The following is a 230686-nucleotide window of genomic DNA, read 5'->3' as shown; positions in this document are numbered from 1 at the left end:
CGGCATCCGTCTCGCCTTCGCGGTCCTCCTCGGCTCCCCCGTCCCCGGCTCGCACGTCCTCGTGAGCCTCCCCGAAGTCCCCCTCCCCGACTGGGCGCAGGGCATCCGCGTCGGCGGCCCGGTCACCGCCGAGGGCCTGGTCTTCGCGCTCTACGACGGCCTGAAACTGGCCACGCTCCTCATCTGCGTCGGCGCGGCGAACGCCCTCGCGAACCCGGCGCGGCTCCTGAAGTCCCTGCCGGGGGCGCTCTACGAGGCCGGTGTCGCGGTCGTCGTCGCGCTGACCTTCGCCCCGCACCTGATCGCCGACGCCCAGCGGCTGCGCGCCGCCCGTCGGCTGCGCGGCCGCCCCGACCGGGGTCTGCGCGGCCTGCTGCAGGTCGCCCTCCCCGTGCTGGAGGGCGCGCTGGAACGTTCCGTCGCGCTCGCCGCGGCGATGGACGCGCGGGGCTACGGCCGGACCGCCGCGGTGACGCCCGCCGTCCGCCGCACCACCGCCGGCCTGACGCTGGCCGGTCTGGTCGGCGTCTGCGCGGGCACCTACGGACTGCTGACCGCGGAGGGCGACACCTACGGACTGCCCGTGCTGCTCGCCGGGCTGGCCGCGGCGCTGGCCGGGCTGTGGCTCGGCGGCCGCCGCTCCCCGCGCACCCGCTACCGCCCTGACGTGTGGGGCGCGCGGGCCTGGCTGGTGGCCGGGTCCGGCGTCGCCGTGGCGGCCGGTCTGATCGTCTGCGCCGCGTACGACCCCGTCCCGCTGCGCACCGGCGTCGTCCCCCTGGTGGCCCCGGCCCTGCCGCTGTGGCCCGCGGCCGTCGTCCTGCTCGGCCTGCTGCCCGCCTTCGCCGCCCCTGTTCCCGCCGCACCGCCCCGCCCGCCCGGAAAGCGCTCGGCCGCCCGGGAACCCGCAGCCTCCGAGGAGTCCTCGTGATCCGCTTCGAGGACGTCTCCGTGACCTACGACGGAGCGGCCGAACCCAGCGTCCGGGGCGTGGACTTCGAGGTCTCCGAGGGTGAACTGGCGCTGCTCGCCGGGCCGTCCGGGGTCGGCAAGTCCACCGTTCTCGGCGCGGTCGCCGGTCTCGTCCCGCACTTCACGGGGGGCACCCTGCGCGGCCGGGTGACGGTCGCCGGCCGGGACACCCGCACCCACAAGCCGCGTGAACTCGCCGATGTCGTCGGCACGGTGGGCCAGGACCCGCTCTCCCACTTCGTGACGGACACGGTCGAGGACGAGCTCGCCTACGGCATGGAATCCCTCGGGCTCGCACCAGCGGTGATGCGCCGCCGTGTCGAGGAGACCCTCGATCTGCTGGGTCTGGCGGATCTGCGGGACCGCCCGATCGCCACCCTCTCCGGCGGCCAGCAGCAGCGGGTGGCCATCGGCTCGGTCCTCACCCCGCATCCGCGGGTGCTGGTGCTCGACGAGCCCACGTCCGCCCTGGACCCGGCCGCCGCCGAGGAGGTCCTCGCCGTCCTGCAGCGCCTCGTCCACGACCTCGGCACCACCGTGCTGCTGGCCGAGCACCGCCTCGAACGCGTCGTCCAGTACGCCGACCGTGTCGTCCTGCTCCCCTCCCCCGGCACCCCGCCGCTCCTCGGCACCCCGGCGGAGATCATGGCCGTCTCCCCGGTGTACCCGCCGGTGGTCGATCTGGGCCGGCTGGCCGGCTGGTCCCCGCTCCCCCTCACCGTGCGTGACGCGCGGCGCAGGGCGGGCGCGTTGCGGGAGCGGCTCGCGGAGTTCGCGCCGGCCCCGGCGACGGCACCCGGACCCGTCCCCGCGCCCGGCGGTCCCCCTTCGCCCCCGGCGCGGCCGGCCCGCCCGCCGCGCCTCCCCCGGTTCCTCCGCGCGCGACCCGCGGAGCCCGGGCCGGCCGACGCGCCCGCCGCCGTCGTCGAGGGCCTCGCCGTCCGCCGCGGCCAGGTCGAGGCGCTGCGCCGGGTCGACCTGACCGCCGCCCCCGGCACGATCACCGCGCTGATGGGACGCAACGGAGCGGGCAAGTCCACCCTGCTCGGCACGCTGGTCGGGCTGGTCGAGCCGGCCGCCGGTTCGGTCCGGGTGGGAGGCGTGGTCCCGCGCCGGACCGCGCCCCGGGACCTCGTCCGGCACGTGGGTCTCGTACCGCAGGAGCCCCGCGATCTGCTGTACGCGGACACGGTCGGCGGCGAGTGCGCGGCGGCCGACGCCGACGCGGGCGCCGACCCCGGTACCTGCCGGGCGCTGGTCTCCGCGCTGCTGCCCGGGGTCACCGACGGCGCCCATCCCCGGGATCTGTCGGAGGGGCAGCGGCTGGCGCTGGCGCTGGCCGTCGTCCTGACGGCACGCCCTCCGCTGCTGCTGCTCGACGAGCCGACCCGGGGCCTCGACTACGCGGCGAAGGCCCGGCTGGTCACCGTCCTGCGCGAGCTGGCCGCCGGAGGGCACGCGATCGTTCTGGCCACCCACGACGTGGAGCTCGCGGCGGAGCTCGCGCACCGTGTGGTCGTCCTCGCGGACGGTGAGGTCGTCGCCGACGGCCCCACGGCCGAGGTGGTCGTCGCGTCCCCGTCGTTCGCCCCGCAGGTCACGAAGGTGCTGGCCCCGCAGCCGTGGCTGACGGTCGCCCAGATCAGGGGCGCGCTCGCGAGGGGCGGGGCCGCATGACCGGGCCGGGCGCCGGGCGGCGCGGCACGCCGCACCAGCCCCAGGTCCGGGCCGTCCGTCTCGGCTCGCGCTCGCTCGCCGCGCTCCTCCTGGTGAGCGCGGTCGGCGTCGCCGGATTCGGCTGGCCGCTCTTCGCCGACCCCGCCTCCCGGGTCGGCACCCACGCGCAGGACGCCCCCTGGCTGTTCGCGGGGCTGCTCGTGCTGCTCGTCGCGGTCGTGGCCGCGACGATCTCCGAGTCCGGTCTCGGCCCGAAGGCGGTGGCCATGCTCGGGGTGCTGGCCGCGACGGGCGCCGCCCTGCGGCCGGTCGGGGCCGGGACCGCCGGGATCGAGCCGATGTTCTTCCTGATGGTGCTGAGCGGACGGGTGCTCGGACCCGGGTTCGGGTTCGTGCTCGGGTCGGTGACCATGTTCTCGTCCGCGCTGCTCACCGGCGGGGTGGGGCCGTGGATGCCGTTCCAGATGCTCGCCATGGGCTGGTTCACGATGGGCGCCGGGCTGCTGCCGGGGCCCGACCGGCTGCGGGGGCGCGCCGAGCTGTCGCTGCTCGCCGTGTACGGGTTCCTGGCGGCCTTCGCCTACGGCACCGTCATGAACCTGGAGGGCTGGCCCTTCATGAACGCGCTGGCCTCGAACATCGCGTTCGACCCGCATGCCGCCCTCCCCGCCAACCTGGCCCGTTTCGTCGCGTACTGCGCGGCCACCTCGCTCGGCTGGGACCTGGGCCGTGCCGTGGTGACGGTCGTCCTGACCCTGACGCTGGGCGCGCCCCTCCTGAGGGCGCTGCGGCGGGCCACCCGGCGGGCGGCTTTCGAGACGCCGGTCACGTTCGACCCCCGGTGATCTGCGGCGCCGGTCACACCGGCCGGACGCGCTCCGCGCATCGGCGTGCGCGCTGTGCGAGGCGGAGGGTGAGGCAGCCCACAGGACGTTGGTCACATCCGAGGCGCGGTAGTAGACGAATTGGCTGGCGCGTACGCGCCATTAGGGCCCCTGACCTGGGGTTTGAGAGCCAGCTCACATAAGGCACTTTCGCCCTGGATGCGACCACCACTAGTAAAAGGGGGTCATTGCGGACGCGGCGCGGTCCTGTTTCCCTGAAGCAGTCGCGAGGCGCCGACGACCTCCACCCGGGTCCCGGCGCCGACGTACGCAGCCACTACGCACCACCTGGTTCCGGCCTACCGCGACGGTCGTGTCCCCGAAGAAAAAGGTTCTCCGTGTCCGTCTCCTTCATCCGCCGCATCGCCTCTCCGAAGAAGGTCCTCACCACTGCCGCCGTGGCCACCGCCACCGTCGGCATGGCTCTGGCAGCGGCTCCCGCCCAGGCCGCCACCACCTCGGCCTCCTCCGCCCAGTCGATCGCGCGTGAGATGATCCCGGACGCCGCGCAGTTCACCGCCTTCAGCAAGATCGTCGAGCGCGAGAGCGGCTGGAACCCCAGCGCCACCAACTCGGCCTCCGGCGCCTACGGCCTGGTCCAGGCCCTGCCCGCGTCGAAGATGTCCTCGGCGGGCGCCGACTGGAAGACCAACCCGGCCACCCAGATCAAGTGGGGTCTGGACTACATGAACTCCCGCTACGGCAGCCCCGCCGCCGCCTGGAGCTTCTGGCAGGCCCACAACTGGTACTGAGCGACCCCCCACCGCACGTGAAGGCGGCGGCCCCCGATCCCCGGGGCCGCCGCCTTCGCCCGTGCGCGGGAGCGGGTCCCTCCGGGCAGGGACAAGTCTTGGGCTCACCCGGCTGCCGACGTCCGCGGGGCTCCGGGCAGACTGCATCGCAGCAGTCCATGACCTGGAGGACCACGCATGATCACGCTCACGAAGGAAGACGGCCCGGCGGACCTGGACGGGGTGACCCATCTGTCCATCGGCGTGTCCTGGGACCCCACCGCCGGCGCGAGCGGCGGCCTGATGGGGAAGCTCCGCAGGCAGGCGGGCACCGACCTCGATCTGATCGCGATCGCGATGCAGGGCTCGGACCCGGTGCGACTGGCGGGCCTCGACTCGCTGGACCCGCTGGGCAACGGCTCGTTGGTGCACAGCGGCGACAACCAGACCGGCCGCGGCGACGGTGACGACGAGACGGTGACCGTCGAGTTCGCCCGGGTGCCCGCCAACGTCACGTCGATCGTGTTCGTCGCCGCCGCGTACAAGAAGGGCAGTTCGTTCCAGAAGGCGCGGAACGTCAGCATCAAGGTGTACGACGCGACCGGGGGCAGCACGCAGCAGGTCGCCGACATCTGGCCGAGCCTGCTCAGCAACGACAACGGCTGCGCCGTGGCCAAGGCCATGCGGGTCGGCGGTGTCTGGAAGCTGGAGGTGATCAACCAGACGGGCCGGATCAAGCAGGGCGACGAGCGGGACCTGATGCGCTTCGCGGTCAACAAGTAGGGCGCGGGCCGGGGACACGCGCGGGGAACTCGGGGGCTGACCCTGCCGTCAGCCCCCACCCGGCACGGCGTCCGGCCGTCCCGGCTACAGCCGCTGGATGATCGTCCCGGTCGCCAGCGCCCCGCCCGCGCACATGGTGATGAGGGCGAACTCCTTGTCCCTGCGCTCCAGTTCGTGCAGCGCCGTGGCTATCAGACGTGCCCCGGTGGCCCCCACCGGATGCCCGAGCGCGATCGCGCCGCCGTTCACGTTGACCTTCTCCAGGTCCTGCTCGAAGACCTGCGCCCAGCTCAGCACCACCGAGGCGAAGGCCTCGTTGATCTCGACCAGGTCGATGTCCCCGAGCGACATGCCGGCCTTGCCGAGGACGGCCCGGGTCGCGTCGACCGGTCCGTCGAGATGGAAGTGCGGGTCCGCGCCGACCAGCGCCTGGGCCACGATCCGGGCCCGCGGCCGCAGCTTCAGCGCCCGCGCCATCCGCTTCGAGGCCCACAGGATCGCGGCGGCCCCGTCCGAGATCTGCGACGCGTTGCCCGCCGTGTGGACGGCCGTCGGCATCACGGGCTTGAGGCGGGACAGCGCCTCCGCCGAGGTGTCACGAAGCCCCTCGTCGCGGTCGACGAGCCGCCACATGCCCTGGCCGGCGCGCTGTTCGTCCTCGGTCGTGGGGACCTGCACGGCGAACGTCTCCCGCTTGAAGCGCTCCTCGGACCAGGCCACGGCCGCCCGCTCCTGCGAGAGGAGGCCGAGCGCGTCGACGTCCTGGCGGGTCAGCCCACGACGGCGGGCGATCCGCTCCGCCGCCTCGAACTGGTTGGGCAGGTCCACGTTCGCCTCGTCGGGGAACGGCTTCCCCGGTCCGTGCTTGGAACCCGAGCCCAGCGGCACCCGCGACATCGCCTCCACCCCGCAGGAGATGCCCACGTCGATCACCCCGGCGGCGATCATGTTGGCCGTCAGGTGCGCGGCCTGCTGCGAGGACCCGCACTGGCAGTCGACGGTCGTCGCGGCGGTCTCGTAGGGCAGGCCCATGGTGAGCCAGGCGGTGCGCGCGGGGTTCATCGACTGCTCCCCGGCGTGCGTCACCGTGCCGCCGACGATCTGCTCGACGCAGTCGGCGTGGATGCCGGTGCGGCCGAGGAGTTCACGGTAGGTCTCGCCCAGGAGATAGGCGGGGTGCAGATGAGCGAGCGCGCCGCCACGCTTGCCGATGGGCGTGCGTACGGCTTCGACGATCACGGGTTCCGCGGCCATGGGGCTAGGTCCTCTCCTCGCTGACCCGCGCAGCGCGGGGCGTCCCGGCCCACCCACCGCGCCGAACTAGAACGTGTACTAGTTCTCCGTGCAGTCTGCTGAGCGGGACCCCCGCGCCGCAAGGGTCGTGCAGGCCCCGAAGTCGCCGTCCTCACCGTCTCCAGGCGCAATTGAGGGTGCCGCACCCCTTGCGACTTGTAGAACCCGTTACTACCTTCACGGCGATTCCCTTTTCTGATGGGCCGTCAGAACGCTGGGGCCCGGCCTCCGGTGCACGGCCCTCGGAACGCCGCCGCCACAACGGAACGCGTGAGACCTGGAGTTGCCGATGCCCTGTCCAGCGCTGCCCGACGGGTTCGACTTCACCGACCCCGACCTGCTGCACCACCGAGTGCCCCTGCCGGAGTTCGCCGAGCTGCGCCGGGCCGAACCGGTGCGCTGGATACCCCAGCCGCCCAATCTGGCCGGCTTCCAGGACGAGGGCTACTGGGCGGTGACCAGGCACGCGGACGTCAGGTACGTGTCCACGCACCCGGAGATCTTCTCCTCCACCCTCAACACCGCGATCATCCGCTTCAACGAACACATCGAGCGCGACGCGATCGACGCCCAGCGGCTGATCCTGCTCAACATGGACCCGCCCGAGCACACCCGCGTCCGCCAGATCGTGCAGCGCGGTTTCACCCCCCGGGCCATCCGGGCCCTGGAGCAGCGGCTGCGCGACCGCGCCCGCACGATCGTGGAGGGCGCGCGCGCCCGCTCCGGACCCTTCGACTTCGTCACCGAGGTCGCCTGCGAACTGCCCCTCCAGGCCATCGCCGAGCTGATCGGTGTCCCGCAGGAGGACCGGATCAAGATCTTCGAGTGGTCCAACCGGATGATCGCCTACGACGACCCGGAGTACGCCATCACCGAGGAGGTCGGCGCCGAGTCGGCCACCGAACTCATCTCGTACGCCATGAACATGGCCGCGGACCGCAAGCAGTGCCCGGCGAAGGACATCGTCAGCACCCTGGTGGCGGCCGAGGACGAGGGCAACCTCGGTTCCGACGAGTTCGGATTCTTCGTGCTGATGCTGTCCGTCGCGGGCAACGAGACGACCCGCAACGCCATCACGCACGGCATGCACGCCTTCCTCACCCACCCCGAGCAGTGGGAGCTCTACAAGCGCGACCGTCCGGCCACCACCGCCGAGGAGATCGTCCGCTGGGCGACGCCCGTGGTCTCCTTCCAGCGCACGGCGACCCAGGACACCGAGCTCGGCGGCAGGACGATCAGGAAGGGCGACCGGGTCGGCCTCTTCTACTCCTCCGCCAACCACGACCCCGAGGTGTTCGGGAACCCCGACGACTTCGACATCACACGCGACCCCAACCCCCACCTCGGTTTCGGCGGCGGAGGCCCGCACTACTGCCTCGGCAAGTCGCTGGCCGTCCTGGAGATCGACCTCATCTTCCAGGCGATCGCCGACTCCATGCCGGACCTCACCCTCGCGGGCGACCCGCGCCGGCTGCGCTCCGCGTGGATCAACGGGGTCAAGGAGCTGCGCGTCGACGCCGGCTGACCCCGGCACCCGCTCGGGCCGACGGCCTCCCGGCGTCCGTCGGCCCGTCCCGCGGGAGGCAGGGGCGGCCCCTACGCTCCGCCCCTGCCTCCCCCAGAGCCAGGGCGCCGGTCCCCGGACGGACCACGTCACGCGACACGCCACCCGACGCCGGGCCGACGCGGACGCGGACCCGGGCTCGGGCTCGGGCTCGGGCTCGGGCTCGGGCTCGGGCTCGGAGAGACTCCGGGCCGCCGCCTCGAAGCAGGTTCCCGGACCGACTCGGGACACCCTCCGGGACCGCCCCGGGACACGCTCCGGACCCTCCACTCGGCACAGGCTCCCGGACCGACTCGGGACACGCTCCGGATCAGCCCGAGGGACGGCCCGCCGGGCTGCCCTCGGCACGGCCGTCCGCCGGGCCGTCGGCCGCCGCGCTCCCGTTCGGCGCCTCGCGGGGCGCCGGGACCGGCCCCTCCGCGCCGGTCCGCAGCGAGCGCGCCGCCGGCCGCGGCCTCGGGCCCTGCAGCACATGGGTCACCCCGAAGCCCGCGGCGACGACCGCCGCGCCGCCCACCGCGTCCAGGACCCAGTGGTTGCCGGTCGCCACGATCGCCGAGACGGTGAAGAGCGGGTGCAGCAGACCGAGCGCCTTCATCCACCACTTGGGCGCCAGGATCGCGATCACCAGCCCGCACCACAGGGACCAGCCGAAGTGCAGGGAGGGCATCGCCGCGTACTGGTTGGTGAGCGCGGTCAGCGTGCCGTAGTCCGGCTTGGAGAAGTCCTGCACGCCGTGCACGGTGTCGATGACACCCAGCCCCGGCATCAGACGCGGCGGGGCCAGCGGGTAGAGCCAGAAGCCGACGAGCGCGAGCAGGGTGGCGAAGCCGAGTGCCGAGCGCGCCCAGCGGTAGTCGCCGGGACGGCGGATGTAGAGCAGGGCGAGGACGGTGAGCGGGACGACGAAGTGGAACGACTCGTAGTAGAAGTCGAAGAAGTCCCGCAGCCACCCGACCTTGAACACCGCATGGTTGGCCCAGTGTTCGATGTCGATGTGCAGGAACCGTTCGATGGAGAGGATCTGCTCGCCGTGGTGCTCGGCGGTGGGCCTGCCGCCCGCGTTGGTGCCGCCCGTCGCGGCCAGCCTGACCTGCTGGTAGGCCGCGTAACCGACGCGGATCAGGAGCAGTTCGAGGAGCAGGTTCGGACGGCTGCGGACCCGGCCGAGGAAGGGCAGCAGCGGCACCCGCTTCCAACGGGCGGGGACGGCCTCGGCGTAGTCGGTGGGAATCGGCGCGCGGTAGTGCTCCGAGGTGCGGGAGAGGAACGGCACGACCGTGGCGGCGGCGAGCGCGGCGATCAGCACCACGTTGTCGCGCAGCGGGTGCAGCGCCGCCATGTTCGGCAGCATCATCTTCGCGGGCAGCGTCATGACGAGGACGACGGCGACGGGCCACATGGCGCGGTCCGAGGCCCTCCTGCCGACCCGGCCGACCAGCGCCAGCAGGACCCACAGCAACTGGTGCTGCCAGGAGGTGGGCGAGACGGCGACGGCGACGCAGCCGGTGACCGCCACGGCCAGCAGCAGTTGTCCGTCCTCGGCGTAGCGCACGGCACGGCGCAGGCCGAGGACCGTGACGGCCGCGCCGAGCAGCAGGAACAGCCCGATCTCCAGCGGGCCGTTGAGGCCGAGGCGCAGCAGCGCGCCGTGCAGCGACTGGTTGGCGAGGCCGTCGGCGTCCCCGCCGAGTCCGACACCGCCGAGGTGGTGCACCCAGTACGTGTGGGAGTCGTGCGGCATCGCGGCCCAGGCGAGGGCGGTGCCGGCGGCGAAGGTGAGCGCGCCGGACACGGCGGCGCGGCGGCGCCCGGTGAACCAGAGCAGCGGGGCGAAGAGCAGCACGGTGGGCTGCAGCGCCGCCGCGAGGCCGATCAGGACCCCGCTCGCGCGCTCCCCGCGGACCGTGAAACACCCCAGCAGGACGAGCAGGACGGGGATGATGCTGGTCTGGCCGAGGTAGAGGGCGTTGCGTACCGGCAGCGACAGCATCAGCAGGCTGATGGCCACGGGGGCGGCGAGCAGCGCGGTGCGCCGGCTCACGGGCGGCGGCAGGGCGCGAGCCGCGACCGCACCGAGCGCGACGACCAGCGACAGGGTGCCGAAGGTCCATCCCCAGCCGAGCGCCTGTTCGGCGGCGCGGGTGAGCGGCTTGAGGACGAGTCCCCCGAAAGGGGTCCCGGTGAACTGCGTCGAGTCGTACAGCGAGCCCTTGACGTGCAGGACGCCCTCCGGCCCGACCCAGGTCTCCAGGTCGGTCAGCCGGTCCCCTCTGGGGGTGCTCAGCACGACGGCGACCTGTCGCACCGCGAGGATCGCGACGATCAGCCACAGTCCGACACGGATCGTGCGCAGCCGTGCCTTCGCCGATTCCGCCGCCCCCGTTCCGAAGGCACCACCCGCTCCTCCGCCGTGCTCCACATTCGCCACGCCCCGTCGGCCTCCCGCCCCGTTCGTCCCGCGTATCCCGTGTGCCGGTTTCCGTCCCGTGCCCTAGAGGCTCGCACCGCCCCCCTGGAAGGACGCAGGCAACCCCCCCTTCACCTGACGTCCTCCCACCTTTTGTCCGGATGACGATAGTGCGAGTTCGGTCCGGTTCCCCCCGCGGTCTGCGACATGGATCACATTCACCCGCGACAAAGGTCACAGACAGGCCATCCGGATCCGGCCCCCGATCGGCCCGTCGCCCCTGCGCACACGGTGTTTGTGCACGTTGCGCACCGGTACGGCCACGACACGTGACGTCCGGCGACGACCCTATGGTCGCTTTTCGGTCGGTCCCGGGTCACCTCGCGGACGGACCACGTCCTTGTCCCCGTCGAAAGGCAGGCGAGCGGAACCTTGCCCTCCGTCACTCCCGTCGCTCCCGTCGCCCCCGTCCGGCTCCGGCCCCCCGTGCGGCCGGAGGTCACCGTCATCGACCCCGCCCTGGTGAAGCGCGCCGTCAAGGCGGCCGCCCTCGGCAACGCGATGGAGTGGTTCGACTTCGGTGTCTACAGCTACATCGCGGTCACCCTGGGCAAGGTCTTCTTCCCGTCCGGCAACCCCACGGCGCAGCTGCTGTCCACCTTCGGCGCGTTCGCCGCGGCCTTCCTGGTCCGCCCGCTGGGCGGCATGGTCTTCGGCCCGCTGGGCGACCGCGTCGGCCGCCAGAAGGTCCTGGCGCTCACCATGATCATGATGGCGGCGGGCACCTTCGCGATCGGTCTGATCCCGTCGTACGCGACGATCGGCGTCGGCGCTCCCCTCCTGCTGCTCGCGGCCCGGCTGGTCCAGGGCTTCTCCACCGGCGGCGAGTACGCGGGCGCCTCCACCTTCATCGCCGAGTACGCGCCGGACAAGAAGCGCGGCTTCTTCGGGAGCTGGCTGGAGTTCGGCACGCTCGCCGGCTACATCGGCGGCGCGGGACTGGTCACCCTCATGACCGCGTTCCTGTCCACCGAGTCCCTGCTGGCCTGGGGCTGGCGCGTGCCGTTCCTGATCGCGGGCCCGATGGGTGTCATCGGGCTGTATCTGCGGATGCGCCTGGAGGAGACCCCGGCGTTCGCGGCGGAGCTGGCGAAGGCCTCGAAGAAGGAGAAGGACCGCCCGAAGGTGCCGCTGCGCGTGATGCTCGCCGGCCAGTGGCGCGCGCTGCTGCTCTGCGTCGGCCTGGTGCTGGTCTTCAACGTCACCGACTACATGCTGCTGTCGTACATGCCGAGCTATCTGACCAGCGAGCTGAAGTACGACGAGACGCACGGCCTGCTGGTCGTCCTCGCCGTGATGGCCGTGATGATGATCGTGCAGCCCTTCGCGGGCGCGCTGACCGACCGGATCGGCCGCCGCCCGGTGATCGCCGCCGGGTGCGCCGGGTTCCTCACGCTGTCCGTCCCGGCCGTGCTGCTGATCCGCCAGGGCAGCCTGCTCGCGGTCGCGCTCGGCATGGGCGCGCTGGGTCTGCTGCTGGTGTGCTTCACCTCCGCGATGCCGGCCGCGCTGCCCGCGCTCTTCCCGACGAAGGTGCGCTACGGCTCGCTCTCCATCGGGTTCAACGTCTCCGTCTCGCTCTTCGGCGGCACGACCCCGCTGGTGGTCACCGCGCTCATCGGCGCGACCGGGAACATGATGATGCCCGCGTACTACATGATGGCCGCGGCCGTGATCGGCGGTGTGGCGGTGTGGTTCATGTCCGAGTCGGCGGGCCGGCCGCTGCCCGGATCCGCCCCGGCCGTCGAGCCCGGCACCCGTCCCGACGCTGCTGCCGGCCACAAGTCCGCCTCCGGCTCCGGGCCCGGCAGCCCGCGTGCCGCCGGGGCCCGCGCCTGACCCCTGCCCGGCCCCGCGACCCGGTCCCGCGCCTTGACCCGCCCGGTCCCGCGGCCAGGTCCCACGCCTCCGGTCCCGCGCCTCCGGTCCCACCTGCGCCGATCGGCCCACGCCGGCGCCGCGCACGGGGGACCGGGCCGGTATCCGGCTGACAAGCGCGCGGGACACGACTAGATTCGTCGGCGAAACTGGTTAGCGCCTCTAACTAGGCATACGAAAGGCATGGTGCATGAGCGAGTCGCAGTTGTGGAACGACGTCGACGACTACTTCACCGCCCTGCTCGCCCCCGCCGACGAGACCCTGGCCGCCGCCCTGCGCGACAGCGACGCCGCCGGACTCCCGAAGATCGCCGTCGCGCCGAACCAGGGCAAGCTGCTCCAGCTCCTGGCCCTGATCCAGGGCGCGCGCCGCATCCTGGAGATCGGCACCCTCGGCGGCTACAGCACGATCTGGCTGGGCCGCGCGCTGCCCGCCGACGGCCGGCTGGTGACCTTCGAGTACGACGCCAAGCACGCCGAGGTCGCCCGCCGCAATCTCGCCCGCGCCGGGCTCGACCGGATCGCCGAGGTGCGGGTGGGGCCCGCGCTGGAGTCGCTGCCGAAGCTGGCCGAGGAGAACCCGGAGCCGTTCGACTTCGTCTTCATCGACGCGGACAAGGTGAACAACCCGTCCTACGTGGAGTGGGCCCTCGAACTCACCCGCCCCGGCAGCCTGATCGTCGTCGACAACGTCGTGCGCGAGGGGCAGGTGACCGAGGCGGGCAGCACCGACCCGAGCGTGCGCGGCACCCGCGCCGCGCTGGAACTGATCGCCGCCCACCCCAGACTGAGCGGTACGGCGATCCAGACGGTGGGCAGCAAGGGGTACGACGGGTTCGCGCTGGCCCGGGTCCTCGACTGAGGGCTGTCCGCACAGTCTCGTCTGCCCGGCGCGGCCCAGGCCCTGCCGGCCGGATCGGGCGGCACCGGCGCGCGACACCCCGCGCCCCCACCTGGTCCGGACGGCACGTCCTGGGTCCGGCCGCCCCGCTCCCCGGCCCTACGACTCGTGGTAGAAGCCCACGTTCACGCTCTGCGGACCGGTGCGGTCGAAGATCACGATCTCTCCCGAGCTGCCCGCCGGGAGCTGTGCCGTCCCGCCGTACGGCACGGGCTGGGTCGACATCCCGGCGAAGGTCAGCCGGACCTCCGAGGAGGGGTCCGGGCGGGACCCGTGCAGCCAGGTGACCTGCCAGGAACCCTCCGGGCCGCACAGGAACTCCAGATGGACCCGGGAGACGAACAGCCAGTCGTCGGGGGTGGCGAGCCGGCACACGGTCCGGTCCCGGCCCACCCGCAGCACGGCGCCGGGGTCGCTCGGTGCGTCGGCCATCAGCATTCCGGCCGTCGCACCCGCGTCCGCCCCGGTGACCGAGGCCATGGTGAGTTCGAGCACGTGCGCTCCTTCGCGTTCCGGTGGTCGGTCCCACCGGGTCGATCGTCCTTGTGCCGGGCGTGGTTGACGCACCGCCGCCGCATGATAATTCGCCCGATCGTCCGCTCGGGCGTCCTCCGGCACAATGGATGTATGACCGAGCGCAAGCCACCCGGCGTCAGCTTCGAGTCCTGGGTCGACCGGCAGATCCGCGAGGCGGAGGCACGCGGTGAGTTCACGGATCTGCCCGGCGCGGGCAAGCCGCTGCCCGAGGTGACCGACACGTCGTACGACGAACTGTGGTGGATCAAGCGGAAGATGGCCCGTGAGGGCCTGTCGGTGCTGCCTCCGACCCTGGCCCTGCGCAAGGAGGCCGAGGACGCGCTCGCGGCGGCGTCGGTGGCGCCCTCGGAGCGGGCCGTGCGCCGGATCGTCGAGGACATCAACGCGAAGATCCGCGAGGTCATGTTCAAGCCGCCGCCGGGGCCTCCCCTCGGGCTCAAGCCCTACGACGTGGACGAGATCGTCCGGGACTGGCGCGAGCGGCGGGTCCGGTGACCTCCGCCACGCGTGAGGCCGCGTCCCGGACCATGGTCCGGGACGCGGCCTCACGACTGCCGTGCGGCGCCTGTCAGAGGTGCAGCAGGCGCTCCGTGACCTCACGGTAGTCCCGCAGGGCCAGGCGGAGTTGCTCGGTGTCGGACGCCTCGTCCGCACCGGCCTTCTCCCAGGACGTGCGCAGCGTGCGCCGGCGCCGGGCCACCGCGTCCGTGAACTGCGCCGTGAGCTCCTCGAGGACATGGTCGGCCTCCTCGACGGACGCCCGCGGACCGTCGACGAACCCGCCGACCGCGTGCCGCATCCGCAGCGCGTACGTGTCGCACGCGTCGTGCGACAGCAGCGCGGTGCCGTCCGCCGCGTGGACGCCGTTCCCACGGGCCGTGTCCGGGTCGTCCGATCCGGTACGGGCCGACTCGCGGGAGGCGGCTCCGGCACGGCCGCCGGTCTGCGCGGCGGTCTCCGTCCCGGTGCCGCGTGAGCCCTTGGCGTCACGGGACGGGGTGGCGTCACGGGAAGTGGTGGCCTCGCGGGAACCCAGCGGGACCGGGGTACGCGGCGTCACGGCGTGCTCGCCGGTGGTGGAGGCGGCCCGGTCCGGTGTCTCACGGTGATCGTCCGCGGTGGCGCCGGACGGGGTCGCGGTCGGACGGGAGGGCGCGGGGAAGGGCGTGCGTGCCGCCGTGTCGCGCTCACCCGGACCGGCCGCCCGGTCCGGTGCCTCGTGGCCGGTGTCCGCGGCCTCGCGGCCACGGCGGGGCTCCCCCCGCACCGCCGTGCCCTCGGTGTTCCCGGCCTCGGCCCTCTCGGCCTCGGTCCTCTCGGCGCCGGCCTTCCCGGCGTCGGTCTTCCCGGTCTCGGTCCGCGGTGTCGTCCCGTCCCGGGGGGTCCGCGCGGCGGAGGTCGCCTCCGCCTCGCCCTTCAGCACCTCGCGGCGGGTCGCCGTGTCCTTGTCCTCGTTCGGTGTCATGTCGTTCACCTTCCTCAACTCCCCTTCACCTGGCGCCTGGTGAGCGCCCACGGCGTCCGGGATCGGTTGTCGGGAGCCGGGTCCGGCCGGTCGGCGGCGGTGTCCTCACGCTTCGCGGACACCAGTTCCTCGAAGAGGGCGCGGGCCTCGATCATGGCCTCGCGGAGTTCCTCGGTGCCGATCCGGTCGTCCGGGGTGGAGCTGTACGTGGCCTCGTGGACCCGTCGGTAGCCGTGGACGCGGTGCCCGTGGTGGACCGAGAGGGCCTCCAGCCGCTCCTCGTAGCGCTCGCCGTCGGGGAAGCCGCGCTCACCGGCCACCTCGCCGAGCAGCCGCTCCGCGTCGGCCACCGCGTCCCGGGGGGAATCGACGAAGCGTTCCTGGGCGGCCGTCCAGCGGGCCGTGAACTGCTCACGGGCCGCCGCCTCCAACGGCCGCCGCCGCAGCGAGCCGTGCCGCCTGACACGCTCGGCGAGGTCGCGCTCGGCGGCCCTGGCGTCGCCGTCGTGCCGGGCGACGGCCCGGTCGTACTCGGGCCCGAAGCGCCGCCGCAACGTGCGTCCGCCCTGCGGCCTGCGGGCGAGGAGGGTCAGTGCGGCTGCGACAACGGCGGCCGCCACGATCACGATCAGAGCGATGATGACGCCTGTGGACATGGATGCCTTCCGGGGTTTCTCGACCCAACGGGCCGGTTCGCGGATCGGGTTGCCCGGAAGTACACCTTCAAACGGGGCCGGTCGCGCCGGGTCCCGCGCCTTCCCGGGGCGGTCCGGCCCCGAACGCGGCCACGGACCGGCCCCGGGACCTCGCGACAATGACCGCATGACCCCTACCGGAACTCCTTCTACGGACAACGGCCCGGCCGGCCACGCCCAGGCGTCCTGGGCCGTCGCCCCCGAACCCTTCGACTCCCCCGCCGCCGCGGCACTCTGGCGGGCCTACTACACCGAGGTCAGCGACCGCTGGTACCTGCTGCACCAGGGACGTACGACCGACCCCGGCGAACTGGAACGGGAGATCGCGGCGGACACCGGGGCCGAATTCACCGCACCCACCGGCGTCCTGCTGATCGCCCGGTACGGCGGCGGACCCGGCGGCACGGCGGGCGTGCGGATGCTCGACGCCGTCACGGCCGAGCTGAAGCGGGTGTTCGTACGGCCGGAGCTGCGCGGCCGCGGCGGCGCGGCACTGCTGCTCGCCGCGGCCGAGCGGGCGGCTGTCGGCCTCGGCGCCGGGAAACTGGTCCTCGACACCCGCGGCGACCTCGTGGAGGCACGGAGGCTCTACGCACGGCACGGGTACGAGGAGGCGGCGGCCCACAACGACGACCCTTACGCCGAGCACTGGTTCACGAAGGTGCTGACCACGAATTCTTGAGTGACCGTCATATCGATTTCGTACAGGGGAATTTGTGGATCAGGCCCTCCGACGCGGCCTGGGTGAAGGGGCCCTGGGTGACGGATCGCTGGGTCGCGGGGCGCGGGCCGACGGGTGGCGGGTCCCTGTGCGGCGGGGACCCGTCGGTGGGCTCCGTGGCGGGTGCGCACGGGGCGATCCGGTCAGGGGCGGGCGGAGCGGGGGTCCGGGCCCGGACGGGCGGTCCGGGGTGGGCGGTCCGGGGCGGGGCCGGGCGGGGCGGTCACGTCAGGGAGGCCCCGGGAGGGCGCTGCATCGCGCCGTCCTGTGGGCGCTCGGCGTCGGAGCCGGACATCTCCGTGTTCAGCGCCTCGACCAGCCTCACCAGGTCCGTCGGGCGGTCCGGACCCCACCAGTCGCCCAGCAGCTCGGCCAGGGACTCCTCACGGGCCTTCGTCAGGTTCCCGGCGGCCTCACGGCCCTCATCCGTGAGGACCAGGTCGAGGCCCTCGCGGTCCACCAGCCGGCGCACCTCCAGCTGGCGGGCCGCGGCGAGCACCACCGGCAGCGGCACCGCGCTGCCCTCGGCCAGCTGCGCCGGCTCGGCCCAGCCGTACTTCTTGATCCGCAGCAACAGCCAGCTCGCGGCGGGCAGCAGGTCGTACCCGGCGCGCGCGGTGATCTTCTCGTAGATCGCGCGCCGCCCCTCCCGGGTGCCCAGCACCGACAGCGCGCGGCACACCTCGTCGTACGACGACCGCTCCACCGGATTGGTGGCGAACGTCTCGGTGAGGTCCGGCGCCGTGACCGACCCCCGCAGTCTGTCCTCGCGCAGGAACCAGGCCATGACGAAGCCGAGCAGGGCGACCGGGGCGGCGTAGAGGAAGACGTCGGTGATCGACGTGGCGAACGCGTGCAGGACGGGTCCGCGCAGCGCGGGCGCCAGCCCGGAGATCCCCTTCGGGTCGGCCTTCAGGCTGTCCGCGGAGATGCCCGGCGGCAGCTGCCGTCCGCTCAGCGCGTCCGTGAGCTGTGCGCCGAGGCGGCCGGCGAACACCGTGCCGAAGATCGCCACGCCGAACGAGGCGCCGATGGACCGGAAGAAGGTCGCGCCGGAGGTGGCGACGCCCAGATCCTCGTACGAGACCGCGTTCTGCACGATCAGCACCAGAACCTGCATCACCAGACCGAGACCCAGGCCGAAGACGAAGAAGTACGCGCTCATGCGGCCGGTGCTGCTGTGCTCGTCCAGCTGGTGCAGCAGGAGCAGGCCGATGGTGGTGATGCCGGTGCCGGCGACCGGGAACACCTTCCAGCGGCCCGTACGGCTGACGATCTGGCCGGAGACCGTGGACGAGATCAGCAGCCCGAACACCATGGGCAGCATGTGCACGCCCGACCACGTCGGCGACACGCCCTGGACGACCTGGAGGAACGTCGGCAGATAGGTCATCGCCCCGAACATCGCGAAGCCCACGATGAAGCTGATCACCGCCGACAGGGTGAAGGTCCGGATACGGAACAGTTTCAGGGGCAGGACGGGCTCCGCCGCGCGCCGCTCCACGGCCACGAACACCACGGCCAGGACCACGGCGAGCGACGCCAGACCGATGACCTGCGGCGAGCTCCAGCTCCACGTGGTGCCGCCGAGCGAGGCGACCAGGACCAGACAGGTGGCCACCACGGCGATGAGCAACGTGCCGAGGTAGTCGATGACGTGCTTGGCGGCCTTCCCGGGGATGTGCAGGACGGCCGCGATCACGACCAGCGCGACGACGCCGACGGGCAGGTTGATGTAGAAGACCCAGCGCCAGCTGAGCTGTTCGGTGAAGATTCCGCCGAGCAGCGGGCCGAGCACGCTCGTCGCGCCGAACACGGCGCCGAACAGACCCTGGTACTTGCCCCGGTCCCGCGGCGAGACGATGTCGCCGACGATCGCCATGGACAGCACCATCAGGCCGCCGCCGCCCAGGCCCTGCAGGGCCCGGAAGCCGATCAGCTCGCCCATGTTCTGTGCCATGCCGCACAGCGCGGAGCCGATCAGGAAGATCACGATCGCGGTCTGGAAGAGTTTCTTGCGGCCGTACTGGTCGCCGAGCTTGCCCCACAGCGGGGTGGCCGCGGTGGACGCCAGCAGATAGGCGGTGACCACCCACGACAGGTGCTCCAGGCCGCCGAGGTCGCTGACGATGGTGGGCAGCGCGGTCGACACGATCGTCTGGTCCAGGGCGGCCAGCAGCATGCCGAGCAGCAGTGCGCCGATCGAGACGACCACGCCGGCGTGCACGGTCTCCTGGGCGTCGGCGGCGGCCGCGAAGCGCCTGCGCTCGGCGGACTCGTTCACGGGGTACGGGGGTGTGCCGGCGGTCGTGCCCGGCGCGTCGCCGTCCCTGTCCCGCCGCGCTTCTCCCTGCGCGTCTCCCTGGACGTCGCCGGGTATGTCGCCCGTCATCCGCACCTCCCGTGGGCCCGAGCGTCTCGGTCACCCTCCATGGTGGTCGGTATGTCCTGTTGCGGCCTGTCGAGCCGGAAGGGGAAGTTCCGGGGGCTCCCGGAAGGGCGCGGGGGGCGTCTGGGTAGCCTCGGGGCCTCAACGGGGGATCTTCAGGGGAGGGGACCCAAGCCGTGACTGAACCGAACGGGCATGTCTGCCCGGAGTGTGCCGTGCCGCGGGCGGGGGACGGGACGCCGTCCTGCGCCTGCGCGCTACGCGCGTCCGACGCTCTGCGGGACGCCCGTACGGCGGAGGCGGCAGCGGCGGAGGACTTCGATCCGTTGCGGATACGTCCGTACGTGGAGCTGGGGGTCGGCGTCGGCAGTGCGGAGGGCGAGCCCTCCGAGGCCCGGGGCGGTGCCTCGGGCGGAGACGTCGGCGCGGGCCTCGGCGCGGGCCTCGGCGGAGGCATCGGCGGAGGCTCCGGTGGCGGGGACGAGGATGCCTCGGCCCGGACGATGCAGCTGGGTAGGGTGCGGGCCGATGACACGGTGGCGCTCTTCCGGGTCGAGCACGGGGTGCCGGTTGCGGGTGCCGGCGGAGGTCCGGGGGCGGGTGCCGGGGTCGGGGCCGGAGCGGGGGCGGGCCCGGAAGGTGACCTCGCGTCGGACGAGCGGCCCGAACGGCGTCGGCGGCGGCGGACCGTGCTGCTGGCCGCCGCGGGTGTGGTCGCGGCGGTCGCGGCGGCGGGGTCCGTGAGCGGGCTCTTCTCGTACGACGCTCCCGCGCGGGACGGGGCGCTGCCGGACGAGGTGCGGGCGAGCGTGCCGGACGTGGAGCCGACGTCCGCCTCGGCGTCGGCGGCCGCGCCGCGGGCGTCCCGCTCGGCGGTGGCGGAGGCGCCGTCCGGCAGCACCAGCCCGTCGCCTTCCGCGTCGGATTCGCCGTCCTCGTCGGCCTCGGCGTCGGTGTCGGCCTCGCCGTCCCGGAGCTCCGGGCCGTCGCAGCAGCCCGAGAGCCCGGCGGAGACCGGGGTGGCGGCGCCCGGGCAGGAGACCTCGCCCGCGAACGGGCAGCTGTCGGCGACGCTGCGGCGCGGTGACCAGGGGCCGGAGGTCTCCGAACTGCAGCAGCGGCTGCATCAGCTCTTCCTCTACAACCACAGGACCGACGGCGTCTACTCGCGCCAGGTCGAGGACGCCGTACGGCGCTACCAGTGGGCCCGCGGCATCAGGGGCGACGAACCGGGCGTGTACGGGAGGGCCACGCGAGCGAGCCTCGAAGCGGAGACGCGGGAGCCGTAGCGGGTGGGGCGGCGGGGCGCGTCCGCGGGTGGTGGGGCGCTTCCGCAGGTGGTGGGGCGCTTCCGCAGGTGGTGGGGCGCTTCCGCAGGTGGTGGGGCGCTTCCGCGGGTGGTGGGGCGGGGGCGGGGCGGTGCATCGAGGCTGTCGCCGCCGGATCAGACGCAGTCCGGGCAAGCGACCCGCGGCTCTACCCGGACGTAAGCGACATCCTCGACGCACCGCCCCGCCCCCTCCCGCCGCACGACGCAGGCGCCCAGCCCCGGCGATGGGCCAGGGGCGGAGCCCCTCAGCAGGGGGCGTACGGGTGGCGCGGGCCGGGAGGAAGCCGGGCGTCAGCCGATGTGGAGGCGCAGTGAGGCGTCGTCCGTCCGTTCCACCCGTACCCGGGTGAGGTCCTCGACCAGGACGTCGGGGCGGTGGAAGGCGGCCCGCGGTCCGACTCCGACGACCCGCATCCCGGCCGCCCGGCCAGCCGATATCCCCGCGCCGGAGTCCTCGAACACGACACAGTCCTCGGGCGCGATGCCCAGCTCGGCGGCGCCCTTCAGGAACCCCTCGGGATCCGGCTTGCTCGCCCCGACGGACTCCGCGGTCACCCGTACATCGGGCAGTTCGAGCCCGGCGGCTGCCATCCGCGCCGTGGAGAGCGCCACGTCCGCCGAGGTGACGAGCGCGTGCGGCAGTCCGGCGAGCGAGGCCAGGAACTCCGCCGCGCCGGGGACGGCGACCACGCCGTCCATGTCGGCGGTCTCCTCGGCGAGCATCCGCGCGTTGTCGGCGTGGTTCTGCTCCATGGGCCGGTTCGGCAGCAGGACGGCCATCGAGGCGAATCCCTGCCGTCCGTGGACGACCTTCATGACCTCGTCCCCGTCCAGCCCATGGCGGTCGGCCCAGCGGCGCCAGCAGCGCTCGACGACGGCGTCCGAGTTGACGAGGGTGCCGTCCATGTCGAGCAGGAGGGCGCGGGCGGTCAGAACGGTGGTGGCCGTCATCGGCAGGCTCCAGAACGCGGGGGGAGGGAGAGGAAATACACCGGGAAGTGGTTGGGGTGCCGGTCCGGCCGAGGCTCGGTGCCGGGTCCCCCCGGAGGGACAAGGTGGCCCCGCCCGCCGGTCAGGGAGTGCGGACGGGAACCACTTTGTTTCTCTACGATACAAAATGGACGGGCCCGGCGCCACCGCTTCCGGCGGGACCCTGCCGCTCCGGGCGGCTCAGCCCGCGACCGCCTCGTACAGGCTCCACACCCCGAGGCCCAGCATCAGCAGCGCGGCGACCTTGGTGACGAGCTCCAGCGGCACCCGCTTCATCAGCGCCTTTCCGCCGACGATGCCGAGCCCGCCCACCGCCCACAGCGCGAGCACCGCGCCGAGGCCGACGGAGAGCGGCTCGTCGTAGCGGGCCGCCAGGTTCGCCGTCATGATCTGCGTGAGGTCACCGAACTCGGCGACCAGGATGAGCATGAAGCCCGCCCCGGACACCTTCCAGAAGGTCTGGTTCTCCGGCTTGCGGATCTCCTCGTCGTCCTCGCCCTTCTTCAGCAGCAGCACGGCGGCACCGGCCAGGAAGAGCACGCCCGTGAGCGCGTGCACGATCTGCTGCGGCAGCAGGGTCAGCACGCTGCCCGCCGCGACGGCGAGCGCGACGTGCACGGCGAAGGCTGCGGCGACGCCCGTGAAGACGTACGAGGCGCGGTAGCGGGTTCCGAGGACGAGCCCGGCGAGCGCGGTCTTGTCGGGCAGTTCGGCAAGGAAGACGACGCCGAAGACGAGCGCCGTCACGGTGATGCTGATCAAAATTCCTCGATCGGTCGGGGGCCGCCCCACCGAGAGTGCGGTGACGATCACGCGACACCTCGGCACGGCAGCACACGTCGACGCCCTCGCGTACGGGTACGCGCGGGCGGTGCACTGCTCTGCCGAGGGTCTCGCCGGCCGGCCTCCGCGCACCCGTGGGTCGCGGTCGTGGCCTGCCTCCGGGCGCCGGCTCAGGCGAGCTGAGCAGTATGTCGACGGTCCGGCGAAGGGCTACTCCCCCTCTGCGCCGACCACTGTACGGGACGGCGAAAAGGACGGGTAAGGGCCGAAGGTCCCCTCGACGGCGGCCGAGGATCGTGACGTCACAGGTCTTGGCATGTCATGAGCACGTCACTAACTTCTCACCTGACGCACCCCTCCCGGAAACGAGCCGGCGCAAGCATGAGCCTGCTCGCTCCAACGTCCCCCCACTCCAAGGGAGTTCGCATGCCGAAGGTCTACGCGCGTCGACGGCTGAGCATACTCGCAGCCTTCACCGGCCTGATAGCCATGGCCGGAATCTTCACCGGCCCCAACGCCTCCGCCGCCCTGCCCACCCCGGTCAGCGCCGCCACCGCCCGCACCTACCTCGCCTCCCTCTCGGTGAAGACGGAGAACCGGACCGGCTACAACCGCGACCTGTTCCCCACCTGGATCACCATCAGCGGCACCTGCAACACCCGTGAGTACGTGATCAAGCGCGACGGCTCGAACGTCGTCACCAACTCCGCCTGCACGGCCACCAGCGGCAGTTGGTACTCCGTCTACGACGGCGCCACCTGGACCGCCGCCTCCGACCTGGACATCGACCACCTCGTCCCGCTCGCCGAGGCCTGGGACTCCGGCGCCGGCGCCTGGACCACCGCGCAGCGCCAGGCGTTCGCCAACGACGTGACCCGTCCGCAGCTCATCGCCGTCACGGACAACGTCAACCAGCAGAAGAGCGACCAGGACCCGGCCGAGTGGATGCCCCCGCTCAGCTCGTACGCCTGCACCTACGTCCGCGCCTGGGTCCAGGTGAAGTACTACTACAACCTCTCCGTCGACTCCGCCGAGAAGTCCAAGCTGAGTTCCGTCCTCAGCGGCTGCTGAGCCGGCGCCGGACCCCCCACCTCCGAAACCGGCGCTTCGCGCGGAACCTCCCCGCTCCCCTCCGTCGTTCCGTACCGTACGGGGCGACGGAGGAGGGTGATCACCATGGCGGAGCTGCTCCTGGGACCGCTGCTGAGGTACGTCGACGGCTCGTCCGCGACCTTCTGGGTCGAGACGAGCCGACCGTGCACCGCCGAGGTGCGCTGCGCGGACGGCGCCCGCGGTGAGGCGCGCACGTTCCAAGTTGCCGGGCACCACTACGCGTTGGTGCCGGTGGACGGGCTGACACCGGGCACGGAGTGCGCGTACGAGGTGCTGCTGGACGGTGACGGTGTCTGGCCGCTGCCCGATTCGCCCTTCCCGCCCCCGGTCGTCCGCACCCCGGACGGACAGGACGCGGTCCGGGTCACCTTCGGCTCCTGCCGCTGGGCGGCTCCCCCCGCCGACGAGAAGGACCCGGTGGGTCCCGACGCCCTGGACACCCTCGCACGACGCCTCGTCGCCGCGCCGGACGGCGAACGCCCGGACGTCCTGCTGCTGTTGGGCGACCAGGTGTACGCGGACGAGGTGTCGGACGCCACCCGGGCGTGGCTCACCGCCCGCCGCAGCCTCGCGGACCCCCCGGGCAGCCAGGTCGCGGACTACGAGGAGTACACCCGCCTCTACTACGAATCATGGCTCGATCCCGAGGTCCGCTGGCTGCTGTCGACGGTGCCCAGCTGCATGATCTTCGACGACCACGACGTCATCGACGACTGGAACACCAGCGCGGCCTGGGTCGCCGACATCCGGGCCACGGTGTGGTGGCGCGAACGGCTGCTCAGCGGCCTGATGTCGTACTGGGTCCACCAGCACCTCGGCAACCTCTCGCCGCGTGAACTGGCCGAGGACCCCCTCTACGCCGCCGTCCGCGAGACCCCCGACGGCACGGACGTGCTGCGCGGCTTCGCGGCCCAGTCCGACGCCGACCCCGCCTCCGTACGCTGGAGTTACCGCCGCGACTTCGGCCGCGTCCGGGTCCTGATGGTGGACACCCGCGCGGCCCGGGTGCTCGCCGAGGACGAACGGGCGATGCTGGATCCCGGCGAGGCCGGCTGGCTGCGGGAGCAGGCGCTGGACGCCCCCGGCTCGTACGACCACCTCCTCATAGGGACGTCCCTGCCCTGGCTCCTCCCCCACCTGGTGCACGACGCCGAGACGTGGGACGCCGCGCTGTGCCGGGGCGGACGGGGCGCGCGCTGGGCCCGGTTCGGGGAGAAGCTGCGCCGCGCGGCCGACCTGGAGCACTGGGCCGCCTTCCCCGCCTCCTTCGACGCGCTCGCCGGGCTGGTCGCCGAGGCCGGCGCGGGGCCGGACGCGCCGGCCACCGTGTGCGTGCTGTCGGGGGACGTCCACCACGCCTACGTCGCCGAACCCGCGTGGCCCGAGGGCACACCCGGTCCCGACGCCCGCGTGCTGCAACTGACCTGCTCCCCCGTCCACAACTCCATACCCCTGTACATGCGGCTCGGGTTCCGCTTCGGGTGGAGCGCCCTGGGACGCGCGCTCGGCCGCCGTCTCACCCGGCACGGCGGCTGCGCGCGTCCCGCCGTCAACTGGCGTCGGACGGGGGGCCCCTGGTTCGGCAACCAGCTCATGACGCTGACCCTGCGGGGACGTTCGGCCCGGCTCCGGCTGGAGCAGGCACGGGCGGGGAGGAGGAACGGCGCGGGCGGAGGCGGGGGCGCCCGGCTGCGGACGGTCGCGGAGTCCGAACTCACTCCGTGAGGCGCTCCCCGGCCGTCGGCGTCCCGGACGCCCGCAGTCGTCCGCAACCGCCCTTTGCAGGCGGTGTGTACGGGTGTCGCGCGCGTCGCCCGTGATGCTCGTGACGCATCACACAACGGGTGCCCGCCGGGCCGCCCGGGTCTCGGCTCCCGCGCCCCACGACGGCATGATGAGGCGGACCGTCCGCTTCCGGCGGAACAGTTCGCCCCATGTGCCCCACGATGTCCGGGAGTCACCCTCTTGTCTGCACCGACCGCGGAATCCGCAGGGCCCGCCGAGCCGACCGACGTCTCCGTCGCCGTGGTGGGCGCCGGACCGCGAGGCACGAGCGTCCTCGAACGTCTCTGCGCCTCCGCGCCGGAACTCCTCGCGCCGGACACCAGACTGACCGTCCACGTCGTCGACCCGGCGCCGCCCGGACCCGGCCGCGTCTGGCGCACCGCGCAGTCCCCGCATCTGCTGATGAACACCGTGGCCTCCCAGGTGACCCTCTTCACCGACGACAGCGTGGCCTGCTCGGGCCCCGTGCGCCCCGGGCCGAGTCTGCACACCTGGGCGGCCGGCGACCTCGGCCCGGACGACTACCCGACCCGCGCCCACTACGGCCGCTATCTGGAGTGGGTGTTCGCCGAGGTGGTGCGGACGGCCCCGGAGACCGTCCGCGTCCGAACGCACCGGGCGCGCGCGGTGCGGCTCGACGACGGCCCCGGCGGCCGCCAGACCCTCGCCCTGGACGACGGACGCGTCCTGCCCGGCCTGTCCGCGGTCGTCCTCGCGCAGGGCCACCTGCCGGTCGCCGCGGACCGCGGCCGGCGCGAACTCGCCTCGTACGCGCGACGGCACGGGCTGCGGCACGTCCCGCCCGCCAACCCGGCCGACGTCGACCTCGCCGACCTCGCCCCCGGCGAGCCCGTCCTGCTGCGCGGGCTCGGACTCAACTTCTTCGACCACATGGCGCTGCTGACGGCCGGCCGCGGCGGCCGCTTCACCCGGACCCGGCGGGGCCTGCGCTACCACCCCTCGGGCCGGGAGCCCCGGCTGTACGCGGGCTCCCGCCGCGGAGTCCCGTACCAGGCCCGCGGCGACAACGAGAAGGGGCCCTACGGCCGGCACACCCCGCTGGTCCTCACCCCCGAGACCGTCGCCCGCTTCCGCCGGCGCGCCGACGCGGGCACCGCACCCGACTTCCTGGGCGAGATATGGCCGTTGGTGGCCAAGGAGGTCGAAACCGTCTACTACGAGAGCCTGTTGAAGGGCCGCGGGAGACTGCGCCGCCGCCCGGAGGAGTTCAGGGAGCGCTTCCTCGCCGTCCCGCACGCCGATCCCCAGGAGGCCTTTCTGCTCGACGAGTTCGGCGTTCCCGAGGCCGACCGCTGGTGCTGGGACCGCCTCTCGCGTCCCTACGGCGGCCGTCGCTTCGCCGGCACCGGCGAGTGGCGCGACTGGCTGCTCGCCCATCTGCGCGAGGACGCCCGGCAGGCCGCGCTGGGGAACGTCGGGGGGCCGTTGAAGGCCGCCCTGGACGTGCTGCGCGACCTGCGCAACGAGGTGCGGCTGATCGTCGACCACGGCGGTCTGCGGGGCGGGTCCCGCCGGGAGCACCTGGACCGCTGGTACACACCGCTGAACGCCTTCCTGTCCATCGGACCGCCCCGCCGGCGCGTCGAGGAGATGACCGCGCTGATCGAGGCGGGCGTCCTGGACGTCCTCGGGCCGCGGTTCGACGTACGGGCCGTGGACGGGACCTGGATCGCGCGCTCCCCGGAGGTGCCGGGTTCGGCCGTCCGCGCGACCACGCTCATCGAGGCACGCCTTCCGGAGCCGGACCTCAGGCGGACCGGCGACGAACTGCTCGCCCGGCTGCTGAGCACGGGCCAGTGCCGTCCGCACACGAGCGACGGTCACGAGACCGGGGGGCTGGACGTGACCCGTCGCCCGTATCACCTGAGAGACCGTCAGGGACACCCGCACGCACGGCGGTTCGCCTTCGGGGTGCCCACCGAGGGCGTCCACTGGGTGACCGCGGCCGGCGCCAGGCCAGGGGTGGATTCGGTCACGCTGTCGGACGCGGACGCGGTGGCGAGGGCGGCGCTACGTGCGGCGACGACGGAAACGGAACCGGAAACGGAAGTCCGGCCGTGGCCGAATGTTGAACTTGCAAGCATTGATTAGGCTACCCTAACGTTGGTGACTCACTCGGTTCCGCCCCCACGGTCCGGTTCCCCACGGACCGGACCAGACCGAAGGAGTCCCCCCACATGACCGACCGCCTCAACACCGCCCAGCCGTACGCCATCGGCCTGTTCCGGATCGTCATAGGCCTGCTCTTCGCCGCGCACGGCGCGGCCTCCCTCTTCGGCGTCCTCGGCGGCGCCGCGGGCACCGACGGGGGCTCCCTCCCCTCCGGCGCCTGGCCGGGCTGGTACGCGGCCGTGATCCAGCTCGTCGGCGGCGCCCTGGTCCTGCTGGGCCTCGGCACCCGCGGCGCCGCGTTCCTCGCGTCGGGTTCGATGGCGTACGCCTACTTCGACGTGCACCAGTCGACGGCCCTGTGGCCGATCGAGAACGGCGGCGAGCTGTCGGCGCTGTTCTGCTGGGCCATGCTCCTGCTGGTCTTCACCGGCTCCGGCGCCCTGGGCCTCGACCGGCTGTTCTCGGTGCGTACCGCCCCGTCCGCCGGCGAGGACGACCGCGCCGCGGAGCCGGTCGCGGCCTGACCCGCTCCGCGACGGACCTGGCCGGCTCGGCCCACCCCGGTCGACCCCGTACGACACGGCGCCCGCCACCCACCGAGGAGGCGGGCGCCGCCCCGTGGTCCGCCCCTCGGGGTCAACGCACCGTGAGCAACAGATAAGCCCCCCGTGACCCCGCTGTCACACCCGCCGCGTACGCTGTATGGCTGTCACAGGCCGCCCTGCCGCTCCCCCGCGACGTAGCGGCGAGGTCGTGCCTTCGGGGGAGTACAGGGGAGTTCCGGTGCTGGAGAGTGTGGGGTCGCTGACGGGCAGCCCGTGGATCTACGCGGCGGTGGCCGTCTCGGTCCTGCTGGACGTCTTCCTGCCGGTGCTGCCCAGCGGCGTCCTGGTCATCACGGCGGCCACCGCCGCGGCGGCGGGTTCCACGGGAGCCGTGCCGCACGCGGTCCCCGACATCCTCGCGCTCACCCTCTCCGCGGCCACCGCCTCGGTCCTCGGCGACCTCGTGGCGTTCCGGCTGGCCTGGCGCGGCGGCGAGCGCCTGGACCGCGCCATCGCCCGCTCCCGCAGGCTCTCCAGCGCGCAGGAACGTCTCGGCGCGGTGCTCGCGCGGGGCGGAGGCGCGGGCGGCGCGCTGGTCGTCCTCGCCCGCTTCGCGCCCGCCGGCCGGTCGGTCGTCTCGCTCGGCGCCGGCGCGGCCCACCGCCGCGTCCGCGAGTTCCTGCCCTGGTCCATACTCGCGGGCCTGGCCTGGGCCGTGTACAGCGTGGCCCTCGGCTACTTCGGCGGCCAGTGGCTGGGCGCGACCTGGCTCGCCACGGGAGTCTCGTTCGCGGCGCTGTTCGGCGCCGGCGCGGGCGCCGCGTATCTGATGCGCCGGCCCGTGCCCCGGGAGTCGGGCACCGGCGCCTGACCCGCGGAGCACCGCGCACCTGACCGGCGGAACACCGCGTGCGCCTCACGCCGCGCCCAGCGCGGCCCGTGACGAGTCCTGGCCGCGGCCCGTGACGAATCCCGGCGGCCGGCCTCTCCAAGGGACGGCTCAGCCCGCCCGTCGGGTGACCCCGCGGACCTCCAGATCTCCCAGCAGTTCGGCCGTGGCGGCCGCGACCGCCTCGACCGCCCGTTCGAACACCTCGCGGTTGTGGGCGGCCGGGGCACGGAAGCCCGAGACCTTGCGGACGTACTGGAGGGCGGCGGCGTGGATGTCCTCCTCGGTGGCCTCTTCGGGGAGTACGGGCGGGCGGAGAGTCTTGATGCTGCGGCACATACGCCCAGTCTCGCGCGAACGGCACCGCCCTGACCCTCGGGCCGCCGGATCCGGCCGCCCCGTTCCCGGCACCGGGTGCACCCTCCGGAGCCGGGGCGCGTCCGCGCGGCTGTGGCGCCGGACGGCGTCGCCCGGCATGATCCACTCCAGGCGGCCACCGTTTCCGGGGCCGACCGACGAGAGGATCGGACGGACATGACGAAGGACGTACGGGACGGGCGCGATGTACGGGACGGGCGTGGCGTGGGCGACGTACGCGACGAGCGCGATGCCAGCGGCGTACGGGACGGGCGTGGCGAGCGGTTCACCGTGGCGGTACTGGGCCCCGGCGGTGTCGGCGGGCTGCTCGCCGCGCTGGTGGCGCGCGCCGGGCACCGGGTGATCTGCCTGGCCGGGGACACCACGGCGGAGGTGCTGCGCGCGGACGGAATCCGGGTCCGCAGCGGCCGGTTCGGGGAGTTCACGGCCCGGGTGGAGGCGGACACCGAACTGCGCGAACCGGTCGACGCCTGCCTGATCACGGTCAAGCACACGGCGTTGGACACGGCGCTGGACCGGGTGCCCGCGCGGGCGCTCGGCGACGGTCTGCTCGTCCCGTTCCTGAACGGTGTCGAACACCCCGCGGCCCTGCGCGCCCGGTACGGACCGGCCCGGGTGGCACCCGCGGTCATCCGTGTCGAGTCGACCCGGACCGCCCCCGGGGTGATCGACCACGCCAGCCCCTTCGCGGAGATCGACCTCACCGGTGACACGGTGGCCCGCGAGCGGCTGGACGCGCTCGCCGGGGTCCTCGCGGCGGCCGGGCCGGACGTCCGCGTACAGGCCGACGAGGCCGCGGTGCTGTGGGCGAAGATGGCGTTCCTCGCCCCGTTCGCGCTGCTCACGACGCGGTACGGGGTGCCGCTGGGCGAGGTGCGCACGCTGCACCGGACGGAGTTGACGGCTCTCGTCGCGGAGACGGCCGCCGTCAGCCGGGCGAGCGGGGCCCCGGCCGACCCGGCGACGGCTCTCGCCCGCTACGACGCCTTCCCGCCCGGCGCGAAGTCCTCCATGCAGCGGGACGCCGAGGCCGGCCGGCCGCTCGAACTGGACGCGATCGGGGGCGCGTTGCTGCGGGCCGCGGCCCGGCACGGGGTGCCCGTGCCGGTCGCGGAGCGGCTGGTGCGCGAGGTGGAGGACGCGGTTCCCCGCTGACGCGGGGCCGGATCAGGTCACGCGGGGCCCGGATCAGGCGTGGGTCTTGGCGAGCAGTTCCACGATCTCGGCGGTCGTGCCGGTCTCGCCGAGGCGCGGGAAGATCCGCTCGACGCTGTTGCGGTGGGTCTCGCCGTCCAGGTCGGTCATGGCGTCGGTGGCGAGGGTGACGTGGTAGCCGTGCTCGTGGGCGGCGCGGGCGCTGGACTCGACACCGATGCTGGTGGCGATGCCCGTCAGCACGATCTGGGTGACCCCGCGGCGGCGCAGCTGCAGGTCGAGGTCGGTGCCGTAGAAGGCGCCCCAGTTCCGCTTGGTCACGGTGATGTCCTCGGCGTGCCCGGCCAGTTCGTCGACGACGACGTCCCAGCCCTCGGGGAAGCTGCGGGCGCGGCTCGGTCCGTCGTTGCGGCCGGGCACGGCGTCCGCTCCGTCGGGAGCCGCGGTGACGCGGACGAGGACGACGGGAAGGCCCCGCTCGCGGAAGGCGTCGGCGAGCAGCACCGACCGCTCCACGACGTCGGCGGCGGAGTGGGGGGCGAGGCCCGGGTTCCCGACGATGCCGTGCTGCAGGTCGATGACGACGAGGGCGGTGTGCGGGTCGAGCGTGGTGGCTGCCATGGTCAGGCCTTTCGGAGGGGTGTGCCGGTGCGGGTACGGGAGGGTCGCCGCCGGGAGCGACGGGGCTCCGGCGGGCGGTCCCCCTGGTGGGAGGGAGGCGGGCCGGTGGGTGCGGCCCGCCGCGGTCGGCGCCGTCCGCGTGGAGGGCGGCGCCGTGGGCCGTACGGAGGGCGGTGCCGTCGACGGCCCGGGGGCGGTGTCGGCAGCGGCCGTACGGACGGCGGTGCCGTCGGCCGCGTGGAGTGCGGGGCGGGTGACCGCGACGGTCGTGGCGGCCCTGTCGGCCGTGAGGACGGTGGCGGCCGTGCGGACCCTGTCGGCCGTGCGGACCGTGGCGGTGACGGTGGCGCCGGAAGGCGGTGCGGGTCGCCGAAGGGCGTGCGGGAAGGCCGTACGTGGAGCGCGTACGCGGAGGGCGCGTATCACGGGCGGGTGAGCCGGTCCAGTACGGCCATCGCCTCGATGACGCTCTGCCGCTCGGCCTCCGTACAGCGTTCCTGGAGGGCCTTGGCCAGCCACTCCCCACGGGCCTGCCGAGTGCCCTCGACCCGCTCGCGGCCGGCGTCGGTCAGCGTGACGAGCTGTCGGCGCCCGTCGCCCGGGTCCGGGTTGCGGGCGATCAGTCCCTGCTGGTCGAGGACCGCGAGGGTGGCGGCCATGGACTGCGGCCGGACCCCCTCGGTGGCCGCCAGCGCGCTGGCCGTCGCGGCTCCGCTCTTGCTCACCAGGGTGAGCGCGGAGACCTGCGAGGGGGTGAGGTCCTGCCGCTCGGAGACCTCCCGGATCCGTCGCCGCAGCCGGTTGAAGGCCACGCGGAGATCCTGCGCCGCGCGGGCGGCGGACTCGGAGATGCCCTCGGCGCTGTCGTCCATGGCGCCACACTAAATCCATCAGTTGAGACTGTCCAGTTCAGGCTGTCCAGTCCAAGCTGTCCATTCCCACTGCCCGGTCACGCCTGCCCGGCTTCGGCTGGACAGTTCGGCGCGGACGGTCCGCGCCCCCCACCCCGGTTCGGGCACGCCGTGTCGACCAACCGTTCGTGTGAACTCCCGGAAGGAACTCGCACCCCAAAATCGAACAGGCGTACCATTGCCGCGTGGCTGCGACCTATGACTTCCCGAGTGACCTCCTGGCGGGCCAGGAGGAGCTGCATCAGGTCCGAGCGGAGCTCCTGGCCCTGCTCAAGCGGCTCCCCTGGTCGGTGGAACCCCTGGACGGCTTCAGTGACGACAAGGGCTGGCGTCAGGTGGAGCGCCCGGCGTCCCCCGGCTGGACCGCCGACGAACAGGCCGAGGTCGAGAAGCTCAGGCAGCGCGAGCGGGAGCTCGCCGTGTTCGTGACGTGCCACCGTTTCTGGTCGGAGGTCGCGGCCCCGGAGACGGTCGACGCCCGCGCGAGGCTGAAGCACGCCTACGGAACGCCGCCCGCGAACCCGTCGTAGGGGTCTCGGCCGCCGCATCCGCCGGAGCCGCCGGGATACCCGCCAGGAATCCTGGCAGGCACCCTCCCCCTTCCGGATGAAACAACCCAAAATGAGACAACCTCACCCCCGCTCATCTCCCTCCCCCTCGTAAACAGCACGGCCCGAAGCACCCAGGGGAGACCATGAGCGACCACGAGCGTCCGCAGCGGCTACGACAGCCCGGCCGGGGCGGCCCCGCACCGGTACCGGGACCAGAACCGGACCACGGTTCTCCGGCGCCCGAACCACCCGGACGGCGCGGCGCGGGCCGCGTCGCGGGGCTCGGCTGCCTGGGGATCCTCGGCCTCGTCGTGGTCATCGGGATCGCCGGTACGGCGGGCGACGGCGGCGAGGACGGCGACGGCCCGCACTCCCCCGCCGTCCACGGCGAGGCGGGGAACCGGGCGGGGAGCGACTCGCGCGGCGGCTCCGGGGCGGGTTCGCAGGCGGCCGATTTCACGTCCTGCGTGGACCGGAACGGCACCGCCGCCGAGAAGGCGGCCGTCCGGCACGTCACGAAGGTGACCGGGGCCGACAGACGCAGCAACACGCTGGACAATCCCGAGGTGTTCACGGATTTCGACGGTGGCCCCACCGGCCCGCACCAGGCCGAGGGCAAGCTCATCGCCTCCGCGTTCGGCTCCTGCTACGAGTCGGACAACGGCCTCGTCACCGTCCGCGACAGAACGGGCGGGCCCCTCGCCGACGGCGCCTTCTGACGAAGCCCGCGCGACCTCCGCCGGCACCGAACGGCCGTCCCCCGCGCCCCGGCCGATCGCGCGATACCGAGGCGGAGTTCGCCGGGCGCTCACCGCTTCGGCGTCACGTCCTCACAGCTCTCCGAGACCTTGACCACCTCGAAGACCACCGGATAGTCGGTGATCTGCTGGTACGGTCCCGGCCGGGAGCCGCAGATCTTCCACCCGGCCGGGTCGTCCACCGGACGTCCGCGCCCGCTCGCGTCCTTGAAGACCATGTCGATTTCGGAGCGCATCTGTTCGTACGCGCGCCCGGCGTTGCCGCCGGTCACGTCGGGCATGACGGCGCTGACGGGTTGGACATTCGTCGAACGACTCGGCGCGGCGACTCCCGAACCGGCCGTCGCCGTGGCCCCGGCTCCGTCCGGCACGGACGACGCTCCGCAGCCAGTGACCGCGGCCAGGACGGTGGCGGCGAGAACGGATCTCAGAAACGTGGTGACGGTCATGTCATGTTCCCCCGGGGCGACGGCAGTTCAGACCGGTATTCAAGCCGATGACGACGGCGGACGCTGCGCCAGGAGGACGGATGGGCCAGCAGGTCCGATGGGCGGAGGACGGTCCGCTGTCAGCGCCGACTGGTATCCATGGCCGTATGAACGTCGAGCAGGCAGATCCTCATGACCTCGCGGTGCTCCGTGCGGCCTTCTCCGTCGACGACGACGGCGGCCGGTCCGCGCTGGGCTGGGAAGCGGTGCGAGCCTTCGAAGCGGAGCACCGCGTCGTCCTGCCGGAGCCCTATCGGACCTTCGTCGCGGAGATCACCGACGGCTCGTACTCCGGACCGCCGGACTACGGGCTGGTGGGCCTGGCAGAGCTGCCCGACGACTGGGGGGACGGCCGACCGGAACGCGACATGAGCCGGCCCTTCCCCCTCACCTCGCCATGGCTGTGGGAAGAGGACGACGAGGAGCCGTCGGAGGAATCCGGTCGGACCAAGGACGGAGTCTTCGACCACGGGTCGATCGTCCTCGGGACGGACGGATGCGGCATGTACTGGCACCTGGTCGTCACCGGGCCGCACCGTGGACACGTCTGGTTGATCACGGGGGAAGGTGCCACTCCGTTCGGAGCCGCGTTCGGGTTCACCACGGCCGAGCCGGGATTCGTCGGCCGGGTCAGCCACTGGGCCGCGGGCAAGCCCTGGTCCGACGCCGCGTGACGAGGCGGGGACAACGGCCGTCCGGTCCGACACCCGCCGACATCCGCCGTGCCGGTGCGCTCCGGGCACGACCCGACAAGGCCTCACGCCGTCGAACCGGGTGAGGAGGGGCGCCTCCTACGGGCCCTCGGGACCGGCGTCGCTCGCTCGCGCGGCTGCGACCGCCTCCAGCAGGGACCAGCCGTCGACCTCCAGCACTCCCCGTACCTCCGGACGCCACCCGCGGGCGAGTGCCACGTCCAGCAACGCCCGGACGGCACCCGGTTCGTGCAGGTTCAGGTGTGCGCCGCGGGAGAGGCCCACGTCACCGGAACCGAAGGGCGCCCCGCCCTGGATGTACCGACCGGCGCCGTCGGCGAAGACGATGCGCAGCGGACCCCCGATACCGGAAGGCTGCGGGGAGATCGTGAGGATCTGACGACAGTCCACGGGGCGACCGTCGTTGTCCCTCCGATGGTCGTGACGCATCGTCCACATGTACACACGCCCGTCGACGACCAGACGGCGCGGCGCGTTCAGACGGCGAGGCATCCGGCCGAGAGTACTTGACCTGATGGACGTGGCCTGTGCCCGTTCCGCCAGTCCGCGACCGTAGGCGATCACCGTCAGCGTGCAGGACGACGCGTTCCACGACGCCGAAGATCTGTGCGTTGTCCACCACACCCTGCAAGTCCCTTGCTTCCCTCCCGAGTGCCACTTGACCAGGGGCAAAGCCTCTGGGCTCCACCCCACTTTCTCGTCATCTCCTGGCTTTACAATCCCGCCGTGTTGTCGGCGCACGGTCGGTGCGCCGAGATGGAGGGGGTTGTATGACACGTCAGAGGTTCAAGGGGAGATGGAGAGCCGTGGCCGTGGTCGTCACGCTGGGGACCACGGCCCTGGGGCCGGTCGCCCCTGCGGTGGCCGTGCACGGCGCGGTACCGGGTGACTTCAACGGGGACGGGTACCGGGACGCGGTTCTGCCCGCACCGGGCGCGAACGTGGCCGGCAAGGACGGGGCCGGTGCCGTCGTCGTGCTGTACGGATCGAAGTCGGGACTGTCGGCAAGCAGGCGGCAGACCATTACTCAGAACAGTGCCGGCGTGCCGGACTCGGCCGAGGCGGGCGACGGGTTCGGGGCGGCCACCGCCACGGCCGACATCAACCGCGACGGCTTTGCCGACCTGGTGGTCGCCGCCCCCTACGAGGACACGTCCAAGGGCAACGACTCGGGCGCGGTCGTGGCGCTGTGGGGCAGCAAGAACGGGTTGACGAGCGGCACCGACCTGCCGAATCCCGCCAGACCCCACGACGGGGCGAGAGAGTACGGGCGCGATGTCGCTGTGTTCGCCGGCGGCCCCGGAGCCAAGACGCAGGTCGCGGTCGCCGGTACCGACGGTTCCGTCTACTTCACCGGGCCGTTCAGCCGTACCGGCACCTACGGGTCCCGGGTGTACAACCGGAACACGCCCTCCCTCGCGAGCGTCGCGCTCGGCGACTTCAACCACGACGGTGCCCCCGACCCGGTTGCCATCACCGTCCGTCTGGCCGGCCTCAGCGGCGGTGAGGTCTACAGGGGCCCCGGGATGATGTACGACGACTACATGGCCCAGGGCAACGGCCTCATCGCCGCCACCGGCGACATCGACGGCGACTCGTACGCCGACCTGGTGGTCGGCGACCCCGACGAGCCCGCCAAGGACGGCGTGGACGGGGCGCACGGCGGGCGTGTCCTGGTCTGGTACGGGGCGAAGCAGGGCATCCCCTTCGACGCCAAGCCGGTGCAGCTGACCCAGAACACCGCCGGAGTGCCCGGCACGAGTGACAAGGGCGACGCCTTCGGCGGCGCACTTGCCGTGGCCGACCTCAACCGGGACGGACTCGCCGACATCGTGGTCGGAACCCCGCGCGAGGGCAGGTCCCGCGCTGGGCAGGTCACCATCATTCCGGGCCGCCGCTCGGGTGCGCTCGGCGCCGGATCGTACTCCTTCACCCAGGACACGGCCGACGTCCCGGACACCTCGGAATCCGATGACGCGTTCGGCACGACGGTCGCCGTCGGAGACGTGAACGGGGACGGCAGGCCCGAGCTGTTCGTCGGCGCGGCGTTCGAGAACATGGGCCCGGGTGCTGTCTGGGTCTTCCCCGGGACCACCACCGGCCCGACGGCACGGGGCTGCCACGAGTTCACCCCGTCCTCCGTCGGCCTCAGCGACCGCAGTCCCAGTTATCTGGGCGGCGCGGGCCTGCTCTGGATGCTCTGACGGATTCCGTACCGGGGTGCGAACGCGCCCGGAACTCCTGCGAGGGGGTTCCGGGCCCGTCGGCGTCCTCATCTGCGCGGTCCGTCAGTAACCGTGACTGCTCGTCAGTTCCCGTTCGATCGACCACGACAGGGACATGGGTGCCTGATGGTCCGTAGCTCCACGGAGATCAGTCGCCGACGGTCGTACCAGCCCCTCCACGGCCTTTGCGGGGCACTGATGGTTGGGGTCGGTTGCTGTGGTTGCTGCGCCGCGGTGCAGCGTCCGCTTGGGCCTTGCTCATCCCTGCAGCGGCATACTCGCTTCGTCGTCGCTCATCGCGGTGTAGACGGTGAGGCAGGATGCGACGACATCGACCTCCGAAGGCCCCGCGATCCGAAGCCGCACCAACTCGGGTAGTTCGGACGAACGGTCGATGAGACCGATGGCATCGTCAGGCCATGGGTGTGGCAGCCGCGGGAGGTGCTCCACCAAGATCTCGTCGATGAAGGAGCCCTGGACCGCGGTCGAATCTTCTGTCTCGACGTGGTGCAGACAGGTAAGCGAGATCACGATGTCTGGCTTGTGCGGACCCTCCCTGAGGAAGACATCCACACAATCATCGACGTTCACGGCCCCGAACGAGACCCGTTCGACGAAGTAGCTCACGCAGGAGGCAAGCATGCGGGCCGCTCTCAGACAGCGGTTCTTGACGGCATCCTCTGCCTCGACTGCGTCAGTCATGGCGTGAGGCTAGGGCTCACTACTGGCCGCGTCGACTCCTCCGGCCCGCAGGCGCGGCGCGAGCGGGTGGACCTGTCGGCCAGCCTGCGGACGGTGATTCCAGGAAGTCCCGCTTTAGGAGCGGGGCAGGGGACCATCCCTCCTCGGATGCTTCGGGGTCCAGCGCCGGAGAAATGGCGCAGAGCGCGACCGCTACCCACCTGTCGGCCTGGGGTGCCGAGTACGCGTCGAAAGATGCCCGGCGTGGATCCCCGCGTCGTGATGGAGATCCTCGGGCACAGCCAGATCGCCGTCACGATGAACGTCTCCGCCCACGTCGTCCAGGACACGCAGCGCGAAGCCGTCGGTCACAGGACCGGCTGCTCACGCGGCGCCTACAGCGCGAGTAGCCACGGCACTGATGTCAGATCTGGATGTCAAAGACCCCCAGCCATGATCGGCTGGGGGTCTTTTTCCTGGTGGGCGCGGACGGTTTCGAACCGCCGACATCCGCCTTGTAAGGGCGGACGTGGTCGGCGGCGCCGTTCCCCAGGTCACTCCGGCTGCTGCGGCAGCCTAGGCGAACGGAGCATCTCGACTGCGGCGAGCCGTCACTGACCGTGGTTGACCGCACGATGTGGCACGGCTGTGGCACGGTCCGATCGACGGAGCGCTTAGAAGCGCTCCGTCGAGACGAGGGCCGGCCCACCGATCAGCCCGTTCGCAGTTCGGGCGACGCTCGCGCAGCTCACTTCGACACACATTCGACACTGGAGACTTTGCGGTCCGACTCCCACGGCAGATCTCGAACGGCATCATCCTGCACATGGATGCTGGCATAGCTGCCGTGCTTGGCGCGGCCGTGGGAACTCTTGGAACAGTGGCGACAGGTTGGACCTCGCGTTCTGTAGCCAAGATGCAGATGCGGGTCGACTCCATGCGCGAACGCAGAGATCCTCGAAGATCTTCGTATGAGTCCTTCGCCTCGGCTGCTGTAGCTCTCCACGCTCACCTGGAGCCGTGGATCACGTTCGGACGTCATCTCGAGCGCAAGAAGCCGACGGACGTTGAACCTTGGGACGGTGTGGTCTACGTGAGCCAGGAAAGTTTCAAGGATGGATACGGGCCACGCGCCGTCGAACTGGCGGATGAGGTAAGCCGCTACGGACGCCACGTGATTCTTGACGGGCCAGCTAGCCTCGAGCCCTCTGTGACCAAGGTGAGCGACACCGCCGGCACCCTCGTTTCCCTCTTCAGGATCATGCAGACACTGCACCAAGTGACTGACGCCGAGGGGAGATCGACAATGGCTTACAACACTTCGCAGCTTCCGGACCAGCTCAAGTCACTGGAGCAGAACGTTCGAACGTTCCTCCTGCAGGCAGGTGCCGCCCAAGATGACTAGAACACTTCTCCGGGCTTCGGCATAACCCTTCCAGTGTCGAAGATCAACTCCGGTAGCCCAGGCCAGAGCGGGGTGGGGGTGGTCACCCACGGGTGCCGCCTGTCAGCTTTGGTCGACCTCGCACGGCCCAGGGACGGCCCAGCGGTCGGTCGTGATCACTGCTCAAGCAGTTCGACCTAGCCCATGCGATGTAGGGCCGTCGACTCCTACAGCGGACGTAGCCGTGGAGGTCGGCGGATGCGGCACCGCTGACCTCCAGAGCGGATACGAGTGAAGGACGCCGCAACCCAGGTACCACTGACGGAGCAAGCGGCTGGCCCCCTGCCGACCTACTGGGTACAGTTTCAGCAAGCCTGGGGATGGAAATCCTCTCTAGAGGGAACGAAACTGCACTCGAGGGTGATGTGACCATGCTGCTCAGGTTCCGCGTGACCAACCATCGATCGATTCGAGACTCCACCGAGCTAGTACTGACGAAGTCGAGCTTCGCGGGTGTACGGCCAGCCGACGGCGACTGGAGGGCTGCAACCAACCGGATCGTTGGCATTTTCGGATCCAACGCCTCCGGGAAGACGAATCTGCTGGACGCAATTCATTTCTCCCTTAGGGCAATTCAACAATCCGCAGAATGGACCGACGAGGAGACATTTCCTTACCACCCATTCGCCTTGGATGCCCCCTCGGCAACACAAACGTCTGCGTACGAGTTCGACTTCACGCTCACCGGCACGAGGTACGTCTACGGCTTCGAAAGCGACGCCGAGGGAGTCAAGGCGGAATGGCTTTCAACATTCCCAGAAGGACGCCGCAGGGTTTTGTTCGATCGATCGGGGGTCGGTCCTGATAACTACACCTTCGGTCGATTCCTGAAGGGCGAAAACGTCCGCATTTCCCGAAAGACAGACGCAAAGAATCTTTTCTTGACAGTTGCCGCCAAGGAGGGACACACCCAGATCAAGCGGGTACATCGCCGACTCACTCGACACATCCAATACGCAGCATATTCAGAAAATCAGCAAAAGGGTAGAATTAGGGCGATTAAGAAATGGATGGAAAGCGACTCGGTTCGATGGAGGGCTGAGAATCTTCTCAAATTCGCAGACCTGGGAATTTCCCGCCTCACAGTGGAGGATGTAGAGCTAGCCCCAGACGTGCTCGAAATGGCAGTCAAAGTCGCCGAAAGCGTGTTCGGAACGTTCGGGGATGATTCCCGCTTCAACAAAGAAGAATTCATGGAGTTCTTCCTTGCGGACCAGAAGCGGAAAATCAAGTTTTGGCATAAAGGGGGGGAGCAGGCGGAAGATTATATTCTCGACATCGAGAATGAAAGTAGCGGAACGGTAGCTTGGTTGTCACTTGCCATCCCGGCACTTCGCGCTATCGATAGCGGTCATGTATTTGTCGTGGATGAGATTGACGCAAGCCTGCATCCGCGCCTCACGGCCGCCTTCATCTCTCTCTTCAGAGATGCGGAGATCAACGCTAAGGGCGCTCAGTTGATCTTTGCTTCGCATGACACGTCACTCATGGGGCACCTAGCCGGAGGGGCCTTGGAGAAGGAGGACGTCTGGTTCGCCGAGAAGGACGGGGCCGGGGCGTCAGAGTACTACCCCTTGACGGACTTTCCGGTCAAGGCAGATCATAACCTGGAACGCCGTTACCTAAGCGGGCGTTACGGAGCGGTGCCTGCCGTCTCCTGGGAGGATCTACGCGCTTCCTTGGTTGTAGGAGAACATGAGTGAGTCGCCGTCAGGTCAGGGGTTCGCAGAAGATTTCGAAATCTCGCGGCAGGAGATCGGAAAACAAGAAGGTTCTGATCGTCACGGAAGGAGTGAAGACAGAGCCGCAATATTTTGAGGGCCTCGCTTCACACCTCAACGCTCAAGCCGTTCACGTGATATCAGTCAGACCTATCGGAACTGGCCGAGACCCTCTAAGCGTCGTCCGTGAGGCCGATCAGCGTCGGAGGCGAGAAGAACAAGACGGCGATGCATTCGACTCTGTCTGGTGTGTAGTTGACGTAGATACCCACGCAACACTTCCTTCCGCATGCGAACTTGCATCCCGCAACAGCTTACACATTGCTGTAAGTAGTCCTTGTTTCGAAATTTGGCTCCTTTGGCATTTTGAGGAGCACAGGGCGTGGGTCACGGTGCAGGCATTGGCTGGCAAATTGAAGAAGCATGGAGTTTCCGGAAAGAAACTGCCTTCCAATTTCCCTTACTCAAAGTACCCCGAGGCCAAGGCAAGGGCTGAAAAATGCGAGGCTATTCGCGTTAATCATAGCCCCCCTAACCCTAGCTCTTCCGTGTCTGAACTGATCGCGGAGCTGGAACATGCTTGCAAGGTAAAGGGGCGTGAACAGCCCTGAAAATGTAACGCGTTCACAAGCTAGGTCGGCGGAGCGGCTTTGGGCTGGAGCTGCTTTGGGGCGAGTGATCATGGCCCCGTAAGCTTCCGGCGAGTCGGGCAGTCTGTGGACCTGCCCGTTAAAGCACGACGTTGGGGCCATGATCTTAGAGGCTCGCCCCAAAGTGGCTGCCTAAAGCCGTGGAGCCGACCGCCCCAGCCACAGAGGGTGTCTCCCACTTCATGCCCGCAGTCGCCGAGCGCGCCGCCGGGCGCGGCCAGCCGGGGCGCAGACAGGAGGCAGGCCGCGCCGCAGAGGCGGCGCGCGCCCGCGCCGTGCGCGGGCTCTTGATGAAGTAGGGAAAGTCTTACCGCGCTGCTGCTCCGGGGGTTCCGGACTCGGACTGTCGGCTGAGTAGTGATCTCCGCTACGGTGCGATTCATGCCCTCTGCATTGGACACGCCTCAAGGAGCGGCCGAGCTGGCCGAGTCTCTGTTGCCTCCGCTCGGGAACCGTTGGCTGCACACTCAGGCCGTAGCGGCTCGTGCCCGTGAGGTCTCCGCGGCTGTCCCAGAGGAAGAGCGGGATCTCCTGGTGGCCGCGGCCTGGCTCCACGATCTCGGCTACGCCCCGGAGCTTCGTGACACCGGCTTCCACCCGATCGACGGTGCGCGGCACCTCGTGCGGCTCGGCGCTCCTGATCGGCTCGTACGGCTCGTTGCTCATCACTCCGGCGCCGTGTACGAGGCCGAGCAACGTGGCCTCTCGGCTGAACTGGCCGTCTACGAGCGCGAGGACGCGCCGATCCTTGATGCCTTGATCTACGCGGACATGACGACCGGTCCCGCCGGCCAGTCCTTCGACTTCGACCGCCGTATCGAAGAGATCCTTGTCCGCTACGACGTCGGCAGCGAGGTGCACACCGCGATCAGCAACGCGCGGCCCTACCTTGCGGCGGCCATCGAGCGGACCCAGGAACGGCTGGGGCGGACCGCGGCTCAGAGTGCGAACGGCTCGTAGGACAGAGCCCGATCGACGATCTTCTCAGCGGTGAGCTCCGGGTCGGCATCCCAGAAGATGTAGTCACTGATGTGCGGGCAGACGAGTCCGCGTTCCAGCCTGTCTATGGCGCCGTCCACATCGTCCTCGTCGGCAAAGTCGTCGGTCATGAGTCGTCGAACAAGACGGATGGCTTCCTCGCGGTCCATGTTGCGGGCGTTGCCACGGTGCGCCGGCCCCCTATCCGATGTACGGCTCGGGCCGGTTCGCCAGGCCATGATCGATCCGCATCCGCATGGACGGGTGGATGTTCAGCTCGTCGAGCTTGCTCGGGTCCACGAACGCCACTTCTTTGCTCTCACTGCTGGTCCGGAGTTCACCACCGGTGATCCGGGCCGTGAAGCAGATCGAGAACTGTTGGCGGACCTCGCCGTCGTCGTAGGCCATGACGTGGCCGGGGTTCGTGTAGAGGCCGACCAGGCCGGTCACCTCGACGTCGAAGCCGGTCTCTTCCTTCGTCTCGCGCACCGCCGCGTCCGCGACCGCTTCGCCGACATCGACGCCGCCGCCGGGAAGGGCCCACAGGTCGTTGTCGGTCTTGTGGATGAGCAGCACCTCCCCGGTCTCGTTGCGCGCAACGGCGGTGACCGAGGGGACGATGCTGTTCGCCTTGGGAGCGTTGGGATCGTTGATGTAGTCGACGCGGGCCATGGCTCCAGCCTCGCACGACCGAGCGGCATCCGAGCTAGGAGGGCCGACCCCGCTCCCACGCGTAGTCGAAGCTCCGCATGTAGTGCCGGAAGGTGCGAGCACCGGGGATGTAGCGGAAGTGCAGGATCGGGTTCTGTCCTGCGGGAGCTCCGAGGACATGTGGGTTCACCAACACGTCCTCGTCGAAGCGGTAGATCGAGTTGTACAGGATCGTGTCGTGGAGCCTGATCTCGACACCGGGCGTCTTGGCTGCCGGTTCGAGGTAGCGACGGGTTATCCGAGCGCGGGCGGCCAGATCGTCTCCGATGCCTTCCTCCTCGCCTCGCTGGCGGATCATCTGCGAGTCCGGGTCTCCGAGAAGGACACGTACCTGCGTGCCGGCCGTTGCCTTCTCGGCGAGCTGGTCGGGTAGGTCGGGGTGGCTGTCGAAGAGGAAGAGCCCTGCATAGACGAGGATTTCGACCTGATCCGTCGCCCCCTCGATCAGCGAGGACCACAAGGAGGTCGGAACGGCACCGCGGTGCGGGTAGTACGTGACCAGCTCGGACGTGCTCGCGGTCTCGGCCTGCTTCTCCACTGTCGGCCAGAGATAGACCTCGTCGACGCCCAGGAAGGTTGCGGCCTTCCATCGGTGGCCCCGGTGCGGCGTGCGGTTCGTGGTGATCCACCGCTCGACACTCTTCGGGTCCACTCCGACGTGGTCGGCAGTGGACTGGATGGTCTCGCCCTTCGCCGAAATGGCCGCGCGCAGGCGCTCGTTCGCCATGAGGTGTCCTCCCCGTAGGACGTAGGGACGTTTTGACGGTACCTCAGACGTCCCCAAACGTCCATGCGGACCGTGATGCGTCCATGGCCTCTCGCGGTCTCCTGATCTCACCGGCAGTTGCCGGTCAACATCGCGCAGATGCAGGAGATCAGACGATGCGTCAGATTCCCGTCGACACCACGAACGCGACCGTGATGGTCGCCAAGGCCCCGCAGCCGAAGGTCAAGGACCGCCGTACCGGTGAGATCGCCCTCGACAAGGACGGCGTCACGCTGATGACGGTGGAGGTCATGTTCTCCACGCCCGACGAGGTGGAGATTCTCAAGCTCACCGTTCCCCAGCCGGGCGTCTCCGAGGACCTGGCCATGGGCACCCCCGTCGCTCTGACGGGCCTGGTCGCCTCGGCGTGGGAGAACGAGTTCAACGGGCAGAAGCGCCACGGGATCGCGTTCCGCGCGGTCGCCGTCACCTCGCTCGCCGCCGCCGGCTCGACGTCGAAGGCGGCCTGATCATGACCGCGTTAACGGTCGCGCTGGTGCTGGTCGTCGCTGCCGCGCTGGTCCTGCGGTGGCGGCGGCCCGCCTGGTACTGGCTGGTCTTCGGTGCCGCCTTCGCCGCGGTGCGGGTCCTGTTCCAGTACACCTCCGTGATGGACGCCTGCGGGCTCACGGTGCCGCCGTCGCGCTGGCGCCTGGCCATGGCCCGTCTCGCCAACCGGCCCGTCCCCGAATCCCGCGCCCCGCGCATCCTGCGCCTCCGGCCCACCCGGACCGGCCTGGTGCTCCGGCTCAAGCTCCGTCCCGGGCAGGACGCCTTCGACGTCTCCGCCTCCTGCGACCGGCTGCGCCACTCGTTCGCGATGTACGGCGTCACCTCACGTGAACTGCGCTCCGGGGTCGTCGAGGTCCGGATGACCGGATACGACGTCCTCAAGCGGGTCCAGATGCCCGCCAAGACCGATCCGGCACCGATGCGGGTCCCGGTCGCCCTACGCGAGGACGGTGCGGTCCACTACCGCGACTACCGAACGGTCCCGCACGGGCTCACGCTCGGGGCCACGGAGTCGGGAAAGTCCGTCTACCAGCGCAATCTGGTGGCCGGCCTCGCCCCGATGGATGTCGCGCTGGTCGGAATCGACTGCAAGCAGGGCGTGGAACTCTTCCCGCTGGCTCGCCGGTTCTCCGCGCTCGCCGACAATCCCGATGCCGCCCTCGACCTCCTCGAAGCCCTCGTCACGCACATGGCTGACGTGTACCAGGTGATCCGGGCCGAGCAGCGGATCACGGTCAATGTGCCCGATGCGGAGATCGCCGCCGACATCTGGGACCTCCCCGACCACCTGCGCCCGGTCCCGATCGTGGTCCTGGTCGACGAGGTAGCCGAACTCGCCCTCTTCGCCACGAAGGACGAGGAGAAGCGCCGGGACCGCATCATCACCGCCCTGGTCCGCCTCGCCCAGCTCGGCCGGGCCGCCGGGATCTATCTGGAGATCTGCGGGCAGCGCTTCGGCTCCGAACTCGGCAAGGGCATCACCATGCTCCGAGCCCAGCTCACAGGCCGCACTGCCCACCGCGTCAACGACGAATCCTCCGCCAACATGGCCTTCGGCGACATCGCCCCCGACGCCGTCCTCGCCGCCATCCAGATCCCCACCGAGACCCCCGGCATCGCCGTGACCGGCGACTCCTCCGGCGGCTGGGCCCGCATCCGCGCCCCGCACACCACGCTGCGCCAGGCCGTGAACCTCTGCAACAAGCACGCCGGCCGCACCCCGGACCTGCCCGCCCTCGCGCCGTTCCGGCCCGTCGTCGGCACCCCGGCCCCGGCCTCCGAGCCGCTGGCCAAGACCGCTCCCGCGACCGTCTGACCCCTCCCGCTTCCCGGCTGGCGCGACCGTCTCGCGCCGGGTCCCTACCCCCTCCATGCCTCAAAGAAGGGAGATCGACTCCCATGTGTGAGCACATCGAGGACTTCCACCGCACCGTGCTGATGCTCGGCGCCCTGGCCCTCTACGCGGACGCGCCCGGCGCCGACGACCTGTTCATCGACACCATCGGCCCGTCGCTCGCCGCGTCGCTTCCCGAGCCCCCGCCGGGCATGTTCCCGCCCGGCTACGACCCCACCGACGGCCCCGAATACCCCGGCGGCTCGTGATGGCCCGCTCCGCGTTCCGTGTGGACGCCGTCCTCGTCCAGGCCGTCATCGCCGGAGCCCTCTCCTTCGCCCACCTCCACGAACTCGCCGACGCCGCCGGACAGACCGGCTGGAAGGGATGGGCCTACCCCATCTCCGTGGACCTGCTCCTCGTCGCCGCCTGGCGACGGCTCCGAAGCGACGGTCCCTCCCGGCTGGCCTGGTCCTGGTTCCTCATCGCCCTAGTCGCCTCGCTCGGCGCCAACGTCGCCACCGCCGGGTTCCTCGACCTCGCCCACCCGCCGGCCTGGCTGCGCTTCGGCATCGCCGGATGGCCCGCCCTCGCCTTCCTCGGCGGCACCCTCCTCGCCCACTCCCACACCACCGACGACCCCGAGCCGAATCCGCCGGCCTCCGCGGTCTCGGTCCCGGCGCCGGAAGTCGAGCGGGAATCCGCCCACGAACCGGCACCGCTTCCCGCGGCCGAGGACACCCCCGCTCTCACCCCCGCCGCTTCTGCTCCGTCCGGTCCCCCGGTCCCGGCCGCGCTGGTCGACCACGCCCGCAAGCTCGCCGCCGACCACCACACCCGCACCGGATCCCCGATCGACACCGACACCCTCCGCGCCCGCCTCGGCGTCCCCCCGCACCTCGCCGACGCCATCGCCGCCCAACTCACCTGACCCGAAGGGAGAACCCGTCATGCCCGCCCGCGACCACTTCCACTCCGTGATGCGGATCGGCCCCGTGCAGATCGGCACCCACCGCGACCGCCACGGCCACACCAAACACGCCGCCGTGTGCACCAACGACCGCTGCGGCTGGTCCGCCGACTACTCCAGCCAGTCCGCCGCCCAGCTCGCCGCCCGCACCCACCGCTGCACCGCCCACTGAGGAGACACCCCCGTGCAGGTCCCGCTCTGGTTCGCCCTGATCGTCGTCGGCTGGCTCGGCGTCAAGCTCATCCGCCCGCCCTGGTGGCTCGTCGCCGTCCTCCTCCTCGGCGGCTACCTCCTCGCCGACAGCCTGCTCGCCCCCGCCATCGACACCGCCGTCAAGTAACCACCCACGAAAGGAAACCCCGCCATGCTCCGCCCCAAGGTCCCGGCCATGCCCCAGCCCACCGGCCTCGTGGTTCCGCCCGCCGTGGTCGTCGAGCCGACCGCGGTCATCCAGCAGACCCCGCAGTTCCAGGCTCCCGCTCCGGTTGTCTCTGCGGCTCCGGTCCCGGCACGGCCGGCCGTGCAGCTCACCCCCGGCGCCGTCATCGCCCTCGTCGGCAGCGGCACCGCGGTGGTCCTGGTCGTCGGCGCTGTCCTGGTCTCGATGCTCCTCGCGGTCGCCATCACCGGCGCATCCATCGCCATCTGCGCCCTGGTCATCCGCTCGCTCATCAACGCGGACGCCAAGCGGCGCTGACCGGCCCCCGGGTGGCCTCAACCGCCAAGTCTCGCCCGCCCGGGAGCCGTGCCCCATCCCGATCTCGCAACCGGAAGGAACCCCCAGCATGACGCACCGCACCCGCCCGCCGTCCCGGATCTGCCCGAACTGCGACGGCTTCGCCTCCGCCGCCATCACCCTCGGCGGCCGCGACCGGAACGGCCACCTGCGGACCATCACCGCGCACTGCCCCGCCTGCCACGGCACCGGCACACTCACCGCCCGCCGTTCGGCCCTCTCCCCGGCCGGGCGGTGATGGTCATGCGTCGCACTGCCACTTCCCGGCCGACGTCCATCCACCTGTTCTGTGGTGCCGGTGGCGACTCGGACGGATTCCGGCGCGCCGGCTTCGACGTCGTCCTCGGCGCGAACCACTGGTCCCGCGCGGTCGAGACCCACGCCGCCAACTTCCCCGAGGCCGAACACCTCTGCGTCGACCTCGACCACTACGACATGCGGCGCCTGCCCAAGGCCCGCGTCCTGGTCGGCTCCCCGATCTGCACCGAGGGCAGCCCCGCCGACGGCGTCAGCCGCCCCAAGGCACCGCTCTCCGCCGGGCAACTGGACCTCTTCCAGGAAGGCCCTATGCAGGCAGCCGCGTGGGAACGCACCCGCGCGACGGCCTACGACATCCTGCGCGCCGCCGAAGTCCACAACTTCGACGCCGTCATCTGCGAGAACGTCCCCCGCTTCGCCACCGCCTGGCCCCTGTTCGCCTGGTGGCTGCACGGCATGGAGATCCTCGGCTTCCGCCACCAGATCATCTCCGTCACCGCCGCCCACGTCGGGACCCTCGACAACCCGCACGCCCCACAGTGGCGTGACCGGATCTTCATCGTCTTCACCCGCACCGGCATGCGCGCCCCCAACCTGCGACTGCGCCCGCCCGCCTGGTGCACGGGCTGCGAAAGCGACGTGGAAGCCGTGCAGTCCTGGCGCAACGGCCGCACGATCGGCAAGTACCGGCAGCAGTACGACTACCGCTGCCCCAACACCCGCTGCCGCCACCAGATCGTCGAACCCTACGTACGCCCCGCCGCCTCAGCGATCAACTGGAACGACCCCGGCATCCGGATCGGCGACCGCGCCGCCCACGGCAGGGGCCCCCTCGCCGACTCCACCCTCCGCAAGATCCGCCTCGGCCTCACCAAGCACCGGGTGCCGTCCGTGGTCACCGTCAACCACGCCGACCAGGGCGACGGCCGCGCCTTCCCCGCGCTCGCCGCACCCCTGCCCACCCGCACGGTCCGCATCGGCGACGGCATCGCCACACCCCCGCTGCTCGTCCCGGCCGGCGGGAGCTGGAACACCACCGCGTCCCCGGTCACCGCGCCCATGCGGACCCGCACCACCCGCGACAGCGAAGCCCTCCTGGTGCCCGCCGCGTTCATCACCGAGCACCGCGGGGGCGGCTCGACCACCCGCGCCATCGGTGACCCGCTCGCCTCCATCACCGCCGGCGGCAACCACCACGGACTCGTCATCCCCTACCGCAAGGGCAGCCCTACGACGACCGGCGCCCCGCTCCACACCATCGCCACCCGCGAATCCGCCGCCCTCGTCCTCGCCGCCGACAACCGTGTCCCCGACCCGGTCGACGTGGAGGACTGCTACTTCCGGATGCTCTCCCCGCGTGAACACCTGCGCGCCCAGCGCTTCACCGACGACTACACCGTCCTCGGCCACGGCGGCGAGCAGACCAAACAGGCCGGGAACGCCGTGCCCGCCAACGTCGCCCAGTGGATCGCCGCCGCCCTCCTGGAGGTCCTGTGACCCTGGACCTCCTGACCGACCCCGTCACCCTCGGCGACCTGCTGAGGGTGGCCTCGGCCGACGACTTCGACCGCTGGCACGACCAAATCCGCCGCACCGGCGGCTGCGCCGACCCCATCCACCTCACCGGCTGGACCCTCAGCAAGGACAAGACCACCGGCCAGACCCTCCACCACTACTCGACGGAGTCCGAGCCGGGTGGACGGCTGCGGGTCGCGTGCGGCAACCGGCGGGCCTCCCGCTGCCCCTCCTGCGCCTTCACCTACGCGGGCGACACCTACCACCTCATCCGCGCGGGCCTCGCCGGAGACGACCGCCGCGACATCCCCGCCACCGTCCGCGACCACCCCCGCGTCTTCGCCACCCTCACCGCCCCGTCCTTCGGCCCCGTCCACAACCGCCCCGACCGCGGGACCTGCCGCTGCGGCACCGACCACCCCGCCGCCGACCCTGCACTCGGCACGGCTCTCGATCCAGCCGCCTACGACTACGCGGGCGCCGTCCTCTTCAACAACCACGCGGGCGATCTGTGGCAGCGGTTCACCAACCGGCTCCGCCGTGAGATCGCCGCCCGCGCAGGCCTGTCGCAGCGGGAGCTGAAGGATTCGGCCCGGCTCTCCTACGGGAAGGTCGCCGAGTTCCAAAAGCGTGGCGCCCTGCACTTCCACGCCGTGATCCGCCTCGACGGAGCGGACGGCCCCGACACCCCGCCGCCGTCCTGGGCGAGCGTCGGCCTTCTCTCCGACGCCATCCGCGCCGCCGCGGCGCACTCCTACACCTCGGTCTCCGTCCCGGCCGCCGACACGCAGCCGGCGCGCACCTTCCGGTGGGGCACCCAGCTCGACGTCCGCCCCGTGAAGGCGTTCGGGGACGGCTCCGACATCACCGAGCAGGCCGTCGCCTCCTACGTCGCCAAGTACGCCACCAAAGCCGCAGAGAACACCGGAACCCTCGACCGGCGCATCGGCGAACTCGCCGAACTCGACCGCCACCGGATCCCCGACCACACCCGCCGCCTCATCGAGGCGTGCAAGCAGCTCGACTCGCTCTACCCGGAACGGCGGCTGTGGGCGTGGGCTCACATGCTCGGCTTCCGCGGCCACTTCTCCTCCAAGTCCCGCCGTTACTCCACCACCCTCGGCGAGCTGCGCCAGGCCCGCGCCGACTTCCGCGCCGCACAGGAACGGCAAGCCCTCGGCCTCGAGGAGCGCGAGCCGGACACCGTCCTCGTCCTCGCCGACTGGCAATACGCCGGCCACGGCCACACCCCCGGCGAATCCGCCCTCGCCGCCACCATCGCCCGCGACCTCCAACACAACCGCGAAACAGCCCGCGAAGCCCTACGCGACCAGCTCGCCCTGGAAGGAGCCGCAGCATGAAGGACCGATACCTCAGCGTCGACCAGGTGGCCGAACTGCTCGGCACCTCGGCGCGCTTCCCCCGCCGGCTGATAGCCGAGCGGCGCATCACCTTCGTGAAGGTCGGCCGTCATGTCCGAATCCCTGAGAGTGCCGTGGACGCCTACATCACGGAGCACACCGTGGAGCCGATCACGGTCCGTGCCTCGCGCCTGAAGGCGGTGGCGTGATGGCGAACTCCAAGGGGCGCCGTCGTCGCTTCGGGTCCGTGCGCAAGCTGCCCTCTGGCCGCTTTCAGGCCCGCTACCGGGGTCCGGACGGTCTGATGCGTACGGCTGACACGACCTTCGCAACGCAGACCGATGCGGACCGCTGGCTCGTCAAGCAAGAGGCCAAGATCCTCGGCGGCGACTGGACGAACCCGGACGTCAAGATTGCGTTCGGTGACTTCGCGCAGTCGTGGTTCAAGGATCGCGACTACGCGGCCACCACGCGGGAGCGCAACGCCGGCGTGCTCAACCGGCACATCCTGCCGACGTTCCGCACGGTCCCCCTGCGGGAGATCACCACTCCGCAGGTACGGCGCTGGCGTAGCGACCTCCTCGACGCCGGAGTCGGGCCGGCCACCGTCTCCAAGGCGTACCAAGTCCTCCGGGCCATCATGAACACGGCCGTGGATGACGGACTGATCGAGCGCAATCCGTGCCGGGTCAAGGGCGCCGGGACGGTCACCCACACCGAGCGGCCGTTCCTCTCTGTACCCGAGGTGTACCGGCTCGCCGACGCGGTCCCGCCGCACTGCCGCGCCCTGGTGCTCGTGGCCGCGTTCGCCGCGCTCCGCTTCGGCGAGCTGGCCGCACTCCAGCGCAGGGACATCGACCTGGAGGCCCGTACCGTCTCTGTCCGCCGCTCGTACGCCGAGACCCGGACGGATGGCCTCACCGTCAAGGCTCCCAAGAGTGCGGCGGGTGTCCGCACCGTGGCGTTCCCGGCCTCGCTCGTACCCGAGCTGGCGCAGCATCTGGCGGAGCACGCGGAGGCTGGCCGGACTGGGCTCGTCTTCGTCGGGGCCCGCGGCGGTGTCCTGCGGCGGAACAACTTCCGGCGGATCTGGCTCCGCGCTCTCACCGCGACCGGTCTCGGTGACGTCCACTTCCACGATCTCCGGCACACCGGCAACACCCTCGCTGCGACCGGCGGCGCCACCACCCGCGAGTTGATGCAACGGATGGGCCACTCGTCGGTGCGGGCCGCGCTGGTCTATCAGCACCTCGTCAATGGGCGCGATCACGAGATCGCCGACTACGTGGACGGTCAGATCCGGAAGGTGAAGCGGCCCCCGCGCGGACCATCTGGCACGTGAGTGGCACGGCGGCGAAAAGTCGCCGAGAAAGATCAAGGCCCAGGTCTCCGGCTTCGCACCGGTTGACCTGGGCCTTAGTCGTGTCCTGAGACTGGTGGGCGCGGACGGTTTCGAACCGCCGACATCCGCCTTGTAAGGGCGGCGCTCTACCACTGAGCTACGCGCCCAGGACGAGTCGACAGCCTACATTGCCCGGGGGCGTGCCCCGCAAACCCGTTTCCGGTCGGGAAGGGCCGGTGGGCGGGGGTTATCCCCACCTCCGATCCGCCTGCCGCCCGGATCCCCCGCCCGCGCCCCGGTCCGTACGGTCGAAGTGCGTCGAAGGAACGAGCCCGAGGGGCCCGGCGCACTCGCGTTCTTCTCAGGGGGATGGATCTTCATGGCACGTACAGCGCGCACTCGGACGGTGGCCGCGACCGGCGCCGTCGTGGCCCTTCTCGCGACGCTCGCCGCATGTGGCGCCGGCGCCGGGGACGACCGGCACCCGGACCACCGTTCCTTCGCCCTGCACGGGCACACCCTCACCGTGGACTCGGACGACTCCGCGCTCGAACTCGTGGTCGCCGGCTCCCGGAGTACGGACAAGGTCGAGGTCACCCGGTGGTTCCAGGGCCGTGTCGTCGTCGGCGGTGACCCCCGGGTCACCTGGGCGATGAAGAACGACCGGCTCACCCTGCGGATGAAGTGCTCGGGCATGATCGCCGACTGCAGTGCCAAGCACCGCATCGTGGTGCCGTCCGGGGTCGCCGTGAACGTCGTCGACAAGGACGGCAGCGTACGGGCGGACGGCTTCGCCACGGCGCTGAACATCCGCACCTCGGACGGCAGCGTCCGCGTGACGGACTCCTCCGGACCGCTGGACCTCCGCAGCGGCGACGGCTCGATCCGCGCGCTCGGCGTGGACTCGCGGCAGGTGCGCGCCCGTACCGAGGACGGCTCCGTGCGGCTCGGACTCGGTGTCGTACCGGATCTCGTGGACTCCCGCAGCGGCGACGGTTCGCTCACCATCGAGCTGCCCAGCGACGCCTACCGCGTGGCCGCCGACAGCGGCGACGGCTCGGTGCACGTGTCCGTACCCCGGGACCCCGCGAGCTCCCACCGGATCTCCGCCCACACCGGCGACGGCGGCATCACCGTGCGTACGGCGAAGTAGCGCGGGCGGGGCCCCGGCGCCCGCACGCGCACACGTACCCGCACCCGCACCCGGGTCCGGCGTCCGGCGTCCGGCACCCCAGGCCAACGGTCCGCTCCGGTCTGACTCCCCGGCTCGATACCCCGGGGCGACGCCCCAGCTCGACACCCTGGTCCGGCTCCCCGGTCCGCCGGTCCGGCCCGACGGTTCCCGCCGCCGGTCCGGCACGACCGTTCGAACTCGGGGTTCGAACTTGCGAACCTTTCGGCCCGTGTGTTCGTCCTCTACCGGTGGGAGAATGACACCGGCACAGGGTGGATACAGCACGGGAGAGGGATGTGACGGCGACGACATCTTCAGAGCCGCACACACCGTCGTCGTCGGGCGCGCCCCCGGCACGCCCGCGTCGCGCCCGCCGCTCCCGCGGGCACCTGGACGTGCTGACCCTGGTCACCGTCCCGCTGCTCGCCGCGCTCGTGTTGCCCGCCGCGTTCGCCGGCGGCGGCACCCGCCGGTGGTTCGGCGGACGTTCCGAGAGCCAGCGGGCCGAGGCACAGGCCGCGAAGGACGCCGCCGCGGCCGCCTTCTACGAACTGGACACCGCCCAGCGGGATCTGCGGATCTCGATCGAGACGATCACCGCCGTCGACGACTCCCCCGCCGCCCGCCGCGCCGTCTCCGACTTCGAGGCGCTGGGGCGGCGCATCGACGAGGCGAGCGGCAAGTACATCGAGGCCGTCGACGCGCACGACCTCGACCGGGACGAGCTGGAGGCCTCGGTCGCCGCACGCGCCCGTACCGAGCTGACCGCCGCCAAGGACGAGCTGAACCGGGTGAAGCGCGACCTCGACCGGTACGCGCAGGGGCTCGGTCCGCTGCTCGGCAAGGCCGAGACCCAGCTGGCCCGCCTCGCGCCGGCCGTCGAGCGGGCCCGCCAGGCGCTGCTCGCCGCCTCGAACGCGCTGGACGACGTACGCGGCTCCGGGCTCACCGCCGACGGCCTCGCCGCCCGCCTGGCCGCCCTCGGCCCCGAGCTGACCCGGCTCAACCAGGGAGCCGGACAGCACGGCGTGCCCGAGACCCTGGAGCGCGCCGAGCGGGTCTCCCGGGAGGCCGGGGCGGTGCGCGCCGAGGCGGAGCGACTGCCGGAGCGGGCCGCCGAGATCGACCACCGGCTGGTGTCGCTGCGCACCCGCGCCCAGGCGCTGACCACCCGTGCCGGGCAGGTCGAACCGGTACTGAGCGAGCTGCGGCGCCGGTTCACGGCCGCCTGCTGGCAGGACCTGCAGCACGTACCGGACCAGGCCGCGGAGAACGTCCGGCAGGCCGAGCTCAAGCTGAAGGAGGCGCAGGCCGCGCGGGACGCCCAGCGCTGGCCGGACGCGACCTCGCTGCTGTCCACGGTGCGGGCGCTGCTGAACGGTACCGACGAGGCCGTGTCGGCGGCCGGCGACCGTCTGCGGCGGCTGAACGCCGTGACCAAGGACCCGCAGCAGGAGATCGACCGCACCCGGTTCGCCCTGCGCGACGCGCAGCGGCTGGCCATGGCGGGCCGCAACACGCCGGACCCGCGCCACGCCCGCCCGCTCGACGAGGCCGTGGCCCGCCTGGACCGCGCGGTCTCCACCCTGGAGGGCCGCCATCCCGACTTCTGGTACTTCCTGACGGAGACGGAGGCGGTACGGGGGACGGTGGCCCGGGTCGTCTCGCAGATCCGCGAGGAACGGGGCGGCTCCGGGGCCTGACGGGTACGAGCGCCCAGGTCCCGCCCGACTCGGGTCCCGCCCCACTCGGTTCCCGCCCCACTCGGGTCCCGCCGGACCTGCCCCGCTCGGGTCCTGCCCGGTCCGCGCGAGAACGCCCACCGAGACCGCCCACCGGGAACGCCCTCCGCCGGAGCCGCCGGAGGCCTGTGTGGCGGTCCCGGCCCGGTCGGCGGATGCTGGTGGGTACGCACGGCCTCCGCTGGCTGAAGAGGGAGGCGGATATGGCCACGCACGTACTTCGTCCCGGACCCAGGAAGCGCTTCGCCCTCGACGAGCATCTGCCCGTGGACCACCGGCTGAGCACGTTCTACCGGATCGGCGCGGGCCTGATGGGCCTGTTCCTGCTCGCCTTCGGCATCCTGGGCCTCACCGACAACATCGGCTTCTTCACCACCCACGGGGACACCGTCGTGGGCCTGAACACCAACGGCACCCTCAGCGTGATATCGATCTGCGCCGGGCTCATCCTGTTCGCGGGCATGGTGATCGGCGGGAACGTCGCGTCGACCGTCAACATGGTCCTCGGCGTGCTGTTCATCCTCAGCGGCTTCCTGAACCTGGCGCTGCTGGACACCAGCTTCAACTTCCTCGCCTTCCACATCCAGAACGTGCTGTTCAGCTTCGTGGTGGGCGTCCTGCTGATGTTCTTCGGCATGTACGGGAGGGTCGGCTCGGCCCTGCCGCACGACAACCCGTACTGGAAGGCCCGCCATCCCGAGGCCGTGGCACACGAGGAACGGACACGAACCCTGCGGGAGGCGGCCACGGCGACGGCGCTGGAACGAGGCCGCAGCACCCCGGAGGCTCCCGGGACCCCGGGGGCCACGGTCTCCCGGGGGACGGGCCTCCAGGAGCCCGGAGACTCACGGGCCATGGGCCCCGGGGGCGGGAGCCGGGACACCATGACTCCCGGCACCATGACTCCAGGGACCGAGGGCCCGGGCGTCACGGGCCCCGGAGGCGGGAGCCCCGGCACGACGCCCAAGGGCCACCCGGGCACCACGGGCTCGGGGGACGGCGACCCCGGCAGCATGGACCCCTGAGATCCGGTCCCCGGGACCCGCGGCCGGTCCCCGGGACCCGCGGACCGACGGGTCACGGAGCGTGGATCACCGGGTCACGGGTCACGGGGTCACGGGTCCCTGTGACCGCCTCGACGGGGACCGGGTCACCGGACGTGACCCGGTCACCGTCGCTCCGGTGCGGCAGGGCTCAGGTGCGGTAGGCGTAGTACGCCGAGTTCGGGTACGACGCGAGGAGACTCTGCACCGACCGGCGGTAGGTGTCGGTGTCGTGGTAGGTCAGGTACGGCACGCCGCCGGCACTGCGGTAGGACGTGATCATGGTGTGGTCCTTGGACCCGTCCTTGTCGAAGTCCATCTGCATGACGTCGCCGACGTCCATCTGGTAGACGTTCGCCAGCGGGGCGGTCCGCCCGGCGGTCTGGGTGAACCAGGACCACTCGTTCACGCCGACCCAGGAGTCGGACTGTCCCGAGGTGCCGTAGTACCAGGTGCCGTACTCCTCGTCCGAGGACGTCACCGGCTGCCAGCCGCCCGCCTTCAGGGACTGGCTCACATAGTTGGTGCAGTCGCCTCCGACCGCATTGAAGCTCCGGTAGGCGGTGTTGTAGTTCTTCCAGTACTTCTCCGCGTACGTGGCCATCGCCGCGTAGTCGTACGGGCCGCCGGAGAGGTTCTTGACGGCCGCGGGCGCGGGGTAGGTGGTCGCCGCCCGCGGGGCGTCGATGACGGCCATCGGGCTCACGCGCGCCGGTGCGGCGCCCGCGGACCCGTCGGTGGTCGCCGGCTCGTTGACCTGCCGGGGACCCCGGTCCGCCGGGCGCAGACCGGACAGCTGCCAGGTGCCGTCCGTCCGGGCGGCGAAGGTCAGGACGTGGTGGGCGCTGAAGCCCGTCGTGGCGGGTTCGTCGCCGCGGATCCTCCGGTACGTGAGGACGGTGGTCTCGGTGACCCAGGCCGTGGCCCGTGATCCCGTCACCCGGGTCCTGTCGACGGTGACCTCGGTGTCGGCGGCGGTGTAGGCCTCGCCCAGCGCCGCGAGGCGCGACCGGGTGCCGCGCAGGGAGGCCTCGGCGGCGTCCTCGGTGCGGGTCAGCGCGGCGGTCAGCGAGACCCGTCCCGCTCCCGCGGCCCGCACGCCCGCTCCCGGCGCCACCCGGGGGGGCCGCCGTTCCGGGGGCCAGCAGGGCGTCCGTGCGGTCGGTCAGCACGGCGTCCGCGATCCGGCCGAAAGCGTCCGCCGTCGCCCGGTCCACGGTGACCGGCGCGTCCGCCGCGTGGGCGGTGGACACGGGCAGCAGGACGGCGGAGAGGGCAACCGCCACCAGCACGGTCGAGCGGCTGCGGCTCGACGTCTGCGATCTCACTGTTGATTCTCCTTGATCCCCCGGTCGGGCGCCGGGGAGGGAATCACTACCTGTCCCGTTCAACTGCGCCAAAACCGCGTGGATTTCATGGAGAAAAGGTCAACTCCCTTATCAGCCAGGTAAGTTGACCCGCCAACAGCTACTTCACCACCGTCGACCAGTCCGGTGACTGCGCGGGATCCAGGCTGCGCAGCCGCTCCAGGGTCGCGGGCTTCTGCACGTCGAGCCAGTCGGACAGCTCCCGGAAGGACACACAGCGAACGCCCTTCTTGGTGCAGACGTTCTTGACGACCTGGTCGATGGACTTCATGTAGATGCCACCGTTCCAGTCCTCGAAGTGGTTGCCGATGAAGAGCGGCGCCCGGCTGCCGTAGTACACGCGGTCGAAGCCCGCCATGTACGAGTTCACGGTCTCCTGCTGCCACTGCGGGTACTTCGCCGGGTCGCCGGTCGTCTCGCCCTCGGACTGGTTGTAGAGGAAGTTGAAGTCCATGGACAGGCCCTGGTACTTGCCGCCCTCGTACGGAAGCATCTGGAGCGGGAAGTCCCAGACGCCCTCCTTCTTGGCGGGCCATATCTGGAAGTCGCCGGCCGAGCTGGCGTCGTAGCGCCACTTGTACTTCTTGGCCGTGGCCTTCATGGCCTTGAGCAGGTTCTGCTGCCCCTCGAGGCACGGCGCGCGGCCGCCGTTGACCTCACGCGCGGGATCGAAGGGCAGCGCGGGCAGGTCGCTGTAGCCGGTGTTGGTCTTCCACTTCTCCACGAAGGAGAAGAACTGGTCGATCTCGCTCTCCCACTCCTCCACGCTCCAGTCCCCGCCGCCCTTGTCGCCGCAGAAGTGACCGTTGAAGTGGGTGCCGATCTCGTTGCCCTCCTTCCACGCCTCCCCGAGCTGCGTCAGCGTGGTACGGATGTGCTCGTCGGTGGGATAGCTGATCGCGGCGGACCCCGGCGAGTGCATCGGCGGTTCGTAGAGCGTCTTCTTGGCCTTGGGCAGCAGATAGATGCCGGTCAGGAAGAACGTCATGTGCGCGTTGTATTCCTTGGCCAACTCCGTGTAGTGCGAGAAGAGTTTGTCGTCGCCCTGCAGGGCGCCGTCCCAGGAGAAGACGACGAACTGGGGCGGCTTCTCCCCCGGCTTGAGCGGCACGGCCTTGAAGTCGTCCTTCTGTGGCCCGGTGTAGGACGTGGAACCGTCCCCGAGCACCTTGGTCCTGCCGTCCCAGACGGGCTCCTTGGCGGCCTTCGGGGCGGCGTTGGAGCCCCGTCCGGCGGACGCGGCCGGAGTGGTGCTGTCCGAGCCCCGCAGCGCGAGGAAGGTCGCCGTGGAGGTGGCCACGACGAGGAAGGCCGTCATCGCCACGAAACTCTGGCGAGCGGACGTGGCAGCGGAACCGGGAGCGGGCTCGCGGCGGCGGCGCCGGCTGTGCTTCGAGTTCATACGGGGCACATTCTGGGAAGGGGGCGGACGGAGCGGGGGACGGCCTCGCGGCCGTCGTGGTCAGCCGAGCGGGCTCATGGCGCCGGCCCAGATGCCGTAGGGGACATCGTCGTCGGGTGTGCCTGCGATCCCCTTGAGCGGCAGCGGTTCGAGGCTCTTGGTCAGGTCCAGGCGGTAGAGGACGACGGCCGTCGACACGGAACGGTCCGTGCCCACGTACCAGGCCGCCTTGTCGTCCTGCGTGGTGCCGGCCTTCCCGGCCGCCTGCGGCGCGGACTGGGTCGCGCCGGGATGCGCTTCACGGAAGGCGTCCGTGAGGGCCTCGGTGACCTGGCCGGCCACCTCGGGGCGGATCGCACGGCGGGGCCGGGGCATCTCCAGGGCGACCGAGGAACCGTTGCGGGTGATGCGCCGCACCGAGTACGGCTCGGTGTGCGTACCGCCCGCGGCGAACGTGCCGTAGGAGTTCGCCATCCGGATCGCGCTCGGGGTGGAGCTGCCCAGCGACAGCGCGGGCACCTGCGGTCCCAGGCTGGAGGAGAGCAGGCCGCTCGCCTCTGCGGTCTCCCGCACCTTGTCCAGTCCGGTATCCATGCCGAGCTGCATGAACGGCACGTTCACCGACCCGGCGAGCGCCTTGCGCAGACTGATCCGTCCGTAGGACTTGTTGCCGTCGTTGTGGGCGGCGACCTTCTTGCCGCTGCGGTCCCAGTAGGGGCCCTCGGGCGTGGAGACGGGGACGCCGTCGTCGGCGTCGTAGAGGGACTCGGGCGAGACCGGTGTCGCCGCGCTGTCACGGGTCTTGTGCACACCGTGCTGCAGCCCGGCCGCGTACACGAACGGCAGGAAGGCCGAACCCGCGGGCACCGTGGTCGCGTTGGACTCGTTGTACCCCTGTTTCCGGTGGTCCGGACCGCCGTAGACGGCGAGGATCCGTCCGTCGTCCGCCACCGAGGCGGCCCCGTAGTGCGCGGTCTTCGCCGCGCCCGGGTCACTCTTCAGCGCCTTCTTGCGGGCCTTGGAGACGGCGTCCGTGAGCGCGGTCTCCCGCTTGCGGTCGAAGGTCGTGTAGATCTGGTAGCCGCCGAGGTCGAACTCCTTGTCGGAGATGTGGGCGGCCTTCTTGGCGTACTGGGTGGCCAGTTCGACCAGGTAGTCGCTCTGCTTGCCGGTGTCGTAGACCCGGCCCTGCTTGAGGGGTTCGGGGAACTTTGTGTACTTGGCGCGCTCGGCGGGCGACAGCTTGCCGATCTTGACCATGCGGTCGAGGATCCAGGACCAGCGCTCCACGGCCCGGTCGTGGTTCTTCTGGCTCAGGGTGGGGTCGTAGAGGCCCGCGCCCTTGAGGAGCGAGGCGAGGAACGCGCCCTCGCTCGCGTCGAGTTTGCTCACGTCCTTGCCGTAGTAGGCCTGGGCGGCGCGCTGGAGGCCGTAGGTGCCCCGGCCGAACCAGCTCGTGTTGAGGTAGCCCTCCAGGATCTTGTCCTTGCTCATCCTGTTGTCGAGCTTCAGGGAGATCATGGCCTCGGTGAACTTGCGGGTCACCGTCTGGTTCTGGGTCAGATAGACGTTCTTGACGTACTGCTGGGTGATCGTCGAACCGCCCTGGGTGTCCCCCTGGCCCACCGTGCGCACCAGGGCGCGGCTGATGCCCTTGAACGAGATGCCCGGGTCGGAGTAGAAGCTCTCGTTCTCGGCCGCCAGCACCGCCCAGCGCACCTGCTCGGGTATGTCCTTCAGCGGCATCGCCTGGCGCTGCACCCACCCGGTGCGGGCCATGGGCGTTCCGTCGGACCAGAAGTAGACGTTGTCCTGCTGGGTGGCATAGGTGTTCAGGTTCTTGGGGATGTCCGTGGCGGCGTAGGCGATGGCCAGCAGGGAGGTGCTCAGTCCGATGCCCAGACCCCAGGCCGCGAGCCACTGGCGCCACGAGGGCACCCAGCGTCGCCAGCCGGCCCGGCCCGGCCGGGGGTACTGCGGCTTCAGCCGACGGGCCACCGGCGCGAGCCGCGCGGCGAGCGCGGAGGACTGCACCGGTCGGCGACGGGAGCCTCGATGGCGTGAATTCGCCCCTCGATCGGCTTGTTGTGACTCCTCCTCCGCGGGCGCGGACTCCTCGCCGGAGGTGCCGTCGGGGACTTCGGCGCCCGGCGGTATGCGAAGCTGCGTGGTCTCCTCGGCGGGACGCTCCGCGCGCCGCGAAGGGCTCCGGGGCACCGGCGGCGGTATACGGAGCTGGGTGGTCTCCTCGGCGGGCGGCACCCGCAGTTGGGTGGTCTCCTCCGCGGGACGCTCCGTGCCCTGCGACGCGTTCTCCGGTACGCGCGGTGGTATACGAAGCTGCGTGGTCTCCTCGGCGGGCGTCTCGTTCCCCCTGCGCCCGGCCGCGGAGCCCTTCGGCTCGCCCTCGCCCGTGCGACGGCCCGTGCGGCCGTCGTCCTCCGGATCAGCCATGGCGGGCTCCGGCACATGGACGGCCCAGGGGATGCGGGGCATCCAAGCGATGCCATGCCTCGATCACGACTGCGTCTCCCTCCGCACTTCGGAATTGCGCGCGCGGGCAGATGCAGCGGCCGCACATGCGGCTGCGAGCCCCCCTCCCCGACCTTGCGGCTCGTCGCGGCCCTCTTAAATTATCAGCGACTAATACGATCTCTTCGCTCAGGAACGAGACAGAAATGTTCCGGAGCTCAAGTCGGCCTGCCGCGCGCGAGCGTGAACTGTCTGTTTCCGGTCCCTGCCGTCCCCTCCGGAAAGCCGCGTCCCGGAAGACTGCGATCGCCGCCATCAGCCCGCTAACCTGGGCACATGCCTCGCTACGAGTACCGCTGCCGGACCTGCGGCGACACCTTCGAACTGAGCCGCCCGATGGCGGATTCCGCGGCTCCGGCGGCCTGCCCCGCCGGACATGACGACACAGTGAAACTTCTCTCCACCGTCGCAGTCGCGACCGGCGGCGGGGCGCCGGCGCCCCGCCCGAGCGGTGGTGGGGGCGGGGGCGGCGGCGGTTGCTGCGGTGGAGGCTGCTGCGGCTGACCCGACTTTTCTCAGGAACTCTTCACGTAGGTCCGGCGGATGCCAGGGGTGACGCTCCCGGCCTCCGCCGTCGTCCTCCCGGACGGCGCCGCGGGAGCGTCCGCCGGTCCGCACGGGGGTACGGACCGGCCCGGGCCGGGTGCGCGGGCTTTCCCCCGGGTACGCGGCGGGCCTCCCTCCCCCGGGCATGCGGCGGGCCGGCCCGGGTGTGGGTCGGAGGGGCCCCGGTACGCGTCAGATCGGCCCCGGGTCCACGGCGGGCCGGTCCGGGTGGGGCTTCGGACCGGCGACCGAGTGCGGGTCGGACCGGCCCCGGTACGCGTCAGATCGGCCCCGGGCCCACGGCGGGCCGGTCCGGGTTCGGACCCGCCCCGGTGCGAGCCAAGGAGCCGGCCTGGTCGCGGACGGTGATCGGCTCCTCCCATGTTCGGGCCGCCCGACAGGGACCACGCCGACGTCGTTCCACGCGGCCAGGTGCCGCCGGGAGGCTCGCCGCTTCTTCAGCAGCACCAGGTGCGGTGCGTCCCACACGGCCCGGGTGTTCGGAACGGCCGGGGTCGGGCTTCGAAGCAGCCCGACTGACCTTCAACTGGCTCCGGTTGGGCGTGCGACCGGTACCAGGTCCACGTCGAACCCGTTCGAGTTCGATGTCAGGTCGACCCCAAGTGCGTTCCGAACCGGTCCGAGTTGGACGCCCGATCGGCCCCAAGTCCGCGTCGGATCCGCCCGGGGCGGCCGTCAGACCGGCCCCGGGTCCACGCCGGACTGCCGGTCCGCGTCGGGCATCGGACCGACCGGGCCACACGTCAGGACAGTCCCGGGTCCCCGTCGAAACCCCCGCGGCCGGGCGTCAGGACGGCTCCGGGTGGGCGGCGGCGGTCATGAACTCCCGCAGGATCCGTTCGCCCGCCGCGACGCCCCGTTCCGGGAGCGCCGTGACCGCGGGCCCGGCCCAGTCGGCCTCGGCCAGCTCACCGTGGCCGGGGCGCCAGCCCCGGTCGGCGGCCAGCAGCAGGTCGGCGTCGAGCAGGGAGTCACCGGCGGCGAGGGTCAGCGTGGCGCCGGTGCGCCGGGCGACCTCGCGCATCGCCGCGCTCTTGGTGAGCGGCTTCGGGACGGCGTAGATCTTGCGCCCCTGGAGCGAGACGGTCCAGCCGCGGTTCTCGGCCCACACCGCGAGGCTCTTCACCCACTCCTCGGGGAGCAGTTCGCGCTCGACCACGAGATAGACGAACAGGTCCTCCGCCACCCGGTGCTTGCGCACCCAGGCCGGGTCGGCGGTCGCCTCCAGGTGGGCGCGCACCTCGGCCAGCGGAGCGCACTCCGCGGCGAGCCGCGCGCTCACCCCGGCGTGCCACGCCGGGTCGGACACACCGTCGACGAGCAGGTGCCCGCCGTTGGCACAGATCGCGTACTTCGGTGCGGGGCCCGGCAGGTTGATGCGCTGGTACTGCTTGCGGGTGCGGGTCGTGGTCGGCACGAAGTGCGCCCGGTCGCCGAGTTCCGGGAGCAGCGCGGCGGCCGTCTCGGTCATGTACGACAGCGGCCTGCTCTCGTGCACCTCGACGCAGAGCAGCCGGGGGGCCCGGGCGTCCGGCATCGTCAGCCCGAGGGCCGCGGCGGAGTAGATGAGCGTACGGTCCAGATCGCTGGCGACGAGCGCCTTCGCGGCGGCCATCAGACCGCCACCGCCCGGCCGTCGGCGCCGGTCGCGCCGCGCGTGTACTTCGGGTGGATCAACCCCACGCAGGTGTAGGGGAGTTCGGCGACCTCCTCGACGGGCACCCCGCGCTGCTCGGCGAGCAGCCGTACGTGATCGAGATCGGCGCCGGCTCCCGCGCGGGCCAGGATCTTCCAGGGGACCCGGCGCAGCAGTACCCGGGTGGTCTCGCCGACGCCCGGCTTGACGAGGTTCACGTCGTGGATCCCGTACTCCTCGCTGATCCGCTCGACGGCCGCCCAGCCCTCCCAGGTGGGGGTGCGGTCGGCGGTGAGGAGTTCCTTCGCCTGGGTGCGGGCCGCCTCGGCGACGTCGGGGAAGTGGGCCTCCACGGCGTCGAGGAACTCGACGGAGACGTCGGAGCCGGCGAGTTCGCGGTAGAACTTCGCGCCGTGGAAGTCGTGCGGGCCGACCAGGTCGGAGCGCAGGACGGTCCGCGATATCAGCCCGGACACGGTCGAGTTGAGGCAGGCGGAGGGGATCAGGAAGTCCTCACGGGTGCCGTACGTCCGGACGCAGGAGCCCGGGTCGGCGAGGACCGCGATCTCCGGGTCGAAGCCGGTGATGCCCTCGGCCGCCTCGAACTCCTCGACGGCCTGGGCCAGTTCACGGGTGATGGCGCCCTTGCCGGTCCAGCCGTCGACGAAGACGACGTCGGCGGGGTCGTGGTGGGCGGCCAGCCAGCGCAGTGCGTTGGGGTCGATGCCGCGGCCGCGGACGATGGAGACGGCGTAGTGCGGCAGGTCGACGCCGTGGTGGTGGCGGGCCCAGCGGCGCATCAGGACGCCGACGGGGGTTCCCGCGCGGGCCAGGGACACCAGGACCGGCCGGGAGGCGGAGGCGTCCGGGCCGGGGCCGAGCGGGGAGCGGGAGCGTTCGGCGAGCACCAGTTCGGTGACGGCGCCGACGGCCTGGGCGATGCGCGCCGCCGAGGTCGCGAGGGCCGCGCGGAACAGTTCCTGGTACTGGTCGCTCGGCTGGTACTCGACGGGCAGCGACTCGGCGTAATGGGCGCCGCCGCTCTGGATCGCCTCCTCGCGCTCCTCCGTCGGTGCCTCCAGGGTCACGTCCGAGAGGTCCCGCAGCAGCCAGCCGACCTCGTCCGGCGCGTACGAGGAGAAGGCGGGGCCGCGAAGGGGCTCGGGCAGCATGGAGGGCCTTTCGGTGGAGCGCCGGGCGGGGACGTGGGAGGGGACCACGGCGAGCAGGACGCTCGGGGTGTGGCCGGCGAGCCGGTCCAGGAGTCCGCCGGGGGCGTGCAGCTCGGCGGTGTCGGCGGCGGAGTCCACGACGGCCACGACGGCGTCGAAGCCGGCGCCGGCGACGTTGTAGGCGTACCGCTCCCCCGGGCCGTCGTCCGGGTGGTCGTGGGCGGGGAAGGCGAGCCGGGTGCGTATCGCGTAGCCGGGGTCGTCGACGGCGAGGACCGGGGACCTGGTGGTCGTGGAGTAGCGCACCTCGGCGGCCACGACCTGCTCCAGTTCCGCGGCGAGCCGCAGTGGCGCGTACATCAGCTCCTCGAAGCCGAGTACCAGCACGCGGCGGGCGCCGTCCGGCAGCGCCTCCGCGATCCGGGCGGCCATGGCGGGCAGCGTGCCGTCCAGCCGGACGCGGTGGCCGGGCGTGAAGCCGTGCCGGCCGCCGTCGGGAACTCCGCGCGGCCAGCCGAGCTCGACCCGGGTGGCGGCCGGGTGCGTACGGCGGCGCGGGACGCTTCCGCGCCCTCCGGCCGGGCCGTGGGCCGCTCCCGCGGTGCCGGCGGCGGGGGACGGGCCGTCCTCGGCGGCCGTCCCGTGCGCGGCCCCGGGCCGCCGGGCCGACGGCGCGTCCGCGGGTGTCACCGGGGCGGGTGTCACCGGGGCGGGGCGAACGGCTTCGTCGCCCGCTGCCGCACCGGCCGCGGGCACGGACCCGGCGTCCGGGGCGCGCCCGGACGTCACGGCGTCCCGGTCCGCGGACTCGTACTCCGCCACCAGGGCCTGGCCCTTCTCCAGTACGCCCTCTGGGAGCTTCACCGTGCCGCTGGCCGCGACGACCAGGTCAACCCGGGCCCCGATCTCCCGGGCGAAGTCCTCCAGGCGCCCCAGATCGGCGGCCGACCGCATGTCGACCAGCGCGACTATCACGTACCGCTCGCGCGGATGGCGGGCGTGCAGGTCGCGGATGGTGTTGAGGACGGTGTTGCCGGTCGAGAACTCGTCGTCGACGAGGACCAGCGGACCGTCCCCCGCCAGCAGACCGGGGTCCTGCGGCAGCAGGAGATGGGAGGTGGCGTGCGAGTGCGACTCCTCGAAACCGCCCGCCGGGGTGACGCCCGGGACGGGCCGGCGCGTCGAGTGGAGGTAGGGCGCGAGGCCCACCCCGTCGGCGACGCAGTGGCCGAGCCCGGTGGCCGTCTCCGCGTAGCCGAGGACGACCGCGGCACGGGCCTCCTCGGTGCCGAGCAGCTCCCGCACCCGGCGGCCGAGCGCGATCCCGTGGCCGTACACCACGGACGGCGACTGCGGGACGTGCTTGCCCAGGACGTTCGAGACCAGCAGGTGGGCCCGCCGGGGGTTGCGCCGCAGCGCGAGCCCCAGCAGGTCGGCCAGCTTCTCGTCACCGACGAGTTCGACACCGAGCCGCCGCGCGACCCAGGTCCCCGTCCACACCACGTTGTCCATCGATTCCTTAGTCTGCGAGGTCGTACGTGTCGGCGCGGCCCGGTCAGGCCGGGAGCCCGGCGGCGAGCAGCTCCACGAAGCCGATGTCCTCGTTGGCGACACCGAACACCTCGGCGCGCTCCAGAGTGCGCTCGGCCCAGGCGCGGTGCGGCTTCACCTCGTTCATCTTGTTCGTGTACGCCGACCGCAGGACGCCTCCGCCGCCGCGTTCTGGCCGCAGGATGTCCTGCGCGTCGCTCCACTCCTCGTGGCTGACGACGGACAGGGCGTGCACGGCCGGGACGTGCGAGGGGTGGATGCAGGTCTTGCCGAGCAGTCCGTTGGCGCGGTCGAGGGCGATCTCCCGCAGCAGTCCGTCCATGTCGTGCTCGATGAGTGCCTCGCGCAGCTCCTCGACCTCGCCCTCCTGGAAGGGGCTGCGGCGCAGCTGCGGCTTGAACATACGTTCCTGCACCCGGAAGTACTCCCAGACCGGCCCGGTCACCGTGAAGCCGGTGCCGTCCGCGCGGCCCAGCGTGTTCACCACGTCGGCGATCACGGAGGCGACGATCTGGACGTCGTAGGCGGTCATGTCGGGCGCCCGCCGCAGTCCGTACGCCGAGCAGAAGTCGGTGACGCCCAGGCGCAGCGCGAGGACGCGGTCGCGGTACTTGTCGACGACCCGGGAGATGCCCGCCAGGGTCTCGCGGCGGCTCTCCAGGTACAGCAGGCAGGGCGACTCGAGGACGGGCATGGCGAAGAGCCGGCGCCCGCTCGCGGCCTCGGCGGCGGTGAGCGCCTCCAGGAAGGGGACGCCCCGCTCCTCGGTGAACTTCGGCAGGACGAATCCGGACAGCAGCCGTACGGACGCGCCGAAGCGCCGCACGAGGTCGGGGATCTGTTCCGGCTCGCGCACCCGTACGAACAGCAGCGGGAGCTCGGCCGCGGGCCGGGCGGCCAGGTCGGCGAACTGCCGGACGAGGTTCTGCTCCGCCGCCACGACCTCGGAGTCGTCGATCGAGTCCTCCAGGCACAGCACCATGGAGACCACGCCGCGTGCGGCCTGCTTGAGGACGTCGTCGGCCAGCTGGGGCCGGGTCGCGGGGCTGTAGAGCGTGGCTCCCAGGGCCGCCGCCAGCAGGCGGGGCGGGGAGTCGGCGGTGAAGAGGCAGGGCTCGCGGTGGAAGAGTCGCTGCCGCTCTTCAGGGGCGATGTGCCCGAAATGACGCATGAGACTCCCCCATGGCGGCTAGTCGGATCTATCGGGAGGTGGCCGGTAATAGTACGTACAAACGCATGTCAGGGGTTCCCACCGGGTGTGAAGTTCAGGTAACCCGGCCATGTCGGTTGACCTCACGCTCCGATGGGGAATCCTCACCCCGCATTGTCGTGACCAGGACCGAGAGGGCAGGATGACCGCATGACGCACGCGATGCTGAAGGGGTCGAACATCCCGCTGGACGCCACAGCGGTTCGTGCCGTGCTGCGCTGGACGCCCGGGCAGGGTGTCCCGGACGTCGACGCCTCGGCACTGCTCCTCGGTGCCGACGGTCGTGTGCGATCCGACGAGGACTTCGTCTTCTACAACCAGCCACGTCATCCTTCGGGCAAGGTCTGGCGCCTCGGCAAGAAGCGCGTCGCCGAGGGCCTCACCGACACGATCCAGACAGATCTGGCCGGTGTCGAGTCCGGCGTCGGACAGATTCTGCTGGTCGCATCGGCGGACGGGGTCTCCTTCGACCGCGTACGGTCCCTGCGCATTCTGCTGTACGACGCCTCCGGTGCCGAGGGTGAACCGCTGGCGTACTTCGACATCAAGCCGGAGACCGGTACGGAGACGGCGCTGATCTGCGGCGAACTGTACCGCCGCGGTGCGGGCTGGAAGTTCCGGGCGCTCGGCGAGGGCTATCCGAACGGGCTGGAGGGGCTGGCCTCCGACTTCGGGATCACGGTGGACGAGTCGGAGCCGGAGGCCGGGACCGTGCCGGAGGCGGCGGACTGGGCCGTTCCGGTGACATCGCCGGAGACCTCTGTACCGCTGCCGGCCGAGCAGCCCGCCCCGGTGCCCCCGCAGTCCGGGTACGGCTATCCGCAGCCGCAGACGGCGCCGGCGCAGCCCGCCTACGGCTATCCCCAGCCGGCGAGCCGGCCGGCCTACGGCTATCCGCAGCCGCAGACGGCACCCGCCGTCCCCCCGGCGTACGGCTTCCCGCAGGCCGTGGGCACCCTGCCCGACCCGGATTTCCGGCTGCCGCCGCAGGGCCCCCAGTTCGTCGGCCGCTGAGGCGGCCCCGCGGGGCCGCTCGGGCGGGCAGGTGGAGACCTGCCCGGCGGCGGCCCCGGGACGGGCACGGCGGACGGCGGGAAGCCGCCCGGCGGGACGGGTGTGGGGTCAGCGGTCGACCTTGGACTTGTACCCCCGCCCCCACTGCAGTCCCCAGCCGTACAGCCGGTCGAGTTCGGCCTGGAAGCCGTAGACGAACTTCACCTCGCGGCGCACGGTGATCTCGCCCTTGTTGTTCTCGATCATCACCACCGCGCAGGACCGGGCCTGCGGATGGCGTTCGTCGAGGCCGATCTCGATCCGCGGGCCGTTGCTCGGGTAGAGCGTGATGACGGCGTGCGTACGGTCGAAGGCGGGGGTCTGGTCGTAGATGTAGACGAAGACCAGCAGTCGTTTGATGTCGTCGCGGTGGTCGAGGTTGACGTACGCCGTCTCGCCGGAGCCGGAACCGAACCGGTCGTCGCCGCTGAGCTTCACGAACGGCGGGTCGTTTATCTCGCCGAGGAGGCCGCCGAGCGGCTGGACCACGCCCTTGGTGCCGTCCGTGAGCTCGTACAGCACGCCGAGGTCGAGGTCGACGTTCACCATGCTCTGGGTGTGCGCCTGGACCACGTCCGGCTTGAAGATCTTGAGGGGGTGGCGCAGCAGGCTGCCACGCTGCTGACCGCCGCCGATGTCGGAGGTGCGCATCCGCCAGGAGAGGTTGATGCGGAGGTTTCCGGTGGCGGCGCCCTGTTTGGTGAGCGACACCGTGTGGCTGCGTTTCGTCAGTTCGATGGAGTTGGTGGCCGCGCTGCCGGAGTCGAAGTCCGTCGTGCGCCCGCGCCACAGCTCGTCCCAGAAGCCCATTGCCGATCCCGCCCCCATGTTGCCTCGATATGCGGCGGGGCGGCCGTGAGGACCGGTCCTCGACAGCCGCCCCGTTCAGAGCGTTCCCTCCCCCGCACCCGGTTCACACCCGCGCCCGTCCGCCCCGCGGCGGAGGGCCGGAACGGGGCGTCCGCAAGGACGTGGCCGGCGCCCCCGGGGGTGAACCGGGGGTCCGGGAAGGACCGGTCCGTCAGACCCCGGACGAGACCTCAGCCTTCTCGTCCGAGGTCGTGCCTTTTCCCTCGGCGGCCGCGAGCGCCCGGTTGCGGCGCACCGACGACCAGAAGGACAGGCCGATCAGGACGACACCGACGAGACCGGTGATGACCTCGTTGATCTGGTACTGGATGGTGACGAGCAGGATCACGGCGAGGGCGCCGATGGCGTAGTGCGCGCCGTGCTCCAGGTAGACGTAGTCGTCGAGGGTGCCCTGGCGGACCAGGTAGACCGTGAGCGAACGGACGTACATGGCGCCGATGCCGAGGCCGAGCGCCATCAGCACGATGTCGTTGGTGATGGCGAAGGCGCCGATGACGCCGTCGAAGGAGAAGGAGGCGTCCAGGACCTCCAGGTAGAGGAACATGAAGAAGGCGGCCTGGCCGGCGAGGACGACGGCCGGCTTCTTCTTGCCGGTCCGCTCGGCCTCCTCCTCTTCCTCGTGGGTGCGCTCCTCCTCCTCTTCGAGCCGGTCCTCGAAGTAGCCGGAGAGTCCGCCGACGACCATGTAGGTGATCAGACCGGCGATGCCGGAGATCAGTACCGTCTGCGCCTTGTCGGCGTGCCCGCCGCCGTGCTGGTGGGCGTGGACCGCGAAGGTGAAGGAGGTGACCAGCAGGACGGCCAGGGCGATGCAGACCGACAGCATGTCGACCTTGCCGAGCTTCGCGAGCGGACGCTCGATCCAGCGCAGCCACTGGATGTCCCGGTCCTCGAAGATGAAGTCGAGGAAGATCATCAGCAGGAACATGCCACCGAAGGCCGCGATCGACGGGTGGGCGTCGGTCACCAGCTGCTGGTACTTGTCCTTGTCGTTCAGCGCGAGATCGACCGCGTCGATCGGGCCGATCTTGGCGCTGATGGCGACGATGACGACGGGGAAGACCAGACGCATGCCGAAGACGGCGATCAGCACACCGACCGTGAGGAAGATCTTCTGCCAGAAGGCACTCATCTTCTTCAGGATTCCGGCGTTGACCACCGCGTTGTCGAAGGACAGCGAGATCTCCAGGACGGCCAGGATCGCCACGATGCCAAAGGCGGTCCACCCCCCGTAGAAGGCCGCTGCGACCAGACCGAGCGCGGTGACCGCGAACGACCAGCCGAAGGTTTTCAGAAGCACTGGCTACCCAATCATCGTGTGGTGGGGGCACCCCCAAGCGCCGGTTCGGGGGAAGGTCTCCCCCGCGCCGTACTCGGCTTTACCTACTGTTGACCACGAAGTCTAGAGGCCCGCCCGCGGCTGGTGCAGGTGGGCCTAGGAAACATTGACTCCGAAGTCGAGGGCGATACCGCGCAGCCCTGACGCGTATCCCTGACCGACCGCGCGGAATTTCCACTCGCTGTTGTAGCGGTAGACCTCGCCGAAGATCATCGCGGTCTCCGTGGAGGCGTCCTCGGAGAGGTCGTAGCGGGCGAGTTCCTGGCCGTCGGCCTGGTTCACCACACGGATGAAGGCGTTGCTGACCTGGCCGAAGGTCTGGCCGCGGTTGTCCGCCTCGTGGATGGAGACCGGAAAGACGATCTTGTCGACATTGGCCGGGACCTTGGAGAGGTCGATCAGGATCGACTCGTCGTCGCCCTCGCCCTCACCCGTGAGGTTGTCGCCGGTGTGCTCGACCGAGCCGTCCGGGCTCTTGAGCTGGTTGTAGAAGACGAACCACTCGTCGCCGAGCACCCGGCCCGAGTTGCACAGCAGCGCGCTGGCGTCCAGGTCGAAGGGGGCTCCGGTGGTGGAACGTGCGTCCCAGCCGAGACCGATCATCACGTGCGTGAGGTTCGGTGCGGCCTTGGAGAGGGAGACATTGCCTCCCTTGGCGAGCGTGACGCCCATGATCTGATTCCTCCCCGGTGAAGCGTTCACTCAGTTCTGTGGGCGGTGTCCCCGCCGTCCCCGGCCGGCCCGTCCTTCCGGTCCGGGTCCGGGGGGTGTCTTCCCCCGGCACGGCACAGCATGCGCGCGGCGCCCGGGCGCCCGGAGGTCGCACACCGGGCGCGCGGAGATCGGGCAGGCCCGGCGTCGCACCGGAAGCGGTGCGGCGCCGGGCCGGGGAGCCGGAGGCCGTGGGCCCGGGGCAGGGCCGTGGGGCCGGGGGCTCTACGCCGGAGTGCGGCTCAGACGTTGACGCCGAAGTCCTGCGCGATGCCGCGCAGGCCCGAGGCATACCCCTGGCCGATGGCGCGGAACTTCCACTCCGCGCCGTTGCGGTACAGCTCGCCGAAGACCATGGCGGTCTCCGTGGAGGCGTCCTCGGAGAGGTCGTAGCGGGCGATCTCCGCCTCACCGGCCTGGTTCACCACGCGGATGAACGCGTTGCGGACCTGGCCGAAGGACTGCTGGCGGTTCTCGGCGTCGTAGATGGAGACCGGGAACACGATCTTCTGGACGTCGGCGGGGACAGCGGCGAGATTCACCTTGATCTGCTCGTCGTCGCCCTCGCCCTCACCGGTGATGTTGTCGCCGGTGTGCTCGACCGAGCCGTCCGGGCTCTTCAGGTTGTTGAAGAACACGAAGTTCTGGTCGGAGCTGACCTTGCCGTCCGCGTTCGTGAGGATGGCGCTGGCGTCGAGGTCGAAGTCGACGCCGGTCGTCGTACGGGCGTCCCATCCCAGACCGACGATGACCGCGGTCAGTCCCGGGGCCTCCTTGGTCAGCGATACGTTGCCGCCCTTGCTGAGGCTGACTCCCACGAGTCCTCCCATTGGTGTCCGGGGGCGGGGAGCCCCGTCGTGCGTTGGTATCGGATCAACGTGTCGATCCTAGTGACGGGTTCCCGCACCCTGCAGGCCCTGCGACCGAAGAATCACAGGGTGTCGAGCGCCTTCACGTACTCGTTCAGGTCACGCGCGTCCGGCAGGCCGTTGACCACGGTCCAGCGCACGACGCCCGCCTTGTCGATGATGAGGGTGCCGCGCACGGCACACCCCTTGTCCTCGTCGAAGACGCCGTAGGCGCGTGAAATGTTGCCGTGCGGCCAGAAGTCGGAGAGCAGCGGGAAATCCAGGCCCTCCTGCTCGGCGAAGACGCGCAGGGTGTGGATGGAGTCGTTGGAGACCGCCAGCAGCTGGACGTCGTCGTTGGCGAACCTCGGCAGTTCGTCGCGCAGGGCGCACAGTTCGCCGGTGCACACACCGGTGAACGCGAACGGGTAGAAGAGCAGCACCACGTTCTTCGCGCCGCGGAAGTCGGACAGCCTGACGGTGGCGCCGTGGTTGTCCCTGAGCTCGAAGTCCGGTGCCTCGGTGCCGACCTCGATCGCCATACTCACACGCTTCCCTTCCAGGGGGCCGTTCGGGTGACGACCACCCTACGCAGGCGCGTCCGGGCGCTCCGGCACGGCCCATGGCGAGGCCCCCGCCGGCGGATCGCCGACGGGGGCCTCGCGGATGCTCTGCGGCAGACGGAGCGACAGTTCAGCGCTTCGACTTGGGCGTGGCCAGACGCGTGCCCGACCACTCCTTCCCGACGGAGGTGCTCTTCGTCTGGGAGAGGCCCGCGGTCTGGGCTGCGTCGTTGATGTCGCTGGGCTCGACGTAGCCGTCCCGGCCGGTCTTCGGGGTCAGCAGCAGGATCGTGCCGCCGTCCTCAAGGAGACCGATGGCGTCCACCAGGGCGTCCGTGAGGTCGCCGTCCTCGTCGCGGAACCACAACAGCACGACGTCTGCGACGTCGTCGTAGTCCTCATCGACCAGGTCCTGGCCGATCAACGATTCGATGCCTTCACGGAGGTCGTGGTCGACGTCGTCGTCGAAGCCGATCTCCTGGACCACCTGTCCGGGCTCGAACCCCAGCCTGCCGGCCGGGCTGGTCCGCTCCTCCGCGTGGTCCGCGGTCGCGCTCACGGCTTGCCTCCTGATCATGTTTCGGTAGATGTCTCAGCCCCGCGCGTGCGCGAAGCATTGGCCGTAGTCCACACGGGCGGGGCGGATCGCGCAAGTACCCGGCCGTCGAGACCGCCGAAACGGTGACGATCCCGGCGGTGTCGGCGCAACTCCAGTCGGCGGATCACAGCCATAGGTGACGCACACCACACCTTTCTGCCCCATTTGCGAAGTTCGGAACCCTCGAAACGTACGAGACCCGAACGACTTTGCGGAACGCGTCACGGAGTGAGCGTATCGTTGCGTTTTGGTCTGGCCCGTCCCGGCGATCTGCGGGAATGTCTCGGTTACCTATCGGTAGAGATGACGATTCCGTTCCCGCGGTACACGATTGGGGAACGGTGCCGAGACACCGACCGTCCGCCCCAGACAGCGCCCGGGAAGCTCTTGCTCAGCCCTCCGGGCAGCCTTCAGACAGCCCTCTGACAGACAGCCTTCTGACAGCCCTCTGACAGCGAAGGAACAGCGTGGCTTCCGGATCCGATCGCAATCCGATCATCATTGGCGGCCTTCCCAGTCAGGTCCCGGACTTCGACCCCGAAGAGACACAGGAGTGGCTCGACTCGCTCGACGCCGCCGTCGACGAGCGCGGCCGTGAGCGCGCCCGCTATCTGATGCTGCGGCTCATCGAGAGGGCCCGCGAGAAGCGCGTGGCCGTGCCCGAGATGCGCAGCTCGGACTACGTCAACACGATCGCCACCAAGGACGAGCCGTTCTTCCCGGGCAACGAGGAGATCGAGCGCAAGGTCCTCAACGCGACCCGCTGGAACGCGGCCGTGATGGTCTCCAGGGCCCAGCGTCCGGGCATCGGCGTCGGCGGGCACATCGCCACCTTCGCCTCCTCCGCCTCGCTCTACGACGTCGGCTTCAACCACTTCTTCCGTGGCAAGGACGGGGGCGACGGCGGTGACCAGATCTTCTTCCAGGGGCACGCGTCCCCCGGTATCTACGCCCGCGCGTTCCTGCTCGACCGGCTGAGCGAGCAGCAGCTCGACGCGTTCCGCCAGGAGAAGTCGAAGGCCCCGTACGGGCTGTCCTCGTACCCGCACCCGCGGCTGATGCCGGACTTCTGGGAGTTCCCGACCGTCTCGATGGGCCTCGGCCCGCTCGGCGCCATCTTCCAGGCGCGGATGAACCGCTACATGGAGGCGCGCGGCATCGCCGACACCTCCGCGTCGCACGTCTGGGCCTTCCTCGGCGACGGCGAGATGGACGAGCCGGAATCGCTCGGGCAGTTGTCCATCGCGGCTCGGGAGGGCCTGGACAACCTGACCTTCGTGGTCAACTGCAACCTCCAGCGTCTCGACGGCCCGGTACGCGGCAACGGCAAGATCATCCAGGAGCTGGAGTCGCAGTTCCGGGGCGCCGGCTGGAACGTCATCAAGCTGGTGTGGGACCGCAGTTGGGACCCGCTGCTGGCGCAGGACCGCGACGGCGTCCTCGTCAACAAGCTGAACACCACGCCCGACGGCCAGTTCCAGACGTACGCCACCGAGACCGGCGCGTACATCCGCGACCACTTCTTCGGTGACGACCACCGGCTGCGCGCCATGGTCGAGGGCATGACCGACGCCCAGATCCTGCACCTGGGCCGCGGCGGTCACGACCACAAGAAGATCTTCGCGGCGTTCTCGGCGGCCAAGGCGCACACCGGGCAGCCGACGGTGATCCTGGCGCAGACGGTCAAGGGCTGGACGCTCGGCCCGAACTTCGAGGGCCGCAACGCCACGCACCAGATGAAGAAGCTGACCGTCGCCGACCTGAAGGGGTTCCGCGACCGGCTGCACCTGCCGATCTCGGACAAGGAGCTGGAGGACGGCGCGCCGCCGTACTACCACCCGGGCCGCAACTCCGAAGAGATCCAGTACATGCACGACCGGCGCAAGGGGCTGGGCGGCTACGTCCCGACGCGGGTCGTGCGGGCGAAGCCGTTGCAGCTGCCCGAGGAGAAGACGTACGCGAGTGTGAGGAAGGGGTCCGGTCAGCAGTCGATCGCCACGACCATGGCGTTCGTGCGACTCCTGAAGGACCTCATGCGGGACAAGGAGATCGGCAAGCGGTTCGTGCTGATCGCGCCCGACGAGTACCGCACCTTCGGCATGGACTCCTTCTTCCCGAGCGCGAAGATCTACAACCCGCTCGGTCAGCAGTACGAGTCCGTGGACCGCGACCTGCTGCTCGCGTACAAGGAGTCGCCGACCGGCCAGATGCTGCACGACGGCATCTCGGAGGCCGGCTGCACCGCCTCGCTGATCGCCGCGGGCTCGGCGTACGCCACCCACGGCGAGCCGCTGATCCCGGTCTACGTCTTCTACTCGATGTTCGGATTCCAGCGCACCGGTGACCAGTTCTGGCAGATGGCCGACCAGTTGGCGCGCGGATTCGTCCTCGGCGCGACCGCCGGCCGTACGACACTGACCGGCGAGGGACTGCAGCACGCGGACGGCCACTCCCAGCTGCTCGCCTCGACGAACCCGGGCTGTGTCGCCTACGACCCGGCGTACGGCTTCGAGATCGCGCACATCGTGAAGGACGGCCTGCGCCGGATGTACGGCCCGGACTCCGAGGACGTCTTCTACTACCTCACCGTCTACAACGAGCCGATCCAGCACCCGGCGGAGCCGGCCGACGTCGACGTGGAGGGCATCCTCAAGGGGGTCCACCGCTTCAGCCGGGGCACGGAGGGGTCGATCCCGGCGCAGATCCTGGCGTCCGGCGTCGCGGTCCCGTGGGCGCTGGAGGCACAGCGCGTCCTCGCCGCCGAGTGGAACGTCCGGGCGGACGTCTGGTCGGCCACCTCCTGGAACGAGCTGCGCCGCGAGGCCGTCGAGGTGGAGCGGCACAACCTGCTCCACCCCGAGGAGGAGCAGCGCGTGCCGTACGTGACGCGGAAGCTGAGCGGTTCCGAGGGGCCGTTCGTGGCCGTGTCGGACTGGATGCGATCGGTTCCCGACCAGATCGCGCGGTGGGTGCCGGGGACCTATCAGTCCCTGGGCGCGGACGGTTTCGGCTTCGCGGACACCCGTGGGGCGGCGCGGCGCTTCTTCCACATCGACGCGCAGTCGATCGTGGTCGCGGTGCTGACCGAGCTGGCACGCGAGGGCAAGGTGGACCGGTCGGTGCTGAAGCAGGCGATCGACCGCTACCAGCTGCTCGAGGTCGCGGCGGCGGACCCCGGGGCCGCGGGCGGCGACGCGTAGGCCCGGTCACATCGGCCGTGTGAGGGGCGGCGGAGCCCGGAGCTCCGCCGCCCCTCCGTCTTTCTTCCTACGATGCGGGTATGAAAGAGCTATCGGCACAGGTCCGTTGGGAACAGCGCACGCAACGGCCCCTGCTGGCGCTCGCGGTGGCGTTCGCGCTGGCCTACGCCGTGCCGATCGTGGACGACGACGCCCCTCCCGCCGTGGCGGTGGCGTGCACGGCGGTGGAGTGGACGGTGTGGGGCTCGTTCGCCGCCGACTATCTCGTACGGCTCCTGCTCGTCCGGCGTCGCAAGGAGTTCGTCCGGACGCACTGGATGGACCTGTGCGCGGTGATCCTGCCGATCCTCCAGCCGCTGCGGCTGCTGCGGCTGGTCGCCACCCTGACCCTGGTCGGGCGGCGCGCCCGGATGGCCTCGCAGATCCGGCTGACGACCTATGTCGGGGGCGCGGTGATCGGACTGCTGATGTTCGGTTCGCTCGCGGTGCTGTCGGTGGAGCGGGAGTCCCCGAACGGGAACATCAAGACGCTGGGCGACGCGGTGTGGTGGTCGTTCACGACGATGACGACGGTGGGGTACGGGGACCACGCGCCGACCACCGGGATGGGCCGGATCCTCGCGGTCGGCCTGATGCTCTCCGGTATCGCCCTGCTCGGTGTCGTCACCGCCAACATCGCGGCGTGGTTCATCTCGCGTTTCGAGAAGGACGACGTGGAGGAGCGCCGGCAGACGGCGGCCATCGAGGCGCTGACGGAGGAGGTACGGGCGCTGCGCGCGGAGGTCGCCGCGTTGTCGGGCGTCCGGGCCACCGTCCGTCACCCCGCGCCGGGGGTGGCCGGGGAGCACGCGCGCTGACCCGCGCGGGACGGCCGGGACTCCCGCGGTCCGGCCGAGCCGTCGCGGGGTGACGCGAGCCCTCACCGGGCGGCGGCCGGAAAGCACGGGCCGGCTCCGACGGCCCGGTCGGGCGGTGCGGTTCGGCGCGGGGGTCGGGGGCGCCCCCGTACGGCTGCGGGCGCGCTGTCCCCCTCCGACAGCGCGCCGCAGATTCGTTCGCCCCCGTGTTCGTGCGGAGGGCTGGCCCACTGTGACCTGCGGCGCGCGCCGGACGGGCGGGATCTTGAGCCGTGTCACCCGGAAGGGTGAAAACGGACAAGAGGCCGCGGTCAGATGTGACCGGCCCCCGCACCCGCGGCGTCCGCGTTCTCGCCCCGCTTGGTGAGCAGCGCGACGAAGACCGCCACCACGGCCACCACGGCGGCGACCAGGCAGGCCAGGCTCATGCCGGAGATGAACGTGTCGTGGGCGACGGTCGTGATCTTCGCCGCGAGTTCGGGCGGGGTGCCCTTGGCCACCGGGGCGGCGCCGACCTGGACGGCCTGGGAGGCCTGGTCCAGCTGGGCGGGGGTGAGCGGCGGGAGCTTGGCAGCGGTCCAGTTGCCCGCGAGGTCGCCGTCGACCTTGGAGGCCATCACGGCGCCCAGGACCGCCGTACCGAGGCTGCCGCCGATCTGCATCGCGGCCTGCTGGAGGCCGCCGGCGACACCGGAGAGCTCCATCGGCGCGTTGCCCACGATGACCTCGGTGGCGCCGACCATGACCGGGGCGAGCCCGAGGCCGAGACCGGCGAACCAGAGCGACATGACACCGCCGCTGGTGCCCGTGTCCAGCGTGGACATGCCGTACATGGAGATCGCGGTGAGGGCCATGCCGCCCGCCAGCGGGATGCGCGGGCCGGTCTTGGTGATCAGGGCGCCGGCCAGCGGGGAGCCGACGATCATCATTCCGGTGAGCGGGAGCAGGTGGAGGCCGGCGTCGACCGGGCTCATGCCGTGCACGTTCTGCAGGTAGAAGGTGACGAAGAACAGGCCGCCCAGGAAGGCGATGGCCATCAGCACCATGAGGACCACGCCCGCCGACAGCGGCACGGAGCGGAACAGTCCCAGCGGGATGAGCGGCTCCTCGACCCGGGTCTCCCAGAGGGCGAAGAGCGCGAAGCCGAGCACCGAGGCACCCAGGAAGGTCCAGGTCAGGCCGGCGCCCCAGCCCCAGGCCGGGGCCTTGATGAGCGCCCAGACCAGACAGAACATGGCGCCGGAGAGCAGGGCGATACCCGGGATGTCGAAGGAGCGCGGGGCGTTCTGCGCGCGGTGGTCGGTCAGGATCAGCAGACCGAGGACCAGCGCGGCGACGCCGACCGGGACGTTGATGAAGAAGACCGACTGCCAGCTGACGTGCTGGACCAGCAGGCCGCCGAGGATCGGGCCGCCCGCGGTGGAGGCGCCGATGACCATGCCCCAGATGCCGATCGCCATGTTCAGCTTCTCGGCCGGGAAGGTGGCTCGCAGCAGGCCGAGGGCGGCCGGCATGAGCAGCGCGCCGAACAGTCCCTGGAAGACGCGGAAGGTGACCACCAGGGCGATACTGTCGGACAGGCCGATGGCCCCGGAGGCCGCGGCGAAGCCGACCACGCCGATCAGGAAGGTCTGGCGGTGCCCGAAGCGGTCACCGAGCTTGCCCGCCGTGATCAGTGTGACCGCGAGAGCGAGGAAGTATCCGTTGGTGATCCACTGGACGTCGGCGAAGCTCGCGCCCAGGGCCTTCTGGATGGCCGGGTTGGCGATGGCGACGATGGTGCCGTCCAGGGCGACCATCATGACGCCGACGGCCACGGTGAACAGGGTGAACCACGGGTGGCCGCGCAGCCCGGAGGGCCCCGGCTGATCCGACGGGGCGACCGGCGTCCTGTCTCCGGACCCCGCCGTGTCGATGGTGGTCTGACTAGTCATGCGAAGAGGCTAGTGACAGCCGCTGACAATTGACAAACCAATTCACAAGTCGGTAACTGTCACGTCACCCGCGAGTACGCTGAGCTGGGCAGGAGAACAGAAGAGGACCCCATGGAGACGACCTCCTTCACATCGATGGCGCCGCGCCCGGGCCTGCGCGAACGCAAGAAGCAGCGCACCCGGGACGCGCTGCTGCGGGCCGCCCTCGAACTGTTCGTCACCCAGGGCTACGAGCGCACTACCGTGGACGAGATCGCGGAGGCCGTCGACGTCTCGCAGCGCACCTTCTTCCGCTACTTCGCGGGCAAGGAGGACGTCGCCCTGTTCACCCAGGGCATCGCGGAGTCGCGCTTCCTCGCCGCGGTCCGCGAACGACCGCCTCACGAGGCCCCGTTGGAAGCGCTGCGCCGCGCGGTGCTGGAGGGCTGGGACACCATCGGCGAGGCGGTCGAGGCCGTGGTGCCGATCGAACTGCACATGCGCGCCTATCAGTTGATCGAGTCGACGCCCGCCCTGCTCGCCGCGCACCTGCGCCGGTCCGCCGAGCTGGAGGACGAGATCGCCCGGGTGATCGCCGAGCGTGAGGGGATCGACGTGGACACGGATCCGCGACCGCGGGTCGCGGTGGCCGTGTTCGGCGGGGTGATGCGGGTCACGGGCCGGATGTGGGGGGCGGGCGAGGACGGCAGCGTCGAGGCCATCCGCGCGCTGACCGTCGCGCATCTCGACCATCTGGGGCCCGCATTGGCGGAGAAGTGGCGCACGGAATGACCAACTCCGGGCACACAACGTCACTATTTATCTGAAACTGAACCCGCTTTGCCCCAATTACCCTCCCAGAAACGTGATCCCCACCACTCGTTTAACGGGAGGCACCCCTCTTCTCCTAGGGTGTCCTCTCAGTGACTTCCTTCGAGACATCCCCCCAACTGAACGTCTGGCGCGCACTGCTCGCGCTGGCCGTGGTTTTCGTGATGCTGGCCACCAGTGGCTGGACCGCGATCCACAGCCATCGGGGGGCAACCCCCCTCCAGGCGTCCCGCTCCGCGTGGGAGCACGGCCGGATCGCCGGAGAGGCGCTCCCGGACCCCGACTCCGCGCCGGGCCGCCTCACCCGCTTCTTCGCCTCGCTCGACGTGCACCAGCGCGGCCGCCTGGCGCACCGCTACCCGCTCGCGGTCGGCAACATGAACGGCGCGCCCGTGGGGCTGCGCTACGCCGCCAACCGCATCGCCATCGGACAGCAGCGCAGGGTCGAGCGGGCCCGCATGCACGACAACCGGCTCTCGGCCCTCGGGCAGCAGGAGGCCGGGCGCCGCATGCACCGCTACGAGGCGATGCTGCACAAGGGCCGCACCTTCCTCGCCTTCGACCCCATGGGCTCGGGCCGGGTCGCGGAGGTCTTCGGCGATCTCGACCGGGCCCAGCGGATCTCCGTCGTGGTGCCCGGCGTCGACACCGACCTGCTCACCTTCCAGCGCACCAACAAGAAGTACTCGGCACCGGTCGGCATGGCGACCTCCCTGTACGAGGAGGAGCGCGCGGCGGGCCCCGGCACGCGTACGGCCGTGATCGCCTGGGCCGACTACACGGCGCCCAGCGGACTCGGCGTGGACGCGGCCACCGGCGGCCGGGCGCAGGAGGGCGCGGTCCGGCTGAACGCGCTGCTGCGCGCGCTGCCCGGCAAGGCCCCCGTCGCCCTGTACTGCCACAGCTACGGCTCGGTGCTCTGCGGCGTCGCCGCCCGCTCACTGCCCTCCCGGGTCTCCGACGTGGCGGTCGCGGGCAGCCCCGGCATGCGTGCCGACACGGCCTCCGCGCTGCACACCACCGCCCGGGTCTGGGCGATGCGGGACTCCGACGACTGGATCCAGGACGTCCCGTACCTGGAGTTCGGCGGCCTCGGACACGGCGCCGACCCGGTGTCCAAGGCGTTCGGCGCCCGGGTGCTGTCGGCCCGGGACGCGAAGGGACACGCCGGATATTTCGAACCCGGCACCGAGAGCCTGCGCAACTTCGCGGAAATCGGTGTTGGCGCATACGACGCGGTGCGGTGCGCGCACGACGATGACGCGTGCCGGCGGGGTCTGCCCGACAGCCCGGCGGCGGGACGCGCGTAGAGGACGGAAGAAGTGCGGCCCGCCCGAGGAGGGGACTCCGGCGGGCCCGCCGCTTACGATGGCCCGCATGGGTGACGTACTGGCCGGATTTCATGCCGCCTGGGAGTTCGAGTCCGACTCCGTGCTCATCCGCTTCGAGCGGGGGATCCGTACACCGAAGCTGTTCCAGGCGCTCGGTGAACGCCGTGTTCCCCTGGAGGCGATCGAGGCGGTCACACTGACGCCGGGCAGGCGCGGCACGGTCGTGCTGCACGCCGTCCCCAGAGCGGGCGCCGATCCGCTGATGGACGCGGCCGCCGGGCAGCTGAGGGAAGGGTGCGACCCCTACCGGCTGGTGCTGCCCAGCGACCGGGAGACCCTCGCCGAGTACTACGCGGACGAACTGCGCGCCCGGCTCGCCGAGGACACCGGACCACCCGAGCGCTACCTCGTCACGGCACCCCGCGCGCCGCTGCGGTTCAAGGCGTACGACGGGAGGGCGGCCTTCGACGGCACCTCCGTGTCCTTCCGCTGGTTCTGGACCGGCGCGTCCTCCGCCAAGTGGAAGGCCGGCGACCAGATCTTCCCGGTCGCCGCGCTGAGCGGCGTCGAGTGGCGCTCCCCCGAGGTCTTCGAGGGGCATCTGCGGCTGCTGCGCCGCGAGCCCGCCGTCGCGCAGCCCGCCCAGGCCGACCAGGACCCGGCCGCGGTCGTCTTCGGGCTCGGGTACGGGCCCGTCCACGAGTCGCTGCCGTTCGCGGCGTCGGTGCTCGCCGCCGTACGGTCCTCGGGCACCGCGCCGGTGACCGCGGTCCCCGCTCCCCGCCGCGACCCGGCCGACATCGCCGACCGCATCCGGCACCTCGGCGAGCTGCACGAGGCGGGACTGGTCACGGACGAGGAGTTCACGAGGAAGAAGGCGGAACTGCTGGCGGAGCTGTGAGGCGGCGACGGCGCCCGCCGTGCTCCTGCTCCCGCTACTCCCGCCCCGCCGACGAGAACGACATGTCGGCGTACCGCTCCCCGGCCACCTTCGAGGCGATCGGCTCCAGCAGCGCCATCTCCTCGTCGCCGAGGACGATCCGCGTGGCCGCGGTGTTCTCCTCGACCCGGACGCGCCTGCGCGTCCCCGGGATCGGGACCGCCGCCACCCCGAGCACGGCGGCCCGCCGCTGCACCCACGCCAGCGCGATCTGCCCGAGGGAGGCGCCGTGCGCCTCGGCCGGCGCCCGGACCGGCTCCAGCAGGGCGCCGTTGACGGCCGCGTTCTCGCCGGTGAAGCGGGGCTGCTGACGGCGGAAGTCGGTCGCGGTGAGGTCGGTGTCGGCGTTCGCGAACGATCCGGTCAGGAAGCCGCGCCCGAGCGGCGAGTACGGGACGAGCGCCACGCCCAGCTCCGCGGCCGCCGGCACCACGCCCGCCTCGATGTCCCGGCTGAACAGCGACCACTCGGACTGCACGGCCGTGATCGGGTGCACGGCGTGCGCGGCGCGCAGCTCCCCGCCGGTGACCTCGCTGAGCCCGAGGTGCTTGACCTTGCCCTCGCGCACCAGTTCGGACATGACTCCGACGGTCTCCTCGACGGGGATGTTCACGTCGCGGCGGTGCATGTAGTAGAGGTCGATCACATCGACGTCCAGCCGCCGCAGGCTCGCCTCGACGGCCTGGCGGATGTACGGGGCGTCGTTGCGGATCACCCGGGTCGTGGGGGCGTCCGGCGGGATCGACAGGCCGAACTTCGTGGCGATGACGAGTTCGTCGCGGTGCGCCTTGAAGAACGGCGACAGGAACCTCTCGTTCTCGCCCTGGCCGTAGGCGTCCGCGGTGTCGAAGAGCGTGACGCCGAGTTCCAGCGCCCGCTCCAGCGTGGCCCGCGCCTCGTCGGCGTCGGTGGGCCCGTACGCGAAGCTCATCCCCATGCAGCCCAGGCCCTGCGCCCCGACCTCGGGGCCGTCGGTGCCGAGCCGTACCTTCGCGATCCTGCCGTCCGTCATCGGGACCTCTCCGACGCCAGGGCACGCCCGGCGTCCGCATAGAAACTGATCTTGTGGTCGAGGACCGCCAGGGTGTCCTGGAGCTCCGCGATCCGCGCCTTCACGTCCCGGCGGGTGGCCTCCAGGAGCTCGAAGCGCTCGAAATAGGTGCCGTCGCCCTCGCGCACGAGTTCCGCGTAGCGCACCATGTCGGCGACCGGCATACCGGTGAGCCGGAGTTTGCCGACCAGGCTCAGCCAGTCCAGGTCGCGGTTGCTGTAGCGGCGCTGCCCGGTGTGCGAGCGGTCGATGTGCGGCATGAGACCGATCCGCTCGTACCAGCGCAGGGTGTGCGCGGACAGGCCGGTGAAGGCGACGACCTCGCTGATCGTGTAACTGTCCTGGCCGTCCGGGCGCCGCTGCCGCTCGGGGGGCGCCGCGCACACATCGGTCCTGGTGCCGGTCTCGGCGGCCCCGGCCGTGGTCTCCATCACCGTCATGACCCCCACGCTAAAACCTTGGAGTGCACTCCAAGCAAGCGGATCCGGGTAAAAGACGCGGGCGGCGAAACGGCGGACGTCCGCGGGGCGCGCTGGCTACCGTGCGGATCATGACTCTCGTACGCCGTGCCCTGCCCGAGGACGCACCCGAGGTGCTCCGTCTGCGCCAGGTCATGCTCGACTCGGTCTTCACCACCGACGGCTCCACGGAGTGGCACGCCGGGTCCCTCCCGACGATACGCGGCAGGCTGGCCCGTCCCGAGGGGGACTTCGCGGCCTTCGTCGTGGACCATCCGGACCTGCCGGGCGCCCTGGCCGCGCTCGTCGCCGGGACCGTCGAGTACCGGATCGGACGGCCCGGCAATCCGCGGGGTGCCGTCGGCCATGTCTTCAGCGTCGCCACCGACCCCGGCCTGCGACGCCGGGGGTACGCGCGGGCCTGCATGGAGACACTGCTCGACTGGTTCCGCGAGCGGGACGTGCGCCAGGTCGACCTGAACGCCTCCGCCGAGGCCGAGCCGCTGTACGCGTCCCTCGGGTTCGTGCGCAAGCCGGACCCCTCGATGCGGCTGCGGCTGTGAGCCGCTTAGGCTCGTACCCATGTCCCTGCGCAGCCTGGCGTCGATCGAGAACTGGCCCGTCCCCACCGCCGCGGCGGCCGTCGTCCGCGCGGACGGCACGCTCACCGGTTCGCACGGTCCGCTCGACCACCGCTTCCCCCTCGCCTCGGTCACCAAGCCCCTCGCCGCGTACGCCGCGCTCGTCGCGTACGAGGAAGGGGCCGTCGACCTCGACGAGCCGGCGGGGCCGGCCGGCTCGACGGTCCGTCATCTCCTCGCGCACACCTCGGGACTCGCCTTCGACGAGCACCGGGTGACGTCCGCGCCCGGGGAGCGGCGGCTGTACTCCAACGCCGGGTTCGAGGTCCTCGGGGACCACATCGCCAAGGCGACAAACATCCCCTTCCCGGAGTACCTGCGGCAGGCGGTGCTGGAGCCGCTGGGCATGACGGGTACGTCACTGAACGGGTCGCCCGCCAGGGACGGGGTGTCGACGGTGGCGGACCTCGTGCGCTTCGCCACCGAGCTCCAGGCGCCGCGACTGCTCGATCCGCGGACGGTCGCGGAGGCGATGACCGTGCAGTACCCCGGGACGAAGGGGGTGCTGCCGGGGTACGGCCACCAGAACCCCAACGACTGGGGGCTCGGTTTCGAGATCCGTGACTCCAAGTCCCCGCACTGGACGGGCTCCTCGTCCTCGCCGCGCACCTTCGGCCACTTCGGGCAGTCCGGTACGTTCCTGTGGATCGACCCGGTGGCCGGTGCCGCGTGCGTCGCCCTCACGGACCGGGCGTTCGGACCCTGGGCGGTGGAGGCGTGGACGCCGTTCACGGACGCGGTGCTGGCCGAACTGCGCGGCTGACGCGGCTCCGGGGACGCCGGGGACGGTTCCCCGGGCCACCGCACGGGATGCGGGGCTGGATCTCAGCGCGCGGCCGTCATCTCCCACAGCAACAGCTCCGCGGGAGTCGTCGCCACCGCCTCCAGGTCCTTCGCGTCCGTCACCCGGGCCGCGTCGCCCGGCCCCAGGTCCCCGCCGTCCAGCCGCACCTCGCCCCGGACCACGTGGACGTACACATGGGCCGCGTCCGGGACCGCCGTCCGCTCCCCCTCCGCCAGCCGCCGCACGTGCAGCATCGCCTCCGCCTCCGGGACCGCGTACGGCGTGGAGTCCGCGATGCCGTGGACGATCTCGTAGGACGGAACCCCACCGGGTACCACCGGCGCCAGCCACATCTGCACGAACACGAGCGGCCCCGGCCCCTCGTTCCGCTCGACGTGCCGCACACCGGCCCCCGCGCTCAGCCGCTGCACGTCGCCGGCCCGCACCACCGACTCGTGACCGGCCGAGTCGCGGTGGGTCAGCTCCCCCTCCACCACCCACGTGACGATCTCGGTGTGGCTGTGCGGGTGCTCGTCGAAACCCGCGCCGGGCGCGAGCCGTTCCTCGTTGCAGGCGATCACCGCACCGAAGCGGAGGTTGTCCGGCTCGTAGTGCGGTCCGAAGGAGAAGGCGTGCAGCGAGAAGATCCCGGCCGCCGGGTCCCCTCCTGGGTAGCGCTCGTCACCGCGCCGTACCTCGATCACATCCGCCACATCCGCCACATCCGACAGCGCCGTACGGCCGTCACGTCCCCCACCGTAGCCCCGCCCCCGCTCCTCCCCGGCCCGATGGGAGACCCGCCGCCGCACAGCTCCGTCCTGATAAGGCAGTCTTGTCCCGTGCCCGAACCCGAACGCAGCAACACCGAGCGCCCAGCGCACGCCGTCCACACGCACTCGGCGACCCTGAAGCGGCTGGAGAAGTCGTCCGGAAGTCTCGCCGCGCAGGCCATCGCGCGGATGGACGAGACGCTGCCGTGGTACCGGGCCATGCCACCGGAGAACCGTTCCTGGATCGGTCTGGTCGCCCAGGCCGGCATCGCCGCGTTCACCGAGTGGTTCCGGCGTCCCGACGCGCCCCAGGCCATCTCCACCGACGTCTTCGGCACCGCCCCCCGCGAGCTGACCAGGGCGATCACCCTGCGCCAGACCGTCGAGATGGTGCGGACGACGATCGAGGTGATGGAGAGTGCCATCGACGAGGTGGCCGCCCCCGGTGACGAGTCGGTGCTGCGCGAGGCACTCCTCGTCTACGCCCGGGAGATCGCCTTCGCCACCGCCCAGGTCTACGCGCAGGCCGCCGAGGCCCGCGGAGCCTGGGACGCCCGGCTGGAGTCCCTGGTCGTGAACGCCGTGCTCTCCGGCGAGGCCGACGAGGGCGCCGTCTCCCGCGCCGCCGCCCTCGGCTGGAACTCCCCCGAACACGTCTGCGTGGTGCTGGGAACGGCACCCGACGGTGACAGTGAGCTGACCGTCGAGGCCATCCGGCGCGCCGCCCGGCACGCCAAGCTGCAGGTGCTGACCGGCGTGCTCGGGGACCGGCTCGTGGTGATCGCGGGCGGCAGCGACAACCCGCTCGGCGTCGCCAAATCGCTGATCGGCCCGTACGCCGCCGGACCCGTCGTCGCCGGGCCGATCGTGCCGGACCTGCTCGCGGCGACCCGCTCGGCGCAGGCCGCCGCGGCCGGCCTGAAGGCGTGTTTCGCCTGGCAGGACGCCCCGCGCCCGGTCCTCGCCGACGATCTGCTGCCGGAACGCGCGATCGCCGGAGATCCGTCGGCCCGTGAGCAGCTGGTGGAGGAGATCTACAGACCACTGGAGGAAGCCGGCTCCGCGCTGCTCGAAACCCTCAGTGTCTATCTGGAACAGGCGAGCAGCCTCGAAGGCGCGGCGCGCATGCTCTTCGTTCACCCCAACACCGTGCGCTACCGGCTACGACGTGTGACTGACGTCACCGGTTGGTCACCCTCGGATGTACGATCCGCCTTCACCCTGCGGATCGCGCTCATCCTGGGGCGTCTGGCCGATGGAGATCTCCAGACGTAGGCATTTGTCGAAGCTCTACAATTCCCCTTCGTGTTCTTCGTCCCTGTCCCCACGGGCGGCTTCGGCCGTCCACAAGAGAGAGTGTGAGAGTGCTCGTACTCGTCGCTCCCGGCCAGGGCGCCCAGACGCCCGGCTTCCTGACCCCCTGGCTCGATCTCCCCGGTGCCGCCGACCGCCTCGCCGCGTGGTCGGACGCCATCGGTCTCGACCTTGCCCACTACGGCACGCAGGCCGACGCGGACGCGATCCGGGACACGGCGGTCGCCCAGCCCCTTCTGGTCGCCGCCGGACTCCTCTCCGCCGCGGCCCTCGGCGACGTCGCCGACCTCGCGCTCGGTGCCGTCGCCGGACACAGCGTCGGTGAGATCACCGCCGCCGCGTTCGCGGGCGTGCTCGACGACACCGCCGCGCTGACGCTCGTACGCACCCGCGGCCTCGCGATGGCCGAGGCGGCCGCCGTGACGCGGACCGGTATGTCGGCGCTGCTCGGCGGTGACCCGGAGACGACGGTCCCGCACCTGGAGAAGCTCGGGCTGACCCCCGCGAACGTGAACGGCGCGGGCCAGATCGTGGCCGCCGGCACGCTGGAGCAGCTGGCCGCCCTGGAGACGGACAAGCCCGACGGGGTACGCCGCGTGGTGCCCCTGAAGGTCGCCGGCGCGTTCCACACGCACCACATGGCTCCCGCCGTCGAGGCGCTCGCGCAGGCCGCCGAGGACCTCGCCCCCGCGGACCCGCGCGTCACCTACGTCTCCAACAAGGACGGCCAGGCCGTCAAGTCCGGCGACGACGTCCTGAAGCGGCTGGTCGGCCAGGTGGCCAACCCGGTCCGCTGGGACCTGTGCATGGAGACCTTCCAGGAGCTCGGCGCGACGGCGCTGATCGAGGTGTGCCCGGGCGGCACGCTCACCGGCCTCGCCAAGCGCGCGCTGCCCGGTGTGAAGACCCTGGCGCTGAAGACCCCAGACGACCTCGACGCGGCTCGCGAGCTCCTCGCCGAGCACAGCGCCTGACAAGGAGCCCGAGAGCATGTCGAAGATCAAGCCCAGCAAGGGCGCTCCGTACGCGCGGATCCTGGGCGTGGGCGGCTACCGTCCCGTCCGGGTCGTGCCCAACGAGGTGATCCTCGAGACGATCGACTCCTCCGACGAGTGGATCCGCTCGCGTTCCGGCATCGAGACCCGGCACTGGGCCTCCGACGAGGAGACCGTCGCCGCGATGTCGATCGAGGCGTCCGGCAAGGCCATCGCCGACGCCGGGATCAACGCCGACCAGATCGGCGCCGTGGTCGTCTCCACCGTGTCCCACTTCAGCCAGACCCCGGCCATCGCCACCGAGATCGCCGACAAGCTCGGCACGGACAAGGCCGCCGCCTTCGACATCTCGGCCGGCTGCGCGGGCTTCGGTTACGGCCTGACCCTCGCCAAGGGCATGGTCGTCGAGGGTTCCGCGGAGTACGTCCTGGTCATCGGCGTGGAGCGGCTGTCCGACCTGACCGACCTGGAGGACCGTGCGACGGCCTTCCTGTTCGGTGACGGCGCGGGCGCGGTCGTCGTCGGCCCCTCCCAGGAGCCGCACATCGGCCCCACGGTGTGGGGCAGCGAGGGCGACAAGGCCGGCACCATCAAGCAGACCGTCCCGTGGGACCGCTTCCACGTCGGCGACGTCTCCACCCTCCCGCTCGACTCCAAGGGCGAGATCAAGTTCCCTGCGATCACGCAGGAGGGCCAGGCGGTGTTCCGCTGGGCCGTGTTCGAGATGGCGAAGGTCGCCCAGCAGGCGCTGGACGCGGCCGGGATCAGCCCGGACGACCTGGATGTCTTCATCCCGCACCAGGCCAACGAGCGGATCATCGACTCGATGGTGAAGACGCTGAAACTGCCGGAGCACGTCACGGTCGCCCGGGACGTACGCACCACCGGCAACACCTCGGCCGCCTCGATCCCGCTCGCGATGGAGCGGCTCCTGGCGACCGGTGAGGCGAAGAGCGGCGACACCGCGCTCGTCATCGGATTCGGGGCGGGTCTCGTGTACGCCGCCACGGTCGTTACCCTCCCCTAGGCACACCGTCCGGACCACTCCGGCCGGAGTACCGCCACACCCTCTGGATACATACCGAAGGAGCGCCTGACATGGCCGCCACTCAGGAAGAGATCGTCGAAGGTCTCGCCGAGATCGTGAACGAGATCGCCGGGATCCCCACCGAGGACGTCCAGCTGGACAAGTCCTTCACCGACGACCTGGACGTCGACTCGCTGTCCATGGTCGAGGTCGTCGTCGCCGCCGAAGAGCGCTTCGACGTCAAGATCCCGGACGACGACGTCAAGAACCTCAAGACCGTCGGCGACGCGACCGACTACATCCTCAAGAACCAGGCCTGATCCGCGGACCGGGCCCGGCCCGGTCCATCGATCAGCCCGTTGCCCCGCCACCCGGCGGTGGCGCCGCTGAATCCTCGTATCCGTTGGAGAAAGAATTCCCGTGAGCTCGACCAATCGCACCGTGGTCGTCACCGGTATCGGCGCAACCACACCGCTGGGTGGCGACGCAGCCTCTACCTGGGAGGGCCTGGTCGCCGGCAAGTCCGGTGTCCGCCCCCTGGAGCAGGAATGGGCCGCCGAACAGGCGGTCCGTATCGCGGCGCAGATCGCCGTGGAACCGGGCGAGGTCATCCCCCGCCCGCAGGCCCGCCGTCTCGACCGCTCGGCGCAGTTCGCGCTGATCGCGGCCAAGGAGGCCTGGGCGGACGCCGGCTTCACCGACCGGGCCGGCGACGACCCGGCCATCGACCCGGACCGCCTCGGCACCGTCATCGCCTCCGGCATCGGCGGCGTGACGACCCTGCTCGACCAGTACGACGTGCTGAAGGAGAAGGGCGTCCGCCGCGTCTCCCCGCACACCGTCCCCATGCTCATGCCGAACGGCCCGTCGGCCAACGTGGGCCTGCTCGTGGGCGCCCGCGCCGGCGTGCACACCCCGGTCTCCGCCTGTGCGTCGGGCGCCGAGGCCATCGGCTACGCCATCGAGATGATCCGCACCGGACGCGCCGACGTCGTCGTCGCCGGCGGTACCGAGGCGGCCATCCACCCACTGCCCATCGCCGCCTTCGGCAACATGATGGCGATGTCCAAGAACAACGACGACCCGCAGGGCGCCTCGCGGCCCTACGACGTCGCACGCGACGGCTTCGTGCTGGGCGAGGGCGCCGGCGTCCTGATCCTGGAGTCCGCCGAGCACGCCGCCCAGCGCGGTGCCCGGGTCTACGCCGAGGCGGTCGGCCAGGGCATCTCCGCCGACGGCCACGACATCGTGCAGCCGGAGCCGGAGGGCCGCGGAATCTCGCAGGCCCTGCGGAACCTGCTGGACAACACCGACCTGGACCCGGCCGAGATCGTGCACGTGAACGCGCACGCGACCTCGACGCCCGCCGGCGACGTGGCGGAACTGAAGGCGCTGCGCAAGGTCTTCGGTGACGACGCCGACCACATGGCGGTCTCCGCGACCAAGTCGATGACCGGTCACCTCCTCGGCGGCGCCGGGGGTGTGGAGTCGGTGGCGTCGGTGCTGGCGCTGTACCACCGGATCGCTCCGCCGACCATCAACGTCGACAACCTCGACCCCGAGGCCGAGGAGAACGCCGACATCGTGCGCGGGGAGGCCCGCAAGCTGCCCGTCGAGGGCCGCATCGCCGCACTGAACGACTCGTTCGGGTTCGGCGGGCACAACGTGGTGCTGGCGTTCCGTACGGTCTGAAACCGGCCGTAGCCGCACTGAACGGCGCGTGGCCCGGACTCCCTGGCGGAGTCCGGGCCACAGCCGTCTGTTCGTCTCGTCCGCCCTGTTCGCCGGGGGCGGGGTCGTACGGGCCGGGCGCGCGGTTCGCCGCGTCCCCGACGGCCTCCCGTCACGCCCTCATCGGGTCAGACCACCTGGTGGAGCCAGCGGACCGGGGCGCCCTCGCCCGCGTACCGGAAGGACTCCAGTTCGTCGTCCCAGGGCTTGCCCAGGAGCTTGGCGAGGTCGGCCTCCAGGTCGGTCTCGCCGCGCTGGGAGCGCAGGAGCGCGGCGCGCAGCCGGTCCTCGGGGATCAGGATGTCGCCGTGGATTCCGGTGACGGCGTGGAAGATGCCGAGTTCGGGGGTGCAGCTGTAGCGCTCGCCCTCGGCCGTGGCGCAGGGCTCGGCGGTCACCTCGAAGCGCAGCATCTGCCAGCCGCGCAGCGCGGAGGCGAGTTTGGAGGCGGTGCCCACCTCGCCCTTCCAGGAGAACTCGGATCTCCAGGTGCCCGGCGCCGCGGGCTGCCGGATCCAGTCGAGGTTGACGCGCGTACCGAGGACGCCCGCGACCGCCCACTCGACGTGCGGGCACAGCGCGCGGGGCGCGGAGTGCACGTAGAGAACTCCACGTGTCGTCACTGGGGCCTCCGGGCAGAGCGAGACATCTTGTAACTTAGCGGAACGGCAGTGGCAGGGCGGCCACGTGGCGAGGCTACCGTGCGGCGGCGCGAGGAGTGTGACGTACCGTCGGTCCCAGCGCCCATAAACCTTGAGGTTTCACCCGAGGGGACGCGGCGCGACCGATCGTGTACCGCGGGATGTCGGCCGACCGTGTCGGTCAGGTGCTGACCAGACATGTTCAACGAACGAGGGGAGCAGGGGATGCGCATCCGCAGCCACCGTCCGCGCGCGGTCCTCGCCGTGGTCGCGGCGGCCCTGCTGGGTGTCGCCGGGTGCGACGGCTCCGGTGGCGGCTCCCCCTCCTCGCACGGCAGCGCCGGGAGCCGTACGTCCGCGAAGCCGGCGCCCCTGTGGAACCGCAGTCCCCGCTCGGTGGCCGCCGTCGGGGACTCCATCACCCGGGGCTTCGACGCCTGCACGGTGCTGTCCGACTGCCCCGAGGTCTCCTGGGCGACCGGTACCGACACCGGGGTCCGCAGTCTGGCCGTGCGGCTGCTCGGACGGGAGGGGGCCGCCGAGCGCAGCTGGAACTACGCCGTGACCGGTGCGCGGATGGCGGACCTGCCGGGGCAGATGGCGCGGGCCGTCGCCCGCGAGCCGGAGCTGGTGACCGTGATGGTGGGTGCCAACGACGCCTGCCGCTCCTCGGTGTCGGCGATGACCTCGGTCGCCGACTTCCGCGCGGACTTCCAGGACGCGATGGCGACCCTGCGCGAGGAGCTGCCGCGCACCCAGGTGTACGTGTCGAGCGTGCCGGACCTGAAGCGGCTGTGGTCCGAGGGGCGCGGCAACGCGCTGGGCCGGCAGATCTGGAAGCTGGGCATCTGCCCCTCGATGCTGGCCGACGCGGACTCCCTCGGCACCCGGGCGACGCTGCGGCGGGCGAAGGTGCAGGACCGGGTGGAGCAGTACAACGCGGTGCTCGGGGACGTGTGCGCCAAGGACCCGCGCTGCCGTTTCGACGGCGGCGCGGTCTTCGGCTTCCGCTTCGGCACGGACCAGCTGAGCCACTGGGACTGGTTCCATCCCAGCAAGGACGGTCAGGCCCGGCTCGCGGAGCTGGCCTACCGGGTGGTGACGGCCCGGCGGCCGGCGGGCTGAGGACTGTCGTCCTGCCCGGTGGACGGGCGTGCCGGGACGTGCGCGGCCGGGCCGCCCGGGGTGGTGCGCACAGGTCGTTGGCCTAGGCTTCCGATCATGGACAGCGAACTCTTCGGCACCCTTCCCGACGGCAGCCCGGTCCACCGCTGGACGCTGGAGCGTGCCGGGGTGCGGGTGCGGATCCTGACGTACGGGGGGATCGTCCAGTCGGTCGAGATCCCCGACCGGGACGGGCACCGCGCGGACGTGGTGCTGGGCTTCCCCGGCCTCGACGGGTATCTCGCGCACCCGGACCCCTATCTCGGGGCGCTGGTCGGGCGGTACGCCAACCGGATCGCCGGCGGCCGTTTCCCGCTCGACGGTGTCACCTACCACCTCGCGCAGAACAACGCCCCGAACTCCCTGCACGGCGGGGAGCGCGGTTTCGACAAGCGGGTGTGGGACGCGGAGCCGGTGGGGCACGGGCTGCGGCTCACCCGGGTCTCGCCGCACGGCGAGGAGGGGTTCCCGGGCCGCCTGGAGGTCACGGTGATTTACGCGCTGGACGCGGCGGGCGCCCTGCGCATCACGTACGAGGCGGTCACCGACGCGCCGACGGTGGTGAACCTGACGAACCACTCGTACTGGAACCTGGCCGGTTCGGGGAACGCGGGCGGGCATGAACTCCGGCTGGCCGCCTCACGGTTGACGCCGGTGGACGCGGACCTGATTCCCACCGGTCCGCTGGAGTCGGTGGACGGCACGCGCTTCGACTTCCGGACGGCGCGCGGGACGGGGGCCGGGTACGACCACAACTTCGTGCTGGACAAGGGGACGACGGCGGACGCGGTCGGGATCGCGGAGCTCCACGACCCGTCCTCCGGGCGGGTGCTGACGGTCGCGACCACCGAGCCCGGCATCCAGCTCTACACCGGGGACCACCTGGGCGACCCGTTCGCGCCCGGCGACGGGATCGCGCTGGAGACGCAGCACTATCCCGACTCCCCCAACCGGCCGGAGTTCCCGAGCACCCGGCTGCAACCGGGCGAGACGTACCGCTCGGAGACGGTGTACGGGTTCGGGGTGCGCTCCTGAGGAACGCGCGCCCGGGGGACGCGGGCGCCTGAGCGGTTCGGGACCGTCAGGGATGTCCGGGACATCTGGGGCGGCCTGGGCGGCCGGGAACCGACGAGCCCCGGTCCGGAGGTCAGGTTCCGGACCGGGGCTGCTCGGGAGGGGCTCGTCCCGGGTCAGACGTTAATCGTCGCCACGACCCGGCGGTCGGTGATCGAGCGGCCGGCGGCAACCTCGTACGAACCCTTCACAAACACCCATGCGCCCGCGTCCTCGTCCCAGATCTCGAAGGCCCGGCGGGGGATGTCGAGCACGGCCTCGGCGCTCTCGCCCGGCCCGGCCTCCACGGCGGCGAAGGCGGCGAGCCCGTGGACCGGGCGCTCGCCGTCCGCCTCGACCGGCGTCAGATAGAGCTGGACGACCTCGCGGCCGGGACGTGCGCCGCAGTTGCGGACGCGGACCGTCACCGACGCGGCACTGTCCGCGCCGCCCTCGCCGCGACCGGTGGACGGTACGACCGCCTCGTACGCCCAGTCGGTGTAGCCCAGGCCGTGCCCGAACGGGTACGTGGGGGTCCTGCCCGCCCTCTCCCAGGCCCGGTGTCCGATGAAGACACCTTCGCTGTAGGCGAGTTCCCCGTCGACGGGGACCACCTGGGTGACGGGGGCGTCCGCGAGCGGTCCCCAGGTGGTGGGCAGCCTGCCGCCGGGCTCGTGGGCGCCCGTGAGGACGTCCGCGAGGGCGCTGCCGCCCTCCTGCCCGGGGAACCAGGTGAGCAGCACGGCGGCGACCTCCTCGCGCCACGGGAGTTCCACCGGGGAGCCGGAGTTGACGACGACGACGGTGTTCGGGTTGGCGGCGGCGACGGCGCGCACCAGGTCGTCCTGGCGTCCGGGGAGCCGGAGGTTCTCGCGGTCGAAGCCCTCGGACTCGACGCGCTCGGTGGTGGCGACCACCACGACGGCGGTGTCCGCTGCGCGGGCCGCCTCGGCCGCCTCGGCGATCAGCTCGTCGGGATCGCGCCGCGGTTCCTGGTGGACGAGGGTGAAGCCGACCATCCGCAGGGGCGCGCCCTCGGGGTGGACGACCACCTGGCGCAGGGACACCTCGTAGGTCTCGCCGGCGGTGAGATCGACCCGGGCGCGCTCCTCGGGGGCGCCGAAGAACGCCGTGAACGGGCTGTCCTCGGTGGGGAGCTGGGTGCCCTCGAAGTGGACCGTACCGCCGACGGTGAGGGTGAACGCGCCGAGGCCCTTGATGCCGAGGACGTGCGTGCCGGTCACCCGCGGGGTGAAGGTGCCCCGCAGGTCCACGGTGTGCAGGGTGTCGTGGGTGACGCCCTCGGGCAGGTCGTCGCCCATCCACTGGAGGTGGCCGTTGGGCGCGGAGCCGCTGCCGATCACCCGGCCGGCCCGGTCGCGGCACTCCGCGCGGAGTACGAACCCCTTGTCGGCGGGGGCGAGTTCCTCGTTCGGGTCGGCTCCGACCGCGTAGGTCAGGCTGCCCTCGGGGAGCGCGGCGGTGAGTCCGTCGAGCGGCGACACGACGTGGGCGGGGAAGACGGTGGCGGAGCCGCCGCCGAGGACCCGGGCGTCGCGGGCGGCGGCTCCGCTCAGCGCCACCGTGCCGGGGCGCAGCGGCAGCGCCGCGTTCTCGTTGCGTACGAGGACGAAGGACCGGCGGGCGATCTCGCGGGCCAGGGACTCTCCGTCCACCGGCTTCGGCAGCTCGGTGACGGCCGGTTCGGCGCCCGCCAGGATGCCGACGCGGGCGGCGAGCCGCAGGACGTTGCGGACGGCTTCGTCGACCCTCGCCTCCTCGGTCCGGCCCGCGCGGACGGCGGCGGCGAGCGCCTCGCCGTACACGGTCCCGGGACCGGGCATGGCGACGTCGAGGCCGCCCTCGATCGCGCCCACGGTCGAGCGGGCGGCCGTCCAGTCGGAGACGTTGAAGCCGTCGAAGCCCCACTCGCCGCGCAGGATCCCGTTCACGAGACGGTGGTGCTCGGTCATCGTGGTGCCGTTGACCGAGTTGTAGGCGGTCATGATGCCCCAGGGGCGGGCGTCGGCGACGATCGCCTCGAAGGGGGCGAGATAGAGCTCGCGCAGGGCGCGTCCGGAGATGCGGTTGTCGACCGTGAAGCGGTCGGTCTCGGCGTCGTTGGCCACGAAGTGTTTGACGGTGGTGCCGACGCCGCCGGACTGCACGCCCCGTACGTAGCTGGTACCGATGCGTCCGGTCAGGTACGGGTCCTCGCTGTACGCCTCGAAGTGGCGTCCGCCGAGCGGTGAGCGGTGCAGGTTGACGGTCGGCGCGAGCAGCACGTGGACGTGCTTGCGGCGGGCCTCCTGGGCGAGGAGGACGCCGGCGCGGTGGGCCAGGCCGGGGTCCCAGGTGGCGGCGAGCGCGGTCGGCGAGGGCAGGGCGACGGACGGGTCGTCGGCGGTCCAGCGCACGCCCCGCACGCCGATCGGGCCGTCGGACATGACGAGGGAGCGCAGTCCGATCTCGGGGACTTCGGGCAGCGACCACATGTCCTGCCCCGAGAGCAGTCGCGCCTTGGTGTCCAGGTCGAGCCTGCCGAGGGCCGCCTCGACGACCGCCTCGCGCGCCCGGTCGGCCGCGTCGCCGCCCCTGATGACGGTCCGGCTCTCCGCTGTCTCCGCTGCCTCCGTCACGGTGGCACCTCCTCGTTGAAGTCCGTGAAACCCGTGTAGCCCGCGTGGCCCGAGAACTCCGGGCAGCCCGTCAAGTCCGCGCGGTGGTACGGCTGTACGGCCGCGGCCTCCGTCGGACGCTCTCATCCTGCACCCGTTGCCTGTAGAGCGGTAGGTTTCGTTTCCCGGCCGTGATGTCCGGGTGGAGCGGATCCCGTACGGTGGCGCCATGACGAGCAGGACCAGGAGCGAGGAGCGGCGCGCGGAGATCGTCCGGGCGGCCCTGGAGGTGATCGCCGAACGCGGTTACCGGGGCGCGAGCATGGCCGCCGTCGCCGAGCGGGTGGGCCTCACCCAGCAGGGACTGCTGCACCACTTCCCGACCAAGGACACCCTGCTGGTCGCGGTGCTCGAGGAACGCGACCAGTGGGACGCCGTGCCCGACAGCCGGTGGCGGCTGGATCTGCTGGCCTCGCTCACCGAGTACAACGCGATGCGGCCCGGCATCGTGCAGACCTTCTCGGCGCTGCTCGGCGAGAGCGTCACGGAGGGGCATCCGGCGCGCGAGTTCTTCACCCGGCGGTATGCCGCCGTGCGCGCGAGCATGGCGCAGCTGCTGCGCGCCGAGTACGGGGAACGGCTGCCGAGCGGGCTCACGCCGGAGCGTGCCGCCCCGCTGCTGGTCGCCGTGATGGACGGGCTGCAGTACCAGTGGCTGCTGGACCCGGAGTCGGTGGACATGCCGGCCGCCTTCCGGGACTTCCTGGTGCTGCTGGGCGAGGCCTGATCCCCGGCGCCGTCGGCGCGGGGACGCGGCGACCGGGTCCCTCCGGGGCCCCGACGGCCGGTCGGGCCGCCGACGAGGCTCCCTCTCGCCCCCTCGGCGGGCCCGGCGGACCGGTACGCCGTCGCCCGGCCGCCACCGGACTCACTGCCGCCAGACGACCGCCAGTGTCTTGCTGATCACGCAGACCGCCGCGAGCGCGACGGCCCAGCCCGCGGCCCCGGCGAGGGCCGAGGCCGCCGCCCCCGCCCCGAACCAGAGCAGTTCGAAGCCGGCCCGGACCGCGCCACGGGTCCTGCGGGGCGACTTCGGGGAGCCGAACAGCGCCCAGAGCGCGATCAGCACGGCCGGGGCGCCGAGGCCGAGCAGCCACCTCACCGGTGCCGCCCGCTCCCCGCTGAACCCCCAGTACCCGGCGGCCACGAGGACGGCGAGCTCCAGCAGGAAGAGGACGCCCAGGTTCGCCGCCTTGATGGCCCTCATACGCGGCAGTATCACCCGGAAGGGATCACTCCGGCCCCCGGACGGCGGGCACGGCGGCGACGACCTCGATCTCGACCAGCGCCTCCGGCCTGAAGAGGCGGGAGACCTCGAAGGTCATGCTGGTGGGCGGGGTGCCGGTGAGATACCGGGCGCGCACGGCGCCGTACTCGGGCAGCCCGGTGATGATCCGTGAGGCAGGTGCGGATGTTGATGACGTCGGCGAGCGTCGCGCCGTGCGCCCGCAGCAGCGCGTCGATCGTCCACGAAGACGCCCTGGCTCTGTTCGGCCAGGTCGGCGCCGTCCGCGACCTGGCCCGACAGGTACAACAGGGCTGCGCCGCCCGCGAGTTCGACGCGGGCCCCCTGGGAGTAGTCATCGTTGGCGGGCGGGGGCGCACCGGCCGGGTTGTCGAGGGTGATCCGCGCGGAGCCTCCTCAGGCCTGATTCCGGCGGATGCGCCCGACGGCCAGCGCGATGTCCCCGTCGGCGACGGCGGGATCGGCCGCCGCCCGCCGGTAGTGCTCCAGCACCGCCCGCATGGCGGGGAGTTCGGCGCTGTCCGTGGCGAGGGCCACGTCCTTCACCGCGAGCGCGGTACCGAAGTGCACGTCCTCGGCGAAGGCACGGCCGACCGCGCCGCCGAGCGGTCCGCCCGCGAGCGAGCGGCGCACCGTCTCCTCGTCGAGGCCGAGCGCGTCCGCGAGGACCATGGCCTCGGCGACGAGGGCGACCCCGCCCAGGACGGCGGTGTTCACGACGAGTTTGAGCGCGGCGCCGGACCCGGACGGGCCGGTGCGGGTGACCGTGCCGAGAGGGGCGAGCACCCGTTCCACACCGGCCGCGTCGCCGCCCGCGAGAATCCCGAGCTGTCCGGCGGCCGCCTTGTCCGTGCTGCCGGCCACCGGCGCGTCGACGAGCCGTACGCCCTCGCCCAGCCGGGCCGCCAGCTCCTTCACCACGTCCGGGCCGACCGTCGACATCTCCACCCAGTAGGTGCCCGGGCGCAGCTGCGGCACGACGGCGTCCGCGACCTCGCCGAGCGCGGCGGGCCCGGCGAGCATGGTGATCACCACATCGGCGTCCCGGACGGCATCGGCCGGGGAGGCGGCGAGCGTGGCCCCGGCGGCGACCAGTGGGTCCGCCTTCGCGGCGGTCCGGTTCCAGACGGTCAACGGGTGCCCGGCGTCGAGGAGTCGGCGCGCCATCGCCGCGCCCATGTGACCGAGTCCGAGGAATGCGATCTTTTCCATGTCCCCGACGCTAGGCGTGCCCCGGTGATGCGGCAAGCGAATGTCTAGCACGGCTCCCATGCCCGACCCGCATGACGTACCCGGTCTCTCCACCACCTGATTGCGCGTCTTCCTCGAGGTGACCCGGCACGGTTCGTTCACCGTGGCCGCGCGGACGCTCGGCTGGACGCAGTCCGCGGTCTCCCGCCAGATCTCCTCGCTGGAGTCCGCGCTCGGCGGGGCGCCGCTCTTCGACCGGCTGCCCCGGGGTGTCCGGCTGACGGAGGCGGGCCGGGTGCTCGTGCCGTACGCCGGGACGGTGGTCGAGCGGCTGCACGGCGCCGGACGGGAACTGGCCGCGCTGCGCGAGGCGGCGGGCGGCCGGCTCCGCTTCGGCGCCTTCGCCACGGCCGACGCGGCGCTGGTGCCGCGCGCCATCGCCGCCTTCCGCACCCGCCGTCCCGAGGTACGGCTCAGCCGGGAGGAGGGGCTGACCCCCGTGCTGCTCGACCGGTTGTCCGCGGGCCACCTGGACCTGGCGATCGTCTCGACGACGGGCCGTGCCCCCCCCTGGAGGCCCACACCCTGCACCATCTGCTGGACGAGCCGCTGCACGCCGCCGTGCCCACCGGTCATCCGCTCGCCGCCGAGAGGTCGGTACGGCTGCCCCAACTCGCCGACGCCGACTGGATATCCGGTTCCGCCCGCCCCGAGGGCACCCTTCTGGACGCGGCCCTGCGGCACGGTTTCCGTCCGCGGGTCGCGCACGTGGTGGCCGAGTGGACCGCGAAGCTCGGGTACGTCGCCGCCGGTCTCGGGGTGACCCTGGTCCCGGCACCGGCCGCCGGGACCGTACGACCGGACGTCGTCCTGCTTCCGGTGCGCGACGAGGGGGCACCGGCCCGTGCGGTGTACGCGGGGGCGGTCCCCGGCTCCGGCCACGGAGGCGTTCCTGGGCGCGCCGCGGGAGGCCGCGGCACGGATTCCGGTGTGACCCCGGAGGCCCGTCGCACCGGTCCCGCGACACCGCGCACCCTGTCGCTCCCGCGCGCAAGGGGGTCCTGGAGGTCACTCGTCATGGCGTACGTCCCCTCCGTCACGCGATACTGCGGCCGTCCGGAAGCACCCCACGGCGACGGAAGGCATGAACTCCCTTGATCTGCAAAGGCGTTCGGATCGGATTACTCGCACTGACCCTGCTGACGGGGGCCGAGGCCGCCCCCTCCGCGTCGGCCGCCGCACACCCCCGCGCGGCGGACTCCGGCGCGACGGACTCCGGCGTGACGGACTCCGCCACCACCGGCCCCCGCTCCCCCGGCCCCGCCACCGTCGAGGAGCAGCGCCTCGGTCTGGCCGCGCCCCAGGAGATCCTGCGGCGCTCCGGATTCGACTCGGTGGCCCCGGAGTTCGCCCGTGCCCTGGAGCGGACGGCCTCGTACGCGCGGGCCGAGCGGCTGGTCGCACAGCAGGGCGCGCGGCTGTGGCGGCGGGCCGTGGACCGGGCACAGGGACGCGGCCCCGCGAGGGGTGACCTGAGCCGGGACGACGACCGGCCGCTGTACTGGGCGCGGCTCGGGATGACCCGCGAGGTACGGCGGTGGGAACCGCCCTTCGGGCTCTCGGACGCCCGGCGCACCAGGCTGCTGGACACGCTGGAGCGGACCTCGCGCGGCCAGGAGGACGTCCGCCGCCCGCGCGCCGAGGGGGTGAAGCGGATCCTGGTCACCGGGTTCGACCCGTTCACCCTGGACCGCGACGTCCGGATCTCCAATCCGTCCGGGGCCACCGCACTCGCCCTCGACGGCACGACGATCCGGACGGCGGACGGACCCGCGCGGGTCGAGACGGTCGTCTTCCCCGTCCGCTGGCGGGACTTCGCCGAGGGGACGGTGGAGCGGACCCTGCGGCGCCAACTACCGCACATGGATCTATTCATGACGGTCAGTCAGGGACGTGTCGGCCGCATCGACGTGGAGCGCACCAACGGAGCCTGGCGGGGCGGCTTCCCGGACAACGAGAACGTCTCGGTGACCGGCACGGTCCCGGTCGCCGATCCCGCCTCGCAGCCGCAGTGGACGTCGACGACCCTCCCGTACGCGCGGATCGTGGCCGCGGACACGGGCCGCTTCCCGGTGTACGACCACACGTCGGTGACCGAGATCCCGGCGGGCGGAACCGATCCGGTCGTACGTCCGGACGGTCCGACCGCGGGCTCGACGGCGCGTGCCGGGGGCGGCGGTGACTACCTCTCCAACGAGATCGCCTACCGTGCGACGCTGCTGCGCGACCGCCTCGGTCTGCACGACAGCCTGCCGGGCGGCCATGTCCACACGCCCGTGCTGGAGTTCGGCGCCGGGAACACGGACCCGTCGACCGGCGCGGTCACCGACCCGGGGTTCGTGCGCAACCGGCTGGACATCATCGCGCAGGTCCGGGCGATCCTGACGGTGGCGGCGGGTGCCGAGGCGCCCGGCGTCAGCGGGACGGCGAGCACCCGGGACTGACCCGGACGGTGGCGGCGACGGCGAGGACCCGGTTCACGCCGTCGCCCCCATCTCGCGGTCCTCCTGATTCCCCGGGTCCTCCTGGTCCGCGCGGGACTCGCCCGTCTCCTCGCCGAGCAGGTCACGGGCCATCAGCGTGGCGCCCGCGACCGCTCCCGGCATCAGGAAGACGGCGACGACCGGGACCAGGAAGGCGAGGCCGAGCGGAGTGCCGAAGCCCCAGGCCAGCATCTTCCGGGAGCGCAGCAGGGTGAGCCGGGCGCGGAGATCGACGCGGCGGCGCTGGAGGGCCACCGCGGTCAGTTCCTCGGTGAGGAAGAAGCCGGTGACGAAGAAGCCGATCACCGGGACGACCGTCTGCCCGGCGACCGGCACGAAGCCGAGGGCGAAGAGCAGGATGCCCCAGACCAGTGCGCGTACGACGATGCGGAGGCTGTCGCGCGCGGAGATCCACAGCTCGCGCCAGAGCGGCAGCCCGGACTCGGGAGCGGTGCCGTCCGGCGAGACGTCGCGGTCGACCCGCTCGGAGAGCGACTCGTAGAAGGGCTGGCCGACGAGGAGCGTGACCGCGGTGAAGGTCACGACGGCGAGCAGCAGGGCGAGGGCGAAGAGCACGGCGGTCAGGAAGCCCCGGAAGAGGCCCGCCCAGGGGCTCGTCCAGTGGTCCGCGAAGGGGGTGGCCCAGGTGACGAAGTCCTCGCCGTAGAGGGCCAGGGCGATGAGTGCCGCCGCGTACAGCACCAGGGTGATCAGCCCGGGGAGCAGGCCGAATCCGTACTGCTTCCCGTGCCGTGCGACCCATCGCTGGCCCTGTATGAGGTAGTGGAACCCTGCCCCGAGATCACGCATGCGGGCCACCTTACCGGCGCGCCGGCCGCCCTCCCCCGCGCCCGGCGTCCCCGGCCGGGCCGGCCCGGCGGGCCTACACCGGCGCCACCGCGACCACCACACCGCCGTCCGCCGCGGGCGCCACCGCCGCCGAGACCCGGACCGCGGCCGCCCGGGCCACCCGTCCCGCCCGTGACGCCGAGGCAAGCAGCAGAGGCTGGAGATGTTCGAGGCCGGAGACGAGGAGTTCCTCGCCGGCGATCAGGACCGGACGGACGGCGCTCGTCGTGGCGGCCGCCGCCTCGGTGAGGTCGGCCAGCGGCGGCAGCGCGGCCCGGACCACCCCCGCCCCCGCCGTGGCCGCCCGCTCGGCGAGTGCCACCTGCACGGGCAGCAGCGGGGCCAGCGCCGCGGTCAACGCGTCCGCGATGCGCCGGAGTTCCGGGGAGGAGTCGCGCAGGACCTCGGCCGCGGCGCGGATCACCGGCGTCGACCCCAGCAGCACCCCCGCCGCCACCCCGGCCGCCGTCGGGAGCAGCGGCGACCCCGCCTCCAGCAACTCCCCGAGCGCGGCGGCCGCTTCCTGCACCGCGGGCTCCACCGCGTCGAGGACCGGCAGCAGGCTGTCGCCCACGGCGGCCAGCAGCACCCGGGCCGGTTCGCTCACGGGATGCATGGCCAGCGGTGCCCCGGTCGTCCCCAGCCGGGTCAGCGTGTCGACGATCCGGTAGAAGGCCTCCTGTGCCTGCGGCGACGCGCTCGCCTCGGCCAGCTCCGCCGTGGTCTCCCGGAGCACCCGCAGCGCCTCCGCGCCGGAACCGTCGCGGGGGTCGAGGGTGTTGAGCGCGATCCTGGTGATGTTCCCGGCCGTGTCGAGGAGTTGGCCGGTGACGTCCGTCGTGGTGCGCGCCATGCGGAGCAGCTCGTCCCTGCTGGGGAGCGACGGAATCAGGGACATGGGCCCTCCTCGCCACGCGCGGCACCGGGGGCCCGCGCGGCCGTCCGTCGCGCCGGTGCCCACCTCCAGCATGCCCGCTCCGGCCCGCCGGGGATGCGCCGTCCACGGCATCGGTGACACCGGTGGCCTTCCGCACCGCGGGAGGGGGCGTCGGACCGGTCGCGGAGCGCGGCGCCGGGCCGGTCGTGAAGCCGCGGCGCCGGACCGCCCGGGGAAACGCCGGGCGGGTACGCCTCCCCGCACCGGTCCGCGGCCGTATCGGTCCGCGCGCGTACCCGACGCACCGGTCCGCGGCCGTACCCGACGCCCCTTTCCACCTCCACGGGCGTACCCGAAGTCCCGTTCCGCGGGCTGCCGTCGCGCAGGGCGCCGCGCCGGGTCCGGTCGCCGCGCCCACGATCGCGGCGCGGGCCGCACCCCTTTCCCGGGGTGCGGCCCGCGCCGTGGCCGGTGGACCCGTCAGACGAGCGTCACCGTGACGTCGCCGCGGGTCGCCTTCGAGTACGGGCAGACCTGGTGGGCCTGTTCGACCAGGTCCCGCGCCGTCGCCGCGTCCACGGCCGGGACGGTCGCGGAGATCTCGACGATGATGCCGAACCCGTCGTCGTTCTTGCCCAGACCGACCCGGGCGGTGACCGTCGAGCCGGTGAGGTCGACGTTCCGGCCGCGGGCGACGACGCCGAGCGCGCCCTGGAAGCAGGCGCTGTACCCGGCGGCGAAGAGCTGCTCCGGATTGGTCCCGGCGCCGCTTCCGCCCAGTTCCTTCGGCGGGTTCACGACGACGTCGAGCCTGCCGTCGTCGGTGGCGACCCGGCCGTCGCGGCCGTTGTACGCGGTGGCGACGGCGGTGTACAGGACGTCGGACTGCTGGATGGACATACGGTGCGTTCCTCCTCGGTCCGCCGCGACTCGCGCCCACGATCGCGACAGCTTCGGAAAGAAGTTACCGCATACCGGAAGACCAGCAGAAGCCCCGCCGGGACCTCAGAGCTTGACGATCATCTTTCCGACGTTGTCGCCGCGCAGGACGCCGAAGAACGCCTCCAGGTTGTTCTCGACACCCTCGACGACGGTCTCGCTGTACTTGAGCTCGCCGGAGCGGACCCAGGCACCGACCTCCCGGACGAACTCCTGCTGCAGGTCGTAGTGGTCGCCGACCAGGAAGCCCTGGATGCGGCCGCGGGTCTGGATGAGCCGGGCGAGGTTCTTCGGACCAGGGGCGGGCTCGGTGTTGTTGTAGACGGAGATCATGCCGCAGACCGCGATGCGGCCGTCCCGGTTCAGCCGGCCGATGGCGGCCTCCAGGTGGTCACCGCCGACGTTGTCGAAGTAGACGTCGACGCCGTCGGGAGCGGCCTCGCGCAGCTGCTCGGCCACCGGGCCGTTCTTGTAGTTGAACGCGGCGTCGAAGCCGTACTCCTCGACGAGCAGCTTGACCTTCTCGTCCGAGCCCGCGGACCCGATGACCCGCGAGGCGCCCTTGAGCCTGGCGATCTGCCCGACCTGGCTGCCGACCGCGCCGGCCGCGCCCGACACGAAGACGGAGTCGCCCTCCTTGAAGGAGGCGACGCGCAGGAGGCCCGCGTAGGCGGTGAGGCCGGTCATGCCGAGGACACCGAGGTACGTGGAGAGCGGCGCGGCCTCCGGGTCGACCTTGACGGCCTGCTTGGCGTCCACGACGGCGTACTCGCGCCAGCCGAGGAAGTGCAGGACGTGGTCACCGGCCTCGATCCCCTCGGCACGGGAGGCGACGACCTCACCGACCGCACCGCCCTGCATCGCCTTGCCCAGCTCGTAGGGAGCGGCGTACGACTTCGCGGCGCTCATCCGGCCGCGCATGTACGGGTCGACGGAGACGTACTTGTTGCGTACGAGGACCTGACCCTCCCCGGGCTGCGGGACCTCCGCCTCGACCAGGGCGAAGTCCTCGGGCTTCGGCCAGCCGACCGGGCGGGCGGTCAGGTGCCATTCGCGGCTGACGGAGGGGAGCTGGGTGTCGGTCATGAGGGTGTGTGCCTTTCCTGCATGCACGCTTGCCTGCGCACTACGGCTCTAATACTTCACTACCTGAAACAACCATGCTCCTAAATATTTCATGATGTCAAGTAAGGGAGTAGCCTGGAGGCCATGGTCACCCAGAAGACGCCCCGGATCGACCCTCTCACCCTGGAGGTCGTCGACCTCATCGGTACGGTCGTGTCCCGGTACCACGAGGAGTACGAGGACGCCGCCGCCGAGCACGCCCTCACCGGGGCGCAGGCGCGGCTGCTCGGTCTGCTGTCCCTGGAGCCGCTGCCGATGCGGAGGCTGGCACAGAAGCTGAAGTGCGAGCCGTCGAACGTGACGGGGATCGTCGACCGGCTGGAGGCGCGGGGGCTGGTGGAGCGGCGGCCGGATCCCTCCGACCGCCGGGTCAAGCTGGCGGCGGCGACCGAGGAGGGGGTGCGGGTGGCGCGTTCCCTGCGGGAGTCGCTGCGGTTCGCCCGGGAGCCGCTCGCGGGGTTGTCGCGTGAGGAGCGGGTGTCTTTGCGGGATCTGCTCCAGCGCATGCTGACGCCGTAACCCCGCCCACCGTCCTAGGGGCGCCGCCCCGGCCCCCCGCCAGGAGCGCTGCGCCCCCTGGACCCCAGCCGTCGCCCGAAGGGCTCGTCCTCAAACGCCGGACGGGCTGGAGATGCGCGCCTGCGCTCGAAGGCAGACGGCCAGGTCAGGTATTTCAGCCCGTCCGGCGCTTGAGGACGAGGCCGTTCAGGCCAAAGCGGGGGGCCGGGGGCGGCAGCCCCCGGGGCGGGGTGGGAACCCTACGTGCACCACCACAAGAAGCGATTGCACGTGTGCGAAGGAGAAGGCGCCGGAGTCGCCGGCGCCGACGTGGGCGCGGCCGGCGGAGTCGTCTGCGCCCGGGTCGGCACGGAGGACGCGGGAACGGACGCCGACGCCCCGCCCCCCGCCCCGGCCGACGCGGACCCCTTCGTGTCCTTCCCGTCCGGGTCCGCGTCCTCCTTCGAGGACGCGGAGGCTGACGCGGACGCGGAGGGCGAGGCCGAGGCACTCGGTGAGCCCTTCGCGGACGGAGCCCCGCTCCCGGACGCCCCGGCGCCACCCCCCGGCCGCGCCGAACGCTCCGCGGAGGCGCCTGAGCCCCCGTCGGCGGAAGCGTCCGCGCTCGCCGCGTGCGGAGCCACTCCGGGCGCGTCGACACCGAGTTCGGCGAGGCTCAGACCGCCCCCGGCGAGCACCAGCCCGGCCACGGAGAAGAGCACCCTGCGGCGGCGCCTGCGGTGCGCGGCGGCCTTGCGGTCGCGCCGGCTCGCGCCGCCCGCGGCGGGCCCGCGCCGTCCCCGCCCGCCGGACCGGCGGCCCCGGCGGCCTCCCTCGGCCCCGTCGTCGTCCGCGTCGCCGTCGTCGTCCTCGGCGCCGTAGGCGTCCTCGGCGTCGTCCGCGTGCTCGTCGCCCGCTTCTGCGTACGCGTGCTCGTGGTCGTTCGTGGGGTCGTTCGTACGGTCGCTTCCGTATCCGTCGTCCGAGTCGTGCGGGTTCGCACCCGCGTCCGGTTCCGGACGGATCCGCGTACGGTCCGCGGACGGGCGGAGCTGTTCGGCTGAGGTGCCGCACCCCGGGCAGGCAAGGGCGCCGTTGAGGTGCCTTCGGCACGGGTCGCAGTAGTCCATGACGCCGGAAGACTAAGTTCCTCATGCGTCCCGTCGATAGTCACGGCTGTGAAAGTTGTGTGCTGAACCGTCGATTCCGGCGCGCCGCGCGCCTCGTTCACAGCGGCACGTGTGCGACGACCCGAGGCATACCGGCAAAATCCGTCGCCGAAGACCGTGTTCGACCCATTGACACCCCCGGGGCCGCGTCCTTACTGTCACGCCAGCATTTCGAACGTGTGACGAAATTTCGAACAGAACGCAAGAGCACAGGGGGCAACTGCCGTGCGCATCACGGGAATCAGCACACACGTGGTCGGGACGCCCTGGCGGAACCTGACCTACGTCCAGGTGCACACCGACGAGGGCCTGACCGGAGTCGGCGAGACCCGCATGCTGGGCCACACCGACGCGCTGCTCGGCTATCTGCGGGAAGCGGAGGCCAACCACATTCTCGGCTCCGACCCGTTCGCTGTCGAGGACCTCGTCCGGCGCATGAAGTACGGCGACTACGGGCGCGCCGGAGAGATCGTGATGTCCGGTATCGCCGTCATCGAGATGGCCTGCTGGGACATCAAGGGGAAGGCGCTCGGCGTCCCCGTCTGGCAGCTGCTCGGCGGCAAGGTCACCGACCGCGTCAAGGCGTACGCGAACGGCTGGTACACCACCGAGCGGACCCCGGAGGCGTACCACAAGGCCGCCCAGGAGGTCGTGGCCCGCGGATACCGGGCCCTGAAGATCGACCCGTTCGGCACCGGCCACTTCGAGCTCGACCACGAGGCCACGCTGTACTCCGTCTCGCTCATCGAGGCGGTCCGGGACGCGATCGGCCCCGAGACCGAGCTGATGCTGGAGATGCACGGCCGGTTCTCGCCCTCGACCGCCGTCCGGCTCGCCCGCGAGCTCGCGCCCTTCAAGCCCGCGTGGCTGGAGGAGCCGGTGCCGCCGGAGAACCTGAAGGCGCTGGAGAAGGTCGCCGCCAAGGTCGACATCCCGGTCGCGACCGGCGAGCGGATCCACGACCGGATCGAGTTCCGTGAGCTGTTCGAGAGCCAGGCCGTCGACATCATCCAGCCGGACGTGGGTCATCTCGGCGGGATCTGGGAGACCAGGAAGCTGGCCGCGACCGCCGAGGCCCACTACGTGCTCGTCGCGCCGCACAACGTCGGCGGTCCGGTCCTCACCGCTGCCTCCCTGCAAGTCGGTTTCAGCACGCCCAACTTCAAGATCCTGGAACACTTCAACGACTTCGCGGACGCGGAGATCAAGAAGGTCGTGAAGGGCGCCCCGCAGGTCGTCGACGGTTACTTCGAGCTGTCCCACGAGCCCGGTCTCGGCGTGGAGCTGGACGTCGACGCGGCGGCCGAGTTCCCGCAGCAGCAGGCCCGTTTCGATCTCTGGGCGGACGGCTGGGAGCAGCGCAGGCCGAAGGGGACGCAGTGAGCACCGCGGTCGTCGTCGAGGCGCCGGGCGAGCACCGGCTGACCGCCCACGAGCCGGTGCCGCCGGCCGCGGGCGAGGCGCTGGTGCGGGTGCACGCCGTCGGGGTCTGCGGCAGCGACCGCGAGGTGTACCAGGGCAACCGGCCCGAGGGGTACGTCCGTTACCCCCTCACTCCCGGGCACGAGTGGTCGGGGACGGTGGCGGAGGTGGGCGCCGGGGTGCCCGCGGGCCTGGTCGGCCGCAAGGTCGTCGGCGAGGGCTTCCGCAACTGCCAGGTCTGCGACCGCTGCCACGCGGGCGAGACCACGCTGTGCACGGCGGGGTACGAGGAGACGGGCTTCACCCAGCCCGGCGCGATGGCCACCACGCTCACCCTGCCCGCGCGCCTGCTGCACGTCCTGCCGGACGAGGCCGATCTGACGGCGGCGGCCCTCCTGGAGCCGGCCGCCTGCGTCGCGGCGGCCGCGCTCAAGGCCGGCTCGCGCCCGGGTGAGCGGGTCGCGGTGGTGGGCACGGGGACGCTCGGGATGTTCGCCGTGCAGTTCCTGCGGGCGGGCTCCCCCGCGGAGCTGCTCGTCGTGGGCACCCGTCCGGACCGGGACAAGCTCTCGCGGACCTTCGGCGCCACCGACTTCCGCACCAAGGACCAGGAGCTCCCCGCCGACTTCGACGTCGTCATCGAGACCGCCGGGTCCGCGTCCGCCGCGCGCACCGCCGCCTCCCTGCTCAGGCGCGGCGGACGCCTGGTCCTCACGGGCATCCCGGCGCCGGGCGCCGAGGGGCTCGACCCCACCGATCTCGTCGTACGGCAGCTGGAGGTGCACACCGTGTTCGGGGCGCCGCCGGAGGCGTGGGCGCACACGGTGCGGGTGTTCGGCGCGGGGCTGCTCAGCCCCTTGCCGCTGGTCACGCACGAACTGCCGCTCAGCGGGTTCGCCGAGGCCATCGAGTTGGCGGGGTCCGGCGATCCCGCGGTGGGCAAGGTCCTTCTGCGTCCTTAGCCGTGCGCCGGTACGGGGACACCTGACGGCCCCGTACCGGCGCACCACCCGGCCCCCGCGCACCGAAAGCCGCGAACCTCGTCCGAAATCACGAACATGAAGGACAGCCAGTGACCGACCCCTCTCCCACGGTTCCCCGTCGACCCGGCGAGCAGGCCCTCGCCGCGCTCGGCCTGGGCGCGCCCGCCCTCTCTCCCGCCGACGCCTCGCCGCACAGCTTCCCGGAAGGCGGTCGCTGGCGCACCGAGGTGCCGTCCGTGGAGGGCCCCGAGGCCCTGGCCGTGGTCCTCAAGGAGTCCTCGCGGCTCGACGTGCCGATCCACCGGATCAGCCAGGGCAGCGGTGTCTGGATGCTGACCGACGCCGAGATCACCGAGATGGTCGAGGCCACGGCGGCCCGCGACATCGAGCTGTGCCTGTTCACCGGCCCGCGCGGCACCTGGGACATCGGTGGCTCGGTGCGCTCCGACTCCCGCGGCGGCGGACTGCGCGCGCGCGGCCACGACGCGGTGGCCGGCTGTGTCGAGGACGCCGTCAGGGCGACGGAGCTGGGCGTCAAATGCCTGCTCGTCGCCGACGAGGGCGTGCTGTGGACGCTGCACCGGGCGCGGGTCGCCGGGATCGTCCCGGCCGACACGACCCTCAAGCTCTCGGCACTCGTGGGGCCGGTCAACCCGGCCTCGTACGCGGTATACGAAAGGCTCGGCGCGGACTCCGTGAACGTGCCGAGCGACCTGACGCTCGATCACCTCACCGAGATACGCCGGGTTTCGGCCGCACCCATGGACATGTACATCGAAGCCCCCGACGATCTCGGCGGGTACGTCCGGATGTACGAGGTGGCCGAGCTGATCCGGCGCGGCGCACCGATCTACCTGAAGTTCGGCCTGTCCAAGGCCCCCGGGATCTACCCGTACGGGCACCATCTGCGGGATCTGACCCTGAACACGGCCCGGGAGCGGGTGCGGCGCGGCCGGCTCGCCCTGGACCTGCTCGCCCGGCACGGCGCGGACACCGATATGGCACCGATCGGATCACGAACTCCCGGTCCACTGTCGCGTTTTGACACCTCCTCATAACGTTCCGACCAACTCCCCTTCACAAAAGCCGACACGGCCGCGCACAATCCCACACACCTCTCCTCGGTCCTTTCCTCGCACGCCCCTCGGAGCGACCCCGCATCGCGAGGCCGAGTCCGGTCCACGACATCAAGGAAGATGATCATGCGTAATCGCAGAGCTGCCCTCACCGCCATAGCCGGCGCCGCGTCCCTCGCCCTGTCCCTGTCCGCCTGCGGCCAGAACAGCGACGGAGGCAGCAAGAGCGACAGCAAGGACATCAAGGGCGCCACCATCGGCATCTCGATGCCGACCAAGTCCTCCGAGCGCTGGATCGGGGACGGCAACAACGTGGTCAAGGACCTCCAGTCCAAGGGGTACAAGACCAAGCTGGCCTTCGGTGAGGACGACCCGGACCAGCAGGTCTCGCAGATCGAGAACATGATCACGCAGGGCGTGAAGGCCCTGATCATCGCGGCCATCGACAACAAGTCGATGAACAACGTGCTCCAGCAGGCCGCCGACGCCAAGATCCCGGTGATCTCCTACGACCGCCTGATCCTCGGCACCAAGAACGTCGACTACTACGCGTCGTTCGACAACACCAAGGTCGGTGAGCTGCAGGCGGGTTACATCGTCGACAAGCTCGGCCTGAAGGACGGCAGCAAGAAGGGCCCGTTCAACATCGAGCTGTTCGCGGGCTCGAACGACGACAACAACACGAAGTACTTCTTCCAGGGCGCGATGAGCGTCCTGCAGCCCTACATCGACAAGAAGCAGCTCGTCGTCAAGTCCGGCCAGACGCAGCTGAACCAGGTCACCACGCTGCGCTGGGACGGCGGCACCGCGCAGAAGCGCATGGACGACATCCTGACCTCGGCGTACAAGACGGCCCACGTCGACGCGGTGCTCTCGCCCTACGACGGCATCTCCATCGGCATCCTGTCGTCGCTGAAGTCGGACGACTACGGGTCCAAGAGCAAGCCGCTGCCGATCGTCTCCGGTCAGGACGCCGAGCTCGCGTCGGTGAAGTCGATCATCGCCGGCGAGCAGACGATGACCGTCTACAAGGACACCCGCAAGCTCGCGACGGTGGCCTCGAACATGGTCGACGCGGCGCTCAAGGGCAAGAAGCCCGAGATCAACGACGACAAGACCTACGACAACGGCACCAAGGTCGTCCCCGCCTACCTGCTGCAGCCGGTGAGCGTCGACAAGACCAACTACGAGAAGGAACTCGTCGCCACCGGCTACTACAAGGACAGCGACCTCAAGTAACCGCCACCCCCTAGTGATTGGAAGGCACGACCATGGCGGGACCCGTCCTGGAAATGCGCTCGATCGTCAAGACCTTTCCCGGCGTCAAGGCGCTGTCGGACGTCACCCTGACCGTCCAGCAGGGCGAGGTCCATGCCATCTGCGGGGAGAACGGCGCCGGCAAGTCGACCTTGATGAAGGTCCTCTCCGGCGTTCACCCGCACGGGAGTTACGAAGGGGACATCCTCTTCGAGTCGGAGGTCTGCACCTTCAAGGACATCAGGGCCAGCGAGCAGCACGGCATCGTGATCATCCACCAGGAGCTGGCCCTGGTTCCCTACCTCTCCATCGCGGAGAACATCTTCCTCGGCAACGAGCACGCCACCCGCGGGCTCATCAGCTGGACCGAGACACTGCGGCACGCCTCAGAGCTGCTGCGGCGGGTCGGGCTCGACGAGAACCCGCAGACCCGGGTCGCCGACATCGGCGTGGGCAAGCAGCAGCTCGTCGAGATCGCGAAGGCGCTGTCGAAGAAGGTGAAGCTGCTCATCCTGGACGAGCCGACCGCCGCCCTGAACGACGAGGACAGCGGCAAGCTCCTGGACCTCATCCTGGAGCTGAAGAACCAGGGCATGACCTCGATCATCATCTCCCACAAGCTGAACGAGATCGAGCGGGTCGCGGACTCGGTGACCATCCTGCGCGACGGCCGGACCATCGAGACGCTCGACGTGAAGGCCGCGGAGACCACCGAGGACCGGATCATCAGCGGCATGGTCGGCCGCGACCTGGAACACCGCTTCCCGGAGCGGACCCCGCACCACCCGGAGGAGGGCGCCGCGCCCGCCCTGGAGATCCGCGACTGGACCGTGTTCCACCCGATCGACCAGCAGCGCAAGGTGGTCGACGACGTGTCGATCACCGTGCGCCGCGGTGAGATCGTCGGTATCGCCGGGCTCATGGGCGCCGGACGCACCGAACTGGCGATGAACGTCTTCGGGCGCGCCTACGGCCGCTACGCGGGCGGCACGGTGCTCAGGGACGGCAAGGAGATCCGGACGAAGACCGTGTCCGAGGCGGTCGGGCACGGGATCGCCTACGTCACCGAGGACCGCAAGCACTACGGCCTCAACCTCATCGACACGATCAACCGCAACATCACGCTCAGCGCCCTGGGCAAGGTCGCCCGGCGCGGGGTCGTCGACGAGCACGAGGAGCGCCAGGTCTCCGAGGGCTTCCGCACGTCGATGAACATCAAGGCACCCACGGTGTTCGAACCGGTGGGCAAGCTGTCGGGCGGCAACCAGCAGAAGGTCGTCCTGAGCAAGTGGATCTTCGCCGGGCCCGAGGTGCTGATCCTGGACGAGCCGACCCGCGGGATCGACGTGGGCGCCAAGTTCGAGATCTACACGGTCATCGACCGGCTGGCGGCCGAGGGCAAGGCGGTCGTCTTCATCTCCTCCGAGCTGCCGGAGCTGCTCGGCATGTGCGACCGCATCTACACGATGGCAGCGGGACGGCTGACCGGTGAGTTCTCGCGGGCGGAGGCCTCGCAGGAATCGCTGATGCGTCAGATGACGAAGGACAAAGAGGTAACGCGATGAGCACGGATGTGACCGCCAAGACGCCGGCCCCCGCGCCGCCGGGCAAGAGCGGACCGGCCGCCGGTGAGAGTCTGCTGCAGTTGCTCCTCGACGGCATGCGCCGCAACATGCGGCAGTACGGCATGCTGTTCGCCCTGGGCCTGATCGTGGTCCTGTTCGCCGTGTGGACCGACGGCGACCTGCTGCTGCCGCGCAACGTGTCCAACCTGGTGCTGCAGAACAGCTACATCCTGATCCTCGCGATCGGCATGATGCTCATCATCATCGCGGGCCACATCGACCTGTCGGTCGGCTCGCTGACGGCGTTCGTGGGCGCGGTGGGTGCCGTGCTGATGGTCAACCACGACATCTCCTGGCCGCTCGCCCTGGTGCTGTGCCTGGCCATCGGCGCCGCGGCGGGTGCCGCGCAGGGCTTCCTCATCGCGTATCTCGGCATACCGTCGTTCATCGTGACCCTGGCCGGCATGCTGACCTTCCGCGGTCTGACCGAGATCTTCCTCAAGGGCCAGACGATCGGCCCGTTCCCCGAGGGCCTGCAGAAGGTGGCCAACAGCTTCCTTCCCGAGGTCGGTCCGGACACGAACTACCACAATCTGACGCTGCTGCTCGGCATCGCCCTGATCGCCTTCGTGGTGTTCCAGGAGGTCCGCGACCGCAAGCGTCAGCAGGAGTTCTCCCTCGGCGTCCTGCCCAGGAACCTCTTCCTGCTCAAGCTGGTCGCGCTGATCGCCGCCGTGCTCACCGTCACCATGCTGCTCGCCAGCTACAAGGGCGCCCCGGTGGTCCTGCTGATCCTCGGTGTGCTGGTCGCCGGCTTCGGCTACCTGATGCGCAACGCGGTCATCGGCCGGCACATCTACGCGATCGGCGGCAACCTCCCGGCGGCGAAGCTGTCGGGCGTGAAGGACAAGAAGGTCACCTTCCTGGTCTTCCTGAACATGGGCATGCTCGCGGCCCTGGCGGGTCTGGTCTTCGCCGCCCGCTTCAACGCGGCCTCGCCCAAGGCCGGTCTGAACTTCGAACTGGAGGCGATCGCGGCCTCGTTCATCGGCGGCGCGTCGATGAGCGGCGGCGTGGGCACGGTCCTCGGCGCGATCATCGGTGGTCTCGTCCTGGGCGTGCTGAACAACGGTATGAACCTCGTCGGCATCGGCAGCGACTGGCAGCAGGTCATCAAGGGACTGGTACTGCTCGCAGCGGTCGGGTTCGACGTGTGGAACAAGCGCAAGGTCGGTTCGTAAGTCGCCAGGGCCCCCACCTCGGTGGGGGCCTTCAACTTCCACTGCAGGAGCCGCACATGGAAACCAGCAGACGAACGATCATCGCCGCGGCCGCGGCCGCGGGCGTCACCGCGGCCACCGCCGGGACCGCACACGCCGGCACCGGGGCCGGGAAGCCGGTGAAGGAGCTCTTCGGCAGGCTCGCCGACGGCACCAAGGTCCACCGCTGGTCGCTCGCGAACGGCGGCACACGTCTGAAGGTCATTTCCTACGGCGGGATCGTCCAGTCCCTGGAGATCCCCGACCGGCACGGCCGCTACGCGAACGTCTCCCTCGGCTACGGCGACCTGGCGTCGTACGTCGCCGGCACGACGTTCTTCGGGGCGACGATCGGCCGCTACGGCAACCGCATCGCCGGCGGCCGCTTCACCCTCGACGGCAAGAGCTACCAGCTCTCCGTCAACGACGGTGTGAACAGCCTGCACGGCGGGGCCAAGGGCTTCAACACCAAGGTCTGGGACGTCGAGGGCTTCACCTCGGGCTCCGACGTCGGCCTGCGCCTGCACTACACCAGCATCGACGGCGAGATGGGCTACCCCGGCACGCTCCGGGTGACGGTCACCTACACGCTCACCCGGCACGGCGACTGGCGCATCGACTACGCGGCCACCACCGACAGGGCCACGGTCGTCAACCTCACCAACCACACCTACTACAACCTCGCCGGCGAGGGCAGCGGCGGCATCTACGACCACGAACTCACCCTGGCCGCCGGGCGCTTCACGCCCACCGACGCCGGACTGATCCCCACCGGCGAGCTGGCGAAGGTCGCCGGCACCCCCTTCGACTTCCGGCGCGCCAAGCCGGTCGGCCGCGACATCCGGGCCGGCCACCCCCAACTGGTCACCGCCAAGGGCTTCGACCACAACTGGGTGCTCGACAAGGGCGTCACCGCCCGGCCCGAGCACATCGCCACCCTGCGCGACCCGGGCTCCGGCCGCACCCTCAGGATCGCGACCGACCAGCCGGGCGTGCAGTTCTACTCCGGCAACTTCCTGGACGGCACGCTGGTGGGCACCTCCGGGCGCACCTACCGGCAGGGCGACGGCATGTGCCTGGAGACGCAGCACTTCCCCGACTCGCCGAACCGTCCCGCGTTCCCCTCGACGGTGCTGCGCCCGGGCAGCACCTACCGCACGACGACGGTGCACTCCTTCAGCGCCTGACGCCCGCGGAGCCTCGCGCGGACGCGGTCCGGGCCCCTGAGGTTGCCCCGGAGACCGGACCGTCACCGGATTCTCACGAGTTGAACAGCACCACCCCCGTCTCCGTATGAGAGGGCGGCCCGTGCTCCCCCGCACGGGCCACCCAGAGACGGAGGTTCCATGGCCGACAACGTCGCCTCGCTGTTCCGCGGCACTGCGGCGCACAGCCCCTCGATGGCTGCGCTCGCCCGCGAGAGCGACGGAGTCGGCCCGATCGACTTCTGCATCCCGTGCAACCCGTACTTCCCCACCCCCGGCATGTTCGACGAACTGGCCGGGCGGCTGCGCGAGATCATCACGTACTACCCGAGCAGCGCCGACACCATCACGGCCGAACTGTGCGCGCTGCTCCGCCTCCCGCCGAGCTGTGTCGCCATGGGCAACGGATCAACGGAACTGATCACCTGGATCGACCACCTGCTCGTCCGCGAGTCCCTCGCCATCCCCGTCCCCACCTTCGGCCGCTGGACCGACCAGCCGATGGAGACCGGCAAGCGCGTGGACATGTTCCCGCTCCAGGAGTCCACCGGTTTCGCCCTGGACCCCGCCAAGTACGTCGAGTTCATCCGTGCCCGGGGCACCCGGGTCGCCGTCATCTGCAACCCCAACAATCCCGACGGCGGCTTCCTGAGCCGGCAGACGGTCGTGAACTTCATGGACGCGCTCCAGGACCTGGACCTGGTGATCATCGACGAGTCGTTCCTGGAGTTCGCGGACGCGGAGAACGAGCCGAGTGTCGTCGAGGAGGCGGTGCTGCGGCCCAACGTCATCGTGCTGCGCAGCCTCGGCAAGAACTTCGGCCTGCACGGCATCCGCTTCGGCTACCTCGTGGCCAACCCCGCGCTCGCGGGCAAGATCCGCTCCATGCTGCCCAAGTGGAACCTCAACTCCTTCGCCGAGACCGTGGTCTTCATGCTCAAGGAGCACGGCGCCGAGTACATGGAGAGCCTGCACCTGGTGCGCCGTGACCGGCTCGACATGGCCCGTCAGCTGACCGCGCTGCCCGGTCTGACGGTCTACCCCTCGCAGGGCAACTTCCTGTTCGTACGGCTGCCGGTGGGCGCCGAGGGCACCGTCGTCCGCGACCGGCTGCTCACCGAGCACCGGATCCTGGTCCGCGAGTGCGGCAACAAGATCGGCTCGTCCAGTCGCTTCCTGAGACTCGTGGTGCGCCCCCAGGTGGACGTGCGTCGCCTGGTGTCCGGCCTGGAGCAGGTGCTCTACGGGTCCAGGAGGGGAGCCGCCGTGCCCGAGCCCAGCACAGGGACCGGCTACAGCTCGGGCACGGCGGCGGTCGACCGTCTGATCAGCGAGACGAACGGGGTCGGCATGCCGCTGGCCGCGCAGGCCTCCGCGATGCCGGGCCTGCCGCCCGCGCAGACCTGGCCGGGCCCGGCCCAGGCTCCGGCACAGCTGCCCGGCGGCATGCCCGGTCTGATGCCCGCCCCGGCTCCGGCGGCCGCCATGATGCCCGCGCCCGCTCCGGCCGCCGCCATGATGCCCGCCCCCGCACCGGCGCCCGCCATGATGCCGCCCATGGCTCCCATGCCGCCGGCCGCGCCACCGCAACAGCCCGTGCCGGCAGTGGCCCAGATGCCGCCCGCGCCGATGCCCGCGGTCGCGCAGGGCCCCGCGCCGGCCATGCCGAACATGCCCGGCGCACCCGGGATGCCGGGGATGCCGGGCATGAGTCCCGCTCCGGCCGCCGGGCTCGGCCAGACGGCGATGCCCGGCCTGCGCAACGGCGGGCTGACCGCCGCCCAGGTCAGGGGCCGCACGCAGCCGGAACCGGAGCCCGCGCCGCAGCCGATGGGCTGGCCCGCCGCCGGGGCGATGTACAACCAGGTCGGGTAGGCCGCGCGCACGACGAAGGGCAAGGAGATCTCCCTCTCCTTGCCCCCTTCAGCGTACCGCGGGCCAGGGGGCTTGCGGCAAGGCCCCGGTCGTGGCGCAGAATCGCCGCCCGAGGCCGGAACCTGCCGGAACGCCCCTCCGTGACACGGGCGCGCGGTCGCCCGCACCCCGTCCCGGAGCACGCGCTCCCGGCGCGTGTCACCCGGCCGCGCGCGGGGTCCGGCCGATCCCACCTCTCACCGAACGGGTCTTCCGATGATCGACGTGATCGTGGTCGGCTGCGGACCGACCGGACTGATGCTCGCCTGCGAACTGCGGCTGCACGGCGTGCGTGTGGTCGTGCTGGACCGGCTGGCCGAACCCTCCCAGGAGTCCCGCGGGCGGGGCCTGCACGCGCGCAGTGTCGAGATCATGGACCAGCGCGGTCTGCTGGACCGGTTCCTCGCGGTCAGCGAAAGGTTCCGGGTCGGCGGCTTCTTCGGCGGCATCCACAAGCCGTGGCCGGACGGGGTGGACACGGCACACCCGTACGGTCTCTCCACGCTCCAGCCGGTCACCGAACGCCTGCTCACCGAGCGGGCCCGCGAACTCGGCGCCGAGATCCGGCGCGGCAGCGAGGTGGTCGGGCTGAGCCAGGACGACGGGGACGAGAACGGCGGCGACGGCAGCGACGGGACCGGGGAGCGCGCCGGGGTCGGCGTCGAGCTCGCGGACGGCACCCGGCTGCGCGCCCGGTATCTCGTCGGGTGCGACGGCGGACGCAGTACGGTCCGCGGGCTGCTCGGTGTCGGTTTCCCCGGGGAGCCCGCCCGGGTCGAGACGCTGCTGGGCGACATGGAGACGACCGCCGACCCGGCGACGGTGGACGCCGTCGTCGCCGAGGTCCGCAGGACCCAGCCGCGGTTCGGTGTCATCCCCAACGGGGACGGCACGCACCGGATCATCGTGCCCGCGGACGGCGTGGCCGAGGACCGTACGGCGACGCCGACCCTGGAGGAGTTCAGGCGCCGTCTGCGAGAGGTCGCGGGCACGGACTTCGGTGTGCGCGCACCGCGCCGGCTGTCGCGGTTCGGCGACGCGACCCGGCAGGCCGAGCGCTACCGGGTCGGCCGGGTCCTGCTGGCCGGCGACGCGGCGCACGTCCATCCGCCGACCGGCGGGCAGGGGCTCAACCTCGGGGTCCAGGACGCGTTCAACCTCGGCTGGAAGCTGGCCGCCGCGGTCCGTGGCTGGGCCCCGGACGGCCTGCTGGACAGCTACCACTCCGAACGCCACCCGGTGGGCGCCCGGGTGCTGGAGAACACCCGCGCGCAGATCACGCTGCTGGGCACCGACCCGGGGGCGACCGCGCTGCGCGGACTGCTCGCCGAGCTGATGGACTTCGAGGAGGTGAACCGCTACGTGACCGAGATGATCACCGCGGTCGGGGTGCGCTACGACTTCGGCGAGGGCCACCACCTGCTCGGCCGCAGGCTGCGCGACATGGAGCTGGAACGGGGCCGCCTCTACGGTCTGATGCACGCGGGCCGCGGGCTGCTGCTCGACCGGACGGGCCGGCTCTCGGTGGCCGGCTGGGCGGACCGGGTCGACCACGTCGTCGACCCCGGCGGCGAACTGGACGTGCCCGCCGTGCTGTTGCGGCCGGACGGCCATGTGGCCTGGGCCGGCGAGGACCAGGCCGATCTGCTCGGCCGTCTGCCGAGGTGGTTCGGCGCGCCCGTCCGCTGACCGCGCGCCGGTCCGCGGGCCGCCGTTCACCGGCCGCTCACCCGTCCGGTCCGGGCCGGCCACCCCGGCAGGTCGATCTCGGCGCGGACGGTCTTGCCGGGCGGTTCCCGGTCGAGGACCTCCCACCGGTCGGCGAGTGCCTCGACGAGCACGAGCCCGCGTCCGTGGTCGTCCAGCGGGGCGGCGGGCGGCACGTCGCCGGGGCCCGGCGGGCGCGTCCCGTCCCGCGTGTCGGTCACCTCGACCCGGACGCTGCCCGGGAGGAGGCGGAGCCGCAGCTCGAAGTCGCGGCCCGGCACCCGGCCGTGGGTCACCGCGTTGGCGGCCAGCTCGGCGACGATCACGGCGGCGGTGTCGGAGGCGTCCGTGCCGTGCGGGACGCCCCAGGTGTGCAACTGGTCCAGGGCGAGGTGCCGGGCGAGACGGGCGCCGCGCGGGGTGGCGCTGAAGCGTTGCGTGAACACACGTACGGTAACCGGGCGTCGGGGGGTGGGCGGTGCGGTCATGTGCCCAATCTGCCGGTGTGCGCGGCCACTTCACCAGGTCGTCACCGCGTACGCCGCGGGAGCGTACGCGGTGACGGGGTGGACAGTACCGGTGACCGAACGTGACCATGGCCGTCGGGAGGTGACCATGGCGGTCGAGGGTGCGGGTACGGGTGGCGAGCCGGAGTCGTCCGACAGTCTGCGGACGTTCGGTGCGGTCGTGCAGGCCCTGCGGGAACACGCGGGGCTCAGCCGGGAGGAGTTCGGCGAACGGGTGCGGTTCTCCCGGCACACCGTGGCGTCGGTGGAGCTGGGACGCCGCATGCCGGACCCGACGTTCGTGGAGCGAGCGGAGGACGTGCTCGGGAACACCGGCGCGCTGCGGAAGGCGGCGGGACATCTGGCACGGCAGCCGGGGCTCGCGGCGTGGTTCCGCCAGTGGGCACGGCTGGAGGCGACCGCGATCACCCTGTACACGTACGAGTGCCGGTTGGTCCCGGGGTTGTTGCAGACGGAGGCGTACGCGCGCACGTTGTTCACCAACCAGCTGCCCCCTCTGGACGACGCACAGATCGAGGCGCAGTGGGTCGCGCGGGCGGAACGACAACGCCTGTTGCGGGAGCGCCCGAACACGGCGTTCGGCTTCATCCTGGAGGAGGGGATGCTCCTGCGGCGCACGGGCGGGACCGAGATCACACGAGGGCTCGTCGACCACGTCCTGGAGATCGCCGGACTGCGGAACGTCGAGATCCAGGTCATGCCCCAGGTACGGGAGACCCATGCGGGGCTCGACGGGCCCATGCAGTTGCTGGAAACACCCGACAATCGCTGGTTCGCATACTGCGAGGGGCAGGAGAGCGGTCAGCTGATCGCTGATCCAAAAGTGGTCAGCATGCTCCAGATGCGGTATGCCAGGATGCGTTCACAGGCTCTCACCCTTGAAGACTCCCTGAGCCGCTTGCAGCGCATGCGAGGAGACCTATGAGCACCAGCGAACTCACCTGGTTCAAGTCGACGTACAGCAGCGGCGGTTCTGGTGACTGCCTGGAGGTCGCCGCCACCGCACGTACCATCCATGTCCGCGACTCCAAGAACCCTCAGGGCCCCTGCCTCACGCTCTCCTCCGTCACCTGGTCCGAGTTCGTCACGTACGCCGTCACCCGTACCTGAGACCCCGGCCGCCCTTGCCGCGCCGGGACCCCGATATGACCGGGGTCGGACGTGTCGCTGTGGACAATGATCACAGTCGCGCCGCTGCCCCTGGGAGGCCCCCGCATGGTGTTGAGCAGACGTACCTTCAGCGCACTCGCCGGCACCGCCGCGCTGGGCCTCACGCTGGGCGGCAGCGCGGACGGCGGCGCGTTCGCCGTCGGCACCGTCCCCACCGGGCCCGCGCCCGGACCGCCCGGCGCCGACGGGCGGCGGCACACCATCGGGTTCGACAGCTACTCCATGCTGATCGACGGCAGGCGGGTGGTCCTGTGGTCCGGCGAGGTCCACCCGTTCCGGCTGCCGAGCCCCTCCCTCTGGCGCGACGTGCTGCAGAAGCTGCGCGCCCACGGCTACAACACGATCAGCGTCTACGTCTCCTGGAACTACCACTCCCCCGCCCCCGGGCACCACGACTTCACGGGCGTCCGCGACCTCGGGCTGTTCCTGCGGACGGCGGCCGAGACCGGCCTGTACGTGATCCTGCGGCCGGGCCCCTACATCAACGCCGAGGTCGACGCCGGCGGCTTCCCCGGCTGGCTGACCGTGACCCCGGGCACCGCCCGGACCTCCGACCCGACCTACCTCTCCCACGTCGACGCGTGGCTGACGGCCGTGAACCGGGTCGCGGCCCGGCACCTGTACACCGACGGCGGCGGCACGATCGTCCTCTACCAGCTGGAGAACGAGTACGCGAACAACGTCACCAGCCCGCGCGGCCGCGACTACATGGCCCACCTGTACGCCAAGGTCCGCGCCGACGGCATCGACGTACCGCTCTTCCACAACGACAAGGGGAGGAACGGCCACTGGGCCCCGGGGACCTTCGACACCCATGGGGAGAAGGGGCGTTACCTGTACGGGTTCGACGGCTACCCGTCCCCGGCCGAACAGCCGCCGGACTGGGGCTACTACGGCGTCGGCGGCGCGAAGGGCGGCTCGACCGCCAGCCCCGGGACCCCGGGATTCCTGGCCGAGTTCGGCGGCGGCTGGTTCGACCCGTGGGGCGGAGCGGAGTTCGACGGCAAGGGGTACGCGGAGTCGGCCCGTACCCGGGACGCGGCGTACGAGCGCCGTTTCTACCTGACCAACCTCGCCAACGGCATCAAGGTCCACAACGTCTACATGACCTTCGGCGGCACGTCCTGGGGCTGGCTGCCCGCACCGGTCGTCTACACCTCGTACGACTACGGCGCGGCCCTCGACGAGGCGCGCAGGCCGACCCCGAAGCTGGTGCCGATGCACCAGATCGGGCAGCTCCTGCACTCCGTGCCCGACCTCGCCAAACTGGACCGGGCGCCCGAGGCCGCGGTCCGCGAGGGCAGCGGCGGGCCGGGCGCCGGTGCCGCGATCAAGGCCTACCACCTCGTCAACCCCGACACCCGGGCCCACTTCCACGTGCTGCGCAACGACAGGCCCGCCGAGACCGTGGCCGCCGTCACGCTCGCCGGGGAGAGCGTCCGGGTGCCGCTGCCCGGTCTCGACGCCCGGCTGCTCGCCACCGGCCTGTCCCTCGGGCGCCGGACGCTGCGGTACTCCACCGCGCAGCCGATGCTGCGGCTGGCCGCCGGCCGCCGGGACATCGCGGTGTTCACCGGGCGCACGGGCGAGTCGACCCGGACGGTGCTGGAGTGCGCGAGCGCGCCGAAGGTCACCGTGCTGGAGGGCCGCGCGCACCACGAGCACGCGCACGGCCTTCTGCGGATCGACGCCGAACTCAAGGGCCTGACCCGTGTTCTGGTCGAGGGCGGCGGCAGCACGGCCCCGCTCCTGCTGCTCCTCGCCGACGACGGGGCCTCCGCGCGCCTGTGGCGTCACGACACCCCGTCGGGTCCGGTCCTGGTGCGCGGCCCCGCCCTGGTGCGCACCGCGGGCCTGCGCGGCACGACCGTCCGGCTCACCGGGGACACGGTGGCCGCCGCCGGCCTGGAGGTGTGGGGGCCGCGCGGGATCGACGGCGTGCTCTGGAACGGGGGCGCCGTCCGCACCCGCGCCACCGCGTCCGGAAGTCTGCTCGCCGAGCGGCGGCTGCCCGGCGTACCGGCCGTCGCGCTGCCCGAGCTGGACAAGTGGCGCCACCACGCCGAGAACCCCGAGTCGGCCGCCCGCTTCGACGACTCGTCCTGGCGGGCCGCGGACCGGAGGTCCTCCCACAGCGTCACCCCCGTACCGGCCGGACAGCCCGTGCTGTTCGCCGACGACTACGGCTTCCACTACGGAGACGTCTGGTATCGCGGGCGGTTCGCGGACGCGGCCGGCGTGGAATCGGTGTCCCTGTCGTACGTCACGGGCACGCAGGGGCTGCTGATGGCGTGGCTGGACGGCAAGCCGCTGGGCACGCACCGGATGCCGGTGCCGGACAGGAAGACGGTCCGGCAGGGGACCTGGGCCGCGACGGCCGCCTTCCCCGTCCCGTCGGAGGTCCGCTCGGCGAAGGGGCCGCACGTGCTGTCGGTCCTCGTGCGCCGGATGCAGCACGACCAGGACGGCGCGGCCCGGGACACCCACAAGGCGGCCCGCGGGCTGACGGCCGTGACCTTCGGCGGCGCCGCGCCCGCGCTCGCCTGGCGGATCCGGGGCGCGGCGGCACCGGACCCGGTGCGCGGACCGCTCAACCACGGAGGTCTGCACGGGGAGCGGCAGGGCTGGCATCTGCCGGGGTTCAAGGACGGCGGCTGGCAGGCCGTCGAGTTCCCGCGGGCCCGGCGGGGGCAGGGGGTCTGCTGGTACCGCACCGGGTTCCGGCTCGCGGTGCATCCCGGCGTGGACGCGTCGATCGGGCTCACCCTCACCGACGACCCGTCCCGGGCCTACCGTGTCCAGATCTTCCTGAACGGCTGGAACCTGGGCCAGTACATCAACGACGTAGGTCCCCAGCACACCTTCGTGCTGCCGAACGGGGTGCTGAACACACGTGGCGCCAACACCCTGGCTCTCGCCGTCCTGGCCGACGGGACCACGCCCGCGGGTCCGGGCACGGTGCGGCTGACCCTGATGGGCAGTGCGGCCGGAGGAGTACCGGTGACGCCGGTGCACTCCCCCGGCCGGTGACCGCCGGAGGTACCGGGCGTCCCCGCACGGTCGGCGACCGTGCGGGGACGGGAGCGGTGCCGGTCCCCGGAGCGGCCGTCAGCCGGCGAACGCGGGCTGCGCGAGACCCTTGCCCGCACCGGGGACGACGAGGACCGAGCCGGAGAGCGGGTGCGGGGCGGCCAGGCCCGTACGGGCGGTGGTGATGTACAGGTCGGTCAGATCGGCACCGCCGAACGCGCAGGCGGTGGGGCGGCGCACCGGGAGGGCGATCACCCGGTCGAGAACGCCGTCGGGGGTGTAGCGGCGGACCGCGCCGCCGTCCCAGAACGCCACCCAGACACAGCCCTCGGCGTCCACGGTGAGCCCGTCCGGGTAGCCCTCGTCGGCATCAATGGCCACCAGCTCCCGCCTGTCGCGCGGTAGTTGATCGTCGCCGACGTCGAAGACGTCGATCCGCCGGGTCGGTGTGTCGATGTAGTACATCAGCCGGCCGTCGGGACTCCATCCCGTGCCGTTGCTGACGGTGACGGCGTCGAGGACGGTGTGCGCGGTGCCGTCGGCGGCGATCCGGGACAGCACGCCGCCGCCCCGGGTCTCGTCGTAGCGCATGCTGCCGGCCCAGAGCGCGCCGTCGGGGGCGACCGCGGCGTCGTTGCCCCGGCGGCCCGGGACGGGGTCACGGTGCAGCCAGCGGAACCCGTCCGGCGAACCGGTCGGGCCGTAGAGGCCCACGCCGTCCCGGAGGTTGACCACCAGGCCGCCGCCCGCGCGGGGTTTGGCCGCGCCCACGTGCTGCTCGGTGACCATGACCGTACGGCGCCCGGAGAGCGGCTCGTAGGTGTGGACCCGGGAACCGAGGATGTCGACCCAGATCAGCCGCTGTTCCCGGGCGTCCCAGGTCGGCCCCTCACCGAGGGCCGCGTCGGCGCGTATCGCGACGTCGAAGGCGGTCATCCCATCACGCTCCGGTGACCGAGCCGCTCGGAGAGTTCGGCGGCGCCCTTGGCGGCGAGCTGCTCCAGCTCGACGCGGCGCTCGTCGCTCCAGCGGATCATCGGTACGGAGATGGAGAGCGCGGCGACGACCTGTCCCGTGCGGTCGCGCACCGGGGCGGCGACACAGCTGACGTCCGGGTTCGACTCACGGCTCTCCACGGCGACACCGCGGCGGCGGATCTCCGCCAGGGCCTCGCGCAGAGCGCCCGGTTCGGTGATGCTGTTCGGTGTCATCGCGACCAGGTCCGCGTCGTCGGGGATGCGGGAGGCCAGCTCCGGACCCGGCAGCGAGGCGAGCAGCATCTTGCCCACGGAGGTGCAGTGGGCGGGCAGCCGGCGGCCCGCCGCCGACACCATGCGCACGGCGTGCGTGGAGTCGACCTTCGCGATGTAGATGACGTCCGTGCCCTCCAGGATCGCGACGTGGACCGTCTCGTCGCAGGTCTCGGCGACGGAACGGGCGACCTGCTGGCCCTCCGCGGCGAGGTCCAGCTGCTCGGCGTAGCGGCTGCCGAGCTGGTACGGCCGGACACCGAGGCGGTACCGTCCGGGCTGGCCCGGTATCTGCACGATGTACGAGCGGGCGGCGAGCGTGGTGACCAGCTCGTGCACGGTCGTCCGCGGCAGCTGCAGCCTGCGCACGATGTCGGGGGCGGAGAGCGTGCCGTCCCCGTCGAGGAAGAGCTCGAGGATGTCGAGAGCCCGGGTCACGGCAGGTACGAGGCGTCCCACGACCGGTCCCCTCCCTATGTTCGAAATTTCAACAGACGATCGGCATGACGAACACAGGCTACTCATGCTGGTCTTGGAGGGGCAATGGGCGGGCGACGGCGAGGTGCCCGGGGCTGATGCCGCACCGTGGGGTCGGAGGGGCGCGCGGCTCCCGCGGGGGAACGGCCTCCCACGGGCGGGGCCGGACCTTCCGGGGGGCCGGACCTTTCGCGGGGACGCCGCGCGCGGCCGGGCCGATGCGCGATCATGGCCCCATGCCCGCCAAGCGACCCGTCGGCCCCTTCACCCCGCTCGACTTCCAACTGGTCCTGCTGCGCCGCATGGCCGACCACAATCCGGACCTCGTCGACGACGCCCGCCGTGAACTGGGCGTCTCCCTCGCGGACATGCGCGAGGCCAACCGGCGCTGGCAGGCCATGCTGCACGCCCCGCGCTCCCGGTCCGCCGTCCACCGCTACCGCTCGGTCCTCGGTGTCCCGGAGTCGGTCACCCCGCGCCGGATCGGCGATCTCACCTGCGAGGCGCTGCTGTGGCCCGTCCCGCTCTGGCCGGACCTGCGCTTCGAGGTCCTCGCCCTGCCGAACGGGGTGGTCTGGAACGAGTGGCTGGTCCGCGCGCCCGGTGGTCCCGGTCCGGCGCTGCGGACCCTCGACGACCTGACCCCCTGGTCCTGCACGGTCGACGAGGCCGCCCGCGCCTTCGCCCCCGCCCGGCCGCTGGAGGGCACCGCCCCCACCCGGTGGGGGCTCGCCTTCACGGCCCCGGACGCGACGGGGGTACGGCGGGAGTGCGCGGCCGAGTTCACCTGGGGGCTGCTGCAACGGGTGGCCGTCAGCGGGCGGCCCGGATGATCGCCTCCGCGACGACGGGCACCGACTCCGGGTGCAGCCGCAGGAACAGGTTGGGTTCCACCAGTTCCAGTTCCATGACGCACGGCCGTCCGTCGTCGCCGTCGACCACGTCGACCCGGGCGTAGAGCAGCGCGTCCTCGTCCGGTCCGTGCGGTACGGCGGCCAGCGCGCGCTCGGCGAGGGCGAGTTCGGCCGGGGTCGGCCGCCAGGCCTCCAACCGGGGGTGCGGGGTCTTCTCCGCGTCGTACGCGGTCCCGGGCTCCAGGACGGCGCCCTTGCGGGCGGCGTGCAGGAAGCGTCCGCCGAAGAACTGCAGCGCCCGCTCGCCGGAGGTGTCGACTCCGCGCAGATAGGGCTGGACCATCGCGGTCAGCCCCTTCTCGTGCAGACGGGCCAGGTGCCGCCGCGCGGTCTCCTCCTCCTCGGGTTCCTCGGGCCGGTACCGGGCGGCGAGCCGCGCGCCGGCGCCGGACGTGGGCTTCACCACGTACTCGTGGCCGTCCGGGAGGTCGGCGGGGTCGCCGGGCGCGAGGTACCGGGTCGGTACGGTCGCCACCCCGGCCGCGGCCAGTTCGCCCAGGTACCGCTTGTCCGTGTTCCACCGCACGACCGCCGCCGGATTCGCCAGCCGGGTGAGCTTCGCGACCCGCTCGGCCCAGGCCACGAACTCCCCGGCCCGCCAGCTGTAGTCCCAGGTGGAGCGGATGACGACCAGGTCGAAGTCCGCCCAGTCGACCGCCGGGTCGTCCCAGTGGGTGATCGCGGCCCGCGCCCCGGCGGCCTCCAGTGCCTCCCGCAGCACGGGCAGGTCCTGGTCCGCGCTCGGCGTGCCCTCCTCCGGCCGGTAGGTGGCGAGCGCGATGCGGGGGCGGGCGGCGGTGCGGGCCACGGCGGACTCCATCCTCGTAACGTCTGGTCCCCGGGGAGGCTACAACCGCCGGCCGCCGGTCAGTCGTGGGGGCCGCGGTAGCCCAGCGAGGTCTGGATGGCGCGCCCGACCGGGTCGGCGGGGCCCCTCGGGCGGGAGCCGGTCACCCAGGGGCGGAAGACGCTCGCCAGATGGAGGCCGAAGATCTCTGCCTCGGCCTCGTCCGCCTCGTGCGAGCCGTCGCGGGCGGCGACGGTGAGCGCGATCTCCTGCCAGCGGGGGTCGCCCGACAGGGCCCGGGCGGCGGCCGCGCCGGCGAAGTGGTGGCGGGAGTGCGCGCGGCCGGCCGCCATGTGCCACAACTCGTGTCCGAGAATGACGAGTTGCTGGACCTTCTCGGCCCGCTCCTCGACGATGACGAGGTCGAAGTCCTGGAACTCCATCCATAGACCGGTGACTTCGATCTCGTCGGGGAAGCGTTCGAAGCGGAGCTGGACGGGCCGCCCGTCGCGGCGCCGGCTCATCTCCTCACAGAGCGCGCCGGCCAGTTCCCGGACGTCGACGGGCGTGTCGAGCCGCCCGCGCAGGGTCCGGGAGAGCTCGACCGCGAGGGCGCGCATCTCGGAGTCGGCCCTGCGGGAGAACAGTGCCGCGACGCGCTTGCGGACACCGTCGGCCCGTCCGGCCGTCCTGCCCGTCGCATCGCTCGCCGCGCTCCGCGTCACTCCGTCTCCGCCCCGCTCCTCGCCCCGTCGTTCCGTCGGCCCGCCACCCCGTGATGACGCCAGGGCGGTTGATCCGTCAAATGGTCGTGCCGTGGGCGAGACTACGGGCCCGGATCGTCCCACGCCATGCTTTTCCGCGCCGCCGTCCCCGCCCCGGGGGCGGCTCCACCGCCCACGGCCCGGACGCCCCGGCGCCCCCACCGGCGCGGGCCCCCGAACGGGACGCGACGCGCGTCCTCCTGGGGGCCGCGGCCGGGGAACCCATCGGGTCCCGGTGCGCGGCGGCGGCGAGGCGGCCGCTCGGCGCCCGGTATGCGGGGTCGGCCGCGCGGGACGGGCGACGGCGAGGGCACGGCGCGCGGAGTGGGGCCGGAGTGCCGGAGGCCGGGGCCGGGGTGTGATCTGTCTCGCGCTCCGGCAGGTTTCCCGCGCCCTGGTGTAGGAACGGTTCTGACTGTCACCGGCAGAACGCCCCTACTGGCAAGGAGCACCCCGCGTGTCCTCCCTCTTCCCGGCCCTGGTCAGCGGTTCGACCGCACGACGGCCCGCCCTCCGCTTCGGCGACCGGTCCCTGACGTACGCCGAACTCGCCGCCTCGGCGGGCGCGCTGGCCGCGCGCCTCGAAGGACGGGGCCGGATCGCCGTATGGGCGACACCCTCCCTGGAGACGGCCGTCGGGGTGGTGGCCGCGCTCCTCGCCCGGGTGCCCGCCGTACCGCTCAACCCCAAGTCGGGCCCGGGCGAGCTGGGTCACATCGTCTCCGACAGCACACCGTCCCTGGTGCTCGCCGCGGCGGGGGACGACCTTCCCTCGCCCGTCAAGGAGTTGGAGCGCATCGACGTAGTGACGCACAGCTCCGGCGCGGTCGTGCCGGAGCCCCCGGCCGAACCGGACGACCCCGCCGCCCCCGCCCTCGTCGTCTACACCTCCGGCACCACGGGGCCGCCCAAGGGCGCCGTCGTGCCGCGCCGCGCGATCGCCTCGACCCTGGACGCGCTGGCCGACGCCTGGCAGTGGACCGGCGACGACGTGCTCGTGCACGGGCTGCCGCTCTTCCACGTGCACGGGCTGATCCTGGGCATCCTCGGCCCGTTGCGGCGCGGCGGGTCCGTGCGGCACCTGGGGCGGTTCAGCGCGGAGGGCGTGACGCGCGAGCTGAACGCGGGAGCCACCATGCTGTTCGGGGTGCCGACGATGTACCACCGGCTCGCCGAGGCGCTGGAGGAGGACACGGAACTGGCCGCGGCACTCGGCCGGGCACGCCTGCTGGTCTCCGGTTCCGCCGCGCTGCCGGTCCACGACCACGAGCGGATCACGGCGGCGACCGGTCGGCCGGTCGTCGAGCGGTACGGGATGACCGAGACCCTGATGAACACCAGTGTCCGGGTGGACGGCCCGGCCCGCCCCGGGACCGTCGGGGTCCCGCTACCGGGCGTCGGACTGCGGCTGGTCGAGGAGGACGGTTCGACGCTCGCCTCGTACGACGCGGACGGCACCCCGACCGGCTCGTACGACACCGAGGGCAACCCCACCGGCGCCTACGACGGTGAGAGCGTGGGCGAGATCCAGGTGCGCGGGCCGAACCTGTTCACCGAGTACCTGAACCGGCCCGACGCCACCGCCGCCGCGTTCACCGCGGACGGCTGGTTCCGCACCGGGGACATGGCCGTGCGCGACGCCGACGGCTGCGTACGCATCGTGGGCCGCAAGGCCACCGACCTGATCAAGAGCGGCGGTTACAAGATCGGCGCCGGGGAGATCGAGAACGCGCTGCTCGAACACCCCGCCGTGCGCGAGGCCGCCGTCACGGGAGAACCCGACGACGACCTGGGTGAGCGGATCGTGGCCTGGGTGGTGACCGTGGACGCCCCCGCCCGGGATCTCGACGGCGAACTCGCCGACCACGTGGCCCGCCGGCTCGCCCCGCACAAGCGCCCGCGCACCGTGCGGTTCCTCTCCGCCCTGCCCCGCAACGACATGGGCAAGATCCTGAAGCGGGCGCTCCCGGACGCCCCCGCGGACTCCCGGACGCACACCCGCCCGAGCGACGTCACGCATGACTGACCGCCTCCCGGCCCGTGAGGCCATCGCCCTCGTCACCGACGACTTCACCGAACTCCGGGTCCCGATAAGGCATTTCGAACCGGACGGCCCACTGTCCTGGCGGGGCTACGACACGGCACGCTCCGGTGCGGCCGCCCGCACCGGCGAGGACGAGTCCGTCGTCTGCGGCAGCGCGCTCGTCGGCGGCATCCAAGTCACGCTGATCGCCTTCGAGTTCGGATTCCTCGGCGGCTCGCTCGGCGAACGCACCGGCGACCGTCTGGAAGCCGCGTACACCCACGCCCGGGAGCACCGGCTGCCGGTCGTCTCGCTGGTCGCGACGGGCGGCAGCCGCATGCAGGAGGGCATGCTCGCGCTCACCCAGCTCCAGCGGGTGGCACGGCAGTCGGCGCTGACCCGGGAGGCCGGGCTGCCGCAGATCGCGGTGGTACGGGACCCGACGACGGGGGGTGGCTGGGCCACGCTGGGCGCGGGCGCCGACGTGACTCTGGCACTGCCCGGCGCCCAGGTGGGCTTCGCCGGCTCCCGGGTCCGCCCGCCCGGCGCGGACCCGGCCGCGTACACGGCCGAGGCCCAGGTCGCGGCGGGCGCGGTGGACGCCGTCGTACCGGAGGGGGAGCTGCGGGAGACGCTGGCCCTGTGGCTCGCCCTGCTCGGCAGCCCCTCCGCGCAGGCCGCGCCGGTGCCGGCCGCCCTCGGCGCGCCCGGTCCGCCCGCCACCGGCTGGGACGCCGTCGAACGCGCCCGCGCTCCCGAACGCCCGCGTGCCGGGGCCTACCTGGACGCGTATTTCAGCCGCCGCGCCGCGATCAGCGGCGACCGCTGCGGCGGCACCGACGCCGGGCTGCTGTGCGGGTTCGGATCCGGGCCCGGGGGCCGGACGGTCGCGTACGCGGCTCAGTGCGGCACCGCGACCCGGCCCGCGGGGTACCGCACCGCGGCACGGCTGATCCGTCTCGCGGGCGGGCTCGGCATTCCGGTGCTGACGCTGGTGGACACCCCGGGCGCGGCCAACGACGCGCGGGCCGAGCGGGAGGGCGCGGGCTCCGCGATCGCGGACCTGTTCGCCGCGGTGGCCACCGCCCGCACCCCCGTCACCACGCTGGTGATCGGCGAGGGCGGCTCGGGCGGCGCCCTCGCACTGGCCGCGCCGGGCAACACCTGGGCCACCCCGGACAGTTACTTCTCCGTCATCGCCCCGGAACTCGCCGCCGCGATCCTCAAGCGTCCCGAGAGCGAGGTACGCGCGACCGCGGACCAGCTCCGCATCCGGCCCCAGGACCTCCTGGACCTGGGAGTCGTACGGGGCATCGCGGACCCGCCGGGGACGTGACGGCGCGGGTGGTACCGGTTTCCCCCGGAGGAGAACCGGCACCACCCGCCCGGCACGGACAGCCACCACGCCCGGCCACCACGGGCGGTCGCTGCGGGCCGGCCACCGCAGGCCGGCCTCCGCGGGCCGGTCGCTGCGGGCCGGTCACCGCGGGCCGGTCACCGCGGGCCGGTCACCGCGGGCCGGTCACCGCGCGCCCTCCTCCGCGGACGCCGCCGCGGGCCGTCACGGCGCGTCGATCACTGCGGATCGGTCACCACCGATCGGTCACCACGGGCGGTCGCTGCGGGCCGGCCACCGCAGGCCGGCCTCCGCGGGCCGGTCACCGCGCGCCCTCCTCCGCGGACGCCACCGCGGGCCGGCACGGCGCGTCGATCACTGCGGATCGGTCACCGCGGCGCTCATCCCGGACCGGCCACCACGGACGACCCTCACGCGCAGTCCTCCGCGCACGGCCATCGCGGACCGGTCACCGCGGGCGATCACCGCGCCCGGCCACCGCGGCGGTCCTCCGCGGGTCGTCCTCCGCGCCGGTCACCGCCGGCGAGTCACCCCGGGCGATCGCTGAGGGCCCGCGTGTGCCGGGAGGCGGAGCCGTCGCGCCATGCACGCCCCCGGCAGGCGGGCCGGAGGCGTACCGCTCAGCGGTCCCGGCGTGCGGCCGGCGGACACCGCGCGGCGTCACCCGCACGGCGGTACCCCGCCCGGCCCCTCCCGGAAGGCGCCCCTGTCCTCCTGAGCGGACGATGCCAGAAGGGGCCGCCACCGGGCGGAGCCCGACGGTCTGCTCTCGGGAGGACCTGCCATGACCGCCAGTCTGGAGCAGCTGCGCCGCTGCCACTTCGCCGTCGACCTGGGCGCGGCGAGGACACGTGTGTACGTGAAGGGCGCGGGACTGGTCGTCGACCAGCCGAGCGTCGCCGCGATCAACACCAAGAACGGCGCGCTGATCGCGGTCGGCGAGTTCGCGGAGAAGATGACGGGCCGCACCCCCGACTACATCCGGGTGATGCGGCCGGTCTCCGGCGGCACGGTGGTCGACATCGAGATGGCCCAGCGCATGCTGCGCCAGCTGCTCGGCGACAAGGTGCGCCGCACCCTGCGCCGCAAGCCGAGGCTGCGCGCCGCCGCCTGCACCCCGCACGACGCGGACCCGCTCGCGCAGCGCGCGACGATCGAGACGCTCGTCGGTCTCGGCGCGCGGCGGGTGGAGCTGGTCGACACCCTGATCGCCGCGGCGGTGGGCTGCGGGCTGCCGGTCGAGCGGCCGGAGGCCACCATGATCATGGTGTGCGGTGCCGCCGCCACCCAGGTCGCCGTGCTCTCCCTGGGCTCCATCGTCACCGCCGAACGCATCCCGGTCGGCGGCGAGGCCGTGGACCGCGCGATCGTGCAGCACCTGCGCCACCAGCACGAGCTGATGCTTCCGTCGCAGTCCGTACGGCCCCTGCAGCTCGCCCTGTCCGGCAACGGGCTCACCCCGCACGGCCCGACGTCCACGGAGATCCACGGGCGGGACGTGGCGACCGGCCTCGCGCGTTCGGTGCAGGTCGACACCGCCGCCGTGCGTGACGCCATCCAGACCCCGCTGACCGCCGTGCTCGACGGGATCGGGAAGGTGCTGCGGGCCTGCCCGCCGGATCTGGTGGCCGACCTCGCCGACCGCGGGATCATGATGGTCGGCGGAAGCGCGCTGCTCCCGGGCCTCGACCAGATGCTGCGGCACGCGACGGGCATGCCGGTGCACATCGCCGAGCGGCCGGACGTGTGCGCGGTGCAGGGCCTCGGCTACATGCTGGAGGGCAAGATCGAGCCGCTGACGCTGGAGCCGATCCCGGGCTGAGGCCGGCCCGCCCCCCTCCCCCGACCTCCGAGGGGCCCGTATGACCGACCCCGTCCCCCGTCTTCCGGCCGTCCTGGAAGCCGTCCTGTGCGTCGGGTCCGACCTGGAACTGCGGGCCACGCTGCAGCACATCGTGGACGCCGCCGCCGAGCTGACGGGGGCCCGGAGCGCGGCGCTGGAGATGGCCGACCCCGGCGACGCCGGACCGCTGGAGATCCGTACGCCGGAACGGCCGGCGCCCGGCCAGGACCGAGGCCCCCGTGAGCGGCCCCACGACACCCTGGGCATCCCGATCCACGTCGACGACGCGGTGTTCGGGACCCTGCACGTCGCCGGGAGACGCGGCGGTCCGCTGACGGACGAGGACGAGCAGCTGCTGAGGATGCTGGCGACCCAGGCCGGCGTCGCGATCGGCAACGCCCGGCTGTACGAGACGGCCCGGCAGCGCGAGCGGTGGATCGAGGGCGCGGCGGCCGTCATCACCGCGCTGCTCGAAGGCGACGACGCCGACGCGCTGACGACCGTCGCGGAACGGGCCCGGATGCTCGCCGACGCCGCCGCCGGCCTCATCCTGCAGCCCACGGCGGAGGGCGGCATGACGATCGTGGCCGCCGCCACCCGCACCTCCCCCGACGGACCCGCCGCGCCCGGTGACCCCGGCGACGCCGGAACCTCCGGCGCCCTCGTCGGCACCACGATCGAGCCGGGCAGTCCCCTGCTCGTGCAACTCCTGGCCGGGGAGCCGGTGTTCATCGACGACTCGGCGACCGACCCCCGGCTGACCACGCACGTGCGGTACCGGTTCGGGCCGAACATGATGCTGCCGCTGCGGTCGGGCGGCCGTCTCATCGGCACGCTCGCGCTGCCCCGGGACCGCGGCGCCCGCCCGTACGGCGCCGCGGAACGCCTGCTGGCCGCGCAGTTCGCCTCGCAGGCCGCGCTGGCGCTGGTCCTCGCGGACGCCCGGCACAGCCGGGAGCGGCTCGCGGTCTACGAGGACCGCGACCGGATCGCACGCGACCTGCACGACCTGGTCGTCCAGCGGCTCTTCGCCACCGGCATGATGCTGGAGTCGACGCAGCGGCGCAGCGCCGGAGAGGCCGACGCGGAGGTACGGGAGATCCTGGGCCGGGCCGTCGACGAACTGCAGTCCACCGTCCAGGAGGTGCGCACCGCGATCTTCGCCCTCCAGCAGCCGCCCGCTGACGCCCCCACCACCCTGCGCGGCAAGGTGCTGCGCGAGACGGCGGGCGTGGCGGCGGCCCTGGGTTTCCAGCCGTCCACCCGTTTCACCGGCGCGGTGGAGGCGCTGGTGCCGGAGCCGGTGGTCGGGCATCTGCTCGTGGCGCTCCGCCGCGCCCTCGCCTCGGCCGCGCGCCGGTCCGGGGTCTCCCGTGTGGAGGTCACGGTGGACGTCACGAAGAGACTCCCGGACGGGCGGCCCGGGGTACGGCTGACCGTGTCCGACGACGGCGAGAGCGGACGGGACGGCACCGGGCGGGACGGCAGCAGGCGGGACGGCAGCGGGCGGGACGGCTCGCGGCCGGGCGGCACCGAAGAAGACGGGACGGAGGGCGGCGCCGGGACGACGGCCGTGTGGCAGTCGCCTCTGTGAGCCCCCGTCCCCTCGCCCGCCCGTCCCCTCGTCCGCCCGGGCAACTGCCGCCCTGCTCGGGCCTCTTGACGCTTCCTTCCGGCCTCCGTACCGTCACCTCGCGTACGTGGACATGACTGCTGTTCACATCCACGGACATGTGGAGGGACAAGGCGGTATGGGACCGGACAGGAACGAGGACGGGGTGGCCATGACTCAGCGGCGCGTGGTGGTGTCCGGCGGCGGTACCGGGATCGGCCTGGCGACGGCGGAGGCGTTCGCCGCGGACGGGGACCGTCTGGTGCTCCTCGGCCGCCGCGAGGACGTACTGCGCAAGGCGGCCGACGCGTTGAACGGGCGGTTCGGGGAGGCGACGGCGACCTGGTGCGCGGCGGACCTCTCCGACCCCGAACAGGTCGGCGCGGTGCGGGACTTCGTCACGGCGGACGAGACCCCGGTGGACGTGCTGGTGGCCAACGCGGGCGGCAACGTGGCCGCCTCGCACGACGGCACCCTCGCCTCCGTCGCGGACGGGTACCGCCGCAACTTCGAGGCCAACGTACTGACCGCCGTGCTGCTCACCGAGGCCCTGCTCCCCCACATCCGCAGGCCCGGCGGCCGCATCGTGCAGCTCTCCTCCATCGCCTCGCTGCGCGGCCCGGGATCGTACGGCGGCTCCAAGGGCTGGATCAACACGTACACCTACGACCTCGCCCAGCGCGTCGGCGGCGAGGGCATCACCGTCAACGCGGTCGCCCCCGGCTTCGTCGGCGACACGGAGTTCTTCGGCGACCGCGCGACCCCGGAGTTCGTGGCCTCGCGGGTCGCGCAGTCCCTGACGGGGCAGCCGGGCCACCCGGCGGAGATCGCCGCGGCCGTCCGCTACGTGGCGTCCCCCGAGGCGGCGTACGTGACGGGACAGCTGTTGCACATCAACGGCGGGGCGGCGCTGGGCCGCTGAGGCGTGTTCCGAAAGTCCCGTCCGCCCCGCGACGCCCGGTGGGCCCCCGCCCTTCCCGCCGGTCGGCGCCGCGCACCGCGGAGTCCGGCCCGCCCGGCTCCGCGGCCGCCGCACTCCACCGAGCCGCCGCACCCCGGCCTCCGCACGGCACCGTGCGGTCCGGCCGGCGGGACCGCGCTCCCGGCCGGCCCGTCCCGGGGAAGCCGCCGGTCGCGCTCGCCGCCGTCCGCCGCCGTGTGCCGTGAATCGGGGCGCGGCGTTCACCAGTTGGAGTGAGCCGCGCCGGACCGTCGCCGGCCCTCGCGGGAAGAGGGTCGCGCCGCGGGGACGGCGCGCTCGGGAGGCGGGGCCACGGCGCGCTCCGGAGGGGTGTGGACGGGCGGGCGGGGGGATCACCCGGCCGACGCTCCGGCGGGCCGTCCGCGGCGGCCGCAGGGCCGTCGACGGGAGTCTTCCGGCCCGCGGTCGGCCGTCCGTGCGGGGTGGGGTCACATGACCGTGGTCCGGATGGATGAATGCCGGCGGCCGTCTCGGGGCTGCGACTCCCCATACCGCGTTTCCACAGATAGAAACGGTTCTGCTGCGCAGGGACTGGGTGGGGCGGGTGGGACTCGAACCCACGGCCGACGGATTATGAGTCCGCTGCTCTAACCGGCTGAGCTACCGCCCCTTACGGCGCGTCGCGCACATTTGTGCGCGCCGTCTGCCGCAGCATAGCCGCTCATACGATCTCCTGCTTCGGATGGTCGGCAACGCATGACCATGAGGACTTCGACGCCGGTCACGCGGTTCCCCCGGACATGAAAAAGGACCCCTGAGGGGTCCTCTTCCACTGCTCTCCCGACTGGACTCGAACCAGTAACCTGCCGGTTAACAGCCGGCTGCTCTGCCAATTGAGCTACAGGAGATCGAGCTCCCCCGACTGGACTCGAACCAGTAACCTGCCGGTTAACAGCCGGCTGCTCTGCCAATTGAGCTACGGAGGATTGCCTCGTTGCATCGAACGCACCTACCTGGGTATTCGCCAGGGGGCGTGCGCTCGCTGCGACACATACATTAGCGCAAGCAGGGGGGTGCTCCGCCAATCGGTTCCCCCCGCACCGATGCCGAGGCAAGGGAAGGGTGGCCGTCATGCGCTACCGGCTCACATTCGTCGCCGGACTGGCCGTGGGTTACGTGCTGGGCACACGCGCCGGGCGCGAGCGCTACGAGCAGCTGAAGAAGTCCGCGCGGCGGGTCGCGCAGAACCCCGCGGTGCGCAACACCGCCGAGACCGCCGCCCAGCAGGGCCGCCAGGCCGCGGGCAAGGCGTACCACGCGGTGAGCGAGAAGATGGGCGACCACGTGCCCGACTCGGTGGGCCGGCGGGTCCGCTCGCTGCGCGAACGGAACACCAACGGCTCCGGCGAGGACGACTGGGGCACCACCAACACCTGAGTCACCCGAGCCGCCCGATCCACCGGGTGGCCGAATCTCCCGAAATGCCCCGCGGGCGAGGCGTCGGGCCTCCGGCACCGGCGCCTCAGGGCCCCCCGGGCACCCGTACTCATCAGGGGTGACACCCGGCCCGGCGCGCTCACCTCCCGCGGTACGGCAGAATTTCCACCATGGGGATAGTCGCCGGGTTGGACAGTTCACCCGATTTCACTCGGATCGTCGTCTGCGACACGGACACGGGTGCCGTGCTCAGGCAGGGGTATGCGCCGCACCCGGTGGAGAGCACCGAGGGCGGCGGCCGCCCCTCCGACGTCGACCCGCAGGCGTGGCTGCTGTCCCTGGGCGAGGCCGCCGGCGGCGGTCTGCTCGAAGGGGTGCAGGCCATCGGCGTGTCGGCCCAGCAGAACGGGCTCGTCCCGCTCGACGCGCAGGGCAACACGGTGCGCCCCGCCCTCGTCGGCGGCGACAAGCGGGCCCAGGTCGCCGCCGCCGACCTGGTGGACGCGCTCGGCGGGCGCGAGGCGTGGGCCCAGGCCGTGGGCTGCGTCCCGCAGGCCGCGCAGCCCGTGACCAAGCTGCGCTGGCTGAACCGCACCGAACCCGACGCGGCCCAGCGCACCGCCGTACTGCTCCAGGCGCACGACTGGCTGGTGTGGCAGCTGCTCGGCCGCCCGCTGCGCCGGACCACCGACCGGGGCGGCGCCTCCGGCACCGGCTACTGGTCGGCGGCGACCGGCGCCTACCGGCCGGATCTCGTCGAACTCGCGCTGGGCCACCAGGCCACGCTGCCCGAGGTGCTCGGCCCGTCCGAGGCCGCGGGCACCACCCCCGAGGGGCTGCTGATCTCGGCGGGCACCGGGGAGACGATGGCGGCGGCCTTCGGACTGGGCATCGGGCTCGGGGACGCGGTCGTCTCCCTCGGCGCCTCCGGTTCCGTGATGGCCGTGCACACCGAGGCGCTCGCCGACCCCTCCGGCATGATCACCTCACTGGCGGACGCGACCGGGCTCCATCTGCCGGTGGTGACGACCCTGAACGCCGTACGGACCCTGCGCGGCGCCGCCGAACTGCTCGGCCTGCCCGACCTGGAGAGCCTGTCCGAGCTGGCGATGAAGTCCACGCCGGGCTCGCACGGGCTGGTCCTGCTCCCCTATCTGGAGGGCGAGCGCATCCCGAACCTGCCGCACACCGCGGGCACGCTCGCCGGTCTGCGACGCGAGTCGATGCGGCCCGAGCACCTGGCGCGGGCCTCGTTCGAGGGCATGCTGTGCGGTCTCGCGGACGCCCTCGACGTACTGCGCGGGCGGGGCGTGGACGTCCGGCGGGTCTTCCTGCTCGGGGCCGCCGCCGAGCTGCCGGCCGTGCAGGCCGCGGCGCCCGCGCTGTTCGGCGCGCAGGTCGTCGTACCGCAGCCCGCGGACTACGCGGCGCTCGGCGCGGCCCGCCAGGCGGCCTGGGCGCTGGGCGTGTCGCAGGGCACCCTCGACCCCCGGCTGCCACCCGTCTGGCAGGGTGCGGTCGCCCAGGTTCTGGAGCCCGGTGAGGAACTGGCGGTGGGCCAGGCCGTACGCCAGCAGTACGTCTCCGTGCGGGAGCAGACGCACCCCGGGGCGTTCCGCGCGTAGCGGCGCGCAGGGGGGCACACGGGGGAAGCGGGACGCGCCCTGAAGTCCCCCGGGGGCCGCGGGCGTACGTCCGAAGGTCCGGTTTCCGTCGGCTCTTGGTCCGCTCTTGGATTAATCGGTTGAGGTAACACGGGTGGAGTGTCCGACGATAGGGGGTGGTGGTGCACCACCGACCGCACTGCCGTCGACGACTCCGAGAGAAGCCGCGTGCTCATACGACTGCTTCGGACCCACCTCAGTCCGTACAAGAAACCCATCGCCCTCCTGGTGTTCCTGCAGTTCCTGCAGACCTGCGCCACCCTCTACCTGCCGACCCTGAACGCGCACATCATCGACAACGGCGTGGTCAAGGGGGACACGGGATACATCCTGTCCTTCGGCGCCCTGATGATCGGGATCTCGCTGGTCCAGGTCGTCTGCAACATCGGAGCCGTCTACTACGGAGCCCGGACGGCGTCGGCCGTCGGCCGGGACATCCGCGCGGCCGTCTTCGACCGGGTGCAGTCGTTCTCCGCGCGTGAGGTCGGTCATTTCGGTGCCCCGTCGCTGATCACCCGCACCACGAACGACGTGCAGCAGGTCCAGATGCTGACGCTGATGACGTTCACGCTGCTGGTGTCCGCACCGATCATGTGTGTGGGCGGCATCGTGCTCGCGCTCGGCCTGGACGTGCCGCTGTCCGCGATCCTGGTCGCCGTGGTGCCCCTCCTCGGCATCGGGGTGACGCTGATCGTGCGCCGGCTGCGCCCGCTGTTCCGGACCATGCAGGTGCGCCTCGACACGGTGAACCGGGTGCTGCGCGAGCAGATCACCGGCAACCGGGTCATCCGCGCGTTCGTCCGGGACGACTACGAGAAGGACCGCTTCCGGGGCGCGAACACCGAACTGACCGAGATGTCCCTCGCCACCGGACGCATGCTCGCCCTGATGTTCCCGATGGTCATGACCGTCGTGAACCTCTCGTCGATCGCCGTGGTCTGGTTCGGCGCCCACCGCATCGCGAGCGGCGGCATGCAGATCGGTGACCTCACCGCGTTCCTCGCCTATCTGATGCAGATCGTGATGTCCGTGATGATGGCCACCTTCATGTTCATGATGGTGCCGCGCGCGGAGGTCTGCGCCGAGCGCATCCAGGAGGTCCTGGACACCTCCTCCAGCGTCGTACCGCCCACCGCGCCCGTCCTGGAGTTGCGCCGCCACGGCCATCTGGAGATCCGCGGTGCCGGGTTCCGCTACCCGGGTGCCGAGGAGCCCGTGCTGAGGTCGGTCGACCTGGTGGCGCGGCCGGGTGAGGTGACGGCCGTGATCGGGTCGACGGGCAGCGGGAAGTCGACCCTGCTCGGCCTGGTCCCCCGGCTCTTCGACGCCACCGACGGCCAGGTCCTGGTGGACGGCGAGGACGTGGCGTCCGTGGAACCGCGGCTGCTGGCCAGGACGGTCGGGCTGGTGCCGCAGAAGCCGTACCTGTTCGCGGGCACCGTGGCGAGCAACCTGCGCTACGGCAATCCGGACGCGACCGACGAGGAGCTGTGGCACGCGCTGGAGGTGGCCCAGGCCAAGGGCTTCGTGGAGCAGCTGGACAACGGCCTGCACTCGGCGATCGCGCAGGGTGGCACGAACGTGTCGGGCGGTCAGCGCCAGCGCCTCGCGATCGCGCGCACCCTCGTGCAGCGTCCGGAGATCTACCTCTTCGACGACTCCTTCTCGGCACTCGACTACGCCACGGACGCGGCGCTGCGGGCCGCGCTCGCCGAGGAGACCTCCGAGGCGACCGTGGTGATCGTCGCCCAGCGGGTGTCGACCATCCGTGACGCCGACCGCATCGTGGTCCTCGACGAGGGCCGCGTCGTCGGCACCGGACGCCACCACGAGCTGATGGCGGACAACGAGACCTACCGGGAGATCGTGCTCTCCCAGCTGACGGAAGCGGAGGCCGCCTGATGGCCGGGCCCATGGGACGCATGATGGCCGGGGGCGGCCCCGACCAGCGCTCACTGGACTTCAAGGGATCCGGGAAACGGCTCCTGGCGCAGTTCCGGCCCGAGCGCGTCACCCTGTACGTGATGCTCTGCGCGGTGGTGCTGAGCGTGGGCCTCTCGGTGATCGGCCCGACGATCCTCGGCAAGGCCACCGACCTGGTCTTCGCGGGCATCATCGGGCGGCAGATGCCGGCCGGGGCCAGCAAGGCCGAGGTCCTCGCGGGCATGCGCGCGCGAGGCGACGGCAGCATGGCCGACATGCTCTCGGGGACCGACTTCACCCCCGGCAAGGGCATCGACTTCGGCGCCGTCGGCGACGTACTGCTGCTCGCGCTCTGTACGTTCCTGGTCGCCGGTCTGCTGATGGCGGTGGCGACGCGCCTGGTGAACCGGGCGGTCAACAAGACCGTCTACCACATGCGCGAGGACCTCCAGGCGAAGCTGTCGCGGCTGCCCCTGTCGTACTTCGACAAGCGGCAGCGCGGCGAGGTGCTGTCGCGCGCCACGAACGACCTGGACAACATCCAGCAGACGCTGCAGCAGTCGATGGGCCAGCTGGTCAACTCGCTGCTGACCATCGTGGGCGTGCTCACGGTGATGTTCTGGGTGTCGTGGCTGCTGGCGCTCGTCGCGCTGGTCACCGTGCCCCTCTCGTTCTTCGTCGCCACCCGTATCGGGAAGCGCTCGCAGCCTCACTTCGTGCAGCAGTGGCGCACCACCGGCAAGCTCAACGCGCACATCGAGGAGATGTACACCGGGCACACGCTGGTGAAGGTGTTCGGACGCCAGGAGGAGTCGGCCGCGCAGTTCGCGGAGCAGAACGAGGAGCTCTACGAGGCCGGGTTCAAGGCGCAGTTCAACAGCGGGGTCATGCAGCCGCTGATGATGTTCGTGTCGAACCTGAACTACGTGCTGGTCGCGGTGGTCGGCGGACTGCGGGTCGCGTCGGGTTCGCTGTCGATCGGTGACGTGCAGGCCTTCATCCAGTACTCGCGGCAGTTCTCGATGCCGCTGACGCAGGTCGCGTCGATGGCGAACATGGTGCAGTCCGGGGTCGCGTCGGCGGAGCGGGTCTTCGAACTGCTGGACGCGGAGGAGCAGGCGGCGGACCCCGTGCCGGCGGCGCGCCCGGACGAGCTGCGCGGGCGGGTGGCACTGCAGAACGTGTCCTTCCGCTACGACCCCGAGAAGCCGCTCATCGAGGACCTGTCCCTCAAGGTCGAGCCCGGACACACGGTGGCCATCGTCGGCCCGACCGGTGCGGGCAAGACGACGCTGGTGAACCTGCTGATGCGTTTCTACGACGTCACGGGCGGCCGGATCACCCTCGACGGCGTCGACATCGCCTCGATGTCGCGGGACGAACTGCGATCCGCGATCGGCATGGTGCTCCAGGACACCTGGCTGTTCGGCGGCACCATCGCGGAGAACATCGCGTACGGGGCCTCGCGCGAGGTGACCCGCGGGGAGATCGAGGAGGCGGCGCGGGCGGCCCACGCGGACCGGTTCGTCCGGACGCTGCCGGACGGCTACGACACCGTGATCGACGACGAGGGCAGCGGGGTCAGCGCGGGTGAGAAGCAGCTGATCACCATCGCGCGCGCGTTCCTGTCCGATCCGGTGATCCTCGTCCTCGACGAGGCGACCAGCTCCGTCGACACCCGCACCGAGGTGCTGATCCAGAAGGCGATGGCGAAGCTGGCGCACGGGCGCACGTCGTTCGTGATCGCCCACCGGCTCTCCACGATCCGGGACGCGGACACCATCCTCGTGATGGAGAACGGCTCGATCGTGGAGCAGGGCGCGCACGCGGAACTGCTCGCGGCGGGCGGGGCGTACGCGCGGCTGTACCAGGCGCAGTTCGCGCAGGCGGTGGCCGAGGTCGACTAGCGCGGCCGCGTGGACCGGGGGGCCGGGGAGGGGTGTTCGCCGCCGCGAGCGCTCCTCCCCGGTCCTTCGCCCGTTCCCGCGCCCGTTCTACCGTCCGGCACCGGCGGAGGGCTCAGTCGAGGTAGCCGCGCAGCTGGTCCGCGAAGGCGTGGTCCCGCAGCTTGTTGAGGGTCTTGGACTCGATCTGGCGGATGCGTTCGCGGGTCACGCCGAAGATGCGCCCGATCTCCTCCAGGGTGCGGGGGCGGCCGTCCGCCAGGCCGTAGCGCAGCTGCACGACCTTGCGTTCCCGCTCGCCGAGCGTGGACAGGACCGCCTCCAGGTGCTCGCGCAGCAGCAGGAAGGCGGCGGACTCGACGGGTGACGCCGCGTCACCGTCCTCGATCAGGTCGCCCAGCGCCACGTCGTCCTCCTCGCCCACGGGGGCGTGCAGGGACACCGGTTCCTGGGCCAGGCGCAGGACTTCGCTGACGCGTTCGCCGGGCAGGTCGAGCTGGGCGGCGACCTCCTCGGGAGTGGGTTCGTAGCCGCGTTCCTGCAGCATGCGGCGCTGCACCCGGACCACCCGGTTGATCAGCTCGACGACGTGGACGGGGACCCGGATGGTCCGGGCCTGGTCGGCCAGCGCCCTCGACATGGCCTGCCGGATCCACCAGGTCGCGTACGTGGAGAACTTGTAGCCGCGGGCGTAGTCGAACTTCTCGACCGCCCGGATCAGGCCCAGGTTCCCCTCCTGGACGAGGTCGAGCATGGTCAGACCCCGGCCGACATAGCGCTTCGCGACCGAGACGACGAGCCGCAGGTTCGCCTCGATCAGCCGGCGTTTGGCCATGCGGCCCATGACGACCAGCTTGTCGAGGTCGAGGGCGAGCTGGCTGTCGAGGTCGCAGGCGAGCCGCAGCCTCTCCTCGGCGAAGAGGCCGGCCTCCACCCGGCGGGCGAGTTCGACCTCCTCGGCCGCGGTGAGCAGCGGGATGCGGCCGATCTCACGCAGGTACTGACGGAACAGGTCGGAGGAGGGGCCGCCGGTGTCCGCGGTGCGCGTGCGCAGCGGTTCCACGGGCTCCGGGGCCTCGGTCTCGACGTCGACCGCGTCCGCGGGCGGCTCGTCCGGTTCCGCCGGGACGTCCGGCTCCGCCTCGGGGTGGTGCCCGGCACGGCTCTGCGGGGGGAGCGCCGCGACGACGCCGGGCTCCGCGTCCGGGCCCGTCGGACTGTCGGTCTGGGTCAGGGTCTGGGTCTGCACGGGGGCGACCTCCAGGAATGTCGCTGCTGAGAGGAGCGGCAGCGGTACGTCGGGGATGGGGTCGACGGCCTCGCCGCTGTCCATCCCGTAGTCGTTTGGCGGAACGGCGGGTATCGGGAACCCGCCGCGTGCGGGTCGGCCGCGCTCCGAGGACTCAGGCACCGGAACCCAGTGTGGAGTACGACACATCGCCGCCACGAGGGGCGTGCGGTGACTTTTTGCGTCCGGTCCGTGACCGCGCGGTTACCCTCCCGCACGAGTGCGCAGAGCCGGGCGGGTGAAACCTGCGGAAAGGCGCACGTGGGGGCGAGCACGCCGGGGACGGCGTGCGCGCCGGGGCCGCGTCAGCGGCGTGCGCGCTCTGGGCGCGGGACCCGCGACGCGGCGCCCGCGCGGGGCGGACCGGGCCTCAGAGCGCCTCCGCGCCCCGCTCGCGCAGCGCCTGCCCGTACTGCTGAAGGACCCACAACTCGTTCTGCACGGCGGCCAGCTGGGCCGGGTCGCCGTGCGCGCTGGCGCGCGCCAGCGCGCCCTGGACGTCCACGACGCGGCGCTCGACGGCCCGGCGGCGGACCATGACGAGCTGGTCGCCGGCGTAGGTCTCGTCGACGGTCTTGCGCATGATGGCCTCGACGGCCAGCTCGGTGACCATGGCACGCACCGTGTTGTCCGGGGCGGCCTCGCGGACCAGGACCAGGTACTCCTGGGGGTCCTGGGTCCCGTACTCCGCGCCGCCCGCCTCCATGATCGCCTGGCGTACGGCGGCGTACGGCGGGGCGGTGAACTCGTCGATCCCGTACGCGTCGAACGCCGGGGAGACCAGTTCGGGGCGCTGGAGGGCGAGCTTGAGCAGTTCGCGCTCGGTGGCGAAGACGGGGTTGCGGAGATTCAGGGCGGGGCCGCCGCGCGGTGTCTGGACCGCGGCGTACTCCTGCTGGGGCCGCTGTCCGGCGGGGGTCTGGCCGGCCGGTCCCCGGCCGCCGCGGTCGCGGGCCCAACGGGCCAGCTGGGCCACCCGCTTGACCACGAACTGGGTGTCGAGGATGCCGAGCATGCCCGCGAGCTGTACGGCGACCTCGTGCTGGGCGCCGCTGTTCTTGATACGGGCGACGACGGGGGCCGCCTCGTCGAGCGCGGCCGCCCGTCCGGCCGGTGTCTCCAGGTCGTAGCGGGCGACGATGTGGCGCAACGCGAACTCGAAGAGCGGGGTGCGCGGTTCGACGAGGTCGGCGACCGCCTCGTCGCCCTTGGCGAGACGCAGCTCGCAGGGGTCCATGCCGTCCGGGGCGACCGCGATGTAGGTCTCGGCGGCGAACTTCTGGTCGTCCTCGAAGGCGCGCAGGGCGGCCTTCTGGCCGGCCGAGTCGCCGTCGAAGGTGAAGATGACACGCGCCGAGCCGTTGTCCATCAGCAGCCGGCGGAGGATCTTGATGTGGTCGCCGCCGAAGGCCGTGCCGCAGGTCGCGATGGCGGTCGTGATGCCGGCCAGGTGGCAGGCCATCACGTCGGTGTAGCCCTCGACCACGACCGCGCGGCTGGTCTTGGCGATCTCCTTCTTGGCCAGGTCGATGCCGTACAGGACCTGGGACTTCCGGTAGATCGCCGTGTCTGGGGTGTTGAGGTACTTCGGGCCGTTGTCCGCCTCGTACAGCTTGCGCGCGCCGAAGCCGACGACCTCGCCCCCGATGTCGCGGATCGGCCACATCAGACGTCCGCGGAAGCGGTCGATGGGGCCACGGCGGCCCTCCTGGGAGAGGCCGGACAGGAGCAGCTCCTTGTCGGAGAAGCCCTTGCCGCGGAGGTAGCGGGTGAGGTGGTCCCAGCCCTGCGGGCTGTAGCCGACGCCGAAGTGTGTGGCGGCGGCCTGGTCGAAGCCGCGTTCGGCGAGGAACTTCCGGCCCGCGTCGGCCTCGGGGCTGGTGTCGAGCTGCTCGATGTAGAACTGCGCGGCGATCTTGTGGGCCTCGACCAGGCGGATGCGCTCGCCGCGCTGGTGGGACGGGTTGTACCCGCCCTCCTCGTAGCGGAGGGTGATGCCGGCCTGTCCGGCGAGGCGCTCGACCGCCTCCGAGAAGGAGAGGTGGTCGACCTTCATCACGAACGTGATGGTGTCGCCGCCTTCCTGGCAGCCGAAGCAGTGGAAGAGACCCTTGCTGGGGCTGACCTGGAAGGACGGTGACTTCTCGTCGTGGAAGGGGCACAGGCCCTTGAGGTTGCCGCCGCCCGCGTTGCGCAGCTGGAGGTACTCCGAGACGACGGCGTCGATCGGGACCGCGTCCCGAACAGCCTTCACGTCCTCGTCGTTGATCCTTCCAGCCACGCGTGAATTCTACGGGGGCGCGGTGACAGCCGAGCGCCGCCGTGGGTCACGGGAGCAGACGGTCCAGCGGGACGTGCGGGTCGGCCAGTGCCTCGGCGTCCAGCGGGGCCCGGGATCGGATCAGCTGCTGGATGGGCTCCGTGACGTCCCACACATTCACGTTCATCCCGGCCAGCACCCTGCCGTCCTTCAGCCAGAAGGCGATGAACTCCCGCTTTCCGGCGTCTCCCCGGATCACCACCTGGTCGTAGGTGCCGGGGGGCGCCCAGCCCGAGTACTCGAGTCCGACGTCGTACTGGTCGGAGAAGAAATAGGGCACACGGTCGTACGTCGTCTCGCGGCCGAGCATCGCGCGGGCGGCCGCGGGTCCGCCGTTGAGGGCGTTGGCCCAGTGCTCGACGCGCAGCCGGGTGCCGAAGAGGGGGTGGGGGAAGGCGGCGACGTCGCCCGCGGCGTGGATGTCGGGGTCGGAGGTGCGCAGCCGCTCGTCCACGGCGATGCCTCCGCCGTGCGCCCGGGGGGCGATCTCCAGGCCCGCGGCCTCGGCGAGCCCGGTGCGCGGTGCCGCTCCGATGGCCGCGAGGACGTCGTGGGCCGGGTGCTCCTCGCCGTCGTCGGTGCGGGCGGCGAGCACCATGCCGTCCTGGCCGACGATCTCCGTGAGGCGGGCGCCGAAGTGGAAGCGGACGCCGTGCTCGCGGTGCAGCTCGGTGAAGATCTGGCCGAGCTCGGGGCCGAGGACCGAGTGCAGCGGGGTCGCCTCCGGCTCGACGACGGTGACCTCGGCGCCGTACTCGCGGGCCGCCGCCGCGACCTCCAGGCCGATCCAGCCGGCGCCCGCGATGACGAGGTGCCCGTTGTCCCGGCCGAGCGCGGCGAGCACTCCCTTGAGCCGTTCGGCGTGGGCGAGGCGGCGCAGGTGGTGGACTCCGGCCAGGTCGGTGCCCGGGATGTCGAGACGGCGCGGCTCGGCACCGGTGGCGAGGAGCAGCTTGTCGTAGTGGACGAGGGTGCCGTCGTCGCCGAAGCGGACCGTCCTCGCGGTCCGGTCGATCGCGTCGACGGTCTGGCCGAGGTGCAGCTCCACGTCGTTCTGCGCGTACCAGGCGGGTTCGTGCACGAAGACGCTGTCGCGCTCCTCCTTGCCGAGGAGATAGCCCTTGGAGAGCGGCGGGCGCTCGTAGGGGTGGTCACGCTCGTCGCAGATCAGTATCACCCGCCCGGTGAAGCCCTCCGCTCGGAGTGTCTCGGCCGCCTTGGCGCCGGCCAGGCCTCCTCCGACGATGACGAATGTCTGATCCGCGTCGACCACTTGATGCCTCCTCGTAAGGATGTCGCCCCGTGCGAGCGTCCCGCACGCGACGTGCTGCGGGAAGAGGGAGTGGCCCGATCAGGCCACGCAGGGTCACACTCCGCCGCCCGTGGTGGGGCGGGTGGTGAGCCTGAGGTGCAGTGAGCGCGCCGAGGCGTCCGTCAGCGAGGCGATCTGGTCGACGATCACCCGCTTGCGGGCGCGGTCGTCGGACGCTTCGTCGAACAGGGCCCTGAACTGCGGGTCCATGCCGTAGGGGGCGCGGGCGGTGAGCGCCTCGGCCAGTTCGGCGACGACGATCCGCTGGTCGGCGCGGAGCCGTTCCTGCTCGGCGCGCTGCATGACGTAACGGTCGGCGACCGCCTTGAGGACCGCGCACTCCAGGCGCGCGGCGCGCGGAACGACCAGTTCCGCACCGTACCGGGTGAGCCGTCCGAGGCCGTGGGTGGCCCGGGTGGCGCCCTCGGCGGCCAGGCAGAAGCGGCCGATGAGCTGGCTGGTGGCGTCCTTGAGCCGGGCCTGCGCGATGGCCGACCCGTCGTATCCGTGCGGCCACCATTCCTGGTCGAGGAGGCGGTCGAGAGCCTCGGCGAGCTCGGCGGGGTCGGTCTCCGCGGGCACGTACCGCCCGACGGCCACCGCGAAGATCTCCTGCCGTTCGGGCTCGGCGTGCAGCAGGCCGGGGTCGATGTGGCCCGCGTGCAGCCCGTCCTCGACGTCGTGCACCGAGTAGGCCACGTCGTCCGACCAGTCCATCACCTGGGCCTCGAAGCAGGTGCGGTCCGCGGGGGCGCCCTCGCGGACCCAGTCGAAGACCGGCCGGTCGTCCTCGTAGACCCCGAACTTCGAGGACCCGGGGGCGGTGGGGTGGTGGCCGCGCGGCCAGGGGTACTTGGTGGCTGCGTCGAGCGTGGCGCGGGTGAGGTTGAGGCCGACGCTGACCAGCTCGCCGGTCGTCCCGGAGCGCGCGAACCGCTTGGGCTCGATGCGGGCGAGCAGCCGCAGCGACTGCGCGTTGCCCTCGAAACCCCCGCAGTCCCGCGCGAACTCGTTCAGCGCCTGCTCGCCGTTGTGCCCGAAGGGCGGGTGACCGAGGTCGTGGGAGAGGCAGGCCGCCTCCACGAGGTCGGGGTCGCAGCCGAGGGCCGCGCCCAGCTCCCGGCCGACCTGGGCGCATTCCAGGGAGTGCGTCAGCCGGGTGCGGGGGGAGGCGTCCCACGCCCGGTCGAGGGTCCCGCCCGCACGGGCGGGGTCGCCCTGCGGGAGGGTGCCGGGCGTGACGACCTGCGTCTTGCCCGCGAGCCGGCGCAGCGCGGAGGAGTGCAGCACGCGCGCGCGGTCGCGCTGGAAGGCGGTGCGTCCGGGGCGCTTGTCGGGCTCGGCCGCCCAGCGCTCGACGGCGGTCTCGTCGTACTCCTCGTGGCCGGTGTGGTGCTCGAACACTGTCGGTGCGGTGCCTTCCATGCACCCGACAGTAGACGCAGGCGGTGACGATCGGGGCCCCGAGGGCCACCGCGCGCCCCGGTTCAGGTGGCGGCGAGCTCGCGTCCGGGAGCCGGTTCGGGGGCCGCGAGTGCCTGGTCGTAGCGGTGCAGGACGAGGCGGGCCATCGCCGGGTGGGCGCCCAGCGGGGCGGCGGCGATCCAGGGGGCGGCCCCGGCGGACGCGGTGGCGAAGCGGCCGGGCGCGGTGAAGTAGGAGGCGACGGCGACGCGGTGGCGGCCGCGGGCGGCCAGGGCGCGCACGGCGGCCGGGACGGTGGGCGCGGCGGCGGAGGCGTACGCGGCCACGACGGGCACCCCCAGGCGTTCGGCCAGCAGCCGGGCGGTGTGCCGGGTGTCGACGGCCGCCTCGGGGTCGCGGGAGCCTGCGGCGGCCAGCACGACGCCGCTCGCCCGGCGGGCGGCGTCACTCGTCCGGGTGCGCCAGCCCGCCTCGGTCAGCCGCTCGTACAGCGTCTCGACGAGCAGCGGGTGGGGGCCGAGCGGCGCGGCCACGCGGGCGCGCAGGCCCGGGACGGCGGCCACGGCGTCGGGCACGTCCCGCTTGACGTGGTGGCCGCGGCTGAGCAGCAGCGGCACGAGGACGGCCCGGGGGTCGCGGTCCGCGCCGATCGCGGCGAGGGTGGCGGACAGCGGCGGTTCGTCGAGCTCGATGTGACCGAGCCGCACGGACAGGTGCGGGCGCAGCTCGCGGACGCGTTCGGCGAGGGTGCTCACGGTGGCGAGCGCGCGCGGGTCGCGGCTGCCGTGCGCGACGAGGACGAGCGGCGGGGGTGCCGGGCGCCGTGTGCCGTCGGGCGAGACGAGGCCGAGCCGGCCGCCGAGCCGGCTGGTGATCTCGTGCAGCAGCTGCGCCGTACTGCCGAGGGCGGCGCCCGGGAGCGGCCCGCCCCCGGTGCCGGCCGGGGACTCGTGGTGAAGGGGTTGCGACACCGTCATGGACCGATCGTGCCGGGAGGAGGTTGCCGCGCCGTTGCACCGGGGTGTCGGGGGTTTTCCGGGGGTTCACGGTGCCGTGCGGCAGCCGTGTGAGGCTCCCGCACCCGGGGCCGCGCGGCGCCGGTGACCGGGTCCGCGCCCCGCGCCGAACCGAACGGGCTTACGCTGCGTCCCCATCTGTCGAACGCCGCCGCCAGCCGACATCCCGTGGGGGGACACCGACCATGCTGCGCCTGCCGGGCCCGAGCATCCGTAGAGCGTTTTCCCGACGGCGCCCGCGGCTCCCGCGCACCCGCGCCGGGCAGCGCCGGGCGGTGCAGGTGGTCATGGCGCTGTGCGTCCTCGCGCTGCTTCCCGCCACCTGGCTGTACGTGGTGACGGACGGCCGGCTGCGGACCACCGCGGACGTGCCGAGGACCGAGGTCGCGGTGGTGTTCGGGGCGGGGCTGTGGGACGGCGAGCCGTCGCCGTACCTCGCGCACCGGCTGGACGCGGCGGCGCGGCTGTACCGGGCGGGGCGGATCGAGGTGGTGCTCGTCACCGGGGACAACAGCCGTGAGGACTACGACGAACCGGACGCCATGCGCGCCTATCTGGCCAGGCACGGGGTGCCGGACGACCGGGTCGTCACGGACTACGCCGGGTTCGACACCTGGGACTCGTGCGTGCGGGCCCGGAAGATCTTCGGGGTCCGCCGGGCGGTGCTGATCAGCCAGGGGTTCCACATCCGGCGGGCGGTCGAGCTGTGCCGGGCGGCGGGGGTGCGGTCGTACGGTGTCGGGGTCGACGACCGGCACGACGTCACCTGGTACTACGGCGGCGCTCGCGAGGTGTTCGCGGCGGGCAAGGCCCTGCTGGACGTGGTGTTCGAGCCCGATCCGCGCTTCCTCGGCCGCAAGGAGCCCGGAGTGGCGCGGGCGCTGGCGGCCGCGGGGGGTGAACGGTGATCCCCGCCGACCTGACGCCGGCGGAGTGCCGGGTCCGGGACGCCTTCCCGCTCGGCGAGGGCGTCGACTTCCGCGAGGGCGCCGACGAAGACCCCGCGGACGGGGCCTCCTGGGGACCGGAGCGGACCGTGCGCGCCGAGGTGCTGCGGGCGCTGCTGATCGGCGGGGCCGCCCGGGACGGCGAGATAGCCGGCCTGAGGCTGAGCGGCGCCCGCGTCACCGGCCGGCTCGACCTCACCTACGGGACGGTCGACCACCCCGTCCGGCTGCGGTTCTGCCACTTCGAGCAGGACCCGAACCTGTACGGGGCGCGGCTGCGCAACCTGGTGCTGAGCGACTCGGTGCTGCCCGGACTCACCGCGGGCACCCTGCGCGTGGAAGGGGTGCTGCGGCTCAGCTGCTGCCGTGTCTCCGGGCAGGTGGGGCTCCAGGGGGCGAAGATCTCGGGCGCGGTCTTCCTGAACGGGGCGACGCTCGGGGTGCCCCCGGACCCGGACGCCCCGCCCCCCGGTCCCGGGGCGCCGGAGCCGCCCGTGGAACCGGCGCTGCAGCTCAACCACGCCGAGGTCGGCACCGATGTGTGGGCCGTCGGTCTCGTCGCCCACGGTCAGGTCCGGCTGAACGGCGCCACCCTCGGCGGGCAGCTGAACCTCGACGACGCCGAGCTGCACGCGCCGGGCGGCACCGCGCTGCACGCCGAGACGCTGTCGGTCGGCACCGATCTGCGCGCCATGCGGCTGCGCGCCCACGGGCGGGTCAACCTGAGCGGCGCCCGGATTCCCCACCAGCTGAATCTGGCCTACGCCCGGCTGTCGAACCCCGGCGGACCCGCGCTGCGGGCGAGCAGCTGTGTCATCGGCGAGCTGTGGCTGCGCGAGGCCGCCCCGATCGTGGGCACGGTCAACCTGCGCCGCTCGCAGCTCGACCTGCTGCACGTCCCCCCGGAGACATGGCCCGGCCGGGTGCGCCTCGACGGCCTCAGTTACCGCGCCCTCGCCCCGCATCTGCCCGCCGTGGTGCGGCTGCCGTTGCTGGAACGCGAGGAGTCCGGCTATCTCCCTTACGCCTACGAGCAGTTGGCGGCCGCCTACCGGACCGCGGGGGACGACGCCGCCGCGCGTACGGTGCAGCTGGCCAAGCTGCGGCGGCACCGGGGGACGCTGTCACGCGCCGCCCGGTTCTGGGGTTTCCTGCAGGACGCGACGGTCGGGTACGGGTTCCGGCCGATGCGTGCCGCCGGCTGGCTGCTGTTGCTGCTGTGCACGGGGGCGCTGGCCTTCGCGCTGCACCCTCCGCACGCCCTGAAGCCGTCCGAGGCACCCGGTTTCAATCCCCTCGCCTACACCCTCGACCTGCTGCTGCCCCTGGTCGACTTCGGTCAGGAGGCGGCTTTCGCGCCGCGCGGCTGGTACCAGTGGCTCTCGTACCTGCTGATCGCCACCGGCTGGATCCTGGCGACGACGATCGCGGCGGGCGTCACCCGCTCCCTCAACCGTCAGTAGCCGGGGGCCGGTTCGGACGGAATCCGGCGGAGGCCAAGGGACGGGACCGCCCCCGGCGGGCGCCCACGCGAAGGCCCGCGCCCTGACCGCTTCCACCGGCGGAACGCGTCAGGGCGCGGGCCGGTGCTTCCGCCAGTCCCCGCCCGGGACGAGCCGGCCGTGGGCGCGCAGTCGGGCGGTGACGGCGGGGGCGGCCAGGTAGACCCAGGCGCGCGCCGCCGTGCCGTCCGCGCGGGTCACCTCCCGGGCCACCCGTTCGTAGAGGTTGCGGGGATCGCCCGGGACGTACTCCTCCAGCCGGTCGAGGGCGTCGAGCACGTCCCCGTACGTCCCCGGCAGGGCCGTGACCAGCTCGCCGTGGACGAGTCCGGTGGGTTCCTCGACCGCGTACGGGTACCCGGGGCCGTCGTAGAGCACGATCCCCCGCATGCTCGCGGGCTCTTCGGCCCCCGCCCTTCCGCGCAGGAAGAGGTCGTGGTTGGGTCCGCCGGGGCGCAGGGTGCCGTAGACGAAGAACGGCAGCCGCCCTCCGTTCGTGCCGCTCACGAGCCGGTCTCCTCTCTCGTCCCGGATCATCCCGGGCGTTCAGGGTCGCTCAGGGTCGTCGGGGTCGGCCGGGGTCGTGCCGGTCGCCGCGACGGACGCGTCGGCACCCGTGGTTCCTGTGCGCGTTCCGGGGGCGTACCGGGGGTGTTCCGGCTGACGTCTCCATGAGCGTCCCTCATTCGTGAGGGCGCGGAAACGATTCTCTCCTCACCTGCGGAAACCCTCTCCCCGCTCTGGACACGACATGTCATGGACCTTTAAACCTGACGCCACCATCCCCCTCCCCCCGCACACGCCTGAGCGTGCCTTCCCGAGGAGACCCATGAGCCGGAGCCGGATACGGCCCACCCGAGGTTCCCGTCTGGCCGCCGCCGGGGCGACCGCGGCCGCCACCGCCCTGCTGGCGACCGCCCTCGCCCCCGCCGCCGGCGCCGCCGGCCGGCCGAGCCGCGCCACCGCGATCGCCGACGCGGCGGCCGCCCTCGTGCGTCAGGCCGGGCGGCTGGGCCTGACCTCCGCCGAGGGCACCTCGGTGCGCGACGTCGTCATCGACGCGGACGGCGTCCGGCATGTGCGCTACGACCGCACCTACCGCCGACTGCCGGTGCTCGGCGGCGACTTCGTGGTCCATCTCGCCCCGGACGGCTCCTACCGCGGCGCGGACCGGGCCACTTCCCGCGACCTCGCCGTCCCCACCGTCACACCCGCGCTCCCCGCCCCGAAGGCCGCGGCTCTGGCCGTCACCGCACTGCGCGCCGCGCACCTCGGCACGGCCCTGAAGAAGGTGAGGGCCGAGCCGCAACTGGTGGTCGACGCCCTGCACGGCGCGCCCCGGCTGGCCTGGCGGACCGAAGCGGCCGGCCAGGACTCCCTGGGCAACCCGGTCGCCCGCGCGGTGCTGACCGACGCCCGCACGGGCCGGCAGATCGACACCTGGGACGGCACCGAGACCGCGACCGGTGACGGCCGGTCGCTCTACAGCGGCACGGTCCCGTTGCGGACCACACCGTCCGGTTCCGCGTACCAGCTCAAGGACCCGACCCGGGGGAACACGTACACGGGCGACGCGGCGAACGGGACCGACCTGTGCGTCCTCGGGATCTGCGTCAGCCGGGCCCCGGCGACCCTCTTCACGGACACCGACGACCACTGGGGCAGCGGGTCCGCCGCCGACCGCTCCACGGCCGCGGTCGACGCCCAGTACGGCACGGACGAGACCTGGGACTACTACAAGGACGTGCACAAAAGGAACGGCATCGCGGGCGACGGGAAGGGCTCGTACAACCGTGTGCACTACGGCAGCGGCTACGACAACGCCTTCTGGGACGACGACTGCTTCTGCATGACCTACGGGGACGGCGACGGGACGACGCTCGGTCCGCTGGTCGCGCTCGACGTCGCCGGTCACGAGATGTCCCACGGCGTGACCTCGAAGACGGCGGCGCTGGCCTACTCGGGCGAGTCCGGCGGCCTCAACGAGGCGACCTCCGACATCTTCGGCACGCTGGTGGAGTTCCACGCGCACAACGCCTCCGACCCCGGTGACTACCTGATCGGCGAGAAGGTCGTGCGTCCCGGGTTCGGCAGGCGGGCCCTGCGCTTCATGGACCGGCCCTCGAAGGACGGCGAATCGGCGGACTGCTGGAGCCCGTCGGTGGGGAACCTCGACGTCCACTACTCGTCCGGGGTGGCGAACCACTTCGCGTACCTGCTCGCCGAGGGCAGCGGCCCGGCGACCGTGAACGGCGTCTCCTACAACAGCCCCACCTGTGACGGCTCCGAGGTCACCGGCATCGGCCGGGACCGGCTCGGCGCGATCTGGTACCGCGCCCTGACGGTCCACATGACGTCCTCGACCACGTACGCGGGCGCGCGGACGGCGACCCTGAGCGCGGCGAAGGATCTGTACGGCGCGGGGAGCACGGAGTACCGCGCGGTGGCGGCGGCCTGGTCCGCCGTGTCCGTGGGCTGACGCGCCGGACCGCGCCGGGCGTCGGGCATCCGGCCGGACCCACGTCGGGGTGGGGCCGCACGCCGCTCACCGCCGCCCTCCCCCCTTCGGGCGCCCGCCGCCCCCCGTCTTCGCAGCACGGCGTTGACCTGCCGAAACGCTTCCCGATCCCCCCGTACGGCCCTCTCCCACGACACCCGTTCAGCACATTCCCGGCTCTCCCCCGGCAAGCGGGCGCGCACCGAAGCCACTTACCTCGGGAGGGCAGGGGCACGACCGACGCAGCGGCACTTGGGGAGCCGCGGGCCGCGCCCCCTCGGAGGAGCAGCAACCATGCGACGCACAGCCCGTCTGCTGACCGGTACCGCGCTCGCCGTCGCCACCGCGGGTCTCACCGCCCTGCCCGCGTACGGCGGGAGCACCGTGAGCCTGGAGGTGTCCCCCTCCGCCGCCGTCCCGGGCGGCGACATCATCGTCAGCACCGCGGCATGCGGCACGAACGGCGCCGCGACCGGTGACGCCAGCGCGGTCGGCGCCGGCACCTTCCCGCTCGCCGCCGGCGCCCGCGAGAACGACGCGGTCGGCCGGTTCCGGGTACCGCCGAGCGCGCAGCCGGGGACCTACGAGATCGTCGCGAAGTGCTCCCGCGGCACCCGGGTCACCGGCGATCTGACGGTGGCGATGCCCGCGGCGAACTCGGGTGCCCCGCACGACGGGGTCCAGCCGCACGGGCATGTGAACACGGGCGTCGGCGGCGCACTCGGCACCGACCCCACCAAGACCGCGGCGGGAGTGGCGGCCCTGGCCGTCGCCGCCGCGGGCGGTACCTGGCTCCTGCATCGCCGGGCGAGAGGCGACGGGATCTGACGGACACCCTCCGCTGTCCGTCCGCCGGTACCGCCGTCCCCTCCCCCTCCGTGGCCCGACGCCCCTCGCGGCCCGGAGGGGGACGGGGACCCACCCCGGGCGAACCCTGGACCGCCGTGCCCGGCCGACCCGGCCGGGCACCGCCGGGGACATCCCGGGGCCTCCGGGAGAGCCCGGACAAGGACCCCCCGAACCACCCCGAGAGGAGGCCTTCGTGCACCGGATATCCAAGGCCGGTTCCCCCGGCCGCGTCGGCAACACCGTCATAGCGTCCGTCACCGTCGTCGCCCTCTGCTCGGGCGTCTGGCTGGTGCGCAGCGGCACCGAGGGCCACCCGCCGCCCCAGCCCTCCGCGGCCCAGTCGGGCACCGGCGGGGCCGCCCGGCAGCCCGTCCGCGCGCTCCCCCACTCCCCGCCCGAGCGGATCCGCATACCCTCGATAGGCGTGAACGCCCCGCTGATGGGCCTCGGACTCACACCGCAGGGCAGTCTGGACGTCCCTCCCTCCGAGCGGAAGAACCTCGCGGGCTGGTACGAGGCCGGCACCGCGCCCGGCGAGCGCGGCACCGCGGTCATCGCCGGTCATGTCGACAACGCCGAGGGACCGGCCGTCTTCTACGACCTCGGCGCGCTGCGCAAGGGCAGCGCCATCGAGGTGGCGCGCCGCGACGGCGGCACCGCCCGCTTCACCGTCGACGCGGTCGAGGTCTACGACTCCCGCGACTTCCCCGACGACAAGGTGTACGGCGCCGCGTCCCGTCCCGAACTGCGGGTCATCACCTGTGGCGGCGGCTACTCGCGGGCGACGGGCTACCAGGGCAACGTGGTCGTCTTCGCCCACCTGACCGGGAGCGGCTGACAGGGGGCCGGCCCGGGACGCGGGGGCACCCGGAGCCGGCGCCGGGCGGCCGCGGGCTCAGGCCACCCACTGCTGGTACGCCAGGTTCGCGACCAGGGCGAACACCACCGTCAGCAGGACCACCCGGACGAACCCGCTGCCCCGCTTCAGCGCGGTGTGCGCGCCGACGGTGCCGCCGACGAGGTTGAAGACCGCCATCAGCGCGGCCAGCTGCCAGTAGACCGTGCCCTTCCAGGCGAAGGTCGCGAGGGCGCCCGCGTTGGTGCAGCAGTTGACGATCTTGGCGGTGGCGGAGGCGGTCACCAGGTCGAGGTGGAGCAGCGCGGTGAGGGCGAGAACGAGGAAGGTGCCCGTGCCGGGGCCGACGAGTCCGTCGTAGAAGCCGATGCCGAGGCCCGCCAGCCCGATGGCGGCGAGCACCCGGCGCGGCGGGACCGGCCCGGCCGCGGGCGCGGTACCGAACGCGGGGCGCAGGATGACGAACGTCCCGACGCCGACCAGCACCACCATGACGACCGGCTTCAGGACGTCCGTGCTCATTCCGGCGGCCACGAAGGCACCGGCCGTGGAGCCGGCGAGCGCCGCGAGACCGATCCGTACGGCCAGCCGCACGTCGACGGGCGCCTTGCGCGCGTACGTCACCGCCGCGCCGCTCGTCCCGACGATGGCGACCGCCTTGTTGGTACCGAGCGCGAAGGCCGCCGGGGTGCCGGCCGGGAGCCCGAGGAGCAGCGCGGGCAGCAGGAGCAGTCCGCCGCCGCCCACCACGGCGTCGATCCATCCGGCCGCGAGGGAGGCCAGGCACAGCACAACGACCATGGTCAGCGATATGTCGGGCATGATCGCGACCCTATGCGACGGGTCGTTCGCCCCCTCCGCGGGAGGGGGCGTCCGCCGGGGTCCGGGTCGCGGGGCGAGGACACCGACGGACCGGCGGAAGCCGTGCCGGGCGGCAAGGGGCGCCTCACATCCCGCCGCCGCCCCCGCTGAGGGCAGCGTTCCGCCCGGGAAACAGCGGTGATCCGGGCGGGTAACACCGGCACCGCACGCTGCGGGCATGACCTCACACGCGCGGCCGGCGGTGACCGGTGCCGGCTCCGCGGACGCCCCGGAGCACCACCCCCGCCACCGTGTGCCGCCCGCCGGGGTCCCGGCCCGCGGGCCGCTCCACCGCTCCCCAACGACGGAGGTTCCCGATGTCCACGGACACCCCGACGATCGTGCTCGTCGGTCACGGCATGGTCGGCCAGCGGTTCCTGGAGGCCCTGGCCGAGCGCGGACTGACCGCCACGCACCGGGTGGTCGTCCTGGGCGAGGAACCCCGTCCGGCCTACGACCGGGTCCGGCTCACCTCGTACTTCTCGGGCCTCACCCCGGACGACCTCACGCTGGCCGACGCCGGGTTCCTCGCCGCGCACGGCATCGAACTCCACCTCGGTGACCCGGTCCGGGCGATCGACCGGGCGGCGCGGACGGTGACGGCGCGCTCCGGCCGCACCGTCGCCTACGACACCCTGGTCCTCGCGACCGGCTCGTCCCCCTTCGTGCCGCCCGTGCCCGGCAGGGACGCCGAGGGCTGCTTCGTCTACCGGACCGTCGAGGACCTGCTCGCCATCGAGGCGTACGCGAAGGCGCGGGCCACGACCGGCGTGGTGGTCGGCGGCGGGCTGCTGGGCCTGGAGGCGGCGGGCGCGCTCCAGGGCCTCGGACTGGCCACGCACGTCGTGGAGTTCGCGCCGCGTCTGATGCCGGCGCAGGTCGACGAGGGCGGCGGCGCGGCGCTGCTGCGTACCGTCGGGGACCTCGGCCTGGGCGTGCGCACCGGCACCGGCACGAGCGGGATCGTCACCGGTGCCGACGGCACGGTGTCGGGCATGACCCTCTCCGACGGCTCCCGGCTCGCCACGGACCTGGTGGTGTTCTCGGCGGGCGTGCGTCCGCGCGACGGGCTCGCCCGCGACAGCGGCCTCAGGGTCGGCGAGCGCGGCGGCGTCGCCGTCGACGAGCGGTGCCGCACCTCCGACCCCCGGGTGTTCGCGATCGGGGAGTGCGCCCTCGCCCCCGACGGCCGGGTGTACGCGCTGGTCGCGCCGGGGTACGAGATGGCCGAGACGGCCGCCGCGACGATCGCCGGCGCGGAGGCGGGTGCGGGTTTCACCGGCGGCGACCTCTCCACCAAGCTCAAGCTGCTCGGTGTGGACGTCGCGTCCTTCGGTGACGCGCACGGCACCACCGAGGACTGTCTCGACGTCGTCTACTCCGACGCCCGTTCGGGCACGTACCGCAAGCTCGTCGTCGGCCGTGACGGTGAACTGCTCGGCGGCATCCTGGTCGGCGACGCCGACGCGTACGGCACCCTGCGCGCCCTCACCGGGTCGGTGCCGCCGATCGCTCCCGGCCTGCTGGTGCTCCCGGCCGGCGCGGGCGCCCCGGTCGCCCTCGGCCCCGCGGCGCTCCCCGACTCGGCCGTCGTCTGCTCCTGCCACAACGTCACCAAGGGCGCGGTCCGCGCCGCGGTCACCGAGGACGGCCGCACCACCGTGGCGGAGGTGAAGCGATGCACCAAGGCCGGTACCGGCTGCGGGAGTTGCGTCAAGGTCCTCGGCCGGCTCGTCGACGACGAACTGGCGGCGCGGGGCGTCGAGGCGGACCACGGCCTGTGCGGCTGCTTCCCGCGGACCCGCGAGGAGCTGTACGAGATCGTCCTCGCGCTGCGGATCTCCTCGTACCAGGAGCTGCTGGACCGCTACGGGCGGCCCGGCGCCCGGGGCGGCGACGGCTGCGAGGTCTGCAAGCCGGCCGTCGCCTCCGTCCTCGCCTCCCTCGCCCCGGTCATCGGCACCAGCGGCCACGTCCTGGACGGCGAGGAGGCGGCCCTGCAGGACACCAACGACCATTTCCTCGCCAACCTGCAGAGGAACGGCTCGTACTCGGTCGTGCCGCGTGTCCCCGGGGGTGAGATCACCCCCGAGAAACTCATCGTGATCGGTGAGGTGGCCCGGGACTTCGGCCTCTACACCAAGATCACCGGAGGTCAGCGCATCGATCTGTTCGGCGCCCGGGTCGAGCAACTCCCCCTGATCTGGGGCCGGCTGGTGGACGCGGGCTTCGAGTCCGGGCACGCCTACGGAAAGGCGCTGCGGACGGTGAAGTCCTGTGTCGGCCGGACCTGGTGCCGCTACGGGGTCCAGGACTCGGTCCGGATGGCGATCGGGCTGGAGCTGCGCTACCGGGGCCTGCGCGCCCCCCACAAGCTCAAGTCGGCGGTCTCCGGCTGCGCCCGCGAGTGCGCCGAGGCCCGGTCCAAGGACTTCGGTGTCATCGCCACGGCGGGCGGCTGGAACCTCTGGATCGGGGGCAACGGCGGTGCCACCCCGCGCCACGCGGACCTGCTGGCCCAGGATCTGGACGACGCCGGGCTGATCCGTCTGATCGACCGGTTCCTGATGTTCTACATCCGCACCGCCGACCGGCTGGAGCGCACCTCGGCCTGGCTGGAGCGGATCCCGGGCGGCCTCGACCACGTCCGCGACGTCGTCGTCCATGACTCCCTCGGCATCTGCGAGGAGCTGGACTCCCTGATGGCCGCGCATGTCCGCGGCTATCGCGACGAGTGGGCGCGGACCCTCGACGATCCCGCGCGGCTGGCCCGGTTCGTGTCGTTCGTGAACGCCCCCGGCACCCCCGACCCGGTGGTCGGCTTCGTCCCCGAGCGGGACCAGATCAAACCCGACCTGCCGCTGCTGGCCATCGGCCGGCGCCCGTTGGAAGGAAGCGCTCAGCGATGACCCGACCCCCCGCCGCCCAGTCCACGAAGGTTCAACTACGCCTGGGGGCAGACTGGTTGACCATCTGCGACCTGTCGGCCCTGACCCCCGGGCGGGGGGTGGCCGCCTTGCTGCCGGACGGACGTCAGGCCGCCGTCTTCCGCGACCGGGCGGGCCGGACGTACGCCATCGACAACCGCGACCCGTTCAGCGGCGCGGCGGTCCTCTCCCGCGGCCTGACCGGCTCCCACCAGGGCCGGCCCTTCGTCGCCTCGCCGCTTCTCAAGCAGCGGTTCGACCTGGCGTCGGGCCGCTGTCTGGACGACGGGACGGTGACGGTCACGACGTACGAGGTGCGGACGGCGCCGGAACGGTGAGCGTGGTCCGTCGCCCGGCCGGCCGCCCCGGGCACGGCCGGGCGGTCAGGCCTTCAACGCGCCGTACGCCACCCCGGTGAGGCGCTCGGACTCCTCCCGGAGACGCTCGGCCGCCGCGTCGTCACGGGTCCGGCGCGCCCGCCAGGACTCCGCGGGCGCGCCGCGCCACATCGCGAACGAGGGGCCGGTGAAGGAGTCGGGGCGCACGCCGGGCGCGGTGGCCGCGTACAGCGTGGGCAGGGCCCCCGCCCGCGGGCTCTGTCCGAAGACCCGGTTGCCGCCTCTTCTCGGGGCACGGTCCCACCTGCGCGGCGGCGCGACGGCAGGACGGTGCGGCGGATGCCGGTCAGTGGCGGCGCGGCGACTTCCGGTCAGTGGCGACACGACGGTGCGGCGGCTGCCGGTCGTGGGGGCACGTCATTGGTGCCGGATCGGCTCGGGGTCGACCCGGTGCCATGGGCCGTCAGTGGCGCCGGATCAGCTCGGGGTCGATCCGGCGTCCGACCAGCGGCAGCGCGCCGACGGCGGCGACGGCCACGACACCGGCCGCGCCGGCGAGCAGGACCGGCAGCCCGGCGCGGTCCCAGAGGACCGGCCCGCCGCCGATGACCAGGTAGCTCGACTCCGCCATCCTCCCCACCACCAGCGCCGGCACCAGCCCCACCACCAACGGCGACACGACCTGCGCCACCTGCGCGGCCCGCAGCGTCCGCGTCCGCGCGCCGAGCAGGGTCAGCGCGGTGACCTGCGCCCGCCGCTCCACGGCCCGGTCGGCGGCGGCCACGAGGTAGGCGGCGACACCGATGACGAGGCCGAGGGTCATGCCTGCGGTGAGGAGGGCTCTCTGAATCCTTTGGTCTGTCGGATCGCCATCCCTTCAGGTGATCCGGGAGCACGGGAGGCGCGGGCGGAGTTCGGGGTGGGGTTCCAACCGGCCCCGGGACGCGGCGACTTGCGCCTGGTGGACCGGCCGGAGGCCCACGCACGGCGGGGCGGCACCCCGCACAAGGTGCCGCCCCGCTTCTTTCGTACGCCGGATCCGTCCACCGCCGGTGAGGGTCGAACGGTGGTCGACGGGCCCGGAGTCCGTCCGGCCGCCGGAGGCTACCGGTGGTCGCTGCCCTTCGACGTCGACGCCGCGCGGCCCGCCTCCAGGCGTGCCACCGGGATCCGGAACGGCGAGCAGGAGACGTAGTCGAGGCCGACCTCGTGGAAGAAGTGCACCGACTCGGGATCGCCCCCGTGCTCGCCGCAGACGCCGAGCTTCAGGTCGGGACGCGTCGCGCGGCCCGCCTTCGCGGCGGCGCGGACCAGGGAGCCCACCCCGTCCCGGTCGATCGTCTCGAAGGGAGAGACCCCGAAGATGCCCTTCTCCAGGTACGCCGTGAAGAAGCTCGCCTCCACGTCGTCACGCGAGAAGCCCCAGACGGTCTGCGTGAGATCGTTCGTGCCGAAGGAGAAGAACTCGGCGGCCTCGGCGATCTGGCCCGCCGTGAGCGCCGCCCGCGGGAGCTCGATCATCGTGCCGATGGCGAGCTTCAGCTCGGTGCCCGTCGTCTCCTGCACCTCCGCGATGACCCGGTCGGCCTCCTCGCGGACGATCTCCAGTTCCTGGACCGTGCCGACCAGCGGGATCATGACCTCGGCGCGCGGGTCGCCCTTGGCGCTCCTGCGCTCGGCCGCCGCCTCCGCGATGGCCCGCACCTGCATGGTGAACAGGCCGGGGATGACCAGGCCGAGGCGTACCCCGCGCAGACCCAGCATCGGGTTCTGCTCGTGCAGCCGGTGCACCGCCTGGAGCAGGCGCAGGTCGTTCTCGTTGGCGTCGCCGCGCGACTCCGCGAGCGCCACCCGTACCGACAGTTCGGTCACGTCGGGCAGGAACTCGTGGAGCGGCGGGTCGAGGAGACGGATCGTCACCGGGAGACCGTCCATCGCCTCGAAGAGCTCGATGAAGTCCCGCTTCTGCAGGGGGAGAAGCTCCTTGAGGGAGTCCTCGCGCTCCTCGTCCGTGTCGGCGAGGATCAGGCGCTCCACCAGCTCGCGCCGGTCGCCGAGGAACATGTGCTCGGTACGGCACAGGCCGATGCCCTGCGCTCCGAAGCGGCGGGCGCGCAGGGCGTCCTCCGCGTTGTCGGCGTTGGCCCGCACCCGCAGCCTTCGGACCCGGTCCGCGTACGCCATGATCCGGTGCACGGCGGCGACCAGTTCGTCGGCGTCGTCCGCGCCGGCGTGCATGCGGCCCTCGAAGTACTCGACGACCGGGGAGGGCACGACCGGGACCTCGCCGAGGTAGACCTTGCCGGTGGAGCCGTCGATCGAGACGACGTCGCCCTCCTCGATCACCACACCGCCCGGTGCCGTCATCCGGCGCCGCTTGGTGTCGACCTCCAGCTCCTCCGCGCCGCACACGCACGTCTTGCCCATGCCGCGCGCGACGACCGCCGCGTGGGAGGTCTTGCCGCCGCGGGAGGTGAGGATGCCCTCGGCGGCGATCATGCCGTCCAGGTCGTCGGGGTTGGTCTCGCGGCGGATCAGGATGACCTTCTCGCCGGAACGCGACCACTTGATCGCCGTGTACGAGTCGAAGACCGCCTTGCCGACGGCGGCGCCCGGCGACGCGGCGATGCCGCGGCCGATCTGCTCGACCTTCGCCTGGTCGTCGAAGCGCGGGAACATCAGCTGGGCGAGCTGGGCGCCGGTCACCCGCTGGAGCGCCTCCGCCTCGTCGATCAGGCCCTGGTCCACCAGCTGCGTCGCGATGCGGAAGGCCGCGCCCGCGGTGCGCTTGCCGACGCGGGTCTGCAGCATCCACAGCTGGCCGCGCTCGATGGTGAACTCGATGTCGCAGAGATCCTTGTAGTGGTTCTCCAGGGTCTCCATGATCTGCATCAGCTGGTCGTACGACTTCTTGTCGATCGACTCCAGCTCGGCGAGCGCGACCGTGTTGCGGATGCCGGCGACGACGTCCTCGCCCTGGGCGTTCTGCAGGTAGTCGCCGTACACGCCCTGGTGCCCGGAGGCCGGGTCGCGGGTGAAGGCGACCCCGGTGCCGGAGTCGGGGCCCAGGTTGCCGAAGACCATCGAACAGACGTTGACGGCCGTGCCGAGGTCGTGCGGGATGCGTTCCTGGCGGCGGTAGAGCTTGGCGCGGTCGGTGTTCCAGGAGTCGAAGACCGCGTGGATGGCGAGGTCCATCTGCTCGCGCGGGTCCTGCGGGAAGTCCCGGCCGGCCTCGGTCTTGACGATCCTCTTGAACTTCGTGACCAGCTTCTTGAGGTCCGCGGCCTCCAGCTCCGTGTCGACGGCGACCTTCTTGGCCGTCTTCGCCGCCTCCAGCGCGTCCTCGAAGAGTTCGCCGTCGACGCCGAGGACCGTCTTGCCGAACATCTGGATGAGTCGGCGGTAGGAGTCCCAGGCGAAGCGGTCGTCACCGGACTGCTGGGCGAGCCCCTGGACCGACTTGTCGGAGAGCCCGATGTTCAGGACCGTGTCCATCATGCCGGGCATCGAGAACTTCGCACCGGAACGGACCGATACGAGGAGGGGGTTGTCGGCCTGGCCGAGCGTCTTGCCCATGCCGGCCTCGAGCGCCTTGAGGTGCGCGCTGACCTCGTCACGCAGTGCCGCGGGCTCCTCGCCGCTGTCGAGGTACGTCTTGCACGCCTCGGTGGTGATCGTGAAGCCCGGAGGGACGGGAAGGCCCAGGTTGGTCATCTCGGCGAGGTTCGCGCCCTTGCCGCCCAGGAGGTCCTTGAGGTCCTTGTTGCCCTCGGTGAAGTCGTAGACGAACTTCACGTCCCCGACGCCGCTGTCGCCGCTCCCGGCTACGTGGGGATCTTTGTTTTCCGACACGAGTCTCGACTCCTCGACGTCGCGGTGGCTGCCCTGACGGCGAGGAACATACCCAGATCGAAGGCACCTGGGTACGTCCACTTGCACGTCATGCGCCTGTAACCACCCGTCCGCCACGCGATCGAAAGTCAAGGCTTGGCAAGCGCTCGGGGCGCGATGTTTTCACCTCTTGAACGAGCGGACGCTCACACTCCGACAAAATCGCTCATGTGAGCGCTCCACTATACGCCTGAGTTCGATCGATGAACGATCAAGGGGTGGCACTCAGTGCCACCCCTTAGGGAAGTGCAGCCGCCGAAGATCCGCTCATCTGAGCGATACCCCGATCAGAGGTGGCGAGAATCACGCCGGAAGGACGGCCGGAATTCCATCATGCGGACCACGTCGCGGACGCGACACGCGGTCGTCACACACCCTCGGCCGCACGGCACCGGGACGCCGGAGGCGAGTACCCCGGGGGCCACCGCCGGCGACGGGTTCCGGGCGGCGGGCTCCGGGGCTCAAACGCCCAGCGCCGCCAGTCGCTCCTCGGCCCGCTCGGGGGCGTACAGGTACTCGACGACCAGCGCCCCGGCGCCGACCAGTCCGGCCCGCTCACCGAGCCGCGACGTCACCACGTCCAGATGGGCGGTGGAGCGCGGCAGCGCCCGCTGGTACAGCAACTCCCGTACCCCGGTGAGGAACGGGGTGCCGGCCAGGTCCCCGGCGATCATCAGTACCCCCGGGTTGAGCAGGGTCACGACGGTCGCGAGGACGTCTCCCACCTGCCGCCCCGCCTCCCGGGCCAGCGCCGTCGCCTCCGGGTGCCCCGCCGTCAGCAGGTCGCGCACGTCCGAACCGGAGGCGGCCGGGACCCCCGACTCCGCGAGCCGCCGGGCCACCGCGCCACCGCTCGCGACCGCGGCCAGGCATCCGTACGACCCGCACCGGCACAGAGCGTCGGCGCCGACCCGGATGTGCCCTATGTCGCCGGCGCCGCCGTCCACGCCCCGGTAGATGGAGCCGCCGACGACCATGCCCGCGCCGATCCCGGTGGAGACCTTGACCAGGGCGAACGCCGAGCAGTCCGGATACCCGGCGCGCTGTTCGCCGTACGCCATCAGGTTGGCGTCGTTGTCGACGAGCACGGGTACCCCGGCGCCACCGCCCGACTGCTCGGCGAAGGCGCGCCGCAACCGCCCCCGGATGTCGTAACCGTCCCAGCCCGGCATGATCGGCGGCTGGACGACCCGGCCGGTCTCGCTGTCGACCGGACCCGGCACCGCCAGCCCGATCCCGCACACCGAACCGGCGTGCCGCCCGGCCTTCTCCAGCAGTCCGGCGAACCAGCCGCCCAGTTCACCGAGGACGGCGTCCGGGCCGTCCTCGATCCGCAGGGTGCCGTGGTGCTCGGCCAGGATCTCGCCGGTCAGCGAGACCACGGCGGCCCGGCCGTGCCGGGTGTCGAGGTCGGCGGCGAGGACGACGGCGTGCGCGTCGTCGAACTCCAGGGTGATGGAGGGGCGTCCGCCCTGCGGTGAGTCCACCGGACCGCCCGCGCCCTCCCGCAGCCAGCCTGCCCGGAAGAGCCGGTCGAGGCGCTGACCGACCGTCGCCCGCGACAGACCGGTGGCCTGTTGCAGCGCGCCTCGCGTGGTGGCCCGGCCGCTGCGCACCAGTTCGAGCAGATCTCCGGCGCTTGCCTGGTTCCCGGCCCTCATCGCCTTCGCCGCCCTTCCCGTCGTACCGGCCTCGCCGGCCGTGTCCGTCGTACCGGTCCCGCCGGCCGTGTCCGTCGTACCGGTCCCGCCGTGTCCGTCCTACCGGTCCGGCCGACCGTGCCGGTCCCGCCAGTCTGCTGGTCGCGCCGGTCGTGTCGTCGGTCGGGTCTGTCATGCCGGCCGTGCGGGCCGCGTCCAGCCCGGACCCGAACTCTTCGCCACCGGTCGTGCCCGACCCCTTGCGTTCCCCAACTCTGCATTACATATTGAGTTTTGCGTGTTAAATAGACGTAACCCTACGGTACCCGGTACCGAACCGGCCGACCGGACGTCTTCGGGGAGACCTGAGTGGACAGCACATCCCGACTCGCCATCCGCCGCACGGGCATCACCACTCCCGTGCGCACCTCCGGCTCCCCCGCGCCGCCCGGTCCGGGCGAGACCGCCCACGCCGCCGCCGACGTATACGATCCCGCCCGGTCCGCCGGCCCGCTGCACGTCAGGGCCGCCCAGGTGCTCGACGGCAACTGGACGGGAACGTCCACCGTCCCCTCCCGCGGCCTGTATCCCCATCAGTGGTCCTGGGACTCGGCCTTCATCGCGATCGGGCTGCGTCATGTGTCGCCCCTGCGGGCGCAGACGGAACTGGAGACGCTGCTCGGCGTCCAGTGGGGCGACGGCCGGATTCCGCACATCGTGTTCAGCCCCTCCGTGCCGCTCGACGCGTACTTCCCGAGCCCCGACTTCTGGCGCTCCTCGACCGCGGGGCGCGCCGCGGGCGCCCCGCGCACCGTGCAGACGTCGGGCATCGTGCAGCCACCGGTGCACGCGCTCGCCGCCTGGCTGGTGCACCAGGCCGACCCGGGCCTGTCCCGGGCGCGGGACTTCCTCCCCCGGGCGTACCCGCGCCTGGCGGCCTGGCACCGCTATCTGCTGCACCGCCGGGACCTGGGCGGTGGCGGGCTCGCCTCCGTGGTCCACCCGTGGGAGCAGGGGATGGACAACAGCCCCTGCTGGGACGCCCCGCTCGGCCGGATCGCCCCGGACCCGGCCCGTACCTTCCGGCGTGCCGACCTCGACCACGGATCCGCCGAGGACCGCCCGACGGATCTCGACTACGGGCGGTACGTACGGCTCGCGCGGGACTACCGGGACGGCGGATACGCCGACGGGACGGGGCGTTTCGCCGTCGAGGACCCCGCGTTCAACGCGCTGCTGATCGCCTCCGAGCACGCCCTCGCGGCCATCGCCCGGGAACTCGGCGCGGCGGGGACCGCACGGCACGCACGCGCGGAGCGCCTGACGGCGGCCCTGGTGGAGCGGCTGTGGGACCCGGCCGAGGGGATGTTCTTCTGCCGGGACGTGTACGCCGAGCGCGAGAGCGGCGCTCATCGAGCGGAGCGGTGCTCTCGGAGGGATGACCGCGCCCCGGAGCGGTGCTTCCCGAGTGACGACCGCGCCCCGGAACCGGGGGCGCGGAGCGGTGCTCACTGGACGGAGCAGCGCTCTCGGAGCGGTGAGCAGACCGCGGAGCACCTCACGGCGAGCGGTGCTCTCGGAGCGGAGCAGCCGTCGCGGAGCGATGCTCTCGGAGCGGAGCACCGCTCGCGGATCGGTGCTCTCGAAGGAGAGCACCAGTCACGGGACACGGCTCACGTGGGCGAGCCGGGCTCGCGAGACAGCGCTCTGGACAGTGAGCACCGCTCGCGGATCGGCGCTCACAACGGAGAGCAGCGCTCACAAAACGGTGCTCACGCCGGAGAGCAGCGCTCACGAAGCAGTGCTCACACAGGAGAGCACCGCTCGCGGAACACCGCTCGCGAAGGAGAGCAGCGCTCTCCGAGTGGTGCGCTGATCCCCGAGCGCGGTATCGCCGGGCTGCTCCCGCTCATCCTCCCCGCGCTGCCCCGCGGCATCGCCGCCACCCTCGTCCGGACGGCGGCCGGCCCGCACTTCGGGCTCGGCGGGGTGGCCCGGCTGGTGCCGAGCTACGACCTGACCGGGCGCGCCTTCGACCCGCGCCGCTACTGGCGCGGCCCGGCCTGGTTCAACACCAACTGGCTGCTGGAGCGCGGGCTGCGGCTGCACGGCGAGCACGGGCGCGCGGAGGAGCTGCGCGCGGCGCTGCTGGAGACGGCGGACGCGTCCGGGTTCGCGGAGTACGTGGATCCGTACACCGGCGAGGCCTGCGGAGCACTCGGCTTCAGCTGGACGGCCGCACTCACGCTGGACCTGCTGCACGAGCCCTCAGGGGCGGACCGGGTCGTGTCCCGGCCGGGGCGCGACACGGTCGGCACGGGACAGCGCGCGGCCCCGCACGGCACACCGCCGGACGGCGCACCGCCGAACGGCACGGCCCCGCACGGCACACCGCCGGACGGCGCACCGCCGGACGGCACCGCGCCGCGCGGTTCGTTCGGGACGGGCGCCGAGGGTGGCGAGGGAATCAAGGGAACCAAGGGAGGGGACCGGGGATGACGGACCGGCATCATCTGCTCGTGCACGGTGGGACGTTCGCCGCCGTGGGGGACGGCGGGGACATCAGCGGGGTGCGGGGCGGCAGCTCCCCGGACGGGCTGTTCGTACGGGACGCCCGTCATCTCAGCCGCTGGCAGCTGACCGTCGACGGCGCGGTGCCCGAGGCGCTGACGCCGGTCTCGGACGGCGACACGGCACGCTGCGTGCTCGTCCCGCGGGGTGGCCGCAACGAACCGCCCGCGTACACGCTCTTCCGTGAACAGGCCGTCGCCGACGGTGCGTTCGTGGAGTCGCTGACCGTCACCAGCAACCGTCCGACGCCCACGACCGTACGTATCGCGCTCACCGTGGACGCCGACTTCACCGACCAGTTCGAGTTGCGCTCCGACCACCGCACGTACGCCAAGACCGGCGCCGTACGAGGGCGCCGGATCCTGGACGACGGGGTGGAGTTCAGCTACCGGCGCGGGGAGTGGCGGTCCCGTACGACGGTCACCGCCGAGCCGCCGCCGGACGGGGTCGAGGAGACGGGCACCGGCGCCCGGCGTCTCGTCTGGACCCTGGAGCTCCCCCCGCACGCCTCTGCGGAGCTGTCGCTGCGTGTCGCGGCGCGTCCGCACGGCGCGCTGAAGGAGCCGGAGGTCCCCCGCTCCCCCGCCGCGGCGAACGAACGGCTGCTGGCGCTGGAGGGCGAGTTCGCGGAGGGCGTGCCCTTCCCGACCGGCTGGCCGGAGCTGGCCGCGGCCTGCGCGCGCGGGCTGTCGGACCTCGCGGTGCTGCAGGTACCGGCGACCGGGCCGGACGGCGAGGAGCTGCGGGTGCCGGCCGCGGGAGTCCCCTGGTTCCTCACGCTGTTGGGCCGGGACGCCCTGCTGACCTCGCTGTTCGCCCTTCCCTACCGTCCCGGGCTCGCCGCCGCGACGCTGCCCGCGCTCGCCGCGACCCAGGCGGTCGAGGTGGGGGCGGGCGCGGTGGCCCAGCCCGGCAAGATCGTGCACGAGGTGCGGCACGGCGAGCTGGCGCACTTCGGGCAGGTGCCGTACGGGCGGTACTACGGGTCGGTGGACGCCACGCCGCTGTTCCTGGTGCTGCTCGGCGCGTACACCGAGCAGACCGGTGACGTGGCCCTGGCCCGGCGGCTGGAGCCGCACGCACGCGCGGCGATCGGCTGGATGCTGGACCACGGCGGCCTGACCTCGTGCGGTTATCTCGTCTACCGCGCGGACGGCGGCGGTCTCGCCAACCAGAACTGGAAGGACTCCCCGGGGGCGATCTGCTCGGCGGACGGCAGCCGGCCCAGCGGTCCGGTGCTGGCGGCGGGCGCGCAGGGATACGCGTACGACGCGCTGCGCCGCACCGCCCATCTCTCCCGTACGGTCTGGGGCGACGAGGTCTACGCGGCGCTTCTGGAGCAGGCCGCGGGTGATCTCCGTGACCGCTTCCAGCGGGACTTCTGGATGAGCGAACAGGCCTTTCCCGCGCTGGCGTTGGACGGTGACGGCCGTCAGGTCGACGCGCTCGCCTCGGACGCGGGCCATCTGCTGTGGTCCGGTCTCCTGGACAAGGAGTACGGCGAGCTGGTCGGACGGCGTCTGCTGGAGCCGGACTTCTTCTCGGGCTGGGGCGTACGCACCCTGGCCGCGGACCAGCCCGCGTACCACCCGCTGTCGTACCACCGCGGTTCGGTCTGGCCGCACGACAACGCGCTGATCACGCTGGGGCTGGCCCGCTACGGCCTGCACGACGAGGCCCGCCAGGTCGCCCACGCCCTGGTCGACGCGGCCACGGCCGCGGGTCACCGGCTCCCCGAGGTCCTCGCGGGCTACGGCCGGGCCACACACGCGGAGCCGGTGCCCTACCCGCACGCGTGCGTACGGGAGTCGCGGTCGGCGGCGGCTCCCCTGGCGCTGCTGACGGCGGTCGGTGGAGCCTGAGGTTCTCAGGAGGAGCCCATGGCGTCCCGGGCCACCACGACGAACCGTTCCAGCCGGCGGCGGAAGGCTTCGTGGGCCGCGTCGAAGCGCTCGTGGGCGCCCGGGTCTCCGCAGGTCACGCGCCACAGCGCGCGGTTGGCCTCGGCCGCCGCCCGCTGGACGTCCCCGGCCGCCTCGGCGGCCGGGGCGGGGCCCTCCAGGAGGACCACCCTGACGCAGCGCATGAGCGGGTCGAAGGCTCCGCGGAGTTCGACGCGGAGTTCCTGCACCCGGGCCAGCCGCGCCTCGGGGTCGTCGAGCTGGACGTAGGCGTCGCCGACCCGCCAGTACAACTCGCCGGTGAGATGGGCCTGTTCCATCAGATCGAGGAAGGCGGCCCGGCGGGTGTCACGGACCCGGTCACGGTGCTGGTTGCGGGCCGAGGCGTCGGCCTGGACCCGGGCCGCGCGGACGTTGCCCCGGGTGGTCACCCAGCTCGCGAGCACCGCCGTCGCGCCGGTAAGGACCGCGACCCACACCGTGCTGTCCGTCACGTCGATCAGTGTCGGGGAGCGGCGTTCCCCTGTCGAGGGCGCCGGCGGCGGGGGAGGCAGGTCCGGTCAGCCTCCGGACGTGTCCAGTTCGGCGTCCTCGCCAATGCCGGCGCAGTCGTAGGGGTCCTTCAGCCAGCCGTCCGGGAGGACAACCCGGTTGTTGCCGGAGGTGCGGCCCCGGGGGCCGTCGGCGCCGGCCGGCCACGGCTGGTCGAGGTCCAGCTCGGCGAGTCCGTCGGAGAGTTCGGCCAGGGACGACGTGACGGCGAGGCGCTTGCGCATCTCGGAGCCGACCGCGAAGCCCTTGAGGTACCAGGCCACGTGCTTGCGGAAGTCGATGACGCCGCGGGCCTCGTCGCCGATCCACTCGCCGAGCAGGGTGGCGTGCCGGACCATGACGGCCGCGACCTCGCGGAGTGCCGGGCGGGCGTACTCCTCGCGTCCCTCGAAGGCCGCCACCAGGTCGCCGAACAGCCACGGCCGGCCGAGACAGCCGCGCCCGACCACGACGCCGTCGCAGCCCGTCTCGCGGACCATCCGCAGCGCGTCCTCGGCCGACCAGATGTCGCCGTTGCCGAGGACGGGGATCTCCGGGACGTGCTCCTTGAGGCGCGCGATGGCGTCCCAGTCCGCCGTGCCGCCGTAGTGCTGGGCGGCGGTGCGGCCGTGCAGCGCGATGGCCGTGACGCCCTCCTCGACGGCGATCCGGCCGGCGTCCAGGAAGGTGATGTGGTCGTCGTCGATGCCCTTGCGCATCTTCATGGTGACGGGCAGGTCCCCGGCGCCGCTCACGGCCTCCCGCAGGATCGCCCGCAGCAGGTTGCGCTTGTACGGGAGGGCGGAGCCGCCGCCCTTGCGCGTCACCTTGGGCACCGGGCAGCCGAAGTTCAGGTCGATGTGGTCGGCGAGGCCCTCGTCCGCGATCATGCGGACGGCCTTGCCGACGGTCGCCGGGTCCACGCCGTACAGCTGGATCGAGCGGGGCTGCTCGGTCGCGTCGAAGCGGATCAGCTGCATGGTCTTCTCGTTGCGCTCGACCAGCGCCCGCGTGGTGATCATCTCGCTGACGAACAGACCCTTGCCGCCGCTGAACTCCCTGCACAGGGTGCGGAAGGGCGCGTTCGTGATCCCGGCCATGGGTGCCAGGACGACGGGCGGCTGAACGGTGTGGGGGCCGATCGACAGCGGGGTGGCGGGGGCGAGGACGGTCGTGGACATTCCCCCATTGTCGCGTACCGGAGCGGGTGCCGTGACAGGGGCCGGCGACCGGCCCGGCGGGCGGGGGCGAGGGGGCCGGGGAGCGGGTGCGCGGGGCCCCGGGAGCGGGTGCGACGGGAGAGTCCGTGAAGGGGCGCCCGGGGGGCGAGGCGGCGGGCCGTGACCGTCGGCACCGAACCCTGTAGGGGTCATTAGTTAGACGCACTATCGAAGCGGGCGTAGGCTGGTGGAATGCCCGAGCTCACCCCACGCCACCGTCTCCTGGTGCTCGCGATCTGCTGCATGAGCCTGCTGATCGTGAGCCTGGACAACACGGTCCTGAACGTCGCCCTGCCCTCGATGCAGAAGGAACTGCACGCGAGCGTCGCCGGCCTCCAGTGGACGATCGACGCGTACACGCTGGTCCTCGCGTCGCTGCTGATGCTCGCGGGTTCGACCGCCGACCGCATCGGCCGCCGCCGGATCTTCAAGGCGGGCCTGGTGATCTTCACCGTCGGCTCGGTGCTGTGCTCCCTCGCCCCGAACCTCGAATCCCTGGTCGCCTTCCGCATGGTGCAGGCGGTGGGCGGTTCGATGCTGAACCCGGTGGCGATGTCGATCATCACGAACACGTTCACCGACCCGCGTGAACGCGCCCGCGCGATCGGGGCCTGGGGCGGTGTCGTCGGCATATCGATGGCCGCGGGCCCGCTGGTCGGCGGCCTCCTGGTGGACTCGGTCGGCTGGCGCTCGATCTTCTGGATCAACCTCCCGGTGGGCCTCGCCGCCTTCCTGCTCACCTGGCGCTACGTCCCGGAGTCCCGCGCACCCAAGGCCCGCCGCCCCGACCCGGTCGGCCAGTTCCTCGTCATCGCGCTGCTCGGCTCGCTCACGTACGCGATCATCGAGGCACCCGACTCCACCGTCGCCCGGACCACCGTCTACGGGGCGATCGCCGTCGCCGCCCTGCTCGGTCTGCTGTGGTACGAGCCCCGGCGCGCCGAACCCCTCATCGACCTCCGTTTCTTCCGGTCGGCACCGTTCAGCGGGGCCACCGTCATCGCCGTCAGCGCGTTCGCGGCGCTCAGCGGCTTCCTGTTCCTGTCCACGCTCTATCTGCAGAACGTCCGCGGCCTGGACGCGCTGCACGCGGGCCTGTGGATGCTGCCCATGGCGGCGATGTGCTTCGTGTGCGCCCCGCTGTCCGGACGGCTGGTCGGCAGCCGGGGGCCGCGTCTGTCCCTGCTGATCGCGGGGGTCGCGACCACCGCGAGCGGGCTGCTGTTCGCCGCGTTCGAGGCGGAGACGTCGAACGTCACGCTCGTGATCGGCTACGTCCTGTTCGGCCTGGGCTTCGGCTTCGTCAACGCGCCCATCACCAACACCGCCGTCTCCGGGATGCCCCGCGCGCAGGCCGGGGTCGCCGCGGCCGTCGCCTCGACCAGCCGCCAGATCGGCGGCACCCTGGGCGTCGCGGTGATCGGCGCGGTCCTCGCCTCCGGCATCCACGCCTCGGCGTACCGGGAGACGTTCGTCTCGGCCGCCCGTCCCGGCTGGTGGATCCTCACCGGCTGCGGCCTCGCCGTCCTCGTGCTCGGCGCCCTGACGAGCGGACGCTGGGCCCGCGGCACCGCGGAGCGCACGGCCCGCGAGCTGGCGCCCGCGGAGGCGGAGACACCTCAGCCGGTGGGCGCCGCCCGGTCCCAGGACGCGCCGGCCGCGTAGCAGGGGTGGTGCGGGCCGGTGGTGGTGGCGGGGCGGTGGTGGTGGCGGGGCGGCCCGCACGGACCGCCCCCGCGGCGCCGCGCTACGGCCCCTCCTAGCGGGCCCCGCGGGCCGGCACTCCCCGGGGCTCCTCGTTCTCCGCTGCGCGCGCCACCTCGTGCAACCTCTCCAGCCCCACTCGGCTCGCCTCGTCCGTGGGGGCGTACGTCACCATCCGGGCGCCCATGTCGGGGGCGAGCCACAGATCGGTGTGGTCGAGGGTGAGGAGCCCGACGTACGGGTTCACGAACTGCTTCGTCTTGCTGCGGGTGCCGCCGAACACCTCGTACCGCTCCCAGATCTCGCGGAACTCGGCGGACTCCGTACGCAAGCGCTTGACCAGCATCTTCCAGGCGGGCTCGCCGAGATGTCCGGCCATCGAGGCGCGCAGTTTGGCGGCCATCATGCGCATGGTCTCGTCGAGGAGCACGATCGACCTGCGCCACTCCTCGTGGGTGTAGACGAGGACCATGCAGTTGCGGTCCTCGGGCGCCACCGTGTCCAGGTCCCTCATCATCAGGCGGGCGTACGTGCGGTTGTACGCCAGGATGTCGTACCGGCTGTTCTGGATGCAGGCCGGGACCGGCTCCAGCTGGGTCAGCATGTGGCGCAGCGCCGGGGTGATGGTCTGGCACCGCGCGGCGGGCGTGGGGTCGACGGCGCCGGCCAGCTGGAAGAGGTGGGCGCGCTCGCTGGAGTCCAGGAGCAGGGTGCGGGCCAGCGCGTCGAGGACCTGTTCGGAGACCTGGATGTCGCGGGCCTGTTCGAGCCAGGTGTACCAGGTGACGCCGACGGCCGAGAGCTGGGCGACCTCCTCGCGGCGCAGGCCCGGGGTGCGCCGGCGGCGGCCGCGGGGCAGTCCGACCTGTTCGGGCGGGATGCGTTCGCGCCGGTTGCGCAGGAAGGCGGCGAGTTCGTGGCGCCGGATCGCGCTGCCGCTGGGGACCGCGGCGGCGGCCGGGCCGGGGGTGGTGGTCGTCTCGCGCACCATCGTCGTCATGTCTCCAGACTGCCGTCCGCCGGAACCTGTTTCCAGGTAGTGCCGCTACCAGGATAAGGACACTCTGGTACCAGCCTGAGGGTGGGACGAAGCTCTTTACGTGACCGAAACCGGAACCCTGACCACACCCGTCCGATCACCGTCCGCGCCACCCGTCCTCGGTGGCCTCGGGCTCTTCACCGTGCTGCTCGGCGCGGCTCTTCCGCTCATCGACTTCTTCATCGTCAACGTGGCCCTCCCGACCATCGGCCGGGACCTGCACGCGAGCGAGGCCGTCCTCGAACTCGTCGTCGCCGGGTACGGGGTCTCGTACGCCGTCCTGCTCGTCCTGGGCGGCCGGCTCGGCGACCTCTTCGGGCGGCGGCAGCTCTTCCTCGGGGGGATGGCCGCGTTCGGTCTGACCTCGCTGGCGTGCGGACTCGCGCCCAGCGCCTGGACGCTGGTCGCGGCCCGCGTGGCCCAGGGCGCGGCGTCCGCCGCCATGCTGCCGCAGGTGCTCGCCACCATCCAGGCGGCGACCGCGGGAACCCGCCGCGCCAAGGCCATGGGGCTGTACGGCGCGACGGCCGGGCTCTCCATGGTGGCCGGGCAGATACTCGGCGGCCTCCTGGTCGCCGCGGACATCGCGGGCACCGGATGGCGCGCGGTGTTCCTCGTGAACGTCCCCGTCGTGCTCCTCGGTCTGTTCCTGGCCGGGCGTGCGGTGCCCGAGACCCGCTCGCAGCACCCGGAGCCGATCGACGCCCCCGGCACCGTCCTGCTCGCGCTGTCGCTGCTGACGCTGCTGGCCCCGCTGACCGAGGGCCGCGCGGCGGGCTGGCCGTTGTGGACGTGGCTGTCGCTGGCCCTGTTCCCGCTGGTGGCGGCCGCGTTCTACGCCGTCGAGCGCCGGGAGGACCGGGCCGGCCGCACTCCCCTGGTGCCGCCGAGCCTGTTCGCGCTGACCTCACTGCGCCGGGGCCTGATCATGATCGTGCCGTTCTCGATCGGTTTCAGCGGCTTCATGTTCGTGATCGCGGTGGCGCTGCAGCAGGGCGCGGGCCTCGGTCCGGTCGCGGCCGGACTGGCGCTCGCCCCGATGGCCGTGGTGTTCTTCGTCACCTCCCTGTGCGGACCGCGGCTGATCGCCCGGTACGGCACCCGGGTCGTCACGGCCGGCGGGCTGATCCAGGCGGTGGGTGTGGCCCTCATCGCGCTGACCGCGTGGCGGTCCTGGCCGGACCTCGGCGTGTGGGAGCTGCTCCCGGGCGCGGCCGTCGCCGGTGCGGGACAGGCGCTCCAGCTGCCGGTGCTCATCCGGATCGTCCTCTCCGAGGTACCGGCCGCGCGGGCCGGTGTCGGCAGTGGTGTGATGGCGACCACCCAGCAGTCGGCGCTCGCCGTCGGCGTCGCCACCCTGGGCACCCTGTTCCTGTCCCTCGTCCCGGGCCACGGCATGCGGGACGCCCTGGTGACGACGCTCCTGGTCCAGCTGGCGGGCGTGGTCCTGACGACAGCGCTGAGCCTGCGGCTCCCGCGCACGGTCGGCTGACGGGCCGCCGCGCGGGCAGGCGGGCGAGGAGCGGTCCGGGACCGGCCCGGGCCGTTCCGGTCCGGCACGACCGGAGCGGGCGGTGCCGTAACACCCCCGTCCGGTACGGATGTTCAGCGGGCGACCAGGCGGAACGCGTGCCCGGGATCCCGCGGGACGGCGGCGGATTCGGCCGCCACGCGGCGGAGTCCGGGCCGACGCCCACCCGGCCCGGCCGGTCAACTCGTGACCGAAGAGCCCCCGTTGATCTTCTCCATGCTGCACACTCCTTCCTGCACAGGCCTTGTCGGGCACGCGGAGCGAGAGCACCAGGAGGTGTCATGCTGCAGATCAACACGAGCAAGGTGAGCCGCTGGGACCAGCACGGCCGCGAGCACGTCGTCCATGTCCAGCGGACGGGGGTGCAGCGCACGATCAGGTGCGGCACCTGCGGCTGGCGCAAGAGCGCGCAGTTCCTGCCGTGGCTGAAGGCGGAGGAGCATCTCGCCGAGGCGCACCAGGCGACCGTGGATCCGACGGAGGGCTGAGCGCCCTCCGCCGGGTCCGCCGGTCAGGGGCGCAGGCCACGCAGGACGAGGTCGACGACCGCGGTGAACTCGTCCTGGATGCCCGGCTGTTCCCATTCGCGGGCGTATGCCGGGTCGTGGAAGCGATTCGTGGCGTCGAAGAGCGCGCGGGCCGTCGCGGCGGCGTCGCCGTCCACCGCCGCGAAGTCTCCTTCGCGTACTCCCCGGCCGACGATGTCCGTCAGCTGGCCGACGAGCTCGCGCACGTGTTCCTCCACCACCCTGCTGGCGTCGGCGAGGAGCACCGAGTACGTGGCGAACAGTTCGGGGTCGTCGCCCGCCTTGTGCCGCTTGGCGGCGAACAGGGCGCCGAACCACTGCCTGAGGGCCTCGGGAGCCGTCTCGTCCGTCGTCCCGGCGATCCGGGCCAGCGTCTGCGAGGTGCGGTCCAGCCAGCGTTTGGTGACCGCCTCGCGAAGCGCCGCCTTGGTGCGGAAGTGGCGGTAGACGCTGCCGTGGCTGACGCCGAGCGCGCGGGCCACGTCCACCACGGTGGCCTTGGCCGGTCCGTGGCGGCGCAGCACCTCCTCGGTCACTTCGAGGATGCGCTCGGCGGTCAGTGTCTCGCTGGTCGGTGGTGCCATGACGACGACCGTACCCGGCGGTTCCGTCAGCGGTCCGTGCCGAGGTGGCCCATCTGTGCCCGCGGGTAGCGGTCGCCCGCGGCGGCGCCGTCCGGCACGGCCTCCTCGATGGCGGCGAGGTCCCCGGCGTCGAGGGTGACGTCGAGCGCGCCCAGCGCCTCCGTCAGCCGCTGCCGGGTACGGGCACCGACCAGCGGAACGATGTCCTCGCCGCGCGAGAGCACCCAGGCGATGGCGATCTGGGCGACGGAGACGCCCTTCTGCTCGGCGACCTTGCGCAGCGCCTCGACGAGAGTGAGGTTGTGCCGCAGGTTGTCGCCCTGGAAGCGGGGGCTCATGGCGCGGAAGTCGTTCGCGGCCAGCTGCCGGTCGGCGGTGAAGTGCCCGGAGATCAGCCCGCGGGAGAGCACGCCGTACGCGGTGACCGAGATGCCCAGCTCGCGGGTGGTCGGCAGCACCTCGTCCTCGATGCCCCGGGAGAGGAGCGAGTACTCGATCTGCAGGTCGCTGATGGGCGCGGTGGCGGCGGCCCGGCGGATGGTGTCGGCGCCGACCTCGCTGAGGCCGATGTGCCGGACGTGGCCCTTCTCGACCAGTTCGGCGATCGCGCCGACCGTCTCCTCGATCGGTACGGCCGGGTCGGCGCGGGCGATCCGATAGACGTCGATGTGGTCCACACCGAGACGCTGGAGGGAGTACGCGGCGAAGTTCTTCACCGCGGCGGGGCGGCCGTCGTAGCCGACCCAGCCGCCGTCCGGGTCGCGCAGCGCGCCGAACTTGACGCTGGTCAGGGCCTGTGCGCGCAGGGACGCGGGGGCGGTCCGCAGGGCTTCGCCGATGAGCATCTCGTTGTGGCCCATGGCGTAGAAGTCGCCGGTGTCCAGCAGGGTCACGCCGGATTCGAGCGCGGCGTGGACGGTCGCGACGGACTCGGCGCGGTCCGCGTCGCCGTACAGCGCGGACATGCCCATGCAGCCGAGGCCGAGAGCGGAGACCTGGGGGCCGTTCGTTCCGAGGGGGCGGGTGCGCATGAAGGTTCCTTGGGTTGGGGGGTGGGTGCCGTGCGGGCGACCCGTATTCAGCTTGGCATGACAGCTGACAGATTTCAATATCTGTCAGCTGTCATCTGTTACGCGTCACCCCTCGGTCAATTTGGTCCAGACCTATTGACGACAGGTCTGGACCGCCGCACTGTCATGCATGCGACACGCCCCTCCGCGTCCCCCACTCCAGGAGGCCCCGCATGATCCGCCGGAAGTTGCGCCTGCTCGCCGTCGCGCTGGCGGCCGCCGTCCTCGCCCCGCTCTCGGTCGCCGCCGCCCCCACCGCCTCCGCGGCCGACACCTGCGCCGTGAAGTCCCGCCCCGCCGGCAAGGTCCTCCAGGGCTACTGGGAGAACTGGGACGGCTCCGCCAACGGCGTCCACCCGCCCTTCGGCTGGACCCCGATCACCGACTCCCGTATCGCCGCCCACGGTTACAACGTGCTCGACGCGGCCTTCCCCGTCATCCGCTCCGACGGCACCGCCCTGTGGGAGAACGGGATGGACGCGGGCGTGAAGGTCGCGACGCCCACGGAGATGTGCGCGGCGAAGGCGGCCGGCCAGACGCTCCTGCTGTCCATCGGCGGGGCGGCGGCCGGGATCGACCTCAGCTCCTCCGCGGTCGCGGACCGGTTCGTGTCGACGATCGTGCCCATCCTGCAGAAGTACAACTTCGACGGGATCGACATCGACATCGAGACCGGTCTGGTCGGCAGCGGGAACATCGGGCAGCTCTCCGCCTCCCAGGCCAACCTGATCCGCATCATCGACGGCGTGCTGGCCCGTATGCCGTCGAACTTCGGCCTGACGATGGCGCCGGAGACGGCCTACGTCACCGGCGGCAGCATCACGTACGGCTCGATCTGGGGCGCGTATCTGCCGATCGTGAAGAAGTACGCGGACAACGGCCGGCTGTGGTGGCTGAACATGCAGTACTACAACGGCAGCATGTACGGCTGCTCCGGCGACTCGTACTCCGCGGGCACCGTCCAGGGCTTCGTCGCGCAGACGGACTGCCTGAACAAGGGACTGGTCGTCCAGGGCACCACCGTCAAGGTGCCCTACGACAAGCAGGTTCCCGGCCTGCCGGCCCAGTCCGGGGCGGGCGGCGGCTACATGTCACCGAGCCTCGTCTCCCAGGCGTGGCGCCACTACGGGACCTCGCTCAAGGGTCTGATGACGTGGTCGGTCAACTGGGACGGCTCGAAGAACTGGACGTTCGGGGACAACGTGAAGGCGTTGCAAGGACGTTGAGACAGCACGAAGGCCCGCCCCCCGTGTGCACGGGGGCGCGGGCCTTCGTCGTCCGCGGGCGGCGGCCGGCCGGCCGCCGCCGGTCAGGCGGCAGCGGCGGTCAGCAGCCGATCAGGCGGGACGCGAGGTAGCCCTCGATCTGGTCCAGCGAGACGCGCTCCTGCTTCATCGAGTCGCGCTCGCGGACCGTCACCGCGTTGTCCTCGAGGGTGTCGAAGTCGACGGTGACGCAGAACGGCGTGCCGATCTCGTCCTGACGACGGTAGCGGCGGCCGATGGCGCCGGCGTCGTCGAAGTCGATGTTCCAGTGCTGGCGCAGCGCCGTGGCCAGGCCCTTCGCCTTGGGCGACAGCTCCGGGTTGCGGGAGAGCGGGAGGACGGCGACCTTGACCGGCGCGAGGCGCGGGTCGAGGCGCAGCACCGTGCGCTTCTCCATCTTGCCCTTGGCGTTGGGGGCCTCGTCCTCGACGTACGCGTCGAGGAGGAAGGCCAGCATCGCGCGGCCGACACCGGCGGCGGGCTCGATGACGTAGGGGGTCCAGCGCTCGCCGGCCTCCTGGTCGAAGTAGGACAGGTCCTGGCCCGACGCCTTGGAGTGCGCCGACAGGTCGTAGTCCGTGCGGTTGGCGACGCCTTCCAGCTCGCCCCACTCGTTGCCGCCGAACTGGAAGCGGTACTCGATGTCGGCGGTCCGCTTGGAGTAGTGCGAGAGCTTCTCGGCCGGGTGCTCGTACCAGCGCATGTTCTCCTCACGGAGACCGAGGCCGGTGTACCAGTTCCAGCGCTCCTGCATCCAGAAGTCCTGCCACTTCTCGTCCTCGCCCGGCTTGACGAAGAACTCCATCTCCATCTGCTCGAACTCGCGGGTGCGGAAGATGAAGTTGCCGGGCGTGATCTCGTTGCGGAAGGACTTGCCCATCTGCGCGATGCCGAACGGCGGCTTGCGGCGGGAAGTCTGCTGCACCGAGGCGAAGTTGGTGAAGATGCCCTGCGCGGTCTCGGGGCGCAGGTAGGCGACGGAGCCGCTGTCCTGCGTGGGGCCGAGGTGGGTGGAGAGCAGGCCCGAGAACTGCTTGGGCTCGGTGAAGGTGCCCTTGTTGCCGCAGTTGGGGCAGTTCAGGTCGGTGAGGCCGTGCTCGGGCAGGCGGCCGTGCTTCGCCTCGTACGCCTCCTCCAGGTGGTCGGCGCGGTAGCGCTTGTGGCAGAAGGTGCACTCGGTGAGCGGGTCGGTGAAGGTCGCGACATGACCCGACGCGACCCAGACCTCGGTGGCCAGGATCACCGACGAGTCGAGGCCGACGACGTCCTCACGGGAGGTGACCATGTAGCGCCACCACTGACGCTTGATGTTCTCCTTGAGCTCGACGCCGAGCGGGCCGTAGTCCCAGGCGGCGCGCTGTCCGCCGTAGATCTCACTACAGGGGAAAACGAAGCCACGGCGCTTGCTCAGGCTGACGATGGTGTCGATCTTGTCGGCGGCCACGATGCTCTCTTCAGTACGACGGACGGCGCGAATGACTCAGGTTACCGGCGCGGCCCACCCTCGTATCAAATCGGTTCGGTGACGACTCCGCTCGTCCCGTCGTTCACCGAGCACTTACCGAGGGCTTGTTGACAATCGTTTCCAAGTTTGTTGAAAATGACTGTCATGAACGTACGACGACGCCTCATATCCGGGTCCGCGGCACTGGCGGCCACCACCCTCGGTCTCGGCACCCTCTCCGCCTGCTCCGGTTCCGCGGCCGCCGACGGCACGAGCGGCGGGAAGCTCGACGTCGTGGCGTCGTTCTATCCGATGCAGTACCTCGCCGATCAGATCGGCGGGACGCACGTGCGCGTGACGAGCCTGACCGAGCCCGGCCAGGAGCCGCACGACCTGGAGATCAGCGTCCGGCAGACCATGCGGCTGGAGAAGGCCGGCGCCATCGTCTACCTCAAGGGCCTCCAGCCGGCCGTCGACACCGCCGTCGCGCAGTCCCAGGTCGGTACGAAGATCGACGCGGCGTCGCTGACCACGCTGGAGAAGCACGGCAACGAGGTCGGCGGGCACGCCGCCGCCCACGACGACGGCGAGGGCGAGGAGACCGGCGGCACCGACCCGCACATCTGGCTCGACCCGGTGAGGTACGCCGAGGTCGCCCGGGGCGTCGGCAAGGGCCTGGAGAAGGCCGACCCGAAGCACGCCGCCGACTACCGGAAGAACACCGCCGCGCTGGTCGAGAGGCTGGGAGCGCTGGACAAGACGTTCGCCGACGGGCTGCGGAACACCAGGACCAAGACCTTCATCACCACCCACGCCGCCTTCGGCTACCTCGCCGAGCGCTACGGCCTCACCGAGGAGGCCATCAACGGCCTCGACCCCGAGTCGGAGCCCAGCGCGAACCGGGTGAAGGGACTTGAGAGGATGGCGGAGGCCGACGGCGTCTCGACGGTCTTCTACGAGACGCTCGTCAGCGACAAGACCGCGAAGACCATCGCCGGCGACGCGAGGCTCAGGACGGACGTCCTCGACCCGATCGAGGGCATCACCCCGAAGTCCCGGGGCGACGACTACTTCCAGGTCATGGAGTCCAACCTGAAGGCGCTGCGGACGGCTCTGGGCGCCGAGCGATGATCCCTACGGAGGACGGCATGACGACCGAGCCGGTCATTTCCCTGCGCGGTGTCACCGCCGACCTGGGCTCGCGCCGGGTCCTGCGCGGCATCGATCTCACCGTGCACCGCGGTGAGGTCGTCGCGCTGCTCGGCGCGAACGGGTCCGGCAAGTCGACGGCCGTGCGCAGCGTCATCGGTCAGGTGGCGGTCGCCGGAGGCGAGATCGAGCTCTTCGGCACACCGCGGCACCGCTTCCGCGAGTGGCGGCGCGTGGGGTACGTCCCGCAGCGCACGACCGCGGCCGGCGGGGTGCCCGCCACGGTCACCGAGATCGTCGCCTCCGGCCGGCTGTCCCGCGCCCGCTTCGGCGTGCTGCGCCGGGCCGACCACGAGGCCGTACGGCACGCCCTGGAGCTCGTCGGCATGGCGGACCGCGCCAAGGACTCCGTGAACGCGCTCTCCGGCGGGCAGCACCAGCGGGTGCTGATCGCCCGCGCGCTGGCCTCCGAACCCGAACTGCTGATCATGGACGAGCCGATGGCGGGCGTCGACCTGGCGAGCCAGGAGGTGCTGGCGCGAACGCTCAGGCAGCAGGTGGCCGCCGGCACGACGGTCCTGCTCGTCCTCCACGAACTGGGCCCGCTGGAGCCGCTGATCGACCGCGCGGTCGTACTGCGCGACGGCTGCGTCCTGCACGACGGACCGCCCCCGGCCGCGGTGGGCCAGCACGCGCTCCCCGGCCACGACCACGTACACCCGCACACGGCTCACGACGCCGAACCGATCCGGACGGGACTGCTGAGCTGATGGAGATCTTCGACTACGCCTTCATGCAGCGGGCGCTGCTCGCCGCCGTCCTGGTGGGCATCACCGCGCCCGCCGTCGGCATCTACCTCGTCCAGCGCCGCCAGGCCCTCATGGGCGACGGCATCGGCCATGTGGCGATGACGGGCGTCGGCCTCGGCTTCCTGCTGGCGGCCAACCCGGTGTGGATGGCGACGGCCGTCTCCGTGCTGGGCGCCGTGATCATGGAGCTGATCCGCTGGTACGGCAGGACGCGCGGCGACATCGCGCTGGCCATGCTCTTCTACGGCGGCATGGCGGGCGGCGTCATGTTCATCAACCTCGCGCCGGCCGGCTCGAACGCCAACCTCACCTCGTACCTCTTCGGCTCGCTCTCGACGGTCAGCCAGTCCGACGTGACGGCGATCTGCCTGCTGGCGGCCTTCGTGGTGCTGGTCACCGTGGGACTGCGCCGGCAGTTGTTCGCGGTCAGCCAGGACGAGGAGTTCGCGCGGGTGACGGGACTCCCGGTGCGCGCCCTGAACCTGCTCACCGCCGTCACCGCGGCGGTCACGGTGACGGTCGCCATGCGCGTCGTCGGCCTGCTGCTGGTCAGCGCGTTGATGGTGGTCCCGGTCGCGGCGGCCCAGCAGCTCAGCCGCAGCTTCGTCGCCACCTTCGCGATCGCCGTGGCGATCGGGGTGAGCGTGACGATCGGCGGGACGGTGACCTCGTTCTACCAGGACGTGCCGCCCGGCGCGACGATCGTCCTGCTGACCATCGGGGCGTTCATCGCGCTGACGCTGCTGGCGACACCGCTCGCCCGGCGCCGGGCGCGCGCCGCGGCGGAGGGGCGAACACCCGCGGACCCGGCGGAGTGCGTGATTCCGGCCGGCCGGGTCCCGGAACGCAAGGTCGGCGTCTGACCACGCACAGTCCGGACTGGCACAATGGCCGGGCAAGGGCAGACGTGAGGAGGCAACGGTGACTACCGCTGGATCGCCCGTACGGGGCCGCTCCACCCGGCAGCGTGCCGCCGTGGCGGCGGCACTCGACGAGGTGGACGAGTTCCGCAGTGCGCAGGAGCTCCACGACATGCTCAAGCACAAGGGTGACTCCGTCGGGCTCACCACCGTGTACCGCACACTGCAGAACCTCGCCGACGCCGGTGAGGTGGACGTGCTGCGCACCTCCGACGGCGAGTCCGTCTACCGCCGTTGCTCCACCGGCGAGCACCACCACCACCTCGTCTGCCGGGTCTGCGGCAAGGCGGTGGAGGTGGAGGGCCCGGCCGTCGAGAAGTGGGCGGAGGCGATCGCCGCGGAACACGGCTATGTGAACGTCGCGCACACGGTGGAGATCTTCGGCACCTGCGCGGACTGCGCCGCGGCGAACACCTGAGCCCCGGAGGGGATCGGACGCGCGTCCGGTCGCGGTCGGGGATCGCCCGCAACCGGTCCACGTCCTCGGGAACGGGCGGCAGGTCCTACGACCCGTCGCCCCTCATGTCCCGCTCCATCGCGAGCAGTTCCTCGTTCGGGACGGCGCCCCCGAAGCGGCGGTCGCGCTGGGCGAACTCCACGCACGCACGCCACAGGTCACGGCGGTCGAAGTCCGGCCACAGGACGTCCTGGAAGACCATCTCGGCGTAGGCGCTCTGCCAGAGCAGGTAGTTGGAGGTGCGCTGCTCGCCGCTGGGCCGCAGGAACAGGTCCACGTCCGGCATGTCCGGGTAGTACAGGTACTTCGCGAAGGTCTTCTCGGTGACCTTGTCCGGGTCGAGCCGGCCCGCCCGCACGTCCTCCGCCAAGGCCTGTGCCGCGTCCGCGATCTCCGCGCGGCCGCCGTAGTTCATGCAGAAGTACAGGGTGAGCCGGTCGTTGTCCTTGGTCTGCTCCTGGGCGACCTGGAGCTCCTTGGCGACCGACTTCCACAGCTTGGGCATCCGGCCCACCCAGCGCACCCGGATCCCGAGCGCGTCGAGCTGGTCACGGGTCTTGCGGATGAAGTCGCGGTTGAAGTTCATCAGGAAGCGCACCTCGTCGGGCGAACGCTTCCAGTTCTCGGTGGAGAACGCGTACAGGGAGATGGCCCCGACCCCGGCCTCGATCGCGCCCTGCAGCACGTCCAGCACCCGCTCGGCGCCGATCTTGTGCCCCTCGGTGCGGGGCAGCCCGCGCTCCTTGGCCCAGCGGCCGTTGCCGTCCATGACGATCGCCACGTGGTTGGGGATCAGCTCACCGGGGAGCTTCGGCGCCCGGGCCCCCGACGGGTGCGGCTCTGGCGTCTCGTACTCGCGGCGCTGGCGCCCCAGGAACCCGCGTACCACCATGTGTCTCTCGTCTCCCTCAGTCCTGCGTCTGTTGCCCTGCATCACTTCTCGACGTACCGCAGCGAGCGCAGCCCGCGCTCCAGGTGCCAGTGCAGATAGGCCGAGACCAGCCCGCTGCCCTCCCGGACGAACCGCGGCTCGCACGCGTCCGCGGTCTCCCAGTCTCCCGTGAGCAGTGCGCTCAGGAGTTCGAGGGCCCCCGCCGAGGGTACGACGCTGCCGGGCACCCGGCAGTCGACGCAGACGGAACCTCCCGCGGCGACCGAGAAGAACCGGTTCGGCCCCGGCATCCCGCACTTGGCGCAGGCGCTGAAACTGGGCGCGTAGCCGTTCACGGCGAGGGAGCGCAGCAGGAAGGCGTCGAGGACGAGGTGCGGTTCGTGCTCACCGCGGGCCAGCGTGCGGAGCCCGCCGACCAGCAGCAGGTACTGCTGCACCGCGGGCTCCCCCTCGTGGTCCGTGAACCGCTCGGCGGTCTCCAGCATGGCCGTCCCGGCCGTGTACCGCGCGTAGTCCGTCACGATCCCGCCGCCGTACGGGGCGATCGTCTCGCTCTGCGTGCACAGCGGCAGGCCGCGCCCGATCAGCTCGCTGCCGCGTGCGAAGAACTGCACGTCCACATGGGAGAAGGGTTCGAGGCGCGCCCCGAACTTCGACTTGGTGCGCCGTACGCCGCGCGCCACGGCCCGTACCCGGCCGTGACCGCGCGTGAGCAACGTGATGATCCGGTCCGCCTCACCCAGCTTCTGGGTGCGCAGCACGATGCCGTCGTCGCGGAACAGACTCATGGGGTCCATTCTCGCCTACGGCGCCCGCGGACCGGCCCGGCCGGTCCCCTTTCGTCCCGCCCGCTCCCCCGCCCCCCTTCAGGGGACCTCGCCGCGGCTGCGTGCGTTGGCGTAGGCGGTGGCCGCGCTGAGCCGTTCCGCCGGGGTGGCCCGGCGTACCGCGCCCGGATCGCAGTCCCACTCCCGGCCGCCGCCGAGCGGCCTCAGCTGGACGTAGGGCCCCACGTGTCCCATGACCATCCCCACCTTTCCGCTGTCCACGTCCACGGCGTACGAACCGACCGGCGGCCCCGGCGGCGGCCTCACCGCAGTGCCGCCCGGCCGGCCCGGCACGGCGGTGACGCAATTCCGGCTCTCTCCCGCACTGCCCGCAATTCCTTCACCGTTACCTCCGCCTCTTCGGCGCGGGGCGCCGAGTGCTGTGCTCTCACCCTGTTCCCCGCACTTCCCGAGTTTCACGCTTCGGGCCTCCCGGCCGCCACCGCGCGCCTACACTCGGCAGGAGTCCCTCTTTCACAAGTACTGGCCTTCACAGGGCGTTTGACCTGTGGTGGAGCGTGCGCGGCAGAGGGTGCGCGAGGTTTTTCCGAAGCCACGCCGGACAGCTCGAACGGCCCATTCGCAAAACACGTTCGGATGCGTCACCGCTATTCGAGAAAATCTCGGAACCGATGGTCCTTTCGAGTGCTACGGGCCACGTCCGGGTAAGTGCGAAGGCCCGCGTCCGGTAGGGGGAATTCCACGACGCGCTCCGGCTCCCGGCCGTACGGACCGGCCGCCGCCGTCGGGCCGGGCGAGGGCCGCCGCGCGCCGGGCGGGTGCGCGGGGGCGGGCGCGTGCGGAGTTGTCGGCGGGCGGCCGTACTGTGCACCCAACGCCGTCTCGCATCACGCGCACTGGAGGAACCATGTCCGCGAGCGCCCGTCTCGTCACCACGCTCGCCGGCCCGCTGGATTCGGCGACCGCCGGCGATCCGGACGTGCTGTGCCTGCCGGACCGGACCCTCGTCCTGCAGAGCGACGACACCCAACTCGCCGCGTACGACCTGGCCGACGCGCTCGCGGGCGAGGCCGCGCCGGTACGGTTCCCGGCGCCGTGGCGGCGCCGGTTCGGCACCCGCACGGTCGCCCCGCGGCGCGACGTCGCGGTCTTCGCCGGTGTGCACGCGATACGGGCGGTGGACCGGCGGGGCACGACCCTGTGGGAGGTGCGGCACGGCTGCTGGGAGGGCGGTTGCCGGGAGTTGCACACCTCGGTCGACGAATACACCGACAGCCGCGCCCACTTGTACGCCGACAGTGGTTCCGCGGTCTTCTCGGCGGACGGCAAGCTCGTGTGGGCGCATGTCCGCGGCCCCCTGGCCGAGGGCGGCGAGGACCCGGAGGTGCTCGACGAGTGGCTGGTGCTCGACGCCGCCGACGGGACGGTGCTCGCGGAGGTGGACGCGCAGACGGTGGCGGCCGGTTCGGACCACGTGTCGCACCCGGACCCCGGACAGATGGGGCTGAGCGTCGGCGAGGGTCAGGACGGAGTGCCGCTGCTGTGGGGGCGCTGGGACGGCGAGCGGCTCTCCGTCGAGCGGATCGGTGACGACGACCGGATACTGCTCTCGGTGAGCCCGTCCGGCGAGCACTTCCTGACGGTCACCCACTATCAGGAGCTCCTCGCCCTGCACCGGGTCGCGGACGGCTCGGTCGTCGCCGAGCTGGACGCCGAGGAGGCCGTCCCGCCCCACCCCGCGCTCCCGGCGGAGAACGACGAGCCCGAGGTGCACTGGGATTACTACGCCGGCTTCCTCGACGAGCACACCGTCATCACGGGCACGGTCGAGGCGGACGAGGAGTTCGGGGCCGGGCGGCACTGGCTGGTCGACGTGCGCGACATGCGGCTGCTCGGCGAGGTCGGCTACCCGTTCCCGGTGTCCGGCGTTCCGCTGGCCCTGGGCGACGGCAGCTGGTGCACGGTCGCCGAGGACACGAAGGAAATCCAGGTGTGGCGGCTCGACGCCTGAGCGACGGTCCGGCCGGCGCGGCTCCGTGACCGCGGGCCGGGGCACGGCCTTCCCGGTCCTGGGCCGAGGCCGCCCCGGGACGCGGGGCCCGGCTCCGCGCCCCGCCCCTTCCCGTCCGGCCCCGGGAGGCGGGGTTCAGCCCACGCCGCGCGACTCCTGTGCCGCCCTCGCCTCGATCCCGCGGAAATGGTCGGCCATCGCGCGCTGCGCGGCTCCGACGTCGCGGGCGCGCAGCGCCGTGACGATGTCCCGGTGGCGGCGGACGGTCACCTCGGGTGCCGGATCGTCCGTCCAGCCGCGGACGCCCGCGACCCGGCTGAACACCGTCCAGAAGGCGCCGAGCAGCTGCGGCACCAGCGCGTTTCCCAGCGGGGCGTAGAGCAGTTCGTGGAATTCCCGGTCGAGTTCGGGGAAGGGACGGCCGGCCCGGCCCGCCTCCTCCATGTCGGCCACCACGGCTTCGAGCCGGTCGAGTTCCGCCTCTGTGAGCACCGCCGCGACCCGGTGCACCAGCCCCTCCTCCAGCACCTCGCGGACCTGGAGGATCTCCGCCAGCGCCCCGGTCTCGTCCGTGTCGTCCCGCCGGGCGAGCGTGCGGAAGGTGAGACCGTCGACGAACGGCGTCAGGGAGGCCTGGCCGACGTAGGTCCCGTAACCGTGCCGGATATCGACTATGTCGAGCGCCTGCAGGGCCTTCAGGGCCTCCCGCACGGAGTTGCGGCTGACCCCGAGATCGTTCATCAGTTCCGTCTCGGTGGGCAGCGGAGCGCCCGCCCGGAGCCTGCGGTCGAGGATCAGCTGCATGACCTCGCGCTGGATCTGGCTGCTCACCCGGCGCTCGGGCCTGCGCCGGCTCCCGGTCTCCTCGGCCATGCGCCGCATCGTACGCTCACTGGACATCCGACGTTCCACCTCCGGGCGGATTCAGCACCAACTACCCATATGTCAAGCCTTTATTGGTCGCACCTCTGGAAGATACGCCATTCGTGTGCGACCCCTTGACCGCCCTCACGGCCCCTCCTATGGTCACGCTGCCCCCATGACGTAGGACGTCGTATCTCCGCCTCCCGGACCACCTCTCCCCACTGGAGGAACCGTGCGCGACGTGACCGACCTCCCGGCGCCGCACCGCCGGTCGTTCCTGAAGTACACGGGCGCGCTCGGCGCGGCCGCCGCCCTCTCCTCGTCGCTGGCCGCGTGTTCGTCCGGCCCGCAGTCCACCAACGACACCGGCGGCGGGAAGGGCGGCAAGGACGCCACGCTCACCGCGGTCATCGGCTACGGGAACGACGGCAGCTGGGACCCGACCCAGACCGCGTCCGCCTTCTCCATGGCCGCCAACCAGCACATCTACGAGGGTCTGATCGACACCGACCCGATCTCGCGGGAGCCCTACGCGGCGCTGGCCACCGAGGTCCCCTCCGACCTCACCGGCACCACGTGGCGGTTCACGCTGCGGGCCGGGGCGACCTTCCACGACGGCCGACCCGTCACCGCCGACGACGTGGTCTTCGTCTTCGACCGGATTCTCGACCCGAAGACCCAGACCCTCGCCAAGGGGTTCTTCGAGAGCTGGCTGAAGGAGGTCCGCCGGATCGACGCCTCGACGGTCGAGCTGATCCTCAAGTTCCCTTTCCCGGACGGCCTTTCCCGGCTCACCCTGGCGAAGATCATGCCGCGGCACGTCTTCTCCCTGCCGGGCGCCTGGGACGACGCGATCAAGGGCAAGGCCGTCGGCTCCGGGCCGTACCGGCAGACCGCGCACCACCCCAAGTCGAACACCACCTTCGAGGCCTTCGCCGGCTACAACGGCCCCCGGCCGCCCGCCTTCAAGCGGATGAACTGGCTGACGATCGTGGACGCCGCGCCGCGCGTCGCACGGATCTCGGGCGCCGACGCCGGCGCGCAGATCGCGGACAACATCCCGTACGCCAACATCGAGCAGCTCGGGAAAAGCGGCCTGAGCGTCCGGGGAGGCGCCGGGATGAACAACCTCTTCCTGATGTTCAACACCCGGCACAAGCCCTTCGACGACGTACGGGTGCGTCAGGCGCTGCACTACGCCGTCGACACCGGCAAGATGGTCGAGGTCGCCCTCAGGGGGCACGGCAGGCCGTCGAGTTCGTTCCTCAACGAGGGCAATCCCGCCTACCGGTCCGCGAAGACCGTGTACACGTACGACCCCGAGAAGGCGAAGAAGCTCCTGAAGGCCGCCGGGGTCACGGGGCTCAGGATCGAGGTCCTGGCGGTCAACGTCAGCTGGATCGTGGACTGTCTGCCGACCCTCAAGGCGTCCTGGGACGCGATCGGCGTCGAGACCACGCTCGCGCCGCAGGAGACGACGGCCGTGTTCACCAAGATGGACCAGAAACAGGACTACCAGGTCGTCGCCGCCGCCTCGAACCCCAACCAGTTCGGACTCGACGCCGACCTGATCATGCACTACAACTACGGCCCGCGGAACCTCTGGATGCAGTACGCCCGTTGGGCCGACGACCCGGTCGCCCGGCAGCTCTTCAAGGACATGGACCGGGCGACGCGCGAGCCCGACCCCGACCGGAAGAAGGCGATGATCCAGGACTACGTCGACGTCGTCGCCGAACAGGCCGTGCTCTACCCGGTGGTCCACAACGAGCTGATGACGGCCTGGGACCCCCGCAGGCTCTCCGGGATCAGGGCCCAGCCCTACCCCGGGATCAACCTCCTCCAGGCCACATGGGCATGACGCACAGGGGAGTTCACCGATGACGGCCGTCGTCCGCATCCTGGCCCGCCGGATCGCCCTGCTCGTCCCGCTGCTGCTCGGCATCGTGCTCTTCGTCTTCCTGGTGATGCGCTTCTCGGACGTCGACCCGGCCTCCGCGTTCTTCCAGGGCGCCAGCCCCACACCGCGGCAGCTGCACGACTTCCGGGAGCGCAACGGCCTGCTCGACCCCCTCCCCGTCCGCTACGTCCACTTCGTCGGCGACCTGCTCCACGGCGACCTGGGCACCAGTGCGCTGACCCGGGCACCGGTCGTCGACCAGGTCACCACCGCGCTGCCGCTCACCCTCCAGCTGACCTTCCTGGGCCTGGGCATCGCGGTGGTGCTCGCGCTGCTCGGCGGGGTCACCGCCGCCCTCCACCGCGACCGGCTGCCCGACCAGATCATCCGGGTCGTGTCGCTGACCGGTGTCGCCGCACCGGGATTCTGGCTCGCGCTGCTGATGATCCAGTACCTGGCCGTGGACCGGGGCTGGTTCCCGGCCGGCGGATACGTCAACCCCGGTGACTCACCGGGCGGCTGGCTGCGGACCATGACCCTGCCGGCCCTCGCGCTGTCGCTGCCGGTCGCCGCGCAGCTCACCCGGGTCGTCCGTACGGCCGTGGTCGAGGAACTGGACAAGGACTACGTGCGCACGGCGGTCGGCAGCGGGCTGCCGCCGCTGGTCGTGGTCGGACGGAACGTGCTCCGCAACGCGCTGATCAACCCCCTGACCGTGCTGGGTCTGCGGGTCGGCTATCTGCTGGGCGGCGCGGTCGTCATCGAGACGATCTTCTCGCTGCCCGGGATGGGGAAGCTGATGATCGACGCCGTGCAGAACGGCGACCCGGCCGTCGTCCAGGGCGTCGTCCTGACCACGGCCGCCGGCTTCGTGGTCGTGAACCTCCTCATCGACATCCTGTATCTGCTGGTCAACCCCCGCCTGAGGGACGCCGCCCGATGATCACCACGCGCAAGAGTCTCGCGGCCGTCCTGTCCCGCCCCGGCATCCGGCTGCGCCGGCTCCCCGTCCTGTCCCGGATCGCCGTCTGCTTCCTGGCGCTCGTCGTCCTGCTCGCCCTGTTCGCCCCGCTGCTCGCCCCGCACGACCCGCTCGACCAGCAGCCGCGGACCGACGGCAGCGGGCATCCCTCGGCCGCCCACTGGATGGGCCAGGACAGCCTCGGCCGGGACCTCCTGAGCCGGCTGATGTACGGCGCCCGCTGGTCCCTCGCGATCGGGCTCGGCGCCACCGTGCTGGCCCTGGTCGTCGGCGCGCTCCTCGGCGCGGTCGCGGCGACCTCCCGCAAGGCGGTCGACGAGACCCTGATGCGCTGTCTCGACGTGGTGATGGCGTTTCCCGGCATCGCGCTGGCCGCCGTCCTGGTCGCGGTCTTCGGCGGCGGCATCGCGGTCCTGATCTGCGCGATCGCGTTCCTGTTCACCCCGCCGGTGGCCAGGGTCGTCCGGGCGAACGTGCTCGACCAGTACGGCGAGGACTACGTGACGGCCGAGCGGGTCATCGGCGCCCGCACACCCCACATCGTGCTGCGGCACGTGGCCGTCAACTGCGCGGCTCCCGTCCTCGTGTTCTGCACGGTCCAGGTCGCGGAGGCCATCGTCTTCGAGGCGTCGCTGTCCTTCATCGGCGCGGGCGTCCGGCCGCCGGACCCCTCCTGGGGCAGTGTCATCGCGGACGGCAAGAACATGGTGCTGACCGGCGGCTGGTGGGCGACGGTCTTCCCCGGCCTGCTGATGCTCGTCACCGTGCTGTCCCTGAACATCCTCTCCGAGGGGGTGTCCGACGCGTGGGCGGCGCCGCCCACGCGGGAGGTGGAGAGCGCCGGGGACCGGCTGGAGACCCCCGAACCGGGCAGCGGGACGGTCCTCGAACTGCCCGGTCTCGCGGAGGCCGCGGCCCGGCTGCGCTCCCGGGCCCGTCCCCTGCCCACCGGCCCGCCGGTGCTCCGCGTCGAGGACCTCTCCGTCGGCTTCCCCGCCCGGCACGGCGGCGTGGACATCGTCGACGGCATCGGTTTCGAGGTGCGCCCCGGTGAGGTCCTCGGCGTGGTCGGGGAGTCGGGGTGCGGGAAGTCGCTGACGGCGCTCGCCGTGATGGGCCTGGAGCCGCCCGGAGCCAGGGTGCGCGGCCGGATCCTCTTCGACGGGAGGCAGCTGGCGGGCGAGCCGATGCGGGTGCGGCGACGGCTCCTGGGCCACGAGATGGCGATGGTCTACCAGGACGCGCTGTCGTCGCTGAACCCCGCCATGACGATCCGGGCACAGCTGAGGCAGGTGGTGCGCAGGGGCGGCCGGCGCTCCCCCGCCGCGTTGCTGGCGCTGGTCGGCCTCGACGCGGAGCGCACCCTGCCCAGTTACCCCCACGAACTCTCCGGCGGCCAGCGCCAGCGCGTCCTGATCGCGATGGCCCTCTCCCGGGACCCCCGGGTGATCGTCGCGGACGAACCGACGACCGCCCTCGACGTCACCGTCCAGGCGCAGATCATCACGCTGCTGCTGCGGCTGCGCGAGGAACTGGGCTTCGCCCTGGTCCTGGTCTCGCACGATCTGGCCCTCGTCGCGGACGTCACGGACCGGGTGGTGGTGATGTACGGCGGCCGGATCGTGGAGACGGGCGTGACGGCGGACCTGGTCCGGTCTCCCGCCCACCCCTACACGCGCGGTCTGCTGGGCAGTGTCCTGTCCCTGGAGTCGGCGGCCGCGCGGCTGACCCAGATCAAGGGGGTCGTGCCCTCCCCCGCCGGCTTCCCGGCGGGCTGCCGGTTCGCCGACCGCTGTCCGTCGGCGACCGAGGTGTGCCGGACGACGAGACCCGGGCTGCTGGGCACCACGGCGCACACGGCGGCGTGCCATCACCCGGCGGTGGAGCTGACGACCACGGAGAGCGAGACCGTCTCATGACCGCACTCGTCCGGCTCGCGGACACCCACGTCGTGCACCGCGCCCGCAGCGGCGGTCCGTTCGCCCGCGACCGGGTGTACGCCCTGACCGGCGTCGATCTCGCCGTCGCGCCCGGCGAGACGGTCGGGGTCGTCGGTGAGTCCGGCTGCGGCAAGTCGACGCTCGCGAAGGTGCTGGTGGGCGTCCAGCGGCCGACGTCCGGCACGGTGACGTTCGGGGGCCGCGACCTGTGGTCGATGAAGGCCGCCGAACGGCGGTCGGCCGTCGGCGGCAGCACGGGCATGATCTTCCAGGACCCCTCGACGGCGCTGAACCGCCGCCTGACCGTACGGCGGATCCTGCGCGATCCGCTGGACGTGCACCGGCGCGGCACACCGGCCGGACGCGAGCTGCGGGTGCGGGAGTTGATGGCCTTGGTGGGCCTGCCCCGGGCTCTCGCGGAGGCCCTGCCGGGACAGCTCTCCGGCGGCCAGCGCCAGCGGGTGGCGATCGCGCGCGCCCTGGCGCTGGACCCGGACCTGGTGGTCGCCGACGAGCCGACGAGCGCGCTGGACGTGTCGGTCCGCGCCCAGATCCTCAACCTCCTGCTGGATCTCAGGGAACGCCTCGGGCTCGCCCTGGTGTTCGTCTCGCACGACATCCAGACGGTGCGCAGGATGAGCGACCGGGTGGTCACGATGTACCTCGGCCGGATCGTGGAGGAGTCCCCGGCCGCCGAGGTCACCGGCCATGCCCGGCACCCGTACACCCGGGCCCTCTTCTCGGCCACCCCGGGTCTGCTGGCGCCGATCGACCCGATCCCCCTGGCGGGCCCGGTGCCCTCGGCCACCCGTCCGCCGTCCGGCTGCCCCTTCCGCACCCGCTGCTGGAAGGCGGACGCCGAGTGCGCGAACGTGATGCCGGGCTTCACGGCCGCGTCGGCCCCCGGACACCGCTTCCGGTGCCACCATCCTGTGGAGGAGGGCGAGTCGACGCGCGACCTGGTGGCACAGGCCGTGGCGGTCTCTCCTCCCGTGGCCGGCATCCCGGCCCAGCATCACCAGCATCAGCCCTAGGGAGCCTCCATGCCGATCCCCGCCCCGCTGACCGGTGTCGTACCGCCCGTCTGCACGCCCCTGACACCGGACCGCGAGGTGGATCTGCCCTCGCTCGTCCGGCTCGTGGACCATCTGGTGGACGCCGGGGTCGACGGGCTGTTCGTGCTCGGCTCGTCCTCGGAGGCGGCCTATCTGACGGACACGCAGCGACGGCTGGTGGTGGAGACGGTGAAGGGGCATCTCGGCGGCCGGCTTCCCCTGCTGGCCGGGGTCATCGACATGACGACCCCCAGGGTGCTCGACCATGTCGCGTCGGTCACCGCGGCGGGCGCGGACGCGGTCGTGGCCACGGCGCCGTTCTACGCCCGTACCCATCCGGCGGAGATCGCCCGGCACTACCGCCTGATCGCCGCGCGCTCGTCCGTGCCCGTCTTCGCCTACGACCTGCCGGTCTCCGTCCACACCAAGCTGGACGCGGAGCTGGTGCTCGAACTGGCCGCGGACGGGACGCTGGCGGGGCTCAAGGACTCCAGCGGCGACCTGGGCGGTTTCCGCGCGGTGGTGACGGGTGCGCGGACCCGTCCGGGCGTCACCGGATTCAGCGTCCTCACCGGTTCCGAACTCGTGGTCGACTCGGCGCTCGCGCTGGGGGCGGACGGGGCGGTGCCGGGGCTCGCCAACGTGGATCCGCACGGGTACGTACGGATCGCCCGGTTCTGCCGGGAGGGGGACTGGGAGCGGGCGCGGGCCGAACAGGAGCGGTTGTGCGCGTTGTTCGGGATGGTGGGGGTCGGTGACGCCGGGCGGATGGGGAGCGGGTCGGCCGCGCTCGGCGCGTTCAAGGCGGCGCTGTACCTGCGGGGGGTGATCTCCTGTCCGGTGACGGCGGAGCCGCAGGTGCCGCTGTCCGACGCGGAGGTGGAGCGGGTGGGCAAGTACCTGGCGACGGCCGGGCTTCTCTAGGGGGTCTCCGGGGAGGGTCCAGGGGGCTCCAGGGGCTTCTCGCGGCCGCCGCCCCTGCCCGTCCCGGGGGGTCAGCCCTGCGGTCGCGGGAGGGTGACGCGGTGGAACTCGATGCGGGTGTACGGGCCCCTCTCGCCCGTCTCGTAGAGGATCCCGGCCCGTCCGCCCCCGAGCGGCACGAGATCCGAGTACGCGGCCGGAAGCGAGGACAGGGTCAGCAGCCTGGTGAACGTGCGCCCCGCGTCGCCACTGCCCCACAGGGCCATCACCCGCCGCGCCCGGTGTCCGGAGGGCCCGGAGAAAAGCAGGGGCGCGCGCCGGCCGGGCGGCTGCAGGACACCGCCCTGGACCACCGGCACCTCGTTCAGTCCCGGCTGGACGGCGTACGGCCGGGACAGCGTCCGTCCGCCGTCGGCGGAGTACGCGTCGAGCCGGTGGCCGCCCGGACTCGCGGAGCCGTTCTGGTCCCGAGCGGTGAAGTACAGCCGCCCGTCGGGCAGTTCGGCCACACCGCTCTCGTTGACGTTGAGCCGTCCGTCGTAGGAGTCGTCGACGAACCCGAGCCGCCAGTCCCGCCCTCCGTCGTCGCTGTAGAGGGCGTGTCCGCCGTAGTACCGGGCCTCCCGCCCGGTGTCGGCGGAGCCGGCCGGCGGCGCGGCGGAGTGGTCGGCGGGGACCACCAGCCGCCCGGCGTGCGGGCCGTGCCGCAGGGCGATCGCGTGTCCGGGCCCCGTGGCGTACCACCGCCACCCCGGCCGCTTCACCGCCCCGGTGATCTCCCGGGGGACGGAGAAGTGGCGGCCGTCGTCCGCGCTCGTCTGGACGAAGACACGGCGGCCGAGCCCCGGCGCGGCCTCGCCCCGCATGATCCGCGCCTCGGTCACCCCACCGCCGTTGAAGCAGGTGAGCAGGACGACGCGGCCGCTGCGGGGGTCCACGACGGGGGCCGGGTTGCCCCGGGTGTTCCCGTGGCCGGCCGCGACGACCGTCAGCGGTCCCCACGTACAGCCTCCGTCGGCGGACCGTCTGAGGACGACGTCGATGTCCCCCGTGTCGCCCGCGCCGTCGTGCCGGCCCTCGGCGAAGGCGAGGACCGTGCCCGCGGCGGTCCGGACGACGGCCGGGATGCGGAAGGTGCCGTAGCCGTCCCGGCCCGCGGTGTAGGGGACGGAGACGGTGCACGGGGACCCGGAACGGGTGGCCGCGGAGGCGATGCCGGCACCGGTGGGAGCGGCGAGCAGGCCCACGGTCAGCGCGACGGCGAGGCTGCGTCTCAGGGGTGCCTCGCTCTCGCCTCGCACACCTCGGTGTGCCACGTCGGGTAGCGAGAAGATTACCCCGGGTGATCGCCCCGTGCGTCCATGGCGGGGTCTACGAAGGGGTGCGTGCCGCGACGAGGAGCCGCGTCACCTCGTCCTCGCGGATCGTCAGCGCGCCGCCGACGGTGGACAGCACGTCCCGCTCGGCGGGCGTGTACGGTCCGTCGGCCAGGGCGATCCGGGCCCCCTGGAGCAGGATCGACTCGCGGCCGGCCGCGGCGAGGTGCGGCGCGAGCGGGTCCAGCGCCTCGTGGAGCTCTATCGCGAGCCCCGCCCCGCAAGGTTCCCCGAAGAGCCGGCCCGTGTCGGCGGCGAGGGCCTCCACGAGGGCGGCGAGCTGGTCCTCGGTGCAGTCGTCGAACCCGGCCGAGCGCACCGCGACGGCGGCGGTCTCCAGGGACGTACGGGAACAGGTGCCGCCCGCGGCGAGCACGGCGAGCGCGACGGTGTGCACGGCGTCGCGGAGCATCGCCGAGAAGCGGGTGGTGGTGGGGTGGTCGAGGACGTCCGCGCCGTAGTGGCGGCGGCAGGCGGCGCACTCGACGACGGGACCGGTCTCACCGCGCGGCAGGACCGGCACGCCGAGGAGGGTGAAGCGGCGGCGCCCGGTGAGGCGCTGGTAGTTGCGGTCGCCTCCGCAGCCGGGGCAGAAGAACTCGCCGTCCCCCATGGTGGTCCACGCCGTACGGGTGCCCAGGATGCGGGGAACCTGAACTGCACGACCGTTTCGTCCCCACCCTGGCAGCACCGTCGCACACCTCCGTAACGCCGCGGCAACATCGCCGCGCTGGCGTGATGTTAGCCACATTGTCGAGGCGGAGTCAGTACCCCGGACGAGACCTCTCCGTGATCTTCACGGGGATTGGCCGGTAACCGACGTGGCCCCGCCCGCCCCGGAGGGCGGACGGGGTCACGGAAAACGCCGGTCAGAGTGGTCAGCGGGCCGCGCGGTTGACGGCGGAGACCACGGCCTTCAGCGAGGCTCGTGTCGTATTCGCGTCGATCCCGATTCCCCACAGGACCTTGTCACCGATCGCGCACTCGATGTAGGAGGCGGCCTGCGCGGACGCGCCCTCGCTCATCGTGTGCTCCTGGTAGTCCAGCAGGCGTACGTCGACGCCGATGGACTGCAGGGCGTCGAAGAACGCGGAGATCGGGCCGTTGCCGGTACCGGTCAGGACGGTGTCCGTGCCGTCCACCGAGGCCTCGACGGTCAGCGAGTCGATGCCGTCGCGGTCGGTCGTGGTCTGGCCGGTCTTGACCTGGATGCGGCCCCACGCGTTCTCGGGGTTCGGCAGGTACTCGTCCTGGAAGATCCCCCAGATGTCCTTCGGGGTGACCTCGCCGCCCTCGGCGTCCGTCTTGGCCTGGATGATCTTCGAGAACTCGATCTGCATCCGGCGCGGCAGGTCCAGCTTGTGGTCGTTCTTGAGGACGTAGGCGATACCGCCCTTGCCGGACTGCGAGTTGACCCGGATGACGGCCTCGTAGCTGCGGCCGACGTCCTTCGGGTCGATCGGCAGGTACGGGACGGCCCATTCGATGTCGTCGACGGTGACGCCCTGCGCGGCCGCGTCGGCCTCCATGGCGTCGAAGCCCTTCTTGATGGCGTCCTGGTGGGAGCCGGAGAAGGAGGTGTAGACGAGGTCGCCGACGTACGGGTGCCGGGCGTGCACCTCCATCTGGTTGCAGTACTCGGCGGTGCGGCGGACCTCGTCGATGTCCGAGAAGTCGATCTGCGGGTCGACGCCCTGCGAGAACAGGTTCATGCCCAGGGTGACCAGGTCGACGTTGCCGGTGCGCTCGCCCTGGCCGAACAGGCAGCCCTCGATGCGGTCGGCGCCGGCCATCAGGGCCAGCTCGGCGGCGGCGACGGCCGTGCCGCGGTCGTTGTGCGGGTGGACGGACAGGCAGACGTGCTCGCGGCGGGAGAGGTTGCGGCTCATCCACTCGAAGCGGTCCGCGTGCGTCGAGGGGGTCGAGCGCTCCACGGTGGCGGGCAGGTTCAGGATGATCTCCCGGCCGGGGCCGGGCTGCCAGACGTCCATGACGGCCTCGCAGACCTCCAGGGCGAAGTCCAGCTCGGTGTCGGTGAAGATCTCGGGGCTGTACTGGTAGCCGAAGGTGGTGCGCTCGTCGAGCAGCTTCTCGGCGTACTCCATGACCAGCCGGGTGCCGTCGACCGCGATCTGCTTGATCTGCTCCTTGGAGCCGCGGAAGACGACCCGGCGGAAGACGGGGGCGGTCGCGTTGTACAGGTGGACCGTGGCGCGCCGGGCGCCCACCAGGGACTCCACCGTGCGCTCGATCAGGTCCTCGCGGGCCTGGGTCAGTACGGAGATCGTGACATCGTCCGGGATGGCCGTCTCGTCCTCGATGATCGAGCGGACGAAGTCGAAGTCCGTCTGGCCGGAGGCCGGGAAACCGACCTCGATCTCCTTGTAGCCCATCCGCACCAGCAGGTCGAACATCTCGCGCTTGCGGGCCGGGGACATCGGGTCGATCAGCGCCTGGTTGCCGTCCCGCAGGTCTGTCGACAGCCAGCGCGGGGCGACGGTGACGCGCTGGTCCGGCCAGGTGCGGTCAGGGATGTCCACCTGCTCGTACGTGCCGTACTTGTGGATCGGCATGGAGGTGGACTGCTGAAAGTTCGGCATGATGCGTGGGCTCCTCAGAGGATGTCCGGAGGGTCGGCCGACGGCGCAACGCCGAACTCCGCGGGGAGGGGGTCGGCCTCGACTACAGGCCCTCGCCGCGGCAGCTAAGGAGAAGCAGCCCGAAACGCATGATGCTCCGCAGCCTAGCCGAGCCGTGCTCCGTGCGGGGGGCTGTATCAGTATGCGGGATCGCCTGCCCAGAAGGAAGAAAAAGGTAGAAAACAGACAAGAAGTACATCACATCACTCAGCGTGAGCTCGCATACCACCGAGGAGCGGACGACAGCCCTCCCTATCGCCGCATTTCACACGATCTTGGTCGCCGGTAGTGACACGGAAGTGACACAGTGCAATGGTGCCGGGCATGACCGCCAACGCGGCAGGCTTCGAGCCTGTCTTCTGCACCATCGTGCCGCCCCACGTCCTCGACACGCTGGCCCGGCACGAGGACCCCGCGCTCTCCGGACCCGCGCGCCGCACCCTGGAGCGCGACGCCCTCGAACGCACCCACCGCCGGCTGACCACGGTGATCGGCGCGCCCTCGGTGGCCGCGCCGACGGGCGCACCGGCGGGCACACCGCGGCGCACCGTCTACGACGCCCGCCACCACCAGGACCTGCCCGGCAGGAAGGTCCGCGGCGAGGGCGACGAGCCGGGCAAGGACGCCACCGTCAACCGCGCGTACGCCGGACTGGGGGCCACCTTCGAGCTGTACCTGAACGCCTACGCGCGCGACTCGATCAACGGCGACGGCCTCCCCCTCGACGCGAGCGTGCACTTCGACCGCGACTACAACAACGCCTTCTGGAACGGCGAGCAGATGGTGTTCGGGGACGGCGACGGCGAGATCTTCCTCGACTTCACCATCCCGGTCGACGTCATCGGCCACGAGCTGACCCACGGGGTCACCCAGTACACGGCGAACCTCACCTACTTCGGCCAGCCCGGCGCGCTCAACGAGTCCATGTCCGACGTCTTCGGCTCGCTCATCAAGCAGTACACGCTCGGCCAGACGGCGGCCGAGGCCGACTGGCTGATCGGCGCCGGGCTGCTCGCCCCCCGGGTCACCGGCACGGCGCTGCGTTCCATGAAGGAACCGGGCAGCGCGTACGACGACGACGTGCTCGGCAAGGACCCGCAGCCGGCCACGATGGACGGCTATGTGAGCACCGGCCGTGACAACGGCGGCGTCCACATCAACTCCGGCATCCCCAATCACGCCTTCTACCTCGTCGCCCAGGCGCTCGGCGGCCACGCCTGGGAGCGCGCCGGGCAGATCTGGTACGACGTCCTCACCGGCGGCGAGCTGGGGTCGCAGGCGAGCTTCGCCGACTTCGCCGGCCTGACGGTCGCCGCGGCGCGCGCCCGCTACGGGGAGGGCGAGGAACTGCAGGGCGTGGCGAAGGCCTGGGAGCAGGTCGGGGTCACGGCGTCGTAGCCCCGGCGTCCGATCCGTACTAGACAGGACCCATGCGTATTCAGGTGAGGCGCACGGGCGGGTTCGCGGGCATCGAGCGCCGGGCCGAGATGGACACCTCGGGGCGGCCCGACGGCCGTGAGTGGCAGGCCCTGGCCGAGCGGGCGGTCGCCGCCGGCCGGGGCACCCGCCCGGCCGGGGTGCCGGACGGTTTCAGCTACGAGATCACGGTGGACGGCAGGACGGTCTACGCCGCCGACCCGAGCCTGACGGAGGACCAGCGGGAGCTGATCTCCCGGGTGCTCAAGGAGGGGGCGTGACCGGGGCCGCCCCGGCGGGGCGGCTCACCGGATGTGGCAACTCGTAGTTCACGCGCGCCCGTTGACTTCCTTTACCGTCGGTAAGGATGATCGCGCGCATGGTGACGAACCCCCTCCCGCAGTTCCCGCCCGGCTTCCTCTGGGGCGTGTCCACCTCGGCCCACCAGATCGAGGGCGCCGTCCAGGAACGCGAACCCTCCGTGTGGGACGCCTTCACCGCCGAGCCCGACCGCGTCAAGGACGGCTCGACCGCGGCGGTGGCCTGCGACCACTACCACCGCTACCCCGAGGACGTGGCGCTCCTCGCCGACCTCGGCGTGGACGCGTACCGGTTCTCGATCTCCTGGCCCCGGGTGAACTCCCCCGGCGGTCTCGACTTCTACGACCGGCTGGTCGACGCGCTGTGCGCGGCCGGCGTGCGCCCCGTCCCGACCCTCTTCCACTGGGACCTGCCGCTGGAGCTGGACTGGCTGGACCGGGACACGGCCGAGCGGTTCGCCGAGTACGCCGGCGTCGTCGCCGCCCGGCTCGGTGACCGCGTACGGAAGTGGATCACCCTGAACGAGCCCGCCGAACACACCCTGCTGGGACACGCGCTCGGCGCGCACGCCCCCGGCAGACGGCTGCTCTTCGACGCGTTGCCGGTGGCCCACCACCAACTCCTCGCGCACGGCCTGGCGGTACGGGCGCTGCGCGCGGCCGGGGCCGGGGACATCGGGATCGCCAACTCGCACGGGCCGACCTGGGCGGCCTCCCCGAGCCCCGCGGACGTGGAGGCCGCGGACTTCTACGACGTGCTGCTCAACCGGCTGTTCGCGGACCCGCTGCTGCTGGGCCGCTACCCCGAGGGCGTCGGCGAGCTGATGCCGGGACACCCCGGGGGCATCGAGGCCGACCTGAAGGTGATCGCGGAGCCGCTCGACTGGTACGGGATCAACTACTACCAGCCGACCAGGGTGGGCGCCCCGCAGGGCACCGAGATCGAGTTCGGCGGACTCACCCTCCCCGCCGAACTCCCCTTCTCCGTGCGGCAGCTGGAGGGCTATCCGGTCACGGACTTCGGCTGGCCGGTGGTCCCCGAGGCGCTGACCGAACTGCTGGTGGGCTTCCGCGAGCGCTACGGCGACCGGCTCCCCCCGGTGGTCATCACCGAGAACGGCTGCTCGTACGAGGGCATCGACGACCAGGAGCGGATCGCGTTCCTCGACGGCCATGTCCGCGCCCTGCACCGCGCCTCGGAGCAGGGGGTGGACGTCCGCGGCTACTTCGTGTGGTCGCTGCTGGACAACTTCGAGTGGGCGGAGGGGTACGCCCGCCGCTTCGGGCTGGTGCACGTCGACCACGACACGCTGCGGCGCACCCCGAAGGCGTCGTACGCCTGGCTCCGGGACGCCCTGCGGGCGCGGGGATGACGGCGACGGAGCCGGCCGGGGCGCCTCCGGGCGCCCTCGCCGAGCCCGTCGAACGGGTCGGCCGGGGCTGGACATCGGCGCTCTCGCTCGCCAACGGGGCCATCTGGGTGGGCTGGTACGGCCCGCTGCAGATCCTCCTCGCCTCCCAGGCGGAGGACTTCGCACCCGGCACCGGCCTGTCCAAGGAGACGGTGCTGGCCTGGGTGACCGGTGCGGGCGCGGTCGTGTCCCTGGTCGCCAACCCCGTCTTCGGCGCGCTCTCCGACCGGACCACGGCCCGCCGGGGCCGCCGCACCCCGTGGATCCTGGCCGGGTCCGCGGGCGGCGCGCTCTCGCTGCTGCTCCTGGCGGGCGCGGGCGGGATCTGGACGATGGCGCTGGGCTGGTGCCTGGTCCAGCTGACCCTGAACGCCGCCTTCGCCGCGGTCACCGCGGCCGTCCCCGACCGGGTGCCGCGGCTCCAGCGGGGTTCGGTGGGCGGCTGGCTGGGCGCGGCGCAGATCCTGGGCGTGGTCGGCGGGACGGGCCTGGCGACCGTCGCCGGGGGCGTCGGCGGCGGCTATGCGGCCTGCGCGGTCTTCACCCTGGTGGGCGTCCTGCCGTACGTGCTGCGCTTCCCGGACCTGCGGCTGCCACCGGAGCACCGGCCGGCCTGGTCGTGGCGGTCCTTCGCGGCCTCCTTCCGGCTGAGCCCGCGCGACCATCCGGATCTGGCCTGGGCCTGGCTGACCCGCTTCCTGATCAACCTCAGCAACGCGCTCGTCCTGCTGTACCTGCTGTACTACCTGCGGGACCGGCTGCACCACGACGATCCCGAGAACGGCGTACTGCTCCTCACCGCGGTCAACGGTGTCACGCTGCTCGCCACGGTGGTGGTCGGCGGGGTGTGGTCGGACCGGGTGGGCCGCCGCAAGCCGTTCGTGATCTGGTCGGGCGTGCTGATGGCCCTCGCCACCGGGCTCCTGGCCGGCTGGCAGACCTGGCCGGGGGCGATCGTCTCGGCGGCGGTGCTGGGCGTCGGCTTCGGCGTGTTCACCTCGGTCGACTTCGCGCTGATGACGGACGTGCTGCCCACGGCCCTGGACCGCGGGAAGGACCTGGGCGTCGTCAATGTCGCCAACGCCCTGCCTCAGGTGGCCGCCCCGGCGCTGGCCGCGCCGCTCGTGACCTACCTGGGCGGCTACCGCGTGCTCTACCTGGTGGCGGCGGTGATCGGACTGGCCGGGGCGGTCCTGGTGCGGCGGATCAGAGGCGTCGACTGAGCCCCGGTGCCCGGGGGCGGGCACCGGGGCGGGTGTCCGGCCGGGCCGGCGTGACGACCGTCCCGGTCCGCGTCCCGGGACCCGGATCCCCTACCCGAGCGCCCTTCCCGAACCCCCTTCCCGGAGGCTTCCCCCCGGCCGGAACGGTGACCTTGACACGATCTGATGGCCCATCAGTTGCTGGTCCGGCGTTCCATTGACTTCTCTCACGGCCCGCACGTCAATGGCCCCCTGTCGGCGCGGACGAGCCGCTGCGCCCGCATCCCTCAGGAGGGGGCAACAACCATGGGAACCACGGGTTCGACAACCCGAAGACGCCGCTGGGCGGCGTTGCTCGGGGCGACCGCGCTGGCGGTCACCGCGGGCGGGGCGCTGGCCGCCCCGGCCGGAGCCGTGTCCACGGAATCCCGGAACGTGGACTTCGCCACGCACTGCATCCCGCCGGCGGTCGCGGGTATCCCGCCGATCGACGGCACCACCACCGCGCTCATCTCGGTGGACAACGCCACTCCCAAGGTCGGTGACACCGTCACCGTGACCTACAAGGTGGTCACGCCCGCCGCGAGCAATCCCACCGCCATCAGCCTGCCGGCCGACATCATGACCCCGACCGGCAAGGTCACCCTCGGCGGGGCCCAGTCGGGCTCCCTGACCGTCGCGGGTCCGAAGAAGAACGACCCGGTCGCGGGCAACGCCCCCTTCCCGTCGTTCAGCATGACCGGCACCTTCACGGTCACCGCGCCGGGCGCCATCACGCTCTCGCCCGGCGACTACAACATCCACACCAGCTACATCCTGGAACTCGACACCCCCTGCACGGTCACGAATCCGCCCGCCCCGGTCTCCGACACGGTGACCGCGACGGACGGGAGCCAGGCCAACACCCGTGCCATCGCGCTCGGGACGGCCTCCGGGAAGCCCGGTGACAGCGTGACCGTCACCGGCAGTCACTTCACCCCGGGTGCCACCGTGACCCTCGCCGGACGGTCCGGGGCGACCCAGACCGCCGACACCGCGACCGCCACCGCCGACGCCCAGGGCGCGTTCAGCGGCACGCTGGCCGTCAACGACAGGACGACGACCGGTGTGGTGGCGTACGAGGGCGCGAGCTGGAGCGACGACAAGGGCGCGGGACCGGCGGCGTACGTCGTCGTCGACGACACGCCCGTTCCCGACAACGCCCAGAAGCTCACCACCACGGTGAAGGCGGGGACACTGTCGATGTCACAGGCCGGGGACGCCGTCCAGCTGTCGGCGGTCGACTTCGGCCAGGGCGGGGCCTCGGACGGAGCCCTGCGCACGGTGACCGTCAAGGACTTCCGCGGCGGACCCGCGGGCTGGTCCCTGACCGGCAAGGTCACCGACTTCACCGGTCCCGGCGCCAAGATCGACGCCGGCCGGCTGAGCTGGAGCCCCGCCTGTGCCACCAAGGCGGGCAGTCCGAGCACCTGTCAGGCCGGTTCGTCCGGCGCGGTGGGGAGTTCGGGCGCGACGCTGGCGTCGACTCCGAACGGGGGCCTGACCGGCGGTGAGTTCACCGTCGACGCGGGGCTGTCGCTGAACGTGCCGGCGTTCACCCCGCCGGGCTCGTACTCCGGCGTGCTCACGCTGACGCTCACCTGACCGGTACGTCACCACCCCGGTGGCCGGGCGCGCACCCGCCCGTCCACCTCGTCCGCGGGGGTCCGCACCCATGCGCAAGCCGTCCGTCCTCCTGTGCCTCCTGTCCCTCCTGCTGGCCCCGGTCGTCCTGCTCGCCCCGGCCGCGTCCCGCGCCTCCGCCGCCGACAACGGCAGCTGGTCCGTCTACCCGTACGCGACGCAGCTCTCCGCACGGCCGTACTTCATCCTCTCCGCCGACCCGGGCACCACGGTCGAGGACAAGGTCACCGTCACCAACAGGACCGGCGTCCCTCTGGCCTTCCGGCTCTACGCCGCCGACGCCTACAACACCGCGCGCGACGGGGGCTTCGCGGTACGCACGGCCGGGGAGAAGCAGCGGGAGGTGGGGGCCTGGGCGCGGCCGGCCCGCTCCCGGGTGACGGTTCCCGCGCACGGCTCGGTCACCGTGCCCTTCACACTGCGGGTCCCCGACCGGGCCGAGCCCGGCGACCACGCGGGCGCGCTGGTCGCCCTCGACGAGCGGGTGGATCCCGGCTCCGGTCCGGTCGCGATGGGGGTGCAGCGGGCGGTCGGCGCGCGGATCTACCTCCGGGTCGGCGGGCCCACGGTCCCCGCCCTCGCCGTCGAGGACGTCCGTGTCAGCCACCACCAGCCGCTGGTCCCCGGCACGGGCTCCAGCACCGCGACCATCACCTACACCCTCCACAACACGGGCAACGTGACGCTGGACCCGCGGGTACGGCTGAGGGCTCAGGGCCTCTTCGGGCGGACACTGTTGTCCCGGGGCCTGACCAGGATTCCGTCCGAGCTGCTGCCCGGCCGGCGGGTACGGCTGAGCGAGCCGTGGCACGGGGCTCCGCAGCTCGACCGGGGCCGAGTGACCCTGACCGCGAGCGCGCAGGGCACCCGGCAGTCGGCGAGTGCGTCCTTCCTCGCCCTGCCGTGGCTGGTGCTCGCGCTCCTGCTGACGGCGGCGGCGCTCGGCGGCGCCGTGGTGGTCAGGGCGCGCGGCGGCGGGAGGCGGCCATGGACGCCCGGAGCGTCCGGGGGCCGGGTCCCGCCGTGGCCGTTCAGAGGGCGTCGGGGCCGCGCTCGTCCGTCCGCACCCGCACCACCGTCTCCACCGGAACCGTCCACACCTTCCCGTCGCCGATCTTCCCCGTCCGCGCGGCCTTGACGATCGCGTCGACGGCCGGGCCGGCGTCCGCGTCCTCGACGACGACCTCGATCCGGACCTTGGGGACGAGGTCGACCTGGTACTCGGCGCCGCGGTACACCTCGGTGTGACCGTGCTGGCGCCCGTACCCGCTGGCCTCCGTCACGGTCAGACCGTGGACGCCGAGTTCCTGCAGGGCGGTCTTGACCTCGTCGAGGCGGTACGGCTTGACGATCGCGGTGATGAGCTTCATTCCTGGGTCCTGGCCTTCTGCGCGGAGGGGAGGGACGAACGGACCGGGGTCCCGCGGCCCGGGACCCCGTGATCGTAAGCGGTCCCCGCGGGTGCCGTGAGGCGGATGCCGGTGTGTTCGGCGACCTCGTCCGCCCGGCGGCGGACACTCCCGCCGAGGCGTGCGGGAGGGGCGGCCGGTGGTGCGCGGGGGCTCGCGGAACCTCACCGCGGGCGCCGGAGGCGCACGGCGTACGGCGGGTGCCCGTGGATCAGGGAGAATGGGCGCCATGAGCGTTCGTAGTCAGTCATCCGAGCCGTCCGAGGCCACCCATCGCGCCGGTTTCGCCTGTTTCGTGGGCCGTCCCAACGCGGGCAAGTCCACTCTCACGAATGCTCTGGTCGGTCAGAAGGTGGCGATCACCGCGAACCAGCCGCAGACCACGCGGCACACCGTACGGGGCATCGTGCACCGTCCCGACGCCCAGCTGATCCTGGTCGACACCCCCGGTCTGCACAAGCCGCGCACCCTGCTGGGCGAGCGCCTCAACGACGTCGTGCGCACGACGTGGGCCGAGGTGGACGTCATCGGTTTCTGCCTGCCCGCGAACGAGAAGCTCGGCCCGGGGGATCGTTTCATCGCGAAGGAGCTGGCGTCGATCAAGAAGACGCCGAAGATCGCGATCGTCACGAAGACCGACCTCGTGGACAGCAAGACCCTCGCCGAGCAGCTCATCGCCATCGACCAGCTCGGTCAGGAGCTGGGTTTCGAGTGGGCCGAGATCGTGCCGGTGTCCGCGGTCGCCGACCAGCAGGTGGATCTGCTGGCCGACCTGATCGTCCCGCTCCTCCCCGAGGGGCCCGCCCTGTACCCCGAGGGCGACCTGACCGACGAGCCCGAGCAGGTCATGGTCGCGGAGCTGATCCGGGAGGCGGCGCTGGAAGGCGTGCGCGACGAGCTGCCGCACTCCATCGCCGTCGTCGTCGAGGAGATGCTGCCGCGCGAGGACCGGCCCGCCGACAGACCGCTCCTCGACATCCACGCCTTCGTCTACATCGAGCGTCCCAGCCAGAAGGGCATCATCATCGGCCCCAAGGGCAAGCGCTTGAAGGAGGTCGGGATCAAGTCCCGCAAGCAGATCGAGGCGCTGCTGGGCACCCCGGTCTTCCTCGACCTCCATGTGAAGGTCGCCAAGGACTGGCAGCGGGACCCCCGCCAACTCCGCAAACTGGGCTTCTGACCCAGCCGCGCCCGGGGAACACCCCCCCCGGGCGCGGGTCGCGGCCCCGTCCCGCCGGGAGGAGGGGCCGGTCTAACCGGCGGACGTCACCGCCCGTACGACCCCGTCCGCCCCCGCCAGCAGCACCGGCGTACCCGCCCCGCCGAGATCGCGTACGGCCGCCCGGTCCTCGTCCGACACCGCCTCCGCCCCGGAGACCACCGCGGCCGCCTCCAGGGACGTCGCTCCGGACGCCACCGCCATGGCCACCGCCGTGCGCAGGGCGCTCAGCCGCAGCGAGGGCAGCTCCACGGTGCCGGCGACGTAGGTACGGCCCGTGTCGTCCCGGACGGCCGCCCCCTCGGGCACCCCGTTCCGTGCCCGCGCCGAGCGGGCCAGGGTCACGATCTTGCGGTCCTCGGGGTCGAGCGCGCTGCTGTCGGTCATGCACCGAGCATACGAAGCGCCGCCCGTGGCCCGCGCGGCGGTCCGCACCCATCGGTCCCCGCAGTCCCGCCACTCGCCCCGGATCCGGTCGTGGTCCTCGCGACGGGAGTGCGCCGCGACCGCTCAGGGCCGGTCGAGCCGGAGCCGCTCGGCCTTCGGCAGACCGGCGACGACGAGGTCGTACGAGTCCTCGACCAGCTCCCGGACCAGACGGTCCGGCAGCTCGCCGTCGGCCGTCACCGTGTTCCAGTGACGCTTGTTCATGTGGTAGCCGGGGATGACCAGACCGGGGTACTCGGCGCGCAGCCGGACCGCGTCCTCCGGGACGCACTTGAGGTTGACCGTCAGGGGGCGCGCGTCCAGGTTCGAGAGCGCGAAGAGCTTGCCCAGCACCTTGAAGACCGAGGTCTCCGGGGTGAAGGGGAACTCCTCGACGGCCGCGTTGAACGAGAGGCAGAACGCGCGCAGTTGCCCCGGGGTCATTCCGGCTTCTCCTCCTCGGGGGGCTCCCCGGCCGCGGACGGCTCGACGAGCACGGTGACGATCTTGTTCCGGCGTCCGGCCGCGGCCTCGGCGGTCAGCCGCAGCTCCCGCCCGTCGGGCAGCTCGACGACCGAGGAGGCGCCGGCGATCGGGACCCGTCCGAGCGCCTTCGCGAGCAGACCGCCGACCGTCTCCACGTCCTCGTCGTCGTACGCCTCGAAGCCGTACAGCTCGCCGAGGTCGCCGATGTCGAGGCGCGCGGTCACCCGGAAGCGGTCGTCGCCGAGTTCCTGGACCGGGGGCAGCTCACGGTCGTACTCGTCGGTGATCTCGCCGACGATCTCCTCCAGGATGTCCTCGATGGTGACGATCCCGGCCGTGCCGCCGTACTCGTCGATGACGACGGCGACATGGTTGCGCTCCTGCTGCATCTCGCGCAGCAGATCGCCCGCGTTCTTGGTGTCGGGCACGAAGGTGGCGGGCCGCATGGCCGTCGACACCAGCTCGGACTCGGCGTCACGGCTGATGTGCGTCTTGCGGGCCAGGTCCTTCAGGTACACCACGCCGACGATGTCGTCCTCGCTCTCCCCGGTGACGGGGATGCGCGAGAAGCCCGAGCGCAGGGCCAGGGTGAGCGCCTGCCGGATGGTCTTGTACCGCTCGATGACGACGAGGTCGGTGCGCGGCACCATGACCTCACGGACGAGGGTGTCACCGAGCTCGAAGACGGAGTGCACCATGCGGCGCTCCTCGTCCTCGATCAGGGACTCCTTCTCGGCGAGGTCGACCAGCGCGCGCAGCTCCGCCTCGGAGGCGAAGGGGCCTCGGCGGAAGCCCTTGCCGGGGGTCAGCGCGTTGCCGATGAGGATGAGCAGCGAGGGGATCGGGCCCATGATCCGCGCGAGCGGCAGCAGGACGTACGAGGCGGCCGTCGCCGTGTTCAGCGGGTGCTGGCGGCCGATGGTGCGCGGGGAGACGCCGACGGCGACGTAGGAGACGAGGACCATGACGCCGATGGCGACCCCCAGGGCTTGCCAGGTCTTGTCGAACTCCCGCAGGCAGGCGTACGTGACGAGCGCCGCGGCGGCCATCTCGCAGGCCACGCGGACGAGCAGCGCCACGTTGAGGTAGCGGGTCGGGTCGGCGGCGACCTGGGCGAGGTTGGCGCTGCCGCGCCGCCCGCTGCGGACCGCCTCCTCGGCGCGGAAGCTGGAGACGCGCGCGAGGCCCGCCTCCGCGCAGGCGGCGAGCCAGGCGACGACGACCAGCAGGACGGCGCCGAGAACGAGTTGAGGACTCATGACACGGTCGGGGCCGGCGAGGGGCCCGTCATGCCCTTCTCCGCGCGCCAGCCGTCCACGATGGCCGCCTGCAGACCGAACATCTCGGCCTTCTCGTCGGGCTCCTCGTGGTCGTAGCCGAGCAGGTGCAGCACTCCGTGGACGGTGAGGAGCTGGAGCTCCTCGTCCATGGAGTGCTGCGTCGGGGCGTCCTTGCCCTGCCGCTCGGCGACCTCCGGGCACAGCACGATGTCACCGAGCAGGCCCTGCGGCGGCTCGTCGTCGTCCTTGGACGGCGGGCGCAGCTCGTCCATGGGGAAGGACATGACGTCCGTGGGACCCGGCAGGTCCATCCACTGGATGTGGAGCTGCTCCATGGCGTCGGCGTCCACGACGATCACCGAGAGCTCGGAGAGCGGGTGGATGCGCATCCGTGCGAGCGCGTAGCGGGCGATGTCGAGGATCGCCTGCTCGTCGACCTCGGTTCCGGACTCGTTGTTGACGTCGATCGACATGCTGGTGCTGGTCTACTTCCCCTTGTGTCCGGCGTTCCCGCGGCCCTTGTGGGAGCCGTTCTCGGTGCCGTTCTCGCTGTCGTACTTCTCGTACGCGTCGACGATACGGCCGACCAGCTTGTGCCGTACGACATCGTGGGACGTGAGCCGTGAGAAGTGCACGTCCTCCACGTCGTCCAGGATGTCCTGGACCTGGCGCAGGCCGGACTTCGTCCCGTTCGGCAGGTCGACCTGCGTCACGTCGCCCGTGATCACGATCTTCGATTCGAAGCCGAGGCGGGTGAGGAACATCTTCATCTGCTCGGCGCTGGTGTTCTGGGCCTCGTCGAGGATGATGAAGGCGTCGTTGAGGGTGCGGCCGCGCATGTAGGCCAGGGGTGCGACCTCGATGGTGCCGGCCGCCATCAGCCGGGGGATCGAGTCCGGGTCGAGCATGTCGTGCAGCGCGTCGTACAGCGGGCGCAGATACGGGTCGATCTTCTCGTAGAGCGTGCCGGGCAGGAAGCCGAGGCGCTCGCCCGCCTCCACCGCCGGGCGGGTCAGGATGATGCGGTTGACCTGCTTGGACTGGAGCGCCTGCACGGCCTTCGCCATCGCGAGATAGGTCTTGCCGGTGCCGGCGGGGCCGATGCCGAAGACGATGGTGTGCTTGTCGATGGCGTCGACGTACCGCTTCTGGTTGAGCGTCTTGGGTCGGATGGTGCGGCCGCGCGAGGACAGGATGTTCTGCGTGAGCACTTCGGCGGGGGTCTCCTCGCCGTCGCCCTCCCCGTTCTCGCTCGCCCTGAGCATGGCGATCGAGCGTTCCACTGCGTCCTCCGTCATGGGCTGCCCCGTGCGGAGCACCAGCATCATCTCGTCGAACAGGCGCTGGACGAGAGCGACTTCACCGGCGTCGCCGACCGCACTGATCTCGTTTCCCCGGACATGGATGTCGGCCGCCGGGAAGGCCTTCTCGATCACGCGCAGCAGAGCGTCTCCGGAACCCAGAACAGTCACCATGGGGTGCTTGGCCGGGACGGTGAAGTGCGCGCGCGCCTGCCCCTGAGCGGGGCTGTGAGCTGTGGGTGTCTGAGTCATGGGCCGGCTCTGTAGGCCTGCTTTTCCTCCTTGATCGGCACGCTTGCCACGGGGGCAGCCTTGCGGTTCAAGAGTACGTCTCCGCACCGACAGAGCCGTAGGGCTTTTCGTCACCTCTCCCGGCGGACCCGCCCGCCTCCCGCGGCCGGTTCACACCGAGCGGCCGAACCCGATCGTGGGCACCGCCCGCCGCAGCGGCCACGGGCGGGTCACCTCCGGCAGCAGCCCCTCCAGGAAGGCGTACCGGCGCAGCGCCGCCGGGTCCTGGTCGTCGACGGACTGGACGCGGCGCCACCAGGCGGCGATCTCGGACCAGCCGGGGGCCGAGAGGGAGCCGCCGAACTCCTGGACGGACAGGGCGGCGGTGAGTCCGGCGAAGGCCAGGCGGTCGGCGAGCGGCCAGTCGGCGAGGGTGCCCGTCACGAAGCCGGCGACGAAGACGTCCCCGGCGCCGGTGGGGTCGAGGGCCTCGACGTCGATGGCCGGAACCGCGGCGGTCTCGCCGGTGCGGCCGTCCACCGCGTAGGCGCCCTCGGCACCGAGGGTGACGACGGCCAGCGGTACGTGCTCGGTCAGCGCGTGCGCCGCTGCCCGCGGACAGCGCGCGCCGGTGTAGCGCATCGCCTCCTCGGCGTTGGGCAGGAACGCCTCGCAGTGTTCGAGGTCGGCGAGGCCCGCCAGGTCCCAGCGGCCGGTGTCGTCCCAGCCGACGTCCGCGAAGATCCGGGTGCCCGCGCGCGCGGACTCGGCGATCCACTGCGCGCGCGTGCCGGGAGTCAGGGAGGCGACGGCGGCCCGCGCGCGCGGGGCGTGTTCCGGCGCGGTCTCCACGGGCGGCGGCTCGTGCCCGTGGCTGACCATCGTGCGTTCGCCCTCGTAGGCCATCGACACGGTGACCGGCGAGTGCCAGCCGGAGACACTGCGCGACGGGGAGAGGTCGATGCCCTCGCCCTGCTCCAGGGCGTCCCAGCAGTACTCGCCGTAGTGGTCGTCCCCGAACGCGGCCGCCAGGGACGTCTTCAGGCCGAGCCGGGCCAGCGCCGTCGCCATGTTGGCCACCCCACCGGGGCTCGACCCCATCCCGCGTGCCCAGGACTCCGTCCCGCGCACCGGCGCCGAGTCGAGCCCGGTGAAGACGATGTCGAGGAAGACGGTGCCGGTGAGGTAGACGTCCCAGGGCGGGTCCTGGGAGGTGCGCAGACCGGCGAGCGGGTCGACGTGGGGCCGGCGGTACGGTCGCTCTCCGTTGGAGGGGATCACGGTGCGCTCCCTGACGTGGTGCGGATTCAGGCCAGTGTGCACCAAATGGCTCGCGCGGCGGCGAGGAGCCGGCGGAGGTGTCTCACGCGCGCCGGACCCCGCGTGCGACCGGGGCCCGGGAGCGGAAAATCCGATCGTTTACCCCGCCTTCACCCCACCAAACGGAACGTGATCTGGATCACGCCTCCCCGCCTGTTTCCGGCCCGGACCCGCTTGATACAAATTGCCCGCGCGTTCCTGTCCGTCGACAGCCGCTCAACCCCCCTCATCGAGCCGCTCATTTCGCATGCCCTGGGAACGCCCGTGTCCGCCCGCACCACCCCGCCCTGGCCCCTCGTCGCCCTTTTCACGGCCGGGTACCTCGCCCCGTACCTCCTGCCGACCACGGTCGGCAGACTGAACGCGGGGCTTCCCCTCTCCGCCACCGAGGCCGGCTGTGTCGGCAGCGTGCTGCTGCTGAGCTCGGCGACGGCGGGCTTCCTGCTCGCCTCCCGCGTCGACCGTCTCGGCGCGCGCCGGCTGGCCCGCGCCGGGCTGCTGCTCGCCGCCGCCGGCTACGGCGGCGCCGCTCTCACCACCACCGTCCCGCTGGTCGTCGCCGGCGCGATCGTCGGCGGCCTCGGCTCGGGCACGATCACCAGCGTCGCCGCCACCGGGATCGCCGGCCGGCGCGACCCCCACCGCACCACCACGCTGGGTCTGCTCGGGGTCTCCGCCCTCGCGGGCGCGCTGTATCTGACGATCCCCCACCTGGGTCCGGGGCACGGCCAGCCGCTCGCCGCGATCGCCGTCACCGCGCTGCTCGTCCTGCCCGTGACCCGGGGGCTGCCCGTCCGCACACCCGTCGCGCGGACCCGGCGTGCCGGCACCCCGCTTCCGCACGCCCGCGCCGGGACCGTGCTCGCCGTCGCGATGCTGGGCTGGTCCCTCGCCCAGAACTCCCTGTGGGGGGTCAGCGGCCGCATCGGCCTGATCCAGGCGGGCCTGAGCGAGGTCACCGTGGGGGCGGTCTTCGCGACCGCGCTCGGCGCCGGGCTGCTGGGCGTGATCGGGGCCGGGGCGCTCGGCCCGCGCCTCGGCAGCGCGCTGCCCGTCGGCGCGGGCACCGCGCTGATCGCGGGCTGTATCGCGCTCAGCGCGGCCGCCGACGACCTGACGTCCTTCGCGACCGGCGAGATCGCCTGGAACACGCTGTACCCGGTCGTCCTGTCCTATGTCATCGGGCTCGCCGCGTCCCTGGACCAGCGAGGACGATGGGCGGTCCTGGTGGGCTCGGCCTCCTCGCTCGGCACGGCCTGCGGGCCGCTCACGGGCAGTCTGCTCTCCGCGCGGGCGGGCTATCCGGGGATGGGCGTGCTCCTGGCGCTCGGGCTGCTGCTGCTCACCGTCCCGATGACGGCGGTGGCCCTGCGCACCCGGCGCGGCACGCCGCAGGACCACCCGGTGGTGGAGATCCCCCTGGAGACCGCCGAGGCCCGCCGGGCGGCGTACGGCACGGCGGGGCCCCGGCAGACCGCCATCGCGTCGGGCACCGGCCCGCTGTAGCCCGGCCCGGCCCCCTCCGGACCACCGGGGTCCGCCGGGGTCCGCCGGGGCGACGCCTTACAGGCCCCGGTGCCCCGGGCCCGACGCGGCCGGTCTCCCGAGGTCCCGCGCCCGCCCGTGTACGGCGGACGGGCCGCGCTCGCGAGGGCGCGTACCCTGCCGGACGCCTGTCGGACCCTCCGCCCCGGACCGGCCGGTCGTGGGACCGGGCCGGACGCCCGCCTCGGCACACCGGCCGGCCCCCGGCGGGAACCCGCCGGGCACGGCGCAACCCTCAACTCAACGGTGGGGAACCGCCGTCCGGCCGAGGACGACCCGCTCGGGGCCGATCCGGACCGAGGACGACCCGCTCCGGACCGGTCCGGGCCCGCCCCGAGCAGCCTCCGGGCCGGAAGCGTCCGAGTCCCGGCGCGGTGCGGCCCGACGCGGTGCGGTCCGGTGCCGTCCCGTCGCGGTCCGACGCGGTGCGGTCCCGGTGCCGTCCGGTCCCGGTACCGTCCGGGCGCGGTGCCGTCCCGACGCCGTGCGTGCGGTGACACGTGGGCGGATACGGTCCGGACGCCGGGACCGGACCCGCGGGAGACCTCGCCGGGCGGGCCCGGTTCCGCCGTGCCCCAGAGGGGACCGCTCCGCGCGGTCCTACCCGAACTCGTACGCCTCGACCTCGGCGAGGTAGCGGGCGCGCCGCTCCTCGTCGTGGTCGAGGAAGGACGCCTCGAACGAGTTGCGCGCCAGGTCCCGCATCCGTTCGCGGTCCAGTCCGAGCGCCTCCCGCACCGCGTGGAAGGTGTCACCGACGTACCCCCCGAAGTAGGCGGGATCGTCGGAGTTGACGGTGCACAGGAGGCCGGCCTCCAGCATCGCGGGCAGCGGGTGGTCCTCCAGGACGTCCACCGCGCGCAGCCGTACGTTCGACAGCGGGCAGAGCGTCAGCGGCACCCTCTCCCGGACCAGCCGCTCGACCAGCCCGGGGTCCTCCATGCAGCGCAGCCCGTGGTCGATGCGCTCGGCTCCGAGGACGTCCAGGGCCTCGGTGATGTACTCCGGCGGCCCCTCCTCGCCCGCGTGCGCGACGCGGCGCAGCCCGAGGGCGGCCGCCGCCTCGTACACCTCGCGGAACTTGGCCGGCGGGTGGCCGACCTCCGCCGAGTCCAGGCCGACGCCGACGATCCGGTCGAGGTACGGTTTCGCGGCCTCCAGCGTCTGCATCGCCGACTCGGCGGACTCGTCCCGCAGGAAGCACATGATCAGCTGGGTGGAGACGCCGTGCGTGGGCTCGCTGCGGGAGAGCGCCCGGGACAGCCCCTCGACGACCGTCCCCATCCCGACCCCGCGCGCCAGGTGGGCCTGCGGGTCGAAGAAGATCTCCGCGTGCCGCACGCCCTGCGCGGCGGCCCGCGCGAGGTAGGCGTCGGCCAGGTCGGCGAAGTCCTGCTCGGTCCGCAGGACGGCCATCAGTTCGTAGTACAGGTTCAGGAACGACTGGAGGTCGTCGAAGAGATACGCCCTGCGCAGCTCCTCGGTGTCCGCGTACGGCAGCGTCACGCCGTTGCGCGCGGCGAGTTCGAAGGCGAGCTCGGGCTCCAGGGTGCCTTCGACATGGAGGTGCAGTTCAGCTTTGGGGAGGGGCATCAAAGCATGGTACGGGCGTTTTGTGCGCGCTTCGGGACCGGGACCCTCATCAGGTCCCGTGCCACGGTCAGCTCCCCGTCGAACCCGGCGGCCCGCGCCTGCCGTTCGAACTCCCCGGGGTCGGCGTACCGCTGGCTGAAGTGCGTGAGCACCAGGTGCCGCACCCCCGCGTCGCGGGCCACCCGGGCCGCCTGACCGGCGGTCAGATGACCGTGGTCGGAGGCGAGCCGCTCGTCCTCGTCCAGGAACGTCGACTCGATGACGAGCAGGTCGCAGCCTTCGGCGAGGGCGACCACCCCCTCGCACAGCCGGGTGTCCATGACGAACGCGAACCGCTGCCCGCGCCGCACCTCGCTGACGTCGTCCAGGGAGACCCCGCCCAAGGCTCCTTCGCGCTGGATCCGTCCGACGTCCGGCCCGCGCACGCCGTGCGCGGCGAGCCGCTCCGGCAGCATCCGCCGCCCGTCCGGCTCGACCAGCCGGTATCCGAAGGACTCCACCGGGTGGGAGAGCCTGCGCGCCTCCAGGGTGTAGGAGCCGGTGACGGCGAGCACCCCGTCCGCGTCGACCGGCGCCTCGGTGAGTTCGACGGTCTCGCGGTACGCGGTGGCGTACCGCAGCCGGTCGAAGAAGGCCTGGCCGGAGCGGGGGTAGTGCGCGGTGATCTCGTGCGGCACCCGGTCGAGGTTGATGCGCTGGATCACCCCGGCGAGCCCGAGCGAGTGGTCGCCGTGGAAGTGCGTGACACAGATCCGGTGCAGGTCGTGCGCGGCGACCCCGGCCCGCAGCATCTGCCGCTGGGTGCCCTCGCCCGGGTCGAAGAGCAGCCCCTCCCCGTCCCAGCGCAGCAGATAGCCGTTGTGGTTGCGGTGCCGGGTCGGGACCTGGCTGGCGGTGCCGAGGACCACCAGTTCACGTACGGACAAGGCCGGTCACCCGGGTGGCCACTGCATGCCGCGGCCACCGAGGAGGTGCGCGTGCGCGTGGAAGACGGTCTGTCCCGCACCGCTGCCGGTGTTGAAGACGATCCGGTGGCTGTCCAGCTTCTCCTCGGCGGCGATCTCACCGGCCTCGCGCAGCACGTCCGCCGCGATGCCGGGCTCGGCGGCCGCCAGCGACGCCGCGTCCGGATGGTGCACCTTGGGGATGACCAGGATGTGGGTGGGCGCCTGCGGGTTTATGTCGCGGAAGGCGAGGGTCGTCCCGCTCTCCCGGACGACGGTCGCCGGGATCTGTCCCGCGACGATCTTGCAGAACAGGCAGTCGTCCTGCGGTTCTCCCGCCATGCGTGTCCCTCCTCGTGCCGTACGGCCCCCGCGTCCGGAGGGTGCCGGTCTCTGCGTACCGCGCGGCGACCACCCCGCCGCGCACGGCGTCGATCATTACGCCGTGCATGCTATCGGCACTCCGGTCAGCCCTGCTCCGGCAGGGACGGCGGGGTCTTCGCCGGGTTCTCCTCCAGGGCCGCCAGCGCGAGCCGGATCGCCTCGTCCAGCTGGACGTCCCGGCCGGCGGCGTGGTCCTGCGGGGCCTGGACGACCTCGACGTCCGGGTCGACGCCGTGGTTCTCCACCCCCCATCCCTGCCCCTCCAGCCAGAACGCGTACTTGGGCTGGGTGACGAGGGTGCCGTCGACGAGCCGGTAGCGGCTGTCGATGCCGATCACGCCGCCCCAGGTGCGCGTGCCGACCACCGGACCGATCCCGAGCGCCTTGACCGCCGCGTTGACGATGTCCCCGTCCGACCCGGAGAACTCGTTGGCCACCGCGACGACGGGGCCGCGCGGCGCGTCCTCCGGGTAGCTGTACGGCCGCATCCCGCGCGGCAGGTCCCAGCCGACGATCCGCCGCGCGAGCTTCTCGACGACCAGCTGGGAGGTGTGGCCGCCGCGGTTCTCGCGCACGTCCACGACCAGCCCCTCGCGGGCCACCTCGATCCGCAGGTCCCGGTGGAGCTGGGCCCACCCGGAGCCGACCATGTCCGGTACGTGCAGATAGCCCAGGCGGCCCCCGGAGCGTTCGTGGACGTACGCCCGCCGGTCGGCGACCCACGCGTGGTAGCGCAGCGCCTCCTCGTCGGCGAGCGGGACGACGACCGCGTGCCGGGGATCGCCGCCGCCGGACGGGGAGACCGTCAGTTCGACCGGCTTGCCCGCCGTGCCGACCAGCAGCGGCCCGGGACCGGTCACCGGGTCCACCGGCTGCCCGCCGACCTGGACGATCGCGTCCCCGGCCCGTACCGCGACACCGGGCGCGGCGAGCGGTGCCCGCGCGTCGGGGTCGGAGGTCTCCGAGGGGAGGATCCGGTCGATGCGCCAACTGCCGTCCTCGTGACGGGAGATGTCGGCCCCGAGCAGTCCCTGCGCCCGCTCGCCGCCGCCCCAGCCGCCGTGCGGGCTCACATAGGCGTGCGAGGTGCCGAGTTCGCCCTGCACCTCCCAGAGCAGGTCGACCAGGTCGTCGTGGGTGGCGATCCGGTCGAGGACCGGCCGGTAGCGGTCGAGCACACCGTCCCAGTCGGTGCCGCCCAGGTCGGGCCGCCAGAAGTTGTCCCGCATGAGGCGGCCGGTCTCCTCGTACATCTGGCGCCACTCGGCGGCCGGCTCGACGGTCTGGCGGATCCGCGAGAGGTCGACGGTGATGTTGCTGTCGCTCTCGTCGTCGTTCGACGCGCGGCGGTCGCTGGGGACGACCTTGAGCTTGCCGTCGGTCCACAGCAGGACCCGCTTGCCGTCGCCGGTGACGGCGAAGTGGTCGGCGTCCGCGGCGAGGTGCTCGAGGCGGTGCTGCACAAGGTCGTACCGCTCCAGCTCGGTCTTCGGGTCCGGGTCGTCCGGGGTGGCGCGGGAGGCTCCGAGCACACCGCGGACCGGGTGGCGCAGCCACAGGAGTCCGTCCTTGGCGGCACGCAGGGTCGAGTAACGCGCGGCCTCGACGGGGAAGGGGACGATCCGGTCGCCGAGTCCTTCGAGGTCGATCCGGGTCGCGGGGGTGCCCTCGGTGTCGGGCGTCTCGGCGCCGCGGCCCTCGGGGGCCTCGAAGGCACGGCCGTGCCGCTGCGGGCCGAAGGGGGACGGCGTGGTCGCGGCCAGGGTGATCAGGTGCGGGCGGGAACCTCCCACGAACGCCAGGTCGAAGACGTGTTCGTCGTAGACCGGGTCGAAGGCGCGCGCGGAGAGGAAGGCCAGGTGCTTGCCGTCGAGGGTGAACGCGGGCGCGTAGTCACGGAAGCGCAGCGGCGTCGCCTCGGTGACCGACAGGTCCGCGGTGTTCGCCAGCTTCAGCTGGCGCAGCGGGCGCGGGCCGGGGTGCGACCAGGCGAGCCAGGCCGAGTCGGGCGAGAAGACCAGCCCGCTGACGTCGCCGTCCGCGCTGCGGTCGAGCTCGCGCACCTCACCGGTCTCCCGCTCGACGAGCAGCACCCGTCCGTCGTGCGAGGCGACGGCGGCGCGGCTGCCGTCGGGGGCCATCGCGAGCCCGAGGACGCGGCCGAGCTGTCCCGCGGCGAGCCGGCGCGGGGTCGCCCCGGGGGCGGTCCCGGTCGCCGGGGCGAACTCCAGCGCGTCGTCGCCCGCCGCGTCGGTCACCCACACCACGTACTCCTCGCCGTCCACCCGGAAGGTGCGCGGCAGGCGGGCGCGCACACCGGGCCGGGCGGCCAGCGCACGGGCCGGGCCGGAGCGGTGGGTGATCCAGTGGACGGAGCCGCGCACGGAGACCGCGCTGCCGCGTCCGGTGTGGTCGGGCGCGGCGGCGGAGAACCAGCGGGACGCGCTGACGGGGTGCGGCTGCCGGTCGGCGCGCTGTCCGCCGAGCCGGATGTCCAGCCTGCGCGGCTCGGCGCCGTCCAGGTCGTCGAGCAGCCACAGTTCACCGGCGGACGCGTAGACGATCCGGGTGCCGTCGGTCGCCGCGTGCCGGGCGTAGAAACCGTCGAGGGGGGTGTGCCGGCGAAGATCGGAGCCGTCGGCGAGGGAGGAGTAGAGGGCCCCGACCCCTTCGTGGTCGGACAGGAACGCGAGCCGGTCCCCCGCCCACAGCGGGTACTCGAGGTTCCCGTCCAGCTCCTCGTGCAGCCGTACGAACTCGCCGTCGCCGTCGCGGTCGATCCACAGCTTGCCCGCCGTGCCGCCGCGGTACCGCTTCCACCAGGCCGCCTCGCGTCCCATCGGGGCGGACAGCAGCAGCACGCCCGGCCCTCCGTACGCGACGTCGCCGACCGGTCCGTAGGAGAGGGTCGTGGCGGGACCGCCGTCGAGCGGGACGGCCCGCGCCCAGCTGCGGCGCAGGCTCGGCTGGCCCTGGGTGCTGAGCGCGAGCACCTGTCCGTCCGGGGTCCAGCCGCGCACCTGGGTCCGCAGGTTCCCCCAGTACGTCAGCCGCCTGGACGCCCCTCCCTCCAGCGGGGCCACGTGGATCTCGGGCGCCCCGTCCCGGGTCGACGTCCAGGCGACGTCCTCCCCGTCGGGGGAGATGCGCGGATGGTTGACCGGGACGTTGTCCGCGCTGACCCGCCAGGCGCGGCCGCCGCCGTCGAGGGGGGCGACCCAGACGTCGTCCTCGGCGGTGAACGCGACCAGATCGCCCCGCAGATGCGGGAAGCGGAGATACCCGGCCGATACGGACGATACGGACGATGCAGTCTGTGTCACCCGATCACCCTATGCAGCGACAGCTCCCCCGGAAAGGGGTTTGGATCACTTGCCCGGCCTTGCCCGCCGCCGGTCAGCTGCGCAGGAGCAGCCACTCCTGGAGTTCCACGAGGTTGCCCTCGGGGTCCTTGAGATGGGCCACCCGCATCCGTTCGGTCATCGGCGCGGGACCGTGGGTGATGACACCGCCGCGCGAGACGACACCCTCGCAGTAGGCGTCGAGGTCGTCCACGCGCAGGACGACCAGGGAGCGGTGGCCGCTCGCCGAGTCGCCCAGCTCACCGAGGATCCGGGCCATCATCGCGCGGTCCTGAAGCGCGATGCCCGCGGAGCCGGTGGCGGGGCTGAACTTCTCGTACGGACCCTCGGCCGCACCGGACTGGGGCTTGAGGCCGAGGACCTCGGCGTAGAAGCGATAGCAGGCCGGGAAGTCGGCGACGAGCAGCCGTACCTGGGCGAGTTCCAACGCATCCCCCGTACATGTTCGTTCAGGACCAGCGGCCGGTGCGCCCCAGCAGCAGCGCGGTGGCCGCGGTCCCCGCGGTCGACGTACGCAGCACGCTACGCCCCAGCCGGTACGCCTTCGCACCCGCCTGCGCGAAGAGGTCCAACTCCTCGGGGGAGACGCCCCCTTCGGGTCCGACGACGAGCACGATCCGTCCGGCCGTGGGCAGTTCGGCCGTGGCGAGCGGCTCGCTGCCGTAGTCGCGGTCCTCGTGCAGCACCGCCGCGAAGTCGGCCTCGGCCAGCAGGGCGGCCACCTGCCTGGTCGTCGCGGCGTCCGCGACCTCGGGGAAGCGCACCCGGCGGGACTGCTTGCCCGCCTCGCGCGCCGTGGCCCGCCACTTGGCGAGCGCCTTCAGGCCCCGGTCGCCCCGCCACTGGGTGATGCAGCGGGAGGCGGCCCACGGGACGATCGCGTCCACGCCGGTCTCGGTCATGGTCTCGACGGCCAGCTCGCCCCGGTCGCCCTTGGGCAGGGCCTGCACCACGGTCAGCCGCGGCGACTCCGCGGGCTCCTCTGCCAGGGAGCCGACGCGGACGATCAGCCGGTCCTTGCCCTCGGTGTCGAGGACGACGCACTCCGCCCAGCGCCCGGCGCCGTCGGTGAGCACGACGTCCTCCCCCTGCCGCAGCCGCTTCACGGACACCGCGTGCCGGCCCTCGGGTCCGTCGAGGACGTACCGTCCCGCGCCGTCCGTGTCGAAGCGGTCGACGACGAACACCGGCGCCGTCATCGGTCCGCACCCCCCGTGCCGCCGGCCGTGGACAACGCTGTCCTGACCGCGTCCAGCTCGGCGCACAGCACCTCCACCAGCTGCGCCGCCGGAAGTTCACGGGCCATCCGGTGCCCCTGCCCCGCCCACAGCGCCATGCCCTGCGCGTCGCCCGCCCTGGCCGCCGCCTTGCGCAGCGGGGAGGTGAGGTGGTGGACGTCGGGGTACGCGGCGGGCGCGTACGGACCGTGCTCGCGCAGGAAGCGGTTGACCAGGCCGCGCGCGGGACGGCCGGAGAACGCGCGCGTCAGTTCCGTGCGGACGAAGAGGGGGTTGGTCAGGGACTGCTTGTGCACGGCGTGCGCACCGGACTCCGGGGTGGCGAGGAACGCGGTGCCGAGCTGCGCGGCGTCCGCGCCCGCGGCGAGCACCGCGGCGATCTGGCTGCCGCGCATGATGCCGCCGGCGGCGACGACCGGGATCTGCACGGTCTCGCGCACCTGGGCGATCAGGGAGAGGAGCCCGATCCCCGTGCCGTCCGTCTCCGGGTTGTCGCGGTGGGTGCCCTGGTGGCCGCCGGCCTCCACGCCCTGCACGACGACGGCGGCGGCACCCGCCCGTTGCACCGCGAGGGCCTCCTCGGCCGTGGTCGCGGTGATCATGGTGAGCGTGCCGACCCGGGCGAAGGAGTCCAGGACGTCGCGGGTGGGGCAGCCGAAGTGGAAGGAGACCACCGGCACCGGGTTGTCGAGGAGGACCGCGAGTTTGGCGTCGTAGCCGTCGTCGCGGCCGCTGTCCGGATCGCCGAGCTCCGTCTCGTACCAGGAGGCCTCGCCGGCCAGCTGGTGGGCGTACACCTCGACGGTGGCCGGGTCCGCGTACTCGGGCTGCGGCATGAAGAGGTTGACCCCGAAGGGCCGGCCCGTCAGTCCACGCAGCTGCTTGATCTCCTGGTACATGCCGTCGGCGGTCTTGTACCCGGCGGCGAGGAACCCGAGCCCGCCGGCCTCGGACACGGCGGCCGCGAGGTGCGGGACGGAGACGCCGCCCGCCATGGGGGCCTGCACGATCGGGTGTGGGAAGAGATCGGTCAGTGCGGAGGACATGACGGCATGTTGTCACGTCCTCCGAACAAGTCAGAAATCCGGACTTCCGGCCGCCACGGGCCGTCGGGACGGACGGTCCGCGGTGCTTCTCCGCCCCCGCCGCACCGCCCCGTGCCCCGCTCCGCGGGCCCGTCCCGCGGACCCGGAGCGGGTGCCTTCCCGCCCCGGCTCGTGCCGTGCCGGGACCCCGGCTCCGGCCCCCTGGGGCCTCGGCTTCCGCCCCGCCGGGGACCGGCCCCGCCCGGGCCGCGCCGCCCTCGGAGGCCGGGCGGGCCGGGCACGGAGAGCCGTCCGGGCTCAGCGGCCGTTGAACGCGTCCTTGAGACGGGAGAACAGACCCTGCTGGCCCGGCTGGAACTGCCCGGTCGGACGCTCCTCGCCGCGCAGCTGCGCCAGCTCCCGCAACAGCCGTTCCTGCTCGGGGTCGAGCTTGGTCGGCGTGGTGACCTCGACGTGCACGATGAGGTCGCCCCGGCCACCGCCGCGCAGATGCGTGACACCGCGCCCGTGCAGCGGGATCGACTGCCCGGACTGCGTGCCGGGCCGGATGTCGACCTCCTCCAGACCGTCGAGGGTCTCGAGCGGCACCTTGGTGCCGAGCGACGCGGCGGTCATCGGGATGGTGACCGTGCAGTGCAGGTCGTCGCCGCGGCGCTGGAAGGTCGAGTGCGGCAGTTCGTGGATCTCGACGTAGAGGTCACCGGCGGGACCGCCACCGGGCCCGACCTCGCCCTCGCCCGCGAGCTGGATCCGGGTGCCGTTGTCCACGCCCGCCGGGATCTTGACCGTGAGCGTGCGCCGGGACCGGACGCGCCCGTCGCCCGCGCACTCCGGGCAGGGGGTCGGCACGACGGTGCCGAAGCCCTGGCACTGCGGACACGGGCGGGACGTCATGACCTGGCCCAGGAACGACCGGGTGACCTGGGACACCTCGCCGCGTCCGCGGCACATGTCGCAGGTCTGCGCGGAGGTCCCCGGCGCGGCGCCCTCACCGTTGCAGGTGGCGCACACGACGGCCGTGTCGACCTGGATGTCCTTCGTGGTGCCGAAGGCGGCCTCGTCCAGCTCGATCTCGAGCCGGATCATGGCGTCCTGGCCGCGCCGCGTGCGCGACCGGGGGCCCCGCTGCGACGCCGTGCCGAAGAAGGCGTCCATGATGTCCGAGAAGTTGCCGAAGCCACCGGCGCCGAAGCCGCCCGCGCCTCCGCCGCCCGCCTGGGACAACGGGTCGCCGCCGAGGTCGTAGACCTGCTTCTTCTGCGGGTCCGACAACACCTCGTACGCGGCGTTGATCTCCTTGAACCGCTCCTGCGTCTTCGGATCGGGATTGACGTCCGGGTGCAGCTCGCGTGCGAGCCGCCGGAAAGCCTTCTTGATCTCGTCCTGGGACGCGTCGCGGCGCACGCCGAGCACGGCGTAGTAGTCCGTGGCCACTTAAGACTCCGCCAGGATCTGTCCGACGTACCGTGCCACCGCTCGTACCGCTCCCATCGTTCCCGGGTAATCCATGCGGGTCGGTCCGACCACGCCGAGTTTGGCTACTGCCTCGTCGCCCGAACCGTAGCCGACGGAGACCACGGACGTGGAGTTGAGTCCCTCGTACGCGTTCTCGTGACCGATCCGTACGGTCATGCCCGAATCCCCCGCCTCCCCCAGCAGTTTGAGGAGCACGACCTGTTCCTCCAGCGCTTCGAGCACCGGTCTGATCGTGAGGGGAAAATCATGTCCGAAGCGGGTCAGGTTCGCGGTGCCGCCGATCATCAGACGTTCCTCGGTCTCCTCGACGAGCGTCTCCAGAAGAGTGGAGAGCACCGTCGCGACCGTACCCCGGTCGTCCGCCTCGAAGGCGTCCGGCAGGTCCTGGACGAGCGGCGGCACATCCGCGAAGCGGCGGCCGGCGACCCGGCTGTTGAGCCGGGCCCGCAGATCCGCCACGGAGGTCTCCCCGAACGGCGCCGGGCAGTCGATCATGCGCTGCTCGACCCGTCCGGTGTCCGTGATCAGGACGAGCATCAGGCGGGCCGGGGCCAGCGACAGCAGCTCCACGTGACGCACGGTCGATCTGGTCAGCGACGGGTACTGGACGACGGCGACCTGCCGCGTCAGCTGCGCGAGCAGCCGCACCGTCCGCCCGACGACGTCGTCGAGGTCGACCGCGCCGCCGAGGAAGTTCTGGATGGCCCGCCGCTCGGGCCCGGTCATCGGCTTGACGCCGGCGAGCTTGTCGACGAAGAGCCGGTAGCCCTTGTCGGTGGGGATGCGCCCGGCGCTGGTGTGCGGCTGGGCGATGTATCCCTCGTCCTCCAGGACCGCCATGTCGTTGCGGACCGTGGCCGGGGAGACCCCGAGCTGATGCCGCTCCGTCAGCGCCTTGGAACCGACCGGCTCCTCGGTGCCGACGTAGTCCTGGACGATGGCGCGCAGCACCTCGAGCCTGCGTTCACTCAGCATCGCGCACACCTCCAGTCGTCCGTCCCGCGTGGCCTCGCCTGGCACTCAGCGCGTGCGAGTGCCAGCATTCCCCGGCCCAGTGTACGGCCGGTGGGTACGCCCCCGGCAAGGGCGGGCCCGCGATCTTGCGCACGTATGCCGACGTGTCCCGTGATGTCTCACCGGCGTCCGCCCTCCCGCTAGCGTCACCGTATGAAGGTGACTTGGGAAGGGCCGGGGTGGGAGGAACTGGCCCCGCACGTGGGGCGGCGGCGGCTCCCGGGCTGGGACTGCACGGCCGGGCTGGTGGCGGGCGGGGACGCGGCGCTCATGGTCGACGCGGGGGCGAGCCTCGGGGAGGGCGCACGGTTGCGTGCCGAGGCGCGCCGGCTCCTCGGCCCGGACCGGGACGTGACACACCTCGCACTCACCCATCCGCACTTCGACCACGTCCTCGGCGCGGCGGCGTTCACGGGCACGCCGGTGTTCGGCGCGGCCGGTCCCGGCGGGGCGAGCCCGTACGGGGGCGAGGAACTGCGCCTGGACGCCGTACGCCACGGTCTCGGCCCGCGGGAGGCCGCCGAGGCCGCGGCCGCCCTGGTCCCCCCTTCGCACCCCGTGGCCGGCGAGCGGACGCTCGACCTGGGCGGCGGGGTGCGGGCCCTGCTGGCGGACGTGGGTCCCGGTCACACGGCGCACGACCTGGTGGTCCTGGTGACCGGGGCGGCCGGTGCCCGGAAGGTCGTCTTCTGCGGGGACCTGGTGGAGGAGTCCGGCGAACCCCAGGCGGGTCCCGACGCCGTCCCCTCCCGCTGGCCGGCCGCGCTGGACCGGCTGCTCGCCCTGGGCGGCGAGCAGGCGGTGTACGTGCCGGGTCACGGCGCCGCGGTGGACGCGGCGTTCGTCCGGGCCCAGCGGGACGCGCTGGCGACACGTTTCGGCGTGTCGTAGGGATCTCCGCGACGCCTCGCCCCCGGTTCTCCTATCGTCATCCGAATGCGCCAGTACTCTCCGGATCTCACCCCGCCGTGGAAGAAGCCCAAGCCGGTGCCCGAGGTCCCCGCGGACCCGGGCCTGGTGGTCGAGGAGCCCGGTACGGGGTTCTGCGGGGCGGTGATCGGCTGCGAGGCGGGCACCGTGACCCTGGAGGACCGCTTCGGCAAGCACCGGGTGTTCCCGCTGGAACCGCGCGGCTTCCTGCTGGAGGGCAGGGTGGTCACGCTGGTCCGTCCGGCCGCGGGACCGGTCCGGCCCGGCCGCACGGCATCCGGTTCGGTCGCCGTGCCGGGCGCCCGGGCGCGCGTGGCCCGGGCCGGCCGCATCTACGTGGAGGGCCGCCACGACGCCGAACTGGTCGAACGGGTCTGGGGCGACGACCTCCGCATCGAGGGGGTCGTGGTCGAGTACCTGGAGGGCGTCGACGATCTCCCGGCGGTGGTCGACGAGTTCGCCCCGGGACCGGACGCGCGGCTGGGCGTGCTGGTCGACCATCTGGTGCCCGGTACGAAGGAGTGGCGGATCGCGGAGGCCGTCACCAGCGACCACGCGCTCGTCCTCGGCCACCCGTACATCGACGTCTGGGAGGCCGTGAAGCCGTCCTCCGTGGGCATCGCCGCCTGGCCCCGGGTCCCGCGCGGGCAGGACTGGAAGACCGGCGTGTGCCGGGCGCTGGGCTGGCCGGAGAACACCGGTGCGGCCTGGCAGCACATCCTGTCCCGGGTGCGTTCCTACAAGGACCTGGAGCCGGAACTCCTGGGCCGGGTGGAGGAGTTGATCGACTTCGTCACGGCGCCGCCGGAGTGACACCGGGGCGCCGGGCGCGGACCACGGACGAACGGGTGCTCAGTCGACCAGATCCCGGACCACCGCGTCCGCCAGCAGGCGTCCGCGCAGGGTGAGGACGGCACGGCCCTCGTCGTAGGGGCCGTTCTCCAGGAGGCCGTCGGAGAGCGCGCGGCGGGAGGCGGAGAGGCCCTCCGGGCGGAGCAGGGAGAGCGGGCAGCCGTCGCGCAGCCGCAGTTCGAGGAGGATCCGCTCGACGCGGCGGTCCTCGCCGGAGAGCAGCTCGCGTCCGGCCCCGGGGGACTTCCCGGACGCCAGCGCCGCCGCGTACGCCCCGGGGTGCTTCACGTTCCACCAGCGCACGCCGCCGACGTGGCTGTGGGCTCCGGGCCCGGCCCCCCACCAGTCCGCGCCGCGCCAGTACAGCTCGTTGTGCAGGCATCGGCCGGCCTCGGAGGCGGCCCAGTTGGACACCTCGTACCAGTCGAAGCCCGCCGCGGCCATCACCTCGTCCGCGATGAGGTAGCGGTCCGCGTGCACGTCGTCGTCCGTCATCGGGACCTCGCCCCGGCGGATGCGCCGGGCCAGCTGGGTGCCCTCCTCGACGATCAGGGCGTACGCGGAGACGTGGTCGGGACCGGCGCCGAGGGCGGCGTCCAGCGAGGCCCGCCAGTCGTCGTCGGACTCGCCGGGCGTGCCGTAGATCAGGTCGAGGTTCACATGGTCGAAGCCCGCCGCGCGCGCCTCGGCGACACAGGCCTCGGGGCGTCCGGGGGTGTGGGTGCGGTCGAGCACCTTCAGTACGTGCTGCCGGGCGCTCTGCATGCCGAAGGAGATCCGGTTGAAGCCCCCGGCCCGCAGCGTCGCGAGGTACGCCGGGTCCACCGACTCCGGGTTCGCCTCGGTGGTGACCTCGGCGTCGTCCGCGAGCCCGAACTCCTCGCGGACCGCGTCCAGCATCCGCACCAGGTCGTCGGCGGCCAGGAGGGTCGGGGTACCGCCCCCGACGAAGACCGTGCGGACCGGGCGCGGGTCGTCGCCGAGCACCTTGCGGGCGAGCCGGACCTCGTCGATCAGGGTGGACGCGTAGTTGTCGCGGGAGGCGAGCACGCCTCCGGTGCCCCGCAGCTCGGTGGCCGTGTAGGTGTTGAAGTCGCAGTACCCGCAGCGGGTCGCGCAGTACGGCACGTGGAGGTAGAACCCGAGGGGGCGGTCGGCGGCCCCGGCCAGGGCGTGCGCGGGCAGCGCCCCGTCGTCGGGGACGGGCTCGCCGTGGGGAAGTGCGGAAGGCATGTCTTCCATTGTCCCGTACGCGGCCGCATGCCCCTTTCCGCGCCCGTCCGCCCGCCTCTCCACCGCCCGTCGTCCGGCCGGGCGGGGGCAGCGGCGTCCGGGCGCCTGGTGCGGCTCCGGGCTACTCCGCCTGCAGCACCAGCAGGGCCAGGTCGTCCTCCGGCGGTCCGTTGCCGAACTCGTGCACCAGTCGCCGGATCCGCTCCGCGACCGGCTCGGCGCCGAGTCCCGCGCACCCCGCGAGGGCCCGCGCGAGCCCCTCGTCGTCGTCGAACTGGCGCGGCCCGCTGCGCCGCTCCGTCACCCCGTCGGTCACGCACAGCACGGTGTCGCCGGGATACAGGTCCAGGGTCTCGGAGACGTAGGTCGCGTCCTCGAAGACGCCGAGCAGCGTCTGCGGCTCGGCGACCTCCCGTACGTCGCCGCCGGGGCCCAGGATCAGCGGCAGGGGGTGGCCGGCCGAGGCGAGGGTGCAGCGCACGCCCCCGTCGAAGGGGACCAGTTCGCCGTAGAGCATGGAGAGGAAGCGGGTCTGGGGGCCCTCGTCGGGGCCGAGGCCGGGGCCGCCCGCGGCCACCAGCGCGCGGGCCGCCGCGTCGGCCGCCTCCGTCGCGTCGTCGAGCAGGAGCTGGTTGAGGCGGTCCAGGACATCCGCGACCTGGTACCCCTCCCGGGCCAGCAGTCGTACCCACGGCCGGGCGAGCCCGATCACGACGGCGGCCTCGGGTCCCTTGCCCTGTACGTCGCCGAGGACGAAGCACCAGCGCCCGTCACCGGCCGGGAACACGTCGTAGAAGTCCCCGCTGGGCCCGCCCTTGTCCAGCGGTTCGTACACGAGGGCGCTGACCACCCCGGGGATCTCGGCGACCGCGCCGGGCAGCAGGCCCCGCTGGAGGACCCGGCTGATGGTGGCCTGCCGCGCGTACTGGCGGGCCGCTCCGATGGCGAGGGCGATCCGCCGGCTAAGGTCCTCGACCAGCCCGGTGATCTCGTCGGGGAAGCAGGTCAGGCCGGCCCGCCCGATGACGAGCGTCCCGAGCGGCCGGCCGCCGGCGATCAGCCGGTAGGCCAGCGCCGCCCCGCCCACCCGGCCGTCCCCGCCCGTC

204 protein-coding genes, 4 tRNA genes and 3 pseudogenes (2 of these 211 cut by a window edge) are annotated in these 230686 nt (G+C 72.2%); 117 read left to right on the top strand and 94 right to left on the bottom strand.

Going from position 1 to position 230686, the window contains the following annotated elements; translation table 11 throughout:
• From OG776_RS28675 to OG776_RS28655, 5 genes are all read left to right on the top strand, one after another.
• Window positions 1-931 carry the 3' portion of an energy-coupling factor transporter transmembrane component T gene (locus OG776_RS28675; RefSeq protein WP_329323777.1) on the top strand. The gene continues 182 nt to the left of window position 1, outside the view, so only the last 931 of its 1113 coding nucleotides appear in the window; its start codon lies beyond the left edge, outside the window; its stop codon occupies window positions 929-931.
• Entirely contained in the window at window positions 928-2649 is a 1722-nt protein-coding gene (locus OG776_RS28670; protein ID WP_329322745.1) for an ABC transporter ATP-binding protein, read from the top strand. Before OG776_RS28675 ends, OG776_RS28670 begins: the two co-directional genes overlap by 4 nt.
• A complete protein-coding gene (locus OG776_RS28665) occupies window positions 2646-3494 on the top strand; it encodes an ECF transporter S component (protein ID WP_148013758.1) in 849 nt (282 codons plus the stop codon). The genes OG776_RS28670 and OG776_RS28665 overlap by 4 nt, the downstream gene beginning before the upstream one ends.
• Window positions 3495-3871: 377 nt before the next feature.
• The gene (locus OG776_RS28660; RefSeq protein WP_148013759.1) at window positions 3872-4285 is read left to right on the top strand and encodes a transglycosylase SLT domain-containing protein; all 414 of its coding nucleotides are present in this window, start codon (window positions 3872-3874) and stop codon (window positions 4283-4285) included.
• Window positions 4286-4462: 177 nt separating this feature from the next.
• Entirely contained in the window at window positions 4463-5047 is a 585-nt protein-coding gene (locus OG776_RS28655) for a TerD family protein (protein ID WP_148013760.1), read from the top strand.
• An 84-nt stretch (window positions 5048-5131) separates the two neighbouring features.
• Here the strand turns inward: OG776_RS28655 and OG776_RS28650 are convergent, their stop codons facing one another.
• Entirely contained in the window at window positions 5132-6301 is a 1170-nt protein-coding gene (locus OG776_RS28650) for a steroid 3-ketoacyl-CoA thiolase (protein ID WP_148013761.1), read from the bottom strand.
• Between the two features lie 328 nt (window positions 6302-6629).
• Here OG776_RS28650 and OG776_RS28645 point away from each other — a divergent pair, with 328 nt between their 5' ends.
• Window positions 6630-7865 (top strand): cytochrome P450, encoded by a 1236-nt coding sequence (locus OG776_RS28645; RefSeq protein WP_329322744.1) that lies wholly within the window; start codon window positions 6630-6632, stop codon window positions 7863-7865.
• A gap of 349 nt (window positions 7866-8214) precedes the next feature.
• On the opposite strand, the gene OG776_RS28640 is transcribed toward OG776_RS28645, so the two are convergent.
• Window positions 8215-10335, bottom strand: coding sequence for a bifunctional glycosyltransferase 87/phosphatase PAP2 family protein (locus tag OG776_RS28640; protein ID WP_148013763.1), 2121 nt, complete (start codon window positions 10333-10335; stop codon window positions 8215-8217).
• Between the two features lie 465 nt (window positions 10336-10800).
• Between OG776_RS28640 and proP the strand changes: the two genes are divergently transcribed.
• Together proP and OG776_RS28630 are read left to right on the top strand one after the other, a co-directional pair.
• Window positions 10801-12213: a glycine betaine/L-proline transporter ProP gene (gene proP, locus OG776_RS28635; RefSeq protein WP_148014125.1), complete on the top strand. Its 1413-nt coding sequence runs from the start codon at window positions 10801-10803 to the stop codon at window positions 12211-12213.
• Window positions 12214-12442: 229 nt separating this feature from the next.
• Window positions 12443-13114, top strand: a complete 672-nt coding sequence (locus OG776_RS28630; RefSeq protein WP_148013764.1) for an O-methyltransferase — start codon at window positions 12443-12445, stop codon at window positions 13112-13114.
• Window positions 13115-13252: 138 nt separating this feature from the next.
• Here the strand turns inward: OG776_RS28630 and OG776_RS28625 are convergent, their stop codons facing one another.
• Window positions 13253-13648: an FHA domain-containing protein gene (locus OG776_RS28625; RefSeq protein ID WP_148013765.1), complete on the bottom strand. Its 396-nt coding sequence runs from the start codon at window positions 13646-13648 to the stop codon at window positions 13253-13255.
• Window positions 13649-13780: 132 nt separating this feature from the next.
• On the opposite strand from OG776_RS28625, the gene OG776_RS28620 reads away from it, so the two are divergent.
• The gene (locus OG776_RS28620) at window positions 13781-14185 is read left to right on the top strand and encodes a J-domain-containing protein (RefSeq protein ID WP_148013766.1); all 405 of its coding nucleotides are present in this window, start codon (window positions 13781-13783) and stop codon (window positions 14183-14185) included.
• A gap of 73 nt (window positions 14186-14258) precedes the next feature.
• On the opposite strand, the gene OG776_RS42470 is transcribed toward OG776_RS28620, so the two are convergent.
• Together OG776_RS42470 and OG776_RS28610 are read right to left on the bottom strand one after the other, a co-directional pair.
• Window positions 14259-15155, bottom strand: coding sequence for a hypothetical protein (locus tag OG776_RS42470; protein WP_443077294.1), 897 nt, complete (start codon window positions 15153-15155; stop codon window positions 14259-14261).
• Window positions 15156-15169: 14 nt separating this feature from the next.
• Window positions 15170-15811: a hypothetical protein gene (locus tag OG776_RS28610; protein WP_329322743.1), complete on the bottom strand. Its 642-nt coding sequence runs from the start codon at window positions 15809-15811 to the stop codon at window positions 15170-15172.
• Between the two features lie 166 nt (window positions 15812-15977).
• On the opposite strand from OG776_RS28610, the gene OG776_RS28605 reads away from it, so the two are divergent.
• A complete protein-coding gene (locus tag OG776_RS28605) occupies window positions 15978-16532 on the top strand; it encodes a GNAT family N-acetyltransferase (RefSeq protein WP_329322742.1) in 555 nt (184 codons plus the stop codon).
• Between the two features lie 262 nt (window positions 16533-16794).
• Here the strand turns inward: OG776_RS28605 and OG776_RS28600 are convergent, their stop codons facing one another.
• A complete protein-coding gene (locus OG776_RS28600) occupies window positions 16795-18753 on the bottom strand; it encodes an MDR family MFS transporter (protein WP_329323775.1) in 1959 nt (652 codons plus the stop codon).
• A gap of 383 nt (window positions 18754-19136) precedes the next feature.
• On the opposite strand from OG776_RS28600, the gene OG776_RS28595 reads away from it, so the two are divergent.
• Entirely contained in the window at window positions 19137-20249 is a 1113-nt protein-coding gene (locus OG776_RS28595; protein ID WP_329322741.1) for a peptidoglycan-binding domain-containing protein, read from the top strand.
• A gap of 332 nt (window positions 20250-20581) precedes the next feature.
• Here OG776_RS28595 and OG776_RS28590 read toward each other — a convergent pair whose 3' ends face one another.
• Together OG776_RS28590 and OG776_RS28585 are read right to left on the bottom strand one after the other, a co-directional pair.
• Window positions 20582-21241, bottom strand: a complete 660-nt coding sequence (locus OG776_RS28590; protein ID WP_187286003.1) for an HAD family hydrolase — start codon at window positions 21239-21241, stop codon at window positions 20582-20584.
• A 219-nt stretch (window positions 21242-21460) separates the two neighbouring features.
• A complete protein-coding gene (locus tag OG776_RS28585) occupies window positions 21461-22042 on the bottom strand; it encodes a TMEM165/GDT1 family protein (protein ID WP_148014127.1) in 582 nt (193 codons plus the stop codon).
• A gap of 447 nt (window positions 22043-22489) precedes the next feature.
• Between OG776_RS28585 and OG776_RS28580 the strand changes: the two genes are divergently transcribed.
• The 5 genes from OG776_RS28580 to OG776_RS28560 all read left to right on the top strand — a co-directional run bounded on the left by OG776_RS28580 (window position 22490) and on the right by OG776_RS28560 (window position 28510).
• On the top strand, window positions 22490-23134 hold the full coding sequence (locus OG776_RS28580) for an HNH endonuclease family protein (protein ID WP_148013770.1): 645 nt from the start codon (window positions 22490-22492) through the stop codon (window positions 23132-23134).
• A gap of 105 nt (window positions 23135-23239) precedes the next feature.
• Window positions 23240-24901: an alkaline phosphatase D family protein gene (locus tag OG776_RS28575; RefSeq protein ID WP_148013771.1), complete on the top strand. Its 1662-nt coding sequence runs from the start codon at window positions 23240-23242 to the stop codon at window positions 24899-24901.
• Between the two features lie 240 nt (window positions 24902-25141).
• Complete coding sequence (locus OG776_RS28570; RefSeq protein WP_148013772.1) at window positions 25142-27073, top strand: FAD/NAD(P)-binding protein; 1932 nt, start codon at window positions 25142-25144, stop codon at window positions 27071-27073.
• Between the two features lie 86 nt (window positions 27074-27159).
• Window positions 27160-27618, top strand: a complete 459-nt coding sequence (locus OG776_RS28565) for a DoxX family protein (protein ID WP_329322740.1) — start codon at window positions 27160-27162, stop codon at window positions 27616-27618.
• A gap of 259 nt (window positions 27619-27877) precedes the next feature.
• Window positions 27878-28510, top strand: a complete 633-nt coding sequence (locus OG776_RS28560) for a DedA family protein (protein ID WP_187286004.1) — start codon at window positions 27878-27880, stop codon at window positions 28508-28510.
• Window positions 28511-28639: 129 nt separating this feature from the next.
• Here OG776_RS28560 and OG776_RS28555 read toward each other — a convergent pair whose 3' ends face one another.
• Window positions 28640-28867 (bottom strand): DUF2277 domain-containing protein, encoded by a 228-nt coding sequence (locus OG776_RS28555; protein ID WP_148013775.1) that lies wholly within the window; start codon window positions 28865-28867, stop codon window positions 28640-28642.
• A 195-nt stretch (window positions 28868-29062) separates the two neighbouring features.
• Here OG776_RS28555 and OG776_RS28550 point away from each other — a divergent pair, with 195 nt between their 5' ends.
• Window positions 29063-30061, top strand: a complete 999-nt coding sequence (locus OG776_RS28550; RefSeq protein ID WP_148013776.1) for a ketopantoate reductase family protein — start codon at window positions 29063-29065, stop codon at window positions 30059-30061.
• Window positions 30062-30094: 33 nt separating this feature from the next.
• On the opposite strand, the gene OG776_RS28545 is transcribed toward OG776_RS28550, so the two are convergent.
• Both OG776_RS28545 and OG776_RS28540 read right to left on the bottom strand, forming a co-directional pair.
• The gene (locus OG776_RS28545; RefSeq protein WP_148013777.1) at window positions 30095-30682 is read right to left on the bottom strand and encodes a hydrolase; all 588 of its coding nucleotides are present in this window, start codon (window positions 30680-30682) and stop codon (window positions 30095-30097) included.
• Between the two features lie 422 nt (window positions 30683-31104).
• Entirely contained in the window at window positions 31105-31554 is a 450-nt protein-coding gene (locus OG776_RS28540) for a MarR family winged helix-turn-helix transcriptional regulator (protein ID WP_148013778.1), read from the bottom strand.
• Between the two features lie 224 nt (window positions 31555-31778).
• On the opposite strand from OG776_RS28540, the gene OG776_RS28535 reads away from it, so the two are divergent.
• A complete protein-coding gene (locus OG776_RS28535; protein ID WP_148013779.1) occupies window positions 31779-32123 on the top strand; it encodes a hypothetical protein in 345 nt (114 codons plus the stop codon).
• A gap of 164 nt (window positions 32124-32287) precedes the next feature.
• On the top strand, window positions 32288-32863 hold the full coding sequence (locus OG776_RS28530) for a hypothetical protein (RefSeq protein ID WP_329322739.1): 576 nt from the start codon (window positions 32288-32290) through the stop codon (window positions 32861-32863).
• An 89-nt stretch (window positions 32864-32952) separates the two neighbouring features.
• Here the strand turns inward: OG776_RS28530 and OG776_RS28525 are convergent, their stop codons facing one another.
• On the bottom strand, window positions 32953-33351 hold the full coding sequence (locus OG776_RS28525) for a hypothetical protein (protein WP_148013781.1): 399 nt from the start codon (window positions 33349-33351) through the stop codon (window positions 32953-32955).
• A 146-nt stretch (window positions 33352-33497) separates the two neighbouring features.
• On the opposite strand from OG776_RS28525, the gene OG776_RS28520 reads away from it, so the two are divergent.
• Window positions 33498-34064: an SMI1/KNR4 family protein gene (locus OG776_RS28520; protein WP_329322738.1), complete on the top strand. Its 567-nt coding sequence runs from the start codon at window positions 33498-33500 to the stop codon at window positions 34062-34064.
• A gap of 117 nt (window positions 34065-34181) precedes the next feature.
• Here the strand turns inward: OG776_RS28520 and OG776_RS28515 are convergent, their stop codons facing one another.
• Window positions 34182-34595 carry a hypothetical protein gene (locus OG776_RS28515; RefSeq protein ID WP_187286005.1) on the bottom strand — a complete coding sequence of 138 codons (414 nt, stop codon included), beginning with the start codon at window positions 34593-34595 and terminating at the stop codon, window positions 34182-34184.
• 278 nt (window positions 34596-34873) lie between these two features.
• Between OG776_RS28515 and OG776_RS28510 the strand changes: the two genes are divergently transcribed.
• On the top strand, window positions 34874-36307 hold the full coding sequence (locus OG776_RS28510) for an FG-GAP repeat protein (protein WP_148013783.1): 1434 nt from the start codon (window positions 34874-34876) through the stop codon (window positions 36305-36307).
• Between the two features lie 279 nt (window positions 36308-36586).
• Here the strand turns inward: OG776_RS28510 and OG776_RS28505 are convergent, their stop codons facing one another.
• Entirely contained in the window at window positions 36587-37030 is a 444-nt protein-coding gene (locus OG776_RS28505; RefSeq protein WP_148013784.1) for a hypothetical protein, read from the bottom strand.
• A 240-nt stretch (window positions 37031-37270) separates the two neighbouring features.
• On the opposite strand from OG776_RS28505, the pseudogene OG776_RS28500 reads away from it, so the two are divergent.
• The 5 genes and pseudogenes from OG776_RS28500 to OG776_RS28485 form a co-directional block, all read left to right on the top strand.
• Window positions 37271-37419: pseudogene (locus OG776_RS28500) on the top strand (tyrosine-type recombinase/integrase); the annotation flags it as partial.
• A gap of 416 nt (window positions 37420-37835) precedes the next feature.
• The gene (locus OG776_RS28495; RefSeq protein WP_329326554.1) at window positions 37836-38414 is read left to right on the top strand and encodes a hypothetical protein; all 579 of its coding nucleotides are present in this window, start codon (window positions 37836-37838) and stop codon (window positions 38412-38414) included.
• A 410-nt stretch (window positions 38415-38824) separates the two neighbouring features.
• Entirely contained in the window at window positions 38825-40156 is a 1332-nt protein-coding gene (locus OG776_RS28490) for an AAA family ATPase (RefSeq protein WP_329326553.1), read from the top strand.
• Entirely contained in the window at window positions 40153-40785 is a 633-nt protein-coding gene (locus OG776_RS42465; protein WP_443077293.1) for an RloB family protein, read from the top strand. Before OG776_RS28490 ends, OG776_RS42465 begins: the two co-directional genes overlap by 4 nt.
• A gap of 420 nt (window positions 40786-41205) precedes the next feature.
• The gene (locus OG776_RS28485) at window positions 41206-41784 is read left to right on the top strand and encodes an HD domain-containing protein (RefSeq protein WP_329287632.1); all 579 of its coding nucleotides are present in this window, start codon (window positions 41206-41208) and stop codon (window positions 41782-41784) included.
• On the opposite strand, the gene OG776_RS28480 is transcribed toward OG776_RS28485, so the two are convergent.
• From OG776_RS28480 to OG776_RS28470, 3 genes are all read right to left on the bottom strand, one after another.
• Entirely contained in the window at window positions 41763-41933 is a 171-nt protein-coding gene (locus OG776_RS28480) for an e9imm peptide (RefSeq protein ID WP_329326552.1), read from the bottom strand. The two genes, OG776_RS28485 and OG776_RS28480, sit on opposite strands and share 22 nt — an antisense overlap.
• 70 nt (window positions 41934-42003) lie before the next feature.
• Window positions 42004-42474: an NUDIX hydrolase gene (locus tag OG776_RS28475; protein ID WP_329326550.1), complete on the bottom strand. Its 471-nt coding sequence runs from the start codon at window positions 42472-42474 to the stop codon at window positions 42004-42006.
• A 34-nt stretch (window positions 42475-42508) separates the two neighbouring features.
• Complete coding sequence (locus OG776_RS28470; protein WP_329287637.1) at window positions 42509-43240, bottom strand: XRE family transcriptional regulator; 732 nt, start codon at window positions 43238-43240, stop codon at window positions 42509-42511.
• A gap of 155 nt (window positions 43241-43395) precedes the next feature.
• Here OG776_RS28470 and OG776_RS28465 point away from each other — a divergent pair, with 155 nt between their 5' ends.
• The 12 genes from OG776_RS28465 (at window position 43396) to OG776_RS28410 (ending at window position 51307) form a co-directional block, all read left to right on the top strand.
• A complete protein-coding gene (locus tag OG776_RS28465) occupies window positions 43396-43749 on the top strand; it encodes an SCO3933 family regulatory protein (protein WP_095854622.1) in 354 nt (117 codons plus the stop codon).
• A gap of 2 nt (window positions 43750-43751) precedes the next feature.
• Window positions 43752-45107 carry an FtsK/SpoIIIE domain-containing protein gene (locus tag OG776_RS28460; RefSeq protein ID WP_329326548.1) on the top strand — a complete coding sequence of 452 codons (1356 nt, stop codon included), beginning with the start codon at window positions 43752-43754 and terminating at the stop codon, window positions 45105-45107.
• An 83-nt stretch (window positions 45108-45190) separates the two neighbouring features.
• Window positions 45191-45394, top strand: coding sequence for a hypothetical protein (locus OG776_RS28455; protein WP_329326546.1), 204 nt, complete (start codon window positions 45191-45193; stop codon window positions 45392-45394).
• On the top strand, window positions 45394-46056 hold the full coding sequence (locus OG776_RS28450; protein WP_329326545.1) for a DUF2637 domain-containing protein: 663 nt from the start codon (window positions 45394-45396) through the stop codon (window positions 46054-46056). The genes OG776_RS28455 and OG776_RS28450 overlap by 1 nt, the downstream gene beginning before the upstream one ends.
• A gap of 19 nt (window positions 46057-46075) precedes the next feature.
• Window positions 46076-46267, top strand: coding sequence for a mobile element transfer protein (locus tag OG776_RS28445; protein ID WP_329326543.1), 192 nt, complete (start codon window positions 46076-46078; stop codon window positions 46265-46267).
• 12 nt (window positions 46268-46279) lie between these two features.
• Entirely contained in the window at window positions 46280-46435 is a 156-nt protein-coding gene (locus tag OG776_RS28440; protein WP_153290809.1) for a hypothetical protein, read from the top strand.
• A gap of 24 nt (window positions 46436-46459) precedes the next feature.
• Window positions 46460-46792, top strand: coding sequence for a SpdD-like protein (locus tag OG776_RS28435; protein WP_329326541.1), 333 nt, complete (start codon window positions 46460-46462; stop codon window positions 46790-46792).
• 88 nt (window positions 46793-46880) lie between these two features.
• A complete protein-coding gene (locus OG776_RS28430) occupies window positions 46881-47069 on the top strand; it encodes a hypothetical protein (protein WP_329326539.1) in 189 nt (62 codons plus the stop codon).
• Window positions 47070-47074: 5 nt separating this feature from the next.
• Window positions 47075-48586 (top strand): DNA cytosine methyltransferase, encoded by a 1512-nt coding sequence (locus OG776_RS28425; RefSeq protein ID WP_329326537.1) that lies wholly within the window; start codon window positions 47075-47077, stop codon window positions 48584-48586.
• 2 nt (window positions 48587-48588) lie between these two features.
• On the top strand, window positions 48589-49965 hold the full coding sequence (gene repSA, locus OG776_RS28420; RefSeq protein WP_329326644.1) for a replication initiator protein RepSA: 1377 nt from the start codon (window positions 48589-48591) through the stop codon (window positions 49963-49965).
• Window positions 49962-50174 (top strand): helix-turn-helix domain-containing protein, encoded by a 213-nt coding sequence (locus tag OG776_RS28415; RefSeq protein ID WP_329326536.1) that lies wholly within the window; start codon window positions 49962-49964, stop codon window positions 50172-50174. Before repSA ends, OG776_RS28415 begins: the two co-directional genes overlap by 4 nt.
• Before the next feature lie 95 nt (window positions 50175-50269).
• Window positions 50270-51307, top strand: coding sequence for a tyrosine-type recombinase/integrase (locus OG776_RS28410; protein ID WP_329326534.1), 1038 nt, complete (start codon window positions 50270-50272; stop codon window positions 51305-51307).
• A 92-nt stretch (window positions 51308-51399) separates the two neighbouring features.
• On the opposite strand, the gene OG776_RS28405 is transcribed toward OG776_RS28410, so the two are convergent.
• Window positions 51400-51474: transfer RNA gene (locus OG776_RS28405), tRNA-Val, on the bottom strand.
• Between the two features lie 212 nt (window positions 51475-51686).
• Here OG776_RS28405 and OG776_RS28400 point away from each other — a divergent pair.
• The 3 genes from OG776_RS28400 (at window position 51687) to OG776_RS42460 (ending at window position 55248) form a co-directional block, all read left to right on the top strand.
• Complete coding sequence (locus OG776_RS28400) at window positions 51687-52460, top strand: DUF4097 family beta strand repeat-containing protein (RefSeq protein WP_329322736.1); 774 nt, start codon at window positions 51687-51689, stop codon at window positions 52458-52460.
• A gap of 317 nt (window positions 52461-52777) precedes the next feature.
• Window positions 52778-54184 (top strand): hypothetical protein, encoded by a 1407-nt coding sequence (locus OG776_RS28395; protein ID WP_329322735.1) that lies wholly within the window; start codon window positions 52778-52780, stop codon window positions 54182-54184.
• Window positions 54185-54426: 242 nt separating this feature from the next.
• Window positions 54427-55248, top strand: coding sequence for a DUF4383 domain-containing protein (locus OG776_RS42460; RefSeq protein ID WP_443077292.1), 822 nt, complete (start codon window positions 54427-54429; stop codon window positions 55246-55248).
• 169 nt (window positions 55249-55417) lie between these two features.
• Here OG776_RS42460 and OG776_RS28385 read toward each other — a convergent pair whose 3' ends face one another.
• From OG776_RS28385 to OG776_RS28375, 3 genes are all read right to left on the bottom strand, one after another.
• Window positions 55418-56365: an amidase domain-containing protein gene (locus tag OG776_RS28385; protein WP_329322734.1), complete on the bottom strand. Its 948-nt coding sequence runs from the start codon at window positions 56363-56365 to the stop codon at window positions 55418-55420.
• 368 nt (window positions 56366-56733) lie between these two features.
• A complete protein-coding gene (locus tag OG776_RS28380) occupies window positions 56734-58035 on the bottom strand; it encodes a hypothetical protein (RefSeq protein ID WP_261994890.1) in 1302 nt (433 codons plus the stop codon).
• Between the two features lie 60 nt (window positions 58036-58095).
• On the bottom strand, window positions 58096-60531 hold the full coding sequence (locus tag OG776_RS28375) for a transglycosylase domain-containing protein (RefSeq protein ID WP_261994891.1): 2436 nt from the start codon (window positions 60529-60531) through the stop codon (window positions 58096-58098).
• 312 nt (window positions 60532-60843) lie between these two features.
• On the opposite strand from OG776_RS28375, the gene OG776_RS28370 reads away from it, so the two are divergent.
• Complete coding sequence (locus tag OG776_RS28370) at window positions 60844-61071, top strand: FmdB family zinc ribbon protein (protein ID WP_329322733.1); 228 nt, start codon at window positions 60844-60846, stop codon at window positions 61069-61071.
• Between the two features lie 850 nt (window positions 61072-61921).
• On the opposite strand, the gene OG776_RS28365 is transcribed toward OG776_RS28370, so the two are convergent.
• From OG776_RS28365 to OG776_RS28355, 3 genes are read right to left on the bottom strand one after another with little or no spacing between them, the layout of a single operon-like run.
• Window positions 61922-62749 carry an HAD family hydrolase gene (locus OG776_RS28365; protein ID WP_148013787.1) on the bottom strand — a complete coding sequence of 276 codons (828 nt, stop codon included), beginning with the start codon at window positions 62747-62749 and terminating at the stop codon, window positions 61922-61924.
• Window positions 62749-65454: a phosphoribosyltransferase gene (locus OG776_RS28360; RefSeq protein WP_329322732.1), complete on the bottom strand. Its 2706-nt coding sequence runs from the start codon at window positions 65452-65454 to the stop codon at window positions 62749-62751. The genes OG776_RS28365 and OG776_RS28360 overlap by 1 nt, the downstream gene beginning before the upstream one ends.
• Window positions 65455-65497: 43 nt before the next feature.
• Window positions 65498-66664: an HpcH/HpaI aldolase/citrate lyase family protein gene (locus OG776_RS28355; protein ID WP_148013789.1), complete on the bottom strand. Its 1167-nt coding sequence runs from the start codon at window positions 66662-66664 to the stop codon at window positions 65498-65500.
• A gap of 189 nt (window positions 66665-66853) precedes the next feature.
• Here OG776_RS28355 and OG776_RS28350 point away from each other — a divergent pair, with 189 nt between their 5' ends.
• The gene (locus tag OG776_RS28350; protein ID WP_329322731.1) at window positions 66854-67717 is read left to right on the top strand and encodes a TerD family protein; all 864 of its coding nucleotides are present in this window, start codon (window positions 66854-66856) and stop codon (window positions 67715-67717) included.
• Between the two features lie 108 nt (window positions 67718-67825).
• Here OG776_RS28350 and OG776_RS28345 read toward each other — a convergent pair whose 3' ends face one another.
• From OG776_RS28345 to OG776_RS28320, 6 genes are all read right to left on the bottom strand, one after another.
• Entirely contained in the window at window positions 67826-68566 is a 741-nt protein-coding gene (locus OG776_RS28345) for a TerD family protein (protein WP_148014129.1), read from the bottom strand.
• 211 nt (window positions 68567-68777) lie between these two features.
• Window positions 68778-69926: a DUF475 domain-containing protein gene (locus OG776_RS28340; RefSeq protein ID WP_148013791.1), complete on the bottom strand. Its 1149-nt coding sequence runs from the start codon at window positions 69924-69926 to the stop codon at window positions 68778-68780.
• 135 nt (window positions 69927-70061) lie between these two features.
• Window positions 70062-70637, bottom strand: coding sequence for a TerD family protein (locus OG776_RS28335; RefSeq protein WP_148013792.1), 576 nt, complete (start codon window positions 70635-70637; stop codon window positions 70062-70064).
• A gap of 281 nt (window positions 70638-70918) precedes the next feature.
• Entirely contained in the window at window positions 70919-71494 is a 576-nt protein-coding gene (locus OG776_RS28330; RefSeq protein WP_148013793.1) for a TerD family protein, read from the bottom strand.
• A gap of 113 nt (window positions 71495-71607) precedes the next feature.
• The gene (locus OG776_RS28325) at window positions 71608-72066 is read right to left on the bottom strand and encodes a peroxiredoxin (RefSeq protein WP_329322730.1); all 459 of its coding nucleotides are present in this window, start codon (window positions 72064-72066) and stop codon (window positions 71608-71610) included.
• A gap of 151 nt (window positions 72067-72217) precedes the next feature.
• Window positions 72218-72646, bottom strand: a complete 429-nt coding sequence (locus OG776_RS28320) for a DUF3052 domain-containing protein (RefSeq protein WP_148013794.1) — start codon at window positions 72644-72646, stop codon at window positions 72218-72220.
• A gap of 506 nt (window positions 72647-73152) precedes the next feature.
• Between OG776_RS28320 and aceE the strand changes: the two genes are divergently transcribed.
• Window positions 73153-75885, top strand: a complete 2733-nt coding sequence (aceE, locus tag OG776_RS28315) for a pyruvate dehydrogenase (acetyl-transferring), homodimeric type (RefSeq protein ID WP_148013795.1) — start codon at window positions 73153-73155, stop codon at window positions 75883-75885.
• An 80-nt stretch (window positions 75886-75965) separates the two neighbouring features.
• Window positions 75966-76742 carry a potassium channel family protein gene (locus OG776_RS28310; protein WP_329322729.1) on the top strand — a complete coding sequence of 259 codons (777 nt, stop codon included), beginning with the start codon at window positions 75966-75968 and terminating at the stop codon, window positions 76740-76742.
• A gap of 311 nt (window positions 76743-77053) precedes the next feature.
• Here the strand turns inward: OG776_RS28310 and OG776_RS28305 are convergent, their stop codons facing one another.
• Window positions 77054-78544 (bottom strand): MFS transporter, encoded by a 1491-nt coding sequence (locus OG776_RS28305; protein WP_443077381.1) that lies wholly within the window; start codon window positions 78542-78544, stop codon window positions 77054-77056.
• Window positions 78545-78787: 243 nt separating this feature from the next.
• On the opposite strand from OG776_RS28305, the gene OG776_RS28300 reads away from it, so the two are divergent.
• From OG776_RS28300 to OG776_RS28290, 3 genes are all read left to right on the top strand, one after another.
• Window positions 78788-79447, top strand: a complete 660-nt coding sequence (locus OG776_RS28300) for a TetR family transcriptional regulator (RefSeq protein ID WP_148013798.1) — start codon at window positions 78788-78790, stop codon at window positions 79445-79447.
• 131 nt (window positions 79448-79578) lie between these two features.
• Entirely contained in the window at window positions 79579-80796 is a 1218-nt protein-coding gene (locus tag OG776_RS28295; protein WP_148013799.1) for an alpha/beta hydrolase, read from the top strand.
• A gap of 67 nt (window positions 80797-80863) precedes the next feature.
• Window positions 80864-81718, top strand: coding sequence for a DUF4429 domain-containing protein (locus OG776_RS28290; protein WP_187286006.1), 855 nt, complete (start codon window positions 80864-80866; stop codon window positions 81716-81718).
• 34 nt (window positions 81719-81752) lie between these two features.
• Here OG776_RS28290 and OG776_RS28285 read toward each other — a convergent pair whose 3' ends face one another.
• Together OG776_RS28285 and OG776_RS28280 are read right to left on the bottom strand one after the other, a co-directional pair.
• Window positions 81753-82769 carry an aldo/keto reductase gene (locus OG776_RS28285; RefSeq protein WP_148013801.1) on the bottom strand — a complete coding sequence of 339 codons (1017 nt, stop codon included), beginning with the start codon at window positions 82767-82769 and terminating at the stop codon, window positions 81753-81755.
• A complete protein-coding gene (locus OG776_RS28280) occupies window positions 82766-83248 on the bottom strand; it encodes a MerR family transcriptional regulator (RefSeq protein ID WP_148013802.1) in 483 nt (160 codons plus the stop codon). Before OG776_RS28280 ends, OG776_RS28285 begins: the two co-directional genes overlap by 4 nt.
• Before the next feature lie 110 nt (window positions 83249-83358).
• On the opposite strand from OG776_RS28280, the gene OG776_RS28275 reads away from it, so the two are divergent.
• Both OG776_RS28275 and OG776_RS28270 read left to right on the top strand, forming a co-directional pair.
• A complete protein-coding gene (locus tag OG776_RS28275) occupies window positions 83359-83829 on the top strand; it encodes a GNAT family N-acetyltransferase (protein ID WP_148013803.1) in 471 nt (156 codons plus the stop codon).
• Between the two features lie 19 nt (window positions 83830-83848).
• Window positions 83849-84670, top strand: coding sequence for a serine hydrolase domain-containing protein (locus tag OG776_RS28270; protein ID WP_148013804.1), 822 nt, complete (start codon window positions 83849-83851; stop codon window positions 84668-84670).
• Window positions 84671-84732: 62 nt separating this feature from the next.
• Here OG776_RS28270 and OG776_RS28265 read toward each other — a convergent pair whose 3' ends face one another.
• Window positions 84733-85395: a pirin family protein gene (locus OG776_RS28265; RefSeq protein ID WP_187286032.1), complete on the bottom strand. Its 663-nt coding sequence runs from the start codon at window positions 85393-85395 to the stop codon at window positions 84733-84735.
• Window positions 85396-85530: 135 nt separating this feature from the next.
• Between OG776_RS28265 and fasR the strand changes: the two genes are divergently transcribed.
• The 5 genes from fasR (at window position 85531) to fabF (ending at window position 90489) form a co-directional block, all read left to right on the top strand.
• Window positions 85531-86736, top strand: coding sequence for a fatty acid biosynthesis transcriptional regulator FasR (gene fasR / locus OG776_RS28260; RefSeq protein ID WP_148013805.1), 1206 nt, complete (start codon window positions 85531-85533; stop codon window positions 86734-86736).
• An 89-nt stretch (window positions 86737-86825) separates the two neighbouring features.
• Window positions 86826-87749 (top strand): ACP S-malonyltransferase, encoded by a 924-nt coding sequence (locus tag OG776_RS28255; RefSeq protein WP_329322727.1) that lies wholly within the window; start codon window positions 86826-86828, stop codon window positions 87747-87749.
• A gap of 16 nt (window positions 87750-87765) precedes the next feature.
• Window positions 87766-88797: a ketoacyl-ACP synthase III gene (locus OG776_RS28250; protein WP_148013807.1), complete on the top strand. Its 1032-nt coding sequence runs from the start codon at window positions 87766-87768 to the stop codon at window positions 88795-88797.
• Window positions 88798-88868: 71 nt separating this feature from the next.
• Complete coding sequence (locus OG776_RS28245) at window positions 88869-89117, top strand: acyl carrier protein (RefSeq protein ID WP_148013808.1); 249 nt, start codon at window positions 88869-88871, stop codon at window positions 89115-89117.
• Between the two features lie 100 nt (window positions 89118-89217).
• Window positions 89218-90489 carry a beta-ketoacyl-ACP synthase II gene (gene fabF, locus OG776_RS28240; protein ID WP_148013809.1) on the top strand — a complete coding sequence of 424 codons (1272 nt, stop codon included), beginning with the start codon at window positions 89218-89220 and terminating at the stop codon, window positions 90487-90489.
• 167 nt (window positions 90490-90656) lie between these two features.
• Here fabF and OG776_RS28235 read toward each other — a convergent pair whose 3' ends face one another.
• Entirely contained in the window at window positions 90657-91151 is a 495-nt protein-coding gene (locus OG776_RS28235; protein WP_148013810.1) for a DUF3145 domain-containing protein, read from the bottom strand.
• A 243-nt stretch (window positions 91152-91394) separates the two neighbouring features.
• Between OG776_RS28235 and OG776_RS28230 the strand changes: the two genes are divergently transcribed.
• Both OG776_RS28230 and OG776_RS28225 read left to right on the top strand, forming a co-directional pair.
• Window positions 91395-92294 carry an SGNH/GDSL hydrolase family protein gene (locus OG776_RS28230; protein ID WP_329323774.1) on the top strand — a complete coding sequence of 300 codons (900 nt, stop codon included), beginning with the start codon at window positions 91395-91397 and terminating at the stop codon, window positions 92292-92294.
• A gap of 96 nt (window positions 92295-92390) precedes the next feature.
• Window positions 92391-93368 (top strand): aldose epimerase family protein, encoded by a 978-nt coding sequence (locus OG776_RS28225; RefSeq protein WP_148013811.1) that lies wholly within the window; start codon window positions 92391-92393, stop codon window positions 93366-93368.
• 155 nt (window positions 93369-93523) lie between these two features.
• On the opposite strand, the gene OG776_RS28220 is transcribed toward OG776_RS28225, so the two are convergent.
• On the bottom strand, window positions 93524-96025 hold the full coding sequence (locus tag OG776_RS28220; RefSeq protein WP_443077291.1) for a beta-glucosidase family protein: 2502 nt from the start codon (window positions 96023-96025) through the stop codon (window positions 93524-93526).
• 190 nt (window positions 96026-96215) lie between these two features.
• Between OG776_RS28220 and OG776_RS28215 the strand changes: the two genes are divergently transcribed.
• Window positions 96216-96791 (top strand): TetR/AcrR family transcriptional regulator, encoded by a 576-nt coding sequence (locus OG776_RS28215; protein WP_329323772.1) that lies wholly within the window; start codon window positions 96216-96218, stop codon window positions 96789-96791.
• A gap of 141 nt (window positions 96792-96932) precedes the next feature.
• Here OG776_RS28215 and OG776_RS28210 read toward each other — a convergent pair whose 3' ends face one another.
• The 3 genes from OG776_RS28210 to OG776_RS28200 form a co-directional block, all read right to left on the bottom strand.
• The gene (locus tag OG776_RS28210) at window positions 96933-97271 is read right to left on the bottom strand and encodes a YrdB family protein (protein ID WP_148013813.1); all 339 of its coding nucleotides are present in this window, start codon (window positions 97269-97271) and stop codon (window positions 96933-96935) included.
• Window positions 97272-97296: 25 nt separating this feature from the next.
• The gene (locus OG776_RS28205; protein WP_315986956.1) at window positions 97297-97428 is read right to left on the bottom strand and encodes a hypothetical protein; all 132 of its coding nucleotides are present in this window, start codon (window positions 97426-97428) and stop codon (window positions 97297-97299) included.
• Window positions 97429-97706: 278 nt separating this feature from the next.
• The gene (locus OG776_RS28200; protein WP_329322726.1) at window positions 97707-98522 is read right to left on the bottom strand and encodes an NAD(P)-dependent oxidoreductase; all 816 of its coding nucleotides are present in this window, start codon (window positions 98520-98522) and stop codon (window positions 97707-97709) included.
• A gap of 118 nt (window positions 98523-98640) precedes the next feature.
• On the opposite strand from OG776_RS28200, the pseudogene OG776_RS28195 reads away from it, so the two are divergent.
• From OG776_RS28195 to OG776_RS28185, 3 genes and pseudogenes are all read left to right on the top strand, one after another.
• Window positions 98641-99000: pseudogene (locus OG776_RS28195) on the top strand (LysR family transcriptional regulator); the annotation flags it as partial.
• A 122-nt stretch (window positions 99001-99122) separates the two neighbouring features.
• Entirely contained in the window at window positions 99123-99659 is a 537-nt protein-coding gene (locus OG776_RS28190; RefSeq protein WP_329322725.1) for a LysR substrate-binding domain-containing protein, read from the top strand.
• A complete protein-coding gene (locus OG776_RS28185) occupies window positions 99656-101005 on the top strand; it encodes a pyroglutamyl-peptidase I family protein (RefSeq protein WP_329322724.1) in 1350 nt (449 codons plus the stop codon). Before OG776_RS28190 ends, OG776_RS28185 begins: the two co-directional genes overlap by 4 nt.
• A gap of 33 nt (window positions 101006-101038) precedes the next feature.
• Here the strand turns inward: OG776_RS28185 and OG776_RS28180 are convergent, their stop codons facing one another.
• From OG776_RS28180 to OG776_RS28165, 4 genes are all read right to left on the bottom strand, one after another.
• Entirely contained in the window at window positions 101039-101854 is an 816-nt protein-coding gene (locus OG776_RS28180; protein WP_148013816.1) for an EI24 domain-containing protein, read from the bottom strand.
• Between the two features lie 73 nt (window positions 101855-101927).
• The gene (locus OG776_RS28175) at window positions 101928-102791 is read right to left on the bottom strand and encodes a hypothetical protein (RefSeq protein WP_148013817.1); all 864 of its coding nucleotides are present in this window, start codon (window positions 102789-102791) and stop codon (window positions 101928-101930) included.
• A gap of 459 nt (window positions 102792-103250) precedes the next feature.
• Window positions 103251-103670, bottom strand: coding sequence for an organic hydroperoxide resistance protein (locus tag OG776_RS28170; RefSeq protein WP_148013818.1), 420 nt, complete (start codon window positions 103668-103670; stop codon window positions 103251-103253).
• Between the two features lie 105 nt (window positions 103671-103775).
• Window positions 103776-104795, bottom strand: a complete 1020-nt coding sequence (locus tag OG776_RS28165; RefSeq protein WP_148013819.1) for an NADP-dependent oxidoreductase — start codon at window positions 104793-104795, stop codon at window positions 103776-103778.
• Window positions 104796-104918: 123 nt separating this feature from the next.
• Here OG776_RS28165 and OG776_RS28160 point away from each other — a divergent pair, with 123 nt between their 5' ends.
• Window positions 104919-105353: a MarR family winged helix-turn-helix transcriptional regulator gene (locus OG776_RS28160; RefSeq protein WP_329322723.1), complete on the top strand. Its 435-nt coding sequence runs from the start codon at window positions 104919-104921 to the stop codon at window positions 105351-105353.
• Window positions 105354-105592: 239 nt separating this feature from the next.
• Here the strand turns inward: OG776_RS28160 and OG776_RS28155 are convergent, their stop codons facing one another.
• On the bottom strand, window positions 105593-106462 hold the full coding sequence (locus OG776_RS28155; protein ID WP_329322722.1) for an SCO2400 family protein: 870 nt from the start codon (window positions 106460-106462) through the stop codon (window positions 105593-105595).
• A gap of 264 nt (window positions 106463-106726) precedes the next feature.
• Between OG776_RS28155 and OG776_RS28150 the strand changes: the two genes are divergently transcribed.
• The 9 genes from OG776_RS28150 (at window position 106727) to rox (ending at window position 118871) form a co-directional block, all read left to right on the top strand.
• Window positions 106727-107884 (top strand): mandelate racemase/muconate lactonizing enzyme family protein, encoded by a 1158-nt coding sequence (locus OG776_RS28150; RefSeq protein ID WP_148013822.1) that lies wholly within the window; start codon window positions 106727-106729, stop codon window positions 107882-107884.
• Window positions 107881-108885, top strand: coding sequence for a zinc-dependent alcohol dehydrogenase (locus tag OG776_RS28145; protein ID WP_329322721.1), 1005 nt, complete (start codon window positions 107881-107883; stop codon window positions 108883-108885). The genes OG776_RS28150 and OG776_RS28145 overlap by 4 nt, the downstream gene beginning before the upstream one ends.
• A 110-nt stretch (window positions 108886-108995) precedes the next feature.
• Window positions 108996-109964, top strand: coding sequence for a hypothetical protein (locus OG776_RS28140; protein WP_148013824.1), 969 nt, complete (start codon window positions 108996-108998; stop codon window positions 109962-109964).
• 138 nt (window positions 109965-110102) lie between these two features.
• The gene (chvE, locus tag OG776_RS28135; RefSeq protein WP_148013825.1) at window positions 110103-111221 is read left to right on the top strand and encodes a multiple monosaccharide ABC transporter substrate-binding protein; all 1119 of its coding nucleotides are present in this window, start codon (window positions 110103-110105) and stop codon (window positions 111219-111221) included.
• Window positions 111222-111253: 32 nt separating this feature from the next.
• Window positions 111254-112804, top strand: coding sequence for a multiple monosaccharide ABC transporter ATP-binding protein (mmsA, locus tag OG776_RS28130; protein ID WP_148013826.1), 1551 nt, complete (start codon window positions 111254-111256; stop codon window positions 112802-112804).
• Window positions 112801-114045, top strand: coding sequence for a multiple monosaccharide ABC transporter permease (gene mmsB / locus OG776_RS28125; RefSeq protein WP_148013827.1), 1245 nt, complete (start codon window positions 112801-112803; stop codon window positions 114043-114045). The genes mmsA and mmsB overlap by 4 nt, the downstream gene beginning before the upstream one ends.
• Window positions 114046-114101: 56 nt before the next feature.
• Window positions 114102-115250 (top strand): aldose epimerase family protein, encoded by a 1149-nt coding sequence (locus tag OG776_RS28120; protein WP_329322720.1) that lies wholly within the window; start codon window positions 114102-114104, stop codon window positions 115248-115250.
• Window positions 115251-115409: 159 nt separating this feature from the next.
• Window positions 115410-117143: a pyridoxal phosphate-dependent aminotransferase gene (locus OG776_RS28115; RefSeq protein WP_148013829.1), complete on the top strand. Its 1734-nt coding sequence runs from the start codon at window positions 115410-115412 to the stop codon at window positions 117141-117143.
• Between the two features lie 255 nt (window positions 117144-117398).
• Window positions 117399-118871 carry a rifampin monooxygenase gene (rox, locus tag OG776_RS28110; RefSeq protein WP_148013830.1) on the top strand — a complete coding sequence of 491 codons (1473 nt, stop codon included), beginning with the start codon at window positions 117399-117401 and terminating at the stop codon, window positions 118869-118871.
• A gap of 26 nt (window positions 118872-118897) precedes the next feature.
• On the opposite strand, the gene OG776_RS28105 is transcribed toward rox, so the two are convergent.
• Window positions 118898-119377, bottom strand: coding sequence for an ATP-binding protein (locus tag OG776_RS28105; RefSeq protein WP_148013831.1), 480 nt, complete (start codon window positions 119375-119377; stop codon window positions 118898-118900).
• Window positions 119378-119504: 127 nt separating this feature from the next.
• Here OG776_RS28105 and OG776_RS28100 point away from each other — a divergent pair, with 127 nt between their 5' ends.
• The 3 genes from OG776_RS28100 (at window position 119505) to OG776_RS28090 (ending at window position 123616) form a co-directional block, all read left to right on the top strand.
• Window positions 119505-120341 carry a helix-turn-helix domain-containing protein gene (locus OG776_RS28100; RefSeq protein WP_329322719.1) on the top strand — a complete coding sequence of 279 codons (837 nt, stop codon included), beginning with the start codon at window positions 119505-119507 and terminating at the stop codon, window positions 120339-120341.
• Window positions 120338-120526: a DUF397 domain-containing protein gene (locus OG776_RS28095; protein ID WP_329322718.1), complete on the top strand. Its 189-nt coding sequence runs from the start codon at window positions 120338-120340 to the stop codon at window positions 120524-120526. Before OG776_RS28100 ends, OG776_RS28095 begins: the two co-directional genes overlap by 4 nt.
• A 105-nt stretch (window positions 120527-120631) precedes the next feature.
• Window positions 120632-123616, top strand: a complete 2985-nt coding sequence (locus tag OG776_RS28090; RefSeq protein ID WP_329322717.1) for a beta-galactosidase — start codon at window positions 120632-120634, stop codon at window positions 123614-123616.
• A gap of 78 nt (window positions 123617-123694) precedes the next feature.
• On the opposite strand, the gene OG776_RS28085 is transcribed toward OG776_RS28090, so the two are convergent.
• Both OG776_RS28085 and OG776_RS28080 read right to left on the bottom strand, forming a co-directional pair.
• Entirely contained in the window at window positions 123695-124552 is an 858-nt protein-coding gene (locus OG776_RS28085; protein ID WP_148013835.1) for an SMP-30/gluconolactonase/LRE family protein, read from the bottom strand.
• On the bottom strand, window positions 124549-125325 hold the full coding sequence (locus OG776_RS28080) for an IclR family transcriptional regulator (protein WP_148013836.1): 777 nt from the start codon (window positions 125323-125325) through the stop codon (window positions 124549-124551). The genes OG776_RS28085 and OG776_RS28080 overlap by 4 nt, the downstream gene beginning before the upstream one ends.
• A gap of 254 nt (window positions 125326-125579) precedes the next feature.
• Between OG776_RS28080 and OG776_RS28075 the strand changes: the two genes are divergently transcribed.
• Complete coding sequence (locus OG776_RS28075) at window positions 125580-126176, top strand: hypothetical protein (protein WP_148013837.1); 597 nt, start codon at window positions 125580-125582, stop codon at window positions 126174-126176.
• Here the strand turns inward: OG776_RS28075 and OG776_RS28070 are convergent.
• Both OG776_RS28070 and OG776_RS28065 read right to left on the bottom strand, forming a co-directional pair.
• The gene (locus tag OG776_RS28070; RefSeq protein WP_148013838.1) at window positions 126157-127077 is read right to left on the bottom strand and encodes an ATP-grasp domain-containing protein; all 921 of its coding nucleotides are present in this window, start codon (window positions 127075-127077) and stop codon (window positions 126157-126159) included. The two genes, OG776_RS28075 and OG776_RS28070, sit on opposite strands and share 20 nt — an antisense overlap.
• A 47-nt stretch (window positions 127078-127124) precedes the next feature.
• A complete protein-coding gene (locus tag OG776_RS28065; RefSeq protein ID WP_384956451.1) occupies window positions 127125-127769 on the bottom strand; it encodes a toxin-antitoxin system, toxin component family protein in 645 nt (214 codons plus the stop codon).
• Window positions 127770-128265: 496 nt separating this feature from the next.
• Between OG776_RS28065 and OG776_RS28060 the strand changes: the two genes are divergently transcribed.
• From OG776_RS28060 to OG776_RS28040, 5 genes are all read left to right on the top strand, one after another.
• Window positions 128266-129834: an acyl-CoA synthetase gene (locus OG776_RS28060; RefSeq protein WP_148013839.1), complete on the top strand. Its 1569-nt coding sequence runs from the start codon at window positions 128266-128268 to the stop codon at window positions 129832-129834.
• Window positions 129827-131167, top strand: a complete 1341-nt coding sequence (locus tag OG776_RS28055; RefSeq protein ID WP_329322716.1) for a carboxyl transferase domain-containing protein — start codon at window positions 129827-129829, stop codon at window positions 131165-131167. The genes OG776_RS28060 and OG776_RS28055 overlap by 8 nt, the downstream gene beginning before the upstream one ends.
• A gap of 805 nt (window positions 131168-131972) precedes the next feature.
• On the top strand, window positions 131973-133010 hold the full coding sequence (locus tag OG776_RS28050) for a rod shape-determining protein (protein WP_329322715.1): 1038 nt from the start codon (window positions 131973-131975) through the stop codon (window positions 133008-133010).
• Window positions 133011-133050: 40 nt separating this feature from the next.
• The gene (locus tag OG776_RS28045) at window positions 133051-134625 is read left to right on the top strand and encodes a GAF domain-containing sensor histidine kinase (protein WP_329322714.1); all 1575 of its coding nucleotides are present in this window, start codon (window positions 133051-133053) and stop codon (window positions 134623-134625) included.
• Between the two features lie 190 nt (window positions 134626-134815).
• A complete protein-coding gene (locus tag OG776_RS28040) occupies window positions 134816-135565 on the top strand; it encodes an SDR family NAD(P)-dependent oxidoreductase (protein ID WP_148013842.1) in 750 nt (249 codons plus the stop codon).
• 596 nt (window positions 135566-136161) lie between these two features.
• Here OG776_RS28040 and OG776_RS28035 read toward each other — a convergent pair.
• The 3 genes from OG776_RS28035 to OG776_RS28025 form a co-directional block, all read right to left on the bottom strand.
• A tRNA-Ile gene (locus tag OG776_RS28035) sits at window positions 136162-136235 on the bottom strand.
• A gap of 165 nt (window positions 136236-136400) precedes the next feature.
• A tRNA-Asn gene (locus OG776_RS28030) sits at window positions 136401-136473 on the bottom strand.
• A gap of 5 nt (window positions 136474-136478) precedes the next feature.
• Window positions 136479-136551: transfer RNA gene (locus OG776_RS28025), tRNA-Asn, on the bottom strand.
• 145 nt (window positions 136552-136696) lie between these two features.
• On the opposite strand from OG776_RS28025, the gene OG776_RS28020 reads away from it, so the two are divergent.
• The 4 genes from OG776_RS28020 to OG776_RS28005 all read left to right on the top strand — a co-directional run bounded on the left by OG776_RS28020 (window position 136697) and on the right by OG776_RS28005 (window position 142496).
• A complete protein-coding gene (locus OG776_RS28020; RefSeq protein WP_148013843.1) occupies window positions 136697-137002 on the top strand; it encodes a YtxH domain-containing protein in 306 nt (101 codons plus the stop codon).
• Window positions 137003-137172: 170 nt separating this feature from the next.
• On the top strand, window positions 137173-138627 hold the full coding sequence (locus OG776_RS28015) for an FGGY family carbohydrate kinase (protein ID WP_148013844.1): 1455 nt from the start codon (window positions 137173-137175) through the stop codon (window positions 138625-138627).
• Window positions 138628-138834: 207 nt separating this feature from the next.
• The gene (locus tag OG776_RS28010; RefSeq protein WP_148013845.1) at window positions 138835-140568 is read left to right on the top strand and encodes an ABC transporter ATP-binding protein; all 1734 of its coding nucleotides are present in this window, start codon (window positions 138835-138837) and stop codon (window positions 140566-140568) included.
• On the top strand, window positions 140568-142496 hold the full coding sequence (locus OG776_RS28005) for an ABC transporter ATP-binding protein (RefSeq protein WP_329326532.1): 1929 nt from the start codon (window positions 140568-140570) through the stop codon (window positions 142494-142496). The genes OG776_RS28010 and OG776_RS28005 overlap by 1 nt, the downstream gene beginning before the upstream one ends.
• 112 nt (window positions 142497-142608) lie before the next feature.
• On the opposite strand, the gene OG776_RS28000 is transcribed toward OG776_RS28005, so the two are convergent.
• The 5 genes from OG776_RS28000 to OG776_RS27980 all read right to left on the bottom strand — a co-directional run bounded on the left by OG776_RS28000 (window position 142609) and on the right by OG776_RS27980 (window position 149815).
• Window positions 142609-143904 (bottom strand): sigma-70 family RNA polymerase sigma factor, encoded by a 1296-nt coding sequence (locus tag OG776_RS28000; protein WP_148013847.1) that lies wholly within the window; start codon window positions 143902-143904, stop codon window positions 142609-142611.
• A 247-nt stretch (window positions 143905-144151) separates the two neighbouring features.
• On the bottom strand, window positions 144152-146062 hold the full coding sequence (gene dnaG / locus OG776_RS27995; protein WP_148013848.1) for a DNA primase: 1911 nt from the start codon (window positions 146060-146062) through the stop codon (window positions 144152-144154).
• Window positions 146063-146108: 46 nt separating this feature from the next.
• Window positions 146109-147374 carry an NAD(P)/FAD-dependent oxidoreductase gene (locus OG776_RS27990; protein WP_148013849.1) on the bottom strand — a complete coding sequence of 422 codons (1266 nt, stop codon included), beginning with the start codon at window positions 147372-147374 and terminating at the stop codon, window positions 146109-146111.
• A gap of 93 nt (window positions 147375-147467) precedes the next feature.
• A complete protein-coding gene (locus tag OG776_RS27985; RefSeq protein ID WP_148013850.1) occupies window positions 147468-148838 on the bottom strand; it encodes a deoxyguanosinetriphosphate triphosphohydrolase in 1371 nt (456 codons plus the stop codon).
• Between the two features lie 62 nt (window positions 148839-148900).
• A complete protein-coding gene (locus tag OG776_RS27980) occupies window positions 148901-149815 on the bottom strand; it encodes a sirohydrochlorin chelatase (protein ID WP_148013851.1) in 915 nt (304 codons plus the stop codon).
• A 224-nt stretch (window positions 149816-150039) separates the two neighbouring features.
• On the opposite strand from OG776_RS27980, the gene OG776_RS27975 reads away from it, so the two are divergent.
• Entirely contained in the window at window positions 150040-150762 is a 723-nt protein-coding gene (locus tag OG776_RS27975) for a SanA/YdcF family protein (protein ID WP_148013852.1), read from the top strand.
• Complete coding sequence (locus OG776_RS27970; RefSeq protein WP_148013853.1) at window positions 150759-152264, top strand: membrane-associated oxidoreductase; 1506 nt, start codon at window positions 150759-150761, stop codon at window positions 152262-152264. The genes OG776_RS27975 and OG776_RS27970 overlap by 4 nt, the downstream gene beginning before the upstream one ends.
• A gap of 108 nt (window positions 152265-152372) precedes the next feature.
• Here the strand turns inward: OG776_RS27970 and OG776_RS27965 are convergent, their stop codons facing one another.
• On the bottom strand, window positions 152373-152810 hold the full coding sequence (locus OG776_RS27965; protein WP_261994979.1) for a gamma-glutamylcyclotransferase family protein: 438 nt from the start codon (window positions 152808-152810) through the stop codon (window positions 152373-152375).
• A gap of 322 nt (window positions 152811-153132) precedes the next feature.
• Here OG776_RS27965 and OG776_RS27960 point away from each other — a divergent pair, with 322 nt between their 5' ends.
• From OG776_RS27960 to OG776_RS27950, 3 genes are all read left to right on the top strand, one after another.
• Window positions 153133-154782, top strand: a complete 1650-nt coding sequence (locus OG776_RS27960) for a M4 family metallopeptidase (RefSeq protein ID WP_329322713.1) — start codon at window positions 153133-153135, stop codon at window positions 154780-154782.
• 312 nt (window positions 154783-155094) lie between these two features.
• Complete coding sequence (locus tag OG776_RS27955) at window positions 155095-155628, top strand: hypothetical protein (protein WP_329322712.1); 534 nt, start codon at window positions 155095-155097, stop codon at window positions 155626-155628.
• Between the two features lie 214 nt (window positions 155629-155842).
• Entirely contained in the window at window positions 155843-156487 is a 645-nt protein-coding gene (locus OG776_RS27950) for a class F sortase (RefSeq protein ID WP_261994980.1), read from the top strand.
• A 57-nt stretch (window positions 156488-156544) separates the two neighbouring features.
• On the opposite strand, the gene OG776_RS27945 is transcribed toward OG776_RS27950, so the two are convergent.
• Window positions 156545-157327, bottom strand: coding sequence for a sulfite exporter TauE/SafE family protein (locus OG776_RS27945; protein ID WP_148013857.1), 783 nt, complete (start codon window positions 157325-157327; stop codon window positions 156545-156547).
• 356 nt (window positions 157328-157683) lie between these two features.
• On the opposite strand from OG776_RS27945, the gene nirB reads away from it, so the two are divergent.
• Window positions 157684-160275, top strand: a complete 2592-nt coding sequence (nirB, locus tag OG776_RS27940; RefSeq protein ID WP_148013858.1) for a nitrite reductase large subunit NirB — start codon at window positions 157684-157686, stop codon at window positions 160273-160275.
• Entirely contained in the window at window positions 160272-160631 is a 360-nt protein-coding gene (gene nirD / locus OG776_RS27935) for a nitrite reductase small subunit NirD (protein ID WP_148013859.1), read from the top strand. The genes nirB and nirD overlap by 4 nt, the downstream gene beginning before the upstream one ends.
• Before the next feature lie 45 nt (window positions 160632-160676).
• On the opposite strand, the pseudogene OG776_RS27930 reads toward nirD, so the two are convergent.
• From OG776_RS27930 to OG776_RS27915, 4 genes and pseudogenes are all read right to left on the bottom strand, one after another.
• Window positions 160677-160916, bottom strand: a pseudogene (locus tag OG776_RS27930) (short-chain dehydrogenase); the annotation flags it as partial.
• Window positions 160917-161094: 178 nt separating this feature from the next.
• The gene (locus tag OG776_RS27925; protein ID WP_315986957.1) at window positions 161095-161454 is read right to left on the bottom strand and encodes a hypothetical protein; all 360 of its coding nucleotides are present in this window, start codon (window positions 161452-161454) and stop codon (window positions 161095-161097) included.
• A 281-nt stretch (window positions 161455-161735) separates the two neighbouring features.
• The gene (ppdK, locus tag OG776_RS27920; protein WP_148013860.1) at window positions 161736-164486 is read right to left on the bottom strand and encodes a pyruvate, phosphate dikinase; all 2751 of its coding nucleotides are present in this window, start codon (window positions 164484-164486) and stop codon (window positions 161736-161738) included.
• A gap of 500 nt (window positions 164487-164986) precedes the next feature.
• Complete coding sequence (locus tag OG776_RS27915; protein ID WP_148013861.1) at window positions 164987-166186, bottom strand: ROK family transcriptional regulator; 1200 nt, start codon at window positions 166184-166186, stop codon at window positions 164987-164989.
• A gap of 348 nt (window positions 166187-166534) precedes the next feature.
• On the opposite strand from OG776_RS27915, the gene OG776_RS27910 reads away from it, so the two are divergent.
• Both OG776_RS27910 and OG776_RS27905 read left to right on the top strand, forming a co-directional pair.
• Complete coding sequence (locus OG776_RS27910) at window positions 166535-168664, top strand: MGH1-like glycoside hydrolase domain-containing protein (RefSeq protein ID WP_410093424.1); 2130 nt, start codon at window positions 166535-166537, stop codon at window positions 168662-168664.
• Window positions 168661-170598 (top strand): amylo-alpha-1,6-glucosidase, encoded by a 1938-nt coding sequence (locus tag OG776_RS27905; protein WP_148013862.1) that lies wholly within the window; start codon window positions 168661-168663, stop codon window positions 170596-170598. Before OG776_RS27910 ends, OG776_RS27905 begins: the two co-directional genes overlap by 4 nt.
• Window positions 170599-170603: 5 nt before the next feature.
• Here OG776_RS27905 and OG776_RS27900 read toward each other — a convergent pair whose 3' ends face one another.
• Window positions 170604-171131, bottom strand: coding sequence for a hypothetical protein (locus OG776_RS27900; RefSeq protein WP_148013863.1), 528 nt, complete (start codon window positions 171129-171131; stop codon window positions 170604-170606).
• Window positions 171132-171197: 66 nt separating this feature from the next.
• Window positions 171198-172349, bottom strand: coding sequence for a tRNA dihydrouridine synthase DusB (dusB, locus tag OG776_RS27895; protein ID WP_329322711.1), 1152 nt, complete (start codon window positions 172347-172349; stop codon window positions 171198-171200).
• A gap of 231 nt (window positions 172350-172580) precedes the next feature.
• On the opposite strand from dusB, the gene OG776_RS27890 reads away from it, so the two are divergent.
• Complete coding sequence (locus OG776_RS27890; protein WP_329322710.1) at window positions 172581-174053, top strand: MFS transporter; 1473 nt, start codon at window positions 172581-172583, stop codon at window positions 174051-174053.
• A 94-nt stretch (window positions 174054-174147) separates the two neighbouring features.
• Here the strand turns inward: OG776_RS27890 and OG776_RS27885 are convergent, their stop codons facing one another.
• Window positions 174148-175092, bottom strand: a complete 945-nt coding sequence (locus OG776_RS27885) for a helix-turn-helix transcriptional regulator (protein WP_329322709.1) — start codon at window positions 175090-175092, stop codon at window positions 174148-174150.
• Window positions 175093-175192: 100 nt separating this feature from the next.
• Between OG776_RS27885 and OG776_RS27880 the strand changes: the two genes are divergently transcribed.
• Complete coding sequence (locus OG776_RS27880; RefSeq protein WP_148013864.1) at window positions 175193-176623, top strand: MFS transporter; 1431 nt, start codon at window positions 175193-175195, stop codon at window positions 176621-176623.
• A gap of 320 nt (window positions 176624-176943) precedes the next feature.
• Complete coding sequence (locus tag OG776_RS27875; RefSeq protein ID WP_148013865.1) at window positions 176944-177150, top strand: hypothetical protein; 207 nt, start codon at window positions 176944-176946, stop codon at window positions 177148-177150.
• 23 nt (window positions 177151-177173) lie between these two features.
• Here OG776_RS27875 and OG776_RS27870 read toward each other — a convergent pair whose 3' ends face one another.
• Together OG776_RS27870 and OG776_RS27865 are read right to left on the bottom strand one after the other, a co-directional pair.
• Entirely contained in the window at window positions 177174-177773 is a 600-nt protein-coding gene (locus tag OG776_RS27870) for a TetR family transcriptional regulator (RefSeq protein WP_148013866.1), read from the bottom strand.
• Window positions 177774-177799: 26 nt separating this feature from the next.
• Window positions 177800-178804 (bottom strand): aldo/keto reductase, encoded by a 1005-nt coding sequence (locus OG776_RS27865; RefSeq protein ID WP_148013867.1) that lies wholly within the window; start codon window positions 178802-178804, stop codon window positions 177800-177802.
• Window positions 178805-179016: 212 nt separating this feature from the next.
• Between OG776_RS27865 and OG776_RS27860 the strand changes: the two genes are divergently transcribed.
• Window positions 179017-180069, top strand: a complete 1053-nt coding sequence (locus OG776_RS27860) for a chitinase (protein WP_329322708.1) — start codon at window positions 179017-179019, stop codon at window positions 180067-180069.
• Window positions 180070-180169: 100 nt separating this feature from the next.
• On the opposite strand, the gene OG776_RS27855 is transcribed toward OG776_RS27860, so the two are convergent.
• Window positions 180170-181552 (bottom strand): glycine--tRNA ligase, encoded by a 1383-nt coding sequence (locus OG776_RS27855; RefSeq protein WP_148013869.1) that lies wholly within the window; start codon window positions 181550-181552, stop codon window positions 180170-180172.
• A 165-nt stretch (window positions 181553-181717) separates the two neighbouring features.
• Here OG776_RS27855 and OG776_RS27850 point away from each other — a divergent pair, with 165 nt between their 5' ends.
• Genes OG776_RS27850 through OG776_RS27835 form a run of 4 tightly spaced genes read left to right on the top strand, consistent with a single transcriptional unit; the run spans window position 181718 to window position 184848 of the window.
• Window positions 181718-182683: a metal ABC transporter substrate-binding protein gene (locus OG776_RS27850; protein WP_148013870.1), complete on the top strand. Its 966-nt coding sequence runs from the start codon at window positions 181718-181720 to the stop codon at window positions 182681-182683.
• A gap of 17 nt (window positions 182684-182700) precedes the next feature.
• Window positions 182701-183471: a metal ABC transporter ATP-binding protein gene (locus OG776_RS27845; RefSeq protein WP_148013871.1), complete on the top strand. Its 771-nt coding sequence runs from the start codon at window positions 182701-182703 to the stop codon at window positions 183469-183471.
• On the top strand, window positions 183471-184373 hold the full coding sequence (locus OG776_RS27840; RefSeq protein WP_148013872.1) for a metal ABC transporter permease: 903 nt from the start codon (window positions 183471-183473) through the stop codon (window positions 184371-184373). Before OG776_RS27845 ends, OG776_RS27840 begins: the two co-directional genes overlap by 1 nt.
• Before the next feature lie 58 nt (window positions 184374-184431).
• Complete coding sequence (locus OG776_RS27835) at window positions 184432-184848, top strand: Fur family transcriptional regulator (RefSeq protein WP_148013873.1); 417 nt, start codon at window positions 184432-184434, stop codon at window positions 184846-184848.
• Between the two features lie 85 nt (window positions 184849-184933).
• On the opposite strand, the gene OG776_RS27830 is transcribed toward OG776_RS27835, so the two are convergent.
• The 3 genes from OG776_RS27830 to OG776_RS27820 all read right to left on the bottom strand — a co-directional run bounded on the left by OG776_RS27830 (window position 184934) and on the right by OG776_RS27820 (window position 186873).
• Entirely contained in the window at window positions 184934-185779 is an 846-nt protein-coding gene (locus OG776_RS27830; RefSeq protein WP_148013874.1) for an isoprenyl transferase, read from the bottom strand.
• Between the two features lie 41 nt (window positions 185780-185820).
• The gene (recO, locus tag OG776_RS27825) at window positions 185821-186567 is read right to left on the bottom strand and encodes a DNA repair protein RecO (RefSeq protein ID WP_187286008.1); all 747 of its coding nucleotides are present in this window, start codon (window positions 186565-186567) and stop codon (window positions 185821-185823) included.
• Window positions 186568-186645: 78 nt separating this feature from the next.
• The gene (locus OG776_RS27820) at window positions 186646-186873 is read right to left on the bottom strand and encodes a hypothetical protein (protein ID WP_410093426.1); all 228 of its coding nucleotides are present in this window, start codon (window positions 186871-186873) and stop codon (window positions 186646-186648) included.
• 601 nt (window positions 186874-187474) lie between these two features.
• Here OG776_RS27820 and OG776_RS27815 point away from each other — a divergent pair.
• Window positions 187475-188578, top strand: a complete 1104-nt coding sequence (locus OG776_RS27815; protein WP_148013876.1) for a hypothetical protein — start codon at window positions 187475-187477, stop codon at window positions 188576-188578.
• A gap of 135 nt (window positions 188579-188713) precedes the next feature.
• On the opposite strand, the gene OG776_RS27810 is transcribed toward OG776_RS27815, so the two are convergent.
• Complete coding sequence (locus tag OG776_RS27810) at window positions 188714-189460, bottom strand: FadR/GntR family transcriptional regulator (RefSeq protein ID WP_148014139.1); 747 nt, start codon at window positions 189458-189460, stop codon at window positions 188714-188716.
• A gap of 214 nt (window positions 189461-189674) precedes the next feature.
• On the opposite strand from OG776_RS27810, the gene OG776_RS27805 reads away from it, so the two are divergent.
• From OG776_RS27805 to OG776_RS27785, 5 genes are read left to right on the top strand one after another with little or no spacing between them, the layout of a single operon-like run.
• Window positions 189675-191303, top strand: coding sequence for an ABC transporter substrate-binding protein (locus OG776_RS27805; RefSeq protein WP_329322707.1), 1629 nt, complete (start codon window positions 189675-189677; stop codon window positions 191301-191303).
• 19 nt (window positions 191304-191322) lie between these two features.
• Window positions 191323-192285 (top strand): ABC transporter permease, encoded by a 963-nt coding sequence (locus OG776_RS27800; protein WP_329322706.1) that lies wholly within the window; start codon window positions 191323-191325, stop codon window positions 192283-192285.
• Window positions 192282-194243, top strand: a complete 1962-nt coding sequence (locus OG776_RS27795; protein WP_148013879.1) for a dipeptide/oligopeptide/nickel ABC transporter permease/ATP-binding protein — start codon at window positions 192282-192284, stop codon at window positions 194241-194243. The genes OG776_RS27800 and OG776_RS27795 overlap by 4 nt, the downstream gene beginning before the upstream one ends.
• Window positions 194240-195298, top strand: coding sequence for an oligopeptide/dipeptide ABC transporter ATP-binding protein (locus OG776_RS27790; protein WP_148013880.1), 1059 nt, complete (start codon window positions 194240-194242; stop codon window positions 195296-195298). Before OG776_RS27795 ends, OG776_RS27790 begins: the two co-directional genes overlap by 4 nt.
• A gap of 9 nt (window positions 195299-195307) precedes the next feature.
• Window positions 195308-196243, top strand: coding sequence for a dihydrodipicolinate synthase family protein (locus OG776_RS27785; RefSeq protein ID WP_148013881.1), 936 nt, complete (start codon window positions 195308-195310; stop codon window positions 196241-196243).
• Between the two features lie 71 nt (window positions 196244-196314).
• On the opposite strand, the gene OG776_RS27780 is transcribed toward OG776_RS27785, so the two are convergent.
• The 3 genes from OG776_RS27780 to leuA form a co-directional block, all read right to left on the bottom strand.
• A complete protein-coding gene (locus OG776_RS27780) occupies window positions 196315-197520 on the bottom strand; it encodes a sialidase family protein (protein ID WP_148014140.1) in 1206 nt (401 codons plus the stop codon).
• 94 nt (window positions 197521-197614) lie between these two features.
• Window positions 197615-198310 (bottom strand): TerB family tellurite resistance protein, encoded by a 696-nt coding sequence (locus tag OG776_RS27775; protein ID WP_148013882.1) that lies wholly within the window; start codon window positions 198308-198310, stop codon window positions 197615-197617.
• 187 nt (window positions 198311-198497) lie between these two features.
• Window positions 198498-200219: a 2-isopropylmalate synthase gene (gene leuA / locus OG776_RS27770; protein WP_329322705.1), complete on the bottom strand. Its 1722-nt coding sequence runs from the start codon at window positions 200217-200219 to the stop codon at window positions 198498-198500.
• 363 nt (window positions 200220-200582) lie between these two features.
• Here leuA and OG776_RS27765 point away from each other — a divergent pair, with 363 nt between their 5' ends.
• From OG776_RS27765 to OG776_RS27740, 6 genes are all read left to right on the top strand, one after another.
• Window positions 200583-201656, top strand: coding sequence for a M4 family metallopeptidase (locus tag OG776_RS27765; protein ID WP_148013884.1), 1074 nt, complete (start codon window positions 200583-200585; stop codon window positions 201654-201656).
• A 32-nt stretch (window positions 201657-201688) separates the two neighbouring features.
• The gene (locus OG776_RS27760; protein WP_148013885.1) at window positions 201689-201955 is read left to right on the top strand and encodes a protealysin inhibitor emfourin; all 267 of its coding nucleotides are present in this window, start codon (window positions 201689-201691) and stop codon (window positions 201953-201955) included.
• A gap of 86 nt (window positions 201956-202041) precedes the next feature.
• Window positions 202042-203367 (top strand): GH1 family beta-glucosidase, encoded by a 1326-nt coding sequence (locus tag OG776_RS27755; RefSeq protein ID WP_148013886.1) that lies wholly within the window; start codon window positions 202042-202044, stop codon window positions 203365-203367.
• Window positions 203364-204629, top strand: coding sequence for an MFS transporter (locus tag OG776_RS27750; protein ID WP_148013887.1), 1266 nt, complete (start codon window positions 203364-203366; stop codon window positions 204627-204629). Before OG776_RS27755 ends, OG776_RS27750 begins: the two co-directional genes overlap by 4 nt.
• 285 nt (window positions 204630-204914) lie before the next feature.
• Window positions 204915-206252, top strand: coding sequence for a beta-xylosidase (locus OG776_RS27745; protein WP_148013888.1), 1338 nt, complete (start codon window positions 204915-204917; stop codon window positions 206250-206252).
• 70 nt (window positions 206253-206322) lie between these two features.
• The gene (locus OG776_RS27740; RefSeq protein ID WP_148013889.1) at window positions 206323-207429 is read left to right on the top strand and encodes a WxL protein peptidoglycan domain-containing protein; all 1107 of its coding nucleotides are present in this window, start codon (window positions 206323-206325) and stop codon (window positions 207427-207429) included.
• Here OG776_RS27740 and OG776_RS27735 read toward each other — a convergent pair.
• A complete protein-coding gene (locus tag OG776_RS27735) occupies window positions 207323-207661 on the bottom strand; it encodes a P-II family nitrogen regulator (RefSeq protein ID WP_148013890.1) in 339 nt (112 codons plus the stop codon). The genes OG776_RS27740 and OG776_RS27735 overlap by 107 nt on opposite strands.
• Window positions 207662-207920: 259 nt before the next feature.
• On the opposite strand from OG776_RS27735, the gene era reads away from it, so the two are divergent.
• Window positions 207921-208880, top strand: a complete 960-nt coding sequence (gene era, locus OG776_RS27730) for a GTPase Era (protein ID WP_187286009.1) — start codon at window positions 207921-207923, stop codon at window positions 208878-208880.
• 72 nt (window positions 208881-208952) lie between these two features.
• On the opposite strand, the gene OG776_RS27725 is transcribed toward era, so the two are convergent.
• The 6 genes from OG776_RS27725 to OG776_RS27700 form a co-directional block, all read right to left on the bottom strand.
• Window positions 208953-209306: a cytidine deaminase gene (locus tag OG776_RS27725; protein WP_153290691.1), complete on the bottom strand. Its 354-nt coding sequence runs from the start codon at window positions 209304-209306 to the stop codon at window positions 208953-208955.
• Window positions 209307-209429: 123 nt separating this feature from the next.
• The gene (locus OG776_RS27720; protein ID WP_329322704.1) at window positions 209430-209789 is read right to left on the bottom strand and encodes an MmcQ/YjbR family DNA-binding protein; all 360 of its coding nucleotides are present in this window, start codon (window positions 209787-209789) and stop codon (window positions 209430-209432) included.
• The gene (locus OG776_RS27715; RefSeq protein ID WP_148013893.1) at window positions 209786-211090 is read right to left on the bottom strand and encodes a hemolysin family protein; all 1305 of its coding nucleotides are present in this window, start codon (window positions 211088-211090) and stop codon (window positions 209786-209788) included. Before OG776_RS27715 ends, OG776_RS27720 begins: the two co-directional genes overlap by 4 nt.
• A complete protein-coding gene (gene ybeY, locus OG776_RS27710) occupies window positions 211087-211584 on the bottom strand; it encodes an rRNA maturation RNase YbeY (RefSeq protein ID WP_148013894.1) in 498 nt (165 codons plus the stop codon). Before ybeY ends, OG776_RS27715 begins: the two co-directional genes overlap by 4 nt.
• A 12-nt stretch (window positions 211585-211596) precedes the next feature.
• Window positions 211597-212664, bottom strand: a complete 1068-nt coding sequence (locus OG776_RS27705; protein ID WP_148013895.1) for a PhoH family protein — start codon at window positions 212662-212664, stop codon at window positions 211597-211599.
• A gap of 150 nt (window positions 212665-212814) precedes the next feature.
• Complete coding sequence (locus OG776_RS27700; protein WP_148013896.1) at window positions 212815-213924, bottom strand: carbohydrate kinase family protein; 1110 nt, start codon at window positions 213922-213924, stop codon at window positions 212815-212817.
• A gap of 303 nt (window positions 213925-214227) precedes the next feature.
• On the opposite strand from OG776_RS27700, the gene OG776_RS27695 reads away from it, so the two are divergent.
• Window positions 214228-215469, top strand: coding sequence for an MFS transporter (locus tag OG776_RS27695; protein WP_148013897.1), 1242 nt, complete (start codon window positions 214228-214230; stop codon window positions 215467-215469).
• Window positions 215470-216108: 639 nt separating this feature from the next.
• Here the strand turns inward: OG776_RS27695 and OG776_RS27690 are convergent.
• The 9 genes from OG776_RS27690 to hrcA all read right to left on the bottom strand — a co-directional run bounded on the left by OG776_RS27690 (window position 216109) and on the right by hrcA (window position 226526).
• On the bottom strand, window positions 216109-217101 hold the full coding sequence (locus OG776_RS27690; protein ID WP_148013898.1) for an adenosine deaminase: 993 nt from the start codon (window positions 217099-217101) through the stop codon (window positions 216109-216111).
• Window positions 217101-218027: a ribonuclease Z gene (locus OG776_RS27685; protein ID WP_148013899.1), complete on the bottom strand. Its 927-nt coding sequence runs from the start codon at window positions 218025-218027 to the stop codon at window positions 217101-217103. The genes OG776_RS27690 and OG776_RS27685 overlap by 1 nt, the downstream gene beginning before the upstream one ends.
• Window positions 218028-218033: 6 nt before the next feature.
• On the bottom strand, window positions 218034-218387 hold the full coding sequence (locus tag OG776_RS27680; RefSeq protein ID WP_148013900.1) for a histidine triad nucleotide-binding protein: 354 nt from the start codon (window positions 218385-218387) through the stop codon (window positions 218034-218036).
• A gap of 125 nt (window positions 218388-218512) precedes the next feature.
• Complete coding sequence (locus OG776_RS27675) at window positions 218513-221752, bottom strand: S41 family peptidase (RefSeq protein WP_148013901.1); 3240 nt, start codon at window positions 221750-221752, stop codon at window positions 218513-218515.
• Between the two features lie 73 nt (window positions 221753-221825).
• Window positions 221826-222218, bottom strand: a complete 393-nt coding sequence (locus tag OG776_RS27670) for a VOC family protein (protein ID WP_148013902.1) — start codon at window positions 222216-222218, stop codon at window positions 221826-221828.
• A 22-nt stretch (window positions 222219-222240) separates the two neighbouring features.
• A complete protein-coding gene (locus OG776_RS27665; RefSeq protein WP_148013903.1) occupies window positions 222241-222990 on the bottom strand; it encodes a 16S rRNA (uracil(1498)-N(3))-methyltransferase in 750 nt (249 codons plus the stop codon).
• The gene (locus OG776_RS27660; RefSeq protein WP_148013904.1) at window positions 222987-224075 is read right to left on the bottom strand and encodes a nitronate monooxygenase; all 1089 of its coding nucleotides are present in this window, start codon (window positions 224073-224075) and stop codon (window positions 222987-222989) included. Before OG776_RS27660 ends, OG776_RS27665 begins: the two co-directional genes overlap by 4 nt.
• A 297-nt stretch (window positions 224076-224372) precedes the next feature.
• Window positions 224373-225509: a molecular chaperone DnaJ gene (gene dnaJ / locus OG776_RS27655; protein WP_148013905.1), complete on the bottom strand. Its 1137-nt coding sequence runs from the start codon at window positions 225507-225509 to the stop codon at window positions 224373-224375.
• Window positions 225510-226526, bottom strand: a complete 1017-nt coding sequence (gene hrcA / locus OG776_RS27650; RefSeq protein WP_148013906.1) for a heat-inducible transcriptional repressor HrcA — start codon at window positions 226524-226526, stop codon at window positions 225510-225512.
• Between the two features lie 192 nt (window positions 226527-226718).
• Here hrcA and OG776_RS27645 point away from each other — a divergent pair, with 192 nt between their 5' ends.
• Together OG776_RS27645 and OG776_RS27640 are read left to right on the top strand one after the other, a co-directional pair.
• Window positions 226719-227456: an MBL fold metallo-hydrolase gene (locus OG776_RS27645; protein ID WP_148013907.1), complete on the top strand. Its 738-nt coding sequence runs from the start codon at window positions 226719-226721 to the stop codon at window positions 227454-227456.
• Between the two features lie 45 nt (window positions 227457-227501).
• Complete coding sequence (locus OG776_RS27640; protein ID WP_148013908.1) at window positions 227502-228308, top strand: DUF3097 domain-containing protein; 807 nt, start codon at window positions 227502-227504, stop codon at window positions 228306-228308.
• Between the two features lie 39 nt (window positions 228309-228347).
• On the opposite strand, the gene hemW is transcribed toward OG776_RS27640, so the two are convergent.
• Together hemW and OG776_RS27630 are read right to left on the bottom strand one after the other, a co-directional pair.
• Complete coding sequence (gene hemW / locus OG776_RS27635) at window positions 228348-229580, bottom strand: radical SAM family heme chaperone HemW (RefSeq protein WP_187286010.1); 1233 nt, start codon at window positions 229578-229580, stop codon at window positions 228348-228350.
• A gap of 121 nt (window positions 229581-229701) precedes the next feature.
• Window positions 229702-230686 carry the 3' end of an ATP-binding SpoIIE family protein phosphatase gene (locus tag OG776_RS27630; protein ID WP_329322703.1) on the bottom strand. Its footprint extends 1397 nt past the window's final position, so 985 of the gene's 2382 nt are visible here — the last part of the coding sequence; the start codon falls outside the window, past its right edge — the gene reads right to left on this strand; the stop codon is at window positions 229702-229704.

The organism is Streptomyces sp. NBC_01689 (genome assembly GCF_036250675.1).
Taxonomy (GTDB): Bacteria; Actinomycetota; Actinomycetes; order Streptomycetales; family Streptomycetaceae; genus Streptomyces.
Note: the sequence above shows the minus strand (reverse complement) of the source record. Positions and strands in the feature narration are given on the sequence as shown.

Coding starts and splice junctions, on each gene's coding strand:
- OG776_RS28665 (WP_148013758.1), top strand. CDS start 2,646: ATGACCGGGCCGGGCGCCGGGCGGCGCGGCACGCCGCACCAGCCCCAG.
- OG776_RS28655 (WP_148013760.1), top strand. CDS start 4,463: ATGATCACGCTCACGAAGGAAGACGGCCCGGCGGACCTGGACGGGGTG.
- OG776_RS28650 (WP_148013761.1), bottom strand. CDS start 6,301: ATGGCCGCGGAACCCGTGATCGTCGAAGCCGTACGCACGCCCATCGGC.
- OG776_RS28645 (WP_329322744.1), top strand. CDS start 6,630: ATGCCCTGTCCAGCGCTGCCCGACGGGTTCGACTTCACCGACCCCGAC.
- OG776_RS28630 (WP_148013764.1), top strand. CDS start 12,443: ATGAGCGAGTCGCAGTTGTGGAACGACGTCGACGACTACTTCACCGCC.
- OG776_RS28620 (WP_148013766.1), top strand. CDS start 13,781: ATGACCGAGCGCAAGCCACCCGGCGTCAGCTTCGAGTCCTGGGTCGAC.
- OG776_RS42470 (WP_443077294.1), bottom strand. CDS start 15,155: ATGACACCGAACGAGGACAAGGACACGGCGACCCGCCGCGAGGTGCTG.
- OG776_RS28610 (WP_329322743.1), bottom strand. CDS start 15,811: ATGTCCACAGGCGTCATCATCGCTCTGATCGTGATCGTGGCGGCCGCC.
- OG776_RS28605 (WP_329322742.1), top strand. CDS start 15,978: ATGACCCCTACCGGAACTCCTTCTACGGACAACGGCCCGGCCGGCCAC.
- OG776_RS28600 (WP_329323775.1), bottom strand. CDS start 18,753: ATGCTGCTGGCCGCCCTGGACCAGACGATCGTGTCGACCGCGCTGCCC.
- OG776_RS28590 (WP_187286003.1), bottom strand. CDS start 21,241: ATGACGGCCACCACCGTTCTGACCGCCCGCGCCCTCCTGCTCGACATG.
- OG776_RS28580 (WP_148013770.1), top strand. CDS start 22,490: ATGCCGAAGGTCTACGCGCGTCGACGGCTGAGCATACTCGCAGCCTTC.
- OG776_RS28575 (WP_148013771.1), top strand. CDS start 23,240: ATGGCGGAGCTGCTCCTGGGACCGCTGCTGAGGTACGTCGACGGCTCG.
- OG776_RS28565 (WP_329322740.1), top strand. CDS start 27,160: ATGACCGACCGCCTCAACACCGCCCAGCCGTACGCCATCGGCCTGTTC.
- OG776_RS28555 (WP_148013775.1), bottom strand. CDS start 28,867: ATGTGCCGCAGCATCAAGACTCTCCGCCCGCCCGTACTCCCCGAAGAG.
- OG776_RS28550 (WP_148013776.1), top strand. CDS start 29,063: ATGACGAAGGACGTACGGGACGGGCGCGATGTACGGGACGGGCGTGGC.
- OG776_RS28545 (WP_148013777.1), bottom strand. CDS start 30,682: ATGGCAGCCACCACGCTCGACCCGCACACCGCCCTCGTCGTCATCGAC.
- OG776_RS28540 (WP_148013778.1), bottom strand. CDS start 31,554: ATGGACGACAGCGCCGAGGGCATCTCCGAGTCCGCCGCCCGCGCGGCG.
- OG776_RS28530 (WP_329322739.1), top strand. CDS start 32,288: ATGAGCGACCACGAGCGTCCGCAGCGGCTACGACAGCCCGGCCGGGGC.
- OG776_RS28525 (WP_148013781.1), bottom strand. CDS start 33,351: ATGACCGTCACCACGTTTCTGAGATCCGTTCTCGCCGCCACCGTCCTG.
- OG776_RS28520 (WP_329322738.1), top strand. CDS start 33,498: ATGAACGTCGAGCAGGCAGATCCTCATGACCTCGCGGTGCTCCGTGCG.
- OG776_RS28515 (WP_187286005.1), bottom strand. CDS start 34,595: ATGCCTCGCCGTCTGAACGCGCCGCGCCGTCTGGTCGTCGACGGGCGT.
- OG776_RS28510 (WP_148013783.1), top strand. CDS start 34,874: ATGACACGTCAGAGGTTCAAGGGGAGATGGAGAGCCGTGGCCGTGGTC.
- OG776_RS28505 (WP_148013784.1), bottom strand. CDS start 37,030: ATGACTGACGCAGTCGAGGCAGAGGATGCCGTCAAGAACCGCTGTCTG.
- OG776_RS28495 (WP_329326554.1), top strand. CDS start 37,836: ATGGATGCTGGCATAGCTGCCGTGCTTGGCGCGGCCGTGGGAACTCTT.
- OG776_RS28490 (WP_329326553.1), top strand. CDS start 38,825: ATGCTGCTCAGGTTCCGCGTGACCAACCATCGATCGATTCGAGACTCC.
- OG776_RS28485 (WP_329287632.1), top strand. CDS start 41,206: ATGCCCTCTGCATTGGACACGCCTCAAGGAGCGGCCGAGCTGGCCGAG.
- OG776_RS28480 (WP_329326552.1), bottom strand. CDS start 41,933: ATGACCGACGACTTTGCCGACGAGGACGATGTGGACGGCGCCATAGAC.
- OG776_RS28475 (WP_329326550.1), bottom strand. CDS start 42,474: ATGGCCCGCGTCGACTACATCAACGATCCCAACGCTCCCAAGGCGAAC.
- OG776_RS28470 (WP_329287637.1), bottom strand. CDS start 43,240: ATGGCGAACGAGCGCCTGCGCGCGGCCATTTCGGCGAAGGGCGAGACC.
- OG776_RS28465 (WP_095854622.1), top strand. CDS start 43,396: ATGCGTCAGATTCCCGTCGACACCACGAACGCGACCGTGATGGTCGCC.
- OG776_RS28460 (WP_329326548.1), top strand. CDS start 43,752: ATGACCGCGTTAACGGTCGCGCTGGTGCTGGTCGTCGCTGCCGCGCTG.
- OG776_RS28455 (WP_329326546.1), top strand. CDS start 45,191: ATGTGTGAGCACATCGAGGACTTCCACCGCACCGTGCTGATGCTCGGC.
- OG776_RS28450 (WP_329326545.1), top strand. CDS start 45,394: ATGGCCCGCTCCGCGTTCCGTGTGGACGCCGTCCTCGTCCAGGCCGTC.
- OG776_RS28445 (WP_329326543.1), top strand. CDS start 46,076: ATGCCCGCCCGCGACCACTTCCACTCCGTGATGCGGATCGGCCCCGTG.
- OG776_RS28435 (WP_329326541.1), top strand. CDS start 46,460: ATGCTCCGCCCCAAGGTCCCGGCCATGCCCCAGCCCACCGGCCTCGTG.
- OG776_RS28430 (WP_329326539.1), top strand. CDS start 46,881: ATGACGCACCGCACCCGCCCGCCGTCCCGGATCTGCCCGAACTGCGAC.
- OG776_RS28425 (WP_329326537.1), top strand. CDS start 47,075: ATGCGTCGCACTGCCACTTCCCGGCCGACGTCCATCCACCTGTTCTGT.
- OG776_RS28415 (WP_329326536.1), top strand. CDS start 49,962: ATGAAGGACCGATACCTCAGCGTCGACCAGGTGGCCGAACTGCTCGGC.
- OG776_RS28410 (WP_329326534.1), top strand. CDS start 50,270: ATGCGTACGGCTGACACGACCTTCGCAACGCAGACCGATGCGGACCGC.
- OG776_RS28400 (WP_329322736.1), top strand. CDS start 51,687: ATGGCACGTACAGCGCGCACTCGGACGGTGGCCGCGACCGGCGCCGTC.
- OG776_RS42460 (WP_443077292.1), top strand. CDS start 54,427: ATGGCCACGCACGTACTTCGTCCCGGACCCAGGAAGCGCTTCGCCCTC.
- OG776_RS28380 (WP_261994890.1), bottom strand. CDS start 58,035: ATGAACTCGAAGCACAGCCGGCGCCGCCGCCGCGAGCCCGCTCCCGGT.
- OG776_RS28375 (WP_261994891.1), bottom strand. CDS start 60,531: ATGCCCCGCATCCCCTGGGCCGTCCATGTGCCGGAGCCCGCCATGGCT.
- OG776_RS28370 (WP_329322733.1), top strand. CDS start 60,844: ATGCCTCGCTACGAGTACCGCTGCCGGACCTGCGGCGACACCTTCGAA.
- OG776_RS28365 (WP_148013787.1), bottom strand. CDS start 62,749: ATGGCCGCCGCGAAGGCGCTCGTCGCCAGCGATCTGGACCGTACGCTC.
- OG776_RS28360 (WP_329322732.1), bottom strand. CDS start 65,454: ATGGACAACGTGGTGTGGACGGGGACCTGGGTCGCGCGGCGGCTCGGT.
- OG776_RS28355 (WP_148013789.1), bottom strand. CDS start 66,664: ATGCGTCATTTCGGGCACATCGCCCCTGAAGAGCGGCAGCGACTCTTC.
- OG776_RS28350 (WP_329322731.1), top strand. CDS start 66,854: ATGACGCACGCGATGCTGAAGGGGTCGAACATCCCGCTGGACGCCACA.
- OG776_RS28345 (WP_148014129.1), bottom strand. CDS start 68,566: ATGGGCTTCTGGGACGAGCTGTGGCGCGGGCGCACGACGGACTTCGAC.
- OG776_RS28335 (WP_148013792.1), bottom strand. CDS start 70,637: ATGGGCGTCACGCTCGCCAAGGGAGGCAATGTCTCCCTCTCCAAGGCC.
- OG776_RS28325 (WP_329322730.1), bottom strand. CDS start 72,066: ATGGCGATCGAGGTCGGCACCGAGGCACCGGACTTCGAGCTCAGGGAC.
- OG776_RS28310 (WP_329322729.1), top strand. CDS start 75,966: ATGAAAGAGCTATCGGCACAGGTCCGTTGGGAACAGCGCACGCAACGG.
- OG776_RS28305 (WP_443077381.1), bottom strand. CDS start 78,544: ATGATGGTCGCCCTGGACGGCACCATCGTCGCCATCGCCAACCCGGCC.
- OG776_RS28300 (WP_148013798.1), top strand. CDS start 78,788: ATGGAGACGACCTCCTTCACATCGATGGCGCCGCGCCCGGGCCTGCGC.
- OG776_RS28290 (WP_187286006.1), top strand. CDS start 80,864: ATGGGTGACGTACTGGCCGGATTTCATGCCGCCTGGGAGTTCGAGTCC.
- OG776_RS28285 (WP_148013801.1), bottom strand. CDS start 82,769: ATGACGGACGGCAGGATCGCGAAGGTACGGCTCGGCACCGACGGCCCC.
- OG776_RS28280 (WP_148013802.1), bottom strand. CDS start 83,248: ATGACGGTGATGGAGACCACGGCCGGGGCCGCCGAGACCGGCACCAGG.
- OG776_RS28275 (WP_148013803.1), top strand. CDS start 83,359: ATGACTCTCGTACGCCGTGCCCTGCCCGAGGACGCACCCGAGGTGCTC.
- OG776_RS28270 (WP_148013804.1), top strand. CDS start 83,849: ATGTCCCTGCGCAGCCTGGCGTCGATCGAGAACTGGCCCGTCCCCACC.
- OG776_RS28250 (WP_148013807.1), top strand. CDS start 87,766: ATGTCGAAGATCAAGCCCAGCAAGGGCGCTCCGTACGCGCGGATCCTG.
- OG776_RS28245 (WP_148013808.1), top strand. CDS start 88,869: ATGGCCGCCACTCAGGAAGAGATCGTCGAAGGTCTCGCCGAGATCGTG.
- OG776_RS28230 (WP_329323774.1), top strand. CDS start 91,395: ATGCGCATCCGCAGCCACCGTCCGCGCGCGGTCCTCGCCGTGGTCGCG.
- OG776_RS28225 (WP_148013811.1), top strand. CDS start 92,391: ATGGACAGCGAACTCTTCGGCACCCTTCCCGACGGCAGCCCGGTCCAC.
- OG776_RS28210 (WP_148013813.1), bottom strand. CDS start 97,271: ATGAGGGCCATCAAGGCGGCGAACCTGGGCGTCCTCTTCCTGCTGGAG.
- OG776_RS28200 (WP_329322726.1), bottom strand. CDS start 98,522: ATGGAAAAGATCGCATTCCTCGGACTCGGTCACATGGGCGCGGCGATG.
- OG776_RS28180 (WP_148013816.1), bottom strand. CDS start 101,854: ATGCGTGATCTCGGGGCAGGGTTCCACTACCTCATACAGGGCCAGCGA.
- OG776_RS28175 (WP_148013817.1), bottom strand. CDS start 102,791: ATGTCCCTGATTCCGTCGCTCCCCAGCAGGGACGAGCTGCTCCGCATG.
- OG776_RS28170 (WP_148013818.1), bottom strand. CDS start 103,670: ATGTCCATCCAGCAGTCCGACGTCCTGTACACCGCCGTCGCCACCGCG.
- OG776_RS28165 (WP_148013819.1), bottom strand. CDS start 104,795: ATGACCGACACCCAGCTCCCCTCCGTCAGCCGCGAATGGCACCTGACC.
- OG776_RS28160 (WP_329322723.1), top strand. CDS start 104,919: ATGGTCACCCAGAAGACGCCCCGGATCGACCCTCTCACCCTGGAGGTC.
- OG776_RS28155 (WP_329322722.1), bottom strand. CDS start 106,462: ATGGACTACTGCGACCCGTGCCGAAGGCACCTCAACGGCGCCCTTGCC.
- chvE (WP_148013825.1), top strand. CDS start 110,103: ATGATCATGCGTAATCGCAGAGCTGCCCTCACCGCCATAGCCGGCGCC.
- mmsA (WP_148013826.1), top strand. CDS start 111,254: ATGGCGGGACCCGTCCTGGAAATGCGCTCGATCGTCAAGACCTTTCCC.
- mmsB (WP_148013827.1), top strand. CDS start 112,801: ATGAGCACGGATGTGACCGCCAAGACGCCGGCCCCCGCGCCGCCGGGC.
- OG776_RS28120 (WP_329322720.1), top strand. CDS start 114,102: ATGGAAACCAGCAGACGAACGATCATCGCCGCGGCCGCGGCCGCGGGC.
- OG776_RS28115 (WP_148013829.1), top strand. CDS start 115,410: ATGGCCGACAACGTCGCCTCGCTGTTCCGCGGCACTGCGGCGCACAGC.
- rox (WP_148013830.1), top strand. CDS start 117,399: ATGATCGACGTGATCGTGGTCGGCTGCGGACCGACCGGACTGATGCTC.
- OG776_RS28105 (WP_148013831.1), bottom strand. CDS start 119,377: ATGACCGCACCGCCCACCCCCCGACGCCCGGTTACCGTACGTGTGTTC.
- OG776_RS28100 (WP_329322719.1), top strand. CDS start 119,505: ATGGCGGTCGAGGGTGCGGGTACGGGTGGCGAGCCGGAGTCGTCCGAC.
- OG776_RS28095 (WP_329322718.1), top strand. CDS start 120,338: ATGAGCACCAGCGAACTCACCTGGTTCAAGTCGACGTACAGCAGCGGC.
- OG776_RS28090 (WP_329322717.1), top strand. CDS start 120,632: ATGGTGTTGAGCAGACGTACCTTCAGCGCACTCGCCGGCACCGCCGCG.
- OG776_RS28085 (WP_148013835.1), bottom strand. CDS start 124,552: ATGACCGCCTTCGACGTCGCGATACGCGCCGACGCGGCCCTCGGTGAG.
- OG776_RS28075 (WP_148013837.1), top strand. CDS start 125,580: ATGCCCGCCAAGCGACCCGTCGGCCCCTTCACCCCGCTCGACTTCCAA.
- OG776_RS28070 (WP_148013838.1), bottom strand. CDS start 127,077: ATGGAGTCCGCCGTGGCCCGCACCGCCGCCCGCCCCCGCATCGCGCTC.
- OG776_RS28055 (WP_329322716.1), top strand. CDS start 129,827: ATGACTGACCGCCTCCCGGCCCGTGAGGCCATCGCCCTCGTCACCGAC.
- OG776_RS28050 (WP_329322715.1), top strand. CDS start 131,973: ATGACCGCCAGTCTGGAGCAGCTGCGCCGCTGCCACTTCGCCGTCGAC.
- OG776_RS28045 (WP_329322714.1), top strand. CDS start 133,051: ATGACCGACCCCGTCCCCCGTCTTCCGGCCGTCCTGGAAGCCGTCCTG.
- OG776_RS28040 (WP_148013842.1), top strand. CDS start 134,816: ATGACTCAGCGGCGCGTGGTGGTGTCCGGCGGCGGTACCGGGATCGGC.
- OG776_RS28020 (WP_148013843.1), top strand. CDS start 136,697: ATGCGCTACCGGCTCACATTCGTCGCCGGACTGGCCGTGGGTTACGTG.
- OG776_RS28015 (WP_148013844.1), top strand. CDS start 137,173: ATGGGGATAGTCGCCGGGTTGGACAGTTCACCCGATTTCACTCGGATC.
- OG776_RS28005 (WP_329326532.1), top strand. CDS start 140,568: ATGGCCGGGCCCATGGGACGCATGATGGCCGGGGGCGGCCCCGACCAG.
- OG776_RS27985 (WP_148013850.1), bottom strand. CDS start 148,838: ATGGAAGGCACCGCACCGACAGTGTTCGAGCACCACACCGGCCACGAG.
- OG776_RS27980 (WP_148013851.1), bottom strand. CDS start 149,815: ATGACGGTGTCGCAACCCCTTCACCACGAGTCCCCGGCCGGCACCGGG.
- OG776_RS27975 (WP_148013852.1), top strand. CDS start 150,040: ATGCTGCGCCTGCCGGGCCCGAGCATCCGTAGAGCGTTTTCCCGACGG.
- OG776_RS27960 (WP_329322713.1), top strand. CDS start 153,133: ATGAGCCGGAGCCGGATACGGCCCACCCGAGGTTCCCGTCTGGCCGCC.
- OG776_RS27955 (WP_329322712.1), top strand. CDS start 155,095: ATGCGACGCACAGCCCGTCTGCTGACCGGTACCGCGCTCGCCGTCGCC.
- OG776_RS27945 (WP_148013857.1), bottom strand. CDS start 157,327: ATGCCCGACATATCGCTGACCATGGTCGTTGTGCTGTGCCTGGCCTCC.
- nirB (WP_148013858.1), top strand. CDS start 157,684: ATGTCCACGGACACCCCGACGATCGTGCTCGTCGGTCACGGCATGGTC.
- nirD (WP_148013859.1), top strand. CDS start 160,272: ATGACCCGACCCCCCGCCGCCCAGTCCACGAAGGTTCAACTACGCCTG.
- OG776_RS27925 (WP_315986957.1), bottom strand. CDS start 161,454: ATGACCCTCGGCCTCGTCATCGGTGTCGCCGCCTACCTCGTGGCCGCC.
- OG776_RS27915 (WP_148013861.1), bottom strand. CDS start 166,186: ATGAGGGCCGGGAACCAGGCAAGCGCCGGAGATCTGCTCGAACTGGTG.
- OG776_RS27905 (WP_148013862.1), top strand. CDS start 168,661: ATGACGGACCGGCATCATCTGCTCGTGCACGGTGGGACGTTCGCCGCC.
- dusB (WP_329322711.1), bottom strand. CDS start 172,349: ATGTCCACGACCGTCCTCGCCCCCGCCACCCCGCTGTCGATCGGCCCC.
- OG776_RS27890 (WP_329322710.1), top strand. CDS start 172,581: ATGCCCGAGCTCACCCCACGCCACCGTCTCCTGGTGCTCGCGATCTGC.
- OG776_RS27885 (WP_329322709.1), bottom strand. CDS start 175,092: ATGACGACGATGGTGCGCGAGACGACCACCACCCCCGGCCCGGCCGCC.
- OG776_RS27875 (WP_148013865.1), top strand. CDS start 176,944: ATGCTGCAGATCAACACGAGCAAGGTGAGCCGCTGGGACCAGCACGGC.
- OG776_RS27870 (WP_148013866.1), bottom strand. CDS start 177,773: ATGGCACCACCGACCAGCGAGACACTGACCGCCGAGCGCATCCTCGAA.
- OG776_RS27865 (WP_148013867.1), bottom strand. CDS start 178,804: ATGCGCACCCGCCCCCTCGGAACGAACGGCCCCCAGGTCTCCGCTCTC.
- OG776_RS27860 (WP_329322708.1), top strand. CDS start 179,017: ATGATCCGCCGGAAGTTGCGCCTGCTCGCCGTCGCGCTGGCGGCCGCC.
- OG776_RS27850 (WP_148013870.1), top strand. CDS start 181,718: ATGAACGTACGACGACGCCTCATATCCGGGTCCGCGGCACTGGCGGCC.
- OG776_RS27845 (WP_148013871.1), top strand. CDS start 182,701: ATGACGACCGAGCCGGTCATTTCCCTGCGCGGTGTCACCGCCGACCTG.
- OG776_RS27840 (WP_148013872.1), top strand. CDS start 183,471: ATGGAGATCTTCGACTACGCCTTCATGCAGCGGGCGCTGCTCGCCGCC.
- OG776_RS27830 (WP_148013874.1), bottom strand. CDS start 185,779: ATGGTGGTACGCGGGTTCCTGGGGCGCCAGCGCCGCGAGTACGAGACG.
- recO (WP_187286008.1), bottom strand. CDS start 186,567: ATGAGTCTGTTCCGCGACGACGGCATCGTGCTGCGCACCCAGAAGCTG.
- OG776_RS27815 (WP_148013876.1), top strand. CDS start 187,475: ATGTCCGCGAGCGCCCGTCTCGTCACCACGCTCGCCGGCCCGCTGGAT.
- OG776_RS27810 (WP_148014139.1), bottom strand. CDS start 189,460: ATGCGGCGCATGGCCGAGGAGACCGGGAGCCGGCGCAGGCCCGAGCGC.
- OG776_RS27800 (WP_329322706.1), top strand. CDS start 191,323: ATGACGGCCGTCGTCCGCATCCTGGCCCGCCGGATCGCCCTGCTCGTC.
- OG776_RS27795 (WP_148013879.1), top strand. CDS start 192,282: ATGATCACCACGCGCAAGAGTCTCGCGGCCGTCCTGTCCCGCCCCGGC.
- OG776_RS27790 (WP_148013880.1), top strand. CDS start 194,240: ATGACCGCACTCGTCCGGCTCGCGGACACCCACGTCGTGCACCGCGCC.
- OG776_RS27785 (WP_148013881.1), top strand. CDS start 195,308: ATGCCGATCCCCGCCCCGCTGACCGGTGTCGTACCGCCCGTCTGCACG.
- leuA (WP_329322705.1), bottom strand. CDS start 200,219: ATGCCGAACTTTCAGCAGTCCACCTCCATGCCGATCCACAAGTACGGC.
- OG776_RS27765 (WP_148013884.1), top strand. CDS start 200,583: ATGACCGCCAACGCGGCAGGCTTCGAGCCTGTCTTCTGCACCATCGTG.
- OG776_RS27760 (WP_148013885.1), top strand. CDS start 201,689: ATGCGTATTCAGGTGAGGCGCACGGGCGGGTTCGCGGGCATCGAGCGC.
- OG776_RS27755 (WP_148013886.1), top strand. CDS start 202,042: ATGATCGCGCGCATGGTGACGAACCCCCTCCCGCAGTTCCCGCCCGGC.
- OG776_RS27750 (WP_148013887.1), top strand. CDS start 203,364: ATGACGGCGACGGAGCCGGCCGGGGCGCCTCCGGGCGCCCTCGCCGAG.
- OG776_RS27745 (WP_148013888.1), top strand. CDS start 204,915: ATGGGAACCACGGGTTCGACAACCCGAAGACGCCGCTGGGCGGCGTTG.
- OG776_RS27740 (WP_148013889.1), top strand. CDS start 206,323: ATGCGCAAGCCGTCCGTCCTCCTGTGCCTCCTGTCCCTCCTGCTGGCC.
- OG776_RS27735 (WP_148013890.1), bottom strand. CDS start 207,661: ATGAAGCTCATCACCGCGATCGTCAAGCCGTACCGCCTCGACGAGGTC.
- era (WP_187286009.1), top strand. CDS start 207,921: ATGGGCGCCATGAGCGTTCGTAGTCAGTCATCCGAGCCGTCCGAGGCC.
- OG776_RS27725 (WP_153290691.1), bottom strand. CDS start 209,306: ATGACCGACAGCAGCGCGCTCGACCCCGAGGACCGCAAGATCGTGACC.
- OG776_RS27720 (WP_329322704.1), bottom strand. CDS start 209,789: ATGACCCCGGGGCAACTGCGCGCGTTCTGCCTCTCGTTCAACGCGGCC.
- OG776_RS27715 (WP_148013893.1), bottom strand. CDS start 211,090: ATGAGTCCTCAACTCGTTCTCGGCGCCGTCCTGCTGGTCGTCGTCGCC.
- ybeY (WP_148013894.1), bottom strand. CDS start 211,584: ATGTCGATCGACGTCAACAACGAGTCCGGAACCGAGGTCGACGAGCAG.
- OG776_RS27705 (WP_148013895.1), bottom strand. CDS start 212,664: ATGACTCAGACACCCACAGCTCACAGCCCCGCTCAGGGGCAGGCGCGC.
- OG776_RS27690 (WP_148013898.1), bottom strand. CDS start 217,101: ATGCCCCTCCCCAAAGCTGAACTGCACCTCCATGTCGAAGGCACCCTG.
- OG776_RS27680 (WP_148013900.1), bottom strand. CDS start 218,387: ATGGCGGGAGAACCGCAGGACGACTGCCTGTTCTGCAAGATCGTCGCG.
- OG776_RS27665 (WP_148013903.1), bottom strand. CDS start 222,990: ATGACGGCGCCGGTGTTCGTCGTCGACCGCTTCGACACGGACGGCGCG.
- OG776_RS27660 (WP_148013904.1), bottom strand. CDS start 224,075: ATGTCCTCCGCACTGACCGATCTCTTCCCACACCCGATCGTGCAGGCC.
- hrcA (WP_148013906.1), bottom strand. CDS start 226,526: ATGCTGAGTGAACGCAGGCTCGAGGTGCTGCGCGCCATCGTCCAGGAC.
- OG776_RS27645 (WP_148013907.1), top strand. CDS start 226,719: ATGAAGGTGACTTGGGAAGGGCCGGGGTGGGAGGAACTGGCCCCGCAC.
- OG776_RS27640 (WP_148013908.1), top strand. CDS start 227,502: ATGCGCCAGTACTCTCCGGATCTCACCCCGCCGTGGAAGAAGCCCAAG.
- hemW (WP_187286010.1), bottom strand. CDS start 229,580: ATGCCTTCCGCACTTCCCCACGGCGAGCCCGTCCCCGACGACGGGGCG.